This is a genomic window from Microbacterium wangyouchuni (assembly GCF_051546305.1).
Classification (GTDB): Bacteria; Actinomycetota; Actinomycetes; order Actinomycetales; family Microbacteriaceae; genus Microbacterium.
Genome location: NZ_JBPTMA010000003.1, coordinates 168,070 through 395,595 on the forward strand (window position 1 = coordinate 168,070; position 227,526 = coordinate 395,595).

The 227,526-nt window shown below is 66.0% G+C and carries 208 protein-coding genes, 1 tRNA gene and 3 pseudogenes (2 of these 212 cut by a window edge); 138 read left to right on the plus strand and 74 right to left on the minus strand.

What is annotated here, in order from left to right; genetic code table 11:
• From ACSS7Z_RS07440 to ACSS7Z_RS07500, 13 genes are all read left to right on the plus strand, one after another.
• Positions 1–198 carry the 3' end of an ABC transporter permease gene (locus ACSS7Z_RS07440; RefSeq protein ID WP_438253871.1) on the plus strand. The gene continues 828 nt to the left of window position 1, outside the view, so only the last 198 of its 1,026 coding nucleotides appear in the window; its start codon lies off the left edge, out of view; its stop codon occupies positions 196–198.
• Entirely contained in the window at positions 195–1,070 is an 876-nt protein-coding gene (locus ACSS7Z_RS07445; RefSeq protein WP_438253872.1) for an ABC transporter permease, read from the plus strand. Before ACSS7Z_RS07440 ends, ACSS7Z_RS07445 begins: the two co-directional genes overlap by 4 nt.
• Positions 1,067–2,068 (plus strand): ABC transporter ATP-binding protein, encoded by a 1,002-nt coding sequence (locus tag ACSS7Z_RS07450; RefSeq protein WP_438253873.1) that lies wholly within the window; start codon positions 1,067–1,069, stop codon positions 2,066–2,068. Before ACSS7Z_RS07445 ends, ACSS7Z_RS07450 begins: the two co-directional genes overlap by 4 nt.
• Positions 2,065–3,117, plus strand: coding sequence for an ABC transporter ATP-binding protein (locus tag ACSS7Z_RS07455; RefSeq protein WP_438253874.1), 1,053 nt, complete (start codon positions 2,065–2,067; stop codon positions 3,115–3,117). Before ACSS7Z_RS07450 ends, ACSS7Z_RS07455 begins: the two co-directional genes overlap by 4 nt.
• Positions 3,114–4,382 carry a 2-hydroxyacyl-CoA dehydratase gene (locus ACSS7Z_RS07460; RefSeq protein ID WP_438253875.1) on the plus strand — a complete coding sequence of 423 codons (1,269 nt, stop codon included), beginning with the start codon at positions 3,114–3,116 and terminating at the stop codon, positions 4,380–4,382. The genes ACSS7Z_RS07455 and ACSS7Z_RS07460 overlap by 4 nt, the downstream gene beginning before the upstream one ends.
• 120 nt (positions 4,383–4,502) lie before the next feature.
• Entirely contained in the window at positions 4,503–5,717 is a 1,215-nt protein-coding gene (locus ACSS7Z_RS07465; protein ID WP_438253876.1) for a 2-hydroxyacyl-CoA dehydratase subunit D, read from the plus strand.
• Complete coding sequence (locus tag ACSS7Z_RS07470) at positions 5,714–8,158, plus strand: CaiB/BaiF CoA transferase family protein (protein WP_438253877.1); 2,445 nt, start codon at positions 5,714–5,716, stop codon at positions 8,156–8,158. The genes ACSS7Z_RS07465 and ACSS7Z_RS07470 overlap by 4 nt, the downstream gene beginning before the upstream one ends.
• 2 nt (positions 8,159–8,160) lie before the next feature.
• Entirely contained in the window at positions 8,161–8,973 is an 813-nt protein-coding gene (locus tag ACSS7Z_RS07475) for an SDR family NAD(P)-dependent oxidoreductase (protein WP_438254274.1), read from the plus strand.
• Positions 8,974–9,002: 29 nt separating this feature from the next.
• Positions 9,003–9,791: an SDR family NAD(P)-dependent oxidoreductase gene (locus ACSS7Z_RS07480; protein ID WP_438253878.1), complete on the plus strand. Its 789-nt coding sequence runs from the start codon at positions 9,003–9,005 to the stop codon at positions 9,789–9,791.
• A gap of 22 nt (positions 9,792–9,813) precedes the next feature.
• The gene (locus ACSS7Z_RS07485) at positions 9,814–10,107 is read left to right on the plus strand and encodes a hypothetical protein (protein WP_438253879.1); all 294 of its coding nucleotides are present in this window, start codon (positions 9,814–9,816) and stop codon (positions 10,105–10,107) included.
• Between the two features lies 1 nt (position 10,108).
• Positions 10,109–11,593 (plus strand): class I adenylate-forming enzyme family protein, encoded by a 1,485-nt coding sequence (locus ACSS7Z_RS07490; RefSeq protein ID WP_438253880.1) that lies wholly within the window; start codon positions 10,109–10,111, stop codon positions 11,591–11,593.
• Positions 11,590–12,807: a D-arabinono-1,4-lactone oxidase gene (locus tag ACSS7Z_RS07495; RefSeq protein ID WP_438253881.1), complete on the plus strand. Its 1,218-nt coding sequence runs from the start codon at positions 11,590–11,592 to the stop codon at positions 12,805–12,807. The genes ACSS7Z_RS07490 and ACSS7Z_RS07495 overlap by 4 nt, the downstream gene beginning before the upstream one ends.
• Positions 12,804–13,784 carry a PaaX family transcriptional regulator gene (locus ACSS7Z_RS07500; RefSeq protein ID WP_438253882.1) on the plus strand — a complete coding sequence of 327 codons (981 nt, stop codon included), beginning with the start codon at positions 12,804–12,806 and terminating at the stop codon, positions 13,782–13,784. Before ACSS7Z_RS07495 ends, ACSS7Z_RS07500 begins: the two co-directional genes overlap by 4 nt.
• 17 nt (positions 13,785–13,801) lie before the next feature.
• On the opposite strand, the gene ACSS7Z_RS07505 is transcribed toward ACSS7Z_RS07500, so the two are convergent.
• Positions 13,802–14,731 carry an MBL fold metallo-hydrolase gene (locus tag ACSS7Z_RS07505; protein ID WP_438253883.1) on the minus strand — a complete coding sequence of 310 codons (930 nt, stop codon included), beginning with the start codon at positions 14,729–14,731 and terminating at the stop codon, positions 13,802–13,804.
• A 174-nt stretch (positions 14,732–14,905) separates the two neighbouring features.
• Here ACSS7Z_RS07505 and ACSS7Z_RS07510 point away from each other — a divergent pair, with 174 nt between their 5' ends.
• Entirely contained in the window at positions 14,906–16,438 is a 1,533-nt protein-coding gene (locus ACSS7Z_RS07510; protein WP_438253884.1) for an ABC transporter substrate-binding protein, read from the plus strand.
• A gap of 61 nt (positions 16,439–16,499) precedes the next feature.
• Here the strand turns inward: ACSS7Z_RS07510 and ACSS7Z_RS07515 are convergent, their stop codons facing one another.
• Positions 16,500–17,258, minus strand: coding sequence for an SDR family NAD(P)-dependent oxidoreductase (locus tag ACSS7Z_RS07515; RefSeq protein WP_438253885.1), 759 nt, complete (start codon positions 17,256–17,258; stop codon positions 16,500–16,502).
• Positions 17,259–17,388: 130 nt separating this feature from the next.
• Here ACSS7Z_RS07515 and ACSS7Z_RS07520 point away from each other — a divergent pair, with 130 nt between their 5' ends.
• Positions 17,389–18,054, plus strand: coding sequence for an SDR family NAD(P)-dependent oxidoreductase (locus ACSS7Z_RS07520; RefSeq protein ID WP_438253886.1), 666 nt, complete (start codon positions 17,389–17,391; stop codon positions 18,052–18,054).
• Between the two features lie 39 nt (positions 18,055–18,093).
• On the opposite strand, the gene ACSS7Z_RS07525 is transcribed toward ACSS7Z_RS07520, so the two are convergent.
• The 4 genes from ACSS7Z_RS07525 to ACSS7Z_RS07540 all read right to left on the minus strand — a co-directional run bounded on the left by ACSS7Z_RS07525 (position 18,094) and on the right by ACSS7Z_RS07540 (position 22,627).
• Positions 18,094–19,050, minus strand: a complete 957-nt coding sequence (locus tag ACSS7Z_RS07525; protein ID WP_438253887.1) for an aldo/keto reductase — start codon at positions 19,048–19,050, stop codon at positions 18,094–18,096.
• Between the two features lie 126 nt (positions 19,051–19,176).
• Entirely contained in the window at positions 19,177–20,544 is a 1,368-nt protein-coding gene (locus ACSS7Z_RS07530; RefSeq protein ID WP_438253888.1) for an amidohydrolase family protein, read from the minus strand.
• The gene (locus ACSS7Z_RS07535; protein ID WP_438253889.1) at positions 20,514–21,671 is read right to left on the minus strand and encodes a CoA transferase; all 1,158 of its coding nucleotides are present in this window, start codon (positions 21,669–21,671) and stop codon (positions 20,514–20,516) included. Before ACSS7Z_RS07535 ends, ACSS7Z_RS07530 begins: the two co-directional genes overlap by 31 nt.
• Positions 21,668–22,627 carry an enoyl-CoA hydratase/isomerase family protein gene (locus ACSS7Z_RS07540; RefSeq protein ID WP_438253890.1) on the minus strand — a complete coding sequence of 320 codons (960 nt, stop codon included), beginning with the start codon at positions 22,625–22,627 and terminating at the stop codon, positions 21,668–21,670. The genes ACSS7Z_RS07535 and ACSS7Z_RS07540 overlap by 4 nt, the downstream gene beginning before the upstream one ends.
• Positions 22,628–22,777: 150 nt before the next feature.
• On the opposite strand from ACSS7Z_RS07540, the gene ACSS7Z_RS07545 reads away from it, so the two are divergent.
• Entirely contained in the window at positions 22,778–22,921 is a 144-nt protein-coding gene (locus ACSS7Z_RS07545; protein WP_438253891.1) for a hypothetical protein, read from the plus strand.
• Here the strand turns inward: ACSS7Z_RS07545 and ACSS7Z_RS07550 are convergent.
• Together ACSS7Z_RS07550 and ACSS7Z_RS07555 are read right to left on the minus strand one after the other, a co-directional pair.
• Positions 22,896–24,062, minus strand: a complete 1,167-nt coding sequence (locus tag ACSS7Z_RS07550; RefSeq protein WP_438253892.1) for an acyl-CoA dehydrogenase family protein — start codon at positions 24,060–24,062, stop codon at positions 22,896–22,898. The two genes, ACSS7Z_RS07545 and ACSS7Z_RS07550, sit on opposite strands and share 26 nt — an antisense overlap.
• Before the next feature lie 58 nt (positions 24,063–24,120).
• Positions 24,121–24,588, minus strand: a complete 468-nt coding sequence (locus ACSS7Z_RS07555; protein ID WP_438253893.1) for a MarR family winged helix-turn-helix transcriptional regulator — start codon at positions 24,586–24,588, stop codon at positions 24,121–24,123.
• Between the two features lie 88 nt (positions 24,589–24,676).
• On the opposite strand from ACSS7Z_RS07555, the gene ACSS7Z_RS07560 reads away from it, so the two are divergent.
• The 4 genes from ACSS7Z_RS07560 (at position 24,677) to ACSS7Z_RS07575 (ending at position 28,614) form a co-directional block, all read left to right on the plus strand.
• Positions 24,677–25,600, plus strand: a complete 924-nt coding sequence (locus ACSS7Z_RS07560) for an SDR family oxidoreductase (RefSeq protein WP_438253894.1) — start codon at positions 24,677–24,679, stop codon at positions 25,598–25,600.
• A gap of 13 nt (positions 25,601–25,613) precedes the next feature.
• Positions 25,614–26,498, plus strand: a complete 885-nt coding sequence (locus ACSS7Z_RS07565) for an amidohydrolase family protein (RefSeq protein ID WP_438254275.1) — start codon at positions 25,614–25,616, stop codon at positions 26,496–26,498.
• A gap of 37 nt (positions 26,499–26,535) precedes the next feature.
• Entirely contained in the window at positions 26,536–26,988 is a 453-nt protein-coding gene (locus ACSS7Z_RS07570) for a MaoC family dehydratase (protein WP_438253895.1), read from the plus strand.
• Positions 26,989–27,084: 96 nt separating this feature from the next.
• Entirely contained in the window at positions 27,085–28,614 is a 1,530-nt protein-coding gene (locus tag ACSS7Z_RS07575) for an acyl-CoA synthetase (RefSeq protein WP_438253896.1), read from the plus strand.
• Between the two features lie 239 nt (positions 28,615–28,853).
• Here the strand turns inward: ACSS7Z_RS07575 and ACSS7Z_RS07580 are convergent.
• Positions 28,854–29,327 (minus strand): annotated as a pseudogene (locus tag ACSS7Z_RS07580) (ATP-binding protein); the annotation flags it as partial.
• Between ACSS7Z_RS07580 and ACSS7Z_RS07585 the strand changes: the two are divergent.
• Positions 29,325–30,197, plus strand: a pseudogene (locus tag ACSS7Z_RS07585) (IS481 family transposase); the annotation flags it as partial. The pseudogenes ACSS7Z_RS07580 and ACSS7Z_RS07585 sit on opposite strands and share 3 nt — an antisense overlap.
• Here the strand turns inward: ACSS7Z_RS07585 and ACSS7Z_RS07590 are convergent.
• The 3 genes from ACSS7Z_RS07590 to mftG form a co-directional block, all read right to left on the minus strand.
• Positions 30,194–30,604 (minus strand): GlcG/HbpS family heme-binding protein, encoded by a 411-nt coding sequence (locus tag ACSS7Z_RS07590; protein WP_438253897.1) that lies wholly within the window; start codon positions 30,602–30,604, stop codon positions 30,194–30,196. The pseudogene ACSS7Z_RS07585 and the gene ACSS7Z_RS07590 overlap by 4 nt on opposite strands.
• Positions 30,605–30,690: 86 nt before the next feature.
• Positions 30,691–31,908, minus strand: coding sequence for an alpha-hydroxy acid oxidase (locus ACSS7Z_RS07595; protein ID WP_438253898.1), 1,218 nt, complete (start codon positions 31,906–31,908; stop codon positions 30,691–30,693).
• On the minus strand, positions 31,905–33,473 hold the full coding sequence (mftG, locus tag ACSS7Z_RS07600) for a mycofactocin dehydrogenase MftG (protein ID WP_438253899.1): 1,569 nt from the start codon (positions 33,471–33,473) through the stop codon (positions 31,905–31,907). The genes ACSS7Z_RS07595 and mftG overlap by 4 nt, the downstream gene beginning before the upstream one ends.
• A 648-nt stretch (positions 33,474–34,121) precedes the next feature.
• On the opposite strand from mftG, the gene ACSS7Z_RS07605 reads away from it, so the two are divergent.
• On the plus strand, positions 34,122–35,630 hold the full coding sequence (locus tag ACSS7Z_RS07605; protein ID WP_438253900.1) for an ABC transporter substrate-binding protein: 1,509 nt from the start codon (positions 34,122–34,124) through the stop codon (positions 35,628–35,630).
• Positions 35,631–36,599: 969 nt separating this feature from the next.
• Positions 36,600–36,758, plus strand: coding sequence for a hypothetical protein (locus ACSS7Z_RS07610; protein ID WP_438254289.1), 159 nt, complete (start codon positions 36,600–36,602; stop codon positions 36,756–36,758).
• Positions 36,759–36,778: 20 nt separating this feature from the next.
• Here ACSS7Z_RS07610 and ACSS7Z_RS07615 read toward each other — a convergent pair.
• From ACSS7Z_RS07615 to ACSS7Z_RS07625, 3 genes and pseudogenes are all read right to left on the minus strand, one after another.
• Positions 36,779–36,859: pseudogene (locus tag ACSS7Z_RS07615) on the minus strand (hypothetical protein); the annotation flags it as partial.
• 202 nt (positions 36,860–37,061) lie between these two features.
• Positions 37,062–37,135 (minus strand) — tRNA-Gly (locus ACSS7Z_RS07620).
• A gap of 51 nt (positions 37,136–37,186) precedes the next feature.
• On the minus strand, positions 37,187–38,413 hold the full coding sequence (locus ACSS7Z_RS07625) for an NAD(P)/FAD-dependent oxidoreductase (RefSeq protein WP_438253901.1): 1,227 nt from the start codon (positions 38,411–38,413) through the stop codon (positions 37,187–37,189).
• 86 nt (positions 38,414–38,499) lie between these two features.
• On the opposite strand from ACSS7Z_RS07625, the gene dcd reads away from it, so the two are divergent.
• Together dcd and ACSS7Z_RS07635 are read left to right on the plus strand one after the other, a co-directional pair.
• The gene (dcd, locus tag ACSS7Z_RS07630) at positions 38,500–39,105 is read left to right on the plus strand and encodes a dCTP deaminase (RefSeq protein WP_438253902.1); all 606 of its coding nucleotides are present in this window, start codon (positions 38,500–38,502) and stop codon (positions 39,103–39,105) included.
• A gap of 40 nt (positions 39,106–39,145) precedes the next feature.
• Positions 39,146–39,721 (plus strand): hypothetical protein, encoded by a 576-nt coding sequence (locus ACSS7Z_RS07635; RefSeq protein WP_438253903.1) that lies wholly within the window; start codon positions 39,146–39,148, stop codon positions 39,719–39,721.
• A gap of 96 nt (positions 39,722–39,817) precedes the next feature.
• Here ACSS7Z_RS07635 and ACSS7Z_RS07640 read toward each other — a convergent pair whose 3' ends face one another.
• Positions 39,818–40,456: a winged helix DNA-binding protein gene (locus tag ACSS7Z_RS07640; protein ID WP_438253904.1), complete on the minus strand. Its 639-nt coding sequence runs from the start codon at positions 40,454–40,456 to the stop codon at positions 39,818–39,820.
• 88 nt (positions 40,457–40,544) lie between these two features.
• Between ACSS7Z_RS07640 and ACSS7Z_RS07645 the strand changes: the two genes are divergently transcribed.
• Both ACSS7Z_RS07645 and ACSS7Z_RS07650 read left to right on the plus strand, forming a co-directional pair.
• Positions 40,545–41,129: a MarR family winged helix-turn-helix transcriptional regulator gene (locus tag ACSS7Z_RS07645; RefSeq protein WP_438253905.1), complete on the plus strand. Its 585-nt coding sequence runs from the start codon at positions 40,545–40,547 to the stop codon at positions 41,127–41,129.
• 13 nt (positions 41,130–41,142) lie between these two features.
• On the plus strand, positions 41,143–41,976 hold the full coding sequence (locus ACSS7Z_RS07650) for a siderophore-interacting protein (protein ID WP_438253906.1): 834 nt from the start codon (positions 41,143–41,145) through the stop codon (positions 41,974–41,976).
• A 12-nt stretch (positions 41,977–41,988) separates the two neighbouring features.
• Here the strand turns inward: ACSS7Z_RS07650 and ACSS7Z_RS07655 are convergent, their stop codons facing one another.
• From ACSS7Z_RS07655 to ACSS7Z_RS07665, 3 genes are all read right to left on the minus strand, one after another.
• A complete protein-coding gene (locus ACSS7Z_RS07655; protein WP_438253907.1) occupies positions 41,989–43,398 on the minus strand; it encodes an MFS transporter in 1,410 nt (469 codons plus the stop codon).
• Positions 43,399–43,458: 60 nt separating this feature from the next.
• Positions 43,459–44,931: a nucleobase:cation symporter-2 family protein gene (locus ACSS7Z_RS07660; RefSeq protein WP_438253908.1), complete on the minus strand. Its 1,473-nt coding sequence runs from the start codon at positions 44,929–44,931 to the stop codon at positions 43,459–43,461.
• A 77-nt stretch (positions 44,932–45,008) separates the two neighbouring features.
• Positions 45,009–45,857 (minus strand): serine protein kinase RIO, encoded by an 849-nt coding sequence (locus ACSS7Z_RS07665; protein ID WP_438253909.1) that lies wholly within the window; start codon positions 45,855–45,857, stop codon positions 45,009–45,011.
• A 298-nt stretch (positions 45,858–46,155) separates the two neighbouring features.
• Here ACSS7Z_RS07665 and ACSS7Z_RS07670 point away from each other — a divergent pair, with 298 nt between their 5' ends.
• Positions 46,156–47,337 carry an MFS transporter gene (locus ACSS7Z_RS07670; RefSeq protein WP_438253910.1) on the plus strand — a complete coding sequence of 394 codons (1,182 nt, stop codon included), beginning with the start codon at positions 46,156–46,158 and terminating at the stop codon, positions 47,335–47,337.
• Positions 47,338–47,510: 173 nt separating this feature from the next.
• Here ACSS7Z_RS07670 and ACSS7Z_RS07675 read toward each other — a convergent pair whose 3' ends face one another.
• Positions 47,511–48,425: a helix-turn-helix transcriptional regulator gene (locus tag ACSS7Z_RS07675; RefSeq protein ID WP_438253911.1), complete on the minus strand. Its 915-nt coding sequence runs from the start codon at positions 48,423–48,425 to the stop codon at positions 47,511–47,513.
• Between the two features lie 138 nt (positions 48,426–48,563).
• On the opposite strand from ACSS7Z_RS07675, the gene ACSS7Z_RS07680 reads away from it, so the two are divergent.
• The 12 genes from ACSS7Z_RS07680 (at position 48,564) to ACSS7Z_RS07735 (ending at position 62,286) form a co-directional block, all read left to right on the plus strand.
• Complete coding sequence (locus ACSS7Z_RS07680; protein ID WP_438253912.1) at positions 48,564–49,025, plus strand: DUF3817 domain-containing protein; 462 nt, start codon at positions 48,564–48,566, stop codon at positions 49,023–49,025.
• 148 nt (positions 49,026–49,173) lie between these two features.
• Positions 49,174–51,039 (plus strand): molecular chaperone DnaK, encoded by a 1,866-nt coding sequence (dnaK, locus tag ACSS7Z_RS07685; RefSeq protein WP_438253913.1) that lies wholly within the window; start codon positions 49,174–49,176, stop codon positions 51,037–51,039.
• Between the two features lie 2 nt (positions 51,040–51,041).
• Positions 51,042–51,689 (plus strand): nucleotide exchange factor GrpE, encoded by a 648-nt coding sequence (locus ACSS7Z_RS07690; RefSeq protein ID WP_438253914.1) that lies wholly within the window; start codon positions 51,042–51,044, stop codon positions 51,687–51,689.
• 7 nt (positions 51,690–51,696) lie between these two features.
• The gene (locus tag ACSS7Z_RS07695; RefSeq protein WP_438253915.1) at positions 51,697–52,692 is read left to right on the plus strand and encodes a DnaJ C-terminal domain-containing protein; all 996 of its coding nucleotides are present in this window, start codon (positions 51,697–51,699) and stop codon (positions 52,690–52,692) included.
• Positions 52,693–52,722: 30 nt separating this feature from the next.
• On the plus strand, positions 52,723–53,151 hold the full coding sequence (locus tag ACSS7Z_RS07700) for a heat shock protein transcriptional repressor HspR (RefSeq protein WP_438253916.1): 429 nt from the start codon (positions 52,723–52,725) through the stop codon (positions 53,149–53,151).
• Between the two features lie 177 nt (positions 53,152–53,328).
• Positions 53,329–54,015 (plus strand): GntR family transcriptional regulator, encoded by a 687-nt coding sequence (locus ACSS7Z_RS07705; protein WP_438253917.1) that lies wholly within the window; start codon positions 53,329–53,331, stop codon positions 54,013–54,015.
• Positions 54,012–54,962 (plus strand): carbohydrate ABC transporter permease, encoded by a 951-nt coding sequence (locus tag ACSS7Z_RS07710; RefSeq protein WP_438253918.1) that lies wholly within the window; start codon positions 54,012–54,014, stop codon positions 54,960–54,962. The genes ACSS7Z_RS07705 and ACSS7Z_RS07710 overlap by 4 nt, the downstream gene beginning before the upstream one ends.
• On the plus strand, positions 54,962–55,783 hold the full coding sequence (locus tag ACSS7Z_RS07715; protein WP_438253919.1) for a carbohydrate ABC transporter permease: 822 nt from the start codon (positions 54,962–54,964) through the stop codon (positions 55,781–55,783). Before ACSS7Z_RS07710 ends, ACSS7Z_RS07715 begins: the two co-directional genes overlap by 1 nt.
• Positions 55,780–58,470: a family 78 glycoside hydrolase catalytic domain gene (locus ACSS7Z_RS07720; RefSeq protein WP_438253920.1), complete on the plus strand. Its 2,691-nt coding sequence runs from the start codon at positions 55,780–55,782 to the stop codon at positions 58,468–58,470. Before ACSS7Z_RS07715 ends, ACSS7Z_RS07720 begins: the two co-directional genes overlap by 4 nt.
• 61 nt (positions 58,471–58,531) lie before the next feature.
• Positions 58,532–59,791, plus strand: coding sequence for an ABC transporter substrate-binding protein (locus ACSS7Z_RS07725; protein WP_438253921.1), 1,260 nt, complete (start codon positions 58,532–58,534; stop codon positions 59,789–59,791).
• A gap of 79 nt (positions 59,792–59,870) precedes the next feature.
• Entirely contained in the window at positions 59,871–60,737 is an 867-nt protein-coding gene (locus ACSS7Z_RS07730; RefSeq protein ID WP_438253922.1) for a dihydrodipicolinate synthase family protein, read from the plus strand.
• Between the two features lie 46 nt (positions 60,738–60,783).
• Positions 60,784–62,286: an exo-alpha-sialidase gene (locus ACSS7Z_RS07735; RefSeq protein ID WP_438253923.1), complete on the plus strand. Its 1,503-nt coding sequence runs from the start codon at positions 60,784–60,786 to the stop codon at positions 62,284–62,286.
• Between the two features lie 147 nt (positions 62,287–62,433).
• Here ACSS7Z_RS07735 and ACSS7Z_RS07740 read toward each other — a convergent pair whose 3' ends face one another.
• Positions 62,434–63,459, minus strand: a complete 1,026-nt coding sequence (locus ACSS7Z_RS07740) for a lactonase family protein (protein WP_438253924.1) — start codon at positions 63,457–63,459, stop codon at positions 62,434–62,436.
• A gap of 139 nt (positions 63,460–63,598) precedes the next feature.
• Between ACSS7Z_RS07740 and ACSS7Z_RS07745 the strand changes: the two genes are divergently transcribed.
• The 4 genes from ACSS7Z_RS07745 (at position 63,599) to ACSS7Z_RS07760 (ending at position 69,537) form a co-directional block, all read left to right on the plus strand.
• Positions 63,599–64,579, plus strand: a complete 981-nt coding sequence (locus tag ACSS7Z_RS07745; RefSeq protein WP_438253925.1) for a LacI family DNA-binding transcriptional regulator — start codon at positions 63,599–63,601, stop codon at positions 64,577–64,579.
• Positions 64,580–64,794: 215 nt separating this feature from the next.
• On the plus strand, positions 64,795–66,306 hold the full coding sequence (locus ACSS7Z_RS07750) for an FGGY-family carbohydrate kinase (RefSeq protein ID WP_438253926.1): 1,512 nt from the start codon (positions 64,795–64,797) through the stop codon (positions 66,304–66,306).
• A 25-nt stretch (positions 66,307–66,331) separates the two neighbouring features.
• The gene (locus ACSS7Z_RS07755; protein WP_438253927.1) at positions 66,332–67,963 is read left to right on the plus strand and encodes a fucose isomerase; all 1,632 of its coding nucleotides are present in this window, start codon (positions 66,332–66,334) and stop codon (positions 67,961–67,963) included.
• Positions 67,964–68,103: 140 nt separating this feature from the next.
• Positions 68,104–69,537 (plus strand): flavin monoamine oxidase family protein, encoded by a 1,434-nt coding sequence (locus ACSS7Z_RS07760; RefSeq protein ID WP_438253928.1) that lies wholly within the window; start codon positions 68,104–68,106, stop codon positions 69,535–69,537.
• On the opposite strand, the gene ACSS7Z_RS07765 is transcribed toward ACSS7Z_RS07760, so the two are convergent.
• From ACSS7Z_RS07765 to ACSS7Z_RS07775, 3 genes are all read right to left on the minus strand, one after another.
• On the minus strand, positions 69,494–70,147 hold the full coding sequence (locus tag ACSS7Z_RS07765; protein WP_438253929.1) for a Pr6Pr family membrane protein: 654 nt from the start codon (positions 70,145–70,147) through the stop codon (positions 69,494–69,496). The two genes, ACSS7Z_RS07760 and ACSS7Z_RS07765, sit on opposite strands and share 44 nt — an antisense overlap.
• A gap of 50 nt (positions 70,148–70,197) precedes the next feature.
• Positions 70,198–71,568: a magnesium transporter gene (gene mgtE, locus ACSS7Z_RS07770; RefSeq protein ID WP_438253930.1), complete on the minus strand. Its 1,371-nt coding sequence runs from the start codon at positions 71,566–71,568 to the stop codon at positions 70,198–70,200.
• A gap of 287 nt (positions 71,569–71,855) precedes the next feature.
• Positions 71,856–72,443 carry a hypothetical protein gene (locus ACSS7Z_RS07775; protein WP_438253931.1) on the minus strand — a complete coding sequence of 196 codons (588 nt, stop codon included), beginning with the start codon at positions 72,441–72,443 and terminating at the stop codon, positions 71,856–71,858.
• Positions 72,444–72,625: 182 nt separating this feature from the next.
• Here ACSS7Z_RS07775 and ACSS7Z_RS07780 point away from each other — a divergent pair, with 182 nt between their 5' ends.
• Positions 72,626–73,807, plus strand: coding sequence for a glycosyltransferase (locus ACSS7Z_RS07780; protein ID WP_438253932.1), 1,182 nt, complete (start codon positions 72,626–72,628; stop codon positions 73,805–73,807).
• Positions 73,808–73,810: 3 nt separating this feature from the next.
• The gene (locus tag ACSS7Z_RS07785; protein WP_438253933.1) at positions 73,811–75,112 is read left to right on the plus strand and encodes a glycosyltransferase family 4 protein; all 1,302 of its coding nucleotides are present in this window, start codon (positions 73,811–73,813) and stop codon (positions 75,110–75,112) included.
• A 45-nt stretch (positions 75,113–75,157) separates the two neighbouring features.
• On the opposite strand, the gene ACSS7Z_RS07790 is transcribed toward ACSS7Z_RS07785, so the two are convergent.
• Positions 75,158–75,604: a hypothetical protein gene (locus ACSS7Z_RS07790; RefSeq protein WP_438253934.1), complete on the minus strand. Its 447-nt coding sequence runs from the start codon at positions 75,602–75,604 to the stop codon at positions 75,158–75,160.
• Positions 75,601–76,308: an NRDE family protein gene (locus ACSS7Z_RS07795; protein WP_438253935.1), complete on the minus strand. Its 708-nt coding sequence runs from the start codon at positions 76,306–76,308 to the stop codon at positions 75,601–75,603. Before ACSS7Z_RS07795 ends, ACSS7Z_RS07790 begins: the two co-directional genes overlap by 4 nt.
• 386 nt (positions 76,309–76,694) lie before the next feature.
• Here ACSS7Z_RS07795 and coaBC point away from each other — a divergent pair, with 386 nt between their 5' ends.
• The 5 genes from coaBC to ACSS7Z_RS07820 all read left to right on the plus strand — a co-directional run bounded on the left by coaBC (position 76,695) and on the right by ACSS7Z_RS07820 (position 83,928).
• Positions 76,695–77,897, plus strand: coding sequence for a bifunctional phosphopantothenoylcysteine decarboxylase/phosphopantothenate--cysteine ligase CoaBC (gene coaBC, locus ACSS7Z_RS07800; RefSeq protein ID WP_438253936.1), 1,203 nt, complete (start codon positions 76,695–76,697; stop codon positions 77,895–77,897).
• Between the two features lie 54 nt (positions 77,898–77,951).
• Positions 77,952–80,093, plus strand: coding sequence for an ATP-dependent Clp protease ATP-binding subunit (locus ACSS7Z_RS07805; protein ID WP_438253937.1), 2,142 nt, complete (start codon positions 77,952–77,954; stop codon positions 80,091–80,093).
• Between the two features lie 224 nt (positions 80,094–80,317).
• Positions 80,318–81,892, plus strand: coding sequence for a Re/Si-specific NAD(P)(+) transhydrogenase subunit alpha (locus ACSS7Z_RS07810; RefSeq protein WP_438253938.1), 1,575 nt, complete (start codon positions 80,318–80,320; stop codon positions 81,890–81,892).
• Positions 81,889–83,301 carry a Re/Si-specific NAD(P)(+) transhydrogenase subunit beta gene (pntB, locus tag ACSS7Z_RS07815; protein ID WP_438253939.1) on the plus strand — a complete coding sequence of 471 codons (1,413 nt, stop codon included), beginning with the start codon at positions 81,889–81,891 and terminating at the stop codon, positions 83,299–83,301. Before ACSS7Z_RS07810 ends, pntB begins: the two co-directional genes overlap by 4 nt.
• 159 nt (positions 83,302–83,460) lie before the next feature.
• Positions 83,461–83,928 carry a hypothetical protein gene (locus ACSS7Z_RS07820; protein ID WP_438253940.1) on the plus strand — a complete coding sequence of 156 codons (468 nt, stop codon included), beginning with the start codon at positions 83,461–83,463 and terminating at the stop codon, positions 83,926–83,928.
• Here ACSS7Z_RS07820 and ACSS7Z_RS07825 read toward each other — a convergent pair.
• The 6 genes from ACSS7Z_RS07825 to paaA all read right to left on the minus strand — a co-directional run bounded on the left by ACSS7Z_RS07825 (position 83,915) and on the right by paaA (position 88,704).
• Positions 83,915–84,685, minus strand: a complete 771-nt coding sequence (locus ACSS7Z_RS07825; protein WP_438253941.1) for an enoyl-CoA hydratase/isomerase family protein — start codon at positions 84,683–84,685, stop codon at positions 83,915–83,917. The two genes, ACSS7Z_RS07820 and ACSS7Z_RS07825, sit on opposite strands and share 14 nt — an antisense overlap.
• A gap of 21 nt (positions 84,686–84,706) precedes the next feature.
• A complete protein-coding gene (gene paaE, locus ACSS7Z_RS07830) occupies positions 84,707–85,825 on the minus strand; it encodes a 1,2-phenylacetyl-CoA epoxidase subunit PaaE (protein WP_438253942.1) in 1,119 nt (372 codons plus the stop codon).
• Entirely contained in the window at positions 85,822–86,334 is a 513-nt protein-coding gene (gene paaD, locus ACSS7Z_RS07835; protein WP_438253943.1) for a 1,2-phenylacetyl-CoA epoxidase subunit PaaD, read from the minus strand. The genes paaE and paaD overlap by 4 nt, the downstream gene beginning before the upstream one ends.
• The gene (paaC, locus tag ACSS7Z_RS07840) at positions 86,328–87,119 is read right to left on the minus strand and encodes a 1,2-phenylacetyl-CoA epoxidase subunit PaaC (RefSeq protein WP_438253944.1); all 792 of its coding nucleotides are present in this window, start codon (positions 87,117–87,119) and stop codon (positions 86,328–86,330) included. Before paaC ends, paaD begins: the two co-directional genes overlap by 7 nt.
• Before the next feature lie 296 nt (positions 87,120–87,415).
• Entirely contained in the window at positions 87,416–87,721 is a 306-nt protein-coding gene (paaB, locus tag ACSS7Z_RS07845) for a 1,2-phenylacetyl-CoA epoxidase subunit PaaB (RefSeq protein WP_438254277.1), read from the minus strand.
• Complete coding sequence (paaA, locus tag ACSS7Z_RS07850) at positions 87,721–88,704, minus strand: 1,2-phenylacetyl-CoA epoxidase subunit PaaA (RefSeq protein WP_438253945.1); 984 nt, start codon at positions 88,702–88,704, stop codon at positions 87,721–87,723. Before paaA ends, paaB begins: the two co-directional genes overlap by 1 nt.
• A gap of 107 nt (positions 88,705–88,811) precedes the next feature.
• On the opposite strand from paaA, the gene ACSS7Z_RS07855 reads away from it, so the two are divergent.
• Positions 88,812–90,926 (plus strand): RecQ family ATP-dependent DNA helicase, encoded by a 2,115-nt coding sequence (locus ACSS7Z_RS07855; RefSeq protein WP_438253946.1) that lies wholly within the window; start codon positions 88,812–88,814, stop codon positions 90,924–90,926.
• Between the two features lie 15 nt (positions 90,927–90,941).
• Here ACSS7Z_RS07855 and paaZ read toward each other — a convergent pair whose 3' ends face one another.
• Genes paaZ through ACSS7Z_RS07870 form a run of 3 tightly spaced genes read right to left on the minus strand, consistent with a single transcriptional unit; the run spans position 90,942 to position 94,638 of the window.
• A complete protein-coding gene (gene paaZ / locus ACSS7Z_RS07860; RefSeq protein ID WP_438254278.1) occupies positions 90,942–93,062 on the minus strand; it encodes a phenylacetic acid degradation bifunctional protein PaaZ in 2,121 nt (706 codons plus the stop codon).
• Positions 93,062–93,898 (minus strand): 3-hydroxyacyl-CoA dehydrogenase family protein, encoded by an 837-nt coding sequence (locus tag ACSS7Z_RS07865; RefSeq protein WP_438253947.1) that lies wholly within the window; start codon positions 93,896–93,898, stop codon positions 93,062–93,064. Before ACSS7Z_RS07865 ends, paaZ begins: the two co-directional genes overlap by 1 nt.
• Positions 93,895–94,638 carry an enoyl-CoA hydratase/isomerase family protein gene (locus ACSS7Z_RS07870; protein WP_438253948.1) on the minus strand — a complete coding sequence of 248 codons (744 nt, stop codon included), beginning with the start codon at positions 94,636–94,638 and terminating at the stop codon, positions 93,895–93,897. The genes ACSS7Z_RS07865 and ACSS7Z_RS07870 overlap by 4 nt, the downstream gene beginning before the upstream one ends.
• A 115-nt stretch (positions 94,639–94,753) precedes the next feature.
• Here ACSS7Z_RS07870 and ACSS7Z_RS07875 point away from each other — a divergent pair, with 115 nt between their 5' ends.
• Complete coding sequence (locus tag ACSS7Z_RS07875) at positions 94,754–95,371, plus strand: TetR/AcrR family transcriptional regulator (RefSeq protein WP_438253949.1); 618 nt, start codon at positions 94,754–94,756, stop codon at positions 95,369–95,371.
• A 20-nt stretch (positions 95,372–95,391) separates the two neighbouring features.
• Here ACSS7Z_RS07875 and ACSS7Z_RS07880 read toward each other — a convergent pair whose 3' ends face one another.
• From ACSS7Z_RS07880 to xylB, 7 genes are all read right to left on the minus strand, one after another.
• Positions 95,392–95,979, minus strand: coding sequence for a nitroreductase family protein (locus ACSS7Z_RS07880; protein ID WP_438253950.1), 588 nt, complete (start codon positions 95,977–95,979; stop codon positions 95,392–95,394).
• Between the two features lie 123 nt (positions 95,980–96,102).
• Positions 96,103–97,209: an ABC transporter permease gene (locus ACSS7Z_RS07885; protein WP_438253951.1), complete on the minus strand. Its 1,107-nt coding sequence runs from the start codon at positions 97,207–97,209 to the stop codon at positions 96,103–96,105.
• Positions 97,206–98,102 carry an ABC transporter ATP-binding protein gene (locus ACSS7Z_RS07890; protein ID WP_438253952.1) on the minus strand — a complete coding sequence of 299 codons (897 nt, stop codon included), beginning with the start codon at positions 98,100–98,102 and terminating at the stop codon, positions 97,206–97,208. The genes ACSS7Z_RS07885 and ACSS7Z_RS07890 overlap by 4 nt, the downstream gene beginning before the upstream one ends.
• 257 nt (positions 98,103–98,359) lie before the next feature.
• Complete coding sequence (locus tag ACSS7Z_RS07895; RefSeq protein ID WP_438253953.1) at positions 98,360–99,319, minus strand: phosphotriesterase family protein; 960 nt, start codon at positions 99,317–99,319, stop codon at positions 98,360–98,362.
• Complete coding sequence (locus tag ACSS7Z_RS07900) at positions 99,319–100,248, minus strand: shikimate dehydrogenase family protein (protein WP_438253954.1); 930 nt, start codon at positions 100,246–100,248, stop codon at positions 99,319–99,321. The genes ACSS7Z_RS07895 and ACSS7Z_RS07900 overlap by 1 nt, the downstream gene beginning before the upstream one ends.
• Positions 100,249–100,289: 41 nt before the next feature.
• Positions 100,290–101,297 (minus strand): phosphoglycerate dehydrogenase, encoded by a 1,008-nt coding sequence (locus ACSS7Z_RS07905; protein WP_438253955.1) that lies wholly within the window; start codon positions 101,295–101,297, stop codon positions 100,290–100,292.
• Entirely contained in the window at positions 101,297–102,898 is a 1,602-nt protein-coding gene (gene xylB / locus ACSS7Z_RS07910; RefSeq protein WP_438253956.1) for a xylulokinase, read from the minus strand. Before xylB ends, ACSS7Z_RS07905 begins: the two co-directional genes overlap by 1 nt.
• A gap of 138 nt (positions 102,899–103,036) precedes the next feature.
• On the opposite strand from xylB, the gene ACSS7Z_RS07915 reads away from it, so the two are divergent.
• From ACSS7Z_RS07915 to ppsA, 11 genes are all read left to right on the plus strand, one after another.
• Entirely contained in the window at positions 103,037–103,651 is a 615-nt protein-coding gene (locus ACSS7Z_RS07915; protein WP_438253957.1) for a glucose-6-phosphate isomerase family protein, read from the plus strand.
• Positions 103,652–103,733: 82 nt separating this feature from the next.
• The gene (locus ACSS7Z_RS07920; protein WP_438253958.1) at positions 103,734–104,714 is read left to right on the plus strand and encodes an EamA family transporter; all 981 of its coding nucleotides are present in this window, start codon (positions 103,734–103,736) and stop codon (positions 104,712–104,714) included.
• A gap of 77 nt (positions 104,715–104,791) precedes the next feature.
• Positions 104,792–105,157, plus strand: a complete 366-nt coding sequence (locus tag ACSS7Z_RS07925; protein ID WP_438253959.1) for a VOC family protein — start codon at positions 104,792–104,794, stop codon at positions 105,155–105,157.
• Between the two features lie 102 nt (positions 105,158–105,259).
• Positions 105,260–105,760, plus strand: a complete 501-nt coding sequence (locus ACSS7Z_RS07930) for a PaaI family thioesterase (protein ID WP_438253960.1) — start codon at positions 105,260–105,262, stop codon at positions 105,758–105,760.
• 81 nt (positions 105,761–105,841) lie between these two features.
• Positions 105,842–106,516, plus strand: coding sequence for a GntR family transcriptional regulator (locus ACSS7Z_RS07935; RefSeq protein WP_438253961.1), 675 nt, complete (start codon positions 105,842–105,844; stop codon positions 106,514–106,516).
• A complete protein-coding gene (locus ACSS7Z_RS07940) occupies positions 106,513–108,030 on the plus strand; it encodes an MmgE/PrpD family protein (protein ID WP_438253962.1) in 1,518 nt (505 codons plus the stop codon). The genes ACSS7Z_RS07935 and ACSS7Z_RS07940 overlap by 4 nt, the downstream gene beginning before the upstream one ends.
• A 142-nt stretch (positions 108,031–108,172) precedes the next feature.
• On the plus strand, positions 108,173–109,075 hold the full coding sequence (gene prpB, locus ACSS7Z_RS07945; protein ID WP_438253963.1) for a methylisocitrate lyase: 903 nt from the start codon (positions 108,173–108,175) through the stop codon (positions 109,073–109,075).
• A gap of 3 nt (positions 109,076–109,078) precedes the next feature.
• The gene (locus tag ACSS7Z_RS07950) at positions 109,079–110,269 is read left to right on the plus strand and encodes a bifunctional 2-methylcitrate synthase/citrate synthase (protein ID WP_438253964.1); all 1,191 of its coding nucleotides are present in this window, start codon (positions 109,079–109,081) and stop codon (positions 110,267–110,269) included.
• Positions 110,269–111,453 (plus strand): thiolase family protein, encoded by a 1,185-nt coding sequence (locus tag ACSS7Z_RS07955; protein WP_438253965.1) that lies wholly within the window; start codon positions 110,269–110,271, stop codon positions 111,451–111,453. Before ACSS7Z_RS07950 ends, ACSS7Z_RS07955 begins: the two co-directional genes overlap by 1 nt.
• A gap of 113 nt (positions 111,454–111,566) precedes the next feature.
• On the plus strand, positions 111,567–112,403 hold the full coding sequence (locus tag ACSS7Z_RS07960; RefSeq protein WP_438253966.1) for a pyruvate, water dikinase regulatory protein: 837 nt from the start codon (positions 111,567–111,569) through the stop codon (positions 112,401–112,403).
• Positions 112,404–112,425: 22 nt separating this feature from the next.
• On the plus strand, positions 112,426–114,822 hold the full coding sequence (gene ppsA / locus ACSS7Z_RS07965) for a phosphoenolpyruvate synthase (protein ID WP_438253967.1): 2,397 nt from the start codon (positions 112,426–112,428) through the stop codon (positions 114,820–114,822).
• Positions 114,823–114,849: 27 nt separating this feature from the next.
• Here the strand turns inward: ppsA and ACSS7Z_RS07970 are convergent, their stop codons facing one another.
• Entirely contained in the window at positions 114,850–115,494 is a 645-nt protein-coding gene (locus ACSS7Z_RS07970) for a GntR family transcriptional regulator (RefSeq protein ID WP_438253968.1), read from the minus strand.
• Between the two features lie 144 nt (positions 115,495–115,638).
• On the opposite strand from ACSS7Z_RS07970, the gene ACSS7Z_RS07975 reads away from it, so the two are divergent.
• Genes ACSS7Z_RS07975 through ACSS7Z_RS07990 form a run of 4 tightly spaced genes read left to right on the plus strand, consistent with a single transcriptional unit; the run spans position 115,639 to position 120,192 of the window.
• The gene (locus ACSS7Z_RS07975; RefSeq protein ID WP_438253969.1) at positions 115,639–117,039 is read left to right on the plus strand and encodes an FAD-binding oxidoreductase; all 1,401 of its coding nucleotides are present in this window, start codon (positions 115,639–115,641) and stop codon (positions 117,037–117,039) included.
• On the plus strand, positions 117,036–117,464 hold the full coding sequence (locus ACSS7Z_RS07980) for a GlcG/HbpS family heme-binding protein (RefSeq protein WP_438253970.1): 429 nt from the start codon (positions 117,036–117,038) through the stop codon (positions 117,462–117,464). Before ACSS7Z_RS07975 ends, ACSS7Z_RS07980 begins: the two co-directional genes overlap by 4 nt.
• Positions 117,461–119,668 carry a malate synthase G gene (locus ACSS7Z_RS07985; protein ID WP_438253971.1) on the plus strand — a complete coding sequence of 736 codons (2,208 nt, stop codon included), beginning with the start codon at positions 117,461–117,463 and terminating at the stop codon, positions 119,666–119,668. The genes ACSS7Z_RS07980 and ACSS7Z_RS07985 overlap by 4 nt, the downstream gene beginning before the upstream one ends.
• Positions 119,665–120,192, plus strand: coding sequence for a hypothetical protein (locus ACSS7Z_RS07990; protein ID WP_438253972.1), 528 nt, complete (start codon positions 119,665–119,667; stop codon positions 120,190–120,192). The genes ACSS7Z_RS07985 and ACSS7Z_RS07990 overlap by 4 nt, the downstream gene beginning before the upstream one ends.
• 24 nt (positions 120,193–120,216) lie before the next feature.
• On the opposite strand, the gene ACSS7Z_RS07995 is transcribed toward ACSS7Z_RS07990, so the two are convergent.
• Positions 120,217–121,257 (minus strand): LacI family DNA-binding transcriptional regulator, encoded by a 1,041-nt coding sequence (locus ACSS7Z_RS07995; RefSeq protein ID WP_438253973.1) that lies wholly within the window; start codon positions 121,255–121,257, stop codon positions 120,217–120,219.
• Between the two features lie 109 nt (positions 121,258–121,366).
• Between ACSS7Z_RS07995 and ACSS7Z_RS08000 the strand changes: the two genes are divergently transcribed.
• The 5 genes from ACSS7Z_RS08000 to ACSS7Z_RS08020 all read left to right on the plus strand — a co-directional run bounded on the left by ACSS7Z_RS08000 (position 121,367) and on the right by ACSS7Z_RS08020 (position 126,362).
• A complete protein-coding gene (locus ACSS7Z_RS08000; protein ID WP_438253974.1) occupies positions 121,367–122,065 on the plus strand; it encodes a GntR family transcriptional regulator in 699 nt (232 codons plus the stop codon).
• A gap of 121 nt (positions 122,066–122,186) precedes the next feature.
• Entirely contained in the window at positions 122,187–123,167 is a 981-nt protein-coding gene (locus ACSS7Z_RS08005) for a sugar phosphate isomerase/epimerase family protein (protein WP_438253975.1), read from the plus strand.
• Positions 123,164–124,948 (plus strand): dihydroxyacetone kinase family protein, encoded by a 1,785-nt coding sequence (locus ACSS7Z_RS08010; RefSeq protein WP_438253976.1) that lies wholly within the window; start codon positions 123,164–123,166, stop codon positions 124,946–124,948. Before ACSS7Z_RS08005 ends, ACSS7Z_RS08010 begins: the two co-directional genes overlap by 4 nt.
• Complete coding sequence (locus ACSS7Z_RS08015; RefSeq protein ID WP_438253977.1) at positions 124,945–125,412, plus strand: ribose-5-phosphate isomerase; 468 nt, start codon at positions 124,945–124,947, stop codon at positions 125,410–125,412. Before ACSS7Z_RS08010 ends, ACSS7Z_RS08015 begins: the two co-directional genes overlap by 4 nt.
• Positions 125,409–126,362 carry a 3-hydroxyacyl-CoA dehydrogenase family protein gene (locus ACSS7Z_RS08020; protein ID WP_438253978.1) on the plus strand — a complete coding sequence of 318 codons (954 nt, stop codon included), beginning with the start codon at positions 125,409–125,411 and terminating at the stop codon, positions 126,360–126,362. The genes ACSS7Z_RS08015 and ACSS7Z_RS08020 overlap by 4 nt, the downstream gene beginning before the upstream one ends.
• A 93-nt stretch (positions 126,363–126,455) precedes the next feature.
• Here ACSS7Z_RS08020 and ACSS7Z_RS08025 read toward each other — a convergent pair whose 3' ends face one another.
• The 3 genes from ACSS7Z_RS08025 to ACSS7Z_RS08035 all read right to left on the minus strand — a co-directional run bounded on the left by ACSS7Z_RS08025 (position 126,456) and on the right by ACSS7Z_RS08035 (position 129,664).
• Entirely contained in the window at positions 126,456–127,790 is a 1,335-nt protein-coding gene (locus ACSS7Z_RS08025) for an ABC transporter substrate-binding protein (RefSeq protein WP_438253979.1), read from the minus strand.
• A gap of 66 nt (positions 127,791–127,856) precedes the next feature.
• Positions 127,857–128,750 (minus strand): carbohydrate ABC transporter permease, encoded by an 894-nt coding sequence (locus ACSS7Z_RS08030; RefSeq protein ID WP_438253980.1) that lies wholly within the window; start codon positions 128,748–128,750, stop codon positions 127,857–127,859.
• Positions 128,747–129,664: a carbohydrate ABC transporter permease gene (locus ACSS7Z_RS08035; protein WP_438253981.1), complete on the minus strand. Its 918-nt coding sequence runs from the start codon at positions 129,662–129,664 to the stop codon at positions 128,747–128,749. The genes ACSS7Z_RS08030 and ACSS7Z_RS08035 overlap by 4 nt, the downstream gene beginning before the upstream one ends.
• Before the next feature lie 145 nt (positions 129,665–129,809).
• Here ACSS7Z_RS08035 and arfA point away from each other — a divergent pair, with 145 nt between their 5' ends.
• From arfA to ACSS7Z_RS08090, 11 genes are all read left to right on the plus strand, one after another.
• Positions 129,810–131,321 carry an arabinosylfuranosidase ArfA gene (gene arfA / locus ACSS7Z_RS08040; RefSeq protein ID WP_438253982.1) on the plus strand — a complete coding sequence of 504 codons (1,512 nt, stop codon included), beginning with the start codon at positions 129,810–129,812 and terminating at the stop codon, positions 131,319–131,321.
• 252 nt (positions 131,322–131,573) lie between these two features.
• Positions 131,574–132,563, plus strand: coding sequence for an ABC transporter substrate-binding protein (locus ACSS7Z_RS08045; RefSeq protein WP_438253983.1), 990 nt, complete (start codon positions 131,574–131,576; stop codon positions 132,561–132,563).
• 64 nt (positions 132,564–132,627) lie between these two features.
• Positions 132,628–134,202: a sugar ABC transporter ATP-binding protein gene (locus ACSS7Z_RS08050; RefSeq protein WP_438253984.1), complete on the plus strand. Its 1,575-nt coding sequence runs from the start codon at positions 132,628–132,630 to the stop codon at positions 134,200–134,202.
• Complete coding sequence (locus ACSS7Z_RS08055; protein ID WP_438253985.1) at positions 134,199–135,245, plus strand: ABC transporter permease; 1,047 nt, start codon at positions 134,199–134,201, stop codon at positions 135,243–135,245. Before ACSS7Z_RS08050 ends, ACSS7Z_RS08055 begins: the two co-directional genes overlap by 4 nt.
• A complete protein-coding gene (gene yjfF / locus ACSS7Z_RS08060) occupies positions 135,242–136,258 on the plus strand; it encodes a galactofuranose ABC transporter, permease protein YjfF (protein WP_438253986.1) in 1,017 nt (338 codons plus the stop codon). Before ACSS7Z_RS08055 ends, yjfF begins: the two co-directional genes overlap by 4 nt.
• Before the next feature lie 82 nt (positions 136,259–136,340).
• Entirely contained in the window at positions 136,341–137,360 is a 1,020-nt protein-coding gene (locus ACSS7Z_RS08065) for a LacI family DNA-binding transcriptional regulator (RefSeq protein ID WP_438253987.1), read from the plus strand.
• Positions 137,361–137,489: 129 nt separating this feature from the next.
• Positions 137,490–138,596, plus strand: a complete 1,107-nt coding sequence (locus ACSS7Z_RS08070) for a LacI family DNA-binding transcriptional regulator (RefSeq protein ID WP_438253989.1) — start codon at positions 137,490–137,492, stop codon at positions 138,594–138,596.
• A 468-nt stretch (positions 138,597–139,064) separates the two neighbouring features.
• Entirely contained in the window at positions 139,065–139,784 is a 720-nt protein-coding gene (locus ACSS7Z_RS08075; RefSeq protein ID WP_438253990.1) for an L-ribulose-5-phosphate 4-epimerase, read from the plus strand.
• On the plus strand, positions 139,781–141,364 hold the full coding sequence (locus tag ACSS7Z_RS08080) for a xylulokinase (protein ID WP_438253992.1): 1,584 nt from the start codon (positions 139,781–139,783) through the stop codon (positions 141,362–141,364). The genes ACSS7Z_RS08075 and ACSS7Z_RS08080 overlap by 4 nt, the downstream gene beginning before the upstream one ends.
• 87 nt (positions 141,365–141,451) lie before the next feature.
• Positions 141,452–142,975, plus strand: a complete 1,524-nt coding sequence (gene araA / locus ACSS7Z_RS08085; RefSeq protein WP_438253993.1) for an L-arabinose isomerase — start codon at positions 141,452–141,454, stop codon at positions 142,973–142,975.
• A 23-nt stretch (positions 142,976–142,998) separates the two neighbouring features.
• Positions 142,999–143,922 (plus strand): aldose 1-epimerase family protein, encoded by a 924-nt coding sequence (locus ACSS7Z_RS08090; RefSeq protein WP_438253995.1) that lies wholly within the window; start codon positions 142,999–143,001, stop codon positions 143,920–143,922.
• Positions 143,923–144,012: 90 nt separating this feature from the next.
• On the opposite strand, the gene ACSS7Z_RS08095 is transcribed toward ACSS7Z_RS08090, so the two are convergent.
• The 9 genes from ACSS7Z_RS08095 to ACSS7Z_RS08135 form a co-directional block, all read right to left on the minus strand.
• Positions 144,013–144,591 carry an antibiotic biosynthesis monooxygenase gene (locus ACSS7Z_RS08095; RefSeq protein ID WP_438253996.1) on the minus strand — a complete coding sequence of 193 codons (579 nt, stop codon included), beginning with the start codon at positions 144,589–144,591 and terminating at the stop codon, positions 144,013–144,015.
• A 150-nt stretch (positions 144,592–144,741) separates the two neighbouring features.
• Positions 144,742–145,704, minus strand: a complete 963-nt coding sequence (locus tag ACSS7Z_RS08100) for a putative endonuclease domain-containing protein (protein ID WP_438253997.1) — start codon at positions 145,702–145,704, stop codon at positions 144,742–144,744.
• Positions 145,705–145,837: 133 nt separating this feature from the next.
• Entirely contained in the window at positions 145,838–146,890 is a 1,053-nt protein-coding gene (locus ACSS7Z_RS08105) for a branched-chain amino acid ABC transporter permease (protein WP_438253998.1), read from the minus strand.
• The gene (locus ACSS7Z_RS08110) at positions 146,887–147,765 is read right to left on the minus strand and encodes a branched-chain amino acid ABC transporter permease (protein WP_438253999.1); all 879 of its coding nucleotides are present in this window, start codon (positions 147,763–147,765) and stop codon (positions 146,887–146,889) included. Before ACSS7Z_RS08110 ends, ACSS7Z_RS08105 begins: the two co-directional genes overlap by 4 nt.
• A gap of 1 nt (position 147,766) precedes the next feature.
• On the minus strand, positions 147,767–148,474 hold the full coding sequence (locus ACSS7Z_RS08115; RefSeq protein ID WP_438254000.1) for an ABC transporter ATP-binding protein: 708 nt from the start codon (positions 148,472–148,474) through the stop codon (positions 147,767–147,769).
• The gene (locus ACSS7Z_RS08120) at positions 148,471–149,238 is read right to left on the minus strand and encodes an ABC transporter ATP-binding protein (protein ID WP_438254001.1); all 768 of its coding nucleotides are present in this window, start codon (positions 149,236–149,238) and stop codon (positions 148,471–148,473) included. The genes ACSS7Z_RS08115 and ACSS7Z_RS08120 overlap by 4 nt, the downstream gene beginning before the upstream one ends.
• Before the next feature lie 59 nt (positions 149,239–149,297).
• Entirely contained in the window at positions 149,298–150,590 is a 1,293-nt protein-coding gene (locus ACSS7Z_RS08125; protein WP_438254002.1) for an ABC transporter substrate-binding protein, read from the minus strand.
• Between the two features lie 32 nt (positions 150,591–150,622).
• On the minus strand, positions 150,623–152,212 hold the full coding sequence (locus ACSS7Z_RS08130) for an alcohol dehydrogenase catalytic domain-containing protein (protein ID WP_438254003.1): 1,590 nt from the start codon (positions 152,210–152,212) through the stop codon (positions 150,623–150,625).
• 3 nt (positions 152,213–152,215) lie between these two features.
• Positions 152,216–153,808: a long-chain-fatty-acid--CoA ligase gene (locus ACSS7Z_RS08135; RefSeq protein WP_438254005.1), complete on the minus strand. Its 1,593-nt coding sequence runs from the start codon at positions 153,806–153,808 to the stop codon at positions 152,216–152,218.
• A gap of 186 nt (positions 153,809–153,994) precedes the next feature.
• Between ACSS7Z_RS08135 and ACSS7Z_RS08140 the strand changes: the two genes are divergently transcribed.
• Positions 153,995–155,206 (plus strand): TetR/AcrR family transcriptional regulator, encoded by a 1,212-nt coding sequence (locus ACSS7Z_RS08140; RefSeq protein WP_438254006.1) that lies wholly within the window; start codon positions 153,995–153,997, stop codon positions 155,204–155,206.
• Positions 155,207–155,321: 115 nt separating this feature from the next.
• Here the strand turns inward: ACSS7Z_RS08140 and ACSS7Z_RS08145 are convergent, their stop codons facing one another.
• Complete coding sequence (locus ACSS7Z_RS08145) at positions 155,322–156,812, minus strand: aldehyde dehydrogenase family protein (RefSeq protein ID WP_438254007.1); 1,491 nt, start codon at positions 156,810–156,812, stop codon at positions 155,322–155,324.
• Positions 156,813–156,927: 115 nt separating this feature from the next.
• On the opposite strand from ACSS7Z_RS08145, the gene ACSS7Z_RS08150 reads away from it, so the two are divergent.
• Positions 156,928–157,533, plus strand: a complete 606-nt coding sequence (locus ACSS7Z_RS08150; protein WP_438254008.1) for a TetR/AcrR family transcriptional regulator — start codon at positions 156,928–156,930, stop codon at positions 157,531–157,533.
• Between the two features lie 49 nt (positions 157,534–157,582).
• Here ACSS7Z_RS08150 and ACSS7Z_RS08155 read toward each other — a convergent pair whose 3' ends face one another.
• Genes ACSS7Z_RS08155 through ACSS7Z_RS08170 form a run of 4 tightly spaced genes read right to left on the minus strand, consistent with a single transcriptional unit; the run spans position 157,583 to position 163,216 of the window.
• On the minus strand, positions 157,583–158,575 hold the full coding sequence (locus ACSS7Z_RS08155; protein WP_438254009.1) for an NAD(P)H-dependent flavin oxidoreductase: 993 nt from the start codon (positions 158,573–158,575) through the stop codon (positions 157,583–157,585).
• Positions 158,572–160,803, minus strand: a complete 2,232-nt coding sequence (locus ACSS7Z_RS08160; RefSeq protein ID WP_438254011.1) for a 3-hydroxyacyl-CoA dehydrogenase NAD-binding domain-containing protein — start codon at positions 160,801–160,803, stop codon at positions 158,572–158,574. The genes ACSS7Z_RS08155 and ACSS7Z_RS08160 overlap by 4 nt, the downstream gene beginning before the upstream one ends.
• 22 nt (positions 160,804–160,825) lie before the next feature.
• Positions 160,826–162,034, minus strand: a complete 1,209-nt coding sequence (locus tag ACSS7Z_RS08165) for an acetyl-CoA C-acetyltransferase (protein ID WP_438254013.1) — start codon at positions 162,032–162,034, stop codon at positions 160,826–160,828.
• A gap of 30 nt (positions 162,035–162,064) precedes the next feature.
• Entirely contained in the window at positions 162,065–163,216 is a 1,152-nt protein-coding gene (locus ACSS7Z_RS08170; RefSeq protein ID WP_438254014.1) for an acyl-CoA dehydrogenase family protein, read from the minus strand.
• 156 nt (positions 163,217–163,372) lie between these two features.
• On the opposite strand from ACSS7Z_RS08170, the gene ACSS7Z_RS08175 reads away from it, so the two are divergent.
• From ACSS7Z_RS08175 to ACSS7Z_RS08220, 10 genes are all read left to right on the plus strand, one after another.
• Positions 163,373–164,140: an SDR family oxidoreductase gene (locus ACSS7Z_RS08175; RefSeq protein WP_438254016.1), complete on the plus strand. Its 768-nt coding sequence runs from the start codon at positions 163,373–163,375 to the stop codon at positions 164,138–164,140.
• A complete protein-coding gene (locus ACSS7Z_RS08180) occupies positions 164,137–165,336 on the plus strand; it encodes an acyl-CoA dehydrogenase family protein (protein ID WP_438254017.1) in 1,200 nt (399 codons plus the stop codon). The genes ACSS7Z_RS08175 and ACSS7Z_RS08180 overlap by 4 nt, the downstream gene beginning before the upstream one ends.
• Positions 165,333–166,427, plus strand: coding sequence for a phosphotransferase family protein (locus ACSS7Z_RS08185; protein ID WP_438254018.1), 1,095 nt, complete (start codon positions 165,333–165,335; stop codon positions 166,425–166,427). The genes ACSS7Z_RS08180 and ACSS7Z_RS08185 overlap by 4 nt, the downstream gene beginning before the upstream one ends.
• 357 nt (positions 166,428–166,784) lie before the next feature.
• Positions 166,785–167,231, plus strand: coding sequence for a hypothetical protein (locus ACSS7Z_RS08190; RefSeq protein WP_438254019.1), 447 nt, complete (start codon positions 166,785–166,787; stop codon positions 167,229–167,231).
• A 94-nt stretch (positions 167,232–167,325) separates the two neighbouring features.
• The gene (locus ACSS7Z_RS08195) at positions 167,326–168,828 is read left to right on the plus strand and encodes a CoA-acylating methylmalonate-semialdehyde dehydrogenase (RefSeq protein WP_438254020.1); all 1,503 of its coding nucleotides are present in this window, start codon (positions 167,326–167,328) and stop codon (positions 168,826–168,828) included.
• 14 nt (positions 168,829–168,842) lie between these two features.
• Positions 168,843–170,030, plus strand: a complete 1,188-nt coding sequence (locus tag ACSS7Z_RS08200) for an acyl-CoA dehydrogenase family protein (RefSeq protein WP_438254022.1) — start codon at positions 168,843–168,845, stop codon at positions 170,028–170,030.
• A complete protein-coding gene (gene mmsB / locus ACSS7Z_RS08205) occupies positions 170,027–170,914 on the plus strand; it encodes a 3-hydroxyisobutyrate dehydrogenase (RefSeq protein ID WP_438254023.1) in 888 nt (295 codons plus the stop codon). Before ACSS7Z_RS08200 ends, mmsB begins: the two co-directional genes overlap by 4 nt.
• Before the next feature lie 78 nt (positions 170,915–170,992).
• Positions 170,993–172,159: a thiolase family protein gene (locus ACSS7Z_RS08210; RefSeq protein ID WP_438254025.1), complete on the plus strand. Its 1,167-nt coding sequence runs from the start codon at positions 170,993–170,995 to the stop codon at positions 172,157–172,159.
• Positions 172,160–172,225: 66 nt separating this feature from the next.
• Complete coding sequence (locus tag ACSS7Z_RS08215; protein WP_438254027.1) at positions 172,226–173,002, plus strand: enoyl-CoA hydratase-related protein; 777 nt, start codon at positions 172,226–172,228, stop codon at positions 173,000–173,002.
• Positions 173,003–173,046: 44 nt separating this feature from the next.
• Complete coding sequence (locus ACSS7Z_RS08220; RefSeq protein WP_438254029.1) at positions 173,047–173,565, plus strand: HtaA domain-containing protein; 519 nt, start codon at positions 173,047–173,049, stop codon at positions 173,563–173,565.
• A gap of 16 nt (positions 173,566–173,581) precedes the next feature.
• Here ACSS7Z_RS08220 and ACSS7Z_RS08225 read toward each other — a convergent pair whose 3' ends face one another.
• The gene (locus ACSS7Z_RS08225; protein ID WP_438254030.1) at positions 173,582–174,706 is read right to left on the minus strand and encodes an oxidoreductase; all 1,125 of its coding nucleotides are present in this window, start codon (positions 174,704–174,706) and stop codon (positions 173,582–173,584) included.
• An 83-nt stretch (positions 174,707–174,789) separates the two neighbouring features.
• On the opposite strand from ACSS7Z_RS08225, the gene ACSS7Z_RS08230 reads away from it, so the two are divergent.
• Entirely contained in the window at positions 174,790–175,554 is a 765-nt protein-coding gene (locus ACSS7Z_RS08230) for an enoyl-CoA hydratase/isomerase family protein (protein WP_438254032.1), read from the plus strand.
• 6 nt (positions 175,555–175,560) lie between these two features.
• Here ACSS7Z_RS08230 and ACSS7Z_RS08235 read toward each other — a convergent pair whose 3' ends face one another.
• Entirely contained in the window at positions 175,561–175,860 is a 300-nt protein-coding gene (locus ACSS7Z_RS08235) for a hypothetical protein (RefSeq protein WP_438254033.1), read from the minus strand.
• A 90-nt stretch (positions 175,861–175,950) separates the two neighbouring features.
• Between ACSS7Z_RS08235 and ACSS7Z_RS08240 the strand changes: the two genes are divergently transcribed.
• The 11 genes from ACSS7Z_RS08240 (at position 175,951) to ACSS7Z_RS08290 (ending at position 187,715) form a co-directional block, all read left to right on the plus strand.
• Positions 175,951–177,033, plus strand: a complete 1,083-nt coding sequence (locus ACSS7Z_RS08240) for a flavin reductase (RefSeq protein WP_438254035.1) — start codon at positions 175,951–175,953, stop codon at positions 177,031–177,033.
• A gap of 133 nt (positions 177,034–177,166) precedes the next feature.
• Positions 177,167–177,820 carry a GntR family transcriptional regulator gene (locus ACSS7Z_RS08245; protein ID WP_438254037.1) on the plus strand — a complete coding sequence of 218 codons (654 nt, stop codon included), beginning with the start codon at positions 177,167–177,169 and terminating at the stop codon, positions 177,818–177,820.
• Positions 177,821–177,947: 127 nt separating this feature from the next.
• On the plus strand, positions 177,948–178,730 hold the full coding sequence (locus ACSS7Z_RS08250) for an enoyl-CoA hydratase/isomerase family protein (protein WP_438254038.1): 783 nt from the start codon (positions 177,948–177,950) through the stop codon (positions 178,728–178,730).
• A 46-nt stretch (positions 178,731–178,776) separates the two neighbouring features.
• The gene (locus ACSS7Z_RS08255) at positions 178,777–179,700 is read left to right on the plus strand and encodes an amidohydrolase family protein (protein ID WP_438254040.1); all 924 of its coding nucleotides are present in this window, start codon (positions 178,777–178,779) and stop codon (positions 179,698–179,700) included.
• Positions 179,697–180,626 carry a cyclase family protein gene (locus ACSS7Z_RS08260; protein WP_438254042.1) on the plus strand — a complete coding sequence of 310 codons (930 nt, stop codon included), beginning with the start codon at positions 179,697–179,699 and terminating at the stop codon, positions 180,624–180,626. Before ACSS7Z_RS08255 ends, ACSS7Z_RS08260 begins: the two co-directional genes overlap by 4 nt.
• A 12-nt stretch (positions 180,627–180,638) precedes the next feature.
• Positions 180,639–181,790 (plus strand): acyl-CoA dehydrogenase family protein, encoded by a 1,152-nt coding sequence (locus ACSS7Z_RS08265; RefSeq protein WP_438254044.1) that lies wholly within the window; start codon positions 180,639–180,641, stop codon positions 181,788–181,790.
• Between the two features lie 40 nt (positions 181,791–181,830).
• Complete coding sequence (locus ACSS7Z_RS08270) at positions 181,831–182,907, plus strand: LLM class flavin-dependent oxidoreductase (protein ID WP_438254046.1); 1,077 nt, start codon at positions 181,831–181,833, stop codon at positions 182,905–182,907.
• 10 nt (positions 182,908–182,917) lie between these two features.
• Positions 182,918–183,718 carry an acetoacetate decarboxylase family protein gene (locus ACSS7Z_RS08275; protein ID WP_438254047.1) on the plus strand — a complete coding sequence of 267 codons (801 nt, stop codon included), beginning with the start codon at positions 182,918–182,920 and terminating at the stop codon, positions 183,716–183,718.
• A 1-nt stretch (position 183,719) separates the two neighbouring features.
• The gene (locus ACSS7Z_RS08280) at positions 183,720–184,592 is read left to right on the plus strand and encodes an enoyl-CoA hydratase/isomerase family protein (RefSeq protein ID WP_438254048.1); all 873 of its coding nucleotides are present in this window, start codon (positions 183,720–183,722) and stop codon (positions 184,590–184,592) included.
• Positions 184,593–186,644, plus strand: a complete 2,052-nt coding sequence (locus ACSS7Z_RS08285; RefSeq protein WP_438254050.1) for an acetate--CoA ligase family protein — start codon at positions 184,593–184,595, stop codon at positions 186,642–186,644.
• Between the two features lie 42 nt (positions 186,645–186,686).
• Positions 186,687–187,715: an MBL fold metallo-hydrolase gene (locus ACSS7Z_RS08290; protein WP_438254051.1), complete on the plus strand. Its 1,029-nt coding sequence runs from the start codon at positions 186,687–186,689 to the stop codon at positions 187,713–187,715.
• 24 nt (positions 187,716–187,739) lie between these two features.
• On the opposite strand, the gene ACSS7Z_RS08295 is transcribed toward ACSS7Z_RS08290, so the two are convergent.
• Positions 187,740–189,095, minus strand: coding sequence for an aldehyde dehydrogenase family protein (locus tag ACSS7Z_RS08295; RefSeq protein WP_438254052.1), 1,356 nt, complete (start codon positions 189,093–189,095; stop codon positions 187,740–187,742).
• Between the two features lie 72 nt (positions 189,096–189,167).
• Between ACSS7Z_RS08295 and ACSS7Z_RS08300 the strand changes: the two genes are divergently transcribed.
• The 6 genes from ACSS7Z_RS08300 to ACSS7Z_RS08325 all read left to right on the plus strand — a co-directional run bounded on the left by ACSS7Z_RS08300 (position 189,168) and on the right by ACSS7Z_RS08325 (position 195,368).
• Positions 189,168–190,553 carry an MFS transporter gene (locus ACSS7Z_RS08300; RefSeq protein ID WP_438254054.1) on the plus strand — a complete coding sequence of 462 codons (1,386 nt, stop codon included), beginning with the start codon at positions 189,168–189,170 and terminating at the stop codon, positions 190,551–190,553.
• 167 nt (positions 190,554–190,720) lie between these two features.
• On the plus strand, positions 190,721–191,707 hold the full coding sequence (locus tag ACSS7Z_RS08305) for an ABC transporter permease (RefSeq protein ID WP_438254056.1): 987 nt from the start codon (positions 190,721–190,723) through the stop codon (positions 191,705–191,707).
• Positions 191,700–192,572 (plus strand): ABC transporter permease, encoded by an 873-nt coding sequence (locus tag ACSS7Z_RS08310; protein WP_438254057.1) that lies wholly within the window; start codon positions 191,700–191,702, stop codon positions 192,570–192,572. Before ACSS7Z_RS08305 ends, ACSS7Z_RS08310 begins: the two co-directional genes overlap by 8 nt.
• The gene (locus tag ACSS7Z_RS08315; RefSeq protein ID WP_438254058.1) at positions 192,569–193,690 is read left to right on the plus strand and encodes an ABC transporter ATP-binding protein; all 1,122 of its coding nucleotides are present in this window, start codon (positions 192,569–192,571) and stop codon (positions 193,688–193,690) included. Before ACSS7Z_RS08310 ends, ACSS7Z_RS08315 begins: the two co-directional genes overlap by 4 nt.
• Complete coding sequence (locus tag ACSS7Z_RS08320; RefSeq protein ID WP_438254059.1) at positions 193,687–194,700, plus strand: ABC transporter ATP-binding protein; 1,014 nt, start codon at positions 193,687–193,689, stop codon at positions 194,698–194,700. Before ACSS7Z_RS08315 ends, ACSS7Z_RS08320 begins: the two co-directional genes overlap by 4 nt.
• On the plus strand, positions 194,697–195,368 hold the full coding sequence (locus ACSS7Z_RS08325) for a PaaI family thioesterase (protein WP_438254061.1): 672 nt from the start codon (positions 194,697–194,699) through the stop codon (positions 195,366–195,368). The genes ACSS7Z_RS08320 and ACSS7Z_RS08325 overlap by 4 nt, the downstream gene beginning before the upstream one ends.
• A 3-nt stretch (positions 195,369–195,371) precedes the next feature.
• On the opposite strand, the gene ACSS7Z_RS08330 is transcribed toward ACSS7Z_RS08325, so the two are convergent.
• From ACSS7Z_RS08330 to ACSS7Z_RS08345, 4 genes are all read right to left on the minus strand, one after another.
• A complete protein-coding gene (locus ACSS7Z_RS08330) occupies positions 195,372–195,539 on the minus strand; it encodes a hypothetical protein (RefSeq protein ID WP_438254291.1) in 168 nt (55 codons plus the stop codon).
• Entirely contained in the window at positions 195,493–195,933 is a 441-nt protein-coding gene (locus ACSS7Z_RS08335) for an SDR family NAD(P)-dependent oxidoreductase (protein WP_438254062.1), read from the minus strand. The genes ACSS7Z_RS08330 and ACSS7Z_RS08335 overlap by 47 nt, the downstream gene beginning before the upstream one ends.
• Positions 195,934–196,124: 191 nt before the next feature.
• Positions 196,125–197,261 (minus strand): acyl-CoA dehydrogenase family protein, encoded by a 1,137-nt coding sequence (locus tag ACSS7Z_RS08340; RefSeq protein WP_438254063.1) that lies wholly within the window; start codon positions 197,259–197,261, stop codon positions 196,125–196,127.
• A 1-nt stretch (position 197,262) separates the two neighbouring features.
• A complete protein-coding gene (locus tag ACSS7Z_RS08345) occupies positions 197,263–198,288 on the minus strand; it encodes an acyl-CoA dehydrogenase family protein (protein WP_438254065.1) in 1,026 nt (341 codons plus the stop codon).
• 191 nt (positions 198,289–198,479) lie between these two features.
• Here ACSS7Z_RS08345 and ACSS7Z_RS08350 point away from each other — a divergent pair, with 191 nt between their 5' ends.
• The 17 genes from ACSS7Z_RS08350 to ACSS7Z_RS08430 all read left to right on the plus strand — a co-directional run bounded on the left by ACSS7Z_RS08350 (position 198,480) and on the right by ACSS7Z_RS08430 (position 215,370).
• The gene (locus tag ACSS7Z_RS08350; protein ID WP_438254066.1) at positions 198,480–199,244 is read left to right on the plus strand and encodes an SDR family NAD(P)-dependent oxidoreductase; all 765 of its coding nucleotides are present in this window, start codon (positions 198,480–198,482) and stop codon (positions 199,242–199,244) included.
• A complete protein-coding gene (locus tag ACSS7Z_RS08355) occupies positions 199,241–201,334 on the plus strand; it encodes an acetate--CoA ligase family protein (protein ID WP_438254067.1) in 2,094 nt (697 codons plus the stop codon). Before ACSS7Z_RS08350 ends, ACSS7Z_RS08355 begins: the two co-directional genes overlap by 4 nt.
• On the plus strand, positions 201,331–201,795 hold the full coding sequence (locus ACSS7Z_RS08360; protein ID WP_438254069.1) for an FAS1-like dehydratase domain-containing protein: 465 nt from the start codon (positions 201,331–201,333) through the stop codon (positions 201,793–201,795). Before ACSS7Z_RS08355 ends, ACSS7Z_RS08360 begins: the two co-directional genes overlap by 4 nt.
• Complete coding sequence (locus ACSS7Z_RS08365; protein ID WP_438254070.1) at positions 201,788–202,180, plus strand: MaoC/PaaZ C-terminal domain-containing protein; 393 nt, start codon at positions 201,788–201,790, stop codon at positions 202,178–202,180. Before ACSS7Z_RS08360 ends, ACSS7Z_RS08365 begins: the two co-directional genes overlap by 8 nt.
• Positions 202,177–202,569: a Zn-ribbon domain-containing OB-fold protein gene (locus ACSS7Z_RS08370; protein WP_438254071.1), complete on the plus strand. Its 393-nt coding sequence runs from the start codon at positions 202,177–202,179 to the stop codon at positions 202,567–202,569. The genes ACSS7Z_RS08365 and ACSS7Z_RS08370 overlap by 4 nt, the downstream gene beginning before the upstream one ends.
• Positions 202,569–203,723 (plus strand): acetyl-CoA acetyltransferase, encoded by a 1,155-nt coding sequence (locus ACSS7Z_RS08375; protein WP_438254072.1) that lies wholly within the window; start codon positions 202,569–202,571, stop codon positions 203,721–203,723. Before ACSS7Z_RS08370 ends, ACSS7Z_RS08375 begins: the two co-directional genes overlap by 1 nt.
• Positions 203,720–204,508: an enoyl-CoA hydratase/isomerase family protein gene (locus ACSS7Z_RS08380; protein WP_438254074.1), complete on the plus strand. Its 789-nt coding sequence runs from the start codon at positions 203,720–203,722 to the stop codon at positions 204,506–204,508. Before ACSS7Z_RS08375 ends, ACSS7Z_RS08380 begins: the two co-directional genes overlap by 4 nt.
• The gene (locus tag ACSS7Z_RS08385) at positions 204,505–205,317 is read left to right on the plus strand and encodes an enoyl-CoA hydratase/isomerase family protein (protein ID WP_438254075.1); all 813 of its coding nucleotides are present in this window, start codon (positions 204,505–204,507) and stop codon (positions 205,315–205,317) included. Before ACSS7Z_RS08380 ends, ACSS7Z_RS08385 begins: the two co-directional genes overlap by 4 nt.
• A 90-nt stretch (positions 205,318–205,407) precedes the next feature.
• Complete coding sequence (locus ACSS7Z_RS08390; protein ID WP_438254076.1) at positions 205,408–206,988, plus strand: ABC transporter substrate-binding protein; 1,581 nt, start codon at positions 205,408–205,410, stop codon at positions 206,986–206,988.
• A 122-nt stretch (positions 206,989–207,110) separates the two neighbouring features.
• Positions 207,111–208,697 carry an ABC transporter substrate-binding protein gene (locus ACSS7Z_RS08395; protein ID WP_438254078.1) on the plus strand — a complete coding sequence of 529 codons (1,587 nt, stop codon included), beginning with the start codon at positions 207,111–207,113 and terminating at the stop codon, positions 208,695–208,697.
• Positions 208,698–208,773: 76 nt separating this feature from the next.
• The gene (locus tag ACSS7Z_RS08400; protein WP_438254079.1) at positions 208,774–209,961 is read left to right on the plus strand and encodes an acyl-CoA dehydrogenase family protein; all 1,188 of its coding nucleotides are present in this window, start codon (positions 208,774–208,776) and stop codon (positions 209,959–209,961) included.
• 6 nt (positions 209,962–209,967) lie between these two features.
• Entirely contained in the window at positions 209,968–211,059 is a 1,092-nt protein-coding gene (locus ACSS7Z_RS08405) for an acyl-CoA dehydrogenase family protein (RefSeq protein WP_438254080.1), read from the plus strand.
• Complete coding sequence (locus ACSS7Z_RS08410; RefSeq protein ID WP_438254081.1) at positions 211,056–211,799, plus strand: SDR family NAD(P)-dependent oxidoreductase; 744 nt, start codon at positions 211,056–211,058, stop codon at positions 211,797–211,799. Before ACSS7Z_RS08405 ends, ACSS7Z_RS08410 begins: the two co-directional genes overlap by 4 nt.
• 23 nt (positions 211,800–211,822) lie before the next feature.
• Positions 211,823–213,052 carry a cytochrome P450 gene (locus tag ACSS7Z_RS08415; RefSeq protein WP_438254083.1) on the plus strand — a complete coding sequence of 410 codons (1,230 nt, stop codon included), beginning with the start codon at positions 211,823–211,825 and terminating at the stop codon, positions 213,050–213,052.
• A 20-nt stretch (positions 213,053–213,072) separates the two neighbouring features.
• Positions 213,073–213,324 (plus strand): ferredoxin, encoded by a 252-nt coding sequence (locus ACSS7Z_RS08420; RefSeq protein ID WP_438254084.1) that lies wholly within the window; start codon positions 213,073–213,075, stop codon positions 213,322–213,324.
• The gene (locus tag ACSS7Z_RS08425) at positions 213,321–214,535 is read left to right on the plus strand and encodes an NAD(P)/FAD-dependent oxidoreductase (protein ID WP_438254085.1); all 1,215 of its coding nucleotides are present in this window, start codon (positions 213,321–213,323) and stop codon (positions 214,533–214,535) included. The genes ACSS7Z_RS08420 and ACSS7Z_RS08425 overlap by 4 nt, the downstream gene beginning before the upstream one ends.
• A gap of 37 nt (positions 214,536–214,572) precedes the next feature.
• Positions 214,573–215,370 carry an enoyl-CoA hydratase/isomerase family protein gene (locus tag ACSS7Z_RS08430; RefSeq protein WP_438254086.1) on the plus strand — a complete coding sequence of 266 codons (798 nt, stop codon included), beginning with the start codon at positions 214,573–214,575 and terminating at the stop codon, positions 215,368–215,370.
• 134 nt (positions 215,371–215,504) lie between these two features.
• Here the strand turns inward: ACSS7Z_RS08430 and ACSS7Z_RS08435 are convergent, their stop codons facing one another.
• Both ACSS7Z_RS08435 and ACSS7Z_RS08440 read right to left on the minus strand, forming a co-directional pair.
• The gene (locus ACSS7Z_RS08435; RefSeq protein ID WP_438254087.1) at positions 215,505–215,963 is read right to left on the minus strand and encodes an SRPBCC family protein; all 459 of its coding nucleotides are present in this window, start codon (positions 215,961–215,963) and stop codon (positions 215,505–215,507) included.
• A complete protein-coding gene (locus ACSS7Z_RS08440; RefSeq protein ID WP_438254088.1) occupies positions 215,963–216,499 on the minus strand; it encodes a MarR family winged helix-turn-helix transcriptional regulator in 537 nt (178 codons plus the stop codon). Before ACSS7Z_RS08440 ends, ACSS7Z_RS08435 begins: the two co-directional genes overlap by 1 nt.
• 154 nt (positions 216,500–216,653) lie before the next feature.
• Between ACSS7Z_RS08440 and ACSS7Z_RS08445 the strand changes: the two genes are divergently transcribed.
• The 4 genes from ACSS7Z_RS08445 to ACSS7Z_RS08460 are packed head-to-tail and all read left to right on the plus strand — an operon-like array spanning position 216,654 to position 220,955.
• Positions 216,654–217,430, plus strand: a complete 777-nt coding sequence (locus ACSS7Z_RS08445; protein ID WP_438254089.1) for an electron transfer flavoprotein subunit beta/FixA family protein — start codon at positions 216,654–216,656, stop codon at positions 217,428–217,430.
• Between the two features lie 2 nt (positions 217,431–217,432).
• Positions 217,433–218,404 (plus strand): electron transfer flavoprotein subunit alpha/FixB family protein, encoded by a 972-nt coding sequence (locus ACSS7Z_RS08450; RefSeq protein WP_438254090.1) that lies wholly within the window; start codon positions 217,433–217,435, stop codon positions 218,402–218,404.
• Positions 218,405–218,406: 2 nt separating this feature from the next.
• Positions 218,407–220,095, plus strand: a complete 1,689-nt coding sequence (locus ACSS7Z_RS08455; RefSeq protein ID WP_438254091.1) for a cytochrome b/b6 domain-containing protein — start codon at positions 218,407–218,409, stop codon at positions 220,093–220,095.
• A complete protein-coding gene (locus ACSS7Z_RS08460; RefSeq protein WP_438254092.1) occupies positions 220,095–220,955 on the plus strand; it encodes an alpha/beta fold hydrolase in 861 nt (286 codons plus the stop codon). Before ACSS7Z_RS08455 ends, ACSS7Z_RS08460 begins: the two co-directional genes overlap by 1 nt.
• A gap of 6 nt (positions 220,956–220,961) precedes the next feature.
• Here ACSS7Z_RS08460 and ACSS7Z_RS08465 read toward each other — a convergent pair whose 3' ends face one another.
• Entirely contained in the window at positions 220,962–221,471 is a 510-nt protein-coding gene (locus ACSS7Z_RS08465) for a GNAT family N-acetyltransferase (protein ID WP_438254093.1), read from the minus strand.
• A 108-nt stretch (positions 221,472–221,579) separates the two neighbouring features.
• Between ACSS7Z_RS08465 and ACSS7Z_RS08470 the strand changes: the two genes are divergently transcribed.
• Positions 221,580–222,140, plus strand: a complete 561-nt coding sequence (locus ACSS7Z_RS08470) for an acyl-CoA thioesterase (RefSeq protein ID WP_438254094.1) — start codon at positions 221,580–221,582, stop codon at positions 222,138–222,140.
• Positions 222,141–222,186: 46 nt separating this feature from the next.
• Complete coding sequence (locus ACSS7Z_RS08475; protein WP_438254095.1) at positions 222,187–223,515, plus strand: hypothetical protein; 1,329 nt, start codon at positions 222,187–222,189, stop codon at positions 223,513–223,515.
• On the opposite strand, the gene ACSS7Z_RS08480 is transcribed toward ACSS7Z_RS08475, so the two are convergent.
• Genes ACSS7Z_RS08480 through ACSS7Z_RS08490 form a run of 3 tightly spaced genes read right to left on the minus strand, consistent with a single transcriptional unit; the run spans position 223,401 to position 225,354 of the window.
• On the minus strand, positions 223,401–223,940 hold the full coding sequence (locus ACSS7Z_RS08480) for a hypothetical protein (RefSeq protein ID WP_438254097.1): 540 nt from the start codon (positions 223,938–223,940) through the stop codon (positions 223,401–223,403). The two genes, ACSS7Z_RS08475 and ACSS7Z_RS08480, sit on opposite strands and share 115 nt — an antisense overlap.
• A complete protein-coding gene (locus ACSS7Z_RS08485) occupies positions 223,928–224,503 on the minus strand; it encodes a DUF4352 domain-containing protein (protein WP_438254098.1) in 576 nt (191 codons plus the stop codon). The genes ACSS7Z_RS08480 and ACSS7Z_RS08485 overlap by 13 nt, the downstream gene beginning before the upstream one ends.
• On the minus strand, positions 224,500–225,354 hold the full coding sequence (locus ACSS7Z_RS08490) for a hypothetical protein (RefSeq protein WP_438254099.1): 855 nt from the start codon (positions 225,352–225,354) through the stop codon (positions 224,500–224,502). The genes ACSS7Z_RS08485 and ACSS7Z_RS08490 overlap by 4 nt, the downstream gene beginning before the upstream one ends.
• A gap of 111 nt (positions 225,355–225,465) precedes the next feature.
• Between ACSS7Z_RS08490 and ACSS7Z_RS08495 the strand changes: the two genes are divergently transcribed.
• Positions 225,466–227,526, plus strand: the 5' portion of a protein-coding gene (locus ACSS7Z_RS08495) for a proline dehydrogenase family protein (protein ID WP_438254101.1). Its footprint extends 1,587 nt past the window's final position; only the first 2,061 of its 3,648 coding nucleotides appear in the window; the start codon lies at positions 225,466–225,468; the stop codon falls past the right edge of the window.

Genomic DNA, 227,526 nt, shown 5'->3' on the forward strand with positions numbered 1-227,526 from the left:
CTGCTCGGCGGCTCGGTGGTGGTGGAAAAGGTCTTCAACATCCCAGGTCTGGGTACGCTCGCGATCAATTCGGTCGTCGCCAAGGACATCCCCGTCCTTCAGGGCATCGTGCTCGTAACCACAGTGATCGTGATTGTTGTCAACTTCCTCACCGATGTGCTTTACACCGTTCTGAACCCGAAGGTGCGCGTGTCATGACCTTCACGATCCAAATACCCACTGGTCGTCGCCCTAAGCGTGTCGGCTTCGCACAACGCTTCGCACACCAGAAGCTCGCCATCGCGGGTCTGGTAGCCCTTGTGCTCACGGTGCTTGTGGCTGTCTTCGCCGATCTGTTGAGCCCCTATGACCCAGACGCGACAGCGCTCACATCCGTCCTGCTCGCCCCCGGTGTCGACGGTCATGTACTTGGCACCGATGAACTTGGCCGAGACCTGATGAGCCGACTCATCTCAGGCGCGCAGGTCTCGCTCAGCGCCGCGCTGCAGGGCACCGTGCTTACCGTATCGATTGGGGTGACGCTCGGGCTCGCGGCAGGGTTCTTCCGCGGATGGGTGGAGCGAGTCATCATGTTCGTCACCGACGTATTGATGAGCTTCCCCGGCATCCTGCTCGCAATCGCGATCGCCGGAATCCTCGGACCCAGCCTCAGCAACGCGATGATCGCACTGGGCGTGGTGCTCGCCCCCGGAGCGATCCGTCTCATCCGTGGGTCGGTCCTCTCCGTTCGGGAGGAGACCTACGTAGAAGCGGCGCGCAGCATTGGCACGCCGTCCGTGCAGATCCTCGGCCGACATATCCTGCCGAACGTCATTCCGCCGCTCATCGTCTATATCGCCGTTTTGGCCGGGCAGGTCATGCTCATCGAAGCGGGCCTGAGTTTCATCGGCGTCGGCGTCCAACCGCCACAGGCTTCCTGGGGTGCAATGCTCTCTTCCTCATTCGCTTACATTGATCGCGCGCCGTGGCTTGCGGTCTTCCCCGGCCTGATGATCGCTCTCTGTGTCTTCTCCCTCAATCTCTTGGGCGATGGCATCCGCGACTCCATTGGAAAGAAGGTCGTTCGATGACTCTTGACCGCACGGAACCAATTCTCGAAGTCGCCGACCTCCGGACGGAGATCGAGATCGACGGGCGCTGGATTCCCGTAGTCGACGGCGTGACCTACTCGGTGCGCCCCGGTGAGACGCTGGGACTCGTCGGCGAATCAGGCTCCGGCAAGAGTGTCTCCGCCATGACGATGATGGGGTTCGTCGGACGCCGACGAGGCCAGCGTGCGTCAGGGCGCGCGGCGTTCCGAGGGTCCGACCTCCTGACGATGCCAGAGAAACAGCTCGCCCGGCTTCGTGGCAACGGCATGGCGATGATCTTCCAGGAGCCGATGACGAGTCTGGACCCTTCGTTCAAGGTGGGAAACCAGATTGCCGAAGGGATTCGTCTGCACCAGGGTGTGACGCGTGCCGAGGCCAAGCGGCTCGCGATCGAAGCCATGGACAAGGTCCGGATCCCGAACGCGAAAGCGCGCGCCGAGAGCTACCCGCATGAGTTCTCGGGTGGCATGCGCCAGCGTGTGCTGATCGCGATGGCGATCGCCAACGACCCTGCCCTGCTGATCGCCGACGAACCGACCACGGCGCTCGATGTCAGCGTCCAAGCGCAGATCCTCTCGCTCCTGGCAGATATGCGCGACGAGCTCGGTCTGGCGATGATCTTCATCACGCACAACATGGGTGTCGTCGCCGACATCTGTGACCGGGTGGCCGTGATGTACGCAGGGCAGATCGTGGAGACGGGAGACGTGCGCGACACATTCGCCTCGCCGCAGCACCCGTACACTAGTCGGCTACTCGCATCGATGCCGCGACTCAGAGGCGCCCGCAAGCAGCTCGAGTGGATCCCCGGTACGCCGCCGCGGCCGGTTGAGTTCACCGCCGGCTGCCGATTCGCGCCACGATGCATGCATGCGCTCGAGGAGTGCCTGCAGCCGACGACGCTCATCGAGGTCGGAGACGACCGCGCCAACCGATGCACACGGGGCGTTCAATGGAAGGAAGATGTGACGTCATGAGCGATGCTGCGAACGCTGCGAACGTCCTCGAGGCCGAGAATCTCGTGGTCTCCTTTCCCGTGGTCCGCGGCGGCCACCGCACCACGGTGCGCGCGGTACGCGGAGTCGACCTCACGCTCGGCGCTGGCGAGACGCTGGGAATCGTGGGGGAGTCCGGGTCCGGCAAGTCGACTCTCGCGCGTGCCGTGATGCGACTGATCCGCTCTGAAGGGCGGATTGTCCTGCTCGGGTCAGATGTCACGGACCTGAGCGAGAGGCATTTCCGCTCGCATCGCCGCAAGGTGCAGATGGTGTTCCAGGATCCGTACTCGTCTCTGAATCCCTCGCTCACCGTCGGCCAGAGCGTCGCGGAACCGCTCAAGGTGCACGCGCGGCTATCCGCCAGGGAGCGTCGCGAGCGCGTCGCGGAGGTGCTGGATCTCGTCGGTCTGCGTCCCGAATTCGCGGACCGCTACCCTGACGAGTTCTCCGGAGGTCAGCGGCAGCGCATCGCGATCGCGAGGGCCATCGTGCTCGAGCCGGAGATCCTCATTTGCGATGAGGCGGTCAGCGCGCTCGATGTTTCGACGCAGAATCAGGTGCTCAGCCTACTCGAGAGCCTGCGTGAGCGACTCGGGCTGTCGTATCTCTTCATCTCCCACGACCTCGCCGTCGTCCGTCACATCTCCGATCGCGTCGCAGTGATGTACCTGGGCGAGGTCATGGAGGAGGGCCCGGTCGATCGGCTGTTCGACGGTCCTGCGCACCCCTACACCCAGGTGCTTCTCGAGGCGGTGCCTGAGCCGGATCCGGAGCTGCAGCGGTCGACGGCTAAGCGCGTGCTCGACGGCGACGTCCCCGACCCGACGAATCCCCCACCCGGATGCTCGTTCAGCAGCCGATGCCCGTACGCGATGGAGATCTGCCACGTGGAGCCGGCGCCGGTCATCGAGGTCATCGGAGGCGGGATCTCACGGTGCCACCTCCACACCACCGGCCCGGCCCTCGCGGGCGCGCCGCTGAGAGCACTCCCGATCATCGGCGTTACCCAGGGCGGGGCATCGGTATGACGCAGAAGTGGCAGGGCGTGCGCAGCGTCAAGCGGCTCGATTCGGTGCGGGAGGCCACCGCGTTGAACAAGGCCCACAGCGAGCTCATGTGGTCCGACATCGCGAACGGCAGCCCCTTCGTCTTCGGTTACGGCCCCATGGAGCTGTTCAATGCGATGGGGATCCACCTCGTGTTGCCCGTCCAATACGGCTCGGTCCTCGCGGCTAAACAGATGTACGGTCAATTCCAGCGTGCGATCGAACGGCGGGGGTACTTCCCCTCTCTCTCCAACTACGAGAGCCTGCCGCTGGGTTACTGCTTCGATCCCGACCCCCGCGCGCCGTACGGCGGGCTGCCCACACCGGCGGCCATCTTCGGTGGATACATGCAGGAGCCGGGCATCTATGAGCTGTACGGCCGCGAATTCGGCGTGCCCGTGCTCCTGACCGACGACCCCTATCGGCAGCTCGGCATCCCCGACGGCTGGTGGGACGGTCCCGAATGGCGCGATCCGCGAATCCTCGACTTCGCGACGAACGAGGTGCGCGCGGCGGTGCGGCTGCTCGAGCAGGTCACCGGCATACCGTACCGGGAGACCGATCTGCGCGAGCTGATGCATCGCGCAAACGAGATGGCCGAGTACTACGAGCGCATCGTGCAGCTGGGGTGGGGGAGCGGCGGCCCCGCGCTCTTCACAGCGACGGATGCCTACTCCGAGGTGGCCATCTTCGAGACCCACTTCGGCCACGAGTGGGCGCTCGAGCACGTCAAGCGCGTCCACGCAGAGGTCGAGCAGCGCGCCGCCGACGGAGCCTTCGCGGTGCCGGAGGAGAAGACCCGTCTGCTCTGGGGTGGGACGCCGCTGTGGTTCAACCTCGGCTTCCTCAACGCCTGGGAGGAGAGTCACGACACCGTGTTCATCGAGACGATGTACTTGCCCCGGGCGAAGCGCCTCATCCAGGACCCGAGCGAGGATGCGCTACGCTCGGCGTTCCTGCGCCGCCACATGAAGTACACCGGCAGCAGCCCGAAGGCCGCCGCGTCGCTGATCGTGGCGCAGTGCCGGGAGTTCGGGATCGACGGCGTCGTCCTTCCTGCCAGAGCGGCGACGCGCGACACCATCGCGTCGTCCCGATACATGGCGCTCGAGCTGCAGGTCGCGGGCATCGAGGTTCTACTGCTCGACTACGCGCCATTCGACAGCGAGGCCTGGGACGAGGAGTCGATGCGGGCGCAGGTCACCACCTTCATCGAGGGAATCCAGAGCAGCACGGGCAGTTCCTAGATCTGAACGGATCGACGGGTGGTGCACGTCGTCACGCCCGCCAGTCGTCACGCGGAAGACGCAGACGGCCCTGCAATATGTGTAACATAATTCGTTCGATCGAGTGGTAAGATATTAAACATGATGGTGAATGAGGAGGTTCGCATGGATCGCGATACGGCGTTCAGCGTGTTCCATCACGTCGTGGAGGCGCGTTGGGATGCGGCCGCGATCACCGAGCTGACCGGCGGGGTCGATGAGCCCATCGCCGGATTCCTCGACACCGGCTTCCCGGAGGAGATCGCGATCGCGGCGGGCTACCGCCCGATGCTCCTGACCGGCGACCTCGCCGTCGCACCCGCCACCGTCGACGCCCATCTCGACGTGTCGGCGCCCACCCGCATCCGCTACCTGTACGAAGCGCTCGCCACCGGTCGCCACGATGCCGTCGAGGTGCTCTGCGTCACCGGCGGTGACCGCTGGATCGGCGAGACCGCAGGCTTCTTCGAGGCCTATCGCTCGGTCTTCGGCGCGCCTGACATCGCGCACACCCTGTATCTCGAACGCGCACGCGGGAGCTTCGCCGAGCACCGCGAATACAATCGCGCCGGAATGGTGCTCCTCGCCGAGCAGCTTTCTGCGATCGGCCCGCGTGCCGTCACCGCCGACAGTCTGCAGAATGCCATCCGACTCGTCAATCGGACGCGCGAACTGCTCCGTCGGGTCGAGGCGATCCGCGCATCCGACAACTCCACCATCACCGGCGTCGACGCTGCGGCCATCGCACTCGCCGCCATGCTCATGCCGAAGCAGCGCTTCAACGGGCTCCTCGAGGAGACGCTCGACGCGCTGGACGAGCGGGAGCCGGTGGGTGGCTTGGCCGGCGCGCCGCGTGTCTTCCTCAGCGGCAGCTCCGTCGACCAACTCGGCTTTGTCCGCCTGATCGAGGATCTCGGAGCCGTCGTCGTCGGCGAGGACACCGAGTTCGGCATGCGCTACGCCCACACACCCGTGCGCGAGAACTCCGATCCCTTCGACGCACTGGCCGATCGCTGGACGTACAAATTCCCCGAGAGCTGGGCATTCGGTCGCGAGCGCCGCATCGCGCAGCGTGTCGAGATGGCGGCGGCGACACAGCCGGACGCCGTCATCGCGCTCCACCTCCGCGGCGACAGCGCCTACGGTTGGGACTTCCCGGACCAGGCCGAAGCACTGCGCGCTCGCGGCATCGCGGTGCTGGCACTGCCCGACACCGACTACGCGCTCGAAGAGACGGCGCACCTGCATGCTGTGATCGGAGACCTGCTCAGCGGTCTCGACCCGCGGCGCGACGACACGACAGAGGAGAAGCGATGACCGCGATGCTCGAAGGGGTCCGCGTACTGGACCTGACAGACGAGATGGGATTTGTCTGCGGAAAGATCCTTGCGGAGCTCGGTGCCGAAGTGATCAAGGTTGAACGCCCCGGCGGCGACCCTGCCCGGAAGCTGCCACCGTTCCGCGGCGACGAGCCCGGCATCGAGAACAGTCTCTACTGGCGGTCGTTCAACGCCGGCAAGCGCAGCATCGTGCTGGATCTGGACACCCCCGAAGGTGCAGACGCGTTCCGCGCACTCGCGCGGACGTCGCAGATCATCGTCGAGGGGTCCGACCCGCGTGCCCTCGAACGTCGCGGTCTTGCGGTGGCAGACCTCCGCGCCGAGAATCCCGCACTCATCGGCGCCTCCGTGACACCGTTCGGCCGCACCGGCCCGTACTCCGAGTACATCGCCTCCGAGCTGACAGTGATCGCGATGAGCGGAGTGCTCAACAACACGGGAGACCCCGATCTGCCGCCGGTCAAGGAAGCTCTCGACTCGGGCTACTTCCACGCCGGTGTGGCAGCGGCGCTTGGCGTGATGCTCGCGTACTTCGAGGCCGACACCTCGCACACGGGTCAGGACGTCGACGTCTCCGTGCAGGAGGTTGCCGCGAGCCGGATGACCTCGGCCATCGTGGCCTGGAGCGAGGGCGTCGCCCTCTCCCGTGAGGGGCACAAGTCCCAGCTTGGCCCCACGGCGACGGACTGGTTCTGGCCCTGCAAGGACGGGCACCTGTTCTGGCACATGCTCGGCGGCGCCTTCGGGGCGACCGCCAACAAGGCGCTCAGCGACTGGATCGGCGAATACCACCCGGTTCACGCGCTGCAGGAGATCGACGACTGGATGTCGTTCGACAAGGCGGGCATCACCCAGGAGGAATGGGGCCGCTTCGCCGACGTGATCGGTCCGTTTTTCCTCCGCTTCACCCGCGAGGAGGTCCGCCGGGAGTCGCTCGCACGGGGCCTGAATGCGACCGTGGCCAACGAGCCGGGCGACGTCCACGCCTGTGAGCACCTCCGTTCGCGGGAGTACTGGTCGCGTGTCGAGGACCCTGCGCTTGGTCGCATCGACATCCCGCGCTACTTCTTCAAAGCCAGTGTTTCCACGACCGGCATCACGACGCCGGCCCCCACGCTCGGCGCCGACACCGAAGAGATCCTCGCCGGCCTCGGCGGCGCACCGAGGGACACCGTCGCCGCAGCTCCGTGTGACGCTCCGACCACGCCAGCGCTCGCCGGGATCCGTGTCCTCGACTTCGGCTGGGCACTCGTCGGGTCGATCACGGGCAAGCTCCTCGGCGACCACGGGGCAGAGGTCATCCGAGTCGAATCCTCCAAGCGTCCCGACATGACGCGCGTCGACCGCCGCTTCTCCCGATCGACGCGCACCAGCTTCGACGACAAGCCCTGGTTCGCGCACTTCAACACCTCGAAGAAGAGCCTGTCGATCGACCTAAAGAACCCCAAGTCTCGTCGCGTCATCGAAGGACTGATCCGACAGGCCGACGTCATCAACGAGAACTTCACCCCCGGCACCCTCGCCGCCCTCGGTTACGGGTACGAAGACGTCAAGAAGATCAACCCCGATGTCATCTACATCAGCGGCAGCCTGTTCGGTCAGACCGGGCCGCTGGCGAACGAATGGGGCATCGACGGCACCGGCGCGGCGATCTCGGGGCGACTGCACCTGACGGGATGGCCCGATCGCACGCCGATCACCCCCAGCGCGGGCATCTACGGCGACTACATCGTGCCGCTGGTCAACGCGATCGGCGTGGTGGGGGCGCTCCTTCACCGACGTCGTACCGGCCAGGGCCAGTACCTCGAAGCGAGCATGTACGAGGTGACCGCACAACAGATCATGCCCGCGACCCTCGATTTCGAGGTGAACGGACGCGAGCAGAGTCGCACCGGCAACCGCGTGACGGATGCCGCGCCCCACGGTGTTTACCCCTGTGCGGGTGAGGATCGCTGGAGCGCGATCGCGGTGTTCGGCGACGAGGAATGGTCGCGCTTCGCCGCGGCCATCGGCGCACCCGCATGGACGACCGATCCTGCCTTCGCCACGCACGAGGACCGCAAGCACAACGAGGATCGCCTCGACGACCTCGTCGCGGAGTGGACGCGCGAGCGCGAGCCGCACGAGGTCATGACCTTGCTCCAGGCCGCCCGCGTCCGTGCGGGCGCCGTGCAAACTCCGCACGACTTCATCGATGCCGATCCTCAGCTCACCCACCGCGGGGTCCTCGCGGAGGTACCGCACTCCGTGCTCGGCGCTTTCCCGCACCAGGTGCCCCCGTTCCGTCTCTCACGCACGGTCGCCGAGGTCACCGCCGCGCCCATGATGGGCGAGCACAACGAGCAGATCGTCACCGGTGATCTCGGTTTCAGCGAGGTCGAGTTCATCGACCTGCTCTTGGAAGGAGCACTGCAGTGAGTATGGATTCAGGATCGGGTCGACTGTCCGGGCGAACGGCCATCGTCACAGGCGCCGGCACAGGCATCGGACGCGCGATCGCGGAGATGTACGCGCGAGAGGGGGCTCGAGTCGTCGTGACATGCCGCACCGTGGTCTCCGGTCAAGAGACCGTGGAGCTAATCCGCATCGCCGGCGGCCAGGCGCACTTCGTGCGCGCCGACGTCTCGAAGGAGGACGAGGTGCGCGATCTGGTCGCGGAGACGATCCGTGTCTTCGGTAGGGTCGACGTGCTCTGCAACAACCACGCCGTCTACGGGATCGAACCGCCCGAACTGACCGACCTCACCGAGGAGGTGTGGGACCGGACTATGGACGTGAACGCCAAGGGCGTCTTCTTCACCATGAAGCACGTTCTGCCCGTGATGCGCGAGCACGGCGGCGGATCGATCGTCAACATCTCGTCGATCGCCTCGCTGGTCAAATCCGCGCTACCCGTCTACGCCGCATCGAAGGCGGCGGTCAACGCGCTCACGAAGGCGGTCGCCGCGCAGGCCGCAGAGTACGGCGTGCGGGCGAACATCATCACCCCCAGCACGATCGAGACCGACCGGCGCACCGAGTTGGCGCACATCTCGGAGTACAAGAACGACTTCATCGCGACGACGGCCGCCGAGCACGACGCACGGCCGATCGTCAGCAAGGTCCTGCCGGGATTCGGCGAGCCGGACGACATCGCCTATGCGGCGACGTTCCTGGCATCTGATGAGGCGTCCTACATTACTGGCACGGTGCTGCCGGTCGATGGCGGCACGACACGCACGCGGACGGACTGACCATGGCGCGGGAAGAAGGAGCACAGACAATGAGCAGCGGCAGGATCGCAGGCAAGAGCGCCATCGTCACCGGAGCCGGCAGCGGGATCGGACGGGGCATCGCCCGGCGGTTCGCGGCGGAAGGCGCATCGGTCACGGTCGCCGACCTGGCGTTCGAGGCGGCCCAGGAGACGGTCTCGCAGATCATCGAGCGCGGCGGCAGAGCCATCGCCCTGCGGGTGAACGTCACCGACGCGGATGATGTCGCGGCGATGACGCAGGCCACCGTCGACTCCTTCGGCGGGATCGACATCCTCGTCAACAACGCCGGCATCTCGTTCGGGGACACGCTCAGGCTGCACGAACTCGAGCAGGACGCCTGGCAGCGCCTCCTCGACGTCAACCTCACCGGTGTGTTCCTGTGCTGCAAGCACACGCTGCCGGCGCTCATGGAGCGCGGCGGCGGCGGATCGATCGTGAACATTGCCTCGGCCGCCGCGATCGGCATGGCGCCCCGCGCCGGGTACGCCGCGTCGAAGGGTGGGGTGGTCGCTCTCACGCGCAGCCTGGCCTTCCAGTACGGCGAGTACGGTATCCGCGTCAACGCGATCTGCCCCGGTCCCGTCGAGACCCCCATGAGCAACGCCGTGCGCGCCTCCGGGATGTACGACGACGACGGCATCGTCGATCTGTCGATCAAGCGCCGCGGCACGCCCGATGACATCGCGAGCGCGGCGCTGTACTTCGCGTCGGATGAAGCGCGGTACGTGACATCCGACATCCTCCCCGTCGATGGCGGTTCCCTTCGCCTGCGAGCAGAAAAATTCCGCGGCCGCTGAGCCTCGGAGAAAGGAAGAGAATATGACTACTTGGACTGCAGGAACCCGTGTGTTCAGCGCCGCGTCCAGCGTGGAGGCGATCATCGTCACCGGTGCGGATGTCGAGCTCGCGTGCGCAGGTGCGCCTATGCTGACCGAACGCCCCGAGGGTGTGGAAGGGAACGGCGATGGTGCAGAACTCGCCGTCGGAAAGCGGTTCGAGGATGCGCAGACCAGCCTCGTCGTGATGGTCACACGCCCCGGCGCCGGTCCGCTCACCGCCGATGGCCGTGAGCTGGGCCAGCGCGCCGCGACACCACTGCCCTCCTCGGATTGACATGAGCATCTCCGTTCTGCTCAGCACCATCGCCGAGATCGCGCCGGACCGAACCGCGATCGTCGATGGACAGGGAGCGCTGTCGTATGCAGAGGTGCAGCGGGGTGCGCAGTCCCTGGCGGCCCGTGCAGCCCACGACGGCGTAGAGGCGATCGCGTTCATCGGGACAAACTCGGCGGCGGTGCCGCTGCTCCTGTTCGCCTCCGCCTCCGCCGGTATCCCGTTCGCGCCGCTGAACTATCGGCTCGCCGACGAGCAGCTGCGCCGCCAGGTCGAGCGCCTCGGGCGGGTACTCATCGTCACAGACGACGCAGGCGCACGTCGCGTCGGGGGTGTGGGCGACGCGATTCTTCTCGATATCGCTCAGGCGCGGACGCCTGCTGTCGTCGAATCCGCCTCCTCTGATGGCGGGAACATCGCGGTGTGGCTGTTCACCAGCGGCACCACCGGTGAGCCGAAGATCGTGGAGCTGAGCCACGAGAATTTGACGTCTTACATCCTCGGCACCGTGGAGATGCTCTCCGCACCCGAGGAAGACGCCGCGCTGGTCAGTGTGCCCCCGTACCATGTCGCGGGGATCGCCGCCGTGCTCTCGTCGGTGTTCGCCGCGCGGAAGATGGTCTACCTCGACTCGTTCGACGCGGAGGGATGGATCGCCGCCGTGAGCGACCAGAAGGTGACCTCGGCGATGGTCGTGCCGACCATGCTACAGCGGATCCTGGACGAGCTCGTCTCGACCGGTGAGACGCTGCCGTCGCTGCGCGCACTGTCCTATGGCGGCGGACGGATGCCCGTGGAGCTGATCAGCGCCACTCTCGCGCACCTGCCGCACGTGGGGTTCACCAACGCCTACGGTCTGACCGAGACGAGTTCGACGATTGCGCTACTCGGACCGGACGACCACCGTGAGGCACTGGCGTCTTCGGACTTGTCGGTGCGTGCGCGCCTCGGCTCCGTCGGTCGGCCGATCCCGTCGATCGAGCTGCAGATCCGCGGAGATGACGGTGCGATCGTGCCACCGGGCGACGAAGGTGACATCTGGGTGCGAGGTCCGCAGATCGCGGGTGCGTACCGCGGGATGGATTCACACCTGGTCAACGGTTGGTTCGCGACGAAGGACCGAGGCAGGCTGGACGTGGGTGGCTACCTCTTCCTCAGCGGACGTGCGGACGATGTGATCATACGTGGAGGCGAGAACATCTCGCCCGGTGAGATCGAGGATGTTCTCCGGGAGCATCCGACGGTAGTGGATGCCGCCGTTGTGGCGATGCCGGATGACCAGTGGGGCGAGGTGCCTGTGGCGGTGCTGGTGATATTGCCCGGGGCGACGGTGGACCCGGATGAACTCCGAACGCTGGTTCGATCGCGTCTGCGGTCTTCACGGGTGCCGGCGAACATCGTTGTGTGGGGCGAGCTGCCCCATAACGAGATGGGCAAGCTCCTGCGCAAGGACATCCGCGCGCAGCTGGTCGAGCGCGCGTCGTGACACCGGAGGCGTCGTCCGAAACCTGGTCCAACTGGAGCGGGTCTCGGACTGTCTCCGTCTCGCGGCAGGAGCGCCCGGCCAATGAGACCGGCATCGCGCAAACGGTCAGGCAGGCCGTGGCCGAAGGGCGACAGGTGCGCGCGGTCGGGCCGGGCTTCTCCTGGGCAGACACCGTCGGCGAGGAGGCGGTGGTCATCCACACCGATCGCCTGCAGGGTGTGCGCAGCATCGACCTCGACGCCGGCATCGTCTCGGCGGCCGGGGGAACGAGACTGCTCGACCTGTGCGCGGATCTATGGGATCGAGGTCTCGAACTTCCGACTCTCGGTGGGTTCTCTGGGCAGAGCATCGCCGGTGCCCTGGCAACCGCGACGCACGGCTCGGGCGCGACGCAAGCGGCACTGTCTGCATACGCGCGCGCCTTTCGAATCGTGGATGCCCACGGTGAGATCATCTCCGTCACCGGCGACGACAACGCCGTGCTTCGCGCTGCGCAGGTGAATCTGGGCATGCTTGGCGTCGTGACCGAGGTTGACATGAGCGTGCATGCGGCGACTTGGATGACGGTGCGTGACTCCTGGTATGCCGAGTTCTCGTCTGGCTGGCTCACCCAGCAGGACGGAGTCCGACGCGCGGTGCGGTGGCACCCACGAGGTGACGGTGCTCCTGAAGGACGCCGATTCCACTTGAAGGAGTGGGCGCCGGCGCGGCCGGGCGCCGAGGGTGCACTACCGAGCTACGTGGCGCTCGCTTCCGCAGGTGCGACGGCGCCTGCGGCCTTCACCGTTACGGAGCATGCAGCGGCGGTGGATCGGGCAGGCGACCTCGTGCGCGAGATTGACGATGCACTCCGGCGGGCACCAGAGGTCGAGATCGCGATGCCTGTCGCGCTGCGGGTCGTGTCGTCGGATGCGGCGTACCTGTCGCCGTACGCCGGGCGAACGTCGGTCACGGTGTCCGCTGCGGCTCCGAGCGGCGAGCGATTCCCCACGTTGTTCGCGATGCTCGAAGAGATCTTGGTAGTCTATGGCGCGCGACCGCACTGGGCGAAGGAGCATTGTCGCTCGGTCGAGTACCTGAGCGCTCAGTACCCGGATTTCACGAAATTCGAAGGCGTACGCTGCGGTTTCGATCCGATGGGGAGGTTCCTCACACCGAGTCAGAGAGTGTTGACGGCGCACGTCGGCGGGTCACGAAGAGGAGAGAGCATATGACGACGGTTCTGGACGATTCGGAGAGCGATGCCGCCACCGTGGGTGGCCGTGCGGAGGGAAGGCTAGCTCGACGCATTACCGCACGCGACATCATGGCGACCTTCTTCGCATATTACTGGCGCAATGACGCTGCCATCGAGGTCCCGGGCACCTTTCTGGTCTCGGTACTCGCGGATTTCGACGTCGCGGCACCGAACGCGCGTGCCACGCTCCGCCGTCTTGAGCGCGACGATCTCCTCGAGACACGAAAGGCCGGCAGGAATCTCTTCTTCCGCGCCGCTCCTCCTACGCGAAGCCGCGCAGAGCCGGGTGTGCGACGAATACTGAACTTCGGCCTCACCGACGATTGGTCTGGGGTGTGGACAGTCGTAGCATTCTCCGTGCCGGAGCAGCAGAGTCGGATTCGCATGGCACTGCGCGACTCGCTGAGATTGGAGGGCTTCGCACCGTTCTACGACGGCGTGTGGATCGCGCCTGGAGACCTGCGGGAGGTCGCCGTCACGAAGGCCGACGTTCGCGGGGTCGAACAGCTCAGTGCGCATCTCGTCGAGGATTCGTCTTTCATGGTGCGCGGCCGTCAGCCGATCGAATCGTGGGACCTCGAAGGCATCAATGCGGCGTATGCGATCGTCCTAGACGAGGCTGAAGAGCTCGCGGCGCAGTTCGCCGCTGGCGATCTCTCTCCCGCGGCAGCACTGGTGAAACGAACGCTGCTGCTCACTCGATACCGTCGTTTGGTGCCGCTAGATCCAGGCCTGCCGCTCTCGCTCATGCCGGAAGGCTGGCTGCGGCGGGAAGCACGAGACTCCGTCGCCCGCGTGTTCGACGCGCTCGGTCCGCTGGCAGTGTTCCGCTTCGAGCAACTGCTGGACGGAATCGACGAGGTCTGGGCCGAACGCGTGCGGGAAGCCGCGCTGCGCACTCTCGACGAGCTTGCGGCAATGTCACCGGGCGACCAGGACCTGCTGACGCGTTGATCGCCCGCTGAGCGGCCTCAGTGAGGCGCGACCACGGGCATGCCCTGGAAGCGCTGGGCCTGCGACGACTGGACGCGCATCCCGGTCGGCGCCACCCAGTGCGAGCCGAGGACGAGTACATCGCGATCGGCGACCTGCGCGAGCAAGCTACGCCGCGAACGCTCTGCCTGCGCCGGATCGGTGTCGATCGAGCAGCCCCACTCTGGGAAGCTGATGTGGCTGGGGTGGATGAGGAGATCACCCGTGATCCACGCCTCTGCGCCGTTGGATCGGACGCGGACACACAGGTGCCCTGGAGTGTGTCCGGGGAACGGCACGACCTCCACGCCATCGTTGATCTCCTGCGCGCCGCGAGTAGTGGTCATCACGCCATGCGCGCGTAGCGGCAGCAGTGAATCCTCGATGGCCCGCATCTGCGCATCCTCGTCGTTGGCGGGGCTCCGTTTGCCCTCGGTCCAATACGCGAGCTCGACATGATCCATCACATACCGGGCCTGCGGGAACGCCGGAACCCAAGCGTCGCCTTCGAGCACGGTGTTCCACCCGATGTGATCGAGGTGCCCGTGGGAGTTGATGACGGTGGTGACGTCGCGCCTGCTGTAACCTGCCAGCGCGAATGAGTCCAGGTACGTCGTGCGAAGCATATGTGCGTTGACGCGACCGGGGCGCATCTTCCGATCGCCATAGCCGGTATCGACGACGATCACCTCGTCGCCGATCTCGATCACGAAGGAGTGAAAGCTCTGCACCGCGTCCCCGTCTGCGGTGACGGCGGCGCGGGGCATCCAGCCGAGCTCGGGGGCATCCGGGTCACCGTCCGGCAGGAAGGTGGCGAACGCAAGCTCGACGTACTTCTCGGGGATACGCGTGATCCGTGCCTCTCCGACCTGCCAGCGCAACGGGAACTCCGCAGGGCCTGGAAGCGGTGTACGCGCAGAATCTATCATCTTTTTTCCTTCCGATCAGAAAATTAAACAAGCGTCACGTTCAAACTGCCCGTGCTGTCGGAGAGTATCCGCTCTCTTTTTAGCAGAGATATAGAAATAAACACATCAATCGCACTCCGATCGGATGCAATGCTAGTGTCTGTTATCACGGTAATGCAGACACAAAGGAGTGGAATGAAGAACCGGAAACTAGCGCGATCGATATCCGCGATCGCCGGGGTGACGCTTGCGCTCGCGGGGTGCGCAGGAACATCTTCCGCGGAGAGTGCGGACGACGTCACGATCGACACGGGGGCGACGATCTCGATCGGAGTGCGCTTCTTGCACAATTCCTGGGATCCGTCCAAGATGCCCGGGGCCACGATCGTCCCAATCTACGACATGGTCTATGACACCCTCGTGCGTGTGAGAGCTGACCTGACGCTGGAGCCGGGGCTCGCCGTGGGTTGGGCAACGCCTGATGCGGGTTCGACATGGGAGTTCGAGCTCCGCGACGACGTCGTCTTCAGTGACGGGTCGACCTTCGATGCGCAGGACGTCAGCGACACTCTCGAGTACTACGCGGGTGACGCTTCGAATTCGAAGGCCGACCTCGCGGCGCTGGCCGGCATCGAGGTGATCGACGACACGCACCTTCGCGTGACGCTCTCGGCGCCGCAGGTCGGATTCCCCGAGACGCTCTCGTCTCGCGCTGGGCTGATGCTGAGCTCCGACGTGGTCGCGTCCGGTGACTACGAGCTTCCGATCGGAACCGGCAAGTTCACCGTCGATCGAGACGCGCCGGGAGTGCAGCTCGACCTCATTCGGAATCCCGATCATTGGAACGCGGAGAGCGTTCAGCTCGCCGGCGTCTCGCTGCGCTGGATCGAGGATCCGACCGCGATGGCGAACGCCGTCCGATCCGGAGAGATCGACATGGCGCTGATCGAGCCGGCGTTCGCCGACTCGATCAGCGCCGCAGGCATCCCTTCCTATGAGATTGACGGCTCGGAGTTTGTCGGCATCGGACTCAACCCCGATCTCGCCCCCGAACTCGCTGATCCGCGCGTGCGCGCCGCGATGTCCATGGCAATCGATCGCGCGGGCCTCGTCGATGGCATCTTCTTCGGCCATGCTGCAGCTGCCAATCAATTCATCGCGCCCGGACGCTTCGGGTTCGATGAGTCCCTTGCGGAGATCCCGTATGACCTCACCCGGGCGCGCGCACTCATGGCGGAGGCGGGGTACGCCGATGGATTCAGGTACACATTCGCGGGGCAGGCGAACAACAAGCAACTCACGGAGGCGCTCCAGGCGTCCTGGGCGGAGATAGGCATCGATGTCGATCTCGCGTTCCCTCAGGGTGCTAGCATCGCGGAGGTTACGTGGGTGAAGCCCACCATCCCCATCGCCACCCAGAACCTCGTCCCCACCCTGGATCCGACGCCGTTTCTCTGGCGGCACCTGAGCGCCGAGTCGGTGCGGAACCCCGGATCCATCACGGTCGATGGCCTGGATGAGCTCATCCGCGCGAGCGAGGGGATTGTGGACCCCAACGAGCGCGCGCGGGCTTTCGCGGACATTGCGCGCCTGACGCAGGAGACGGTGCCCGCCTACATCCCCGTGCTGTGGCGAAACTACACCGTCGCATACAGCGACGATCTGGTGGGCATGCAGGAGTGGAAGGCCGGGTTCCCGATTATCGACGGGGTGGCCGTGAAAAAGTAGGCGAAAGGCGAGGAAGCGGCGTGGGTCATGACCCACGCCGCTTCCTCGTGTCCTGCACGACTCAGACTGCGGAGCGGCCGCCATCCACCAGGATGACCTGACCGCGAAGGTGGCGGGCGCGATCGGACAGCAGGAATGCCATCCAGTCACCGATCTCCTCCGGCTGCGCGCGGCGTCCGGCGGGGGCGCGCATCGGGGCCGTGACCATCGTGCCGGACCCGACGGCGGCCGAGCCGAATCCTGTCTGCACCGATCCCGGGCAGATGCAGTTCGCGCGAACACCGTGCGCCGAGAAGCGCGCGGTGAGGTGGCGGACGAACTGCGTGACGGCGGCCTTCGATGCGCCGTAGGCGGGGGTGGAGGTGGGGTGACCCGAACGAAAAGCGCCGAACGAGCCTGTCGTCGCGATGGCGCCGCCACCGGCCTCGATCATTGGGTTGAGGAAGCGTTGAGCGGCGAGGAATTGCGACTCGAGATTAATCGCAAACACTAGGCGCCAATCATCGACGCTCATGGAGCGGACATCGCCTTCACCGCCGATGCCTGCGTTCAAGCACAGGCGCGTCGCCGGACCCCGCCACTGCTCGGCGAGCGACGCGATGCGATCGACGCCGTCGACAGTGGATGCGTCGCCGGGTGCGGCGAGTGCGACACCACCGTTGGCGATGATCTCCCGCGTCACCGTGTCTGCGCGCTCCTCCGAGAGGTCTGCGACGACGACAGCCGCGCCTTCCCGGCCGAGGCGCAGTGCTGTCGCGCGTCCGATTCCGCTGCCACCACCGGTGACGACGGCCACCGTTCCGTCAAGTCCGAGATCCATGATCTTCTCCTCTTCGAGTTTCAATATGCATTATATCAACATATGATCGGGGCTATATTGATTTATTTTGCTCCGGGGTGCGTCGAAGTCGTCGCACGTTCGTGCGCATATTCAGAGGCAAGGGGCAGATATGGATCTCAAACTGGCTGGCAAGACGGCGCTCGTCACGGACGCGACTTCGGCTATCGGAACCGCGGTGGCAGAGCGACTCATCGTGGAAGGTGCCGCGGTGCTGCTCGTGGACGACGTAGCGGAGGCGGTAGCGGCTTTGGCGGCGAAGCATTCCGGTGCCGGAGGCAAGGTCGCTTCCGCGGTTTCGGAAGGGGCTGTCCTTCCCGCTGTTGTCTTCGACTGGTGCGAAGGATTCGACGTCGCATGGCTTGGCGGGCTCGCCGGTATGTCGTCGGTCTCGGATGTCGTGCGCCTGGTAGATCTGATCGCCGATCACATGGCCGACCGCCGGGGTGGCAGCATCGTGCTGCAGTCGACGACCGCGGCCGCGGTGGATGTTCCCGGCGCGAGTGCCCCGTACTCAGCGATGGCGGCAGCTGTCACCCAGATCGCTCGACAGGTTGGGGTGCGACGAGCCGAGCAAGGCATACGTGCGAATTCGGTCTGTGCTGGAGGGATCCTCAATCCCATGACCGGATCGGTCATCGACGCACCCGCCGTGCCGCTGGCCCCCGCAGCTCCCGCATCCGACGTTGCGGACGCAGTGGTGTTCCTGATGTCGCCTCTCGCGTCGTACACGACAGGGCAGGCGATCGTGATCGACGGCGGCGCTTCGATCATCTGAGCGGGCCTCTGCCGCCGCGCGGTGTCCACCGCCGGGTGCTCACGCGAACGACATGGACGCCTCCGTAAGTGCAGCGGCGGTTTCGCTTGGAAGCGGCGCCAGCTCGTCAAGGATTTGCGACAGCTGCTGAGGTGTTCGCGCGCCGACCACAGGCGCCGTCACGCCCTCGCGTCCGGTCATCCACGCGGTAGCCACGGCTGCCGGTGAGCGGCCCACCTGGCGTGCGATGTCACGGAGGATTTCGACAAACGTAAACGCCTCATCCTTGGTGAACACCGCGGTCATCTTGGCTCTCGCGCTGGCGGTGACCTCGTCCTGTGAGGAGAACTTCCCGGTGAGCAGACCGGATGCGAGGACGAAGTACGCAAACCCGGCGAGGGAGAATTCGGCGATTATCGGCAGATAGTCGCGTTCGAAGCTTCGCCGTGAGATGAGGTTGTATCGCTGCATAACTGCGACGGGGCGGCGTGCCCCGATGCGGTCGGCGAGTTCGATCCATTCACGCATCCGCTCAGGCGTGTAGGTTGACAGGCCGACGCCTCGGATGAGGCCCTCGCTGACGAGTGCATCGAACGCCGTCACTGTCTCCTCGAGAGGCACGGTCGGGTCGTCCTTGTGGGCGTAAAAGACGTCGAGATGGTCGGTGTTCAGCCGTCCCAGTGACCCTTCCGCGCCGCGCCGAATCGCATCCGCGGAGAGGAGGCCGCGCCCGCTTCCGCCGCCGACTTTTGAGGCGATGAGCGTCCGCTCCCGGACGCCTGGACGGGAGGACAGCCAGGCGCCAATCACTCCTTCCGAGGTGCGGAGCACCTCGTCGCTGGATCCGGGCGCCGTGTAGACGTCGGCGGTGTCGAGCAGGATCGGTGAGGTGCTGCGGTTGAGCAGCTCATCGAGCACTGCGGCGGACTCGTCTGTCGATGCCGTCCAGCCGAAGGCGTTCGTACCCAGGGCGATGCGGGGCTCGAGGGAGCGGAGCTGTCGGGAGATGTCGGCCACGGGATCCTCCAGAATCGGTCGGTTCGTCTCCACTCTAGATGTAACGTTGAAGTATTCGCACGTGTGCCAGAATACTGAATATAAAGCTTCTGTACGGCGCGGCCGTCGATCCGAAAGCCTCGTGCCTTATGCGGAACCGAAGACGTCCCGACCGTCTCGAAACGTGGCGAGCACGTCGACCCTGGACAGATCGCGGCGGGCATCAGTCCAGGTGCCGTCGATGATGCAGAGGTCCGCCGGGTCTCCGGGGCCCAGGTCCAGGCGCGGTGCTGTCCCGTTCCACCCTCCGCGACGGAACAGCGTGAAGGCATCCTCCGGGCTGATTGCCTCGTCCTCGCCGAGGATGACCCCCGACGCGGTACGACGGTCCACTGCAGCCTGCATCGCCGTCCAGGGGTCATCCGTGGAGAAAGGCAGATCCGTTCCGCCGAGCAGTGTTAGCCCGGCGTCTGCCCAGGATCGCACCCGCAGGTAGTTCGCGACATCAGACGCCACGCCATGGCGGCGGAGACGGTCGCCGTGGGTGCGCAGGAATCCCGGATGCACACCGATTGCGGGCGCGTCGGCGTGGCGCGCCGCCCACAGCAGCGTGACCTCGGCGGCGGCGACGAAGGCATGCTCGATGCGGTCGCGGGCCTGCAGCACGTCAGCCGCGGCGAGCAGCATCGCCATGGTGTCGGCTGTGACGCAGTGCAGCGCGACGGCGGCCGGCCGGGCGGCAGCCACCGCCGCGGTGATCGTCTCGGGCAGCGGCACCTCGTGGTCTGCGAGCACGATCTTGACGCCGTCGGCTGCGGCGTGTGCGCGTGCGGGATCAGAGTTTGCACCGAAGACCGTCAGCGCCAGGTCCGAGCCCACCAGGCTGCGAAGGGTCTCTGCATCGATATGCGACAGCGTCGGAGTCATGTCGTCGGTGCTCACGACGCCGCGGGAGTGCAGCCGCGCGATCACCGATGATAGTGCCTCGGCTGAGGTCGTCGTAGATGTGGCCAAGGTGGCATCCTGGTCCCAGAATCGCCCGTCGGCGGGAACTTCCACCGTAGATTCGAGGGCCCGGCACGCGGCGCTGCTGAGCACCCAGAGGTGCCCTCCGCGGTGCTGCACGCGCACCGGGATGCGGGCGCCGAGCAGCTCGTCCAGAAAGCTTCGGTCGAGGGGACCGACGACTGTGTCGTCGTACCCCACCACCCGCAGCGGCTCGCCCCGCGTCGCGGCGGCACGCAGCATCGCGGTGAAATCCTCGCGACTGCGGCAGCCGCTCGCGTCGATCGACCTCCGTCGCGCGGCCGCCGCGTACAGGTGCACGTGATGATCGTGCAGCGCCGGAAGAAGAGTGCGGCGGGGTGGCGGCGCAGAGGAGGGCGACACGGCGACGATGACGCCGTCGGCGATGTGCACGTCGATCGCGGATCCGCGCCAGTCGAGGCCGCTGATCATGCGCGGATGGGTCACCATCGTGCCGCTCATGAGATCGCCGAGACGGATGCCGTCCATGCCGCGACCTGTGACAGCGCCATGTCCACGCGGCCCGCGCGGCCGTTCGCCGCCATGCCGAACGCGGCGACCGCCGCGATGATCCCTGTCAATGGGTCGGCAATGGCATCTCCGAGGAACTCGGGGCGGCTGCCACCCGTGTCGGAGGGGTACCAGGCGACGAGCCCGCCCTCCACCGCGCAGTCATCGCCGAAGCCCACGCGGTCGATGCCCGATCCGGTGCCGTGCGCGGTGATGGCCAGATGCAGCGCGTCGGGTCGCGCCGCAGGGAAACGGGCGAGCGCATGCGGTCGCATCGAGGTGATTACGATATCCGCCTCGCCGATTATCTGCGCGAGGTGCGTGCGATCGGCAAAATCGAGCTCCCGTGTCTCCTTTGCGGAGTGCAGGCGGCTCTCGAAGGCGGCGTCTGTCGGTTCCACTGTCGCCGGTGCGGTCACATCGACGAGCCGAATTACGTGTGCACCGCTCTCCGCCAGCAGTGCACCGGCCAGCGGTCCCGCCCACAGCCGAGACAGGTCGACGACGACGCGGTCGCGCCACTGGCGCCCGCTCCGCGCGGCCGAGGCGTCCACCGCGAACGGCGACGCCGTGGCCGTGGCCGTGGCCGTGGCCGTGGCCGACGGCAGGATGCCGACCGCCAGCCCCAGCAGCCGGGCCCGCGCGAGGACGTCGCCTGTACGCTTCTGCGCGCACCACTCCAGCAGGCCGTCACCGGCGGGCTCTACGGCTCCGCCGGTGAGGGCGGGGAGGCTCTCGCGGTCGTCATCGCGCGCGAGGTTGAGGGCGAGCCATCCGTCGGAGCAGCGGTGCAGCCGCGTCGCACCCCGCAGCGATCGCCCCGATGCCGGGATGTGGGTGTCCTGCGACAGCCGCTCGCGTTCGGCGAGCAGGCCACCATCAATTCCCGGCCGATCCGCACCGGCGCGCTCAGCGAGCATGTCGGCCAGTGAGCCCAAGCGCTCGATCACGGCGCTGACATCGGCCGACGGCCGTGCGCCGGAGATTGTCAAGGTGCGTGTGAAGTCCGGAGCCGAGGTATGAGTCCGGGGTGAGAGGACACCCGGAAACGGATCGTCGAGCGCTCCGCGCAAGCTGTCCGCGACGAGGTCAGCGGACTCGATCATCGTGCGATCTCGTCGATCAGGCCCCAGGCCAGCGCTCGTTCGGCATCGAGGACCCGGCCGGTGAGCATGAGCACCAGCGCGCGGTTCGCCCCGATGCGGCGCGGTACGCTCACCGTGCCACCCGAACCCGGAAGAAGGCCCATCCGCACCTCGGGCAAACGAAAGCGGGCATCCGGTCGGGCGATGATTCGGTCGGCGAAGGCGCTCAGTTCCAAACCCGCGCCGATGACGGCACCGTGCACGTGCGCATCGAGGCGAGCGCCCAGGTGCGCCACGGTGGCTGCGAGTCCCTGGCGCAGGCGCACGCGATGGGTCTCGGTGACGTCGGTGGGGGCGGAGAACTCCTCGAGGTCGCCGCCGGCGCAGAAGTGCGGACCGACGCCGCGCAGTATGATTCGGCTTTCGTCGTACCGCAGCCCAGTCAGCGCTTCGACGAGCTCATGCCGTGCACGGGTGTCGAGCGCGTTGGCGTGTAGGGGGCGGTCGAGCCAGATGGTGACGGCCTCGACATCGGCCTCGATCCGAATGCGAGGGCTCGGATCGCCCGCGGGTTCGGGCGCCCGACGCCGTGACAGCCACGTCTGGTATTCCTGTCCTGCCTGCAGGGCGGAGTAGGAGATCGACTCCATCGCCAGCGCGTCATCGATCGGAAGGGCCGCGGTGGCCCGGACGAGCTGGGTGAGGACGACGGATGCCACCGGGTTGCGGTTCACGGCGGTGACGAGTGCATCCGCGGAGGACGCGGGAACCGCGAGATCTGCGGTCTCGCTCTGGCGCGGGGGGATCTCCTCGGCGACGCGTTCGTACGTGATCGCTGGCAGCGTGCGGATCGCGAGGACTGCGGCAGGGTCGGCGTTCGTGACATCGAGGATCGCAGGCACGACCTGGGCGGCGTCAAAGTGCCCCGCCGCCAGGAGCGCGAGTCGTTCATCGACCGTGAGGGCCGGCTCGTTCATGCTCGCCAGCTTACAAGGTGCACGGTAGGCGAGCGTTGGTTCCGAGTGTGCTCACGCCCCGGAAGTCAATACAATTCTGGAGCGTACGACATGTTCTGGTAGCGTGCATGTGCTCGCGGGTTCGGCATCGCCGTTCGCCACCCAGGTCGCGTGAACGAGAGCGCCGGTGGGGCACCGGCCAGCGTGGAGCTCGTCGATGGGCCACGTGCCGGGCACGACATCATGTTGGAGCGCCCGCCCCTGATTGCGAACCTGATCGCCGCAGATCTCAGCGCGTCAGGCGCCGCCCGATGATCTCTTTCATAATCTCCGTGGTGCCGCCGAAGATCGTAGCGACGCGGGAGTCCATGTAGTCGTGCGCCACGGCGTATTCGCGCATGTAGCCGTAGCCGCCGTGCAGCTGCAGGGCGCGCTGGATGACCCGCTGGTGCAGTTCTGTTGCCCACCACTTCGCCATCGCCGCAGTCACCTCGTCCAACTCGTGGCCGGATGCGTCGAGGATACACCGATCGATGAACGTCTGCGTCACCTCGATCTCGGTGGCAAGCTCAGCCAGGTAGAAGCGGTTGGCCTGAAAGTCCGCGATGCGCTCGCCGAAGGCCTTGCGCTCGGTCGCGTAGATCAGCGCCTGGTCGAACGTCGCCCGCATCCGCGCCATGGATGTCACGGCGATGCTGAGACGTTCGACCGCGAGGTTCCGCCGCATGTGGGTGAAGCCCTCGCCCGCCGTGCCGAGGATGTTCGTGCGCGGAACGCGCACGTCGGCGAAAGACAGCTCGGCGGTGTCCTGCGCGGACAGGCCGATCTTCTTCAGCGGTCCGTTGCGAGTGAATCCCGGAGTATCAGCATCCATGATGAGCAACGTGATGCCCTTGCGGCCGGCTGCGGGATCGGTGCTGACGGCGACGATGAAGAAGTCCGCGAGCAACCCGTTCGATATGAAGGTCTTGGATCCATTGACGATGAGGTCGTCACCATCCGCGATCGCTGTCGTCGTGATGGCTGCCAGGTCGGAGCCCGTGCCTGGCTCAGTCAAAGCGATGGCGCCGACCAGGTCTCCGGAGATCATCGGAGCCAGCCAGCGGGCGTTCTGCTCGGGTAAGCCGAAGGTGATGAAGTACGGCGCCACGAGGTCGTTTTCGCCGTCGATCGACATGGAGACGTCTGTCGCGCCGGCGCGGGCGAACTCCTCGATGATGATCGCGTTGTATCGGAAGTCTTCGACGCCGCCGCCACCGAACTCCTCGGGTGCGGTGATGCCGATCAGGCCGGTCTCGGCTGCCTTGCGGAAGAAGCTGCGGTCGACGCGACCTGCTTCACCCCACGCTTCGAGATTCGGGCTGACCTCGCGTTCGACGAAACGACGAACGACGTTTCGGAACTCGTCGTGCGACTCGTCGAAGATCGTGCGGGGAAGGGCGACGGATGTCATCATCTGCTCGATTCTGGAGGCGGGTTTGCTAAGGCTGCGAGACGAGTGTTCGGGCGTCGGCTCAATCGGATGGGAAGGCGAGCTGCCGGAGCACACGGCTGAGCGTCTCGCGTTCGGATGCGGTGAGGGGAGCCAGTAGCTCTTCCTCGGCCTGTCGTACTTCGACGCGGGCGCGGGCGTGTGTTGCTTTACCCTCGGGTGTCGCAACGAGGACATTCGATCGACGGTCGCGGGGGTCCGGCACGCGTTCGACGTATCCGCGCTCCTGGAGATCGTCGATGAGGCTGACCACCTGGCTGGGATCCAGCCGCAGCAGCTCGGCGATCTCCTTCTGACTGGGCCGGCCACCGTCGCAGGCGAGCGCCAGCACGCTGTACGAACGCACGCGGAGGCCGTGGCCGGCGAGCCGGGTGTTGGCGGTCGAAAGCGAGACGGCGTTCGCGCGGGCCATCAGGAAGCTGACGTCGCTCCCGATGCTGCCAGCGGCCAGCTGCTGCTGACGTGATGGGGTGTCGATGTCGGTGGTCACACGACCAGCATAGCGAATGAAGAAGTAGATAGTTGACTTTTCCTACTATTGTGTGGTCTTATCAATTTACGACCTTAAGGAGCACACCATGTCGCTGAACGGCAAAGTCGCCATTGTCACAGGTTCGGGCCGCGGCCTCGGCCTCGCCTACGCCCAGGAACTCGCGCGGCAGGGCGCATCCGTCGTGATCAACGACGTCGACGCGCAGACCGCCGCAGATGCGGTTGCCACCATCGAGGCCGACGGTGGCAAGGCAGTCGCCGTGGTCGCGCCGGTCGGTTCGACTGAGACGGCGAAGCAACTCGTACAGACTGCGGTCGACTCCTTCGGGGGACTCGACATCCTCGTCACCAACGCGGGAGTGCTCCGCGACACCGTGCTCTGGAAGATGAGCGACGAGGACTTCGACCTGGTGATCAACGTGCACCTCCGCGGCACCTTCACCTGCGTCCGCGAGGCAGCGACCTACATGCGCGAGAACGGTGTCGCTGGCCGCATCATCACGATCGGGTCCCCGACTGGTCAGCGTGGCAACTTCGGCCAGACCAACTATGGCGCTGCCAAGGCCGGCATTGTCGGGATGGTCCGAACCTGGGCGCTTGAGCTCAAGAAGGCAGGCATTACCGCCAACGCAGTCATTCCGGTTGCTGCGACCGCGATGACCGCCACCGTGCCGTACTTCGCCGCTGCGGTCGAGGCCGATGCGAAGGGCGAGCCAATGCCGGAGTTCTTCCGCAGGGAGATCGGCTTCGGCAACGCATCCGACGTGTCCGGCCTCATTGCATTCCTCGCGTCCGACGAAGCAGCCGCGATCACCGGTCAGGCGATCGGCGTCGGCGGCGACCGTCTGCAGGTCTGGAGCCACCCGGAGCCCGCCGTCACCGAGTACCGCGACGGCGGATGGACCTTCGACGCGCTCGTCGAGCAGTCTGCTCTCCTCACGGGCAACGTGCAGTCGGTCGGCGAGAAGTTCCCGGCGCTTCCTGCCGAGCTTCAGCCCGCTCAGGCGTGATCCGATGCCTGCGATGACCCGCTACGAATCTGCGATCGACCTCGAGGCGATCACTGCGATCGACATGCACGTGCATGTCGAAGTCGACGGACACGGACACACCTCCTTGCCCGATGACCTCAACGAGGCCGCGACGAAGTACTTCTCCACCGATGCGGGTCGCCCCGACCTCGACTCCATCGCGGAGTACTACCGTGAGCGCAAGATGGCGGCGGTCGTGTTCTCGGTCGACGCCGAGACTCACCTGGAGCACCCGCCGATCTCCAGCGCGGAGATCGCGGAAGGCGCGGCGCGTAACAACGACGTCCTCATCCCGTTCGGCTCGGTCGACCCGAATCGGGATGACGCGGTCGAGCGGGTCGCTCGCCTGATCGGCGATCATGGCGTGCGCGGCTTCAAGTTCCACCCGACGGTGCAGAATTTTGATCCGAGCGACGTGCGCTATCAGCCGATCTATGCAGCTCTGCAGGATGCCGGTGTCGTCGCGTTGTTCCACACCGGGCAGACCGGTATCGGCGCTGGCCTTCCTGGAGGCCGTGGCCTTCGGCTCGGGCTGTCGAACCCGATGCTGCTGGACGGTGTGGCCGCAGAGAATCCCGACCTGCAGATCATCATGGCGCACCCGTCTGTGCCGTGGCAGGACGAGGCGCTCTCGGTCGCCACGCACAAGCACAACACCTGGATCGACCTGTCCGGGTGGAGCCCGAAATATTTCCCTGCCGAACTCGTCCGGTACGCGAACTCGCTCCTGAAGAAGCGCGTCCTGTTCGGGTCGGACTTCCCGCTCATCACCCCGGACCGCTGGCTCAAGGATGTCGAGCAGACGGCCCTCAAGTCCGAGGTGATGCCGGGAATCCTCAAAGGCAACGCGGCCCGTCTCCTCGGCCTCGACGCTTGAACGCTGACGTCATTCCCCTCTGAAAGGACTCACCACTATGACCACTACAGTCACTTACGCGGACCTCGCCACACTCATCGGATCGGAGCTCGGCCCGTCCGAGTGGATCGATATCACTCAGGAGCGGGTCAATACGTTCGCCGATGCGACCGATGACCACCAGTGGATCCACACCGACCCCGAGCGCGCGAAGGATGGCCCCTTCGGCGGTCCGATCGCGCACGGGTTCCTCAGTCTGTCGCTGCTCATCCCGCTGTGGGAGTCGCTGCTGGACGTCGAAGGTGTCACGACCAAGGTCAATTACGGTCTCGACAAGGTCCGCTTCGTGTCGCCTGTCAAGGTTGGATCGCGTGTCCGCGCGACGGCCACGGTCGCCGAGGTCACCGAGGTGGCCGGCGGTGCCCAGCTCACGATCGATGTCACGATCGAGGCGGAAGGCAACGGCAAGCCCGCCGTCGTCGCCCGGAGCCTGCAGCGCTTCTACGCCTGACGCACTCTCCGGGTCGGCCTCCCCAGCGCGCCGGCCCGGAGATTCCACCATCGCGACGGTCGTAGACGACTGCCAGCCTCGACGGAGAGACATACGATGCATGATCATGGACTCGGTTCCTGGATGGCGACGCGTCGTCTGAAGACCCCGGATAAGACCGCACTCGTCTTCGAGGACGGGCGCAAGCTCACGTACCGCGAACTGGCAGAGATGGCCGATATCGTCGCGGCCGATCTCGTCCGTCGCGGCACCGGGCCGGGAGATCGCGTCGCCTATCTGGGCGAGAACAGTCCCGACTTCCTCGCGGCTTTGTTCGGAACAGTACAGATCGGGGCGGTCTTCGTTCCCGTCAACACCCGACTCGCTCCTCCTGAAATCCAGCACGTACTCACGGACTCGGGAGCGCGAGTGCTGATCCACGATGCCGAGTTCAGCGCTCGAGTATCGGACGTCGCATCTTCGGTCGCGCATGTGATCGCGGCGGGTTCCGCGCATGAGCGGGAGGCATCTGCGCCGCGCGAAGCCGTGGGCGTTCCGCGGCAGAGCAATTCTGAGGATGCGCCTGCCGCGCTGGACCGGCCCGCGGCCATCCTCTACACCTCGGGAACGACGGGCAAGCCGAAGGGCGCGGTCCTCACGCACGGGAACCTGACCTGGGCGGCGCTGAACGCGATCATCGATTACGACATTGTCTCGACCGATGTGGCCCTGATGATCTCGCCGCTTTTCCACGTCGCATCCCTCGGGATGGGCGCGCTTCCGATCATCATCAAGGGCGGCACGCTGGTGCTCGAGAAGCGGTTCGATCCAGGTCGTGCGCTCGCGCTCATCGAGCACCACGGCGTATCGATGCTCTCCGGCGTGCCGACGACATACCAATTGCTCTGTGATCACCCCGATTGGGCAACCACGGATGTCTCGAGCATGCGGAAGCTGACCTGCGGAGGATCCGCCGTACCCTCACGCGTCCTGAACGCCTACGAGGAGCGAGGGTTGTCGTTCTCGCAGGGCTACGGAATGACCGAGACGGCTCCGGGCGCGACCTTGCTTGCTCCTGAGCGCACGCGCGAGAAGCAGGGGAGTGTCGGGGTTCCGCATTTCTTCACTGGTGTGCGGATCGCCGGCGAGGATGGCCGTGCCGTGCCGAGCGGCACCGTCGGAGAGATCGAGATCTCCGGACCCAACGTGTTCGCCGGCTACCACGGTCGACCCCAGGCAACGACGGAAGCGTTCACCGCAGACGGATGGTTCCGCTCCGGTGACCTCGGATACCTCGACGGTGACGGCGTGCTCTACATCTCGGACAGACTCAAGGACATGATCATCTCCGGCGGTGAGAACATCTACCCCGCCGAGATCGAGAACCTCATCAACGACATGGATGGTGTCACCGGTGTGGCCGTCATCGGAGTTCCCGACGAGCGTTGGGGCGAGGTGCCCTGGGCTGTGCTCACTGTTCGGGACGGCATCACGATCGACACCGATCAGGTGCGTGCTCATCTGGATGGGCGACTGGCGCGCTACAAGGTGCCCGCGAAGACCGTGATCGTCGATGAGCTGCCCCGAACGGCGAGCGGCAAAATCAGGAAAGCTGACCTACGGGTTCGATTCGCGCCCTCGATATAACCGCCGGGCGGCGCTCCTGATGCGTCTGAGCTCGTCAAGTTTGGCGGTCCTCGAGCGCTGAGGTCGCCGTGCCCACATGGTGCCCACGACGAAAATGGATCTAGCCCTAATGAACCTGGATCTACCCAGAATCCTGTGATGTCTCCAGATATCGTGCACGCCTGAACCCCCGTTCTTGTCGGCGGCGCGCGAACTTTGAACGTTTGCGGCCGTTCGAAAAGTGAACGGTTTCGAGCAGTTTAGTCAGGCGTTTGGTTGGTTGTGGTTTTGATGCTGGGGAGGCTGTCGATGCCTCGTCCTCGGAGCCTGAAGCTGGCGCCTTTGAGGGTGACGACGTCGGCGTGATGGACGATGCGGTCGATCATCGCGGCGGCGACGGCTTTGTCTCCGAAAATGCCGCCCCAGCCGGAGAATGCCAGGTTGCTGGTGAGGATGAGTGAGGCGTGTTCGTAGCGAGATGACACGAGCTAGAGGAACAGATTCGCGGCGTCTTGCTCGAACGGGTGGTAGCCAACTTCGTCGACGATAATCAGCCCGTAGCGTCGCAATCGTGCGAGCTCTTGTGGGAGCCGGCCTTGACGGTGCGCGTCGGTGAGGCGGGTAACCCATTCCGTCGCGGTCGCGAATAGCACCCGGTGCCCATGGCGGGCAGCGATCATTCCTAGCCCGCTCGCGAGATGGGTTTTGCCGGTGCCGGGAGGGCCGAGCAGCAATCCCTCCAGGTCGCGCGCGGTACCGTCTCGAACTGGGTGGCCCGCTACCGGGCCGAGGGCGAGAGCGGCCTCCTGGACCGTTCCTCGCGGCCACTGCGATCGCCGGGCCAGACACCCCAGAAAACTGAGCGACGAATCGTCGCATTGCGAGTCACCAGACGGTGGGGCCCCGCACCGAATCGCCTATCACCTGCGTCTGCCGCAATCGACGGTGTCGAAGGTCCTCGCCCGCTGCCGTGTGCCACTGCTGGGACACATCGATCTGAACACCGGGGTGCGGGTGCGCAAGCAGAAACCGGTGCGTTACGAACATGAACGCCCCGGCGATCTGGTCCATGTCGATGTGAAGAAGCTCGGCCGGATCCCTGACGGAGGAGGACATCGCACCCTCGGCCAAGCGAAAGGCAAGAAGAACAAAACGAGTGTCGGGTACTCGTTCCTGCACCCCGCGATCGATGACCACTCGAGAGTGGTCTACTCCGAGATCCTCGATGACGAGAAGAAGGAGACGGCGGCAGGGTTCTGGGAGCGCGCGAACGCGTTCTACGCCAGCTTGGGTATCACCGTGCTCCGCGTCCTCACCGACAACGGCTCCCGCTACCGTTCACGGCTGTTCAACGACGCGCTCAGCGAGCAGGTGAAAACACAAATTCACCCGCCCCTATCGACCGCAGACGAACGGGAAGATCGAGCGATTCCACCGCACCCTTGCGTTCGAATGGGCCTACGCCCGCCACTACGGATCAGATACCGCCCGAGCAGGCGCCTACCAGGCCTGGATCCACGACTACAATCACCACAGACCCCATACCGCTCTCAGAGGCCTCACCCATCGACCGCGTCCATAACGTCAGTGGGAAGAACACCTAGGAGGAGAGAACGGCAAGAGCGGCTTCGACGCACTCGTCGTCCTGTGCGGAGGTTGCCGCGCCGCTGACTGCGATCGCCCCGACGACTATCCCCTCCTCGCGGATGAGCGCCGTGCCCCCGCCTGCCAGAATCGGAGTCTGGACGACCTGGGCCAACTGGGCGAAAAAACTGGGTGCGGATTCCTGCATACGACGAAGGGTTGCGCCGTCGTAGCCGAAAATGGCGACGCTGTTCGCTTTGGCCTGGGCCACCTGGACGGTGAGCGGTGGGACACCGTCCATGCGTCCGAAAGCCTTCAGATGTCCGCCTTCGTCGACCACCGCCACGGTGATCTGTGTTTCAAGCTCAGTGGCACGCTCGATGGCGCCGCTGATGAGGTCCTGAACTTTTTGAAGCGTGAGTGGCATGGGATTCCTTGGCGTTGATTCGAGTGGACAGTGTGACCAGCTTGCGCGTTGGGCGTGCACACCTGCGTTTCGCGATCAGCGAGGTATCACCAGCGCTGTTCGCCGCTCCACAGTGCGTCAGCGCGCGCGACGTCGTTTACGGTCTGGCAACCGGTCAAAGCTAGGGTCGAGGACAATTCGTCGGACAGGATGTCGACGACTCGTCTCACACCCGCCCGACCTCCGACGGCCAGTGCCCACAGGGCGGCTCGGCCGACGAGCACCGCATCAGCCCCAAGGCTGAGGGCCTTGAACACGTCCACGCCGCTGCGGACGCCACTGTCAAGGTAGATCTCCATCCCGTTGCCGACCGCCTCTTTGATCTGGGGCAGGGCTTCCAAGCACGGCGCCATTGCACCCATGGACGGCGGCACACCACCGTGGTTGGATACGATCACCGCGTCGGCGCCGTGATCAACCGCGCTGATCGCGTCAGCCGGTGTCTGTATGCCCTTGATGACGATCGGTAACGACGTGCGAGCGCGGAGCTTAGTAACGTCATCCCAAGTCAATGACGGCTGGATAGCCTGACCGAAGACCTCTGGGATCTCGTGCTTTGTGCCTCTGTACTTCTCGACATTGGCCCACCTGGGCGGTCCATTCAGGTGTGGCCACACGATTGGGGAGACATCAGAGACTCCGTGCAGCGCCGCGCGCTCGGGGAATCGGCGTGCGCCGACGATGTGATCAACTGTGAGGATGATGGCCTCGTATCCCTGCTCCTCGGCACGGCTGACGAGGTCATTGGTCACATACTCGTCTCGAAGCATGTAGAGCTGGAACAGGAGGCGCGCGGACGGAGCGCGATCTCGAACCTCTTCGAGTGAGAGCGTCGAGAGGGTACTCAGCCCCATGGGGATGCCCGTCTTGGCGGCGGCTTCGACCATAGCGCCCTCGCCTTCGGGGTGGAATCGCTGCTGGCCGCCGGCTGGAGAGATCATGACGGGAAGCGGGCTTGGCTTTCCGAGGATCGACGTACTGATGTCGGGTTCGACGACTCCGGCGAGAACCCGTCCGCGGATGAGCCGTCGCTGGAATGCCCAACGGTTCGCGGTCAGTGTTTCCCACGTCGGGGCGCCCTCGCGGCCGAAGTGATTATCAAAGCCCCCCGCAGGGAGCACTTCGCGCGCTTGAGTCTCCAACTGCGCGACACTCAAGAATGTCTGTTCGCGTGACTCTGCAGGGCCGGATCCGCGCTCGCCGACGGGTGACGGAATCGCGGCGTCGACGCCCGCCTCAAGCCGTGCTGAGGACTCGTTCATCATTGCTGTGTTCCTTCGCTCAGGTGTGAATCTTCATCCATCAGTGCGGCGATGCGCTCCCCGATCATGACCGCAGTTGCATTCGTGGCGGCGCGTACCCCTTGGGGGATGATCGAGGTGTCTGCGACCCGAAGGTTGGCGACGCCATACACGCGGCCTGCTTGATCTACCACGGCGGCAGGGTCGGTGGTCGGCCCCATCTTGCAGGTTCCGGTTATGTGCAGCGAGGACATAGAGGTTCGCCGCAGCCATCCGATCAGCGCCTCATCGGTCGCCAGATCTTCGTCCCGCGGCTCGATCCGGTCATCGAGAATGCCGGCGAAGCTTTGATGTTCACCGAGTCTCACTGCAAGCCGGACGGCCTCGACCATTCGGGCGAGGTCTTCTTCTTTCTCTAGCAGCCGGAAATCGATGGTGGGCTGAACTTCCGGGTCGTTCGATACTAGCGAGAGTTCGCCGCTTCCGAGCGGACGCTGCAGTCCGACAACCATGCGGACACCGAGTGGTTTGCGAGGCTGGCCGGGCTGCGCCCGTTCAGTGGCGTAAGACTGCATCGAGATCTTCAAATCGTTGCGGAACTCTGACGATTCGCTGGAGTAGTGCAGAGAAATCTGTGCGCGCGGCGCACGGGGGTCGGTTGCATGCCCTGGCTGTGTGTGCCAGGTCACCCAAGCGGCAGGATGATCGTCCAAGTTCTTACCGACACCAGGAAGATCCACCAGCACCGGAACTTCACACTCCATCAACTGGCGCGCGGGTCCAACACCGGAGAGCATCATGATGTGCGGAGAGCAGATAGCTCCCGCGCTGAGAACAACCTCTCTTCCCCGCACCCGCAGCACCTCCCCCCCGCGGGAGACTTCGATGCTGGCGACACGATCGCCTTCGATCACAAGGCGGCGCACGAAGGTGTCTGCCCAGATGGTCAGGTTCGAACGGTGACGGGCCTGCGTCAGATGACCCAGGGCCGTGCTATACCGAATTCCTCCGGGATTGTTGAGAGGTGTTGGCCCGACACCGGTTGAGCCGGGCGCGTTGTGGTCTCCGCAATTCTGGAACCCGGCCGCGCGGCACGCCTCATAGAACGCGACTTGGTCAGCATTCCATTCCGATCGGGGATAGCGGTGCACTGGGATCGGGCCGGAAGCGCCGTGGAACTCGTCATCGTAGTCACGGTCCTGCTCCAGCCTGCGGAAGTACGGGAGCACCTCGTTGTATGACCATCGGTCGTTGCCTCCGGCTGCCCACTCATCGAAGTCCTCAGGGATGCCTCTGACGAAGATCTGGCCGTTGATGGCGCTCGTGCCGCCTGTCGCTTTCCCCCTGAGTACAACGACCTCTGGTGCCTCATCGGTTGCCTTGCCCGTGAACTGCCAGTTGTGTGCTGTCGTAGTCATGTCGAGTTCAGTCGCATGCCCGTACTTGAGCTCGTCCGGCAAATCGTCCAGCGTGGGGTAGTCCGGACCTGCCTCGATGAGCAGGACGGATCGCTTTGGGTTCTCCGAGAGCCGCGAGGCGAGGGCCGCTCCCGCTGAGCCGGCCCCAACTACAATGACGTCGTATTCCAAGTTCGCTCCTACCACTCTGTAATCTGCGTTATCAGGGTGAGTCGCATTGGTGTCTGAGCATGAAGGTCTGTGTCACGCTCCGACAATTGCAATTATGCTCGACAATTAGCGCTGTAATAAGGGCGTCTTTTGAACGCGAAACAGCGATAGGTCAGGACTCCAATTTGATGGTGCTCAGCCGCGACGGGTTTCTCCATGCATCGAGCGCGTTCCATAGCTCCACGGTTTAGCTCTCTCCAATGAGGCACGGTCGATTGTGGTGCTCGGGCTCTCTGATCATGACACCTTGCTCGAGTCGGCGTCAAATCAGAAAATGCCACAGCAATACAATCGTTCGGTGGCAGTATGTGTACACGTCCGTGCTCTTGTGTCGATCACAGATCAGATTCGGAGCCCAGGCTAATCGGAGACACGGGGGGCAGTTCGCTAGATGTACGCTACTGTCAAGCCCGGCGACAGTGATGTTGCTGATGTTTCATTACCGAGCGGGGTGGTCGTGAAACGTCGCCCGCGGAGGCATGCTCGTACGTTGACACCGGTGTGCATATATGTAAACTTTGGAACCACGATCGATGTTTTTGTGGTTCGGTCGCAACACAAAGGAGTGAAATGCGCAACGCTACACGGAAGCGCCGGCACAGAACATGGGTGGCGGTCGCTGCCCTGACCGCAGTAATGCTCACCGGCTGCTCTATCGGCGATAAAACGCCCGCCCCCGCGGACGCGGCCACCGACCCCGAGGCGACGATTTCGGTCGGCGTCCGTTTCCTGCTGAATTCGTGGGATCCGTCGAAAATGCCGGGTGCCACTATTGTCCCTATTTACCAGCTCATTTATGACAACTTGATTGCGCTGGAAGCAGACCTCGAATTGGTTCCCGCTCTCGCTGAAACGTGGGTGACCGTAGATGATGGACTTACGTGGGAGTTCGGGCTCCGGGACGGCGTAACCTTCAGTGATGGTTCATCTTTCGACGCCGAGGACGTGAAAGCCACGCTCGAGTACTATGCCGGCGAGGGATCGAACATCGGCGCTGACCTCGCATCGATGAGCAACGTAGAGATCGTTGACGAGCAGACGGTCCGCGTTGTGCTGTCGACCCCCAACGTCGGGTTGCCTGGTCTCCTGGCAGGGCGCGTCGGTATCATGCTCAGTTCCGAAAGTGTCGCGTCTGGCGACTTCGAGTCCCCAGTCGGAACCGGCAAGTTCCTCGTAGAGAAGGACACTCCCGGAGTCCAATTGGACGTCGTGCGCAAACCTGATTACTGGGACCCGGACGCGGTGCAGGTCGCCGGAGTGACCTTGCGTGCGATCGAAGACCCAGTAGCCATGTCCAACGCAATCCGCTCGCGCGAGCTTGACATGGCGATTATCGAGGCACCGCAGGCGGACGCCGTTGAGGCGGCGGGATCTTCCACCTACGCGCTCAATGGTTCACAGCTGATGTCGATAAGCCTCAACCCTGACTTGGCGCCGGAGCTTGCGGATCCACGGGTTCGGATGGCTTTGGCTATGGCAATCGACCGTGAGGGCATCGTGAATGGGCTCGCGTTCGGTCGAGGGGAAGCGGCCAATCAGTTCGTCGTGCCTGGGCGCTTCGGCTTCGATGCCGATTTGGAACCGTTCGATTTCGACGTAGAGGGCGCTCGCAAGCTGTTGGCCGAGGCCGGCTACGCGGACGGTTTCACGTACACGATGGCTGCGGACGCGAATAATAGGGCGATCGCCGAGTCCATTCAGGCCAGCTGGGCGGAGATTGGTGTCGACGTGGAGCTCACGTTCCCGACCGGAAGCGCGATCACAGAGGCAACCTGGATCAAGCCGACGATCGCCATCGCGACACAGAACTTGGTACCCGACCTTGAGCCGACTCCTTTCCTGTGGCGGCACCTGAGTACTGACACGATCCGCAATCCCGGTAAGGTCGACGTTCCCGGCGTGACTGACCTGATGCTCAAGGCTCAGTCGACCGTAGACGACGACGAGCGGGAAGCGATCTTCTTCGAGATCGCGGAGCTGACGCGCGAGACGATCTCGGCGTACATTCCAGTGATGTGGCGCAATTACACCATCGCCTACAGCGACGACCTCGTCGGGGTCCAAGAGTGGCAGGCCGGCTACCCCGTTCTCGACGGAGTGGGAATGAAACAGAAGTAACCACTCGATCCCGGCGGGCTCTGCCTGCCGGGATCGATCTTCCGCGTCATACCTGATCGTGGCCGTTCTCGTCTGGCTGAACGCGCCGTACTCGCGCGGACGCGTGACATGTGGTGTCACTTCCAAAGCTATTGCGTACTCTAAACGGCATTGGAGTGGGAAACCCGGACTGATGTCTCAGTCGATAGGAAGTGCTGTGACGGTTGCTGAGGGCTTCGGCGTGAGAGCCGTTCGCCACAGCGGTTCGCGCGATCGCGGAGGGACGCCAGCACACCGCCTGTGGAGAGTTTGCCGACGGACGCGCGGCGCCCGTCCCCGGCCCGCCTCAAGACTTTGATCCGTACTCGCACCGAGCTCTGGAACACGTTCGTCGTGCTCCGCGAAACCTTAAACGGGGGGCGGGGTACTCGAGAGTCTGCGCGAACGTCGAGTCCTCGCCCCGCGACCAATCGGAACGGGGAAGCTACCAGCTATGCGAGGTATCAGTTCCGCAGCGAGGGGCATCTGCTTGGCGTCATCGAGCCGCCTGATCGCTGTGTCGTGGTCGATCGCCGCGCTGAGCCGTTCGATCATTTCGCCGCACGACGCCGTACCGCGCCACTCGGCTGTCGACGGATCCGGAGAATCGATTTTCCAGTAAAATCTGTCGGCATTGGCGGACGACGGCCGGATGGTCCATACGTCCTGGCTCAGCTCGATGTCGCCGGCCCGGCCGACTTCGGCTGGATCCAGGCGACGCCACGCGCCTCGGGGCCGGTGGTTCTGCTCGAGATCATTGAACAAGCGTGTGACGCTCGGTCGCTCCTGCGCGTCCGTGATCTGGTTTTATTCGCTCATGGTGCTTTCCTCTCGACCTCTTCTGGCCCGATCGGTTGGTCGTGTGCGACATCGCCGGCACAGTGAAGGGGCGTACGGATCCGGGGTCTGGATCCGTACGCCCCTTCTGAGACGTTCAGCGGTCAAGGTGCGATGGTCGCGACCTGCCAGGGCGTCTCATTCATCGCCACCGGCCCAGTCGCCGAAGCTTCCGGGCTCGGCGCTTTTGGGTTGCGGGGCACGTCCACCCTCGCGAACTTCAACGAAGGAGCGACCGCATCCGCCACGATCTGCGTGCCCTGCCGACGCTGACCGTCCTTTACATACGCCTGAAAATGCAGGTCGCCGGAGACAATGACTCGATTCCCCTCTTTGAGAGATGCAGCGACGTTCTTAGCCAGCTTCCCGAACACGGCCTCGTTGTGGGAGATCGGCTCGCCGACGTCCTCCTACTCTTTGGTCTCCTCGTTGAGCCGACTAAGGTGCTCAAGAAATGGGTAGGTAGGCCCTGGCGTCTTCACTGTGTCGAAGTCCGCGACACTGTTTGGTGAGTGCCAACTTCCCTGCGAAAGTGCCAACTACAGTGAGAACTCACAGCTTGGCAGAAGATTACTGTGGAGGGACTGACGGGAATCGAACCCGCGCTATCTGCTTGGGAAGCAGAAGTTCTACCATTGAACTACAGTCCCACGGCCTTTCGGCGTTCGGCCAGCATAACAAATGTGGCGACTGTCACGCGCTCACCGCAGCGGATCGAATGCCGCGATAGCCGGATCCACCCGACCGGTCGTGATCTGCTCGGCGAGCAGTTTGCCTGTGGCGGGCCCCAGCACGATGCCCCACATCCCGTGGCCGCCGGCGACGTACACACCGGCCGCTCGCGTTGCCCCGACCAGCGGCAGCCCGTCCGGGGTTACCGGCCTCGAGCCGACCCACTCGTCCTGGCGGTCATCCAGGTCGACGCCCCGCAGCAGCACCCGCGACTGGTTGACGATCGCCTGCACTCGGCGCGCCTGGAACGGCTCGTCCGGCCCGCGGAACTCCATCGTTCCGGCCACGCGCAGCCGGCCCTGATACGGAGTGCAGGCGATCCGCTGGAACGGCAGGTAGATCGGATGCTCCGCCGGCTGCTCGGTCGCCACGGTGAAGGAGTATCCGCGACCGGCCTGTACCCGCGTCTTCACTCCGAGCTCGCGCGCGAGCCGCGGCATCCACGCGCCCGTCGCCACGACCACCGAGTCGGCATCCAATCGCTCGCCGGATGCCAGCACCACCGCAGGTCGCGCGCCACCGGTGACAACCGCGGTCACCTCTGCGTCGGTACGCACAGCGCCGCCTCGAGCGACGACCGCGCCTGCCAGCGCCTCGACGAACGGTGCCGGCTCGAGAAACCGCTGCCCCTCCAGCCTGTATGCGACCTTCACCGCATCCGAGAGCATCGGAGCAAGTGATCGCGGGTCGTCCAGCGGCTCGAACGGCACATCCTGCCCGTGCCGGATCACTCCGGCGATCTCCTTGAGGAAGCCCTTCGAATGCGACCGATCAGCGAAGCCGATGACGAACGGGCCCTCGCGCGTCCACGAGCCGACCCCGCCGTCGGTCAACTCGTCGAAGCATTCCAATGCGATGCGGTCTATCGGCGTGAGTGCCGCCATCGTGCGATCCCACGCTCTGCTGGTGCCGTGCGAGGCGAAGCGTGCGAGAAAGCTCCATAGTGCGGCATCGACGCGGAACGGGACGTGCAGCGCAGCATCCCGATCGAGCAGCGCCCGGGGACCGTACGTCCACAGACTCGGGTCCGCCAACGGAATCGCCTTGCCCGGCGTCAGCCAGCCCGCATTGCCCCACGAAGCGCCGGCCGCGATGCCGGTGCGATCGAGCACCGTGACTTCGACGCCGCGTTCCTGCAGATGCCACGCGGTCGCCAACCCAACCATTCCCGCCCCGATGATGATCGAGCGCGCCATTGCAACCTCCCGAGTACGACAGCCCTGCCCAGGATGTCAGAGTCCCGCGGCTACGGCACCTGGTGCAAGCCCATTAGGCTGATCCCGTGCTTCTCAGTGACCGCGATATCAGAGCAGAACTCGCCGCCGGCCGCATCGGGCTGTCGCCGCACAAGCCGGAGATGATTCAGCCTTCCAGCATCGACGTGCGGCTGGATCGGTATTTTCGGCTCTTCGATAACCACAAGTACCCGTATATCGATCCCGCCGAGGACCAGCCGGAGCTCACCCGGCTCATCGAAGTCAAACCCGACGAGCCGTTCATTCTGCACCCCGGCGAGTTCGCCCTCGGCGCCACATTCGAGCAGGTCACGCTGTCGGATGACATCGCTGCGCGACTGGAGGGCAAGAGCTCGCTCGGACGCCTCGGTCTCATCACCCATTCCACGGCCGGTTTTATCGACCCGGGCTTCACGGGCCACGTCACCCTCGAGCTCGCGAACGTTGCGACCCTGCCGATCAAGCTCTGGCCAGGCATGAAGATCGGCCAGCTCTGCTTCTTCCGCCTGACCTCGCCTGCCGAGAACCCGTACGGCTCCGGCCCGTACGGCAACCGTTATCAGGGGCAGCGCGGACCCACGGCATCCCGTTCGTTCCAGAACTTCCACCGCACGGATGTCAGTAATACCGATCTGGGGTCACTCGGCGGCTGACCGGGCGCGTATCGCCGCACCCACACGTAGTATCGAGAGCGTGAGCGGCGAAAACACGGAAAACCCGCAAGATCCCGGCGCGGATGCCACGACTGATGTGCCCGTGGCCGGTGGTGAGCCGCCGGCATCCCCCGTTGCTCCGGGCGTGGAAGCCTTCGACGTCCCGCCGCCGGAGACGGTCGCCACTCCCGATGCTGAAGCGGCCATCGAAGGTTTCGAGGTGCCGCCGCCGCCCACATTCGGTGCAGCGCCGCCACCTCCCAGCGCGGAGCCGGTCATCCCGCCGGCGCCATCGGAGAATGGCGGAGCTGCCGCAGCGGATGCTCCGGCGCTCCGCAAGCGCAGCACGTGGGCGCCCAACGACACGTGGACGTCGGCATCCGCTCACAAGCAGGAGGCGGTGCCGCCGACCGCTGCGCAGAAGGCCGAATCTCGCGCGGCCGCGTCACGTGCTGCGACGGCGCGCGACGAAGCGACGCGGAACTACGTCAGCCCGGCCGCAGGCGGAACGGACGGCCAGAGCTACCGCGGCTGGACGATCGTGATCTACACAGGTCTCACCGTGCTGCTCTTCGGCGCCGTCGGGCTCATGCTGTTCCTGGGGGCACAGGGCTGACATCCGCGGCGTCGGCCTCCGTGTCGATAGAAAAAGGAAAGCGCCGGGCATGAGTGTTCATGACCGACGCGTGCCATCCATCCTGCGTGACGCAGGTCAGCGGTCGTTGCGACCGCGGCTGAAGCCGGAGTCGAAGCCCCGCTCGTAGGCGCCCTGCGCGAAGTGGGCGAAGTGTGCGCGGCTGTGGCGGTGGCCGCGCTGTCCGTGTCCGTGCCCTTCCGCGAAGTCATGGCCGTGGCCGTGGTCGCACCCGTGTCCGAAGCCATGCCCATGCCCGTGGCGGTGACCGAAGCGGCGGCGCCGTCCGTGTCCGCGGGGGAGCGGTTTCTCTTCGTCCCAGCCGAATGCGCGAGCAAGCTGTTCGAGCGTGGCCAGGGTGGTCGCAAGATCTTCGGCGGGCACCGCGTCAGTGACCTTCGCGCGGATGCCGGCGACGATGCTGCCGAGGCGATCCTTGGCTGTACGCCCTTCTTCGGTCAGGGCCCAGCTGCCGTCGGCATCCGTCACCCAACCGCGGTCGATGAGTAGGCCGAGTTTGTGTTCGGGCAACGGGCGCTCGCTCTTGCGGCGACCGGCCGGAACCGTGCCGTCGACGATGTTCAGCAGTCGCCATTCACGACGCGTGATGCCCTCTGACTCGAAGGCTCTGGCGAACTCGGCTGCCATGAGGCGATCGACGGCCTTGAGCCAGAACCCGAATGGGCGGGAGTTTTCATCAGTGTTCATGGTGTCCATGAGTAAATCCTTTTGTTTGTAATATGACATGTGTATGTAGTGTGTCATGTAGTGGGGTTGCATGTCAAGTTGCATGTAAGGTCTAGGTGTGAGCAACCAGGATCCCGACCCCGCCGAAGCTATCGCCCAGGCACTGTCTCGCTTGCGAGGGCGGCGCCCACACGGCAAAGCACCGCACGGCATGCGCGATCACGGCGGCCCCCACGACCAGCACGAGCACGGCCAGCATCCCCACGACCAGCGCACGCACGACGAGCATGCCGGGCACGGACACGGACACCGCGGTGGCCGTGGATTCGGCCCGCCGCCGTGGGCGGGTGGTCACGGACCGCGCTTCGGCGGCCCCGCACTCGTGCGAATGCTGGATGCGCTCTCCGCAGCATCCGCGCCGCTCAGCGTCAGCGCGCTGGGCGAGGCGATCGGCGTCGACCAGCCGCGCGCATCCCGGCTCGTCCAACAGGGTGTGCAACGCGGACTCGTGCTGCGCGAGGCCGATCCCGATGACGCGAGACGCACACGGATCGCGCTCACCGATGAAGGGCGACGCATCGCGCGTGGCGTGCGGGGCGAGAGGCGTGAGGCGCTGGGTCGTGCCCTGGAGACCTTTTCCGACGAGGAGAGCCGAGAGCTCGCGCGTCTACTCAACAAGCTCGCCGACAACTGGTCGGTATGAAGGAGACGGCCCGATGACTACACCCCAGACGCGCCCGCGTCGTCCCCAGCGTCCGCAGATCGTGCTCGAGGTGATCGAGCGAATTCAGCTCACCGCGCATATGGTCCGTATCGTCGCGGGCGGGCCCGGGATCGCTGTGGTGGAGGATGCTGGATACACCGACGCCTACTCGAAGATGCTCTTCGCCCACCCGGAGACCGACCTCACGCCGCCCTACGACCTTGCGGCGCTGCGCGCCGAGCTGCCGACCGAGCGGATGCCTTCGCAGCGCACGTACACGATCCGCCGGTTCGACCTGACTGGCGGCCGGCTCTGGATCGACTTCGTCGTGCACGGCGCTGACGGTGTGGCTGGGCCATGGGCTGATGCGGCACAACCGGGCGATGTGGTTGTTCTCGGCGGGATCGGTGGCGGATATGCCCCCGACCCCGATGCTGACTGGCACCTGCTGGCCGGTGATGACGCTGCGCTGCCGGCGATCGCTGCCGCGCTGGAAGCCATGCCTGCGCAAGCCGAGGGCGTCGTGCTACTGGAGGTAGACAGCGCTGCCGATCAACTCGAACTCACCGCACCCGCCGGCTTTGAAATCGTGTGGTTGCACCGCGAAGGGCAGCAGGCCGGAACGACCACGCTGCTCGCCGACGCGGTGCGCGAAGTGGAGTGGCGCAGCGGACGCGTGCAGGTGTTCGCACACGGAGAACGCGGCGCCATGAAATCGCTGCGGCCCTATCTGACCGACGAGCGCGGACTCGACCGCACCCAGCTGTCACTCTCGGCCTACTGGGCCTATGGGCGCCAGGAGGAAGCCTTCCAAGCGGAGAAGCGCGAGGCCGTCGGGCAGATCTGAACCGTTTGGACCTCAGCTGACCCGGCTCGCCTTGACCGGAAGCAACAGCAGGAACCCGGCCAGCAGCACGAGCATGATGCCGAGGATTCCGAACGCGGTCGACCCGGTCAGCACGATCAGCAGTGCCCACGCTCCCGACGCCATCCAGCTCGCTGCGCGCCCGGTCGTGGCGTAGAGGCCGAAGATCTCTCCTTCGCGTCCGGCCGGAGTCACACGTGCCAGGAACGACCGCGACGCAGCCTGGGCGGGGCCAACGAACGCGCAGAGGATGAGTCCGCCGATCCAGAAAACGATGGTGCCGGCATCCACCAGGAAGAACACTGCCAGACCAGCGACGATCATCGACGCGAGCGCGAACAGGATGATGCGCTTTGGGCCGTACCGGTCATCGAGGCGGCCGGCGAGGATCGTCGAAATCCCGGCGATGAGATTCGCGGCGATGCCGAAGATCACGAGTTCAAGGAACTCGAAGCCGAACACCAGGTTGGCGATCACCGCGCCGAAGGCGAAGACGCCGCCCAATCCGTCGCGGAACACGGCGCTGGAGAGCAGGAACCAGAACGTGGTCCGCGTCTCTGTGTTGCGGTACAGGCCGATGACGTCTTTCACCAGCAGTACGTATGACTGGAAGAATCCGACCTTGCGCTCCGGGCGTCCGAGTGACGGCTCCGGCACATTCAGGAAGATCGGGATGCTGAAGATGACCGCCCAGATGGCGCAGCCGACGGCGATCAGACGGAACGGCAGACCGTTCTCGGTAGCGAGGCCGAACCAGTCCGCCATGAAGAACACCACGACGAGCACGAGCGCGATGATTCCGCCGATGTACCCGAATCCCCAGCCGAGACCCGAGACCTTGCCGACCGTCTTCGGGTTAGCGATCCCGATCAGCATTGCGTTGGAGTTCACCGCGGCGATCTCGCCGAACACCGACCCGGCCGAGATCAGTGCGACGCCCAGCCAGAACAGTGTCGGGGTCGGTTCGACGAACCACAGTCCGAACATGCAGAGGATGAGGGCGCCCGTGCCGATTCCGAGCCACAGCTTCTGGCGGCCCGCAGCATCCGCTCGCTGTCCGAGAACGGGTGCGACCAGGAGGATGGCGAGGCCGGCGATGGTCGAACCGAGCCCGAGGCCGGAGGCGAGGCCTGCTTCGGCGGCGGTGCGGATCGGGTCGCCCGTGTCGAGGGCTGCGATGTCCGCCGGCAGGAAGGCGTCGGTGGTCAGATAGAGCGCCGTGAAGATGAACGTCAGGATTACGGTGTTGAACGGCTGCGTCGCCCAATCCCACAGCGCCCACGAGTAGACCTGTTTTTTCGGGGCGGGCGTGTCGCCGCGCAGGTTCAGACCGATCACGGCGACAGCGCCCGTATTGGCGGTCGCCTCGGGGGTCGCGACGTCGTCATTGTCAGAAGCACTCATGATCGCAGTCTGGCCAATGCCGGTGAACGGAGGGTAGCGGCGCGCCGTAGCGGCTCCGCGTCAGCGCTCGTCATCATCGCGTACGGGGATGTCGTTGTCCTCCGCATCCTTCAGCCGACCCGCCGTGTAGTGATCTCCCTCGCGGAGCGCCGTCAGCAGTGACTGCGGGATCTCGCGGAACGCCGGAACGGAGACCGCGTCGCCGGATGCCTTCCGCTTCAGAACATGGTGAAAGAGGATGTTCAGCGCCAGAGCGGCGATCGTCGTCGAACTGATCGCCGAGTTGAAGATCACCGTGAACCAATCCGGGAAGCCGGAGTAGATATCGGGCTTCACCAGCGGCAGCAGTCCGAAGCCCAGCGCGACAGCCACGATGATGAGGTTCAGGCTGTCGCGGTAGTCGACCTTCGCGAGCGTCGCGATACCGCTGGCCGCCACCGAACCGAACAGGACGATGCCGACGCCGCCCAGCACGGGTGTCGGGATGGCGGCGACGACGCGGCCGAGTACGGGCAACAGTCCGAGGATGACGAGGATCACACCGCCCGCGGCAACCACGAACCGGCTCTTGACCTTCGTGATCGCGACCAGACCGATGTTCTGCGCGAATGCGGTCTGCGTGAATGAGTTGAAAATCGGTGAGACGGCGCTTGCGAGCATGTCGGCCCGCAGCCCCGCCGCGATGCGCTTCGAGTTGACCTTCGTGCCGACGACCTCACTGACCGCCAGCAGGTCCGCGGTCGTCTCCGTGAACGTCACCAGGACGACGATGAGCATCGAGATGATGGCGGCGATATCGAACGTCGGCATCCCGAATGCGAATGGCGTCGGCAGGGCAACGATCGGTCCCTCCGCGACGGTCGAGAAATCGGCGACGCCGATAACAGTGGCAAAGATGGTGCCGAGTACGAGGGCGATGAGGATGCTCAGACGCGAGATCGTCGCCGAACCGAACTTCGACAGCACAATGACCAGCAGCAGGGTGAGAGCGGCGAGCCCGATGTTTCCCACCGAGCCGTAGTCCGCCGCGGTGTCATCGCCGCCCATCGCCCACCCTGCTGCGACCGGCAGCAGCGACAGTCCCACAGCGGCGATGACGGACCCGGTGACCACGGGCGGGAAGAACCGCACGATCATCGCGAACGCCGGAGCCAGCACCAGTCCGATCACGGAGGAGACGAGCACAGCGCCCATAACCGCCGGCATCCCGCCCTCGCCCATGATCGCGATCATCGTCGCGACGCCGGAGAATGACACGCCCTGCACGAGCGGCAGCTTCGAACCGAAGAACGGCACGCCCAGCGTCTGCAGCAGCGTTGCGAGTCCGCCGATGAACAGGGCGCAGGCAACCAGCATCCCGATCTCAGCCTGATTCATGCCGCCGGCCTGCCCCATCACGAGCGGCGGTGCGATGATTCCGCCGTACATGGTCAGCACATGCTGCAACCCGTAGGCGAAGCTCGGGCCGATGCCCAGCTTCTCGTCTTCGGGGCGGGTGGCGGTGGTCTTCGAGCTGGTCTTCGAACTGGTCATCGGGGGGAGAGCGCCTTCGGAAGGGGACGGATCGACATCTGAGAGTATCGCGAGCGCGGGAGCGGCCACGTGCCGGGTCATCCGAATGATGCCGCCATTAGTTCGGCGAACAGGTATTCGGCGTCGCACTCCACCCGATGCCGGGCGAACCAGTCGCAGATGTTCACGCAGTCCCGGTGCAGCAGATCGAGTCCCTGTGGGTTTGCGATGATGTCGACGATCTGCGGCACATCGATCGCCCAGACCCTGCCGTCGTGAACGAGCAGGTTGTAGGCGGACAGGTCGCCGTGCGCGAACCCGGCCCTGGCGAACAGGTGCATGATCTCGACGATCTGGTTGAAGTAGTCCGTCAGAGCGCGCCGGTCGCCGCGCACCTGGGCCAGTCTGGGCGCTGCGGTGGCGCCGGATCCGATGAACTCCATCAGCACCTCGGTGCCGTTCACCTGCACGGGATACGGAACCGGAGCACCGAGCTGCCACATGCGGCTCAGTGCGCTGAACTCGGCGAACGACCATTGCGCCGCGGCGATTTCCCGGCCGAAGGTCGATTTCTTCGCCATCGCACGCGAATCGCGCGAGCTCTGCACGCGTCGCCCCTCGGTGTAGACAGTCGATCGGTGGAAGGAGCGATGCTCCTCGCCGCGGTAGCGCTTCGCGACCAACAGGGTGCGCTGCGACAGGTCACCGGGGACGGCGCGCTCCAACAGATACGCGTCGGCCTCCTTGCCGGTCTTGAGGATGCCGAGTTCCGTGTCGAGCGCGCCCGCGCTCGTCACGACCCATGCGGGCCTCGGGTCGGGTCCGCGTTCGGATGGGGTGACAGCCGGCCAGGTCGACCAGCGCTGGTTCTCACCGGGTTCGACATCGGCGAAGGCGAGATTCTGGGAAAAGGGGGATGCGTCGAATGACGCGGAGAAATCAGTCACGGTGGTTGCTCCGGGAAAGGAGGCCACGCGCGGATCAGGAGCGGGTGGCCTCGAAGGGAAGAGTGTCGGCGAGAAGTGCGACAGAGACAGTGGACATCTCGTGCTCCTTCCGCTCGGCTCTTCCGGGGCGTTCCCGGTGTGATGAAAAAACACTAGCAGTGTCATGCGCTCCTGTTGAACGCCTCTGTCGCGGCCGCGACCGTGGCCGTGGCCGCGGTCACGGCTACGCCGGACGATCGGTCGGATGCTGCGGACGCGTGGTCGGGTGCGGCATCCGCGTTGCTGACAACGTTGAATCATGACCGTCACCGCTCCTGTCCCCATCCCCGCCGCCGAGCGCATCAGATACGGTGCGCTCATCGTGGTGATGCTGCTGAGCTTCCTGCTGGTCACGGCCGAGTTCCTGCCCAACGGCATGCTCATAGAGATTGCGGACGGGCTCGGCATCACGCCAGGGCAAGCCGGACAGATGGTCACCATCACGGCACTCGTCGGTCTCTTCGTGGCACCCACCGTCGGGATGGTGTTTCCCCGGGTGGATCGACGCACACTTCTGGTCTGGATGGCGCTCGCCGCGGCCGCATCCAATCTCATCGTCGCCGTATCGCCGAACCTGCTCATCATCCTTCTCGCACGCTTCCTGCTCGGCGCAGCCTTGAGTACGTTCTGGTCGATGTCGATCACGGTCGCCGTGCGCATCGCCGGGCCGGAACGGCTGGGACGCGCGGTGATGTTCACCTCTGCGGGCACGTCGCTGGCGACTGTTGCAGGTGTGCCCGTCGGCGTCATGCTGGGCGAGATGATGGACTGGCGCGCAGTGTTCGCGCTCACCGGAATCGTCACGGGTCTGCTCGCGATCGTGCTCGGCACAATGCTTCCGCCGGTTCCTCCCGCGCAGGTGTCAAGCTTCGGGCTGCTTCTGGACACGATCCGTCGCCCGGGTGTGGCTCTGGGGCTGACCGGACACGTCTTCGTCGTGCTGGGGCATTTCCTCGCCTACACCTACATCCGTCTTGCTCTGGAGCGGGTACCGGAGGTCGACGGCGGAACGATCGTGATGTTGCTCGCCGTCTTCGGTATCGGCGGCCTGATCGGCAACGTCGCCATCGGCGTGATCATCGACCGGACATTCCGAACGCTCGCGGTGGTGGCGCCAGCTGTGATCGCGGTGGCGGTCGGCGCGACCATCGTGCTGTCGGACTCCGTGCTCGGCGTCGGGATCGCTGTGTTCGTCTGGGGCTTCTTCCTCGCCTCCTGGCTACTCGTCGTCAACACCTGGGTCGGGCATCGGATGCCGGATCGCCTGGAAGCGGGCGGAAGTCTCGTCGTCGTCGGATTCCAGGCGGCGATCATGGTCGCGGCCGGGGTCGGCGGGATCCTCGTCGACAGTGTTGGTGTGGAGCCGTCGTATGCGCTGGGCGTTATAGCCCTGGTGATCGGTGCGGTGCTGTTCGGGCTCTCGAACCGCGCGCGTGGGTGATGTGTGGGAGCGCTACGGGTCAGTTGCGGTTCAGCCGCGGCTCACAACTCCTGAAGAACTGCGCGCTGCGCGTCGGATTCGGCCCGTTTCGGGAGACCCGGGCCGATTCTTCAGGAGTTGTGCGCGCCGGACCCGGCCCGGTGGGCTCCGAACATTCCCCGGGCTGGGGAAGGCTACGCCGAAACCAGATCGCGGCTGACGCGCCAGGCGGACGGGGTCATCCCCGTCGCACGCCGGAACGCGCGGCTGAATCCTTCGTCCGAACCGTAACCGAGGTTCCGTGATGTCTCCGAAACGGAGTGGCCAGCCTCCAGCATCCGCTTCGCCGACTGCATGCGCACCTCGGTGACATAGCTCACCGGCGAGCGGCCGAGCGCTGTGTGAAAGCGTTCGGCGAAGACCGACCGTGACATCGCGCCGATGCCGGCTAGGGCCTCGACCGTCCACTCGCGTCCTGGCTGGTCATGGATGGCGTCGATCACGCGGTCGAGGAACGGATCGTTCGAGCGGGACGGCCAGCCCGTGGGGGCGCAGCCGTTTTCGGCCCAGGCGCGGATGACCGACAGGAGCACCGTCGTTGTCATCAGGCGGCAGATGACGGGGTCGCCCGAGCGCAGCGGGCAATCGTCCGACTCGGCGGGACCGAGATTTCGCGCGAGCGCTGCCGCAGCCGGTTCGAGGCCGGCGAAGTCGGTGACGGTGACGAACTCGGGCAGTACGGTGCTCAGTGTGCTTGCTGTTTCGGACAACTGCAGCTCCGCAATCATCAGGGACGCGCCGTGCTCGGACTGCAGGGCAACCGATCGGCGTCCCAGGGTGAGGAAGGCGTCGCCTTCTCCGAGTACCTCGCGCTCGCGACCGGGTGAGAGCGCGACGGCTGATGATGCGCGGTCGACATCGAATGAGCATGCCTGCGCCAGCGGCGGCTGCCCGGAGACACTGCCTGCGGACACGAACACGAGCCAGATCGCTCCGGATGTCAGCGGCGCGATGCCTCCTGCATCCAACTGCACCCGTCGTGCCGCGCCCAGGCGCACGTCAATCGACGAGAGCACCCTCTCAAGAGCATCCGCGTCGATTGTCGTCATACTCAGAGGCAACCGTGCGGTGTTGGCGGCTATTCCTCGCTGTTCGGAGGAACGAGGTTCACAGCCGGCACCATCCGCTGTGCTTGGCGGCAGCTGCAGGAATGTAGCGTGGAGGGACACCCCAACATAAGGAGCGCGATGTTCCGCACGCCTGCCAGTCTTTACCGCGTCCTCGCGATCGCCGAGGCGATCACCTGGACCATTCTCATCTCGGCGTTGATCGCCCGTGCCGTCGGGGCTCCGGGCATCGTGGTCACGATCGGTGGGGGCATCCACGGTTTCGTATTCCTCGCCTACGGTGCGACGGCGATTCTCGTGGCCTTCAACCAGCGGTGGTCGATCGGCCTCGGTGCGCTCGCCGTCGTCAGCGCCGTCGTGCCCTATGCGACGATCCCGATGGAGATCTGGCTGCACCGCAAGGGTCGGTTGCAGGGGGATTGGCGTCTGGAAGCGAGCGACCACCCGCAGGACCGCACCTGGTACGACCGGACGATGCGCTGGTTCCTGCGCCACGCGTGGGTGCTCGTGGCGCTCATCGCCGTCGCTGTAGTTGCGCTGTACGTGATCCTGCTGACGATCGGTCCTCCCGGCGGGAAGTGAGCGCCTGAAGTGGGACTTGAGTCGCCTCGTGTCAACTTCGCATTGACAGCATCCGCCGTCGGGAGTACAGTTGAGCCATCGCGACTCAGGTTTACTGATTCGCTCACAGAACTTCACTAACGAACTTCAACTCAGAAGGAGAAAACACATGGCACGTGCTGTTGGAATCGACCTCGGAACGACGAACTCCGTCGTCAGCGTCCTCGAGGGTGGCGAGCCGAAGGTCATCGCCAACGCTGAGGGTTTCCGCACCACCCCGTCGGTGGTCGCGTACACGAAGGACGGCGAGATTCTCGTCGGCGAGACCGCGAAGCGTCAGGCTGTCACGAACGTTGACCGCACCGTTGCATCCGTCAAGCGTCACATGGGCACCGACTGGGGCTTCGACGTCGACGGCAAGAAGTGGACGCCGCAGGAGATCTCCGCGCGCATCCTCATGAAGCTCAAGCGCGACGCCGAGTCCTACCTCGGTGACACAGTGACGGATGCTGTGGTCACTGTTCCCGCGTACTTCAACGACGCCGAGCGTCAGGCTACGAAGGAAGCCGGCGAGATCGCCGGACTCAACGTCCTGCGCATCATCAACGAGCCCACCGCTGCGGCCCTCGCCTACGGCCTCGACCGTGGCAAGGAAGACGAGCTCATCCTCGTCTTCGACCTCGGTGGCGGAACCTTCGACGTCTCGCTGCTCGAAGTGGGCAAGGACGACGACTTCTCCACCATTCAGGTGCGCTCCACCTCTGGTGACAACCGCCTCGGCGGTGACGACTGGGACCAGCGCCTGGTCGACCACCTCATCAAGCAGTTCAAGGACACCAGCGGTGTCGACGTATCGGGTGACAAGATCGCGCTGCAGCGTCTGAAGGAAGCAGCCGAGCAGGCCAAGAAGGAGCTGTCGAGCTCGACCAGCACTTCCATCAACTTGCCGTACCTGTCGCTGACCGACTCCGGCCCCGTGTCGCTGTCCGAGACGATCACGCGCGCCAAGTTCGAGGACCTCACCAAGGACCTCCTCGACCGCACGAAGAAGCCGTTCGAAGACGTCATCCGCGAGGCGAACATCAAGGTCAGCGAGATCGACCACATCGTGCTCGTCGGTGGATCGACCCGTATGCCTGCTGTTGCTGAGCTCGTCAAGCGCGAAACCGGCAAGGAAGCAAACAAGGGCGTGAACCCGGATGAGGTCGTCGCCGTCGGCGCCGCGCTCCAGGCCGGCGTCCTCAAGGGCGAGCGCAAGGACGTTCTCCTCATCGACGTCACCCCGCTGAGCCTCGGCATCGAGACCAAGGGCGGACGCATGACCAAGCTCATCGACCGCAACACCGCGATCCCGACCAAGCGCAGCGAGACCTTCACCACGGCAGATGACAACCAGCCGTCTGTGGCGATCCAGGTCTTCCAGGGCGAGCGCGAGTTCACCCGCGACAACAAGCCGCTCGGCACGTTCGAGCTCACCGGAATCGCTCCGGCGCCGCGGGGCATCCCGCAGGTCGAGGTCACGTTCGACATCGACGCCAACGGCATCGTGCACGTGTCCGCGAAGGACAAGGGCACCGGCAAGGAGCAGTCGATGACGATCACCGGCGGCTCGTCGCTGTCGAAGGAAGACATCGAGCGCATGGTCCGCGAGGCCGAGGAGAACGCCGCCGAGGACAAGAAGCGCGCGGAAGCTCTCGAGCAGCGCAACCAGGCCGAGACGCTCTCGTACTCGATCGAGAAGCTCATCAAGGAGAACGAGGACAAGCTTCCCGCCGATGTTAAGGACGAAGTCCAGGCCGACGTCGACGCTCTGAAGACGGCTTTGGCCGGCGAAGACGATGACGCCGTCAAGGTGGCCTTCGACAAGCTGAACGAGTCGCAGGGCAAGCTCGGCGAAGCGATCTACGCACAGTCGCAGGCGGATGCCGCGGCCGGCGAGTCCGCTGACGGCGAGGCCGGTGAGTCTGACGCCTCCGGCGAGGAGGATGTCGTCGACGCCGAGGTCATCGACGACGAGGACGAGGAAAAGAAGTAACCATGAAGGATAAGAACTTCGACGAGAACGGCGAGGTTCGTCCTGAGGACGAGGGGTCGGATGCTGCGGCATCCGGCCCCGCGTCGCAGGAGAACCCGGACTCCGCTGACGCGGCTGCCGCTGAGGGTTCGGATGATTCGATCATCGACTCGGACGACGAACTGACGGTCGACGACATCCTCGGTGCCGATCAGACCGGTGAGGCTGCTGCGGAAGACGCGGTCCTGGCAGATCTGGAAACTACTCTGCTGAACGACCTCAAGCGGCTGCAGGCCGAGTACGCCAACTACCGTCGGCGTACGGAAGAGCAGCGTCAGGTCGAGATCGAGCGCGCGAAGGGAGAGGCCGCCAAGGGTCTGCTCCCGGTGCTCGACGATTTCGATCGCGCAGCGCAGCACGGTGATCTGGTGGAGGGCACCCCCTTTGCTGTGATCGGCGAGAAGATTCGCGCGGTCGTCGAGCGGCTGGGCGTGGTTGCCTACGGTGCGAAGGGCGAGGAGTTCGACCCCCAGCACCACGAGGCGATCTTCCAGCAGCCGACTCCGGGTGCCGAGTCATCCACGATTCTCGAGGTCGTCGAGGTGGGCTACCGCCTCGGTGATGTCGAGTTGCGCCCGGCGAAGGTCGTCGTCGCCGTCCCCGCGGAGTAGGAGCCCTATGGCCAGCCAGGATTGGTTCGATAAGGACTTCTATAAGACGCTCGGCGTCGCCAAAGACGTCAGCGATGCGGATCTGAAGAAGACGTATCGTAAGCTCGCGCGCAAGCATCACCCGGATTCCAATCAGGGTGATGCCAAAGCGGAGGCGAAGTTCAAGGAGGTCAGCGAGGCGTACTCGGTGCTCTCCGACGCGGAGCAGCGCAAGGAGTACGACGAGATCCGGGCGATGGGCTCGGGTGCCCGTTTCACCTCAGGCGGTGCGGGCGCCGCTGGCGGCTTCGAGGACGTGTTCAGCCGATTCGGCCAGGGCGGCCGCGGTCAGAGCAACGCTGACTTTGAGGACATCTTCGCGATGTTCAATCAGGGTCAAGGTCAGGGCGGATCGTTCGGAAACGGACGCTTCGGCCAGACCAGCGGCGGGTTCCGCGGCTTCGGGGGACCTCAGAAGGGTTCCGATGTCACGGCGCGCACGACGCTCGACTTCGCCACCGCTGTGCAGGGTGAGACCATCTCGCTGCAGGGCGAGGACGGCAAGCCGTTCAAGGTGAAGATCCCTGCCGGTGTCGCTGACGGACAGAAGATTCGTCTGCGCGGTCGGGGTCGACCCTCGCCGGACGGCGGGGAAACGGGTGACATCGTCGTGACGATCAAGGTGCGCTCGCATCCGGTCTTCACGCGTGACGGCCTAAACCTGCGAGTGACGGTCCCGGTGACCTTCACCGAGGCGACGCTGGGGGCGACGATCGAGGTGCCCACTCTGGGCGGCGACATCGTCAAGCTCCGGGTGGCACCGGGCACGCCGTCCGGTCGTGTGTTGCGTGTCAAGGGACGCGGAGTCAAGACCTCGAAAGGCACCGGTGACCTGCTCGCCGAGCTGCAGGTCGCCGTCCCGACCCACCTCGACGACGCAGCCAAGGAAGCGCTGCTCGCCTTCCAAGCGGCGGAGCCGAAAGAGAACCCGCGCGCGGAGATGATGGCAAAGGCCCAGGCCTGATGATGACGAGTTCGAACTGCGGAGGTGATCATGATGGTCGAGGATGAAGACGCCCCGATCTTCGCGATCGCCGTCGCAGCCGAACTCGCCGCGATGCATCCGCAGACGTTGCGCCAGTACGACCGCATCGGACTGGTCATTCCCGGGCGCACCCGTGGCGGCTCGCGTCGTTATTCTGCACGCAACATCCAGCAGCTGCGTGAGGTTGCGCGCCTCAGCGCCGAGGGTATGAGCCTTCCGGCGATCGCACGCCTGCTGGATCTCGAGGATGAGGTGCGGATGCTGCGCAGCCGAGTCGTCGAGCTCGAGACGTCGCTGCGGGCGGAACGCGAGAACCGTCCGGGTGTGCGAGTCTTCGCTGCGGGAGCCGGCGGTGTCATTCCGGTTCTCAGCGGTCGCCGCATCCGCCGGTCCACCGATGTGGTGCTGTGGCGCCCCGGCGGGCGCACCGAAGGCTGAGGCTGCTGGCGCGTCGGCGCGCCACCGTTTCCTGTTCAACAAGCGCAAATGGCTGCATTCTCCTCCGAGATGCAGCCATTTGCGCTTGTTGAACGCGCGCTGCGTGGCCCGTACTTGACTTCTGAAATCGATTCCAGTTAACTGTCAATCGTTAACGGTACACAAAGAGGTGATGTCATGGTGTCAATCCGACCTACCCGCGCTCCCGCTCTCGGCGAGCAGCTCGCTGGCGTTCTGCGCGACCAGATCGTGCGTCGGCAGCTTGAGCCCGGGACTCATTTGGTTGAGGACTCGCTTGCCTCGCAATACGACGTCAGCCGAGGCCCCGTCCGCGATGCGCTCCGTCAACTCGAGTCGCAGGGGCTGGTCGAATCCCGTCGCCGCGGTTACTTCGTCGTCGGACTCAGCCAGAGTGACATCAACGACCTCTACGAGCTGCGCGAGTCGATCGAAGTGAGCGCAGTGACCCGCGCGGTGTCGCGCTCGTCCGAAGCGCATCTGCGGACCGGGCGCGCGATCGTGGATGAGATGGTCGCCTGTGCCGGACGCTCTGCCGCGGCCGACTTCGCCGACGCGGACATGCGCTTCCACGCCCTGCTCTATGAAATGAGCGGCAACCGCCGGCTCGTCGACGTCTGGGAGGCATACGAGCCCGTCTTCGCCAGCCTGATGCAGCTCACCGTCGAAGAGGATGTTGACCTGCATCCTTCCGCACATGATCATGGCCGACTCATCGACCTCATCGAAGAGGGCGATGTCGTGAAGATCCAAACCGAGCTGCGTGAGCACCTTGACGGCGCACGTGCACGCATGGCGAGCGCCGTCGAAGCGCTGATCCCACTGGACGAGATGAAGGTGTCATGACGACTGTCGATATCGAGCGATCTGCAGACGTGATCGAGCAGAAGCCGGCCGCTGAGGTGCCGGCAGCGCGTCGGCGCTTCGTCGGGGTGGCGCAGTCGCGCACACTGCTCGTACTGGCCATCCCTGCACTGATCTTCTACGCCTTTGCCGTCCTCGTGCCCTCGGTGCGCGGTGCGGTTCTCGCATTCACAGACTGGGATGGGCTGTCCCAGAACTACGACTTCATCGGGTTTGACAACTTCGTCCGCATCTTCACGACGCAGAGCTCACTCGAAGCGCTGAAGATGACGCTGATCTTCGCGATCGCCGTGACGGTTCTTCAAAACGGCATCGGGCTTCTCCTCGCACTGGGCGTGAACAGCGGCCTGAAGTCGCAGAACTTCCTGCGTGTGCTTTTCTTTGCTCCGGTCGTGATCACGCCCGTCGTCGTCGCCTACCTGTGGAAGTTCCTGCTCACACCGAACGGTGCGGTCAACACGGTGCTGGGTGCCGTCGGCCTCGGGGACCTGGCGCCCAGCTGGCTGGGTGACCCTTTCTGGGCGGCAGCATCCGTCGTGATGATGATCGTTTGGCAGCACGCCGGATACTCGATGGTCATCTACATTGCGGGGCTGCAGTCGATCCCTCAGGAGATCAACGAAGCCGCAGCGGTCGACGGCGCCGGATCCTGGCGTCGGTTCTGGTCGGTCACGTGGCCCCTGCTCGCACCCGCTACGGCGATCAACATCATGCTCACGATCATCGGGGGGCTGAAGATGTTCACCGAGGTCTTCGTGCTCACCGCCGGAGGCCCTGGTGGCTCGACGGAGACGATGTCGACCTTGCTGTACAAATCCGCCTTCCAGTTCAACGAATTCGGCTACGGCATCGCACTGGCGCTCGTGCTCGCGGTCATCGTGGTGTTCTTCTCTGTCGGGCAGCAGCGCATGGCGCGGAAGGTAAACTGATGTTCCGTTACACGAAGGGCACGTTCGCCCGCGAGATCGTGATGCTCATCGCTGCGGTCGTCTTCATCTTCCCGGTGTACATTCTCGTCAACATGGCGTTGCGGCCGGCGAATGAGGCGACATCGCCGCTCGTGCCGTCCGCGCAACCGACATTCGCGAACTTCATCGAAGCGTGGAACCAGGCGGGTCTCGCGCAGGCGCTGCTGAACAGTGCGATAGTCACCATCACCAGCGTCGTGCTGATCGTCGCCATCTCTTCGATGGCCGCCTATCCTCTCGCGCGGGTGATGTCGAAGCTTTCGACCACACTGTTCTGGGTCGTACTCGTCGGCATGATGATCCCCTTTCAGGTCGCGCTCATCCCGCTTTACCAGACGATGCGAGACCTCGGCCTGCTCGGCTCGCTCGGCTCATTGATCCTGTTCTACACCGGCAGTCAGGTGCCGTTCTCGGTATTCCTGTACACGGGTTTCCTGCGCACACTCGAGCGCGACTACGAAGAGGCGGCAGCGCTGGACGGCGCGGGCACGTTCCGCACCTTCCTGAGTATCGTGTTCCCCCTGCTGCGGCCGATCACCGGCACCGTCATCATCCTCAATGCGATCACCGTCTGGAACGACTTCCTGGTGCCGCTGCTCTACCTCAGTGGCACGCCGCAGCAGACCGTCACCGTCGCGCTGTACGCGTTCGTTGGTCAATTCGTCTCCAACTGGCCAGTGGTCTTCGCCGGTCTGGTCATCAGCGTGGCGCCGGTGCTCCTGGTGTACTTCCTGATGCAGAAGCAGATCATCAAGGGCTTCGCTGGAGGGCTGAAGGGATGAGTCTCGAAGCTTACGCGCTGCGCGCCGACGGTCAACACGAGCCGCAGGGCCTCATCTCAGCGCCCGCGTTCTCCTGGCGACTGCGCGCTGATCGCCGAGGCGCCCGACAGTCGGCATTCCGCATCGTCGTCGCGCTTCGCCTTCCGACAGGCGTGGCGGCCACCGTCTGGGATTCAGGCCGGGTCGAGACCGATGTGACGGTGGGCGCACGCTACGCCGGTGCACCGCTGGCAACCTCGGCCGACTACGTATGGACGCTCGAAGTTGAGGATGAACACGGCGTCAGCATGCGCAGCAGCGCGACGTTCGCGACCGGCATCGTGCACCGCGACGAGTGGACTGCGGCATGGATCGGCCGCAACCCGGTCTTCCGGCACACCGCTCTGCCGCCGCAGGACACCGACATCAGCTTCACCGTCAACAAGTTGCAACCGGTACGCCGTTTCGTGCGCCACTTCGACCTGGATGAGGTGCCGACAGCGGCCAAAGTCCATGTCTCAGCGCAGGGTGCATACCGTTTGTACATCAACGGCAGCAAAGTCGGAACGGATGAACTCGCACCCGGGTGGACCGAGTACCGCGATCGCATCACCTACCAGTCGTGGGACGTCACCAAACACCTGCGCGCCGGTCGTAACAGCATTGCCGCGTTGCTCGGCGACGGATGGTACGTGGGCTTCATCGGTACCGATCGTCGCCATCAGGCGCAGCACTACGGCAAGCAGCCCGCGTTGCTGGCGCAGCTCATGCTGGACACCGGCGACGGCGGACGAGAGATTCTCGCCACAGGCGAGGGGTGGAAGGAAGACGCGTCAGACATCCTCTACGCCGACATGCTCATGGGGCAGTACGAGGACTCGCGTCGCGCCGAGCCCGACTGGCACCTTCCCGAGCACGACATCACCGATTGGTCGGATGCCGTGATCACCGATCGGTCTGTCGAACTGCTCACCCCTGAGGTGGACCCCGGCGTGCGGACGACTGTGCGCTTACCTGCCCTCGCGGTGGATCAGCGCGAACCCGGCCGCTTCATCGTGGACTTCGGCCAGAATCTCGTCGGACGGGTACGGCTCACCCTCCGCGACCAGCCGGCGGATCGTCGCATCCAGCTGAACCATGCCGAGGTCCTCGATCACGGTGAGCTGTACACCGCCAACCTGCGCACAGCAGAACCCGTCGATGTCTTCTGGACCAACGGTGACGCCGAGCAGGTTTTCGAACCGCGGTTCACACTGCACGGTTTTCGCTTTGCTGAGATTCAGGGGATAGCGGGAGAACTGCTCGCATCCGATATCGAAGCGATTGTTCTGCACAACGACGTCGACATGCTCGGCGAGTTTGCCTCGTCAGATTCATCGCTGGATCGGCTCTTCCAGAACATCGAATGGGGGCTTCGGGGCAACTTCGTCTCCATCCCGACCGACTGCCCGCAACGCGACGAGCGGCTAGGGTGGCTCGCGGACGCCCAGGTCTTCGCTCCGACCGCCCTCGCGCTCGCAGATCTCGGCCCGCTGCTGCGTCGTTGGATGCGCGATGTGCGCAGCGCGCAGAGTGCCGACGGTGCCTTCCCCGATATCGCCCCGCATCTCATCCACCTCCGTGAAGGCGCCCCCGCGTGGGGTGACGGCGGCGTGACGATCCCCTGGAGCGTCTATCGTGCAACCGGCGAGGACGCCGTGCTGGCCGAGGCGGCGGATTCGATGATCGCTTGGGTTCGCCACATCGAACGACACAACCCCGACTTGATCTGGCGCGCCCAGGTCGGCAATGACTACGGGGACTGGCTGCAGATCGGCGAAGAGACACGCAAGGATGTCCTCTCAACGGCCTACTTCGCGCACAGTGCGAATCTCGCAGCGCGGTCGCTACGCGTGCTGGGCCGTGACGTGGAAGCGGCCGAGATCGAGGAATTGCACGCGCGCATTGTCGACGTTTACCGATCGAACTTCATCGCAGCCGACGGCACGGTCGCCGGTGACACGCAGGGCGGACAACTGCTGACGCTTGCCTTCGGCCTGTTCGCCGGAGACGTCGAACGCGATCGTATCGCTGTGAAACTCGTCGAAACCGTCGAACGGCGCGAGGTCTCGCTGACGACAGGGTTTGTCACCGTCGGCCTGCTGTGCCCAGTTCTCGCTCAGATCGGTCGCGAAGATCTCGCCTTCCGGCTGCTGCACAATGATCAGTACCCGTCGTGGCTGTACTCCGTGAAGAACGGTGCCACTACGATCTGGGAACGCTGGGACGGCTGGACGCCCGAGCACGGATTCCAATCCGCGCGAATGAACAGCTTCAACCACTATTCGTTGGGATCGGTCGGAGAGTGGTTCCTCTCCGGCATTCTCGGCATCGGGCAGGAATCTGCATCCGCCGGGTACCGGGAGATCGAGCTCGCACCTCGATTCGATCCCTTCCTCGACCACGCGGAAGGCTCGCTTGAGACTCCGCGCGGTCGGGTAGTGAGCACCTGGCGGCGTGAGGATGACCAGATCCGTTGGTCGGTCGTTGTCCCGCCGGGCCCTGGTGCCACGGCGGTCGTGCCAACAGCATCCGAAATCACGGAAGGAGGCGAGAACGCGACGCACTCGCACGGCGTCACCCTGATGGATCGAGATCAGCGGGGCACCCATCTTCGGCTGGAATCCGGAGCCTATGAATTCCGTTTCCCGGCCGGGCGCACCCTCTGACAACCCTTTACCACCTGTATCGGGGGCTCCCGCCCCCTTCCTGCATTGGAGTTTACTCACCATGAAATTGCGTTACATAGCCGTCGCAACCGGTGTCGCTGTCGCGGGCTTGAGCCTGTCAGCATGCTCGGCGTCGGAGCCGACATCGCCCACCGAGCCGACCGACGCACTCACCATCGCTACGACCTCGAACAACCAGGGTCCGATGGAAGCGGTTGTTGAGGCATACAAGGAGAAGACCGGCCTCGACATCAACCTGACTGTCGCCGACACCTCTCAGTTCCAGACCACCATCCGCACTCAGCTCAGCAGCGGGACAGCACCCGATGTCTTCACCGTTTGGGCCGGCGGCGGCAATCCGGGTGCGATCGACGTGCTCCAGGGGGCCGGCTACCTCGCGGATCTCTCGGACCGGGACTGGGTGAGTGACGTTGACCCTGGCACGGCTGAAACGTTGCAAATCGACGGCAAGACGTACGGGCTGCCCTCCAAGCTCGACGCGGTCGGCACGATCTACAACAAGGCCACTCTCGACGAGCTGGGGCTGGAGATTCCGACGACCTACAGCGAGCTGCTCAGCTACTGCGGCGACGTGGCATCCGCCGGCAAGGTCGCTTTCGCACTCGGCATCCAGACCGACTGGGTTACTCAGCTGGTGCCCTACGCGCTCGTCGCGGCCACCGTGTACGCGGATGATCCCGACTTTGACGAGCAGCTCACCGACGGCTCGGCGACGTTCGCGGGATCGGGCTGGGGCGATGCGTTCGACAAGTATCTCGAGATGGACGAAGCCGGATGCTTCAACGCGGACCCGCTGGGCACCGACGTCACAGCGTCGTACGAGCTGGTCAACTCGGGCGAAGCCGTCGGCGTCGTCCAGGTGCTGGCTTCGTACCCGCAGATCGCCTCGACAGCTGCGGAGGGCACCGAGTTCGGCTTCTTCCCGCTGCCCGGTGACGACTCCGGTGAGCCTTCGATCGCCCGCGGAATCGGTGTGAGCTTCGCCGTGAACGAGGGTGCGAAGAACAAGGTGAATGGACTCGACTTCGTCGACTGGCTCGCAACGCCCGAGGCAACGAGCATCTGGTTCGACGCTGCTCCTGGAATCCCCGCGCTGGTCACCACAGAGGTCGAGCTCGACGACGTCATGCAGACCGCAGCTGACGTCATCGCCGCCGGTCGCACGGCGCCGATGCCCGATCAGGGCTGGCCGAATGCCAAGGCGCAGTCTGCTCTGTTCATCGGCTCGCAGCAGCTGTTCTCCGGCCAGGCCGGTTCGGACGATGTTCTGCGTTCGATGGATGAGGCCTTCGCCGGCTAATCCATCTGGCTTCGGGGCGGATGCGATCGCCTCCGCCCCGAAGTGCCCACCGTCATCACTTCTGAAAGACAGCACACGCATGCCTACGCACGACATCATCACCGCCATTCCGCTCGCCTTCGACGAGCACGGTGCCCTCGACCTGGCAGGCAGCCGGACGATCCTCGAGTACGTTGCCGATTCCACAGTTCAGGGGGCTCTCGTCCTCGGAACCACCGGCGAGTTCCCGGCACTTTCGATCGAGGAGCGCAACCTCATCGCTCGGCTCTCCGTCGAGGTGCTCCAGGGCATGCGAGTCATCGTGCACGTCGGGGCGGCCAGCCGTTTCGAGGTCTCGCAGCTCATCCTGGGAGCGCGCGAGGCCGGTGCGACCGAGATCGCGGTCCTCACGCCGTACTATCTTCCGGCGCCGCCCGAGGATGTCTTCGACTTCTTCAGCGAGGTCGTCGCCGAAGCCGCGGGACTCGATGTTTACATCTACATGTTCGAAGCGCGCACTGGTATCCCGGTCGATGAGGAGCTCATCGTCCGACTTGCGGGGCTGTCGGGTGTGGTCGGGGTGAAGGTGAGCGGAGAATCTCTCGAGCTCATCTCGTCGTTCCGGAAGCGGCTCCCCGAAGGATTCCGGATCTACACCGGATCGGACGGTGACTTCGCCCGTGCAGGTTTGGCAGGGGCTGATGGAGTGATCTCCGGCGTTGCATCTGCGTTCGCACGTCCCTTCGTGGCGATGCGGGAAGCGCTCATCGCCGGGGATGAAGAACGTGTGGCGCAGTTGCAGGTCGATATCGATGAAGTCGTCGAATCGGTACAGGGATCGCCCGCGCGTATGCGGGCGGTCCACCGGTTCGCGGGGCATCCGGTCGGCGGTCGGCGGATGCCGATTCCTGAGCCCGATGCCGCGACGCTGGCGCGTCTTGAGCGCGCGGTCCAGTCGCACCACTGAAAATCGTGGCGCCCAAACACTGGGAGCCCAGGAAATGGAGATTGCAATGTTGCCCTCACCCACCCCGTCGAGGAAGCGGCGGCTGACTGCAGCTGCGGTGCTCGGCGTCGTCGGACTGATCGCCGGACTGACATCTGCTCCGGCCTACGCCAACGTCGATGACGCACCCATTCGGGTAGCGGACGGTCTCATCGACCTCGCCGACACGAACACGCTGGGCCTACCGCAGTCTGAAGGTGCGGAAACCATCACGATCTTCGCGCCCGGTGATGATGACCTGAAGTTCAACCACGGCGTCGTGCTGATGCCATTCAAGGGCAAGCTCTACGCTCAGTGGCAGACGTCTGAGTGGGACGAGGACACTCCGGACACGGTCGTTACGTACAGCGTCAGCTCTGACGGCGACGACTGGAGCGCGCCGGTGCATATGACTCAGCCCCGTGAAGACGGATACACCTCGAACGGCGGGTGGTGGACGGATGGTGAGACGCTGATCGCCTATCTCAACGTCTGGCCGGCATCGACGAGCCCGCGCGGCGGCTATGCCGAGTACATCTCCAGCACTGACGGAGTGAACTGGACAGAGCCCCAGCGGGTGACCGGAGCTGACGGACAGCCAATCAACGGAATCATCGAGCAGGACGTCAAGGCGCTGCCAGGCGGACGAATTCTCACCGCGTTCCACGTGCAGCCCGGGCTGCACGTCAAGCCGTTCTACACGGATGACCCGCTGGGGGTCACCGGCTGGACCCAGGGTGAGTTCGAGAATCAGCCGAACACCGATGACATGTCTCGCGAGCTCGAGCCGAGCTGGTTCCAGCAGCCGGATGGCTCAGTTGTCATGGTCTTCCGGGACCAGGGCAACACCTTCTACAAGCTCGCTGCAATTAGTGAGGACGAGGGTGAGACCTGGAGCGAGTCCGTGCTGACGAACATCCCAGACAGCCGCACCAAGCAGAGTGCAGGAAACCTGCCGGACGGGACCTCCTACCTCGTCGGAAACCCCACTGGAAACAATCAGCGCATTCCGCTTTCGATCCTGCTGAGCGCGGATGGCGAGACGTTCGACACTGGGTATACGCTTCGGGATGCTGATGACCTGCAGCCGCGTCGATATCAGGGAGTCGTCAATCGGAAGCCGAGCTACAGCTATCCGAAGAGCATCGTCTGGGATGACCACCTGTACATGTCGTACGGCACGAACAAGGAGGACGCGCAGCTCACACGCGTTCCGGTTTCCGAGATTTCGCTGCGCGACGTCCCCGGCGAGATCACGACCCTGCGTGCCATCGGTCAGAATCGCTCGCTCTCGGCGATCTGGACGCCTCCGGCCCAGCAGGGGGATGCTGCTATCACGGGCTATGTCATTACCGCTGAGGCCACGTCGGGACGAACCGCGACGGTCGAAGCTGACGCCGACGACACCCGCGCCACACTCACTGAACTGCACCCGGGGCGTTACCGCATCACGGTGACAGCAGTCAACCAGTACGGCGCAGGGGAGGAGTCCGACTACTCCGCTTGGGTCAATGTGAATGGGCGGCGTTGATCGAGCGTAAGTAGCGCTCTACGAATGGGCCGTCTTCCTTGGGAAGGCGGCCCATTTATGTTCGAGTTTTCGGAATGACGCATCACGTCGAGAACACGCAAACCGTCCTTCCCGAGCCACGGGATGGACGGTTTGTGCGTTCTGGAATCAGACGAACCGGACCCAGTTCGCACCGCGGCCGGTCTCAGCCTGCTGGAGAAGTTCGAGGTCGTCGCCGTGGACGGCGTAGAGCGAGACGGTGGTGGATTGCTCGCCGGTGGCCACGAGATACCTGCCATCGGGGCTGACGGCGAATCCGCGCGGCTGGGGCTCGGTCACAGTGAAGCGCTCCGGAGCTGAAACGGATCCGTCGTCGGACACCGTCACCGCGCCCAGCGTGCTTTCCGTGCGCTCCGTCGCCCACAGGTGGCTGTCTCCGGCAAAGTGGATGTCGGCACCCCAGATGTAGTGGTTCGCCACCGGGTCGGCGCCGAACACGCTGTGCCCGAGGTTCTTCGTCGTGTCGTAGGCGGTGCTCGCGCCGTGAAGCTCGAGCTGGCCACTCTGCACGTCACGCGTGAAGTGGAGTACCTCGCCGGAGAACTCGGTGAGCACGTACACGGCATCTTGCGCGTCGTTCAGCACGAGATGCCGCGGTCCGCTGCCGTCCGGAGCCGCCACCGTCTCCGGCGTGAGAGGCACAAGCCGGGCATCGTCGGCCACCGCGTACTGCGCGACGACGTCGGCGCCCAGCGACACGAAGTACGCGAAGCGGCCGTCTGCGCTCGGCAGCACCGAATGCAGATTCGGGAACTCCACCTTCGATACCGGATCGCCCACGGCGCCGTCCGCGATCGAGCAGCTGATGCCGTAGCCACCGCCGTAAGACGCGCCGAGCAGGCCGGTGCCGTTGCGCGTGAGCGCAAGGTAGTTCATGCCTCCGTTGGGGAGGTCGAGCCGCGACTGCGGTGTGAGCTGTCCGCTCGCACGGTCGAGGGACAGCGTCAGGATGCCAGCGGGTTCACCTTTTACCCCGGCATAGACGAGGTCGCGGGCAGCGTCGACCGCGAAGGTCGAGCATCCGATGATCCCCTCGGTGACGGCCAGGCGTTCGAGTCGTTCGTCAGCGAGCTGGAAGGTGCTGATGGAGTTGTCGCCCGCATTGGCGACCAGGACGAGCGCGGAGTCGGTCATACCTTGATCGTAGGGCGCGTCGGCCTCAGAGGGTGCAGAATGACGGGGCAGCAATCGGTTTCAAGAATGACGCTCAGCGCGCGTTGCCAGGCGATACTGTTCACACACGAAGAGTGATGGAACACCTTGGGAGGTGCTCGTGTCCACGATCTACGACGTCGCGAAGCTCGCGCAGGTCTCGCCGGCGACGGTGTCGCGCGTGTTCAACGGCACGAGCGTCTCGGCCCAGAAGGTCGAGGCGGTGCGTGCCGCCGCGAAGCAGCTGAAGTTCACGCCGAATCGCACAGCGCGTTCCCTGCGCCGACAGAGCTCCGAAGTGATCGGCTTGGTCATTCCGGACATCGAGAACCCGTACTTCACCGAGATGGCGCGCGGAGTCGAAGATGTCGCCTCCGAGGCGGGCTACTCCGTCGTGCTCTGCAACTCCGACTCGGTGCTCGAGAAGGAAGCGACCTACCTCGGCATCGCGATCGCAGAACACATGTCGGGAGTGATCATCGCGACAGCATCCGATGAATCAAGCCTCGACACGATTTTGGCCACCGGGCGACCTGTTGTCGCCGTCGACCGCGACACCGGGTACGAGATCGACAGCGTCGTGATGGCCAACCGGGCAGCAGGAGCAAGCGCCACGCAGGACCTCATCGATGCGGGTTACGAACGCATCGCCTACATCGGCGGCCCGCAAGAGATCGATACCGCCGCAGAGCGCGCCGACGGATGGCGCGATGCCCGGACCAAGGCGGGGCGCCGGGCTGACGATGACCTCATGCGGTTCGCAACCTTCCGCGTCGATGGTGGACGGGCTGCGATGGAAGAACTGCTCGCGCTTCCCGAACCGCCCGATGCCGTCGTCGCGGGCAACAACCTCATCGGAGTCGGCGCGATTCAGGTGCTCACCGAGCACGGGCTCACACCGCCGAAAGTCGGCGTCGCTGTCATCGGATCGCTGCCGTTCACCACGCTCTCGCCAACCGCGGTCACGGTGGTGCGCCTCCCCGCACGGCACATGGGCGTGACCGCCGCTCGGATGCTGCTGGAGCGGATCTCCGGTGACACGCAGCCCGCGCGCACCGTTGTGCTGCGCAATGAACTCCAGGCCGCCAGCGCGACGCGCTAGCCCCTCGCGCCGGCACCGCGCACCACACACCGCATCGCACACCGCACCCGGCACCCGCATCCCAAATGCGACCGGAGCGAGGGGCAGCGATACCATTGCGAGCTGAAATCGATTTCAGGTAGACTCGCCACACGCGCGATCAAGCACACGCGATCAAACGCGCGATCAAGCACGCGATCGCACACGCGATCAAGCACCGCGATCAAGGAGGACACATGCGCTGCACGCTCGGCGTCGACGTCGGCACGTCCAGCACCAAGGGCGTGCTCGCAGCCGAAGACGGCGCGATCCTTGCAACGGTCACCCGCGCACACGATGTGAGTCGTCCACACACCGGTTGGGTGGAGATGGACGCGCGCATCTGGTGGGACGAGTTCGTCGACATCGCCGGTGAACTGATCACGACCCTTCAGCAGGCCCAGGGCCCGGAAGCCGTCGAGATCACCGCGGTCGGAGTCAGCGGCATGGGACCCTGCGTGCTGCTCACCGATGAGGCCGATGAGCCGGTGCGCCCCGCGATCCTGTACGGCGTCGACACGCGCTCCGGCGCCCAGATCACGCGCATGACCGAGGAACTTGGCATCGACGAGATCACCCGCATCGGCGGCTCGACGCTCACCTCCCAGGCGGGCGGAGCGAAGATCGCCTGGGTCGCCGACGAGGAACCGGATGCCTTCGCCAGGGCGGCTCGCCTGTTCATGCCGGCATCGTTCCTCGCTCGAAAACTCACCGGCGCCTATGTGCTCGATCACCAGTCCGCGAGCCAGACCTCACCGCTCTACGACATCGAGAACGAGACCTGGTACGAGCCGTGGTGGCAGCAGTATGCCAGCACGATCGAGCCGCCTCGGCTCACCTGGGCGGGTGAGATCGCCGGCACTGTCACCAGCGAAGCGGCTGAAGCAACCGGCATCCCGGCCGGCACTCCCGTCATCACCGGCACCATCGACGCGTGGACAGAAGCGGTCAGCGTCGGCGCACACGGGGTCGGCGACCTCATGCTGATGTACGGCACCACGATGTTCCTCGTGGCGACCGGCGAGCAGACGCTGCGTACCCCCTCGATGTGGACGACCGCCGGAGCCTTCCCCGGCACGCGCAACCTCGCCGGCGGAATGTCGACGTCGGGCGCCCTGACCGCCTGGCTGAAGGACCTCACGGGTTCCGACTACCCGGAGCTGCTCGCCGAGGCGGAGGCATCCGGTCCCGGCGCCAACGGCCTGCTCATGCTGCCGTACTTTGCCGGTGAGCGCACGCCGATTCAAGATCCGGATGCCCGCGGCATCATCGCGGGCCTCACCCTGCAGCACAACCGTGGCGACCTGTACCGCGCAGCTCTCGAGGCGACAGCCCTGGGAGTTCGCCACAACGTCGAGACCATGCGCGCGGCCGGTGCGGATATCCGCCGAATCGTCGCCGTCGGCGGTGGAACGCAGGGCCAACTCTGGCTGCAGGTCGTCTCCGATGTCACCGGCCTGGTGCAAGAGGTCCCCGCCACCACGATCGGCGCAAGCTACGGGGCGGCGTTCCTGGCAGCATCCGCCATCGCCGGCGAAAACCACGCGGACAAACCGGTCATCACCGACTGGAACCCGGTCACGCAGAAAATCACACCGAATCCCGACCTTCGCGACTTCTACGACACCCTGTTCGACCGCTACGTGCGGCTGTACGAGGGCTCGAAGGACGTCATCCACGAACTGGCCGTCGACCAACGCGACGCCTGAACCGCCACCACCAATGGAGAGCAGCATGAGCTACACCCTTCCCGCACCGGCTACGCGTCCGGCATCCGCCCCGAAGACCGCGTACCTGATCACCTCTGGCGATCTGCGCGAGGCCGCCAACGTCGGCGGATGGCCGACCCAGGTTGCGCTCGAAGCCGGCGTCACCGGCGTCTTCAACGAGCTCGGCTGGAACGTCATCCGCGCCTTCGACGTCGACCCCGCCACCGGCCACGGTTTTATCTCCAGCCAGCGCATGGGCCTTGAGGTCTTTAAGAACATCCCGGCGGATGCCCCGCTGATCGTCGCCATCGCCAACTGGCAGTACTCGCACCACGTGCTCGCAGGCCTCCGCACTCACGAGGGCCCGATCCTCACCGTCGCGAACTTTGCCGGCGACTGGCCCGGACTCGTCGGCCTGCTCGGCCTGAACGCGGGCCTGACGAAGATGGACAAGCCGTACTCGTCGACCTGGTCAGTCGACTTCACCGACGACTGGTTCACGGCCACCCTCAAGGAGTGGACCGAGACCGGAACGATCACGCACGACTACTCGCACGTCCGCGCTCTTCCCGCGCTGCCGGACAGCCCGGAGAAGGAGCTCGGCCAGGCGCTTGCCGCGCAGTTGCGCGACGAGAAGGCCATCATCGGCGTCTTCGACGAGGGCTGCATGGGCATGTACAACGCCATCTTCGATGACGAGATGCTCAACCACACCGGCATCTACAAGGAGCGCCTGTCGCAGTCGGCCCTGTACGCCGAGATGCTCAACGTCGCTGAGGAAGAGGCGGATGCCGCCTTCGACTGGCTCGTCGAACGGGGGATGACGTTCCACTTCGGTGAGGATGGCGCCACCGAGCTCACCCGCGAGCAGGTGCAGTGGCAGATGAAGATGTACATCGCTGCTCTGCGTATCTCCGATGACTTCGGATTGGATGCTGTCGGCATCCAGTACCAGCAGGGGTTGAAGGACCTCGTTCCGGCATCCGACCTTGCCGAGGGCATCCTGAACTCGACCGAGCGCCCGCCGGTCACCTCGCGTGATGGCAAGCGTGTGCTGCACGAGGGTCGCGCCTTCCCGCACTTCAACGAGGCGGACGAGGGCGTCGCCGTCGACGCTCTGGTCACCGACCGTGTCTGGCGCGCGATGGGCCTCGTGCCCGACAACACGCTGCACGACGTGCGCTGGGGCGAGGACTACAACGGCCAGTTCGTCTGGGCCTACGAGATCTCCGGTTCCGTGCCGGCATCGCACCTCGGCGGCTGGGAGAAGGCCGAGGGCTGGCGCCAGGGCCACGTCTTTTTCCCCGCCGGCGGCGCCACGCTCAACGGCGTCTCCAAGCCCGGCGAGATCGTGCTGTCGCGCGTGTTCATCGCTGACGGCATTCTGCAGGCGGACATCTTCCGTGCATCCGTCGTCGAATTGCCGGAAGAGGAGACTCAGCGCCGCAAGGCCGCGACGAACGAGGAATGGCCGCTCGCACACGTCGTGCTGCACGGCGTCTCGCGCGACCAGTTCATGGCCCGCCACAAGGCAAACCACGCGCAGCTCGTCTACGCACCGGATGCTGAGACCGCTGACCGCGCCCTGATCGCGAAGGCAGCGATGTTCGACGGCATGGGCATCAAGGTCAACCTGATCGGCGACGTCAAGATCTGACCGGCTGCTGGGAGGACTCCCGCGCGAGAATTGCTTTCCCGCATGAGACAGGGCGTAGTACGGCCTGTCTCATGCGGGAAACTGTTTTTCGTGGATGCTGCGCCCGGGCTGCGCCGCGTGAGCAGGTAGTCTTGCGACCGATGAGAGTCACGCGTCGCGAGCTGCTGATTGGCGCCGGAGCCGGCGCCCTCAGTGTGCTGCTTGCATCCTGCACCCCGACACCGTCGCCCACCCCGACGCCGACGCGTTCGCCGATTCCGCTGCCGACCACGAGCGTTCCCGCTCCCGCGGCGCTGATCCGCAGCCGCTGGGGAACCGATCCGTTCTCGCGCGGCGCCGCCAGCTTCACCCGCATCGGCGTGCAGCAGGCGACGCGTGACACATTGGCGGCGCCCGTGGACGGGCGGCTGTTCTTTGCCGGCGAGGCGACGGACACCCAGAACCCCGGCACGCTCCTGGGGGCGATCCACTCCGGTGAAAGTGCCGCCATGCGCGTCCGCGCGACAGCGGCACCGGGCGAGCGGATCGCGGTAATCGGTGCGGGACTTGCCGGTGCCGCCGTCGCCGCGAAACTCGCCGATGCTGACATTGAGGTCACCGTTTTCGAAGCACGCGACCGTGTCGGGGGACGCGCGCACTCAGACCTCCACGATGACTGGCCGCTGCCGGTCCAGCTCGGCGGCTGGCTCCTGCCCGCCCCGCCCGCCACCGCAGACGGCACAGGCACAGGCACAGACAACGGTGATGGCGAAGACCGCGCCGATGCCATCGGCAACGCCGCAGCCACGACCTTCGCGGATCTGGAAACAGTGGATCTGACATCCTCGCTCTGGCGCTCGCCCGATCAGGACACCGAGCACATCGGAAACACCGCACTGGAGACGGCGATCGCTGCCGCGCAGTCGCTGCCAGCAGATGTCTCGCTCACCGAGGCGCTCGCAGAAACCGGCGCCGACCCTGATCAGCCGGAACTCGCGGCGCTGTTGGCATACCTCACCACGACCTCGGGTGCGGATGCCGATACGGTGTCCAGCTGGTTCCCTCCGGCTCTTCCGGCCTGGGCACGAACCGGCATTCTCGGAGACCTCGGAGAGTACGTCAAACAGCAGTTGGAGGGGACGCAGCTGACACTCGCCTCCCCGGTGACCCGTATCGCCTACGACGATGCGGGCGTCAGCCTGCGACTCGGCACCGGCGAATCCACCTCGTTCGATCGCGTCGTGATCACCGTGCCGCTGGGCGTGCTGCAGCGCGAGGGTATCGAGTTCGCACCGGCACTGCCGTTCCCGCATCGCGGCGCAATCAATGCCCTCGGCATGGGGCACATTGAAACCGTGTGGCTGCGTTACGACGAGCCGTTCTGGGACACCGAGGCGACGCTCTGGCACGCGGTCGACTCAGACCAGCTCGTGCGCACCTGGATCAACCTGCTCCCGGCTACCGGGGAGAACGTGCTGGTCGGAATCCTTGGCGGCACGGCAGCCGAGAAATTCGCTGAGCTGGAAGATGAAGCCGCAGCCCTTGCGGTGCTCACATCGCTCGAGCTCTTTGCACCTTCCGCCGCGCCGGAGTGATTCTGCTGATCACGGCCAGGATCATCGCGATGAGCGCGAAGATCGCCAATGCGATGCCACTGGTGATCAGGAACTCGTCGATGCCGCTGACTTGGCGCAGGTCCAGGAAGTAGTACGGGTACCAGCCGATCCTGGGGCCGCGCCACATCGTCACGCCACCCCAGACGAGGGGAAATGCCAGGCTGCCCGGAATGATCCACCACGGCACGGAACGGTGGCCGGGAGTCAGCGTCCACGCGATCGCGGTAAACGCGGGCAACCAGAAATGAAGTACCTGATCTGACCAGGGAACGTCCACCCGGATGCCACGGAGGCCTGCCTGCCAGACGATCAGGGCGAAGGCAAGACCCGCAGTGATCGTCCAGGTCAGTACCAGCGAGAGCGCGATGCTGAACCAGCGCGGATCCTCATCGCGTCGGAACGCCAGGACGCCGCCGACCACGAGCAGCACAACCAGTGCGCAGTTCGACTCAACGGTGAGGTAGGCGAAGAAGTTGCGACCGGCGATGGTCTGCGAGCTCAGCCCCCAGAACAGTCGGTGCACGAGCGCGATCAGGCACACGGCTGCTGTGACAAAACGAAGCACGCCGAACGTGAATCGTGCCCTCACTGTCGCCAGCCTCCACATCGACGCGATCGTACGCCGTCCGGCGATTCTACTTAAATGCCCAGGATGGCACGGGCGATGACGAAGTAGATCACCAGTCCCGTGGCATCCACGAAGGTCGTGATGAACGGGTTCGAGAACACCGCGGGGTCGACGCGGATCATCCGCGCGACCAGGGGCATAACCCCGCCGATCGTCGCCGCCACGGTGCATACGGCGAGCAATGTGCAGCCGATCACGAGGCCGATATGCCAGTCGTAGACCAGCGCCGTGATCGCGAATCCCAGCAAGCCCAGCAGAATTCCGAGCGATACTCCGACGCGCAGCTCACGGGTCAGCACGCGCAGTAGATCGCGCGGTCGCACCTCGCCCAGAGCGAGAGCGCGAGTCACGGTGGTCGCTGCTTGGTTCCCGGTGTTGCCGCCGGTGCCGATCAGCAGTGGCACGAACAGCGCCAGCACCGTCATCTGCTCCAGTGTCGCCTCGAACACCGACAGCACCTGCACGGTGAGCGTGGCCCCGATGGCGAGCACGAACAGCCACACGATGCGCGAGCGCACGATCTTGCGGATCGGCGTCGACAGGTACGGACGGCCGAGCGGCTCGACGCCACCCTGACGCGCAGCATCCTCATTCTCTTCACGCTTGAGAATGCGAACGGCATCATCGATCGTGAGGATGCCGACCAACCGGTTCTCGCTGTCCACGACGGGAACCGCCAGCAGCCCGAGGTCCGTGCACTCGCGGGCGGCGATCTCGGCGTCCGTTTCGGCCAGCGTGGTGCGAGCGTCGCGCATTAGAGCGTCGATCGTCGCGTCATCATTCGCCGCGAGCAGATCGCGCAGGCTCACCACGCCGATGACCCGTCGGGCGTGGTCGGTGACGGGGAGCGTATAAATGGTCTCGGCATCATCGAGTCGCGCGCGCAGCCGTGTCATCGTCTCGCCGACGGTCAGATCTGGGTGCGTCGTGACGTACTCGGGGCTCATCCGACGGCCGATCGAGTTCTGAGGATAGCCAAGGACAGCAGCCGTGAGCTCGCGCTCGCGGACGGGCAGCCCACGCAGCAGGCGGGGCGCGACGGATGCCGGAAGCTCCTCCAGCAGCCAGACGCGGTCGTCCGGGTCCATCTCGGCGAACAGTGTCGCGACCTCGGCATCCTGCAGGCCGTGCACGAGTTCGCCCTGCAGCTCGGGCTCCAGGGCCTCGAAGACCTCGAGCGCCCGCTGCTTCGACAGCAGCCGGTAGACAATGGCGCACTGGCGCGGATTCAGCCGATCGAGGATCTGCACCAGCTGATAGATGGAAGCCGGCGTGAGGGCAGCGGATGCTGCGGCGAGATCGCGTTGGGAAAGCGCCTGTTCGATTGTGTCGATCAGGTCGGTGATCTCGACGGTGGGGACGGGGATGCGCTCCGTGTTCATATGCGTGCTTCCTGGGCAGGCCGACGAGCGCGAACGAATACGCGAACGATCGATCATCGGCTCGGATGGACAGGTCGAAGCCGGGCGCCGCAAGAGGAGTCTGAGTTGTATGGGGCGACGCGACTAGGCGGGGTCCGGATGGTGAGGGCGACTATCACCGCTCATGGCGTCACCACCCCGCTTTCCGTCTCTCAGCGATCCTGCGCGAACTGTCGCGCAACGCACCCGTCAATCTAGCTCATGTCACGTGGACGGGGTCTGAATGCAAAGCGCCCTGCCGGGGTAGCTCAGGCCGGATCGATCCGCAGCACGTCGGGTGTCTCGCCGCCGGCCAGATCGTCAGCGATGCGGATGCTTCGGGCCAGATCGTCGAGCGCGGGAATCAGGGCGCCGAAGCGTTCGCGATCACTGCAGATCGCGTTCAGAGTCACGAGATGTGTGCCGGTGTCCCAGCTGTAGCTCGCGAAAGGAGAACTGGCCGGGTCTGACGGAGTGGCGATGACCAGTTTCTCGCCGACACCCAGCGGTGTGGCAAACGACTCGGTGTCGTCGTACTCGATCGGCCGGGTCGCACGGGCGATGCGCACCTGTGGGGTGAGCTCCTGCACCGTGGCCAGTGCGACGACGAGATCGGGCTCCGCCTTCCACGTCCACGCGAGGACGCGGCCGTCGAAGCGGCGCATCATCATTGGGGCCGCCTGGCTCATCATCCACGCGCCGACGCGCGAGCCCTGCTTCTCGCCGCGACCGAGCGCCTGGTTAGCCTGGCCCAGCAGCATCCGCAACGCCGCCTTGCGGTGACGACGGCCACGAAAGCCGAGCGGATCGGTCACGGGGATCCAACGACTCAGGTCTGCGGAAGCTGTCAGGCGCATCCTGTCACGGTACCGGGGTCAACTGCAGGAGTGCCGGGAGCGGCTGGGTGCCTGCCGGGAGGGCAGCCTGCCGGGAGGGCAGCCAGCCAGGAGTACGGCTGGCCTGATCAGTGCGCGCGGGCCCCTCCGGTAGAGTTGCCTGCGCCCCGATCCGGGCCTCCCACACTGTAAGGCTCCCATCCGTGACCTCCTCCGACACTCCGCTGAAGATCCTTATCGGTGGCGATACCTTCTCGCCCGACATCAACGGTGCTGCCCGCTTTGCCGAACGCCTGGCCGCCGGGCTCGTGCAGCGCGGTCATGACGTGCACGTTGTCGCGCCGAACCGGAAGTACCGTCGCGCTGCCCCCGCTACCGAGGTCATCGAGGGTGAGCCGATGACCCTGCACCGGCTGCCGTCGGTGCGCTGGGCCCCGCACGACTGGCTGCGGTTTGTGTGGCCGTGGCGCTCCAAGCACTATGCCCGCAAGGTGCTCGACGCAGTTCAGCCGGATATCGTGCACATCCAGTCGCACATCATCATCGGACGCGGTCTGGCACGCGTCGCCGCCGAGCGTGGCATCCCCGTCATCGCCACCAATCACGTGATGGCCGAAAATATCCTCGATCACAGCACGTTCCCGAAGTTCATCGACGAGATCGTGTTGAAGTTCGCCTGGGCTGATGCCAAGCGCACTTTCGACCTCACTCGCGCCATCACCACGCCGACCCGTCGTGCGGCCGACTTCCTGGAGCGAACCGTCGGGGTCGAGGGCGTCATCCCGGTCAGCTGCGGAATCGATCGCACTCAGTACACCCCGGTCATCGCCCCGCGCGAGAAGAATCGCATCATCTTCGTCGGGCGACTGACGGCTGAGAAGCAGGTCGAGGTCATCCTCGAGGCGATGACAAAGCTCGACCCGGCACTGGGAACAACATTCGACATCGTCGGCGGCGGTGACCAGCGCAAGAACCTTGAGCGGCTTACGGCTGAGCTCGGGCTCTCTGACCGCGTCATCTTCCATGGGCGCACGACCGATGAGCAGCTGCGCGCGCTCCTGTCGCGGGCGAGCCTGTTCGTGATCGCATCCATCGCCGAATTGCAGTCGATCGCAACCATGGAGGCGATGGCGTCGGCGTTGCCGATCGTCGCGGCGGATGCTGTGGCGCTGCCGCACCTGGTCGACAACGGCGGCAACGGCTACCTGTTCGAGCCGGGCAACGCCGACGAGCTTGCCGCGCGTCTGACCGATGTGCTCACCGCCGAACCGGAGGAGTACGCGCGGATGCAGCAGGCATCACTCGACGGTGTGCTCGTGCACGACATCAACCGCACCCTCGACACCTTCGAGGCGCTCTACCGCGACGAACCGCTTCCGGAGTAAGCGATGCACATCGCGCTGTTCGCGGATCAGCACCTGGCATCTCTCGGCGGAGCGCAGGTGTCGATGAGGTTGCAGAAGCAGTACCTCGAGCGCGCAGGGCACACCGTCACGGCGGTCGCGCCGAAGATGCACGCGGCCAGCTACTTCGGCGGCGATGACGCGCTGATCGATCTGCCCTCTCTGCCGATCACGCTGGACCGCGAATACTCCATGTCGTGGCCGGGCCGGCGCACCGACCGCTTTATCGACCGTGCTTTCACCCGGCGCCCTCCGGTCGACGTTGTACACGTGCAAGCAGACTTCTGGGGGGCGTTCATCGGCCACCGCTTCGCACATCGCCACGGCATCCCGGTCGTGCACACGATGCATAATCGCGTCGATGTCGGCATGGCCGCGGTCACCCCGCTGCACCGCCAGGTGCTCGCGGTGCTGAACCTCTGGCGTCGCTGGTCGATGCGTGGAATCGGTTCTGCCGTCGGCGGCAGCGATGGCTGGGCGTTTTTGCGAGGGATCGCACAGGGATCGGCCGCAGTGACCGCGCCATCCGGGCATTTTGCGCGCCGGCTCGAGCAGCACGGGGTGTTCCCGAGCGTCGACGTCGTCTGGAATGGCATCGATGATGCTCTGCTCGCTGAGGTGCTTGGTGCTGAGGTGCTTGGTGCTGAGGTGCTCGGTGATGGGTCGCTCGGTGATGGGCCGCTCGGCGATGGGTCGTCATTTGCTGCGCGAGACACCACGTCCGAAGTGCTGATTCGTGGCGGAAGTGCCGATTCAGCCGCGCACCGCCCGCGGTTCGTCTGGCTCGGACGGATGAGCCCTGAAAAGCGCCTGCTTCCGTTCCTGGAAGCGGTCGTCGAGTCACAGGTGGATGCTGACATCGAGGTGATCGGCGGCGGTGGGCAGTTGCGTGCCGCCGAAAAGATCGCTCGCGGGCACGACAGCGTCCGTTTTGCGGGGCGGCTGTCCTATGCCGAGACTCTCGCGCGAATCGCCGCGGCGGATGCTGTCGTGCAGACGTCCATCGGGTTCGAGACGCAGGGGATGACCCCGTTCGAAGCCGCAGCCCTCGGAACGCCCACGGTCATCAGCGACCCCGATATCGCGGGCGAGCTGCGGGGCGGTCTGTGGCAGGTGTCGGGCCCCAGCGTCACCGAGCTTGCAGCGACGCTGCAGCGCGCAGCATCCGATATCGCAGCCGGAACCGCCCCGAAGCCCGACCCCGAGGTCGCTGCGGCGTTCCGCCAGTCATCGCGCACCGCCGCGATGATCGAGGTCTACGAGCGCGTGCTGCGTTCCGCTCCGTAGTTCGGTCGGTCTGCTGGTCAATAGCGCTGGTTCTGTAGAGCCGAATCAGTAGAACAGCGGGATGATCGCCGAGGCGAGTGTCCCGATCGCAACGCCGGCGACGCCCGCGATGCCGAGGCCGACGGCGATCCCCGACTGACCATGCGGTACTCCGACGCGCTTCATCCCGACGATGCCCAGTACGAGTGCGAGTGCTGCGGTGATGAAGGCCAGCAGTGAGCCAAACGCCGAGACGAGCGAGGCTACCCCGTAACCGAGGCTGCCGAAGGTCGCCTGGATGAAGATCGTCGAGAGCAGGCCGATCGCGAGACCGATAAGGCCGAAGATGAGTCCGATCCGGCCCGGAGCGTTGACCGTGCTGGGCGCTTGCTGCTGCTGTGGATGTGTCACGGCATAGTGCGCGTAGCCCGCAGCCGGTTTCTGTAGCGGGGCTCCGGGTCGCGGATGCTGGCCGGCGTACGGCGGGAGCTGAGGCTGTTGCTGATCGCTCATGGCGTTGAGCTTACGTGCCAGTGCCCCGGCTCAGGGAGCGATGTCTCGTGCGCTTCGACGCCTTCATGACTGACGTCGGCGACGCAGTACAGCAGTGACTGCGTTGGATATCCGTGCGGGCGATTGTCGCGGATGATCGCCGCGTCGTCCGTGGGGTCGAGTGCAGCGGATGCGGCGAGCAGGTCGATCCACTCATCGACCCAGTCGTCCGTGCGGGCAGCGTGGGCGCGGAACTCGGGCAGCCACCGGGCGATGCGCGGGGTCTCCGGATCGTCGAGGTCGTCGTGGGCGATCATGTGGACCCCGGACGGCAGTGGAGTCTCCCGCAGAGTCTTGCCGTCCCAGGACAGCACGCGGGCGGCATCCGGGGTGACTTCCAGCAGGTTGAAGCCGTGCATCGGCAAGGGTGCTGTTGGAGCCCGGCCGGCCACGGATTCCAATGCAAGGCTGCCGCGGGTGAGTACCTGATCCTCCGGCAGATCCAGCGTGTCGGCGCGGTTGAGCAGCACCGCGAGGCGGCGATGCTCTGTGTCGTAGGCGAGCCAGGCGCCGCCGGCGCGGCGATCCCGAATGCCGATGACGCCGGGGTACCGCTGCGGCCACCAGGCGCCGAGCGAATCCCACTCGCGCGCGGGGTCCTCGTCGCGGATCGCCAGCAGCCGCGACCCTCCGGGCTCTGCGACATCGATCACGACAGTGCACACGCGGCCAGTCTAAGTGCGTCCGTGTTGCCGCGGGCCGTCGCGCGCTGGGGCGGAGAACGCGCTGTTGGGAGGAGCTGCGGCCCGAGATCCTCCGCCTATCGCTGCGTTCTCCTCCCATCAGTGCGGGGCGGTCCTATGGGCGCAGGCCGTCTCATCGGCGGGGGCCGTCGCACGCTTGGGCGGAGAACGCACTGTTGGGAGGAACTACAGCCGGAGAATCTCCTCCCATCGCTGCGTTCTCCTCACATCAGTGCGGGGGCAGCCCCATCAGTGCGGGGCAGTCCCATCGGCGCAGGCAGCCCCATCAGCGCGGGCCACTCCCCTCCGTGCGAGCCAGATTCGGGCAAACCGACGACAGGCGAGTACTGCTCCGGCAGAATCAAGGCATGAACATCGTCGTCGGAGTCACGGGCGGCATCGCCGCGTACAAGAGCGTTCACCTCGTACGGCTGCTGATCAAGGCCGGCCATGACGTCACGGTGATTCCGACTGAGGATGCGCTGCGCTTCGTCGGGCAGCCGACGTGGGAGGCGATCAGCCGCAACACCGTCACCACCAGCGTGCATGACGATGTGGCACAGGTACGCCACGTCGCACTCGGACAGGCAGCAGAGCTGGTGATCGTGGCGCCTGCCACCGCGAACACCATCGCGAAGATGACCGCCGGTCTCGCTGACGACCTGCTCGGCACCACGCTGCTCGCGACCACCGCTCCGGTCGCGATTGCTCCGGCGATGCACACCGAGATGTGGCAGCATCCGGCGACGCAGGCGAACATCGCCACCCTGCGTGAGCGCGGGGTGCACGTGCTCGGCCCCGGTGACGGTGAGTTGACCGGCGGTGATTCCGGGCCGGGGCGGATGCTCGAACCTGAGCAGATCGTCGACGCGGCCCTCGCGCTGCTCATGCCCCAGGATCTCGAAGGCGTCCGTGTGGTCGTATCGGCCGGGGGAACCCGCGAGCCGATCGATCCGGTGCGCTTTCTCGGCAATCGATCAAGCGGCAGGCAGGGTGTCGCGCTCGCCGCGGAGGCCGCCGACCGAGGTGCCGACGTCGAGTTGGTCGCCGCGAACATCGCAGCCGATGTGCTGGCCGCCGCCGGGCATCCGCGCATCCGGGTGCGCTCAGTGCAGACCGCCGCGGAACTGGGTGGCGCGATGCGGGATGCCGCGGCATCCGCCGACGTCGTGATCATGGCCGCTGCGGTCGCGGATTATCGACCGACCGAGGCGGCCGAGCACAAGCTCACCAAGGAGAGCGGGACTCTGGAGCGGATCGAGCTGGTGCAGAACGAAGACATCGTCGCCGGGCTCGCGCAGTCCGCTTCCGAGAAGCAGTTGATCGTGGCGTTCGCCGCCGAGACCCTGACCGATCCGGATGCGCGGCGGGAGCGCGCTCGGCGCAAACGGGAACGCAAGGGCGTCGATCTGCTCGCCGTGAACCTCGCCGATGCCGAGCACGGCTTCGAGCGGGCGGACAACGCTGTCGAGATCATCGGCACCGGCGGTGCGGTCGTGGCATCCGTCGCCGGTTCCAAGCGTGAGGTCGCCCGCGAAATCTGGAATGCCGTGCAGAACGTCCGCGCGTGAGGTAAAGTTGAGTCAACACCACTCAACTTTGCAAGGAGACCTCCAGGAGGAAAGATGACCAACCCCGTACAAGATGACCAGCAGTCCGCGCTCGAACAGTTCGGCATCAACCTGACCGACCGTGCCCGCCAGGGCAAGCTCGATCCGGTGATCGGCCGTGACAGCGAGATCCGACGCGTGAGTCAGGTGCTCACCCGACGCACGAAGAACAACCCGGTTCTCATCGGTGAGCCGGGCGTCGGCAAGACCGCCGTCGTCGAAGGGCTCGCGCAGCGCATCGTGGCGGGAGACGTCGCCGAATCGCTCAAGGACAAGGAGCTGATCACTCTCGATATCTCCGCTCTCGTCGCCGGTGCCATGTACCGCGGCCAGTTCGAAGAGCGGCTGAAGCAGGTCCTCAAGGAGATCACCGAATCCGACGGACAGGTCATCACGTTCATCGACGAACTGCACACGCTGATGGGCGCGGGCGGCGGTGAGGGTTCGGTCGCAGCATCCAACATGCTCAAGCCCATGCTCGCCCGCGGCGAGCTGCGTCTGATCGGTGCGACCACGCTCAACGAGTACCGCGAGTTCATCGAGAAGGATGCTGCACTCGAGCGTCGTTTCCAGCAGGTCTACGTCGGCGAGCCGACGGTTGAAGACACCATCGCTATCCTCCGCGGACTCAAGGAGCGCTACGAGGCACACCACAAGGTCGCCATCTCGGACAGCGCACTGGTTGCCGCAGCATCCCTTTCCAATCGCTATATTCCGAGTCGGCAGTTGCCGGACAAGGCCATCGACCTGATCGACGAGGCGGCATCCCGGCTGCGCATGGAGATCGATTCGGCTCCTGTCGAGATCGACGAGCTGCGTCGCTATGTGGATCGGCTGAAGCTCGAAGACCTCGCGCTGAAGAAAGAGAAGGATGACGCTTCCAAAGAGCGGCTCGCGGCCCTCCGCGAAGATCTCGCCGGTCAGCAGACGCGACTCAGCGAGCTGCAGGAGCGCTGGGAACGTGAGCGCGCATCTCTGAATCGCGTCGGCGATCTCAAGACGAAATTGGATGCTGCGCGCGGCGACGCCGAGCGCGCCAAGCGCGAGGGCAATCTCGAGAAGGCCTCACGCCTGCTGTACGCCGAGATCCCGGCACTGGAACGCGAGGTCGTCGAGGCCGAGCGCTCCGAGGTCGAGAGCGACGGTGAAGGCCGGATGGTGAACGACCAGGTCACCGAAGAAGACATCGCCGGAGTCATCGCCGCGTGGACCGGCATTCCGGTCGGCCGTCTGCTGCAGGGCGAGACGGAGAAGCTGCTGCACCTCGAGGGCGAACTGGGCAAGCGTCTCATCGGGCAGAAGGAGGCGGTGGCCGCGGTATCGGATGCCGTCCGCCGCTCGCGTGCGGGGATCAGCGACCCCGGGCGCCCGACCGGATCGTTCCTGTTCCTCGGACCGACCGGTGTGGGAAAGACTGAACTCGCCAAGTCGCTGGCCGACTTCCTCTTCGACGACGAGCACGCCATGGTTCGCATCGACATGTCGGAGTACGGGGAGAAGCATTCGGTGTCGCGGCTGGTCGGTGCTCCTCCCGGATACGTCGGCTACGAACAGGGCGGTCAGCTGACCGAGGCCGTGCGGCGCCGTCCCTACAGCGTCGTACTGCTCGATGAGGTGGAAAAGGCGCATCCCGAGGTCTTCGACGTGCTGTTGCAGGTGATGGATGATGGGCGCCTGACCGATGGGCAGGGACGGACGGTCGACTTCTCGAACGTCATCCTGATTCTCACCTCCAACCTCGGCTCGCCTCTTCTCATCGACCCGATGCTCTCGCTCGAGGAGAAGCGCGAGGGTGTGCAGGCGCTGGTGCGTCAGTCGTTCAAGCCGGAGTTCGTCAACCGTCTCGACGACATCGTCATCTTCCAGGCGCTCACCGAGGATGATCTCGCGCAGATTGTCGAGCTGACGATCGATCACCTGCAGGCGCGGTTGCGCGAGCGTCGGCTCACGCTCGCGGTCACTCCGGATGCCCGGTCATGGCTCGCCGAGCGCGGCTACGACCCGGTATACGGCGCTCGCCCACTGCGCCGCCTCATCACCAATCAGGTGCAGAACAAGCTCGCGACGGCGCTGCTGTCCGGGCGGGTCCGGGATGGCGACACCGTGAAGGTAGATGTTTCGGCCGACGGGTCCGGGCTGGCGCTGACCTCGGCCTGAGAGCGGATGGCCTGATCGAGAACGCACAAACCGTCCTTCCTGAAGTTCGGGACGGACGGTTTGTGCGTTGTGGATCTTCGCGATGCGGCAAGAACTATGGTTCTTTCGAGGCGAAGGAGTGAAATTTTCCCCTGTGCTTAGTCGGCCGGTCGATAGAGTCTCGTCTCATGTGCCTACGACGGGCTGTTCTGGTCACGTCGTAGACGAGAGACCAGGAGCAGTGGATGACGCGTATCGGTATCGTGCAGGAACAGGGCGGCGAGACGAGGGTTGCCGCAACCCCACAGACGGTGAAGTCGCTACGCGCGCTCGGATATGACATCGCGATCGAGCGGGGTGCGGGCGCGGCATCCGCTTATCCGGACACCGCCTATGCGGAAGCCGGCGCCCAGGTCGTGGGCACCGATGAAGCGTGGTCGTCACCGATCCTGCTCAAGGTGAACGCCCCGACGGATGCTGAGATCACGCGGATCGCGGACCGGGCCACGCTGATAGCGCAGCTCAGCCCGAACCTGCGGCCCGAACTGCGCGAGGCACTCGCCACCCGCGGCATCACGGCGCTCGCGCTGGATGCCGTCCCGCGCATCTCGCGCGCGCAGTCGATGGACGTGCTCAGCTCCATGTCGAACATCTCCGGCTATCGCGCGGTCATCGAGGCGGCGAACGAGTTCGGACGATTCTTCACCGGGCAGGTGACCGCGGCGGGCAAGGTTCCCCCGGCGAAGGTGCTCGTCGCCGGCGCCGGCGTTGCAGGGCTCGCGGCGATCGGCGCAGCATCCAGTCTCGGCGCGATTGTGCGCGCTACCGATCCGCGCCCGGAAGTCGCTGATCAGGTGCGCTCGATCGGTGGTGAGTACCTCGAGGTCATCGTTCCTGATGAGCAGAAGGAGGTTTCCTCCGACGGGTATGCCAAGGCGACCAGCGAGGCCTACGACCGCCGCGCCGCCGAGCTGTACTCGGAGCAGGCGGCCGATGTCGACATCATCATCACGACGGCGCTGATCCCGGGGCGCGCGGCTCCGGTCTTGATCACCGCGGCAGATGTGGCATCCATGAAGCCTGGCAGCGTGATCGTCGACATGGCGGCCGCGCTGGGCGGCAACGTTGAGGGAACCCGTGCCGGTGAGCGGTTCGTCACGGACAACGGCGTGATCATCCTCGGATACACCGACCTCGCCGGACGCCTTCCCACGCAGGCCTCACAGCTGTACGGAACGAACCTGGTCAATCTGCTGAAGCTGCTGACCCCCGGCAAAGACGGGCAGCTCGTGCTCGATTTCGACGACATCGTGCAGCGTTCCGTCACCGTCGTCAGAGACGGCACGGAGACCTGGCCACCGCCGCCAGTGCAGGTGTCGGCAGCGCCGAAGGCTGCGGCTGTCGCCGAAGCGGCGGTGGTTGCGCCGAAGCGCACCCTCGGTGTTCGCGGCAAGGCCGCGCTCATCGCGGTCGGCATCGCGGCCGTGTTCCTCGTGAACGCGGTTGCCCCGGCGCCACTGCCGCAGCACTTCACCGTACTGATGCTGTCGATCGTCGTCGGCTTCTACGTCATCGGCAAGGTTTCACACGCCCTGCACACACCCTTGATGAGCGTCACGAACGCCATCTCGGGCATCATCGTCGTGGGCGCGGTCGTGCAGATCACGAGCCCGAACCTGCTGGTGCAGATTCTGTCGGCGGTCGCTGTGCTCGTGGCATCCATCAATATATTCGGCGGGTTCGCCGTGACCAGAAGAATGCTGAAGATGTTCTCCAAGGGGCCAGACGCTGCAGCCGCTGACAAGGGGGCCCGCCGATGAGCGCCATCGAACTCGCCGCATCCGCCGCTGGCGCGGCGTATATCGTCGCCGCTCTGCTGTTCATCATGAGTCTCGCGGGACTCAGCCGCCACGAGTCGTCGCGTGCCGGCGTCACGTATGGAATGGTCGGCATGGCCATCGCACTTGTCGCCACGATCTGGGTCACCTTCCAGGGTGCGTGGGGTCAGCCGCAGGCGGTGGTCGGGCTCGTGCTACTTCTGATCGCGATGCTCGTCGGCGCCGTCGTCGGACTGTGGCGCGCTCGCCGCGTCGAGATGACCGGAATGCCCGAGCTCATCGCGCTGCTGCACAGCTTCGTCGGCCTGGCAGCGGTTCTTGTCGGCTGGAATGGGCACCTGCACAACCCTGGGCTCACCGGCGCGCTCGCCGACATCCACCACGCCGAAGTGTTCATCGGCATCTTCATCGGTGGTGTGACGTTCACCGGTTCGATCGTTGCATTCTTGAAACTGTCCGGACGGACGTCGTCGAAACCGCTGATGCTGCCGGGCAAGAATGTGCTCAACCTCGGCGCGATCGTTGTGTTCATCGCGCTCACCGTCTGGTACGTGATCACGCCCGTCCTCTGGCTGCTGGTGCTCGTCACTGTGCTCGCGCTCGCGCTCGGCTGGCACCTGGTCGCTTCGATCGGCGGCGGGGACATGCCCGTGGTCGTCTCGATGCTCAACAGCTACTCCGGTTGGGCCGCTGCCGCTGCCGGCTTCCTGCTGAACAACGACCTGCTCATCGTTACCGGCGCACTGGTCGGCTCTTCCGGTGCCTACCTGTCGTACATCATGTGCAAGGCGATGAACCGCTCCTTCATCTCGGTGATCGCCGGAGGATTCGGCATCGCCGCGCCCCAAAGCGACGACGTCGACCACGGAGAACACCGCGAGATCGACGCCGAATCCGTCGCCGACATGCTGGCCGGCGCATCAACCGTGGTGATCACGCCCGGCTACGGCATGGCCGTGGCGCAGGCTCAGTATCCGGTTGCGGAGCTCACCCAGAAGCTGCGCGATCGTGGGGTGGATGTGCGCTTCGGCATCCATCCGGTCGCCGGTCGCCTCCCGGGGCACATGAATGTTCTACTGGCCGAAGCCAAGGTGCCGTATGACATCGTGCTCGAGATGGACGAGGTCAACGACGATTTGGCAGCGACCGCGGTCGTCCTCGTGATCGGCGCGAACGACACGGTCAACCCCGCCGCGACCGAAGACCCGTCGAGCCCCATCGCCGGCATGCCGGTGCTGCGGGTGTGGGAAGCGGAGAACGTCATCGTGTTCAAACGGTCGATGGCCGCAGGCTACGCCGGTGTGCAGAATCCGCTGTTCTTCCGCGAGAACACGCAGATGCTCTTCGGTGATGCGAAGGATCGGGTCGACGACATCCTCCGCGCGCTCTGACCATGGGGGAGCTGCGCTCCAGGTCCGCAACCTAGCGTGCACAACTCCTGAAGAACCGCCGCTTCCGCTCCTATCCGGGCCGGATGCGGCGGTTCTGCCATGATTCTTCAGGAGTTGTGAGCGCCGGAGGGTGGAGCGTATACCGCTATTCTCGGCCGTATGAGACTCACCACTCGCTTTGTGCGCATCTTCCAGTGGATCGCTCCGGTACTGCTTCCTGGGTTTGTACTCTTCGGGCGAGGCCTGCTCGGTGCGCCACTGGGGTGGATGGCAGCCATCGGGCTGTTCGTCGCGCCCGTGGTCATCATCGCGATGTACGCGTCAGCAATCGTCTTCGTCTTCGACCGAGACGCTGCGGCAGCGAAGACGAGCCGGTTAGCTTATGACATCCCCAGTTATGTTCTCTGGATCGCCTTGATCGCGATGGGCTTCACCCTCCAGGATGGCGGGGACACCGGGGACTACGGTTCAGTGCTGTCGGAGTGGGGAGTGCTGAGCGACGACGCCACGGTGGCGGCATTCACCGTCGCTGCCGCGATCGCCGCCGTGTCGTGGGTCGGCACACTCGTCGCGGCGATCGTATGCGTAGTGCATTCGCGCGTCGGGATAAAGGTCAGCGCCCGGTGAACTCCGGCTTGCGCTTCTGCTGGAATGCGGCGAACCCCTCGCGGTAGTCCGCGGTGGCGCGCAGCGACACCTGGTTCGCGTTCTCCTCGGCGACGGCATCCCACAGGGCCATGCGCTCGTCACGCAACCGGCCGATAAGTCGTTTGCTGGCCAGGAACGCGCGAGTCGCACCAGTGGCGCCACGGGATGCTGCCAGCACGGTGGCGGAGATGACATCGGCAGCGGGCAGCACCTGTGAGAACAGCCCCGCCTCGACGGCTTCCGTGCCGCTCATGAGCCGCCCGGTGTAGATGAGATCGAGGGTTCGGTGCGCGCCGAGGCGTTCATAGAACAGGGCATGCCCGCCGGAATCCAACGTCGCACCGAGGGCGGCGAACGGAGAGCCGATCTTCGCTGAGTCGGCGACGTACACGACATCCGTGGCGATCAGCAACCCGAGCCCGACGCCGAGGCACGCACCGTGCGCCGCGGCGAACGTCGGGGCCGGGAACTGAGACATCCGCTTGAGTAACGGGGTCACCAGGCCATCGAGGTATCCGGACACATCGTCTGTCGCGGGGTCGACGCCGGCGATGTCCCGACCCGCGCAGAACCCTGCGCCCTCGCCGCGCAGCACGAGCGCGCGCACACCTGCGGCCTCGGCCTCTGCATACGCTTCAGAAAGCTCGACGAGGGCGCCCTCATCGAGCGCATTGCGCTTCTCCGGCGCATTGAGCATGACGTGAGCGACGTCGTCGGTGATGGTCAGATCGATCATGATGCACTCCTTCGGCTTCATTCACGCGTCGTAGTCCACGACGACGTGCTCGGTGATCGGATGCGACTGGCAGGTCAGCACGTATCCGCGCTCGATCTCGTCGGGCTCGAGCGCGAAGTTCTGCGTCATCCGCACTTCGCCTTCGATCAGGCGCGCGCGACAAGTGCCGCAGACCCCACCAGCGCAGGCGAACGGAACGTCTCCCCGCACGCGCAGTGCGGCATCCAGAATCGCCTCGTTCGCCGGTGCCGGGCTCTCGACGGTTGATGAAAGCCCGTCGAGCGTGAACTCGATACGCCGTATCTCATCACCGGCGCCGATGGCGACCGGGCGTCCGCGATCGACGCGCGGACCGTCAGCATCGCTGGTGAAGAGTTCGAAACGGATGCTCTCAGCCGGCACGCCGCGACGCTCGAGCGTCTCCCGGCAGAGCGTGACGAGGTCGAACGGCCCGCACAGGAACCACTCGGTCACCGTGTCCGGTGGCAGCAGTGAGTCGAGGATCGTGTTCAGCCGCTCAGCGTCGATCCGGCCGGACAGTACGGGCGCGGTGCGCTGCTCGCGTGAGAGCACATGGTGCAGCGCGAGCCGGCCCGGGTAGCGGTCCTTCAGATCCGCGAGCTCATCGAGGAACATCACATCCTGGGTGGCGCGATTCGTGTAGAGGAGACTGAACCGCGCTGTCGGAGAGGATGCCAGAACGTGAGCGGCGAGCGCCATCATCGGGGTGACGCCTGATCCGGCAGCGATCCCGGCCAGATGCGCGTGGTCGAGATCGGGGAGCTGTGAGGTGAATGTCCCTTCCGGGCTCATCACGTCGATGCGATCGCCTGGCCTGAGGTTCTCGTACGCCCAGACGGAGAACAGTCCGCCCAGGTCGCGCTTTATGCCGACGCTGATGGTTGCGGGTTCTGACGGCGTCGACGGGATGGGCGCTCGGCAGATCGAGTAGCTGCGGCGCACCTCGCGGCCGTCAACGTGCGCCCGCAGCGCCACGTACTGGCCTGGGAGGTAGTCGTAGTCGCCCTGGAGTTCCGGTGGCACGGTGAAGGTGACTTCGATGCTCTCGTCCGTCAGTGGGCGCACACCGCTGATCTCGAGTTGATGGAAGCGCCCGCGGCGGCGCACGGCGGTATTCACAGCACCTTGAAGTGGTCGAAGGGCTCGAGGCACGCGCGGCACTCGTAGAGGGCCTTGCACGAGGTCGATCCGAAATGAGAGACCTCCCGGGTATCGAGTGATCTGCAGCGCGGACACTTCACCGCGAGGCGGAGCCGGATGGTGCTCGGCGGTCCTGACCGCGCGGTCTCCGCCCGCCCGGACGGCGGAGCGATGCCGTAGTCGCGCAGCTTCTGCTTGCCGGCATCCGTCATCCAATCCGTCGTCCATGCCGGTGAAAGCGTGGTGCGCACCTCGACGTAGGCGAAGCCGGCAGCGGTGAGCGCGAGGATGACATCGTCGCGCATGGCGTCGATGGCGGGGCATCCGCTGTATGTCGGGGTGAGCGTGACGGTGACGCGCTCGCCGCCGGATTCGGGATCGAGCTCGACGGCGCGCAGCACGCCGAGGTCTTCGATCGTGAGCACGGGGATCTCCGGGTCGGTCACGGATGCCGTGACCCGCCAGGCCTCATCGTGGCGCGTCACCATGATGCCCCCGGATGTTGCCTTGCCAGCACCTGCATCTCGGCGAGCAGATGCCCCATCTCAGAGAAATGGCGTCCGTGGCGCCCGCCACCCGCGGAAGCCTTCGCCTCGGGGATGTCGAGCTCCGCCTCGTCGAAAACGCTTCTGATGGTCTCGTCGAAGCCCGCGCGCAGCAGCGAGGGCCGCGCGGCGATGCCCTCGAGATCGTCGATCAGCGGTTCGTCGCGGAACAGCTCGTCAATGTAGGGCCAGACATCGTGCAGTGCGCGCACCATCCGGCGACGCGACTCATCGGTGCCGCCGGCGAGGCGCAGCGTCCACTGCACGGCATGGTCGCGGTGATAGTCGACCTCCTTCAGCGACTTCTCGGCGATGGCAGCGAGCGTCGGATCTGCGGAGGAGCGCAGTTGCGAATACAGCTCGAACAGATAGACGGATGCGGCGAGCTGCCGCGCGATCGTCTGAGCGAAGTCGCCGTTCGGCTGCTCGAACAACCAGGCGCTGCGAAACTCCGGCTCATCTCGGAAGTAGGCCAGATCGTCTTCGCTCCGACCGTCGGCGGTGCCGGCATAGTGCAGGAGTGAGCGGGCGTGGCCGAGCAGATCGAGGCCGATGTTCCCGAGGGCGACGTCTTCTTCGAGCTCGGGCGTATGAGCGATCCATGCGCCGAGCTGCTGGGCGAGGATCAGAGCGTCATCGCCCAGCCACATCGCGTACTCGGCGACGGCCGTTGAGGCGATGGCGTTCTCAGCTCCGGTGAGCTCAGCGGCGAGGTCGAGCTCGTCCACGGTGACCGAGCCGTGCGAGGAGTGCGGTGCCGGGACGGAGGCGGGTGCCGGTGAGGAGGCGCTTGCCGGTGCGGAGGTGTCGCGTTGTGTCGTTTCGCCCGCGCCTGTGCGGCCACTTGCGCCACCTGCCGCCGAATGGCTAGACGCCGCGGGCGGGGAGGTGTCGCGTTGTGCCGGTTTGCCCTCGCTCGCGCGGCCGTTTGCGGCACCTGGCGATGGGTGGGTACCTGGTGCTGGGCGGGCACCTAGCGCTGGGCGGGCACCTTCCGGGGCGTCCGGCACCGGATTGACGCTGCTCACAGGTGCGGCACCCCCTCGGATGCGGTGTAATACACCGCATGGCGGTAGTTCTTGCCGGCGGGGCTCTCGAAGAACGACCCCTTGGCGTCGGGGTCGCTCGTGGTGATGGCATCCGATGGCACGACCCAGATCGATGTGCCCTCACCGCGGCGCGTGTACAGGTCGCGGGCGTTGCGGATGGCGAGTTCAGCATCCGGCGCGTGCAACGACCCGGCATGTACGTGGCTCATGCCGCGGTTCGCGCGGACGAACACCTCCCACAGAGGCCAGGGCTCTGCGGTTTCGGTTCCTGGTGTCGTCATCATGCGGCTGCCTCCGCGTGACGCTCGGCCTGCTTGCGGGCATACGCCGAAGCGGCCTCTCGCACCCACGCGCCCTCCTCATGCGCTTCGCGTCGAGCGCGCAGTCGCTCGGCGTTCATCGGACCGTTCCCACCGAGCACCTCGAAGAACTCGGTCCAGTCGATCTCGCCGCCGACGTACTGCTGCGTCTCCTCGTCGAAGCGCAGTTCCGGATCTGGAAGCGTGATTCCGAGGATCTCGGCCTGGGGGACCAGCATCCCGATGAAGCGCTGGCGCAGTTCGTCATTCGAAAAGCGCTTGATGTTCCACGCCATCGACTGCGCAGAGTTGGGAGAGTCTCCATCGGGAGGTCCGAACATCATCAGGCTCGGCCAGTACCAGCGGTCGACAGCATCCTGCGCCATCCTCTGTTGCGCCGGGGTGCCCTTCATCAGGGTCAGCAGAATCTCGAAACCCTGTCGCTGGTGGAACGATTCCTCCTTGCAGATGCGGATCATCGCTCGACCGTATGGTCCGTAGGATGCCCGGCACAGCGGCACCTGGTTGCAGATCGCCGCGCCGTCGACGAGCCAGCCGATCGCCCCCATGTCTGCCCAGGTGGGGGTCGGGTAGTTGAATATCGAGGAGTACTTGGCGCGGCCGGTGATGAGCTGGTCGGTCATCTCCTCGCGCGTGATTCCGAGGGTCTGCGCCGCCGAGTAGAGGTACAGGCCGTGCCCGGCCTCGTCCTGCACCTTCGCCATCAGGATCGCCTTGCGCTTCAGGCTCGGAGCACGGGTGATCCAGTTTCCCTCGGGCTGCATGCCGATGATCTCGGAGTGCGCGTGCTGCGAGATCTGGCGGATGAGCGAGCGCCGGTAGGCCTCCGGCATCCAATCACGCGGCTCGATGCGAGAGTCGGCGGCGATGATCTCATCGAAGCGGCGCTGCTCTGCGGTGATCTCAGCGGCGACCTCCCCTGCGACCTCGGACGTGGTCATCATGACTCCTTCGTCTTCTTTACTGACCGATCGTTTAGTTATTATCGCATGATGGATGCTGGAGCGCAAAGGGTGCCGGCGATGTCCGATGCCTCGGGCAGAGTGGGAGTATGACACCCGACGCCGCATCCACCGCTACGCATGAGGCTGCGCTCGCCGCGCTGCGTGAACTGGTCGGGCGCGATGACGCCGTGTTCCATGACGGGCAGTTCGAGGCGATCGGGGCGCTGGTGAGTGGCCGCCGCCGAGCGCTGGTCGTGCAGCGCACCGGATGGGGAAAATCCGCCGTGTACTTCGTCGCGACGCTGCTGCTGCGCCAGCAGGGGGCCGGGCCCACCGTGCTCGTCTCGCCGCTTCTGGCGCTGATGCGTGATCAAATCAACGCGGCAGAGCGCGCCGGCGTGCGCGCTGTGGCAATCAACTCCACCAATGCGCACGAGTGGACGGATGTGCTCGCGCAACTCGACCGCGATGAGGTCGACGTTCTGTTGGTGTCGCCGGAACGGCTCAACAACCCCGCGTTCCGCGAACAGCAGCTGCCGGCGCTGGTGCGCCGCATCGGAATGCTCGTCGTAGATGAGGCGCACTGCATCAGCGACTGGGGGCATGATTTCCGTCCTGATTACCGGCGGCTGCGTGATCTCATCGCCCAGATGCCCGCGCAGGTGCCGGTGCTGGCCACGACCGCGACGGCGAACAGTCGAGTCGTCGCCGATGTCGAGGAGCAGCTGGGCATCGGTCCGACCGGCGGGGGCGAAGTGCTCACCATCCGCGGGCCGCTCGCGCGGGCGTCGCTGCGGCTGGGAGTGCTGCGATTGCCGGATGCCGCGAGCCGGCTGGCGTGGCTGCTCAGCCATCTTGATGACCTGCCCGGGTCCGGCATCATCTACACGCTGACCGTTGCCGCCGCCGTCGATACGGCCCGGCTTCTGCGTGAGCGCGGTCACGAGGTGCGCGCCTATACCGGGCAGACGGACTCGGATGAACGCGCCGAGTCCGAGGGCATGCTGAAGCGCAACGAGGTGAAGGCGCTGGTCGCGACCAGCGCGCTCGGGATGGGATTCGACAAGCCCGACCTGGGATTCGTGCTGCACCTCGGCGCCCCCTCGTCGCCGGTGGCCTATTACCAGCAGGTCGGCCGTGCTGGGCGTGCGAGTGACAGCGCCGATGTGCTGCTGCTGCCCGGGGTTGAAGACCGCGACATCTGGCACTATTTCGCCACCGCATCCATGCCGGATCAGGAGCGCGCCGAACGCGTGATCGCCGCGCTCGGCGATGCGCCGGTGTCGACCCCGGCGCTGGAGGCGATGGTCGACATCCGCCGCACCCCGCTCGAGCTGCTTTTGAAGGTTCTTGATGTCGACGGCGCTGTGCGCCGCGTGCAGGGCGGGTGGGTATCCACCGGCCAGAGCTGGGTCTACGACCGCGAGCGTTATGAGCGGATCGCCGGCGAGCGCTTGGCCGAGCAGCGCAGCATGATCGAGTACGAGCAGACGGACGGATGCCGGATGGAGTTCCTCCAGCGCTCGCTCGATGACGAAACCGCTGTGCCGTGCGGGCGCTGCGACAACTGCGCGGGTGCCTGGTTCCCGACCGAGATCGGCACGACCGCCACAGCCGCCGCGTCCGAGTCCCTGGACCGCGTCGGCGTCGTCATCGAGCCGCGGCGCATGTGGCCGACCGGGGCTGATCGGCTGGGTGTCCCGGCAAAGGGGCGCATCGCCGCAGGGGACCAGGCTGGCGAAGGGCGCGCGCTCGCCCGCCTCACCGACCTCGGTTGGGGTGGGACCCTGCGTACGCTGTTCGCGGCCGGGGTGCCCGATGCGCCGATCTCATCGGAACTGCTCGGCGCCTGCGTGCGGGTTCTCGCGGGTTGGGGCTGGTCCGAACGTCCGGTCGCAGTGGTCGCGATGCCGTCGCGTTCGCATCCGCTGCTTGTCGATTCCCTGGCACGCGGGATCGCCGAGATCGGCAAGCTGCCATACATCGGTGCGCTGACACTCGTCGATGGTGGGCCCACAGGGCAGCCCGGAGGCAACAGTGCCTTCCGGCTCGCGGGCCTCTGGGACCGCTTCAGCGCTGAGGGGATCGAGATCCCGGCGGGGCCCGTGTTGCTCGTCGATGATCAGGTCGACAGCAGGTGGACGCTCACGGTCGCGGCTCGCGCGCTGCGGCAGGCAGGGGCGACCAGCGTGCTGCCGTTCGCTCTCGCGCTGCGTGGCTGAAGAAGAAGTACGTGCTCAGGCCGACGCCTTCTCCACCAGCGTCAGCACGTCGTACGTCGCGACGATTTCATCGTTCTGATTCAGGATGACAGCATCCCAGCGCACCTCGCCGTACTCATCCGTCTCGCGCGGGGTGATCTGCTTCGCGGTGAGCGTGACCCGGATGCTGTCGCCCGGCGAGACCGGGGTCACGAAGCGCAGGTTCTCCAAGCCGTAGTTCGCGAGCACCGGACCCGGCTCCGGGTCGACAAACAGGCCGGCGGCCCAAGACACCAGCAGGTACCCGTGTGCGACGCGTCCCGGAAAGAAGGGGTTGGCGGCCGCTGATTCCTCATCCATGTGCGCGTAGAACGTGTCACCGGTGAAGTGCGCGAACGTCTCGATGTCGTCGAGGGTCACCTCACGAGAGACCGAGGCGATCTGATCCCCGATGCGCAGGTGCGTGAGCGGCTTGCGGAAGGGGTGGATGCCGTCATCGTTCGCGGCAGCACCCGTATGCCACACGCCGGTGATCGCGGTGAGCATATCGGGGGAGCCCTGGATGGCTGTCCGCTGCATGTGGTGCAGTACTGCGCGGATGCCGCCGAGCTCTTCGCCGCCGCCGGCACGGCCGGGACCGCCGTGCACGAGACCGGGCAACGGGGATCCGTGTCCGGTGGAGGAGCGCGCATCGTCGCGGTCGAGGAACAGCACCCGGCCGTTCGAAGCCGCGATCGCGCTCATGATCCCGGCGGCGAAGTCGGCGTCGTGCGTTGCGACGCTGGTCACGAGCGATCCGCCGCCGCGGACGACGATGTCGGATGCCTCGGCGAGAGTGTCATACGTGATCAGTGAGGACACCGGACCGAATGCTTCGATGCTGTGCACGGCCTCCGCGTGCGCATCGTCGAAGCGCAGCAGTGTGGGCGCGACGAATGCCCCGTGCGCACGCTCCGAACCGTCGGCCGCACTATCGGGCGCACTATCAGCCGAACCGTCGGCCGCACTATCGGGCGCTCCCGGATCCTCCGGACCGATCACGATTCGCCCGCCGCCGGCGACCAGCGCCTGCACCTGCCGCACGACCTCATCACGCTGCGCTAGCGAGACGAGCGGACCCATCGTCACGCCCTCGGTGCGCGGGTCGCCGATGACGGTCTTGTCTTCGATGCGCGCGCGGACGGCATCGATCACGGCATCCGCGTGAGCGGTGGGCACAACCGCTCGCCGGATCGCCGTGCACTTCTGGCCGGCTTTCGACGTCATCTCGGTGACGAGCTGACGAATGTACGCGTCGAACTCCGGTGTACCGGGGGCCGCATCGGGGCCGAGCACGGAGGCATTGATCGAGTCCGTCTCGGCGGTGAACCGCACGCCGCCGGTCTGCACAGCCGGATGCCGGCGCAGCAACGCCGCCGTCGACGCGCTGCCGGTGAATCCGACGATGTCGCCCAGTCGCAGGTTGTCGAAAAGTGTCGGTACGCTGCCGCTGACCAGCTGCAGCGATCCCTCCGGCAGGAGGCCGGACTCGACGAGGATCCGCACGAAAGCCTCGGTCAGATATCCGGTGGGGGTTGCCGGCTTCACGAGCGTCGGCATTCCGGCGAGAAAGGCGGGGGCGAACTTCTCCAGCGGTCCCCAGACCGGAAAGTTGAACGCGTTGATCTGCACGGCGACTCCCGGCAGACGCGTATAGATGTGACGCCCGAGAAAGGAGCCGTCCTTCGACAGGGGTTCGACGGGACCGTCGACGTACACCTGCGCGTTCGGCAACTCGCGGCGCCCCTTGCCCGAGTATGCGAACAGCACGCCGATGCCGCCGTCAATATCGACCCACGAGTCGGCCTTCGTCGCGCCCGTGCGGGCAGACAGGGCGTAGAGCTCCTCTTTGCGTTCGGTCAGGACCAGGGCGAACTTCTTCAGCAGCACCGCTCGCTGGTGGAAGGTCAGCGCGCCCAGGCTCGCCTGTCCGGTGGTGCGCGCGTAGTCCAGGGCGCCCGCCAGATCCAGACCCGTGGTGCTGACGCACGCGATCTCCTCTCCGGTCGAGGCGTCCCGCACCGTCGTCATCTCGCTCATCGCAACAGAGGTGGTATCCGCCGGCGCAGCGGGGGTCCACCACGAACCCTGCACGTAGCTGGGCAGCACATCAATCATCAGTCGTCCCATCTGTAGAAGCCTTCGCCGCTTTTGCGGCCGAGTTTGCCGTCCGCAACCAACTGGCGCAGCAGGTCCGGTGGAGCGAAGCGCTCGCCGAGGGCGGCATGCAGCTCTTCTGCAATGGCGAGGCGCACGTCGAGTCCGACGACGTCGGTCGTGCGCAGCGGCCCGAGCGGATGCCGGTATCCGCGCTCCATCGCTGTGTCGATGTCTTCGGCGGTGGCGACGCCGTCCTCCAGCATCCGAATCGCCTCGAGCGCGAGCACAAGGCCGAGCCGACTGGACGCGAAGCCGGGAGAATCGCGCACCGTGATCGGCGTCTTGCCGAGAGCTTCGACCCACCCGCGCGCCGCTGCGATGACGGCGGGGTCGGTGGCCGTGCCGGTCACGATCTCGACGAGCGCGGATGCCGGCACCGGGTTGAAGAAGTGCAGCCCGAGGAACCTGTTCGGACGCGCCAAGCTGGCAGCCAGGGCATCGATCGAGATGGACGACGTGTTCGATGCGAGCGCGGCATCCGTGCTGAGCACCCGCTCGATTCGATGAAGCGCCTCAGCCTTGAGTGCGCGGTCTTCTGGAACCGCCTCGATCACGAGATCGCAGTCACTGAATGCTGAGATATCGATGCCCACCTCCAGTGCAGCGGCGAAGTCGTCGATGCTTCCTGTGGCTCCGCGCTGGATGGAGCGGGATAGGTTCTCGCGGATGCGGCCGGCCGCAGCATCCGCTGTTTCCTCGTCGCGCTCGACGACCGTCACCGAGCTTCCGGTGATCACGAACGCGTGCGCGATCCCGCTGCCCATGCGCCCGCCGCCCAGCACGCCCACCCTCATCGGTGGCCGCGTTTCTCGAGAAATTCAGTCATGCGACGCATCTTCTCCGAGCTCTCGAACAGCTCGGCCTGCAGTTCGCCGTCGATCTGCGGGTGGGAATCGCGCGGTGCGCGCAGTGCTGTCTTCGTGTGCCGAATGGCAAGCGGGTCGCTCTGCGTGATGCGGTCAGCGATCGCATGCGCGGCCGCGAGGAGTTCCTCGGGCGGATGGATGCTGGACACCAGGCCCGCCGAGAGCGCCTCATCCGCCCCGACTAGTCGGCCGGTGAGCAGCATCTCGCTGGCCAGGCCATCGCCCACGATCTCGCGCAGGCGCCAGGTTGCGCCGGCAGCGGCGATGATGCCGAGGCCCGGTTCCGGGTTGCCGATCTTCAGCGTCGGCGTTGCAATGCGAATGTCTGCGGCATAGGCGAGTTCGGCCCCGCCGCCGAGCGCGAAGCCTTCCAGTGCGGCGATCACCGGCATCGGCAGCTCGCGAATGCGGATGAACGCGGTCGCATTGATGCTGCGGTGGGCATCTGCCGCGCGGCGGGCGCGCAACTGACTGATGTCGGCACCGGCGGCGAAGACACCCGCAGTGCCGGTGAGGATGAGCACGCGCGGCGTGTGCTCAAGGTCTGTGCAGAGCGCGTGCAGAGCGTCGATCATCTCGCGGTCGATTGCGTTGCGCTTGTCCGGGCGGTTCAATCGGGCGATGACGCGGTCGGATTGGGAATCGATGATGAGGGGTGTATCGCTCATCATCATGCTCCTGACTGCCTCGTCGCCTCGGTTAGGCGTAGATTCCTGACCATTCGTTCAGTATTTGATTATTGCAGGGGAGCAGTGGCTCGGCAATGGTGCGAGACTGGAGCGCGTGTCAGAATCTGAAAAGTCGAATGCGGCCGAGAGCGCGCGGCGAGGGCGCCCCGGCTACGACCAACGCCAGGTGCTCGACATCGCCGTGCAGGTCTTCATCGAGCAGGGGTACGACGCCACATCGGTGGCGACGCTGGCCACGAGGCTTGGGTTGACGAAGTCCGCGCTGTACCACCACTTCGACTCCAAAGAGGCGCTGCTGGAGGTCGCACTCGAAGAGGCGATCGGCTCGTTGGAGGGCGTCCTTCGCGAGCCCGGAGCGCAGGCCGGTTCCGCGCGCGAGCGGCTGGAGTATGTGCTGCGCGGTGCGGTGCGGGTGCTCGTCGACAAGATCGCATTCGTCACGCTTCTGCTGCGCGTGCGGGGCAACAGTAATGTCGAGCGGGCAGCGCTGGAGCGCCGGCGAGCATTCGACCGTCAGGTGACGGTGCTTGTGCGCATGGCGCAGGCCGAGGGCGCGGTCCGAGAAGACGTCGACGCTTCGGTGGCCACACGCCTACTGTTCGGCATGGTCAACTCGATCGTCGAGTGGTACCAGCCGGCTGGCGCCGAAGGGGCAGATGGGCTCGCTCGCGACGTACTGGCCGTGGCTTTGGATGGGCTGCGCAGGGGCTGACCTGCGTTCCCGAAGCCGTTTCAGGCGCTCGCGATCACCGTTTCAGCGAGCGAACGGCGCACGCGCGGGGTGGACTCGCGCTGCTGCAGCTTCTCCGACAGCGTCGACGGGTCGCCCAGCGCGCCGAGCGCGATGACCGAGGTGGGGGTGAAGCGATCCTCGACCCCCGGCAGTGCCCGCAGGCTTTCGCGGTCGACGCCACCCATCTGGTGCACGTAGAGGCCATCGGCATGAGCTTGCACCGACAGATGAGCCACCGCCTGGCCGAGGTCGTACTGTGCCCACGGACGCGGATTTCCCTCGGCATCCGCGTCTTCCGAGAGCGCGACGATCAGCACCTGGGCGGTACCGGCCCACTCCCGGTTGAAGCCCATCAGGGCCTCATCGATCTTCACGTGCAGATCGGTGCCCCGACGCGCGACGATGAAGCGCCACGGCTGCGTGTTGCTCGCGGACGGCGACCAGCGAGCGGCCTCCAGCGCAGCGACGAGCTTGTTCTCATCGATCGGCGTCGCCATCTCGAATGCGCGGGGACTCCAGCGCTGGGCGAGAACATCGAGAACGGGAACAGAGGTCGCGGCGGTGCGATCGAGAAGCGGAGTGCTCATGGTGCCTTTCAGAGGAGGACGGGCCGACACCATTGTCCGCATTCTTCAGCGACAACCGGCGTATGCGTGCGCATATTCCCGCGTCGAAGAAAATGACGCGGGAATATGCGGATGGGATGTCGCTCAGCCGCGCAGGGCCTCGCGGAACTTCACGCGGGCGCCCATCTTCAGCAGGGCGTTCTCGTAGATCTTCGCGCCGAGCATGATCACCAGGGCGCACGCGCCGAGCATGATCACCATCGACAGCAGCGGCTCCCACCAGGCGGCCTCATTGAAGAACAGCCGGATCGGCATCGCCACCGGAGCGGAGAATGGCACGTAGGAGAGCACCGTCATCACCGTTGGGTTGTCGCCGAAGAAGATCACCAGGAAATACGGGATCATCGTCAGGTACATCACCGGTGTCATCGTCGCGCCGACATCCTCCTGGCGGGAGACCATCGAACCCGCGGCGGCGAACATGGCGGCGAGCAGGATGAAGCCGAAGAAGAAGAACACCGCGAACCAGGCGATCGGCCCTCCGATTCCCTGCAGGACGGCTGTCTGCCCCGACACGATCAACCCGATCGTGCCGACCACGACCAGCATGAGGATCTGCGAGATCGCGAGCAGTGTGTTGCCGATCACCTTGCCGGCCAGCAGTACCCGTGCCGGAATCGCCGAGAGCAGGATCTCGATCACGCGCGTCTGCTTCTCCTCGACCACACTCGTCGCGATGGGGGAGCCAAACGTGATCGCGGCCATCATGAACACCAGCCCGAACGCGATGCCGAGGATGTAGCGTATCGCGCCACCGGCCTCATCCGGATTGAGCAGCTCAACCGACGGCGGCGATGACAGCAGCATCATCAGGCTCTGCGGTGCCTGCTTGTCCGCGATGACCAGCAGCCCGGTCGCGGACGAAGCGTCTTCGACGATGGCCGCTTCAGCGTCGCCGGAGCGCACCAGCTCTTCTGCGGCATCCCGGTCGGCGACCTCGGTCACCTCGTAGCCGTCGATGTTCTCCAACGCGGATGCTGCGTTGCTTGTTGCCGCGATCTGCGTCGCGCTCGGGTTCGCGCTGGAGACGCCGGCCCAGATGACGCCAGCCAGCGCGATCAGCAGCAGGATGGCGGTCGAGATGAGATAGGCCTTGCTGCGCAGCTTCGTGCTCAGCTCGCGCTCGGCGACGAGCCAGACGCCCTGACCGGCGCTGAGAGTTCTGGTCGCGGTTCGGGTCGAGGCGTTCACTGGATGACCTCCTTGAAGATCTGAGAGAGCGAGGGATGCTGCGGGGCGAAGCGGGAGACATCGCCGCCGTCGAGAGCACGGCGCAGAACCCGCTGAGCGATGGCGGGGTCCTCAGCGTCGAATACGGCGTTGCCGCCCTCGAAGTCGACGACGGTGATCCCCGTCTCCTCGCGCAGCCAGCCGACGTCACCGGTGCTCTCCAACTCCCAGCGCGGAGCGGAGTGCTCTGCGCGCAACTGCTCGCGAGGACCAGCGGCGCGGATCGTGCCACCGGCGATGATGACGAGGTCATCGCACAGACGCTCGACGACATCGAGCTGATGGGAGGAGAACAGGACCGAGACGCCGCGTGCCGCACGCTCCTGAAGCACGCCAGCGACAGTCTCGACCGCGAGCGGGTCCAGACCCGAGAACGGCTCATCGAGGATGAGGACACCGGGGTCGTGCACGAGGGATGCCGCGATCTGCGCCCGCTGCTGGTTTCCGAGCGAGAGCGCCTCGAGGTTGTCGTTCAGTCGTTCACCGAGTCCGAGTTCTGTGAGGAGGGCGGTCGCCTTCTCGGTGGCATCCGATTTGTTGAAGCCATGCAGTCGCGCGAGGTACACCACCTGCTCGAGCACCTTCATCTTCGGGTACAGCCCGCGTTCTTCGGGCATGTACCCGAACTGGCGGCGTGCCTCGGAGGTGAGGTCCGTTCCGCCGAGGGTGACCGTGCCGCCGTCCGAGGCGAGCAGGCCCAGCACGATTCGCATGGTCGTTGTCTTGCCCGCGCCGTTGCCGCCGACGAAGCCGGTGAGGTGGCCGGGAGCTACCGAGAAGGTGATGTCATCGAGTACCCGGCGGGTGCCGTAGCTCTTTGTGATTCCTGCCAGTTGCAGGGTTCCTGAAGTCATACCTCCAGGCTAGGAGCGCGTGCACGCACCCGGCATCCCCCGCAGGGCGGATATTAAGAGTCCGTCGTCCAGGGGAGGTGTCGCGTTTGGTCGCTTCGCTCGCGTTGAAGCGGCCATCTGCGACACCTGTGACGGGGTGGGACGCGGATGCTTCTGCGGGGGAGCGCGGCAGGTGTCGCGTTTGGCCGCATCGCGTGCGTTGAAGCGGCAACTTGCGACACCTGCGGTGCGGGTGGCGCGGAACCCGCATCACGGACTCAGCCGAGGTCGAGCAGACGAGCAGGGTTCGCGACCAGGAGGCGGTCGACGACCTCACTACCGATGCGCTCGCGCAGTCGCGGCAGGTACCGCTCGCCGAGGTAGCCCAGCCCGGGCATGCCGCCATAGGAGATGTACCGGGTGCTTCGGGCGACGTCGCCGCCGAGGACGATGCGATCGCCGGCGCCGCGTTCGATGGCTGCGGCGGTCAGTTCGAGCAGTTCAGCGTCGCTGCGGGTACGCGGTCGGGCGAACCCGTCATAGCCGAGGTACGCGCCGCGTTCGGCGAGCGACGCGTGCAGCCCCGGATCCGGGTCACGGTCGGCGTGGGCGAGCACAACGCGATCGGATGCCACGCCCGAAGCCGCAAGAAGGTCGAGAACCTCATGCGCTGCCGTGCAGAATTCCAGGTGCACCATCACCGGTGCGTTGCTCGCGCGATGCGCCACGGCCAGGGCTTCGAGCGTGGTGCGCTCGAAGTCGCTGATCCGCCAATAGTCGATACCACCCTTGAGCATTCCCGCCCGCACGCGGGTGCCGGTTTCGGTGCGCGCCGCCGGGACGATCGCCATTTCGAACACGGCGTCGTCTTCTCGGGCCATGCCCACGGTGAGGTCGGCGATGAACAGCTCTGCCAGCTGTTCGACGCTCCACACCTGCATCGGATGATCTTCCCCGTAGTGCGCTTCGCGGTGGCGGCCGGTGGTGGCAACGATGTGCATTCCGGTCGCCGTGCTGATGCGGGCGAGCGCCTCGGGGTTTCGTCCGAGACCGAAGGGCGTGGCATCCACCATCGCGGCGAAGCCGCTGGCCTTCAGCAGCGCTGCCTCGGCGGCCGAGGCATCCTCGTCATCGAGCTCGTCTCCGGGCAGCAGCGGGCTGACCTGGAAAAGGTGCTCGTGATAGTTCGTCGGCCCGAGCAGTGCCGGATCGATGTCACCGAGGACGGTGCGAATCATCAGCGCACCCCCTCGGCGGCCTCCGCAAGCTGCTCGACGATGTCGGCGGTCAGCTCCAGCTCGAACACATCGGCGACCACCTGCGACCAGCCGTGGATGAAGTAGCGCCAGCCGTCGACGACATGGAGGTTCTGGGACTGCTCCTGACCGCGTGCCTGGTGCAGGAACTCCAGCGTGCCGCGGTAGTTGAACTCCCAGACATACGCGCCCTCGGGGAAGACGACGTCGTCGGGCAAGGGGGATCCGGGGCGATCCTTGCCGAGGCCGGTGGCGTTGACGATCAGCGACCCGCGGGGTGCTGCGGCAACGAGCGCGGCGGCATCCTCGACAGAATCGGTGCGCACGTACTCGATGAGCCCGTCACGGGTGCCGTGCTGGCGGTGCACCTCGCGCAGGTGGTCGAGCTTGTCGTCGCTGCGTGCGGTGACGGTGACCTTCTGCGGGGCATCCTCGCGCTCGGCCAGGGCCCAGCTGAGTGCGGTGCCAGACCCGCCCGCGCCGAGGATGATGACCTCCGCACCCGTGGTGGTGAAGTAATTCGCCGGCAGGAAGTCGTTCAGAGCGAGGTCGACCGTGATCGGGTCCTTCGCGCGGCCGGAGAGCTTGTCACCGCGCTTGGCGATGCTGGAGATCTCCGAGCATGAGATCGCAAACGGGTCGAGCTCGTCGAAGAGTTCGGATGCCGCGGCGAACACGTTCATCTTGTGCGTGGTGACGAGGGCGCCGCGGTGATGCGGGTCGTCGCGGATCTGCTCGACGAGCGCGCGGTACTGCTCAGGGGCGGCATCCATCGGCAGGTCGTGGCCGATCAGCGTGCGCGTGGGCAGGCCCAGGATGTCGGCCCACAGCGGGAACACCTTCATGATCGACGATGACCCGGTGGTCACGCCGACGAAGCCCATGTAGTCGCTCGCGGGTGGTGTGCTCATGTTGCGGAGCCTTTCATCTGTTCCGGTCGCACTTCGTGCGGTTAAAAAGTGGGTTTAGCAGCGTCAAGTGCGACCGGAGCCGCGGTGGGGGCGGGGTGAGATCCGGAGACCGGATGCTGCGGGGCATCGCCCGAGAGGACGGCGAGGACGTCAGCCAGTGACATCGAGCCCATATTGTCGACGGCCTGGGTCGTCTGCGCTCCGAGGTGCGGGGTCACGATCACGCGGTTGGCGAGATCGTCGACCAGCAGGGGACTGGCGGATGCTGCCGTGTCGCCGTCGAGCGTGTCAGCGGCGTAGCCGGCGAGGCGGCCGTCATGCAGCGCCGCAGCAACCGCCTGCTCGTCGACGAGGTCGGGCCGGGCGGTGTTCACGATGATGCCGCCGATGCGCATGCTCCGCAGCCGTGCGGCGTCGACGAGGCGCTGCCCGCCGGGAGCATGCAGGGTGATGACGTCGGCGGTCTGGAAGAGCTCGTCCAATTCCATCGGCTCGGCGCCGAGATCGCGGATGCGGTCAGCGGGGAAATACGGATCGGCGGCGATCACGCGACTGCCGAAGCCCCCGAGGCGCCGGGCGACGCCCTGGCCGATGCGGCCGAATCCGACGATGCCGACGGTGGCGGCACCCAGCTCTCGGCCTCGGCGGACGCTCCAGTCGCCCTGGCGCACGCGCCGGTCGCCGTCCGGGATGGTTCGCAGGGCCGCGAGCATGAGGCCCACGGCATGGTCGGCGACGGCCTCGGCGTTTGCGCCGGGAGTGTTGGTGACCGGGATGCCCCTGGCCTCGGCCGCGGCAATGTCGACCGCCTCCGTGCCGACGCCGTAGCGCGCGATGATCTTCAGGTCCGGCGCTGCATCCAGGTGCGCCGCGGTGACCGGGCCGGTGCCTGCGATCCAGGCGTCGGCCCCGGCGAGCAGCGGAGCGAGCTCGTGGAGATCGTGGTGCGCTGGTCCGCGAACGATGTCGTGTCCGGCATCCGCTGCGCGCGCGACGAGGTCGATATCACCGTCGGAGAACGAACGGCTGGTGGCGAGAATGATGCCCATCAGTGAGCTCCTTCGGTTTCGTCCGCTGGGACAGATGCCGGCGCAGAACCACGGCTGTCGGCCGATTCGGCCGATTTCGGCATACGTTCGTTCCCGTCGGCAGACATCTGTACCGCGGGTCCTGATGCGAACCACGGTGCCAGTGCCGCATAGGCCGAGGTGAAGCGGTCATGGCGGGTGGCGTAGATGCTGTGGCGCGAAGCATCCGGGGTGAACTCCGCCGTCACTTCACTCAGTGCGCGGGCCGCCGAGAAGTCGGCGAGGCCAAGTCCAACCGCGCCGGTGACAGCAGCGCCGAGGCTGTTCGCCTCTTCGACGATCGTGCGTCGGCGCACCGGCATCCCCCAGACGTCCGCGAGGATCTGCAGGAGGGCATCGCTCTGCGCGCCCCCGCCGACGGCGTCGATGCTCTCGAGCACGGTGCCCGATTCGCGGAACGCGTGGATGCTGGTGAGCAGATTGAATCCGATGCCCTCGAGCACGGCGCGAACCAGGTGCTCGCGGCCGTGGTGGCGGCCGATGCCGACGAAGGCCCCGCGGGCGTTCGGGTCCCAGATGGGGGAGCGCTCACCAAGGAGGTAGGGGAGGAAGTAGAGGTCCTCGGTATCGAGGTCGCCGCCGGCTTCGGAGGTGAGGCGGGCCGTCTCGGGCTTTGCGGGGTTGGGTGAGAGCGCCTCAGAGATCCACTGGATCGAGCCGCCGCCGGCCTGCATCGTCGCTGTCGGCACGAAGGATCCGGGCACGACGTTGTCGAAGGTGAACGTGCCCATTCCCGGATCATGCAGCGGAGCGTGCGAAGCGAAGGAGATCCAGGATGAGGTGCCCAAGCACACGTACGCGCCATCTTCCGGAGCGACGATGCCGGAGCCGACGGCGGCCATCGGTCCGTCTCCGCCGCCCATCACGACGCGGACGCCGGTGTGCAATCCCAGAGCAGCGGCGGCATCGGCGGTCAGCGAACCGGCGATCGCGGTCGACTCGAGGATCTCGGGGAACAGTGCGCGGTCCAGGCGTGCCGCCTGCAGCACCTCATCCGACCAGTCGCCGGTGCGCTGGTCGTAGGCGTTCGTGCCTGACGCGTCGGAGCGATCGGTCGCCAGGTGACCGGTGAGACCGAGGACGATGTAGTCCTTGGCAACGCAGAAGCGCCGCACGCGTGCCCAGACTTCTGGCTCGTTGTCACGCACCCACATGACCTTCTCGACCGAGTAGGTAGGGTTCAAGCGGTGTCCGAGCACGGTGTAGGCGTGTTCGGCGCCGAGTGTCTGCTCGAGTTCGCGCTGCTGCTTGCTCGCGCGGGTGTCGGCCCAGATGATGGCCGGGCGGACGGGCGTGCCCTCGCCGTCGAGGAGGACGGCACCCATCATCTGGCCACTGACAACGAGTCCCTGCACGTCTGTGGCTGCAGTTTCGGTGCGGGCGAGGAGTTCGCGGGTGGCCGAGACGACGGCATCCCACCAATCCTGTGGATTCTGCTCTGCGATGCCGCCGGCGGCGAAGTGGGCGGGGTAACTGACGGTGGTCGCTGCCACGAGGCGGCCATCGTCGTGGTGCAGCGAGGCCTTGTTTCCCGTCGTGCCGAGGTCGTGGGCGATGATCACGGTTCGTGCCTGCTTCGTTGGTTGCGGTTCCGGATTGTGCTGTTTTGGAGTATACCTGTAATTACATGTCTTGTAGTTACAAGTTGTGGCAACATCGACTGCGCTGTTTAGAGCGCCCATCATCATCAGGAGAGCACCGTGAGCAACCACCCCGTCGTGGACCTTCCCACCCTGCTGGACATCTCGCCCCAGGGCGGCATCGAGGGCCGGTCCCGTCGTTACGAAAAATACCTCGGTGACATGGACGGCGTCTACCGTGATGACGCGGCCTGGCAGGACGCCGTCGGCGAGCGCGGTGTCGAAGAGCTCGTCTACTGGGTCGATGACCATCGCTACCAGGAGGGACCCGGCGCGCTGATCGTCGGTACGAGCACACTGCTGCCCGGACGCTACGGGGAGGAGTTCGCTGTCACCCGCGGGCACCTGCACGCGATCGCCGACCGAGCCGAGCTGTACTACTGCCTGAGCGGCCGCGGCGTCATGCTCCTGGAGACGCTCGATGGCCAGACCTCGGCTGTCGAGCTCACGCCCGGCAAGGCGGTTGACGTGCCCGGTCACTGGATCCACCGCAGCGTCAATGTCGGCGACGAGCCCTTCGTCACCCTGTTCTGCTACGCCGCAGATGCCGGGCAGGACTACGCCGTGATCGCCGACGCTGGCGGGATGAAGAATCTTGTTGTCGCTGATGGTGATGGCTGGGCGCTCAAGCCGAACCCCGATCACACCGGGTACCGGGCGTACGCGGAGGACTGAGGCGCAGTTCTGCGTCAGCCGTGAGCCCCGCGGGCGTCGGGTCGCCCGCGGGGCCGCGCCAGCACCGCTACTGTCGGTGATCATGACGACTTCGCCGGATGACGCGCCCGCGCGGTCGGGGCTGCGGCTCGGGCTCCCGCTGGCGATCGGCGCGGCGTTGGCGTTCGGGATGTCTGGCGCCTGGGCGCGCGGCCTCATCGATGCGGGATGGACGCCGGGCGCGGCAGTCACGGTGCGCATCTGGGTGGCGGCGCTCGTCCTGCTCGTGCCCGCCATCATCGCGCTGCGTGGCCGCTGGCGACTACTGCGCCGGAACGTCGGGATCATCGTCGCCTATGGCCTGCTGGCCGTCGCGGCGACGCAGCTGTTCTACTTCCAAGCCGTTGCGGTGATGGATGTCGGCCTCGCCCTGCTCATCGAGTACACGGCCCCGATCGCTGTTGTGCTCTGGCTCTGGGCGCGTCGAGGAGAGCGGCCAACGCTGCGCAGTATCCTCGGCGCTGCCGTCGCGTTCGTCGGCCTCGTGCTCATGCTCGATGTCCTCTCCGGCCGCAGTGTCGAGATCGGCGGCGTCCTGTGGGCGTTCGGTGCGATGGTCGGGGCTGCGGCATACTTCTTGCTCTCCGGGAAGAGCGACACCGGGCTTCCGCCGATCGTGCTCGCGGGATCGGGCCTCGTCGTGGGTGCCGTCGGGCTGAGCGCGGCTGGGCTCATCGGCATCCTTCCGATGGTGTGGAACACCGGCGACGTCGCCTACCGCTTCGGGACGGTACCGTGGTTCGTTCCCGTGCTCGCCATCGGCCTCATCGCGACGGCGCTCGCGTACGTGCTTGGCATCACATCCACGCGGATGCTCGGCTCACGCCTGGCGTCGTTCCTCGCACTGGCCGAGGTGATCGCGGCCCTGCTGTTCGGCTGGCTGCTGCTCGGGCAGTTGCCGAACGTACTTCAGTCGGTCGGCGCGGGACTCGTGCTGGTGGGAGTGGTGCTTGTCAAACTCGGGGAGCCCGTGGCGGCAACATCTTCGGACCCTCTCGTGCCGCCCCTCCCAAACACCCCTTGAACTCGTGGGCCAGCGGGATGAGACTGGCCGCACTGGTGTCCGATCGGCGCCGGTGACACGTCAGAGAGGACAGGGTCATGGCCCACGGAGACATCACGCACATCGACATCCCGGTGACCGATATGGCCCGGGCGCAGGCGTTCTACTCGGGTCTGTTCGGGTGGAAGATCGCCGAAATACCCGGGTTCGAGGGTTACCCGATGTGGCAGGCGCCTAACCAGATCAGCGGGGGAGGGCTGGCGCCGCGCAGTGCGGACTTCAGCCAGCCGCGCTCCTATGTCGAAGTCGATTCGATCGATGAAACCGTCGCCGGGGCCGTCGAAGCCGGCGCGACCATCGCGATGGAGAAGCAGCCGATCAGCGAGACGAGCTGGTGGGCCGTCATCGTCGATCCTGACGGCAACTCGATTGGTCTGTATGAAGGGGTGACTGACGCCGGCTGAGCTCGCGGATGCTCGGACGCACTCGGTCCACGCAGCAGGGGCTGCGTTTCTCGGCTAGCGTCGAGAAACGCAGTCAACGGTGCGCGAATCGAGGAGCAATACATGGCCGAGCACGAGACCGTGGTCCGCTGGCAGGACACGGATGCCGGGATGGCGGCGCTGCCGCAACTCGATGGAATCGAGTACCTGCGCCGGATGCAGCGAGGCGAGCTCCCCGGTGCTCCGATTGCTGCGCACATCGCCATGGAACTGCAAGAAGTGGATGTCGGCACCGTGACGTTCATTGCGCGCCCGGACGAGTCGCACTACAACCCGATCGGCGCCGTGCACGGCGGGTTCGTCTGCACACTGCTTGACTCAGCGCTCGGATGCGCCGCGCACACCCTGCTGCCCGCGGGGACCGGTTACACCTCGATCGAGATCAAGGTGAACTATCTGCGCCCGGTCATGAAGGGGAGCGGTCCGCTGACCTGTGTTGGCCGCGTCGCGAAGCCCGGCAGGCGGGTGAGCTTCGCGGAGGGCGAGGTCGTCGACGCGCAGGGGCGTGTGGTGGCGACGGCGTCCGGATCGTTGCTCGTGTTTCCGCTGGAGGCGACGGGGTAGCCTGCGGGCATCTGTATACGTTCCGCAGGGAGTGAATGCCCAAACGGGCCTTTCTGTGCCATTTGTGTATACACTAGCCATGTGAGCACCACAGTCGAGCGAACCCGGGCAAGCGATCGCGCCTATGCGACGCTGCTGGAGGAGATCCAATCTGGCGAGCTTGCGCCCGGCGCTGTTTTGGCAGAAGTCGAGCAGGCTGCTCGCCTCGGCGTCAGCCGCACTCCGCTGCGCGAAGCCCTGCAACAACTGAGCGCCGCCGGCCTCGTCGAGCAGCAATCTCCGCGTGTGACCGTCGTCACCGGGATCGATGCCGACGACATCCGCGCGCTGTTCGAGATTCGTCGTGCACTGGAGGAGTCCGCTGCTCGCCTGGCCGCCGTGCGCGGGGAGGCGGCGCTCTTCGCCGCGCTAGCATCCGAGTTCGCCGAAGCCGGGGCATCCCTCGACATCGAGGCCGGCCGCGACAACTACTACGCGCTCATCGCGCGCTTCGACCGGGCAGTTGATTCGGCCGTCGACAACGGATACATTGCTGCGGCCCTGCGCACCGTCCGCACGCACCTCGTGCGCGTGCGCCGGCTGTCGCGCGACAATCCGACCAGACTCATCGCCTCGGTGTCCGAGCACCGCCTCATCGCCGAGGCCCTCGCCGAGCGCGATGGCGATCTCGCCGCGCACGCGACGCACGTGCATCTGCGAAACGCCCTCACCAGCATCTTGGAATCCCTCCCCTCCGACAGTGAAGGACAGTCATGACCGTCAACCACCACGTCCGCGTTTACAAGAGTGAAGAAGACCTGCCGCGCGAAGGGCAGCTCGCCTGGAAGATCGCCGAGGTCGCGACCGACACCGTTGAGGTCGACGCGGATGTCGTCGACATGATCATCAACCGGATCATCGACAACGCCTCGGTTGCTGCGGCATCCCTCACGCGCGCTCCGATCAAGTCTGCTCGCGACCAGGCTTTCAGCCACCCGGCATCCACCGGCGGAAACGGCGCGACCGTATTCGGTGCCCCGCTCGAGCGTCGTACGAGCCCCGAGTGGGCTGCCTGGGCCAACGGCGTCGCTGTGCGTGAGCTCGACTACCACGACACGTTCCTTGCCGCGGACTATTCACACCCCGGCGACAACATCCCGCCGATCCTTGCCGTCGCGCAGCACGTCGGCAGTGACGGTCGCGCTCTCGTGCGCGGATTGGCCACGGGCTACGAGATCCAGGTCGACCTGGTGAAGGCGATCTGCCTGCACAAGCACAAGATCGACCACGTTGCCCACCTCGGCCCCTCGGCCGCGGCCGGTATCGGCACGCTGCTCGGCCTCGACGCGGCCACGATCTATCAGGCCGTTTCGCAGGCGCTGCACACCACCACCGCCACGCGCCAGAGCCGCAAGGGCGAGATCTCGACGTGGAAGGCACACGCTCCGGCGTTCGCCGGCAAGATGGCCGTCGAGGCGGTCGACCGCGCGATGCGCGGGCAGACGAGCCCGTCACCGATCTACGAGGGTGAAGACGGCGTCATCGCCTGGATGCTGGACGGCCCGGATGCCGCATACGAGGTGCCGCTGCCCGCCGCTGGCGAGGCCAAACGCGCGATCCTCGACACGTACACGAAGGAGCACTCGGCCGAGTACCAGGCGCAGGCCTGGATCGACCTGGCGCGCAAGCTGCACAATGACGGCATCGACACCGCTGCGGTTGAATCTGTGGTTCTGCACACCAGCCACCACACCCACTATGTGATCGGCTCCGGGGCGAACGACCCGCAGAAGTACGACCCGACCGCATCGCGCGAAACACTAGACCACTCGATTCCGTACATCTTCACGGTCGCGCTGCAGGATGGCTCGTGGCATCACGTCGACTCCTATGCTCCTGAGCGTGCTGGCCGGGCCGACACCGTGGAGCTGTGGAACAAGGTCACCACGCTCGAAGATGCCGAGTGGACCCGTCGCTACCACTCGAACGACATCAGCGAAAAGGCCTTCGGCGGGCGTGTGGAGATCACTCTCAAGGATGGCTCGAAGGTGATCGAGGAGATCGCTGTGGCTGATGCTCACCCGCTGGGTGCGCGGCCGTTCGTGCGCGAGAACTACATCGCGAAGTTCCGTCTGCTGGCTTCTCCTGTTCTGGAAGAGGCCGAGATCGAGCGGTTCCTCGAGCTCGTTCAGCGCCTGCCCGAGCTGACCGCGGCAGAGGTCGCAGAGCTCTCGATCATCGCGAAGCCGGGTGTCGTGGAGGACGAGCCGACGACCACGGGGCTGTTCTGATGCGTAGTCTCTCGCCTCTCGCGCGCACAACTCCTGACAAATTTGGTGCCGGCGCGCGTGCGCCGCGTGTTTCCGGGGGCGCCCCCGGGGGTGCCGGCAACTTCTCAGGAGTTATGCGCGCTGAAACGGAAGGAGTTAGCTGATGCTGTACTCCCACACCACTCCGGCGGAGAAGCGGCGGCTGTTCCGCGAGCGGCTCGCTTCCGGTGAGCTGCTGCGCTTCCCCGGTGCATTCAACCCGCTTTCGGCGCGGCTCATCGAGCAGAAGGGCTTCGAGGGTGTCTATATCTCGGGCGCTGTGCTCTCCGCCGACCTCGGACTGCCCGACATCGGGCTGACGACACTCACCGAGGTTGCCGGGCGCGGCAAGCAGATCGCACGGATGACCGATCTTCCGGCGATCATCGATGCCGACACTGGTTTCGGCGAGCCGATGAACGTGGCTCGTACGATCCAGGAACTTGAGGATGCTGGGCTCGCCGGCGCCCACATCGAGGACCAGATCAATCCCAAGCGGTGTGGCCACCTCGATGGCAAGGCCGTGGTCGACTCCGATACGGCGGTCAAGCGCATCCGGGCCGCTGTCGATGCGCGACGGGACGAGAACTTCCTGATCATGGCGCGCACCGATATCGCCGCGGTCGATGGTCTGGAGGCGGCGAAAGACCGCGCCAAGGCGCTGGTGGATGCCGGTGCCGACGCGATTTTCCCCGAGGCGATGCGGTCGCTGGAGGAGTTCGCGGCGATCCGCGCTGCGGTTGATGTGCCGATCCTGGCGAACATGACAGAGTTCGGGAAGTCCGACTTGTTCAGCGTCGACGAGCTGCGTGATGTCGGTGTGAACATCGTCATTTGGCCGGTGTCGATGCTGCGCATCGCGATGGGCGCGACCGGCCGTGCACTCGATACGCTTCTGGACGAGGGGCACCTGACCTCGAAGCTCGGCGAGATGCAGCACCGCGCCGATCTCTACGACCTGATCGACTACGAGTCGTACAATCACTTCGACTCGGGCGTCTTCAACTTCACCATCACGAAGGAGTGAACAATGGCTGACAACGACATCAAGAAGGGCCTCGCCGGGGTCGTCGCGGATGAGACGGCGATCAGTAAGGTCAATCCCGAGACGAACAGTCTGCTGTATCGGGGATACCCGGTGCAGGAGTTGGCGGCTACGCAGTCGTTTGAGGCGGTCGCGTACCTCCTCTGGCATGGTGAGCTGCCCACGGCATCCGAGTTGGCAGATTTCCGCGCCACCGAGCGCGCGAATCGTGCGCTTACTCCCGCGGTGAAAGAAGCGATCGACCGTCTGCCGATCGACTCGCACCCGATGGACGAGGTGCGCACCGCGGTCAGCGTGATCGGCGCGATCGAGACGGCCGGCATCAGCAATGTGCTGGATGCCGTCGGCACCCCGGAGGAGAACCTCGAGCGCAGCCTCAAGCTGTTCGCCGCGCTGCCGGCGATCGTGTCGTACGGCCAGCGTCGTCGTCGTGGGCTGGATGCTGTCGAATCACGTGACGACCTCGACTACGCCGCGAACTTCCTGTGGCTGACCTTCGGTGAAGAAGCTGCACCCGTCGTCGTCGACGCGTTCAACCGCTCGATGATCCTGTACGCGGAGCACTCCTTCAACGCCTCCACGTTCACCGCACGGGTCATCACCTCGACGCTGAGCGATCTGTACTCGGCTGTCGTCGGCGCGATCGGCGCATTGAAGGGGCCGCTGCACGGCGGCGCCAACGAAGCCGTGATGCACATCTTCGACGAGATCGGATCTGCTTCGGAGGTCTCGGGTTGGCTGGACACCGCACTCGCTGAGAAGCGCAAGATCATGGGCTTCGGCCACCGCGTGTACAAGCGTGGCGACTCGCGCGTGCCGACGATGAAGGCGGCGCTCGACACGTTGGTGGAGCACTACGACCGCCCGGATGTCGCCGCGCTGTACTCGACGCTGGAGGACGAGTTCGTCTCCCGTAAGGGCATCTACCCGAACCTTGACTATCCTTCGGGCCCCGCGTACAACCTCATCGGCTACGACACTCTGACCTTCACGCCGCTGTTCATCGCGGCGCGCATCACCGGCTGGACCGCACACATCCTCGAGCAGCAGGCGTCTAACGCACTGATTCGTCCGTTGTCGGCGTACAACGGACCGGGTGAGCGGCACATCGAGGAGTACGAGCCGGACACCGCGGCCATTGAAGTGCTGGAGCGGGCTGAAGAGGCGGCGGGCTGATGGCTGCTGCGCGGGAGAAGATTGCGATCGTCGCCGGAGCACGCACTCCGGTCGGACGGTTCGGCGGGGCGTTCAAGGACACTCCGGCGCACGAGCTGGGTGCTGCCGCGACCGTTGAGGCGCTGAAGCGGTCCGGTATTTCACCTGATCGCGTCGGGGAAGTCGTGATTGGCACGATCGGTCAGGTCGCTGGAGATGCGTATATCTCGCGCCGGATCGCGCTCGCCGCCGGGCTCGACGTCAACACGCCGGCGTTCACCGTGAACCGGTTGTGCGGTTCTGGGCTGCAGGCCATCTGGTCGGCAGCGCAGGAACTGTTGTGGGGTGGGATCGATGTCGCCGTCGCCGGTGGCGCCGAGAACATGACGCGGATGCCGTTCTACGATTTCAACGCGCGGTTCAACGACCGGCTCGGACATCGTCAGCTGCTCGACGGCACGATCGCGATGCTCACGGATCCGTTCACGAACAAGCACATGGGCACGACGGCCGAGAACGTCGCGTCTCGTTTCGGCGTGACGAGGGAAGAGCAGGACGCTTTCGCGCTCGAGTCGCAGCGGCGGGCAGCGACAGACGCCGCGCAAGCAGCGTTCGCGGAGGAAATCGTCTCGGTGACCACGTCGGGTCGTAAGCCCGTTGAGGTGTCGCGAGATGAACACCCGCGACCGGAGACGACTCTGGACACGTTGGCCGGATTGGCTGCGGCGTTCGCCAAGGACGGCACGGTGACGGCGGGCAACGCGTCGGGCATCAATGACGGCGGTGCAGCGACGGTGCTGATGCGCGAGTCGGATGCTCGCGCTGAGGGCGCGCCGGTGCTGGCCACTCTAGAAGCTGTGGCCACCGCCGCGCTGGAGCCTGAGATCATGGGTTACGCGCCGACGCTCGCGGTGAAGAAGCTCTTCAAGCAGACTGGGCTGACGCCGGCCGACATCGACACGGTGGAGCTGAACGAGGCGTTCGCATCTCAGGCGATCGCGGTGATTCGCGATGCGGAGCTCGACCCGGCTCGCGTGAATCCGTATGGAGGAGCGATCGCGCTCGGGCACCCGGTCGGGGCGACCGGTGCGATTCTCACGGTTCGAGCGGCTTTGACGTTGCAGCGGACTGGCGGAGAATATGCGATCGTCACGATGTGCATCGGTGGCGGACAGGCGCTGGCGGCGTTGCTGAAGCGGGGTTGAAGCGGGGCGATCCTCGCAGACTTGGGCCGCACTCTTATCCAAGGTGAAAGAACCGCGAATCCTTCGTCGTAATCGGCTTAGGAGAAGCCTTGAACCTTCCGTATCGTCGAATCATGACCACCCCCGCAGTCCCAGACACCGCAGCCCCGCGCGCCGCGTACTTCGTCTCGGACAGCACGGGTGTCACCGCGGAAACTCTCGGGAATGCACTGCTGGCGAACTTCCCCGGTATCCGCTTCCTCAAACACACGATCCCATTCGTGGTCACCGATGCCGAGGCGCGCGGAGTCGTCACCAGCATCGACGCTGACGCTGAGCAAGGCCGCGCACCCCTCGTCTTCATAACGGTGAAGCACGCTGCGCTCCGCGGCATCCTGGCCACTTCCCAAGCCACCCTCATCGACCTCCTCGCCGGTCACCTGACGGAGCTGGAGACAGCACTCGGCACGACGGCATCAGAACAACTCGGCCAGTTCCACGGCCTGGGCGATACTGACCGCTACTTCGCGCGCATGCGCGCCGTCGAATACGCGATCGAGCATGACGACGGGCAGAGCTCAAGGGCCCTCGACCAGGCTGACGTCGTCATCATCGCGCCATCCCGTTGCGGCAAGACGCCCACGACCATGTACCTCGCTCTGCAACACGGGCTGCGAGTGGCGAACTACCCGCTCACGGACGACGACTACCCGTCCGAAGCACTCCCTCGTGCAGTGGCGAAGTATGGTGACCGCTGCTTCGGGCTCACCACCACGCCCCTGCGGCTGAGTCAGGTGCGCCACGAACGGCGGCCGAGCTCGCAGTACTCCAGCCTCGAGCAATGCACCGTCGAGCTGCGCCGTGCCGAAGACCTCTACCGACGCAACCGTGTTCCCTTCCTGAACTCCGCGACCAAAAGTGTCGAGGAGATGTCCGCGGTCATCATGCAGACCATGAAGCTGCGTTCATGACCCGAGTGAAAGAAGCATCCTTATGAGCAACATCCTGTGGTTCGACGAGGTCGGCATGGCAGACCTTCCTCAGGTCGGCGGCAAGAACGCCTCCCTCGGCGAGATGGTCTCCCACCTCTCCGATCTCGGCGTGCGCGTGCCCGGCGGCTTCGCGACGACAGCGGATGCTTATCGCTCCTTCCTCCGAGAGAGTGGCCTCGACCTGCGCATTCGCGAAGCCGTCGACGCGATCGACGTCGATGACGTCACCCAGCTCTCTCGAGTCGGCGCAGCGGTGCGCGAATGGATCGAGCAACAGCCCCTGCCCGCCGACATCGAACGCGACATCCGCTCGGCCTACACGCGCCTGGTCGAGAACGACCCCGCCCCGGATGCCGTTTCCTGGGCCGTACGTTCATCGGCGACCGCGGAAGACCTTCCAGATGCATCCTTCGCCGGCCAGCAGGAGACATTCCTCAACATCGCCGGCATCGAGCACATCCTGCAGGCAGTGAAGCAGGTGTTCTCGTCGCTCTACAACGACCGCGCAATCTCATACCGGGTGCACAACGGCTTCGACCACCACGACGTGGCGCTCTCCGTCGGCGTGCAGCGGATGGTGCGCTCCGACATCGGAGCATCCGGAGTCATGTTCACCGTCGACACCGAATCCGGTTTCGAGGATGCCGTCTTCATCACCAGCTCGTACGGGCTGGGGGAGGCCGTCGTGCAGGGTGCCGTGAACCCGGATGAGTTCTACGTCTACAAGCCGGCGCTCGCCGCTTTCCGCCCCGCGATCCTCAAGCGCTCCGTCGGCGAGAAAGCGATCGCGATGCGATACACCGAGAGTGAGCAGGTCGGCGGAACGACCGTCTTTGAAGACGTCCCGCTCGGCCAGCGCCGCCTGCTCAGCATCACGGATGCTGAGGTCGAAGAACTGGCCCGTCACGCCGTCACGATCGAGCAGCACTACGGACGCCCGATGGACATCGAGTGGGCGCGCGACGGCGTCGACGGCAGGATCTACATCCTGCAGGCTCGACCAGAGACCGTCGTTTCCCGCGCCGACGCGAACGTCATGCGCCGCTTCGTACTCGCCGAGCGAAGTGATGTGCTCTCGACCGGACGCGCGATCGGTCAGAAGATCGGCTCCGGCGCGGTGAGCGTGCTACGCAGCATCGACCAGATGGCGGACTTCACAGCGGGCGACGTGCTCGTGGCCGACATGACCGACCCCGACTGGGAGCCGATCATGAAGAAAGCATCCGCGATCGTCACGAACCGCGGCGGCCGCACCTGCCACGCGGCGATCATCGCGCGCGAGCTCGGCATCCCCGCGGTCGTCGGCACGGGAGATGCGACCAGCGTGCTCCCTGACGGCCTTGACGTCACCGTCTCGTGTGCGGAGGGTGACGACGGCCTCGTCTACCAAGGTCTCCTCGACTTCACCGAGGAGGAGACCCACCTGGATCGGATGCCGGAGGTTCCGGTCAAGATCATGATGAATGTCGGCACACCCGATCAGGCCTTCTCCTTTTCGCGCCTGCCCAATCGTGGTGTCGGACTCGCGCGCCTGGAGTTCGTCATCAACCGCCAGATCGGCATCCATCCGCGGGCGCTCCTCGATTACGAAACGCTCCCGGACGATCTGAGAACCCAGATCTCCGACCGCATCGCGGCGTACTCGTCACCGCGGGAGTTCTTCGTGCAGCGCGTCGTAGAGGGTGTGGCGATGCTGGCCGCAGCGTTCGCTCCGGAGCCGGTGATCGTGCGCATGAGCGACTTCAAGTCGAATGAGTACGCGAACCTGCTCGGTGGTGACCGCTACGAGCCGCACGAGGAGAACCCGATGATCGGGTACCGTGGGGCGTCGCGCTACATCTCCGCGGACTTCCGCGAGTGCTTCGACATGGAGTGCGAGGCTATCCGCCGGGTGCGCGATGACATGGGCCTGAAGAACGTCAAGATCATGATCCCGTTCGTCCGCACCGTGGCCGAGGGCGCAGCCGTCATCGAGCTGCTCGCCGCAAACGGCCTGCGTCGCGGCGAGAACGGCCTCGAGGTCGTCATGATGTGCGAAGTGCCATCCAACGCGCTGCTGGCGGACGAGTTCCTCGATCACTTCGACGGTTTCTCGATCGGCTCGAACGACATGACCCAGCTGACGCTCGGCCTTGACCGCGACTCCGCGCTCGTCGCGCAGACGTTCGACGAGCGCGACCCCGCGGTGAAGAAGATGCTCGCGATGGCGATCGAAGCGTGCCTGCGTCGCGGCAAGTACGTCGGCATCTGCGGGCAGGGCCCCTCTGATCATCCGGACCTCGCCGACTGGCTGCTCGATCAGGGCATCGAGTCGATGTCACTCAATCCCGACACGGTGGTGGAGACGTGGATGCGGTTGGCGCAGCGCGCGGAGAAGGCGGTGCCGGCACTCGGGTGACACCTGCGCGGCAGCACGCAGCACCTCTTACCGCCGATGCGCCCGATCGTGGATCGATCGCATGTGCTCCATGAGTCGCGTCGAGAACGCGGCGACGTCCCGTTGTGAGACGATCTCGGCGAGATCCGTGTGGTCGGTCACGATCGCCTGCATCCGCGTCTTGTCGTGCCAGACCGACCGCGTCGTCATGCGCCGAAGCCTGTCACGCAGACCGCGATAGATATCGGCGAGGATGTCGTTGCCGCTGGAATTCACGATCACGAGGTGGAACTCGGCATCCAGTGTCGTGAACGTCTCGATGTCGCCGGCATCCATCGCCACACGCATCTGCTCGGTGATGTCGAGCAGCCGGCGGCGCAGGGCCTGGGCGGCATCGGCGCTCGCCGCGATCGTGGTCATCGCGTGCGTCTCGATGAGTTGCCGCGCCTCGAGAACCTGTTCCTTCTCCTCCGGCTGAACGGGCACGACCAGCGCGCCGCGCTTCGGATAGAGCTTCAGCCACCCCTCGGCCTCGAGCCGCAAAAAAGCTTCGCGCACGGGTGTGCGGCTCAGGCCAGTGGCTTCAACGAACTGCCCCTCGGTGATCAGCTCACCGGAGCCGATCTGTCCGTCGAGGATGAGCTCACGAACATGTCGGTAGACCTGATCCGACGCAGACATCGGCTGGGACATCCGGACCTCCTTCGCCTCGCCCTCCAGATTATCGCGCAAAGCGGGCGTTGGGATTCATGTTGTATCTATCTTGCATCTATGACGTATCTAACGCTAGCCTCGGTTCGAACGGGCGCGAAGGCCCAGGGAGCAGATGGAGACAATATGACAGCCGCAGCTCACCCGGTGATCCCAGAACTAGCGCAGGCGCTTCCTGTCGACGCGCTCATCACGGACCCGGCATCCATCGACGCCTACCGGTGGGATCGGGCCCTTGATCCGAACGCCGGCGTCCCGCTCGCCGTCGTGCGCCCGACCACGACCGAGCAGGTGCAGGAGGTCGTGCAGATCGCGGCCCGCAATCGCATCGCCATTGTGCCGCGCGGCGCCGGGTCAGGGCTCTCCGGCGGCAGCTCCGCCGTCGAAGGCGCGCTGATCGTCTCTCTCGATCGGATGCGACGGATCGAGGTCGATGCCGCAACCCGGATGGCCACAGTCCAGCCCGGGGCCTTCAACGCCGAGGTGAAGCAGGCCGCCGCAGCCCACGGCCTCTGGTACCCGCCGGACCCGTCCTCGTTCGAGTTCTGCTCGATCGGCGGCAACGTCGCAACCAACGCGGGTGGTCTCTGCTGCGTCAAATACGGCGTGACGACCGACTATGTGCTCGGCATGACGGTCGTCCTCGCCGATGGCCGCGCCGTGACCCTCGGCGGCCCCCGGCTGAAGGACGTCGCTGGGCTCTCCCTCGCCAAGCTGTTCGTCGGAAGCGAAGGGACGCTCGGCATCATCACCGAGATCATCCTCCGTCTGGTCCCCGCCCAGCGGCCCCCATCCACGGTCGTGGCCACCTTCCCGACACTGACGGGCGCGACCGACGCGGTGCTGGAGATCACGCGAACTATGCGCCCATCGATGCTGGAGCTCATGGATCGCACTTCGATCAATGCCGTCGAAGACGAGACGCGCATGGGGCTCGACCGGGAAGCCGCGGCGATGCTCATCATCCAATCCGACGAGTCACCGGCCGCGGCGAGTGAAGAGGTCGCACGGGTGGAGGCGATCTGCCAACAGTTCGGCGCGAGCGAGTGCTATATGACAGCGGATCCCGACGAGAGCGAGGCATTCGTCGTGGCCCGCCGAATGGCGATTCCGGCGATAGAGAAGAAGGGCAAGCTGCTGCTCGAAGACGTCGGCGTTCCGCTCCCGCGCCTCGGCGATCTGGTCGCCGGGCTCGAGCAGATCTCTGCCGCGCGTGAGGTTCTGATCGCCGTCATCGCGCACGCGGGCGATGGCAACACGCATCCGCTCATCGTGTTCGACCCGAACGATCTCGACCAGCAGGCCCGCGCCGAAGCCGCCTACGGAGAGGTCATCGACCTTGCGATCTCACTCGGCGGCACCATCACCGGCGAGCACGGGGTCGGTCGACTCAAGCAGCCGTGGCTGCCGGCGTACCTCGGCCCGGACGTGCTCGAACTCAACATTCGCATCAAGAACGCCCTTGACCCGCAGAACATCTTCAACCCCGGCGCCGTATTCGGACCCTTGGGAGAGGCAGCCTCATGACCACGCACACATCCATCCAGGCCGTCACCTATGCCACCGCAGCCCGCGCGATCGAGCTCGGAATGCAGATCGCGACCGCCGCGGGCGTGCGTGCGGTGATCACCGTCGCCGACCCCGCCATGGCCATGGTCGCCTTCGGCCGCACCGATGGTGCCACACCGCACAGCGTTGAGACGAGTCGCCGAAAGGCGGCAACCGCCGCGTCGACCCGCAAGCCCACCGTTGCGATCGCACCCGAGTTCGCCGTCGCGCTCGAGCACGGCACCGGCGGACTGCTCACCAGCGTTGCCGGTGGCGTTCCCCTCTCGTTCGCCGGTGTGCACATCGGTGGAATCGGCATCGCGGGTGGGCGTCCGGACCAGGACGCTGAGATCGCGCTCGCTCTGCTCGCCGAACTCGGCGCCGATGTGGAGGTCGCCCGATGAACGCGCAGCGGGTGGACCGGTCTGGACTTCAGGTGATGCTGCCGCTGGTGGAATTCGTCGAGAGGGAGGCGCTTCCGGCATCCGGAATCGACGCGGGCGCGTTCTGGTCGGGCATGGCCGACATCATCCGCGATCTTGCTCCCGTCAATCGCGAGCTTCTCGACGTTCGTGACCGGATGCAGCAGAGCCTCGATGCGTATCACTTGGCGAACCCCGGACAACCGGATGCTGCCGACTATCGCCGCCACCTGGAAGAGATCGGGTATCTGCTGACGGCTCCGGCATCCGTCACGGTCGTCACCGAGGGCGTCGATGCGGAGATCGCGCAGATCGCCGGCCCCCAGCTCGTGGTGCCGCTGCTCAACGCACGATTCGCGATCAACGCCGCCAACGCGCGGTGGGGTTCGCTCTACGACGCGCTCTACGGCACAGATGTGATCTCTGCCGATGGCGATCTCGCACCAGGAAGCGGCTACAACCCCGCCCGCGGCGCAGCGGCGATTCAGCGTGGGCGCGAGCTGCTCGATCAGGTCGCACCGCTCGAGCGCGGATCGCACCGCGATGCCACGGGTTACCGGGTCGAAGACGGAGCGCTGCGGGTGCAGCTCGCGTCCGCAGGCGCCATCGCTCTTGCCTACCCGGACGGATTCGTCGGCTTCACCGGCGACCCGGCAGATCCAGCATCGGTCGTTCTCGTCCATCACGGATTGCACGTCGAGATCGTGCGCGACCGCGAGAGCGCGATCGGCAGCTCTGACCCGGCCGCGATCGCTGACATCGTGATCGAATCGGCCACGACGACGATCATGGACCTCGAAGACTCGGTCGCGGCAGTGGATGCCGAAGACAAGGTGCGGGGCTACCGCAACTGGCATGCGCTGATGCGCGGCGACCTCACCGCAGAGGTAGCGAAGGACGGATCGACGTTCCTGCGGACGATGAATCCCGATCGCACGTTCACCGCTCCCGATGGCGGCAGTGTGTCGCTGTCTGGGCGTTCCTTGCTGCTTGTTCGCAACGTCGGTCACCTGATGACCACCGATGCGGTTCTTGATGCGTCGGACGCTGAGATACCCGAGGGCATCCTCGACGCGGTCATGACGGTCCTCGGCTCGGTCGCCGACCTGCGGGGGGATGCCGTGGGCGGAAACTCTCGCACCGGATCGGTCTACGTCGTCAAGCCGAAGATGCATGGACCGGAAGAGGTGGCGTTCGCCGTCTCGCTCTTCGAACGGGTCGAGAAGCTGCTGGATCTGCCGCACGCGAGCGTGAAACTCGGCATCATGGACGAGGAACGCCGAACGACCGTCAACCTCGCCGCCTGCATTGAGGCTGCGCGCGAGCGCGTCGCCTTCATCAACACCGGCTTCCTCGATCGCACCGGCGATGAGCTGCACACCTCCATGCATGCGGGCGTCATGGTCCCGAAGGCCGCCATGCGCGATGAAGCATGGCTGGCGGCGTACGAGCGCTCCAACGTCGCTGTCGGCACGGCCTCTGGCCTGCGCGGACGCGGTCAGATCGGCAAGGGGATGTGGGCGATGCCCGACCTCATGCGCGACATGCTCGAACAGAAGGCGTCGCAGCTGCGGGCCGGAGCGACGACGGCGTGGGTGCCGTCGCCGACCGCGGCAACCCTGCATGCGCTGCACTATCACGAGGTCGACACAGACGCGGTGGCCGCCGAGCTAGCGGAACGTCCGGCACAGTCCATCGACGAGATCCTCCACATTCCGCTGGTGGACGGTTCGCTTTCGCCGGAGACGATCGAGGTTGAGCTCGACAACAACGTGCAGTCAATCCTCGGCTACGTCGTGCGCTGGATCGATCGGGGCATCGGGTGCTCGAAGGTTCCCGACATTCATGGCGTCGCACTGATGGAGGATCGCGCCACACTGCGCATCTCCAGCCAACTGCTGGCGAACTGGCTGGTGCACGGCGTGATCGACGTCGACGACATCGACCAGAGCCTGCACCGGATGGCACCTGTCGTTGACCAGCAGAACGCGGATGACCTGCTGTACGAGCCGTTGGTCGGAGCGTACGGGCCGGGGCTCGCCTTCGATGCGGCCCGACGACTGATCATCGAGGGCGCCCGCCAGCCCAATGGTTATACCGAGCCGCTCCTGCACCGACTGCGGCGTGAGAAGAAGGCAGGCGTGGAGTCATCGCAGCACGCGGACTCTGCCAAAATAGGCGGATGACGAGGACGAAGACCCTGGTGCCGCTGATCGGAATGTTCGTCCTGGGAGCAGCGCTGATCAGCGGATGCGCGCCGGTGCCAGCGATTGAGGATTCGGCGACGCCGCCTGCGGAGGCGGTTTCGGAATCGCCGACACCAACCGCCGCGCCGTCGCATCCGACGACACCTTCGCCGGAAACAGATGCGGCAACGAGCTTCCTCGCGTGGCTCGATGCTTCGCGCGTTCCCGACCTCGATGCTGCCTGCGCGCCGCTGTCGCCCGAGCTCGTCGCCCGGATGCTCGCGGAAATGCAGCGCGACGGTTTCCCTGAGGTCTCCACGTGCGAGGAGATGATCACTGTCGCTGCAGAGCTGTATCGCGCGTTCGATCAGAGTGCTGAGGTGACCATCGACGTGCAATCCGAGACGGCGAGCGACGCCGTTCTGTTCGTCACCTACCTCGCCAGCGGGGACTGCGGGACAGTCGTGATGGAGCGTCCGGCATCCGAGTGGATCATCACCGAGCAGACCGAAGAGTGCGCCTGATCTGCTGCGCGCGCCGCTGAGCTCCTATCCAGTTCCCGGGAAGCCGGTGGATTCGCGACGGACGATGCGGAAGTCGGGCTTGACGGTGCGAGGAGGGCGTCGAGATCCCTTCTCGGCGATGCGTTCGATGAGCAGATCCACCGCGGTAGCCGCGATCTGCTCACTGCCCACGTCCACGCTTGACATGGACGGGAGGGAGAACCTGGCCTCATCGATATTGTCGAAGCCGATGACCGCGACATCCTCGGGGATACGGAGCCGCGACTCGCCGAGCGCTCGGAGCGCGCCCAGCCCCAACGTGTCGTTGAGGGCGAAGACCGCGTCGAACGCTGTGCCCTCTTCGATCAGTTCACGGATCATGGAAGCTCCGGCGGAGTGGTTCCAGTGGGGGCTGCTGCGGATCAGAGACTGATCGACCTCAATGCCGGCGCCCTCGAGCGCAAGGACGTAACCGTCCAGGCGCAGACTCGCCGAGCTGACCTCGTCGCCGCGCTCCGCTTCAGCACCGATAACGGCGATTCTGCGGCGTCCGATGTCGAGGAGATGCTCCACCGCGGCGCGCGCCGACGACGTGTTGTGCATGGCGACATGGTCTGTCGGGCCGTTGAAGATCCGCTCTCCCAACAGAACCAGCGGAAAATCGGTGCTCAGCGATTTCACGTCATTCTGGCCCAGGGTGAACGGGCTGAACAGCAGGCCGTCCGTCAGGCGCAGACGCCCGCCGGCGACGACTTGCAGCTCGCGCTCGCGATCGCCGCTGGTCTGTTCGACAACAACGCCGAGGCCCCGGGCATCCGCGGCCCGAATGATTGCGTCCGCGAGCTCGGCGAAATAATTCTCCCGAAGTGCGGGCACCGCGAGGCCGATGACGCCGGTTCGTCCCGAGCGGAGCCCGCGGGCTGAGAGGTTCGGGCGATAGTCCAGCTCGGCGATGGCCGCGAGTACTCGATCGCGCGTATCGGGACGGACATGCGGATGATCGTTGATGACGTTCGATACGGTCTTGATCGAAACGCTCGCCAGGCGCGCGACGTCATGCATCGTCGAGCCCATTAAGTCACCCATCGTCCTGCCCCGCGCTCGGTGCGTCGCGTTCCCCATACTTTAGCTGGCACCTGCTCCCGCGCCCCGCCATGTCACCCGGCCCCTGTCGCGCGCCGCGTATGATGGCGCAATGCCGACCGAGCTTTCTCGACCTGATCGGCCAGCGCGGATCAGTCCTCGGCTGGTGGTGGATGACGTCCACGATCAACTGCTGCGTCTCATCATCGACGGGCATATGGAGCCAGAATCGCCGTTGAGCATTGACGCGCTGGCTCGTGATTTCGGTGTCTCCAGCAGCCCGGTTCGCGAGGCGCTGGCCCGTCTGGAATCGACCGGCCTCATTCAACGACTTGCATTGCGCGGATACCGTGTTGCGCCGGCCCTTGAGGCGCATGAGCTCGCCGAGCTCATGGATGCGCGCCTGTTTCTGGAACCGGCCGCCGCCGCCGCAACTGCTGAACGGGAAGGGCGCGCACCGCTGCTCGAGCAGCTGGACGCGACGCTGAGCACGCTAGCCGCAGATCAAGCGGGCGAGCAGTTCGAATCCTTCCGTGCGTACTACGAAGCGGACCGTGAGTTCCACCGGGCCATCGTTGCGGGAACCGACAATCGTTTCCTGCTGCATGCCTACGACGCCCTGGGGGGACACGTCCAGCGTTTCCGCCTCTTCTCCGGCAGGGGCGTCACCGACGCCGATGCGACAGTGGCTGAGCATCGTGCGATCAGGGACGCGATCGCCGCGGGTGACTCCGCCGCAGCCGAGGCGGCCATGCGCGCGCATCTCACCGGTGTTCGCGAGCGCTCGCTCGCCGAAATCGCTGTGGACTGACCGCGCGAGAGCCACCTGACTGACTCTCGTTCGCTTCGCTCGGGCTGAGACTCGTGAGCCCCATTGGTGAACCTTTTTCGTGTATCGTGCACGATACCGGATTCGATGGAGTTGATGGACGATGGCACTCACTGCCGACACCTGGCCGATTGCGGCGGCAATGCTGCCGTTTCCCACGAGCATGCCTCCGGGAGGAAATGACGACGCGCTTCGTGCCGAGTGGTCGCGCGCACTCGGCGAAGTGGCGGATGCCGGATTCGACAGTGTCGATCTGACTGACTCCTGGGTGCGCTGTGGCGATCTTGGGCCCGCGCATCTCGCCCTGCTTCAGGAAGTTCTCGACGAGCACGACCTGCGTGCGATCTCGCTGTCGGCCATCCGTCGTTCCGTGATCGATGCGGCGCACGGCGACGATAACCTCGCCTACAGCCACCGCACGCTGGAGGCCGCGGCGCAGCTCGGCATCGGGGTGGTTTCCTTCGGCCTGCATCAAGCCTTGACCGACGAGCAGCGCCGGGCGCTGTGGTTCTGGACGGCGCGCGGTCATGAGGATCGGATCGACGACGTAGAGGCCCGGGCGCTCGCCGTGCGACGATTCCGGGAGCTCGGCGCGCATGCCGAGGAACTGGGGCTGCTTGTCTCGCTGGAGATGTACGAGCACACCTATCTCGGTACGGCTGCTTCGGCGGTGCGTCTCGTGGAGGAGATCGACAACCGTGCGGTCGGGCTCAATCCCGACATCGGCAATCTGATCCGCCTGCACGAACCCATCGAGGACTGGCGGGAGATGCTCACCGCGACGCTGCCCTATACGAACTTCTGGCACGTCAAGAACTACCTGCGCGATGAGGACCCCGCCTCGGGCGTCGTGACGACATTTCCGGCCTCGCTGGAATCGGGGCTGATCGACTACCGCTGGGCGATGCGCGAAGCGGTCGCCGCCGGATTTCAGGGCATCATCTGCGTCGAGCACTACGGCGGTGACGGATTGAGCGTCAGTGCGACGAATCGCGAATATCTGCGCAGCAGGGCTCTGCCCAGACGTGAGTATGCGCTGGGGAGCAGCCGCGTGGAACAGCAGACGGACCAGGTGCGCCGATGACGAAGATCATCACAGACCCGGATGTCTTCGTCGCTGAGTCCCTCGACGGGCTCGTGTTAGCGCATTCCGATATCCTCCGGCGCGTGGACGGCGGCGTCGCGCGTGCCCAGGCTCTTCCTGCTGGACAGGTCGCGGTCGTTGTTGGCGGCGGCTCCGGTCACTATCCCGGCTTCGCCGGGGCGGTGGGTGAGGGGTTCGCCGCTGCAGCGGTGTGCGGCAACATCTTCTCCTCGCCGTCCACAGCGCAGGCCATCCGCGTGGCGGACGAGGTGGAGGCAGGCGGAGGCATCCTCTTCTCTTATGGGAACTACGCCGGTGACGTGATCCACTTCGGTGAGACCGAACGCCGGCTCCGCACCCGGGGCGTGGACGTGCGCACCGTGCTGGTGACGGACGACATCGCAAGCGCACCGGCGGAGCACGTCGATCAGCGGCGGGGCATCGCCGGAGATCTCTGCGTCTTCCGCATCGCGGGGGCATCCGCATCCCGAGGTGATGCGATCGACGAGGTCGAGCGCCTCGCACTGGCGGCGAACGCGAGAACGCGGACGCTGGGCGTCGCGTTCTCCGGGTGCACCCTGCCCGGAGCCACCGAGCCGCTGTTCCGGGTACCGGAGGGGATGATGTCCATCGGTCTCGGCATCCATGGTGAACCGGGCATCCGTGACGTCCCCCTCGAGACAGCCGATCGCCTCGCTCTGACGTTGCTGCACCCCCTTCTCGAAGAGCGACCGCACGGCGCCTCGGATCGCGTGGCGCTCCTGGTGAACGGCCTCGGGGCGGTGACGCAGGAGGAATTGTTCGTCCTCTTCCGGCACGTATATGAGGAACTCGTCCGTCACGGTCTCACGGTGGTGGCGCCGCTGTGCGGCGACCTGGTGACGAGTCTGGACATGGGCGGCGTCTCGGTCACGCTGATGTGGCTGAACGATGAGCTCGAAGAACTCTGGTGCAGTCCAGCACGAACTACCGCGCTCGTTCGCGGCAATCCGGTGCGGCAGGCTTCCGCGCTCCCCGCTCCGGGGGAAAGCGGGCGCGAGGCGCCCACGGGGAGCCGGGCGCCCACGGAGAGCCCGGCACTCGCGGGGAGAGATGCCGAACCGTCCGCCCCGAGGCGCTCGGCGAGCGCGGAGTCGGTGCACGCGGCGACGGTCGCGCGGGATCTGCTCGGCGCTGCGAGGGACGCGATCGCCGTCGAGGCCGATGCGCTGGGCGCACTCGATGCCATCGCCGGCGACGGCGATCACGGAGTCGGGATGCTGAGAGGGCTGGAAGCGACGTGCACCGCAGCCGAGCGGGTCGTGCCGGAGGTGGGCATCGGCGAACTGCTGGAGGCCGCCGGCGACGCCTGGGCCGATCGGGCCGGCGGTACTTCCGGTGCTCTCTGGGGAGCGGCGCTCGCCGAGTTCGGTGCTGTGCTCGAGCGCTCCCCGACCATCGATGGCGCAGCTGTCGCAGAAGCCGTGATGCGGGCACGCGAACGCCTGGTCCAACTCGGCGGCGCGGAACCGGGCGACAAGACGATGCTCGATGCCCTGCTGCCCTTCGAACAGGCGCTGAAAAGCGCGATCGAGTCGGGCGCCGATCTCATCGACGCGCTGGCTGCCGGAGCGTTTGAGGCCGAACGTGCGGCCGACGCTACCGCGGCCCTTTCCCCGAAGCGCGGCCGCGCGCGTCCCCTCGCCGAGCGCAGCATCGGGCACCCCGATCCGGGGGCGGTCTCGTTCGCAGTAATCGTGCGCACGACGCATTCCGTGATGGTTGAAAGGAACCGGACATGAACAGATGGCGCATCATCATCGGCGCGGATGACGCCGGCTACGTGCTCAAGCAGATGCTGCGGGAGATGCTCGAGGCTGACGAGCGTGTCGAGTCGATCATCGACATCGGCGTGGATGCTTCGGGCACCACCCCCTATCCGCGCATCGCCGCAGAAGCCGCTCGCCGCGTCGTTGACGCCGAGGCAGATCGGGCGCTGCTGGTCTGCGGCACGGGGCTGGGCATGGCGATCACTGCCAACAAGGTCGCCGGAATCCGGGCCGTCACCGCTCACGATGCGTATTCGGTGGAGCGCTCCGTACTCAGCAACAACGCTCAGGTTCTGACGTTGGGGGCACGTGTCATCGGCGCGGAACTGGCCAAGAAGCTCATCGACGAGTGGCTGGATCTCCGGTTTGATCCGGAATCCGGCTCAGCGGCGAAAGTGGCACTCATCAGTGATATCGAGAAAGAGGAAGCAGAATGAGTGAACGTGTTGCCGTCGTCGGCTCGGGATATATGGGTGGTGGTATCGCCCAAGTGATCGCGCTCTCCGGTCGGGATGTGGTGCTCGCGGATGTGTCCGCGGAGCAGGCAGCCCGCAGCCACGAGCGGATCGTGCGCGAGGCGGAGAAGTTCGAACACGACGGACTGTTCCCTGTCGGAGCGGCAGAGATCATCGCGCAGCGCGTGCGGCCGGCAGCATCCATCGAGGATGCCGTCGCCAATGCCGACCTGATCGAGGAGGCTGTGCCGGAGGTTCTCGAGATCAAGCATGAGACTCTGCGTCGCATCAGTACGGCCGCGTCGCCCGACGCCCTGATCGGGAGCAACACCTCGACGATCTCGATCGCCGCCCTCGCGGAAGCCGTCGTGCTGCCAGAGCGTTTTCTCGGCATCCATTTCAGCAATCCCGCCACCTTCATTCCGGGGGTGGAGGTCATCCCGCATGCGGGGACCGATCGTTCGCGAGTGGATCAGGCCATCACGTTGCTCGAGGAGTGTGGCAAACAGGGTGTCGAGGTCCCCGACGTCACCGGTTTCGTGCTCAACCGGCTGCAGTACGCGCTGTTCACCGAAGCGGCGCGCCTTGTGGAGGAGCAGGTCGCATCGCCCGAGGCGATCGATACCATCGCCCGGACGACGTTCGGTTACCGGCTGCCGTTCTTCGGCCCATTCGCGATCGCAGACATCGCCGGGCTCGACGTCTACGAGTTCTGCTACGGCTCGCTCGGTAGTGCATACCCGGATCGGTTCGCCGAGCCGGAGGTGCTGCGCACGAGGGTCGCCCAGGGCGATCTCGGTGTGAAGAGTGGGCGCGGGTTCCTCGCAACTCCGCCCGAGCGCTCTGCCGAGCTGGTCGCCTATCGGGACCGGGCTTATGCCGCCATGGCGGAGCTATTGGAGCGGCTCGGACCGGCCCCGGTCGACTACTGAAGCGGAGTCGACTACTGAAGCGGAGTCGACTACTGAAGCGGAGAACGTTGAGGGCCTGAGCCCGGTGCAATACCGGACTCAGGCCCTTTGGGGTTACTGGCCCAGCTCGTTCAGCACGGTTTCCTGCGCCTGCTCGAGGGCTTCTTCAGCTGGGGTGCCGCTCTCATAGATCTCGTTGAGAGTGACCGTCCGGAACTGATTGTCCACGGTGGGCAGGTTCTCGTTGGAGAACGACTGGAAGTGGCCGATGCCGTCCTTCACCGAGTTCAGCACGTCGAACAGGTTCGTCTGGAAGTACTGGTTGAACTTGTTGTCGGGGTTGTGCGTGACCGCTTCGTCCTCCCAGACCGACATGTTGACCGGATCGAAGCCGAGAACCTCCCACACGGCCACGTTGGCGTCGAGGGACAGCTTCGTGAAGGCGAGGAACTCGCTGGCGAGTTCCTTGTTCTCGCTGGCCGCCATCACCGAGGTGCCGGTGCCGCCGCCACCGATCGTGAGAACTTCGGCGCCCTCGATCTGCGGTGCGGGAGCGATCGCGATCTTGCCGGCCAGCTCGGGCATGTAGTCGACATAGCGCGAGGTGTACCACGCCGGGTAGACGATGGCCGCGTAGTCGCCGTTGTTGATAGCGCCGAAGGCCTCCTCGCTGTCCGGGCTGCCGCCGGGGATCGTCGAGATCGCGCCCGATTCCTTCATGTCCTGGAACATCTGCATCGTCTCGACGACCTCGGGACTGGTCAGCGCAGGTGCGCCGAGCCCGTCATCGTCGAAGAGCTGTCCGCCGTTCTGCGCGATCGCCAGTGGCTCGGTGAAGTAGACGCCCGTGCTTGCAACGCTGAAGGCCTTGTCCGTCGCCTGGTTGTACTCGGTTCCAGCTGCGGCGAAGTCATCCCAGGTCTTGATCGTCGTGTAGTCGATGCCGGCGCTGTCGAGCAGTTCGGTGTTGTAGAACGCGACGAAGGCGCCGACGTGCGTCGGGTAGCCATAGATCTTGCCGTCTCGGCTGTACAGATCAAGGCGAGCCTGCACCACGTCATCGGCGTAGGGTGCGGCGGCCTCGGTCAGATCGGCGAGCGGCGGGTTGCTGCCCTTGACGAAGTTCGCGAACTTGCCGACTTCGATGTCGGCGAGATCGGGCAGTCCCTGGTTCGAGTTCACCGCGAGCAGGAGCTTGTCGTGCATGTCCTGGTACGGGTAGACCGTGAGGTTGAGATCGATCGCCTTATCGGGGTTCTCCTCGTTCCACTTCTCGGCCATCTCCTCGTAGACCTGGCCGTGGAGTTCGGCGAACACCCACATGTCTAGTGTGGTGGTGCCGTCGGCGCCTTCGCCGCCGCCCGATTGGTCGTCGCTCGTGCAGCTGGATAGAGCTCCGACTGCCAGCCCCGCCGCGATCGTTGCGGTCAGAATCCTTCGGATTCGCATGATATTGCTCCTGACTGTGTGTGTTGGGGTACTGCGGATAAAGGGGGAGGAAGGATGCTGCTGAGATCAGCCCTTCACCGAGCCGGCAGTCATGCCTGCGACGAAGAAGCGCTGGAAGGCGAGGAAGAGGATCAGGATCGGGATGAGGGAGAAGAACGAGCCGATGATCAGCAGCTCGTAGTTGTTTCCGTGCGGGGTCAGCAGGGTGTTGAGGCCAATGGGAAGCAGGAACTTCTCGGGCGAGCGCAGCACGAGAAGTGGCCAGAGGAAGTTGTTCCAGATGGTCATGCCGTTCAGGATCGCCATGGCGGCGAAGGCGGGCTTGGCGATGGGGACGATGAGGCGGAAGAAGATGCCGAACTCCGAGACGCCGTCCACGCGACCGGCCTCGAGGATCTCCTTGGGCACACCCAGGAAGTACTGGCGGAAGAAGAAGATCGTCACCGCCTGCGCGAGGAACGGCAGCACGACGATCCAATACTGGTCCGCTGCGCCGATGTCATTGACCTGCACGTAGAGCGGCAGCATGAGCATCTCGAAGGGGATGGTCATCAGGATGATCACGAGGATGAAACCCAGGCTCTTTCCGCGGAACTCGTACATCGCGAATCCATAGGCGACGAACGAACTCACCAGCAGCGTGCCGGCCACCTGGATGACGGTCAGCACCAGGCTGTTCCAGAACCACTGGAAGTACATCCCGGAGTCCGTGAAGAGCATCGTGTAGTTATCGAGGCTCAGTTCGGAGAAGTCGATCGAGAACGAGATGCCGTTGCGGATGACATCGTTGCCGTCCTGGAAGGTGCCGACGAAAATCCCGAGCACGGGCACCAGTGAGATCAGTGCGATCACGATCAGGAAGGCGCTCTGGATGAGCGTGGCCGTCCTGCGGGTCATGCGTGGCCGCGAGGCGTTGGCGCTGGAGGTGCGATCGGATCTCGTCGCTGTCTGCTGAGTCATCGCGTCGATTCCTTCTTGAACGTTCCCGTGGCGGTGAGCTGAGTGAGGTTGATCGCCAGGACCAGCACCAGGAGTACGACACCGACAGCGGAAGCGAAGCCGAGGTCGTTCTCCTGGATGCCCTTTCGGTAGAGGTAGCCGACGATTGTGAGGCCCTGATTGTTCGGGGAGTTGTTCCCGGCGTAGAGCATGAAACTCTCCAGGAACATCGCCAGTCCTCCGTACACGCTGATGGTGGTGACGTAGACGATCGTGGGCTTGAGGCCCGGAAGCGTCACGTGGAAGAACTGCTGGATCTTGCTGGCACCGTCGATCGATGCTGCTTCGTAGTAGTCAGTGGGGATGGCCTGCATTCCAGCGAGGAAGTACATCGTGTTGACGCCCGCCCAGCGCCACAGGGCAAGAAGCAGCAGCGCAGCTAAGCCGGTGAGGTCCTCCCGGAGCCAGCGCACCGGGCCGAACCCGAGGAACTCGACGATCTGGTTCATCAGTCCCGAGTCGGTCTCAGCGAACATCAGCCGGAACACGATGCCGGCCACGACCACCGATGTCAGAGCCGGCACGAACAGTGACGACTTGAAGAAGTTCTTGATCCGGCCGTTACCCACCCGGGAGTTGATGACGGCTGCGAGCATCATCGGGATCGGAACGAGGATCACGAGTGTCAGCACCATGTAGCGGATGCTGTTAAACATGGCCTTCCAGAAGACCTGGTCGCGCCAGAGCCGGTCGTAGTTCGCGGTGCCGATGAATGTCGCCTGTCCGTACAGAACTTCCTGGAAGCTCATGATCACCGATCGTCCGACCGGAACCAGCCAGAAAATGAGCAGCGTCAACAGGAACGGCAGGATGAAGAGGTACGGCGCGAGCCGCTGGCTGTAGAGCAGCTTCTTCATGCGATTTGTCTCGGTCATGGCAGTTTCTTCCTCGAACTATGCCTCTGGGACTGCAGTTGTCCGCCCCTCGGTTGAGAAGGTTATACTCCGGAGAGAGAATTTACAACGTTGTATTCCAACGTTGTATTTCAACGTTGTACTTCAGGAGCCAGAGGAGCAGAGCATGCCGGCAGCGCATCTGACCATCGACCCGCACTTCGTCACGGGACGCATTCACCGCAGGTTGTTCGGCGGCTTCGTCGAGCACCTCGGTCGGCACGTCTACGACGGCATCTACGAACCGGGTCACGAGACGGCGGATGCCGAGGGCTTCCGGCAGGACGTGATCGAGCTCGTCCGCGAACTCGGAGTCTCCACGATCCGCTACCCGGGTGGAAACTTCGTCTCCGGGTTCCGCTGGGAAGACTCAGTCGGGCCGCGGGAGCAGCGTCCGCGACGACTGGATCTGGCCTGGCACTCCACTGAGACGAACGAGGTCGGACTGCATGAGTTCTCCTCGTGGCTGGAGAAGGTGGGCAGCGACCTCATGCTCGCGGTCAACCTGGGTACGAGGGGCACGCTGGAGGCGCTCGACCTGCTCGAATACACCAACATTCCCGGGGGCACCGAGCTCAGTGAGCGTCGCCGGACCAATGGACGTGACAAGCCCTTCGCCGTGGAAATGTGGTGCCTCGGCAATGAGATGGACGGGCCCTGGCAGTTGGGGCACCGTTCGGCCGACGACTACGGCAAGCTCGCCGCGCAGACGGCGAAGGGGATGCGTCAGATCGACCCCGACGTCACTCTCGTGGTGTGTGGTTCCTCCGGAGCTCACATGCCGACCTTCGGTGAGTGGGAGCGCGTGGTGCTCAGCCACACCTACGACGATGTCGACTACATCTCCTGCCACGCGTACTACGAAGAGAAGGACGGCGATATCGACTCCTTCCTCGCCTCGGGCGTCGATATGGATCGCTTCATCGAATCGGTCGTCGCGACAGCCGATCACGTCGGTGCTGTGCGCGGCAGCTCGAAGCGGATCGACATCTCCTTCGACGAGTGGAACGTCTGGTACATCGACCGCTACCACGGTGTCGACAAGATCACGGGAATCGAGAACTGGCCGGTGGCGCCGCGGATCCTCGAGGACAGCTACTCGGTGCTGGATGCCGTCGTCTTCGGTGGTCTGATGATCTCGCTGCTCAAGCACGCCGATCGTGTCACCAGCGCCTCGCTTGCTCAGCTCGTGAATGTGATCGCGCCGATCATGACCGAACCGGGTGGTCCCGCTTGGCGGCAGGCCACGTTCTTCCCGTTCTCGATCACCTCGCGCCTGGCGCAGGGCGAATCGCTCGAGCTCAAGCTCGACTCGCCGACGTACGAGACAGCGCGTTTCGGCGAGGTTCCGCTGGTAGATGCCGTGGCAACCCACGATGCCGAGGCCGGTCGCTCCGCGGTGTTCCTCGTGAACCGCAGCACGACGGATCCGATCACGGTCACAGTCGATGTCGCCCGGCTCGGCGACGTCTCGGTGCTCGAGGCTCACACTCTGAGCGACTCCGACATCTACGCCAAGAACACCCTCGAGGGGCGCGATCGCGTCGCTCCGCACGCGAACGACACAGCATCGCTCGCAGCCGGTGTGCTCACGGTCGTTCTTCCTCCCGTCTCGTGGAGCGCGATCGCGCTGGGGTGAGCTAGGCCCCTGTTCGGGTTCGTCCGGCAAGCGCAAATGGCTGCATCCCGCGAGTGGATGCAGCCATTTGCGCTTGTCGAGCGGCGATAGCGACGCCGCACGGCCGTTACCGATTCGTTGCAGAGGCACCGCAGCCCGCTCTTGTGAGCGCTAACAGTGAGCGCTAACATTTCGGGAGCGGCCAGGGCGGCCGCCCCGTACGCACGGCGGTTTATCGCCGCACTGGTACCGGACGAACAAGGAGGTTCACCCATGAAGAAGCTCATTTCGATCGCTGCGGCCAGCTTGCTGCTGATCGGCCTCGCCGGTTGCGCTGCAGGCGGGGAGGCTCCAGCCGGCGGCGGATCTGAGGAACCGAAGGCCCTCGACGAGCTCGTTGTCGGCTTCGCCCAGGTGGGCGCGGAGTCGGGCTGGCGCACGGCGAATACCAAGGACGTGCAGTCAGCGTTCGAGGAGGCCGGCATCGAGCTGAAGTTCTCCGATGCGCAGCAGAAGCAGGAGAACCAGATCAAGGCGATCCGCTCTTACATCCAGCAGGGGGTCGACTACATCGCGTTCTCGCCGGTCGTTGAGACCGGGTGGGATGCTGTGCTCAACGAGGCCAAGGCCGCCGGCATCCCCGTCATCCTCACCGACCGTGCCGTCGACTCGGAAGATGAATCACTGTACGTGTCGTTCCTGGGCTCCGATTTCGTCGAAGAAGGAGAGAAGGCCGGGGACTGGGCAGTCGCGGAATTCGCCGACGCGGACTCCGTCAAGATCGTGCAGCTGGAGGGCACGACGGGCGCGGCTCCCGCGATCGACCGCGCCGAAGGCTTTGCCAACGTGATCGGCGACGATGACAAGTTCGAGATCGTCGCAAGCCAGACCGGTGACTTCACCCGCGCCGGCGGACTGCAGGTGATGGAGGCGCTGTTGAAGTCCAACCCGGACATCGACCTCGTGTACTCGCACAACGACGACATGGGGCTCGGCGCGATCGAAGCGATCGAGGCGGCCGGTCTCGTCCCGGGCGAGGACATCAAGATCATCACCGTTGACGCCGTGAAGGACGGTATGCAGGCGCTCGCCGACGGCAAGATCAACTTCATCGTCGAGTGCTCGCCGTTGCTCGGACAGCAGCTGGTTGACATCGTCAAGACGTTGAATGACGGCGGCACGGTCGAACCCCGTATCGTCACGGAGGAGACCACCTTCACCCAGGAGCAGGCCATCGAGGCGCTGCCTGACCGTCAGTACTGAGCACGATCCGACCGGGAGCGGACGCGCGTCCGCTCCCGGTCTTACCCTTCGATGGAGAAGCAGGATGACTGAGCTGAGCAGACCCGCAGCCCCGGCTGCGCACCCCGACCCGATCATCGAGGTTCGCGATGTGTCGATTTCGTTCCCCGGGATCAAGGCACTCGACTCGGTGTCTTTTCGCATGTTCCCGGGCGAAGTGCATTCACTCATGGGCGAGAACGGTGCCGGGAAGTCCACGCTGATCAAAGCACTGACCGGCGTGTATCAGATCGACTCCGGCAGCATCGTCTTCGACGGGAGCCCAGTGTCCTTCCACGGCACCGCACAGGCGCAGGATGCCGGAATCAGCACGGTGTACCAGGAAGTCAACCTGCTGCCCAACCTCTCCGTCGCGGAGAACATCATGCTCGGACGTGAGCCGCGCCGCTGGTGCTCTATCGATGTGCGGGCCATGCGCGCGCAGAGCCGCACGGTACTCGACACCCTGGGCCTGGACGTCGACCCGGACTCGATGCTCGGCACCCACTCGCTCGCGATCCAGCAGTTGATCTCCATCGCCCGCGCGATTCACATCAACGCGAAGGTGCTGATCCTGGACGAGCCGACATCCAGCTTGGACGCCGACGAGGTCGCGGAACTCTTCCGCATCATCCGCAACCTGCGCGACGACGGCGTCGCCATCCTCTTCGTCTCGCACTTCCTCGACCAGGTCTACGAAATCGCCGATCGGCTCACGGTGCTGCGCAACGGACGCCTCGTCGGTGAGCATCTGACCCCCGAGCTGCTGCGCATCGAGCTCGTGCAGAAAATGATCGGTAAAGAGGTCGGCGCCCTCGAAGATCTCGAACAGCGAGTGCGTGAGAACGATCAGTCCTCGTCCGAGTCGGTGCCGTTCCTCCTCGCGAGCGGAATCGGACGCCGGGGCGCGGTATCGCCTGTCGACATCACTATCCGCGAGGGCGAGGTGGTCGGCTTCGCGGGTCTTCTCGGATCCGGTCGAACCGAGGTAGCCCGGCTTCTGGGTGGCATCGACAAGACCGACACAGGAACGATCGAGCTCCACGGTGACGGCATCCGTCTGCGCACGCCCCGGCAGGCGCTGTCTCGACGGATCGCCTTCTCGAGTGAGAACAGGCGCGCAGAAGGAATCGTTGACGAGCTCACGGTCCGGGACAACATCATCCTGGCCCTCCAGGCCGACCGCGGCTGGTTCCGCCCGATCCCGCGCAAGCGACAAGACGAGCTGGCGCAGAGCTATATAGATGCGCTGCATATCCGTCCGGCGAATCCGGATGCGATCGTCAGAAACCTCTCCGGTGGAAACCAGCAGAAGGTGCTGCTGGGGCGCTGGCTCGCCGTAGCGCCGCGACTGCTGATTCTCGATGAACCCACCCGCGGCATCGACATTGGTGCGAAGGCCGAGATCCAGAAGCTCGTCATCAGTCTTGCCGAGAATGGGATGAGCGTCGTCTTCATCAGTGCAGAGCTCGAGGAAGTGCTGCGTCTGAGTCACAGAATCGTCGTCATGCGCGATCGGCACAAGGTCGCTGACCTGGTCAATGACGATCTGACCCTCGACAACCTGCTCGCGCTCATCGCTGAAGGCGACGCAGAAGACGACCTCGGAGAGATCGCATGAGCGCCCTGATCGCCCGCATTGCGTCCAGTCGGCTGTTCTGGCCGGTTGTGATGCTCGCCATCCTTTTCCTCATCAACGTCATCGCCTTTCCCGGGTTTTTCTCGATCGCCGTCCGCGATGGCAACCTGTACGGCAGCCTGATCGACATCCTGAGAAATGGTGCACCGATGATGATCGTCGCGATCGGGATGACACTGGTCATCGCCACGCGCGGTATCGATCTATCCGTGGGCGCGGTCGCCGCGATCGCCGGTGCGGTGGCCTGCAGCATCCTGCTCGGGGCTCCCGATCCTGCAAACCCCGGCGTCGTCGCGATCGCCATCTTCGTCGCGGTGCTGATTTCCCTCGTACTCGGGGCATGGAACGGTTTCCTCGTCGCCGTCGTCGGGATTCAACCGATCATCGCGACGCTGATCCTGATGACCGCGGGGCGCGGGGCAGCCATGCTCCTCACGGAAGGCCAGATTCTCACCGTGAACAGCGCGCCGTTCAAGGTGCTCGGTGCCGGGTTCATCTGGGGTATTCCTGTTGCGGTATATATCGCGGCCGGAGCATTCGTCCTCGCCGTCGTGTTCACTCGTCGCACCGCGCTCGGCATGCTCATTGAGGCTGTCGGCATCAACCCTGAAGCATCCAGACAGGCTGGCGTGAGAGCGCGCGGACTGCTCTTCCTGGTCTACATCTTCGCGGCGCTGTGTGCAGCAGCGGCGGGACTCATCCTCACCGCGAACACGATGGCCGCCGACGCGAACAACGTCGCCCTGTTCATCGAGCTGGATGCCATCCTCGCCGTCGTCATCGGCGGCACCTCTCTCGCGGGTGGGCGGTACTCCCTGGTCGGAACGGTGGTTGGGGCGCTCGTCATTCAGACCCTTGTCACGACGGTGTACACGGTGGGTATTCCGCCGATCATCACGATGGTGTTCAAAGCGGTGGTCGTGACGCTCGTCTGCCTGCTGCAGTCGCCGACGACCAGCGAGGCGCTCGCGGCGTTCCGACGAAAGCTCGCGCTGCGGGCAGGCAAGGAGACGGTGTCGGTATGAGCACGTCGATCAAAGCGCCGGCGACGGCGAAGGAACAGGTGTTGCACAGGGTGCGGACGACCTTCACCAGCCCGAAGTACGGTCCGGTGCTGGTCACCGCCATCCTCTTCGTCGCGGTGTTCATCGCCGGCGGCATCCGGTACCAGGGGTTCTTCGCCGGACAGGTGCTTCTCAATCTCTTCGTCGACAACGCCTATCTCATCGTGCTCGCGGTCGGGATGACATTCGTGATCCTCACCGGAGGTATCGACCTCTCTGTCGGTGCGGTTGTGGCGCTGTCCACGATGATGGTGGCGAGCCTGCTGCAGTCTGGGGTCCCCGCCGTCATCGTGATTCCCCTCATCGTCGTGGCGACCACCGTGCTCGGGCTGCTGGTGGGATTGATGGTGCATCACTTCAAAGTGCAGCCCTTCATCGCCACACTTGCGGCGATGTTCCTCGCACGAGGGCTTTGCTACGTCATCAGCCAGAGTTCGATCTCGATCGCCGACCCGGGGTTCATCGCACTTGCGGTCACCCGCATCTCGCTCGGCGGCGGGCTGTCGATCACCTGGAGCGTCGTTATCGCGCTGGTGATCGTCGCAGCCGCGGTATGGACGCTGCACCGGACGCGTTTCGGCCGCACTGTCTATGCGATCGGCGGCGGCGAGCACAGTGCCGAGCTGATGGGTCTTCCCGTTGCACGCACCAAGGTGCTCGTGTACGCGGTGAGTGGTCTGTGCTCGGGGCTCGCCGGCATCCTGTTCTCCTTCTACACGCTCTCCGGTTATCCGCTGACCGCGATCGGCACTGAACTCGACGCGATCGCCGCGGTCGTCATCGGTGGCACGCTCCTCACCGGTGGCTTCGGCTTCGTTCTCGGCTCCGTCCTGGGGGTGCTGGTGCTGGGCATCATCCAGACGATCATCACCTTCGAAGGCACGCTGTCATCGTGGTGGACGAAGATCTTCATCGGCGCGCTGCTGCTCGCATTCATCGGCTTGCAGCGGGTGCTCACCGCGCGAAAGACCTGACCTGCCGGGGCTGGCTCAGTCCTGCCGCGATAATAAGGATGAGAACGCGTCGTAGGGCGCCCGAGGGGAGCAGGCGGAGCCGGTGAGTCCGAACGACGATCAGCCGCGGGTTACGACGACGATCTTCGATGTCGCGCGCCTGGCGGGAGTTTCTCACCAGACAGTATCGCGGGTGCTCAACGACCTTCCGAACGTCAGGGCGAGTACCCGCGAGCGGGTCGAACAGGCGATCCGTCAGCTCAACTACGTGCCATCGCAAGCGGCGCGGGCGCTTGTCACTCGGCGATCCAGGACGATCGGTCTCGTCGCCACCGGACTGCCGGACTACGGGCCATCGAGCATCGTGCTGAGCTTCAACAGGTCGGCGCGTGCGGCAGGCTACGCGGTGATCGCCTCTCACCCTGCAGACATCGAGGGGGCGACGCTGCGCTCGGCCGCAGAGATGCTCATCCGCCAGAGCGTCGAAGCGATCGTGCTGCTTGCGTCTGAGCGGGGAGTGCTCGATGCCTTCGACGGCTGGGAGCTTGGTGTGCCCCTGGTCGCGATCGCCTCCGAGACGCGGGGGCGGAGCGTTCGGGTGAGTCTTGATCAGTACGGCGGCGCGCGCCGTGCGGTCGGTCATCTGCAGCAGCTCGGACACCACGACATAGCCCACATCGCCGGCCCTGCGGGCTCGATGGATGCTGAGGAGCGGCTGCGCGGATGGCGCGATGCGCTCCTCGACGCGGGGATGCCGGTGATCGAGCCGCTGCGTGGGGATTGGACCTCGGACTCCGGCTATCGCCTCGGCTGTCAGCTGCTCGCAAAACGAACACCCGAGGCTGTCTTCGTCGGCAACGACCAGATGGCGCTGGGGTTTTTGCACGCGGTTCAGGCTCAGGGTCTGCAGGTGCCCGCTGACATCAGCATCGTTGGCTTCGACGATGTACCCGACTCCGAGCATTTCATGCCGCCGTTGACGACCGTGCGGCAGGATTTCGTCGCGCTCGGTCAGGAGGCTGTAACAGCCGTGCTCGCCCAGTTGCGCGATGAAGAGGCCGCTGTGCTGGGCCCGATGCAGATTCCGGATCTCGTCGTTCGCGCGAGTACGCGGTCGCGGTGACCCGCCCACACCCGTTCGACCTCGCCCCCCGTTCGACCAGCGCAAGTTGCTGCATCTGAGCGTCGAATCGAGCCATTTGCGCTTGTCGAACGTCAGATTGTGGGACTGGAGCGCCGTACAGTGGTCGGCGTGAGCGAGTTGAGCGCGGGCGCAGCCCGAACCGTCGGCGTCCGGGACGTGGCGGCGCTCGCCGGAGTTTCGCGGCAGACCGTCTCGCGCGTGCTGAATGACCACCCAGAGGTTGCCGCAGACACGAAAGCTCGCGTGCGCCAGGCGATGGTCGACCTCGGCTACCGCATGAACAACGCTGCCAGGGCGCTGGGCACTCGGCGCTCGCACACGCTCGGCGTCCTCGCCTCGGATGCTCTGCAGTACGGCCCCTCCCGCAGCATCGCCGCTATCGAGGCATCCGCCCGCGACGCCGGATACTGGGTGAGCGCGGCCTTCGCCGACTCGGGGGATGCCGCCGCGGTCGTCGCGGCCGTCGACCATCTCGTCACGCAGGGGGTCGAGGGAATCGTCGTCGTCGCACCGCATGCGCGGACGCTGCGCACCCTGGACGAGTTAAGCATCGGCATTCCCGTGCTCACCCTGCACTCGGCGGGGCGAGGCTCGGCCGGATTGTCCGTTGACCAGGCGGCTGGCGCGCGGCTCGCCGTCGCAGCGCTGGCGGATGCCGGCCACACCCGCATTGCGCATCTCGCCGGGCCCGCCGACTGGCTCGAAGCGGAATCTAGGGCGAACGGATTCGCTGCCGAGCTCGCGGCGAGAGGACTGCCGGCCGGGCCTGTGATCGCGGGGGACTGGACCGCACGATCCGGCTATGAGGCGGCTGCTGTGGTGCGGGAGGCCGACGTCACCGCGGTGTTCACGGCGAACGACCAGATGGCGCTCGGCCTGATCACCGGGCTGCGCGAAGCGGGCGTGGCAGTTCCGGGCGACATCAGCATCGTCGGCTTCGATGATGTCCCGGATGCGGCGTTCTACTGGCCACAGCTGACCACGGTTCGTCAGGACTTCGAAGAACTCGCGCGACGCGTGGTTGCCGCACTCACCGGTGGGGTGGCCTGTGCGACGGGTGCCCAGGATGCCGCGGGTGCGACGAATGCCGCCGGTGCGACGGACGCCGCTCCAGCAGCGGCATCATCCCCGGCATCCGCGTCCATGCTCGCGCCGGTCGAGCCGGTGCTCGTCGAGCGCCATTCTGTCGCGGCCCCACCGGTTCCACGCGCATAACTCCTGAAAAATCCCGCCGAATCCCGACCGGGCCCCGCGGGACCCGCATATTTCCGGCGAGCCCAGGCGACAGTGCCACCAAAGTTCAGGAGTTGTGCGCGAGCGCGTCCATGCTCGCGCCGGTCGAGCCGGTGCTCGTCGAGCGCCATTCCGTCGCGGCCCCACCTGTTTCCCGCGCATAACTCCTGAAAAATCCCGCCGAATCCCGACCGGGCCCCGCAGGACCCGCATGTTTCCGGCGAGCCCAGGCGGCAGTGCCACCGAAGTTCAGGAGTTGTGCGCGAGGACGAGCCGAGTTGTGCGCGAGGACGCGCCGAGTTGTACGCGAGGACGCGCCGAGTTGTACGCGATCACGCAGGAGTTGTGCGCGAGCACGCGCGGAGACGGGAGGCTTGACCCGCACCTGGCGCCGTGATTTCATAGACCGTGACCGGTCACAGTGGCCGTCTGCAATCCAACGAGGTTCCCGTGAGCAACGAAGCCCCCGCGTTCGGCCCCGAGGTCGAAGCATCCATTGCCGCCGTCCGCGCAGACGTCGCCCGCCTGCATAGTGAGCTGGTCCGAAACGGTCTGGTGGTCTGGACCGGTGGCAACATCTCGGGCCGCGTTCCCGGCGCCGATCTGTTCGTCATCAAGCCCTCGGGCGTCAGCTACGACGACCTCACTCCTGAGAACATGATCCTCTGCGACCTCGATGGCAACGTCGTCCCCGGCAGCACGGGCAGCGACCGCTCGCCGTCCAGCGACACGGCAGCCCACGCCTACGTCTACCGCAACATGCTCGAGGTCGGCGGCGTCGTGCACACCCACTCCACCTTCGCCGTCGCCTGGGCCGCTCGCGGCGAGGAGATCCCCTGCGTGATCACAGCGATGGCGGATGAGTTCGGCGGCCCGATCCCGGTCGGTCCGTTCGCGATCATCGGCGACGACTCGATCGGACGCGGCATCGTCGAGACGCTCGCCGGCCACCGCTCCCGCGCGGTGCTCATGCAGAACCACGGTCCCTTCACGATCGGAACCGACGCGAAGGATGCCGTGAAGGCAGCCGTCATGGTCGAAGACGTCGCCCGTACCGTGCACTACGCCCGTGATGCAGGTGCTCTCATCCCGATTCCGCAGGATGCCATCGACAGTCTCTACAACCGCTACCAGAACGTGTACGGTCAGTCGACGGACAGCCGCCGATGAGCGCCCGCGACGACATCGCCGCAGGTCGCACGAGCCTCGGCATCGAACTCGGATCCACCCGCATCAAGGCCTGTCTGATCGGGCCGGACGCCACCGAAGTGCTCGCCACCGGATCATTCTCGTGGGAGAACAGCCTCGAAGACGGCCTGTGGACTTACGCCCTGGAAAACGTCTGGCGGGGGTTGCAGGCCACCTACGCCGATCTCGTCGATGATGCCGAGCAGCGTCACGGTGTGCGCCCCGATACCTTCGGTGCCATCGGGATTTCGGCGATGATGCACGGGTACCTCGGCTTCGATCAAACCGGCGAGCTGCTCGTGCCGTTCCGCACCTGGCGCAACACCAACACCACTGTCGCGGCTGCGGAGCTCACCGAGCTGCTGGGCGTCAACATCCCGCTGCGCTGGTCGATCGCGCATCTGCATCAGGCCGTCGTCGACGCCGAACCTCACGTGCCGAACCTCGACTTCGTTACGACGCTTGCCGGGTATGTGCACTGGCGACTCACCGGCGAGAGAGTGCTCGGTGTGGGAGACGCGTCCGGGATGTTCCCGATCGACTCCGCCACCTGCGATTACGACGCGCGGATGCTGGATGCCTACGACGCGCTCGCCGCAGACCGCCTCCCGGCGCCGGTGACGAGCCTGTTCCCGCGGGTGCTGGCAGCCGGTGAGGATGCCGGATCGCTTACCGCTGAAGGGGCGGGGCTGCTGGATCCGACCGGAGCGCTCGGCGCCGGCATCCCGCTGTGTCCGCCGGAGGGCGATGCCGGCACCGGCATGGTCGCGACGAACTCCGTCGCACCGCGCACCGGCAACGTCTCAGCCGGCACGAGCATCTTCGCGATGGTCGTGCTCGAGCATCCGCTGGAAAAGGTGCACCATGAACTGGACCTCGTCACCACCCCCGCCGGAGACGGCGTCGCCATGGTGCACTGCAATAACGGCGCCAGCGAACTGGCCGCGTGGGTGGGGCTGTTCTCGCAGTTCTCGGCTGCCGCCGGCCAGCCGGTCGACAGCGACGCCGCCTTCGAGGCCCTCTTCCGTGAAGCGCTGGAGGGCGAAGCGGATGCTGGTGGGCTGATCGCCTACAACCACCTGGCCGGCGAGCCGATCGCTGGTCTGATCGAGGGGCGGCCGTTGTTTGTGCGCACCCCCGACAGCGATTTCACCCTGGCCAACTTCATGCGCGCCCAGCTCTACGGCGTGTTCGGGACGCTCGCGCTCGGGATGAAGGTGCTCGAGTCCGAGGGTGCGCGGCTCGATCGGATGTTCGCGCACGGTGGCATGTTCCGCACCGCCGGTGTCGCGCAGCGATTCCTCGCCGGAGCCCTGGATGCTCCGGTCGCGGTCGGCGAACTCGCATCCGAAGGCGGGGCCTGGGGGATCGCCGTGCTGGCGTCATACCTGTCTCATGCCGATTCCTCGGACCTCGGCACCTATCTCGATGAGCAGGTGTTCGCCGCGGCGTCCATCTCCACCGTCGATCCGGATCCTGCCGACGTCGCCGGGTTCGCCACCTACCTTGACCGCTACCGCGCTGGCCTCGCCGTCGAGGCCGCTGCGGTCGAATCGCTATAACCCCCGTTCCGGTCGCACTTCATGCGGTTATTTCGCTCTCAGAGCGACACGAACTGCGACCGGAGCTGAGAAGAGAAGGACACGCTCATGACCCGCACGCCGCTCAATACCTCTCTCGACGGCTATGAGGTCTGGTTCCTCACCGGCAGCCAGCACCTGTACGGACCCGAGACGCTCGCCCAGGTCGCCGATCAGTCGCAGGAGATCGCACGTCTGCTTGACGAGGCCGGCGATGTCCCGGTGAAGATCGTCTGGAAGCCGGTCCTCACCGACAGTGATGCCATCCGCCGCACCGCGCTCGAGGCCAACGCCGATGACCGCGTCGTCGGCCTCGTCGCCTGGATGCACACCTTCAGCCCCGCGAAGATGTGGATCGCCGGCCTCGATGCGCTGCGGAAGCCGCTCGCCCACCTGCACACCCAGGCCAACGTAGAACTGCCCTGGGCGGACATCGACTTCGACTTCATGAACCTCAACCAGGCCGCCCACGGCGACCGTGAGTTCGGTTACATCCAGACGCGGCTCGGTGTGCCGCGCAAGACCATCGTCGGTCACGCCAGCGACCCGCGCGTACAGCAGGAACTCGGCACCTGGCAGCGCGCAGCGGCCGGACTCGCGGCATCCCGCTCGCTGAAACTTGCCCGTTTCGGTGACAATATGCGCTTCGTCGCCGTCACCGAGGGCGACAAGACCGAGGCAGAGCTGCGCTTCGGCGTGCAGGTCAACACCTGGGGCGTGAACGAACTGGCGGATGCTGTGGATGCGGCATCCGAGTCCGAAATCGACGCGCTCGTTGCCGAGTATGAGGAGCTGTACGAAGTCGCGCCTGAGCTGCGGCGCGGGGGAGCCCGGAACCAGTCGCTGCGTGACGGCGCCGCGATCGAGATCGGTCTGCGCTCCTTCCTTGAGGAGGGCGGATTCGGCGCATTCACAACGTCGTTCGAAGACCTGGGATCCCTGAAGCAGCTTCCGGGTCTCGCCGTGCAACGTCTGATGGCCGAGGGCTACGGCTTCGGCGCCGAGGGCGACTGGAAGACCGCGGTGCTCGTGCGCATCGCGAACGTGATGGGTGCCGGGCTCCCCGGTGGTGCGAGCCTCATGGAGGACTACACCTACGACATGACACCCGGCGACGAGCTCATCCTCGGCGCGCACATGCTCGAGGTTTCGCCGTCGCTGACCTCGGCGAAGCCGACACTGGAGATCCACCCGCTTGGCATCGGCGGCAAGGATGACCCGGTGCGTCTGGTCTTCACTGCCGACGCGGGGCCGGCGATTGTTGTCGCGATGAGCGATATGCGCGACCGCTTCCGTCTGACCGCGAACGTCGTCGAGAACGTCGCGCCGCGCGCGTCGCTGCCCAACCTGCCCGTGGGGCGAGCAGTCTGGAAGCCGCAGCCGGACTTCAATACCAGTGCTGCTGCCTGGTTGACGGCCGGCGCCGCCCACCACACGGTGATGTCGACGGCGGTGGGCCTGGAAGCCTTCCGCGATTTCGCCGAGATGGCCGAGGTCGAACTGCTCGTGATCGACGATGACACCACGCTGCCGGAGTTCCAGAAGCAGGTGCGCTGGAACCAGGCGTACTACCGTCTCGCACAGGGCCTGTGAGCCGGGCGGCTATCGTCGAATACATGAACGATTCTTCCCCGGCATCCGGTCGTCAGCTACGCATCTCAGCGCACGGATATGAGGCGGTCATCGCCAGCGTCGGTGCTTCGCTGCGGATGCTCACCCACGAGGGCCGCGACCTCGTCGTGCCCTTCGATGCGGATGAGGTGCGCCCCGCGTACCGAGGTGCGACGCTCGCGCCGTGGCCGAATCGAATCGTCGATGGTCGGTACACGTTCGGCGGTAGCGCGCATCAGTTGCCGCTCACGGAGCCTGCCCGCGGGCACGCTCTTCATGGTCTCGTGGCCTGGGCGGAGTTCACCGACCGCGATGTCTCGGATGAGCGGGTCGTGCTCGCCGCTGTGATCGAGCCGCAGGGCGGGTACCCGTTCCGTGTCGAAGTCACTGTCGAGTTCCGCCTGGGCGCGGACGGTCTGACCCAGACGGTCACGGGACGCAATCTCGGAACGGATGCTGCGCCCTGGGGAACCGGCCCGCACCCGTACCTGGTGGGTGGCGCCGGCCGCGTCGATGACTGGACGCTCACCCTTCCGGCATCCGAGGTTCTCACGGTCACGTCCGACCGGTTGAGCCCGGTGGCGGTGGAACAGGTCGAGCGGCATCCGGAGTGGGATTTCCGCGAGGCACGCGCGATCGATGATGTGTTCATCGACCACGCGTTCACCGAGCTCTCACGCGTCGACGGTGCCGCCGAGGTGCGCGTAGTGGCAGCGGACGGGCGCGGGGTGGCGCTGAGCTGGGATGAGAGCTGCCCCTGGGTGCAGGTGCACACGGCCGATCTTCCCGCGGATGCGGAGAACCATCGGATCGGCCTCGCCGTGGAGCCGATGACCTGCCCGCCGGATGCCTTCAATTCCGGGGTCGACCTGGTTGTTCTGGAGCCCGGCGCGGAGGCTGCGGCATCCTGGCGGTTTGCCGCGATCTGACCGCCGCCTCGCCGCTCGCGTTCGACAAGCGCAAATGGCTCTATTCCGGCGTCGGATGCAACCATTTGCGCCTGTTGAACGCCGCCGCGCTCAGCGGGCGAGCCAGCTGCGCAGAGCGCGGGTGACCCAGGGGAGGACCCAGTAGGTCATGATCGGCGTCAGCACGAGCGTCGTCACGAGCACGCGCAGCCAGAGGGGGAGTTCGCCCCATCCGGGTATCGGCGTCATCGCGAGGCTGAACAGCAGATTGACCGGGAAGAAGCCCAGCCAGATCGTCACAGCCTGCTTCCACCGGGCTGGCGCTGGCGAGACGCTCTCGACGGTGGCGGTATCCGGCAGATTGATCGCCCCGGTCGGCGGCTCGTCGAACCAGCCCTCGATTCCGGTGCGGCGTCTGGAGCGCTCACTGCGGATGAAGCCCTGACCCATCGACAGCCACCAGGTCCGCTCGGGCGACTGCTCCCAGGCCTCGAGCGTCTCGGTGCTGGCGAAGCGGTAGAGCATGTGCCAGACCTGGGAATCGTCGCCGGCGCGCACCCACCCTGAGCCGAGGAAACCGGGGTATTTGTGGGCGAGGTTCACTCCGGTCTGCACCCAGGTCGTCGCCTCGGAGATGTGTGCAGGATCGACCTCGCGGCGGATTGAAACGGTGATGGGTGCGCTGGACATGGGTGGCCCCTCGGGAAGAAGTTGCTTGTGGCGACCCCGAGTGTACGTGGGCTATGTTTCGCGTCCGTTTCCGACCGCCCGAGTTTCTACAAGCGCAAATGGCTCGATCTGGATGCCGGGTGCAGCCATTTGCGCTTGTTGAACGCCGCATCAACGGCCGAGCGCCGCCGAAACACGACGGACCAGGTCGGCAGGGCGCCTCAGTAGCGGTGCGGTCACCTCGATGACGGTCCAGCCCGCGGCGCGGAGGGCAGCCAAGCGCTCGACGTCTTCTGCCCAGCGCTGGCCATGCAGCATCCCGAGATATTCGACCGCTACCTTCTCGCCGGGGTAGGCCATGTCAACGCAGCCGAGGAACACTCCTGACTCGTCGAACACGTCGATGTTGAGCTCGGGCTCCGGCAATCCTGCAGCGACCAGGATGCAGCGCACGCGCGTCTCGCGCGGGGACCAGGAATCTTCCCGTATCGACTCGAGCGCTTCGCGAAGACGCGCGGCGCCACGTCGCCGGCCGGCATCCAAGGCTGCTCTGAGCGCATCGCGCGTGGCCAGGGGTGGCCGGCCGGTGTCGGGCCTGCCGTACCCCGAGCGCCACTCGCGGCAGAAGTAGTCGCCCAGCGCGATCAGATCGATAAGCGGCAGCGTTCCGAGCATCGCCCAGGAAATCCGGAGCCCGTCGTGCTCGGTCACAGAGGTGAGGCTGAGTAGCGTGCGATGGCCGGTGGCGCCTTTCGCCCGAGGGAACGGCACATGGCCGCGGGCGGTGATGTGCAGCGCGAGGTCCTCGTCGGCCATCACCATGTCATCGTCAGCGAACTCCAGCGGCAGTGGCCCGCCCCAAATCGATACGGCGGTTTGATGGCTGTAGAAGTGTCCGAAGTGCAGCCGCGGTGCATAAAGGCGAGCGCGGGCGACGCGTGCTCGCCGTTGCCGTTCGTACGGGTCGGCCAGTGCCAGGCCGGGGTCTCCGGCATTCGGTGTCGCCCGCACGCCGTGGAAGGGACTCTCCAGATCGGTGCCGCGCAACCGCCCGCGGCCCACGCCGCTGGCCTTCGCGATGCGCACCGAGAACGCGCCGTCGAACTCGTCTGGAAGTGGCTGTCGTCGTCCCATAGTGCACACGGTGCCACAGCTCCCGTCGATGCCGTCGGAGTTGTCCACAGCCCCGGTTCGAATCGCTCAAAGTGCTCTATCTCGGCGGAGATGGAGCACTTTGCGCGATTCGAACGGGGGAGGGGAGGAGGGGCTACCGGCGACCGGGCAGCCGATCCACCAGCGACGCAAGCGCGCCGCGCAGCAGACCGACGAGTCCGAACGGGATGAAGAACGCGAACAGGATCAGCACGATGCCGTAGGCGGCGCCGGTCGCGGCAGGACTGATGCTCGAGGTGAACGTCGGCACGTACTGGATGAAGATCGCCCCCAGCACCGCGCCCGGCACGGTCGCGAGCCCGCCGACGACGATCAGCGTGATGAAGGAGATCGACATCGTGAGCCCGAAGTTCTCAGGACCTACGAACTCCAGCAGCATCGCATACAGGCCGCCGGCGACACCGGCGAAGGCTGCGGATGCCGCGAACAACCGTGTCTTGGTCTGCCACACGTCCACGCCCAGGGTCTCCGCGACGAGTTCGGCATCGCGCACGGCGATGAACGAGCGGCCGAGTCGGCCGCGGCCGAGGCGACGGGTGACGAGATAGGCGACGGCGACGATCACGAGCGCGAGGTAGTAGACCCACTGATCGTGCGCGAGAGGGATCCAGGCTGGCGCATCCCCATCGATCGCGATGCCGCGACTGCCGTGCGTGAACGGCTCGAAGGCGCGGATCGCCGCAGGCGTCGCCATCGCCATCGCCAGCGTCACAAGTCCCAACTGCAGCCCTTTCAGCCGCAGCGCCGGCAGGCCGATGACGTAGCCGACGGCGAAGGGCAGGGCGCCGGCGATCACGAGCGTGAGCGGGTGCGCCCACCCCGCCTCGCCGGCGACGGCCACCGAATACGCACCGATCGCGAAGAACGCCGAGTGCCCGAGGGAGATCTGTCCGCCGAAGCCGACCAGCAGGTTGAGCCCCAGCCCGACGATTGTCCAGATCATCACGAGCGTGACGGTGAGGTTGATGTAGCTCGGGTTCACCAGCGGCACGATCGCGAGCGCGATGAGCAGCAGGGCCGTCAGCACGATCAGTAGCGGACGGGGCAGGTTCAGCGGCGGGCGCGGGCGGCGCAGCCACTCGCCGACCGAGGTGCGCTGCGTCTTCGCGGCCAGCAGATTGCGGATGGGGGAGGTCACCACGCTCATGCGCGCACCAGCTCTCGTCGTCCGAACATTCCTTGTGGCCGCACCAGCAGCACGACCACGATGATCAGCAGCGCCACGACCTGCTTCAGCTCTGCGCCGATGACGGGGATGTATGTTCCGGCCAGATTCTCGATCACGCCCACCGTGACCCCGCCGAGGAGGGCGCCGAGCGGCGAGTCCAGACCGCCGAGGGTCGCTGCGGCGAAGGCGTAGATGAGCACCGGCGCCATCATCCCGGGATGCAGGAACAGTTCGGGCGCGATGAGCGTGCCTGCCAGTGCGCCGACCGCGCCGGCGATGGCCCAGCCGATCGACATGGTGCGCCCGGTGGAGATGCCGCTGAGCTCTGCGGATTCCGGCGCCGACACTGCCGCCCGCATCCGCAGTCCGACCCGGGTGCGGCCGAGCAGCAGCGCCAGCGCGATCGCCGCGATGCTCACGCAGACGACGATCCCGACATCCTGACGAGACAGCGAAACGGCACCGATCGAGAAGGAGCCGGACCCGAACAGGGCTGGCACCTCTTTGGTCTGATAGGTCCAGACCCAGCCGATCAGCGCGTTCAGCGCGATCATGAGTCCGAGGCTGACGATGATCAGAGCCAGGTGCTGGTGTCGTCTGACGAGCGGACGGAACATCACCCGCTCGATCCCTGCCGAGAACGCGGCGAGAGCGAGCATCGAGATGATGAGCGCGACCCAGATCGGCATCCCCCAGGCGGTGAGCTGCCAGGAGACGTAGGCACCGAGGAGGGCCATCTCGCCCTGCGCGAAGTTCAGCGTGCGCGATGCCCGGTAGACGAGCACGATCGCCAGGGCGAGCGTGCCGTAGATCGCACCGGTGGCGATGCCGTCGACGAGTTGCTGCAGGAACATCTCACACTCCCAGATACGCGCGGCGCACGTTGTCGTCGTTCTGCAGATCGGATGCCGCGCCGCGCAGCGTCACCTCACCGCTCTCGATCACCAGGGCTTCCTCGGCGATCTCGAGGGCGAGCTTGGCGTTCTGCTCGACCACCAGCAGTGCCGTGCCGCGCTCGTGCGAGAGCTCGTCGAGCGTGGCGAACAGCTCGGTCGTGATCTTCGGCGCGAGCCCCAACGAGGGTTCGTCGAGCAGTACCAGTCGCGGATCGGCCATGAAGGCGCGGGCGATCGCGAGCAGTTGCTGCTCGCCGCCGCTGAGTCCGGATGCTGGCCTCGCGCTGCGCTCGCCGAGACGCGGGAACCTGTCCAGCCAGCGGTCGGCGTCGGCCGCGGCATCCCGGGCCCTGCGCATCGTGGCGCCGGCCAGCAGGTTCTCGCGCACGGTGAGGTCGCCGAAGGTCCCTCGCCCCTGCGGGACATGGGCGATGCCGGCGGCGGCGACGCGGTACGGAGGGAGACCGGCGAGCTCGCGTCCGTCGAATCGGATCGAGCCCTCCATCCGGCACATCCCTGAGAGTGTGCGCAGGGTGGTCGTCTTGCCGGCTCCGTTCGCGCCCAGGATGACGAGGCGCCCGCCATCGGGGACCTCGAAGCGGATATCGCGGAGGATCGTCACCGGACCGTACCCGGCCGCATCGATCTCGACGCTCAGCAGGCTCATGCGACGCTCCCCAGATAGGCGGCGACGACCTCCGGGTCACGCGCAACGGTCTGCGGGTCGCCTTCGGCGATGAGGCGGCCGAAGTTCAGCACCACGACCCGGTCGCAGACGCTGGTCACCAGGCCCATGTGGTGCTCGACGAGCAGGATCGCCGTGCCGCGCTCGGTCGCCAGACGCCGGAGCGTCTCGCCCAGTTCGTGTACCTCGCTGTGGATCAGACCGTTCGCCGGTTCGTCGATGAGCAGCAGTCGCGGGGTGCTCAGCAGGGCCCTCGCGAGCTCGACGCGTTTGAGCGTGCCGAACGGCAATGCTGCGACGACCCGGTCCGCGACGGCGGAGAGCCCGAGCTCATCAAGCAGCGCATCGGCCCCGGCACGCAGCGCTCGCTCGGTTTCGGCGATGCGCGGGAGCGCGAGGGCAGTTGCCCAGAAGCCCCCGCGAGTGGTGTGGTATCCGCCGGCGAGCACGTTCTCGCGTACCGTCTGCGACGGCAGGAGCCCGAGATTCTGGAAAGTGCGACTCACCCCCAAACCGCTGATACGGTGCCGGGGCATGCGCGTCACCTCCGTGCCCGCGACTCTGATGCTGCCGCTCTGCGGGCGGTAGAGCCCGCCGATGCAGTTGAACAGGCTGGTCTTCCCAGCACCGTTGGGACCGATCAGTCCCACGACTTCGCCGTCGGAAACCTGGAAGCTCGGACCATCCAGAGCCTGCAGTCCGCCGAACGAGAGTCGGACGTCGCGCACATCGAGCAGCGCGTCCATGTCACCTCCCAGGTGGAGTCGGTGGGTCCCCGTTCCCGTTCGGGGGCCCACCGGCATCGTCAGTCGACCGTGTAAGTGTCCTCGGTGAGATCCCAGTTGTCGCCGTTGAAGATCTGGATGCCCAGCTCGCGGAACGCGAACGGGTAGTCCGCGGTGGTCGTGATGCTTACCGGCGAGAGGTCGAGTTCGACGGCGTCGAATGAGGATGCCGATTCGAGCAGCGCTTCTCGCGTGCAGTCCTCCAGGCCCAGGAGTGCCGCCTCGAGCAGCTGCGCTGTCTGGTAACCGGCAGCAGCCGGGGCGGACAGTGCGTTGACCTCATCGGGGTGAGCGGCGGCGAACTCTGTCCAGGCATCGAAGCCGGCGTCTCCGGCGAGCGACGCATCGGTGATGTCCTTCGTGTACGCGATCGACACGACGCCATCGGCAGCTCCGGGGCCAGCGGGTTTGAGGAAGAAGGTCGCGTCGGCGGCGGGTGCGTTGATCACAGTCGTCGCATCCCAGCCGAGTTCGAGCTTCTTCTTCAGTGACTGGGTGGCGAAGGCGCCGACGGCCCAGTTCAAGAACACGTCCGCACCGGATGCTGCAAGGTTCGTGACCTGGCTGTCGACGGTCGCCGAGGTGAGCTCGTAGGGCTCTGCGGCCACGATCTCGATGTCGGTGCCTTCGAAAGCGGTCTCGAAGCCAGCCCGGATGCTCTCGCCGAAGTCGTCGTTCTGATAGAGGATCGCTGCCTTCGCTCCCGGGTGGTTCTCGATGAGGTACTCCGAGAGCGCCTTCACCTCGAAGCCGTACTGGGGCATGAAGCCGGTGGTCAGCGAGGGCTGCTCCTCGTGGAGAGTGAGGATCGCGTCGGACCCCGTTCCGGTGAACAGGTTCGGCACGCCCTGTTCCTCGACGTACGGGGCGACGCTGATGGCCGCGCCCGTGCCGAGGACGCCGGCGAGCGCGAAGACCTCGCTCTGCTCAACGAGAGTGCGCACGTTCGTCGCAGTCTTCGCCGGGTCGTAGCCGTCGTCGATGATCTCGATCGTCACCTCACGCTTGTTGCCGTCGGCGAACTCGAGACCGCCTGCGGCGTTGATGTCGTCGAAGTAGGCCTTCATCGTCTGCGCGATGGCGCCGTAGGTGGCGGCGGGACCGGAAAGCGGGATGCTGGTGCCGATCGTCACCGTGGTGTCGGTGAAGCCGGGGCTGCAAGCGGCCCAGGCTGCTGCGCCGTCGGCCGGGGCCGTGTCGGCGGTGGCGTCGTCGCCTCGTCCGGCGCATCCGGACAGGATGAGGCCCGCGGCCAGGGTGCCGACGAGAGCGATCGGTAGCGCGCGGTTTCGGGTGCTGCGCAGTGTGGACATCATTCCTCCTCGAATGATCAGGTGCTGGTGATTCAGGTGCTGCGTGGGATGTGGTCGGGGATGAGGACTTCGCGGTCGCCGACCTTCTCGAGCGCGAAGAAGTACAGGGCGCCGTCGTCATCGGCGGCGCCTCGGCCAGTCATGACGCCGAGGACGGCGTCGGGGGAGATGCGGGTGAACAGGTCGATGACCGGCATCCCGTCGTACGACATGGCGGCGGTGCGAATGCCGTCGTGCTCGACTGTTCGCAGCATCGCACCGCCGTGGGCGAGCGCGACGTTCGCAGACAAGACGCCGTCGAACCCTTCGCAGACCAGCGGGACGACATCGTCATCGGAGCGGAACAGTTTGCCGAACCAGCCGGTGTGCTGCAGCATCCGGTGCGTGCGATGGGCGGGGCTGAGGCCGACGCCCCGCCAAAGTCCGCGTAGCTCGTCCGGCGCCACCGGGGGCAGCGAGCGCCACAGCAGCGAGAGATCTTCGGCGCCCATGCGCCCCGCGCGTAGGAGCTCGATGAGCTCCACCGCCGCCACCGGCACCTCGGCGGCTGCATCCGCGTCGTCCATGATGAGCACGGGCTTGATCGCGCGCCCGGCGCAGGCGTCGTCGATGGCGGTGCCGATCTCGTCGAAGCGATAGCGGCGGATGAGCTTCTCGACAGGCAGACGACCCGCACGCCACAGGACGATGAGTAGCGCGATGTCGCGGTGAATCTGCGCGTCGCCCTCGATCACGCCGGTGAGGGTCCGGCCCCACAGCAGCTGTGACTGCGAGAGGGTCACCCGGTTGGATCCGGCGTGCAGCGCCACGGTGGCGCAGACGCCCAGCGGAGCGAGGGCCGCGAGACCCGCATCGATCGTCTCCTGGCGCCCGACGGTGTCGAGCGTGTGCGTGACGCCGAGCCGACGGGGGTTGAGCCCGTCGGGGGCGAACGCCTCGGTGGCGCCGAGTTCGAGCGCGAGCGCCCGCCGCTCGGAATCAGGGTCGCTGACGATGATCCGCCCGACACCGCGGTGGGCGGCGGCCATGATGCCGGCGAGTCCGGTCGTGCCGGCGCCGATGATGAGAAGAGAGTCAGTGGGGCCGGGGCGCAGCGCGTTGAGTACGGTGCCGGCACCGGTGAGGATGCCGCAGCCCAGGGGAGCGGCGACCTCCCACGGAACGTCGTCCGGGATTCGCACGGCGTTCGATGCCCGGGCCAGGGCGAGGGTCGTCCAGGACGACTGCGCCATCCAGCCCGTCGTGACGGGCTCGTCGCTGCTCGTAGCATCCGATCGCGGGTCGTAGTTGCGCTCCGCGAAGCGCTCGCAGTACGCAGGGTGCCCCTCATCGCACCGGGGGCACCCGCCGCAGGCGTCGAAGCTGAGCACGACCCGATCCCCGACCCGCAGGTTCTCTACGGTCGGACCCACGCGCTCGACGGTTCCTGCACCCTCATGGCCGAAGACGGCCGGGAAGCGATCGCCGGCACCGCCGGACATACCGAACAGGTCGGTCGGGCACACCCCGGAGGCATGGATACGGACGAGGATCTCGCCCGCGCCGGGCTCGCGCACCGAGACGTCCGAGAGCGCGACGGGTCCGCCGCGCTCCCGGACGAGCGCGGCCACAGCTGCATTCATTGTCTAGATCACAGCCTCTTCGCGGTCGGCACTGCGCAGCGCGACCTTGTTGACCTTGCCGCCGGCGTTGCGGGGCAGAGCGCCGATGGTGACGAGCGCCTTGGGCTGCTTGAAGCGCGCGAGCTTGTCGCTGAGCCATCCCTGCAGTTCGTCGAGGGTGAGCTCCGCACCGGGACGCACCGCCACGGCCGCAACCGGGATCTCACCCCAACGCTCGTCAGCGCGGCCGTACACGGCGGCCTCGAGGATCTTCGGATGCGCGGCCAGGATGTTCTCGACCTCAGCGCAGTAGATGTTCTCGCCACCCGAGATGATCATGTCCTTCTTGCGGTCGACGACCCAGACGAAGCCCTCCTCGTCTTGGCGGACCAAGTCTCCGGAGTGGAACCAGCCGCGCTCGAATGCCTCAGCCGTCTCGGCGGGCTTTCGCCAGTAGCCCTTCATGAGGTTCGGGCCCCGGTAGAGGATCTCGCCGACCTCGCCGCGAGCGACGTCGTTGAAGTCTTCGTCGACGACGCGGTACTGGATGGTCGGGATGGGCTTGCCGACGCTGCCGAGCTTGCGCAGCGAGTCCTCGCCGCTGAGCGCACAGGTGATCGGCGTCATCTCGGTCTGGCCGAACACCGCGACATTCGTCGCCTTCGGGAAGCAGTCGGACATCTGCTTCAGCAGGGTGTCGGACGCCGGGGCCGCGCCCCAGCTGATGATGCGCAGGTGGAGATCACGGTCAGGGATGGACGGGTCGGCGCAGATTACCTGCCACTGCTGCGGGACGTTGAAGACGATCGTCGCCTTCTCTTTCTCCCAGGCGTCCAGCAGCTCCGTCGGGTTGAACGCGCCGAGCGGGTGGATGACGGTCGGGATGCCGATGACGAAGTTCGGTGCGATCGACCCGAGGCCCGCGATGTGGAACAGCGGAGCGGTCATGAACGCGATGTCGTCTTCGCCGAAGACCTGGTTCACGCGCAACAGGGTGAGCGACTGCGCGAAAAGGTTGACGTGGTCGAGCATCGCGCCCTTCGGGCGACCGGTCGTACCCGAGGTGTACATGATCAGGGCCGTGGTGTCTTCGGGGACGTCGGGGTACTCGAATCCCTCCGGGTCCTCGACGACGAGGTCAGCCCAGGACTCGGCATCCCCGGTCTCTGAGCCTGTTGAAGGACCGCCGATCACGATGACCTTCTTGATGCGGTCCGTGACCTGGGCGACAGCGCCGACGAGCGGCGCCAGTGGCGCCTCGACGATCAGCACGTCGGCATCGGCATCGTCCGCGATGTAGGCGATCTCGGGTGGGGTCAGACGGATGTTGATCGGCACGGCGATCGCGCCGAGGCGGTTGATTGCGAAGACGGAGAGCACGACCTCCGGACGGTTCAGAGTCAGCAGCAGCACGCGGTCACCAAAGCCGACTCCGCGGCGGGCGAGGGCTGCGGCGAAGGAATCCACGCGGTCGGCGGCCTGGCGCCAGGTGGTCACCTCGCCCAGGAACTTGAAGGCGGTCTCGTCTGGCTTCATCTCGGCGTGCGTTGCGACCTGGTTCATCCAGTGGTTGCGGCGCACCGCCGCGGGAATCGCGGTGGCGTTCTGCTCGGACATCGGGCTGGTCCCTTTCATACGTCTGTGTATCTTCACCGCATCGTCGCGGCGGGGCTTGCCATGAGTATGCCATCGTCCGCGCCGGTTGTCACGCGTTTTGTTAATCGACATTCACATCCGCGCGTCGCTAGAAGTTAATGAGTAATCACATCAGGAGGTCGGCGGCGCCCCGGTAGGCTGTGGGACATGCCCTCATCCGCCGGCCTCCCCGCGAATCGCACGCGTCCGCGCGATCGCAAGCGCCACATTCAGGAGGCGGCGGCGTCCGCGTTCGCGCGCAACGGCTATCACGCGGTCGGGATGCAGGACATCGCGGATGCCGTCGGAATCTCGGCCCCGGCGCTGTACCGGCACTTCCCGAACAAGTACGCCCTGTTCATGCGCACCGCCTTCGCGCTCGTGCAGCAGCTGATCGAGGCGACGGACGATGCCGCCGCGCAGCCGGTGGAGACCGCGACCGACGCGCGCGCTGCACTGGATGAGCTGCTCGACGACATCATCGCTACGACTGTCGAGCTGCGCGCGATCGGCGGCATCTATCGCTGGGAGGGGCGCTACCTCGAACGAGGGGACCGGGAACAGCTCACCGGCCGGTTCCGCCTGCTGCGTGAGCGCTTCGAGGCGCCGCACCGTATCTACCGTCCCGACGTCGACGACGCCGAGCGCCGGCTGATCGTGCTCGCAGCTCTCAGCGTGGTGGCCAGCATCACCGCGCACCGCACGGTCGTCGCGGCGCGGAGCCTGCGGGCTCTGCTCAGGGAAGCGGCCTGGCGGATGCTCGACATCGACCCGGCGATCACCTCATCCATTCCCGCCGGGGGCGACTTCGTCGAGGAGTCGGATGCCCCCACTGGGCGCCGCGAGCAGCTCGTGGACACTGCGATCCGGCTGTTCGCCGCACGCGGCTATAACGAGGTCACGATCGAGGATCTGGCCGCCGAGGTCTCCCTCACCCCCTCCGGCGTCTACCGGCACTTCGATGGCAAGCCCGCCGTCCTCCTGGCTGCCTGCGACCGTGCGGCCGTGGCGCTCGAGCGCGCGGTGCTGCGCGTGCGCGAGTCATCGGTGACACCGGATGAGGCGCTGCGCCGGCTGTGCCGGGCATATGTCGACCACTCGTTCCGCAACCTCGCGCTGATGCGCATCTACTTCTCCGAGCTCGGCAACCTCGCACCCGAGGATCAGCGCCGCCTACGCGCCATGCAGCGCGCGCACGTCGCGGATTGGACCGCGCTGCTGCAGGCCGTCCGCCCGGAGCTCGGCGGCCGCGAGGCCGCGGTGCTCGTGCATGCGGGCTTCAGTGTCATCACGGATGAGATGCCGCTGCTGTCCGCGCGCGATGAGGCCGCCGCCGCACGGCTCGCCGGGTTCATGGAGACCGTGCTCGGGATCGGCTGAGCCCCCGTACGTTCACAACTCCTGAGATTCCGTTGCGCCTGCGCGATGGAGCCGCACCATCTCGCACCGCGACGTGCCGAGAACGACCATTCCTCAGGAGTTGTGAACGCGAAGCTCAGCGGCTGCGTCCGTGCAGCATGGGGATCATCTTCGCCACGAGGTGCATGTCGCGGTCGCTGCGCTCCATCGTCAGCAGGTTGAGAGCCGCTTTGCCGGTCTGGCGGGCGACCGACTTCGGCACGCTGAACTCGCGGAGGCCATCGGCGCCGTGGATGCGACCGAAGCCCGAACCCTTCACGCCGCCGAAAGGGAGCGCGGGGATCGAGGCGAAGCCGAGGACGGAGTTGATCGTGACGACGCCGGACTTCAGTCGCGCGGCAACGGCCTCGCCGGTCTTCGCACTCTTCGTGAAGATCGCGGCTCCGAGGCCGAAATCCGTCGCGTTCGCGAGGGTGATGGCCTCGTCGAGGTCGGCGACGGCGTTGATCACAACCGTCGGCCCGAAGGTCTCGCAGCGCACGGCATCCGACTCCTCCGGTACGTCGACGAGGACGATGGGGGCGACGCGGCGGCCGCCGACAGACTCCGGACCTCCGAGCACCGCGCGGCCGCCCTTGGCGACGGCATCCGCCACGTGATCGGCGATGATCTCGGACTGTGAGGCGAGGGTGAGTGGGCCGTAAGACGGGTCCTCTCCGTCCAGGCGCAGGCGCTTGGCGCGCTCGACGACCTTCTCGACCAGCGCGTCACGGACCGAACGCACCGCGTAGACGCGCTCGACGCCGACGCAGGTCTGGCCGGCGTTGCCCAGGCCGCCGAAGACGATGAAGTCCGCGGCGGAGTCGAGGTCGGCATCTGCCGCGACGATCAGGGCATCCTTGCCGCCGCACTCCGCGACCAGTGGGGTGAGTGTCTCGGCGCATGCGGCCATGACGCGCTTCGCGCTCGCCGTGGATCCTGTGAAGGCGACCTTGTCGACGCCGGCGCGCACGAGTGCGGCGCCCGTGGTGCGATCGCCGGTGGTCACCTGCAGTACGGGGCGGTCGGCGACCTCGTTCCAGCGGGCTTCGATCCAGCGAGCGGTGCCCGGGGTGAGCTCGCTGGGTTTGAACACGATGGCGTTCCCGGCGGCGAGTGCGTACGAGATCGATCCCATCGGCGTGTAGAGCGGGTAGTTCCACGGGCCGATGACGCCGACGACGCCGTGCGGTTCGTAGCGCAGCGTGGCCTTCTGGTTGTAGTTGATGATTCCGGCCTTGACTCGACGCGGCTTGAGTACGCGGTGGGCGTTCTTGGCGGCCCAGTCGAGGTGGCTGAGCGTGAGCATTACCTCGAGTAGGGCGTCGCCGGACGGTTTGCCGGTCTCGCGAGAGATGATCGCGGCGAGATCCTGGGCGCCGCGGGCGATCGCGCCCTTCCAGGCGAGCAATGTGCGCTTGCGACCGTCGAAGCCCTGGTGCGACCACCAGGCGGCGGCCTCGCGGGCGATGCGGACGCGCTCGACGACGCGGGTGTCGTCTTCGAGGGCGTACTCGGCGATCACACGCTCATCGCGCGGATCGCGGGTGACGAGTCCGGTGGACGTTTCTTCACGGGTGGTGGTCATGTTGGGCACCTCTTGCTCTTCATTGAGAAAAAGTTAATCAAGATTCACGTTAGCGGCGTTGTGTTCGCAGGGCAAGAGGCGGCGACACTTTTCGAATGACGGTTAGAATGATCGAATGACGATGGAGCAGACATCGAAGTCGGCGCGTACCCGCCAGCGGATTCTGGATGCCGCAGCTCAGGTGCTCAGCCGCAAAGGCTATGCCGGCACGCGGCTCACCGACGTCGCCGAGGCGGCCGGCGTCCAGGCGCCTGCGATCTACTACTATTTCTCCTCACGCGACGAGCTCGTCGAGGAGGTCATGTGGGCGGGGGCTCACCGTGTGCGCGTGCACGTCGAGGAGACGCTCGAGGCGCTCCCTGATGACGCTACTGCGTGCGACCGCATCCTTGCTGGCGTCGACGCCCACCTGCGCTACGAGCTGCAGATCTCCGACTACACGACCGCTTCCGTGCGCAACGCCGGACAGGTTCCGGAGCATCTGCGCGTGCGCCCGGCTGCGGAGGAGGGGGCGTACAGCCGCTACTGGCGCGAGCTCTTCCTCGCCGCGCAGGATGCTGGTGAGCTGCGCGACGGACTCGACATCAATGTCTTCCGGCTGCTGCTGCTCGGTTCCATGAACTGGGCGGTGGAGTGGTGGAACCCCCGGACGCGATCGCTGGACGACCTCGTCCGGAGTGCGCAGGATATGGTCCGCTTCGGGACCTTCGCCCAGCCGTGAGAATACCCGTCCGCATGGCGCCGAGCACCATACGGACGGGGTGGAAGTGTCAACCGAACATCGCCAGACGTTCGGTGAGGACCAGGTGCGCCTGTGCGACGGTGCGACGCACCACATCTCCCGCGCTCGGAATGTCCCGGATGATGCCCTGGACCTGACCGACAGTCCAAATTCCGGCATCCAGGTCTCCATCCTCGAAGACCTTGCGTCCGCGGGCGCCGGCGACGAGTGGCTGCACGTCGGGGAACTGCCCGCCATCGGCGAGGATCTGCACGACCTCGTCGGAGATGGCGTTCTTCGCGACCCGCGCGGTGTTGCGCAGGCTCCGGAAGATGAGGTTCGTGTCGAGCTCTGACGCCTCGACGATCCGCTCCTTCACGGCCTGCGCGATCGGGGACTCGATCGTGCTCATGAAGCGCGAGCCCATGTTCACACCGTGTGCGCCGAGGCTGAGAGCGGCGGCGAGACCGCGCCCGTCCGCGAAACCGCCGGAGGCGATGAACGGGATCTCCAGCGCATCGGCCGCAGCCGGGATCAGTACGAGTCCGGGGACGTCGTCCTCTCCCGGATGGCCGGCGCACTCGAAGCCGTCGATCGAGACCGCGGCCACGCCGACCGCCTGTGCCTTGAGAGCGTGGCGCACCGAGGTGCACTTGTGGATGACCTTGACGCCTGCGGCGTTGAAGATGTCCATGTGTGGTTCGGGGCTGGAGCCCGCGGTCTCCACGATCGTGATGCCCGCATCGATGATCGCTCGCCGGTACTCGTCGTAGGGTGGAGGGTTGATCGAGGGCAGGATCGTCAGATTCACCCCGAACGGCTTGTCAGTCAGCGTGCGTGCCCGCTCGATCTCCTTCACGAGATCGGCCGGCGTCGGCTGCGTGAGCGCGGTGATCATCCCGAGACCGCCGGCCTCCGAGACGGCCGCGGCGAGCTCGGCACGGCCGACCCACATCATGCCGCCCTGGACGACCGGATGCTCGATGCCGAGCGCCTCGGTGAACGGGGTGCGCAGGCTGGGCACGGTCCGCGTCTCGCTCATCGGTACTCCTCTCCGGACTCCGCGCGGGTGATGAGTGACGCGGGCGGTGCGAAGCGCTCGCCATAGGCGGCTGCCAGTTCGCGGGCGCGGGCGACGAAGCCCGCCAGCCCGCCTTCGTACTGGTTCACGTACTGCAGTACACCACCGGTCCAAGCGGGGAAGCCGATGCCGTAGATCGAGCCGATGTTGGCGTCGGCGACCGAGGTGAGCACGTTGTTGTCAAGGCAGTCGATGGTGTCAAGAGCCTCGGCGAACAGCATCCGCTCCTGCAGATCCACAAGCGGCAGCACCGTGCGTCCCGAGTCGTACTTTTCGCGCAGACCGGGCCAGATGCCGCCCCGCTTGCCCTCGGAGGAGTAGTCGTAGAATCCGCCTCCGGCCCTGCGGCCCGGGCGCTTCTGTTCGTCGACAATCCAGTCCATGATCGCCTCGGAGGGATGCTCGACCCATACACCGCCTTCGGCCTCGACGGCCGCGCGGGTCTCCTGCCGGATCTTCTGCGACAGCGAGATCGTCAGTTCGTCCAACAGCTGCAGGGCGCCCGCCGGGTATCCGGCCTGGAGAGCCGCCTGCTCGACGGAAGCCGGCTCCACGCCCTCGCCGACCGCGGCGACCGCTTCGGCGATGAACTTGCCGATGACCCGCGAGGTGAAGAATCCGCGGGAGTCGTTGACGACGATCGGCGTCTTGCGGATCTGCTGCACGTAGTCGAACGTCTTCGCGAGCACCTCGTCGCCGGTGTTCTCGCCGCGCACGATCTCCACGAGCGGCATCTTGTCGACGGGGGAGAAGAAGTGGATGCCGATGAAGTCTTCGCGCCGCTTCACACCCTCGCTGAGCTCGGTGATCGGCAGCGTCGACGTGTTGGATCCGAGCACAGCATCCGGCTTCACCACATCCTCGATCTCCTGGAAGACGCCCTGCTTCACCGGCACCGACTCGAACACCGCCTCGATGACGAAGTCGACGCCGTCGAAGTCGGCGGCATCGTCGGTCGGGTGGATCCGCGCCAGCAGTGCCTCGGACTTCTCCGGCGTGGTCTTGCCACGCGCGAGCGCCTTCTCCTCGAGCTGGCGCGAGTAGTCCTTGCCCGTCTCAGCGGCCTCGGTGGAAACATCCTTGAGTACGACCTCGATCCCGGCCTTCGCCGAGACGTAGGCGATGCCGGCGCCCATCATGCCCGCGCCGACGACGCCCACCTTCGTGGCGGTGAACTTCGGGAACGGCTCGCCGTTCGCTTCTCCGTTCCCTGAGCCTGTCGAAGGGCGGCTGCCGCCGGAGTTGATCTCCTGCAGGTCGAAGAAGAACGCCTTGATCATGTTCTTCGCGACCTGACCGTGGGTGAGGCTCACCAGGTACCGCGTCTCGACGCGGGATGCCGTGTCGAAGTCGACGTAGGCGCCCTCGACGGCCGCAGCCATCGCCGCGCGAGGTGCGGGCATCGGAGCGCCCTTGAGCTGCTTGCGCAGCAGGGCCGGCATCCCCGGGAGGAGCGCGGCGACGCCTGGGGAGGTCGGGGCGCCGCCCGGGAGGCGGAAGCCCTTCTCGTCCCAGGGCTTGACCGGTGCGGGGTTCGCGGCGATCCAGGCGCGGGCGCGGGCGTCCAGCTCCGCGAGCGGAGCGACCTCGTCGATGATCCCCACGGCGAGAGCGTCATCGGCGCGGAAGCGGGTTGCGGGGAGGATGACCTCCTGCAGGGCCTTCTGAAGTCCCAGCATCCGCACGGTGCGGGTCACACCGCCGCCGCCGGGAAGCAGGCCCAGCGAGACCTCGGGGAGGCCGAACTGGGCGCCGCGGGCGTCGGAAGCCGCGATGCGGTGGTGCGCGGCGAGGGCGACCTCGAGGCCGCCGCCGAGCGCGGTCCCGTTGAGGGCGGCGACGACCGGCTTGCCCAGTTGCTCGATCCGGCGCAGCAGCGCCTTCACGTGATCGATGTGCGCGGTCTCCTCCGTTGCCTTCGCGGGATCCGCCGCGCGCAGCAGGTTCAGGTCTCCGCCGGCGAACCAACTCTTCTTAGCCGAGGCGAGGATGACGCCGGCGATGTTCTCGCGTTCGGCCTCCAGTCGGCCAACGGTCGCCTCGAGGGATGCGACGAAATGCGGGTTCATGGTGTTGACCGCGGCGTTCGGGTCATCCATCGTGACGGTGACGATGCCGTCGGTATCCAGATCCCAGGCGTAGCCGGTGTACACGTCAGTGGTTGCTGCGACGTTCTCTGCAATGCTCATGATTCTTCTCAGACCTTTCGTCTCAGACCCGCTCGATGATGGTGGCGATTCCCATGCCGGCGCCGACGCAGAGCGTGGCGAGGCCGCGCTTGAGGTCCCGTCGCTCGAGCTCGTCGAGCAGGGTGCCAAGGATCATCGCGCCGGTCGCGCCCAGCGGGTGGCCGAGCGCGATGGCGCCGCCGTTGACGTTGACCTTGTCGTCCGGGATGCCGAGATCCTTCTGCCATTTCATGACGACGGCCGCGAATGCCTCGTTCAGCTCGAACAGGTCGATGTCGTCCACCGTCATTCCGGCGCGGTCCAGGGCCTTCTGTGTCGCCGGAGTGGGGCCGGTGAGCATGATGGTCGGCTCGGAGCCGATGACGGCCGTGGCGACGATGCGGGCGCGGGGCTTCAGCCCTGCGGCTTTTCCGGCCTCACCCGATCCGATGAGCATGAGAGCCGCGCCATCCACGATCCCCGACGAGTTGCCGGGGCCGTGCACGTGCTCGATGCGCTCGACGGCGTGGTACTTCTGCAGGGCCACGGCGTCGAAGCCGGCCTGTGCACCGGCAGTGGCGAAGCTCGCGGGCAGCTTTCCGAGCGATTCGACGGTCGACTCCGGACGGCGGTGCTCGTCGGTGTCGAGCAGCACGACGCCGTTGAAGTCCTTCACCGGCACGATCGACTTGTCGAAGCGCCCCTCCTGCCACGCGGTCTCGGCGCGCTGCTGCGAGCGGGCGGCGAAGGCATCGACGTCCTCGCGGCTGAAGCCCTCGATCGTGGCGATGAGGTCGGCGCCGATGCCCTGCGGCACGAAGTAGTTGTCGTAGGCGGTGGTCGGATCCTGCGCGTAGGCGCCGCCGTCCGATCCGATCGGCACCCGCGACATCGACTCGACGCCGCCGGCGAGCACGAGGTCCTCGTATCCTGAGGCGACCTTCTGGGCTGCGAGGTTCACGGCCTCCAGGCCTGAGGCGCAGAACCGGTTGATCTGCACGCCGGCGACGGTCTCGGGCAGCTCCGCCACGAGTGCGGCGGTGCGGGCGATGTCGCCGCCCTGCTCGCCGACCGGAGAGACGACGCCGAGCACGATGTCGTCGACCCTGCTCGTGTCGAACTCCGGGTTGCGGTCGCGGATCGCGTCGATCAGCGTGACGACGAGGTCGACAGGCTTGGTGCCGTGCAGGGCGCCACCGCGGTTCTTGCCACGGGGCGTGCGCACGGCGTCGTAGATGTACGCGTCTGTCATGTTCCTTCTCCTGCTCCTATGCGGGGATGACTAAAGGCCGAGGTCCCGACCGACGATCTCCTTCATGATCTCTGTCGTTCCTCCGTAGATGGTGGTGATTCGCGCATCGAGGTAGTCCTGGGCGATGCGGTACTCCTGCATGTAGCCGTATCCGCCGTGCAGCTGCAGGCAGCGGTTCACGATGTCGACGTACTGCTCGGTGGTCCAGAACTTCGCCGCCGAGGCATCCGCCGCCGACAGTGCACCCTCATTGTGCTGCTTGATCGCCTGGTCGACGTACGAGCGGCTGGCCTGCGTCGCGGTGACCATCTCGGCCAGTTCGAATCGGGTGTTCTGGAACGAGCCGATCGGCTTTCCGAAGGCGGTGCGGTCGCGCACGTATTCGAGGGTGCGGGCGAGCACGCCCTCGCTGGATGCCACAGCTCCCGCAGCGATCGACAGGCGCTCCTGAGGCAGGTTCTTCATGAGGCCGAGAAAGCCCGCGCCCTCTTCGCCGAGCAGATTGGATGCCGGTACCCGCACGTCCTCGAAGATGAGCTCGCTGGTGTCCTGTGCGTGCAGGCCGACCTTGTCGAGGTTCTTGCCGCGTGAGAACCCGGCCATGCCGCGCTCGATGACGATCAGGCTGAGGCCCTTGTGCGGGTCGGGCGAGGTGCGCACGGCCGTGGCGATCAGATCGGCGTTCTGGCCGTTGGAGATGAAGATCTTCGAGCCATTGACGATGTAGTCGTCGCCATCGCGCACGGCGGTGGTGCGGATGCCGGCGAGGTCGCTGCCGGTGCCGGGTTCAGTCATCGCGATCGCGGTGATGAGCTCGCCCGCGGCGATGCCGGGCAGCCAGCGCTGCTTCTGCTCGTCATTCGTGAGGTCGGTGAAGTAGGGGATGGTGATGTCGTTCGACAGGGCGATGCCGGCCATGCCGCTTGAGACCGGGTTGCTCGCCAGCTCCTCGGCCATGATCGCGTTGAATCGGAAGTCGTCGGTGCCGCCGCCGCCGTACACCTCATCGATCGAGAACCCGAGAATGCCGGCTTCGGCTGCCGCGGTGAACAGTTCGCGGTCGACGACGCCCTCGGCATCCCAGCGCTCGGCATTGGGCTTGGCGTTGCGCTCGACGAACTCGCGCACGATGTTGCGGAACTCTTCGTGGTCGTCGTCGTATAGGTCTCGTGTCAGCGCCATCGCCGTCTCTCCTTCTCCGCGTCGTCGCGGTCACAGTTTTTATTATGCATTCAAAATTTTAGGAGTCAAGCCCGAGTAATCCAATCAGGAACAGCTTGCACAAGGAGGGAAGTTTAATGAAGATTAGAGAAATCGAGTTGATCAAGGGAGATCTTCATGACGCACGTCGATGGACCGCTGACCGGGCGCACGGCGCTGATCACCGGCGCCAGTAGGGGGATCGGGCTGGCTATTGCGCAGCGCCTGATCGCGGACGGCGCCTCGGTGTGCCTGACTGCCCGCCGCGAGGAGCAGTTGGCCGAAGCCGTCGACGGTCTCGGAGACCGCGCGATCGGCGTCGCCGGGGCTGCCGACGATCCGGTGCACCGCGCCGAGGTGTTCGAACGGATCGCGACTGAGTTCGGCCGCCTCGACATCCTCATCAACAACGCCGGTATCAATCCGGTCTACGGTACGCTCGCCGGCCTCGACCTCGATGCCGCGCGCAAGGTGCTCGAGGTCAACGTCATCGGCACTCTCGCCTGGACGCAGGAGGCGGTGGGTGCCGGCCTCGGCGCGCAGCCGAACGCCGGCGTTGTCGTCAACGTCTCCTCCGTCACCGGTGAGGTGCCCTCTCCCGGCATCGGCTGGTACGGCGTGACCAAGGCGGCCGTCAGTCACCTCACCCGCACGCTGTCGGTCGAGCTCGCACCGCGCATCCGGGTGAACGCGGTGGCACCTGCGGTCGTGAAGACGCGGTTCGCCCGCGCGCTGTACGAGGGACGCGAGGGCGAGATCGCCGCCGACTATCCGATGGGCAGACTCGGCACGCCGGAAGACGTGGCGGATGCCGTCGCCTATCTCTGCGTCGACGGCTCGGGGTGGGTCACCGGGCAGGTTCTCAACCTCGACGGCGGACTGCTGAACGCCGGAGGCACGGCATGAACGACCTGGTTGCGCGCACGCGCGCCTTCGTCCGGGGTGTCGTCATCCCCGCCGAACCCGGCTGGGGCGAGACACTGTCGGGTGCCGCGCTGCAGGGCCTGCGCGCCCAGGCGAAGGCCGCCGGGGTGTACGCGCCGCACGCGCCGCGCGAGTATGGCGGTCTCGGGTTGTCGCTGCCCGAATGGTCGCCGGTGTTCCAGGAGGCTGGATACTCGCTGATCGGACCAGCTGTTCTCAACTGCATGGCGCCCGATGAGGGCAACATGCGACTGCTCGAAGTCGTCGCCACCGACGACCAGAAAGAGCGGTACCTGCGCCCGCTGGTGGACGGCAGTGTCCGTTCGTCGTTCGCGATGACGGAGCCGCACCCCGGCGCCGGGTCCGACCCGGATGCCCTGGCCACCGTCGCCGAGCGCGTCGACGGCGGCTGGAGGATCAGCGGTAAGAAACGGTTCATCTCCGGGGCCGAGGGCGCGAGCTTCGCGATCGTGATGGCGCGCACGGCCGCGGACGGCGAGCATCCGGCCGGGGCGACGATGCTGCTGACGCCGCTCTCGGCTGACGGCGTGCGCATCGGTCCCGGCATCCGCACGATCGAGGCGGCGATCGCCGGCGGGCATCCGCATGTCGTCTTCCGTGATGTGTTCGTGCCCGACGCCGACGTGCTCGGCACACCCGGCGCGGGCTTCCGCTACGCGCAGGTGCGGCTCGGGCCCGCACGTCTCACGCACTGCATGCGCTGGCTGGGGCTGGCGCGGCGGGCGTTCGACATCAGCCTCGACCGCGCCAACGGTCGCTCACTCTTCGGAGCGCAGCTCGCTGACCTCGGCGTTGCGCAGGCGATGATCGCGGACAGCACGATTGACATCGAGACGTCCGCCGCGATCATCGACCGTGCCGCGCGGGTGCTCGACGACGATCCGCGTGCCGGTGCCGCGCTGTCATCGATCGCGAAGGTGCACTGCTCGGAGGCGGTGTTCCGGGTGATCGATCGTGCAGTCCAGCTGTGCGGCGGCGACGGAGTGAGCTCCGGCCTGCCGCTGATCCAGTACCTCAACGAGGTGCGGCCGTTCCGGATCTACGACGGGTCGAGCGAGACGCATCGCTGGGCGATTGCACGACGGGCCGCGAAGGCTCGGCAGCGGGCTGTGGATGCCGGGGAACCCCGCCGTGACATCGTCGGAGGTGCACCATGAACGCCACCGACCTCGAGGTGGTACGCACGTGGGATGAAGCGGCCCTGCTGGATCGGCCCCCGCTGCTCGTGCTCGAACCGCTCGGCGAGCGTCTCGCCTCGGTCGGGCTGGGGCTGGCCGGAATCGGTGGGGGCGAGATCCGCTGGGCCCGGATCGGCGAGGGGCACTCGAACGTGACCTTCTTGCTCGAGCTTGCCGGCCGCAGGCTCGTGCTGCGCCGGGGTCCGCGGCCCCCGCTCCCGCCGTCAACGCACGACATGCTGCGCGAGGCGCGGGTCCAGAGGTTACTCGCCGCAGACGGGGTGCCCGTGCCGACGATCGTCGACGTGTGCGATGACGAGAGCGTGCTGGGTGTGCCGTTCTACGTCATGGAGCATCTCGACGGAGAGGTCGTCACCGATCTGATGCCGACGCACCTCGACACTGATGAGGGTCGTACGGCGCTTCCCTTCGCGGCCGTCGACGCGCTCGCCGGGCTCCACGCGCTCGATGTCAGCGCGGGCGATCTGGCCGGGCTTGGCCGCCCGGACGGGTATCTTGGCCGGCAGGTGGAGCGCTTCGCATCTCTGTGGCCGAAGGCGTCGCGGCGGACACTTCCCGAGGTGGACCGCATCGCCGAGTGGCTGCGGGGCAACCTGCCGGTCTCGGCGCGGGCATCCGTCGTGCATGGCGACTACCGCATCGGGAACCTGATGTTCCGGGGGTCGGGGCCGGCGGAGGTGCAGGCGATCCTGGACTGGGAGATGGCGACGCTCGGCGACCCGCTCGCCGACCTCGGCTATCTCGTTGCGACGTATGCCAGCCCGGATGCCGCGCCCACACCGCTCGAGCTGACGACCGTGACCCGCGGGGAGGGGTATCCGCGACGAGCGGAGCTGGTCGGGCGGTACGTCGCCCGCACCGGCGCGGACGTCTCGGCGCTGTCTTGGTACGAGGTGCTCGCGCTGTGGAAGGCCGCCGTGTTCTGCGAGGCCATCTACACGCGCTGGCTGGACGGCGAGCGTCCCGGTGACACCTTCGGACCGACGCTGGAGGTCGGGGTGCCGACGCTGTTGGCTGCTGCTGCGGCAGCGGCGGCAGCAGCCCGGTAGCCGGGGCTGAACCCGCCGTTCGAATCGCTCAAAGTGCTCCATTCGGCGTCGAACGGAGCACTTTGAGCGATTCGAAAGAGGAAGACCCCCGCCGACCCGATTCGGCGGGGGTCCTTTCGCGGTCTGATGACCGCGGCGGGAGCTGTGCTCACCATTGTGCGGGACGTTTACGACTACCCGATCCGGTCTGAACCTTCCGCACATCTGCAGTTGTAATCGGCGCACATGTCCGGATGGTGAACAGCACTCAACGAAAGGGCGGCGACTTGTTATGCACAGTCGTCGGATCGTGGCGATCTGTGCACAGGCCGCGGAATTCCGGGCTCGTCCTCCGCGCAGAACAGTCATCATCGGGGCATGACAAATACAACCCCGCACCTCAAAGACCGAGTCCTCGACAGTGATGACGACCTGCGCGATGTTCTGGAGCTCCTGCTGCAGCGCGCGAATCAACGGCAGATGTGGTTGATGTTCATGGATGATCGCGGATGCCTCGGAGATCCGTTCATGCCGATGAGCGACTACCCCGTAGACCCGAACGCCGTCGTCGAACTCGACGACCTCGGCGCTGTCACCAACGCCTATCTGCTCATGAATCGCGCCGGGCTGATGCTGGAGGCGACCGGAAACGCCAGCGTGATCCTCGCCTGGGAGCGTCGCGGACCCAGCGCGGTGGTCGACGTTGATCGCTCCTGGGCGCGAGCGATGGCGGAAGCAGCGGCCGAGATGGAGATCCCCCTGCGCGCCCAGTTCGTCGTGCACTCGCGTGGTGTGCGCCAACTGCACCCCGATGACTACCTGTGACGCCGGCGGCATATACAAGGGCCCCCTAGTAAATCTCAGGAGATCCGCGTAATGTGAACATCGTGCCAATGAAGGCACGAAGGGACATTACACAATGATTCGTACCATTCCTCATTTTGTTGGCGGATCGCTCCTCACCCCGGATGCTGGCCGCTTCAACGACGTCTACGACCCAAGCTCGGGCGAGGTGCAGGCACAGGTGCCGCTGGCCTCGGCCGACGAGGTGCGCGAGGTGATCGCGAACGCCGAAGCTGCGCAGCCGGCGTGGGCAGCGACCAATCCGCAGAAGCGCGCGCGGGTGCTGTTGCGCTTCCTCGAACTCGTCCACCGCGATATGGATGAGCTGGCGCGGCTGTTATCCAGCGAACACGGCAAGACCCTCGACGATGCGAAGGGAGACATCCAGCGCGGCCTTGAAGTGATCGAGTTCTCCGCCGGTGCGCCGCATCTGCTCAAGGGGGAGTACTCCACGGCCGCCGGTACCGGGATCGACGTATATTCCATGCGTCAGCCACTCGGAGTGGTCGCCGGCATCACGCCGTTCAACTTCCCGGCAATGATCCCGCTGTGGAAGGCAGGGCCCGCGCTCGCGGCGGGGAACGCCTTCATCCTCAAACCCAGTGAGCGTGATCCCTCGGTTCCGGTGCGTCTTGCCGAGCTGTTCCTCGAGGCTGGTCTTCCCGCTGGCATCTTCAACGTCGTGCACGGCGATAAAGAGGCCGTTGACACCCTGTTGACGGATCCGCGCGTGCAGGCCATCGGCTTCGTCGGCTCGACCCCGATCGCCGAGTACATCTACACGACGGCAACGGCGCACGGCAAGCGCGCGCAGTGCTTCGGCGGTGCCAAGAACCACATGATCGTCATGCCGGATGCTGATCTCGACCAGGTCGCGGATGCCCTGATCGGAGCCGGCTACGGCTCGGCAGGGGAGCGCTGCATGGCGATCTCGGTCGCTGTGCCGGTCGGCGAGGAGGCCGCGGATGCACTTGCCGCGAAGCTCGCTGAACGGGTAAGTGAACTGCGCGTGGGCCCGTCGCTTGCGGAAGATGTCGACTACGGGCCCCTGATCGCGCGTTCTGCGGTGGAGCGTATCGAGGGGTACATCCAGCAGGGAATCGATGAGGGCGCAACGCTGCTCGCAGACGGACGCGGCCTCACCGTCCCCGGGCATGAACAAGGTTTCTACCTCGGTCCGACCCTGTTCGACCACGTCACAACCGACATGGCGATCTACCGTGAAGAGGTTTTCGGACCGGTTCTCGTGATCGCGCGCGCTACGGACTACGAAGAGGCGCTGGCGATGGCATCCGATCACGAATTCGGAAACGGCGTGGCGATCTTCACCCGCGACGGCGACGCCGCCCGCGACTTCACCGCACGCGTGAACGTCGGGATGGTCGGAGTCAACGTGCCGATTCCGGTGCCGATCGCCTACTTCACCTTCGGCGGATGGAAGAGGTCCGGTTTCGGTGACCTGAATCAGCACGGCACCGATGCGTTCCGCTTTTACACGAAGACCAAGACGGTGACGAGCCGCTGGCCCTCCGCGGGGATCCGCGAGGGCGCCAGCTTCGTCATCCCGACCATGCACTGACCCAGGATGCCGACATGACGACAACCACATCACCCGCCACAGTCGAAGAGCGCGAAGCGATCCTGAGCGCCGTCCGTGAGTACGCCGATACCGAACTCGCGCCGTTTGCGACCGAACGCGACGAGAAGCACATCTTCCCGCGCGAGGCGCTGCACCGCGGCGGAGAGCTCGGGCTCGGCGGCATCTATGTGCGCGAGGAATCTGGCGGCACCGGCCTCGGGCGGGTCGATACCGTGGCGATCTTCGAAGAACTCGCCCAGGGTGACCCGACGCTCGCGGCATACATTTCGATCCACAACATGGTCGCCTGGATGATCGACACCTACGGCGACGACGCTCAGCGCGCGCGATGGCTTCCGGACCTGGTGGAGATGGCCGAATTCGGCAGCTACTGCCTCACGGAGCCGGGCGCGGGATCCGACGCCGCCGCGATCACCACGAGCGCTCGGCGCGACGGCGATGAGTACGAGATCACCGGGGTGAAGCAGTTCATCTCCGGCGCCGGCGAAGCAGGTGTGTACGTGGTCATGGCGCGCACCGGGGAAGCGTCCTCCGGAGCCCGCGGCATCAGCGCTTTTCTCGTCCCAGCCGATTCCCCGGGGCTGAGTTTCGGCGCGCTCGAGAAGAAGATGGGGTGGCACGCGCAGCCCACCAGGCAGGTCATCCTCGATGGTGTGCGGGTGCCGGCATCCGCGATGCTCGGCGACGAGGGCCAGGGGTTCGCCATCGCGATGTCAGCGCTCAACGGCGGCCGACTGAACATCGCAGCCTGTTCGCTGGGCGGGGCGCAGTGGGCGCTCGATCGCGCGGTGCAGTACGTGCAGGAGCGTGTCGCCTTCGGTGATCCGTTGGCCGAGAAACAGTCGATCCTCTTCACGGTCGCCGACATGCGCACAGAGTTGCAGGCAGCACGGCTGATGGTTCGCGACGGCGCTCAGGCGGTCGACGACCACGCGCCGGATGCCACGATGCGCTGTGCGATGGCGAAGAGATTCGCAACCGATGCCGCATTCGACATCGCAAATCGTGCCCTTCAGCTGCACGGCGGGTACGGGTACCTTCAGGACTACGGGATCGAGAGAGTCGTGCGCGACCTGCGAGTGCACCAGATTCTGGAGGGAACCAACGAAATCATGCGGCTCATTGTCGGGCGCGAGATGCTCCGACCGGCGGGATCCGCGTCGATGAGGAGCGGATCATGAGTCGCATCGCGTTCTTGGGTCTCGGGCATATGGGGTTGCCGATGGCCGTCAATCTGGTGGGGGCCGGTCACGACGTGCACGGCTTCGACCTCGTTCCTTCGGCAATTGAGGCGGCGAAGGCGGCCGGTATCCCGATCGCAGAAAGTGCTGTGGATGCCGTGGCCGACGTGGGTGTCGTGATCACGATGTTCCCGGCGGGCAAGCACGTGATCGACGCGTATCAGGGCGGGTTGCTGGCTGCAGCAAAGCCGGGCACGCTGTTCATCGAGTCGTCTACCATCGCGGTGGACGAGGCGCAGACCGCTCACGCGTTGGCGGTGGATGCCGGGCATCGCAGCGTGGATGCCCCGGTATCCGGCGGCGTCGTCGGAGCGGAGAACGGCACCCTCGCGTTCATGGTCGGAGGCTCGTCGGAGGACTTCGATGCGGCTCTGCCACTGCTCGAGGCGATGGGCAAGCGCATTGTGCACTGCGGTGGGCCAGGGCTCGGGCAGGCGGCGAAGGTATGCAACAACATGATCCTCGCGGTGTCGCAGATCGCGGTGGCTGAGGCATTCGTGCTGGGCGAGCGGCTCGGCCTCGAGCACCAGGTGCTGTTCGATGTGGCAGCCAACGCCTCAGGGCAGTGCTGGGCGCTGACGACGAACTGTCCGGTGCCAGGGTCGGTGCCGACGAGCCCCGCGAACCGCGACTACCAGCCCGGATTCGCTGGTGCGCTGATGGCGAAGGACCTCGGATTGGCGTTGCAGGCGATCGAGGGAACGGGAACGGATGCCCGGATGGGCATGCTCGCCCAACAGATCTACGCGGCGTTCGCGGCCGGCGATGGCGCGGGGCGTGACTTCTCCGGCATCATCACCGACATCCGCGACGGGAACGTGTGAGGGCGTTTTGGACCATCCTGTTCGGAAAACCCAGGGATCTATGGAGCGCATAGAGATGCGCGCGCGATTGGAATATTCATGACGACATACATCTACGATGCTGTGCGCACGCCGTTCGGGCGTGCGGGTGGCGGGCTCGCCGGAGTTCGTCCAGACGATCTTGCGGCGACCGTGATGCGAGCGACTGTGCAACGCGTCGGGTTGGACGCCGCGCGCATCGACGATGTCATCTTTGGCGATGCGATCCAAGTTGGCGAAGACTCCAGGAACGTGGCGCGACTCGGAGCGCTGTTGGCGGGATTGCCGACAACGGTGACCGGTGTGACGGTGAACCGGCTCTGTGCGTCGAGCATGGAGGCGGTAATCCAGGGGGCTCGGGCCATTGAGTCTGGCGATGCCGAGATCATCCTGGCTGGCGGCGTTGAGTCTATGACTCGTGCTCCGTACGTAGTGGAGAAGTCTGCAAAGCCGTTCCCAACGATCGGGAGTCAGACGATGTGGAACTCCACTCTCGGCTGGCGCATGACCAATAAAGCGTTGCCGACGCAGTGGACGCTCTCGAACGGTGAAGCAGCCGAGACGACTGCGATCACGTGGGGCATCACGCGCGAGGAGCAAGACGCTTTCGCTGTACGTTCGCACGAACTCGCGGCCAGGGCGTGGGCTGCGAGTGTATACGACGGTGAGATCGTGCAGGTCCCGGGTGCGGAGCTCCTCCGGGATGAAGGTGTTCGAGATGGTCTGACAGTCGAGAAGCTGGCGCGTCTCCCAGCCGCGTTCGTCGCGGACGGGACAGTGACTGCGGGGAACTCATCGTCAATCAACGACGGGGCATCGGCCGTGCTACTGGGCGGCGAGGGGGCGCTCGATGTCGAACCACTCGCGTACATCACCGGCCGCGGGGTGCACGGTGTTGACCCGGACCAATTCCCGATCGCTCCGATCGAAGCGGCGAATAAGGCGCTGGTGCGTGCCGGTCGCACATGGGCGGATGTCGACTTCGTCGAGCTGAATGAGGCGTTCGCGTCGCAGTCGCTCGCATGCCTGCGCGGCTGGCCCGAGCTGGATCCGGCGAAGCTGAACATCCACGGCGGTGCACTCGCAATCGGGCACCCGCTCGGTGCTTCCGGTGGCCGGATCATCGGCCATGCCGCGCACGAACTGCGCCGGCGAGGCCGCGGCATTGCAGTCGTCGCGATCTGTATCGGCGTCGGTCAGGGGCTTGCCGTTGTGCTGGAACGGTGACGTCCATGCGCAAAGGGCGCGATCTGAAGTTCATGCAGATTAGACTCTCGTCGAGAGGAGTCGATGATGGCCGAGTACGAGACAATCCTGGTCAAGCAGCACGGACGTGTGGGCTGGATCATTCTCAACCGTCCCGAGGCACTGAACGCACTCAACGCCCAGTTGTCCCGGGAAGTGGCCGATGCGGCAGAAGCCTTCGACGCCGACGACGGCGTCGGCGCGATCGTGGTCACCGGCTCCGAGAAGGCCTTTGCCGCCGGTGCAGACATCAAGGAGATGGAGTCGATGACGGCGGCGCAGATGCGCAAGACCGATCACTTCGGCGCGTGGAACCGCTTTGTGGCGGTCCGCAAGCCGGTGATCGCAGCCGTTTCCGGCTACGCGCTCGGCGGCGGATGCGAACTCGCGATGATGTGCGACGTGATCATCGCCGCTGACACCGCCTTTTTTGGCCAGCCCGAGATCAACCTCGGCGTGATCCCCGGCATGGGCGGCACGCAGCGGCTGGCCCGGGCGATCGGCGCCTACAGGGCGGCGGATCTCATCTTCACCGGTCGCATGATGCGCGCGGAGGAGGCCGAGCATGCAGGGTTGGTGTCACGCGTGGTCGCGGCACCCGACCTCCTCCCCGAGGTGGAGAAGACCGCCGAGCTGATCGCGTCGAAGTCCCTGCCCTCACTGCGGGCTGCGAAGGCATCGATCGCCACGGCGCTCGAGGCAGGTTTGGAGGACGGGCTCGCCTACGAGCAGGATGCGTTCGCCGCGCTCTTCGATACCGAGGATCAGAAGGAGGGCATGGCGGCCTTCCGTGAGAAGCGCACCCCGGGGTTCCGGCAGCGCTGAGCGATCGTTTGACAGCGCTGCGACATTCGGCCAGTGTCGGACCCATGGTAAACGAGCGCGATGACGCCTCCGAGACTCCGGACATCGATCCGGGGTTGCACTGGCGCATCAAGGATTCCTTCGTCAAGTACGTGCTCCGCGGGGCGGGCGGGGCCTACTCCGTGACGGACGGCGCTGACGACGATGGCGCCGGCACCTTCTTCTTCCCGTTCGCATCGGCCTCGCGCGGCGACGGTGGGTGGGTGCTGAGCTTCGGCGGCGACGTGCGGTTCTCCGGGCATCACGGTGCGCTCTTCGTGCCCTTCACCGAGCCGGTCATTCGGCTCGGTGAGACGGGTGGGACGCTCGCGATCCGCCGTACGGTGCCGGAGGGGTCCCCGGCTGACACGGAACGGATCGTGATCGCAGAGCTCACCGGCGAGGTGCCCCAGCGGCTCGGCGACGCGCTGGCATGGCCAGCGGTGACCGCGCAGCTTACGCCGGCGGGGGTCTCACTCCTCGGCGACGCCTATCCGGTCGGCACCCTGATGGATCCGCTGCGGATGCTTATCCCCGCGCAGTGACCGCGACGCCCGACGCTCAGCGCAGGGTGAACTCGTGACGCTCGCGGTCGAACTCCGGCAGCGGCGCGTCATTACGCAGGGTGCTGGCGAGGCCGGGATCGGCCAAGTGCATGCGGCCCACGGCGATGAGGTCGAACTCATCCGCGTCCAGTCGGCGCTCGAGCTCGGCGCGACTGCCCATGCTGTCGACTGCAGTCGACGCGGAACCGTCGCGGCGGAATGCGCGCAACCCGAAGCTTCCGACCGCCATCGCCATGGCCCCGGTGAGCTGCTTCGCCCAGCCGGCCAGGGGCAGATCACTGCCGTCGAAGGCGGGGGCGTCGAAACGACGCGTGCTGGCGTCGAGCACATCGGCGCCGGCGTCGACCAGCGGGCGCAACAGTTGCGCCAGCTCGTCGGGGGTTTCAGCGAGCTTGGCCTTGAAGTCCTGCTGCTTGTGTTGCGAGAAGCGGAAGAGGATGGGCAGGTCCTCGCCGATCTCGGCGCGCACGGCGCGCACGACAGCGGCGGGGAACGCGGCTCGCCTGGCAGCGTCTCCTCCCCACTCGTCCTGCCTGCGGTTGGTGTCGGCCCAGAGGAACGCGTCGAGCAGGTACCCGTGCGCGCCGTGGATGGCGACGCCGTCGAACCCGGTCTCGGCCGCCGCAGCGGCCGCACGCCGGTACGCGTCGAGCACGGCTCGCAGGTCGTGCTCGCTCATCTCGGTGGTCGGATGCCGCAGAGCCGCGACGACCTCGGCCGGATAGGCGGTCACGCCGGGGGTGCCCCACAGTCCGGACGGGCGCATGGCGGGAGACGAGCCTCCTTGCATGGTGCCCCACAACGGACCGACGTGCCACAGCTGCGGCATGATCCGGCCGCCGGCGTCGTGTACGCCCTCGACGACCCGTCGCCACCCTTGCAGCGATTCCTCGCCGAACAGTCGGGGCACATCGGAGTGGTCGACGGAGGACGGATGATCGATCGCTACGCCCTCGGTGATGAGTAGCCCTGTTCCGCCGACGGCCCTACGCCAGTAGTATGTCGCCACATCCTCGCCAGGCACACCATTCGGCGAGTGGGTGCGGGTCATCGGCGACATCACAATGCGGTTTGCGATCGCTGTACCGCGGAGCTGAAGCGGATCGAACAGGGTGCTCATCGATCTCCTCCCTGGGGCCGTCGACCATGACGGCGTGATTCGAATAGGGCTATGATATCAAATATCAAAGCGAGGAGGCTTCGGTGGTTGACGATGGTGCGCGCATCCGCACGGCACGGCCGGGCGACGACGGCGTCGGCGTGATCGCGATGCTCGGCGGTGCCGAGAATTACCTGACGGTCTTCCTGCTGCGCGAACTCGCCAATGCGCTGCACGAGTTGGCTGCCGATCCCGACTGTGGTGCGATCGTGGTGCGCGCGGAGGGCAAGCACTTCTGCGCGGGTCGCGATTGGCGCACGATTCGAGATCCGGAGGACACAGCCGAGGCCATTTATGCCTGTGCGCCGCAGCTCATCGACGTCGCCAAGCCCTGGGTGGCCGAACTTACCGGTGGCAGCATCGGTGTGGGGTTGGGTGTGGCCATGTGCGCCGATCATCGCGTCGCGGCCGAGACTGCGTACCTCTGGCCGAAGTTCGTCGGAATCGGCATCCATCATGGCTTCGGCCTGACGGCAACCCTCACCGAGACAGTTGGTCGGCAGCGTGCGACCGAGCTGCTCTCGACGGGACGGAAGGTCTCGATGCTCGAGGCGGAGCGGATCGGGCTCGTCGACCGGGTCGCACGGCTGGAGGATGTGAGCACCGCCTCGGTGGAGTTCGCCGCGCTACTTGCCGCGCAGCCTCGCGAAGCGCTTGCCGCTATCCGTGGAACAATGCGGGCGCCGCTGTTGGCGTCGTTCGAGGACGCCAGCCGTCACGAGCGCGCCGCGCAGGAGCGGCTGTACCGCTCCGCCGACTTTCAGTCAGCCACCGACGGCGGGTACCGCTACACCGCCACGGGCGACTGACGCCGATCAGCGCAGTGGCGTGACGTGCGCGCGGATCGCGCCAGTGTCGTCGACCCAGCCCTTGGAGCGCGCATAGTCGAGCATGCGGGCGAACCCGTCGTTCCAGTCGGCCGCGGTCGACAGAGCGGATGCTGCGGACTGCAGCGGCTCCGCCTCGATCCAGACATGCTCGTCCGTGGCTCGGCCCAGGCCCGCGGCGCGCAGGTGTGCATCCACGTCGCCCAGAGGCAGGTCGGTCGCCACCGAGAGGGCGGTGAGGTCGTCGACCTGCTCGACGTCGACGTGGGTGGTTACGGTGATGCGCATGGTCCGCCTTCGGTTCGTGTGGGGGAGCCCCTCGTCACGGGGTCCTATTCTTGATACGATATCGAAAATCTCAGCGATACGGAGGCGAAGATGACAGTGCACATCGATGCGGCCCGGTTCCGGCAGGTGCTCGGTCAGTACCCCACCGGCGTCAGCGTCGTCACCTCGACGGACGAGGATCGTCCGATCGGAATGACGGTGGGTACCTTCACCTCTGTCTCCCTCGATCCGCCGCTGGTGGCCTTCCTGCCGCAGAAGACCTCGACCACCTGGCCGCTCATCGAGCGCTCCGGTCGGTTCTGCGTGAATGTGCTCACCTGGGAACAGGAGCACCTGTGCAGGCAGATGGCCCGGCCGTCGGATCAGAAGTTCACCGATGTCGCCTGGCGTCGCAGCGGGCTGGGCTCGCCCATCATCGACGAAGCCGTGGCATGGATCGACTGCGAGATCGAGAACGTCGTCGACGCGGGTGACCACTTCATCGTGATCGGCGCCGTGCGCGAGCTCGACCTGGAGAAGGATGCGCTGCCGCTGGTGTTCTTCCGTGGGGGCTATGGGCGGTTCACCCCCGGCCCGCTGTTCGCGCAGCAGTTCGACGACCCGAAGCGGGCATCGTTGCTGGACACCGCCCGCGTGGAGATGCTCCAGTTGGAGCGCGAGTTGGGCGTGGACGTGGCCATCACCGGTCGCGACGAAGGCGAGATCATGCTCATGGCGAGCACCTGGACCCCGCTGAGCACGCGCGTCAAGCAGCGGGTCGGCGACACCAGCGCGGCCGGTCCGCCCTATGCGATCGCCTTCGCGGCGGAGGGCTCGGCCTCCGAGCGCGAGGAGTGGGTCACAGCAGGTGTCGCCCTGAGTGAGGGCAACGGTGATCGCGCCGCGATGCTCGACACGCTCGACGCGATCGCCCAGCGCGGCTGGTCGGCTGCGGTGCAGCGTCGTCCCGCCGGCACGTGGGCGGACCGCTTCGTCAGCGTCAACGACCGACTCGCGCTCGGCGACGCGGTCGACGAGGAGTTCAATCTCACCGCGCCGCTGCATGACTCGGCGGGCTCGGTCTCGCTGGCGCTGACGATTTACGGCATGCAGGAGGGGTTGGCTGGAGTTGCGCTCATGGCCACCGTCGACCGGCTCAAGGAAGCGGCATCGCGCATCGAGCGCGTGCGCTGAGATCAAGGGTTCCGGGCGAGGGCGCGAAGTCTAGCGAAAAGTCTCGTAACCTGGCATCTATGATCTAATATCGTTCACGAACCGCTCGACAGGGGGCGGTGAGCACCATCCACGGGGGTAGGCAATGATTCGAGTGCGGCAGAAGCTCGGCGACGAGATCGCCGAATCGCTTCGTCAGGACATCCTGGCCGGGCGATACGAAGCCGGTCAGCGTATTCCGCTCGACGCGCTGGCGCGGGAGCTCGACGTCAGCAGCATGCCGGTGCGTGAGGCGCTGATCACACTGTCCAATGAGGGCCTGGTCGACGTCGAGCCGCGCCGTGGTTTCCGAGCGAGGCCGCTGTCGCAGGGCGACCTCGACGACCTCTTCGAGGTGCAGGCGGTGCTGACCGGCATCCTCGCCGCGCGCGCCGCGGAGGCGGCGACCGAGGAGGATATCGAGAACCTCCGCACCATCCACAGCAAGCTCGAGGCGCTCAGCGAGCGCAGCCTCACCAAGGCGACATTGCGCGACGCCGCGCGCTTGAACGCGGAATTCCACCGTTACATCGCGAAGATCCCGAACGGTGACCGCATCCGCTGGTTCCTCCGGCTCTCGCACCGCTACGTCCGCGAGGACCTGTATGAGGCGGTGCCGGGCATTCTGGACGCTTCCCTCGCGGACCACCCCAAGATCATCGCCGCGCTCGAGCGGCGCGATGCGGTCGAATCCCGCAGGCTTGCCGAGGAGCATTTCGCCCAGGGTGGCAAGCTCATCGGCTGCCTCATCGAGGCGCCTGCCGGCTGATGTGCCAACGAAAGCGGCACGACGGTTCCGACCGTCGTGCCGCTTCGTCGCTCCCGCCGTGAGTGCGCCGACGAAAGTGACGGAGAAATCGTTGACCTCTGATCTTTGATCAGATATAGTCAAAGACGTGAAGCCCAATGTCGCCTTCTCGGTCAGCGGTGATGTCGCCGTTCTGACCCTCACGGGGCCCAAGAAGAACGCCCTCTCGCGTCAGATGCATCACGCGCTCGCGGGGCGACTGGCCGAGCTTCGTGAGCTCCCGGACATCAGGTTCGTGGTTCTGCGCGGTGCCGAGGGCATCTTCTCCAGTGGCGGCGATGTCAGCCAGCTAGCCGAAGGGCTCCCCGACGACTACGTTGAGGACTACCGCATCAGGATGGAAGGTACCATAGGTGCCATTCGCTCGCTGGACCAGGTCGTCATCGCCGCGGTTGAGGGCGCTGCGATCGGTGCCGCTGCAGCCCTCGCGCTGAGCGCAGACCTGGTGATCGCCGATCTCGACACCAAGATCAGGCTCAGCTTTGTGCACCTCGGATTCGTGCCTGACGCTGGCGCGACGTACCTGCTGCCGCAGGCACTCGGCGCGGCTCGTGCCAGGGACCTGCTGATGACCGGCCGCTGGATCACCGTCGAGGAGGCGTGCGCAGCAGGCCTGATCTCCCGATCTTGTCCGCCCGGCGTGCTCGATGAGGCCGTCGAAGACGTCCTCACGGAACTGCGGCAGGCGCCGGCCCACGCGCTGGTGATGACCAAGCACCTGATCAACGACCGCGATCAGACCGCATTTATGGACGCAGTCGCCGAGGAAGGGCGACTGCAGCCAGCCGCCGCGGAACTGACCTCGCCCGAACTCATAGTGACCGTCCTGGAACGGGCACGATCCAGGCGCAGAACTGCCGCCAGCGTCTGATCGACAGACCGACGGCTTGACCACCGACGACAAACAGGGAGAGAACATGTATGACGGCCCAGTGATCGATGCCTTCTACCACCCGGGGTGGGCGGCGACGACCGCCGACACCTTCGGTGACCAGGAATCGTGGCGACAGGATCCCCAGCGCGCACGTGCCATGCGCTTCTTCGACCAGAAGGGCAAGCCGGCGACGAAGCCGGCCACGGCTGAGGAGAGCACACAGGAGCTCATCGACAACGGTGTCGAGCTGGCGATCTTCCAGGCCTCGCTGTACTACGAGGCTGAGCGCCCCGAGCTGGAAAGCCGCATCCGGGAGCACTACGACATTATGCAGAAGTTCCCGGGCCGCTACGAGCACGCCGGGACCATCCTGCCTCCGAAGCAGGGACCTGCCACCTTCTGGGACATCCTTGAGAATCCCCGCATCCTCGAGGAGCACAAGGAGAAGTACGGCATCCGTGGCGTGCACATCCTGCCCGCTCCCTACGGCATGCCGCCCAACGACCGGTGGTTCTATCCGCTGTACGCCAAGTGCGTGGAGCTGGACCTGTTCGTCTTCACCTACATCGGCATGCCCGGGCCGCTGTGGCCGACGTACCCGAACTACCCGCTGCACCTCGACGACGTGGCGTTAGCCTTCCCCGACCTCACCATCGTCGGCCACCACATCGGTGACCCGTGGGTCGGTATGATGACCCACCTCGCGGCGAAGCACCAGAACCTCTACATCTGCACCTCCGCGTGGTCACCCAAGCGCTACCCGAAGGAGCTACTGGAGTTCATGGCGGGCAGCTGGCACGCGCAGCCCGGCGCGGACAAGGTGATCTTCGGTACCGACTACCCGCTCATCAACGTCTCCAAGGCTGTGCCGGACGCTCGCAACCTCGACCTCCCCGACGAGGTGCTGGAGAAGTTCCTGTACAGCAACATGAAGCGGATCCTCGACAGGCAGGACGCCAGGCGATGAGCACAGGATGGACGCCGCGAGCAGCGGCCGACGGTGAGACTCCGGCGCGCCCGGAGTTCACCAACTGGGGGCGCTGGGGTGATGCGGACGAGTCCGGAGCGGGCAACCACATCACTCCGACGTCCATCCTCGCCGCTCTCCGTCTGCCCCAGACCGGCGAGGTGGTGGCGTTGTCGCAGGTGATCGGCGACCGCCACGCGCCACGCAACGGCGCGCCCCCGCAGCACTTCATGCTCAACGACGCCGGCGATTACCTCGCAGGCGCGAAGGCGCCGCAGGGGTTCCAAGCGGCGGCTGACCACATCTCGATGGCCACCCACGGCGCGGTGACCCACCTCGATGCGATCGGTCACGTCTGGTACGGCGACACCCTCTACAACGGCTACAGTCACGTAGCGGTGCGCAGCAGCGGGCTGCGCAAGCTGGGAATCGATAAGGCACCGGCCTTCCTCACCCGCGGCGTGCTGATCGATGTCGCCGGGCACCGGGGTGTGGACCACCTCGACCCCGGGTACGAGATCACCGCGGCCGACCTCCAGGAGGTGCTCGACGTCTCGGGTACCACGCTGGAGCGGGGTGATGCGGTACTCATCCGCACCGGCTGGATCAACGTGTGGGAGTCGGAGGAGATCGCCTATCACGGCGACCGCCCTGGCATCGGCTTGGACGCCTCCGAGTTCCTCGCCCGCGCAGACGTCTCGCTCGTCGGTGCGGACAACTCCGGTGTCGAGGTGCTGCCGTGGGCGCCCGGAACAGTGTGCCCCGTGCACCAGTTCCTCATCCGCGACTGCGCCATCTACCTGCTGGAGTTCCTCGACCTCGAAGAGCTCTCGGCGACCGGACGCGCGGAGTTCCTCTTCATCGCCAGTCCGCTGCGCATCCGCGGCGCGACAGGCAGCCCCATCGCCCCCGTTGCTGTCCTCTGATCGGAGATCCGCGTGACCACCACCTCCACCCACCTCGACCCCGACGTCTTCGCGGCGCTGCGGGACGCCGGCCAAGAGCGGATCCGCGAACTGGCCGCAGAGGTGGACCGCTCGCAGGTGTTCTCCCGTGAGCTGTGGGACCTGTTGTGCGAGCTGGGCCTGCCGACCATGCCTTTCCCCGACGAGGACTCCGGCCACGCCGGATCATTCTTGGCATACGTCGAGGCGATCGAGGAGGTCGCCAGTCACGGAGCCGTGGCCGCCCTGTACTCCGGCCCGACCGTGCAGGTCGCCAGCGCCATCCGCAACTTCGGCACCGAGGTCCAGCGCGCTCGCTGGGGCGAAAAACTGATCAGCGGCGGGATGCTGGGCGCCTGGTCGTTCACGGAGCCCCAGACTGGCTCCGACCCGCAGCAGATCCTCACCCGCGCCACGCGCGAGGGCTCCGGCTGGCGCATCACAGGATCGAAGATGTTCACCTCCTTCGCGCCCCACGCCGATGTGGCGCTGGTCTATGCCAAGACCACCGAGCGCCGGCTCGGCGCGTTCCTGGTCGACACCACAAAGGCCGGGTGGGACCCGGGTCCGTCGATCAAGATGCTCGCCTTTGGCGGGCAGGGCACCGCACCCGTCTCGATAGATGTCCACGTCGATGACGACGCGCTGCTCGGCGGCGAGGAGGACGGCTTCGACATCATGGTCTCCACCGAGGCCGAGGCGAAGATCCGCGCGAGCTCCATCTGCGTCGGCATCGGCCGTCGCGCCGTCGAGGAAGCGGTCGCCTATGCCTCTGGGCGCGAGCACCGCGGCGAGGCCATCGGCGACAAGTTCCCCACGATCCAGGTGGCACTGGGCGAGATGGCCGCACATGTCGACGGCGCCCGGACCATGGTGCAGTGGGCAGCCAGGGCCGTCGACGCCAGGGATCCCGACCTCAAGCGCATCGCCGCATCGACGCGGATCGTCTGCGCCCGGATGGCTCGCGAGGTCTCCAGCCTCGCCATACAGGTGTGCGGGGCGTACGGCTTCACGCACGAGATGGTGCTGGAGCGGCTGTACCGAGAGGGCAAATTCTACGACGTCGGGCAGGGCGTGCTCGAGCTCCAGAAACTCATTGTCGGCAAGCATCTGCTGCGCGAGTACGCGGCCAAGGGTGCACGATGACGGGCATCGTCCCGTCGCGAATAAGGAAAGGTGATACCCGGTGAAATTCGGACTGCTGTACGAGATCGGCTCCATCGACTCGAGCCGGGAGGGCATCCTCCAGGCCTATGAGAATGTGATCGAACAGGTCAAGCTCGCAGATGAGCTCGGCTTCGACTATGTGTGGCTGGTGGAGCACCACTTCTCCAACCCGTTCTCCTTCTCCATCGCGCCTGAGGTCTTCTTCGGCGCTCTGGCGCGTGAGACCAAGAACATCCGCCTCGGCTTCGGCATCTCGGTGCTGGTGCCCGGAATGAATCACCCGATCAAGATCGCCGAGCGCACCGCGGTGCTCGACTACCTCTCGGGCGGTCGCGTCGACCTCGGTACCGGACGCTCCGGCGGCTGGGGCGAGCTCGGCGGATTCATGGCCGACCCGCACACCACCAAGGAGTCGTGGGACGAATGGGTCCGCGCCATCCCGAAGATGTGGACGCAGCGGACCTTCTCGCACGAGGGGCGCTTCTTCAGCATGCCGGAGCGTGAGGTCATCCCCAAGCCCTACCAGGACCCGCACCCGCCGATGTGGGTGGCGGTCACCAGTGAAGGCACCGAGGTCGACGCCGCCGAGCGCGGTCTCGGCTCCTTCGGCCTGAGCATGGGCGGCTACGACCAGCAGGCGAAGAAGATCGAGAACTACCGTCGCATCATCCGCAACTGTGAGCCGGTCGGATCGTTCATCAACGAGCAGGTGCAGACGACGAACTTCATGTTCTGCGATGAGGACTCGCAGCGCGCCGCGAGGATCGGGCGCGGGTTGCTGGACAACTTCAACTACGGCACCTCTCACGGTTCGCCGGTCAAGGAGGTCTACTCCTCACCGACGTACCAGGTAGGCGGCTTCCTTCCCACCCTCCGACAGGAGGCCCTCGGATCCACCGACGACACCGGCATCCCGCCGGGACTCGCGGTCGGCGACCCCGACCGCATCATCGGCGTCATCAAGAAGTGGGAGTCCATCGGTGTGGACGGACTGAACTTCGTGGTGCAGGCCATGGAGGCGGTCCCGCAGGAGGACGTACTCAACAGCATGCGCGTGTTCGCACGTGAAGTCATGCCCAAGTTCAAGAAGGCCTGAGGAGCGGATCATGGCACAAGTGACCGGGTCGAAGACGACCCTGCAGTTCATTCCCGACTGGGCGGAGTTCGGCGAGGCCTCCATCGAGGAGCTCGCCAAGCACGCCCCGGTCATCGAGGAGTTCGCCGCCGAGGAGGTCACCTTCGCGGATGCGCGGTTCCTCCAGGTGATCTACGAGATGGACATGTTCTCGGCGGCGAGCTTCCTTCCGCCGTCGTTGGCGCCGCTGCGCGGACCGTCGTTCGCCATGGTGCGGGCGTACCATCTGCCCGACACCCCGTGGGGGCCGACGACGATCGCCCAGATCGGCGTGCTGTGCCGCTTCGGCTACCGTCCCCGCATCTTCCAGCTGGTGGCGCTGACGGACAACCCTGACGCCGTCGAACCTCTGCGGTCCGGCTGGGGCATCCCGGTGCGCGCGGCAGAGAAGGTGCACATGCGCCGCTACCACGACGGCAGCCACCTCACAGTCGAGGATGGTGGGGGCGAGATCCTTCGGATCGTCACGTCGAGCCCGATCCTCACCGCAGGCAGCTCGATGGGCATCAATTCCAGCGTTGACCTCGCGCACACCCCGAAGGGGCTGCGGGTGGTGCAGGTCGCCGAGAACTTCACGTTCAAGGTCGCCGAGGTCAGCACTCCGGACATCCGTCACTTCGACGCGGCGGGCTGGGGGCTGGAGGGCATGCGGATGCGCCATCGCGTCTCCGCGGTGTCGACCATCGCAGACATCACCCTGCGCCCGATCCAGTTCGTCTCGGACTCGGTGGAGCCGTCGTTGCTGACGATCCGTCCCGCCTCGGAGAACTGACATGTCCACGAGCTCGCAGATCGGCGCGGACGGTCACCGCAAGGCGCCGACTGAACCGCCGGGGTATCCCGAGTTCCGGGCCATCGAGGTCGACTTCCAGGGCACCATCTGCGTGGTGACCCTGGGGTCTGACCCTGCTAAGGCCAACCCCAGCGATAAGATGACGCCGGAGCTGACACAGTTCTTCCGGCTGGTGCGCTACGACCCGCGGGTGCGCGCGATCATGCTGCAGGGGCGGGGCAACCGCTTCTCCGCGGGCGGCGATGTGAACGGCATGCGCGAGCAGGCCACTCGCATGGGCCACATCCGCGATAACCCGGACTGGGTCGCACGCATCCCGGTGGACCGCTCGGACGAGCTGTCAGGAGCCATCTTCGGCGTCGACGTGCCGATCGTTTCGGCGATCACCGGACACGCCATCGGCGCGGGGCTCGGCCTTGCGCTGTACTCCGACGTCACGGTGATGGACGAGAACGCCAAGATCGGCGATCCGCACGTGCGCCGCGGGCTCATGTCGCCGGGCGCGTACATGTTCCCGGCGCTGGTCGGGTTGCCGCGGGCCAAGGAGATGATCCTCACCGGTCGGCTGGTGAAGGGAGCCGAGGCTGAGCGCATCGGTCTGATCAACTACGCCGTGCCGCACGAGGAGGTCATCGCGAAGGCCCGAGAGATCGCAGAGGATCTCGCGACCCTCCCGCCGCTGGCCATCCGCTGGACCAAGCGTGTCTTCAACAGCATGGCCAGGGAGACCAACGCCCGCGGCGCCCTCACGGGAGCTGCGCTGGAATCGCTGACCATGATCTCGACCGACCACGAGGCATCGGTCATCGCCTGGCTGGACAAGCAGCCTGAGCCCGAGTACGGAGGTCACTGAATGCTCGCCGAACAGGTCCAGTCGGCCGGGATCGACTGGAGCGCCGCACTGGCGCAGACGTGGAAGGCCCCGGCCGTCACGCTCGTCGGAGCGAATGAGACCGGCGGGACGACCGGCTGGATAATGACCTCCTTGCGGGAGAGCACGATCCCGTTCACCGGGACGATCAACGTCGTCAGCCGCCGAGGCGGCACCGTCTACGGCATCGACGCGGCCACCTCGTTGGCCGAGGTCGAGGGCGAGCTCGGCATCGTCTGGCTGCTCGTCGGTGCCGAAGCGGTGCTCGGGCTGCTCGATGAGCTCGCCGAGCGCCGCCCGCACGCCGTGATCGTATTCAGCGGGGGCTTCGCCGAGGCCGGCGACCACGAAGCGCAGGCGACGCTGCGGGAGTGGTCGCTGCGCACCGGCATCCCCCTGTTCGGCCCGCAGTCACTCGGGTTCATCTCGCCGCGTCACAACGTCAATGTGCTGGACGGTCGGCTGCGGGGCACTCCCAAGCCAGGACGCACGGTGCTGATGGCGCAGAGCGGTTCGATCGCGATCTCCTCCGGTTCGGCAGCGAGCGAGGCCGGCATCGGCCTGCACACGGTCTTCGCACTCGGTGGCTCGGCGGTGATGGACTATCTCACGCTCGGCCGCGCGCTGCTGGCCGACGACGTAGGTGCCATCGGCCTGTATCTCGAGGACGTCGGCGATCTCGACGAGTTCGCCCGCTTCGTGCAGGATGCGACGAGGGCCGGCGTGCCGATCGTGCTGCTGCTGGCCGGCCTGTCCGAGCGTGGACAGGCGATCGCTGCCTCGCACACCGGGGCCATCGGTTCGCCGACCAGGCTCATCCTTGGCATCGCCGAGCAGTTCGGCGTCGTGGTCGTCTCCACCGTCGACGACATGGTGTCATCGCTTTCGGCGCTGGAGTCGGCCGGCTACCGCCGGTTCGGCCGCGGCCGGGTCGGAGTATTCGCAGGCAGCGGCGGCGCGCTCATCTCGCTGAGTGACCAACTGGCCAAGACCGACATCGAGCTGCCGCCATTCGAGCGCGACACCGCCGTCACCCTGCTTGGTGAGGAGGAGGTCGACATGGTCTACAACCCCTTCGACATGGGCGCGGGTCTGCTGGGCAAGCCGGACGAGTTCCAGCGCAGGGTGGAGGCGATCGTCTCCGACCCGAACATCGACATCGCCGTGCATCTGTTCGACATCCCGGATGCGCGCATCCCCGCGCATATCCGCTGGACGCAGGACGCCATTGACGCCACGATCGCGCATGGGAAGCAGCCGATGCTGGCCACCGGCGTTGACCGCCGCGAGTTCCGCGTGCCTGACCAGTACGGCCCGGATGTGACGATCGCCTTCGGTGCGGCGCAGACTGTCGCCAAGATCGTGGCACTGTCGACGTGGTCGCGCGGCGACGCGGGCTGCGACGACGTTGGCTCGTACCCGGCGCCAGCCGGCGGCTTCACGCACGTGGTTACCGACGAAGCCGTGCGCGCACTCCTCTACGGCGTGCCCGTGCGCTGGCCGGGGGAACGGCGGGTCGGGCGCACCGCAGATGTCGCAGAGACGCTGGCGGGTGCGCGCTTCCCACTGGTGGCGAAGGCAGATGCCGGACTCGCACACCGCGCGAACGCGGGCGGCGTGCTCACACACATCCCCGACCTCTCCGCAGCCGTGGCGGCGACGGACTACCTCCGTGCGCTGTTCGACAGCGATGTGACCTTCTCCGAGCGGATCTCCTTCGAGGAGGAGCTGTTCGTCGGGCTGTCCCGCTCGGCAGACGGAACACCCTTCCTCGCAGTTGGTCCCGGCGGATCGGGTGTGGAGGACAAGCGTGTCGGCGTGCGGCTGCTGCCGCTGTCGGACCGGCAGCGCGATGACCTGCTCCGGCGCTACGCACCCTCGGTCGCCGAGCACGAGGGCTTCATCGCCGTCGTGCGCGCGCTGGAGGAACTCATGCGCGATCCGACCATCGAGTCGCTGGACCTGAACCCGCTGGTGATTGATTCGGACGGCGCTATCGCCGCACTCGACGTCAAGGCGCACCTGTACGACTGATCATGCGCCCGGCACGGATGCCGGGGAGAGGAGCGTGCACCCATGGTTGCCGAGCTGCACGAGCCCGAAGAGGTGCTGCCAGGCATCTGGCGCACCGGTGCGGAGATGATCAGCACTCCGTACCGGATCAGCACCAACGCCTACGCGGTGGTCGGGCACGGCGAATCGCTGTTCATCGACACCGCGTGGTGGATGGGCGTCGCGACGACGCATCTGGATGCCCTGCTGGATGTCGCTCGGCGCAAGCGGGCCCCGATGAGCGAGGTGTTCATCACCCACGCCCACCGTGACCACTCCGGGTTCACCGACTATCTGGGCGCACGGCTACCGGCGGACGGTGGGGTGCGACTGCACCGGGCCGAGCAACCGACGGTCGCGGCCATGTCCGACTATCAGGGGCTGCCGGATCGGGCATCCGCCGTCGACTGGTACCGCGGCCTCGGCTTCCCGGAGGAGACAGCCGACGCGATCGTCGACACGAAGATGCCCGACCTGCCGATGCCGACCGAGTCGATCCGGTGGTGTGATGACGGCGAGATCGTCACCGTCGGCGGCCGGAGTCTGCGCGTGGTGGGCACGCCAGGGCACACCCCCGGTCATGCCTCGCTGTTCGAGGAAGCCACCGGCGTTCTGTTCTGCGGCGATGCGCTGTTGCCGCGCGGGCACGGCAATCCGCATGTCACGGTGCGACCGTTCACCGCACCCGATCCGCTGACCGACTACGTGCGGGGCTTGACTGCGCTCGGCGAACTGGACGTGCGCGTCTGCCTGCCCGGCCACGGTCCGGCGGTCGACGACCCGACTTCACTCATCCGCGCCCACCTTGACTACGTCGATGCGAAGGTCTCGTCGCTGCGCGATGTGCTGGACGATCGGCCGAGCAGCGCATTCGAACTCGCCTCCCGCCTGCGGTGGCGCGGCGGCAGGAAGAGCTTCACCGAGCTCGTCAACGACGAGTGGTTCCTCGCCTTCGCCGACACCCTGGCGCGCATCGGTCGCGCGGTCACCCTCGGGTGGGCCAGGCGAGAGCTGCGCGACGATGGCGTGCCGGTGTACGCCGTCGCACGCTAATACGGGCGACGGCGCACGCCGCGGTCACGGCCGGTTGACGAGTTTGCTGTTGAGGAACGCGTACAGCCCCTCGCGGCCGAGCTCCGTGCCGTAGCCGGACTGCTTGGTGCCGCCGAACGGTAGCCGAGCATCGGTGCCTGCGATGCGGTTGATCCAGACCATGCCGGTGTCGATGCTGAGTGCGATCCGCTCGGTGCGTTCGGTATCGGCGCCAAAGACCGAGCCGCCCAGGCCGTACCTGGTGTCGTTGGCCAGGCGCACGGCGTCGTCGTCATCGACGGCGGAGAACGCCATCGGCACCGGGCCGAAGATCTCCTCGCCGTAGAGCGGGTTGTCCTCGTCGACGCCGGTGAGGATCGTCGGCTGCACGAAGGCGCCGGTCTCGGGGACGGTATCGCCCACCTCTATCGCGGTCGCACCGGCTTCGACGGCCGTGCGGATCTGCGCCCGGACGGTGTCGGCCTGTTCCTGCGAGGAGAGCGGGCCGAGCGTGGTGGCCGGGTCGAACGGATCGCCTGGCACCAGCGACTCGCACGCGGCGCGGTAGCGGCGCAGGAACTCCTCGTACACGGATTCGATCACGATGATGCGCTTGGGGGAGACGCAGGTCTGTCCGCACAGACGGAAGCGGCCGAGCGCCTGCCCCACGGCGTGGTCGAGGTCGGCGTCGTCGAGCACGACCATGGCGTCGGATCCGCCGAGCTCCAGCACACTGGGGGTGACCGCTGCCGCGGCCTGGGCGGCCACCTTGCGGCCGGCGGTGTCGCTGCCGGTGAGGGTAACGCCGCGCACCCGGTCGTCGGCGATGATCCGGGAGGTCTGCTCGTGGCTCGCGTACACGTTCGTGAAGACACCTGCCGGCAGGCCTGCGTCGCGGAAGACCTGCTCGATCGCCGCGGCGCACTGCGGCACGATCCCCGCATGCTTGAGGATCACAACGTTGCCGCCGATGAGGTTGGGCGCCGCCGCGCGGATGGCCTGGTAGTACGGCACGTTCCAGGGCTCGATTGCGAAGACGATGCCGGTGGGCTGTCGGACGACCTTCGCGCCGCTGCCCAGATCGTGCGGTTGGAGGAACTCCTCGGCATTGGCCGTGTAGTACTCCAGGATGCTCGGAGCTACGACCGACGCCTGCATGCGGGAGGCCTCGATCGTCATGCCCATCTCGAGGGTCTGCAGCCGGGCCAGCTCATCGCCGCGTTCGCGCAACAGTTCGGCCGCCCGGTTCAATCGAGCGATCCGCTCGGGCAGTGGCGTGCGCGACCAGCCGGTGAATGCGGCGTGGGCAGCATCGACGGCGGCAACGACCTCCGCATCCGTCGCGTCTGGGAAACGGGCGATCACGTCGCCGGTGTACGGATTTGTCGATGCGTAGGCCATGGGATTCCTCTCGCGGGCTGGTAACGGTATGATACTTGATATTTAATCAAAAGGGCGGGAATTGGAGGTCGCGTGACCGAGCCGCTTCCTGCGCGCAGAGACGCGGTGGCGCTGGTGGCGACCCTTTCGACCGCAGCCTTCAGCCATGGGCTCATGCAGGCCTTCCTGAACCCGCTCCTACCCACACTCGGGACTGTCTTCGATGTCGATCAGAGCGCGGTCTCCTGGTTGGTGGCCGGATTCCTCCTGGCCTCCTCGATCGCCATGCCCATCGCCGGTCGACTCGGTGACATGTTCGGCAGGGCAAGGGTGCTGCGGATCGTGATCGTCACCTTCCTGTGCGGCACGATCCTGGCTGTGCTGGCCGACAGCTTCACCCTGCTGCTGGTCGCCAGAATCGTGCAGGGGGCTGCCGGGGCGATGTTCCCGCTCGCGTTCGGCCTGCTCCGGGAGCGCCTGCCGGAGCGGATCATGGTCGCCGGCATCGGTTTCGTCTCCTCCACGATCGCTATCGGCAGTGCCATCGCTGTCGTGGCCGTCGGACCGCTGGTGGATGCCGCGGGCCTGCGCGGTGTCTTCCTGATCGCGGCGGTTGTCGTGGCCGTCGCGACGGTGCTGGTGTGGGTGTTCGTGCCATGCGTGGATCGCCCGGTGCGCAGAGGCTCGGTAGACATCGGCGGCGCGGCGCTTATGGCGGTGTGGCTCGCAGGGCTTCTGCTCTGCGTCACCCAGGGTGGGGGCTGGGGGTGGGGGTCGCCGGTGACCGTGCTGCTCATGGTCGGGACTCTGGTCACCCTGCTGGTCTGGGTATACATCGAGCGGCGCGTGACGGTGCCGATCATCGACATCCGCATTCTGATGAGCACGCCTGTCGGCTGGGCCAATGCCCTCTCCTTTCTCTTCGGCTTCATGCTCTTCGCAGGCATGATCGCGATCCCCGCATATGTGCAGTCGCCGCGCGACGGCGGCTTCGGCTTCAGCGCGTCGATCACCGAGACTGCGTTCTACCTGCTGCCGCAGACGGTCATGTTCCTGCTGGTGAGCCTGCTGGCCGGTGCCATGCACCGGTGGCCCGGCTCCCGCCCGAGCATCGTGATCGGTGTGCTGCTCACTGTCGCGGGCGCCGCATCGTTCGCCGCCTGGCACCTGATGCCGGTGATGGTGATGGTCGCCTCAGGGCTCATGGGGCTCGGCATCGGCCTGATCTACTCGCATCTGATGTCGGTGATCGTCTCGGCAGTCCCAGAGGGTGAGGTCGGATCGGTCAGTGGCATGAACACGAACCTGCGCAACATCGGAGGGGCGTTCGGTGCCCAGGTGTGCGGCGCCGCGCTCGCCGTCGGCGGCGAGGCCGGCTTCACCCTGATGTTCCTGGTGATGACTGGCGTCGCGGCGCTCGCGGTGGTGCCCGCGGGCATCATCGCCCGAGATCGCACCCCGCCGGCCGGACGCGACTGACGTGTGCCCCGAATCGATGCTTGTGACTCGGCGATATCTATGATCAAATATCTATATCGACGCCCACGGCGCAGAGAGGTGTGAAGGCGATGAGCGGTCAAACAACCGCATCTGGATCCGGTCTCGGCCGGGCTCCATCAGGTCCCCCGGCTACGGCGAGGATCTCTGTGCGAGACACCCGTCGATCCTGGGCGCCGCCACGCTGGGCGTCCTTCGCGGGGCGCAAGCTCGCGCACTTGGTGGTGGTGCTGGTCTCGGTGACGTTCCTCGTGTCACTCATGCTCGACCTGCTCCCCGGTGACCCGGCCAGAGTGATCCTCGGCACCGACGCGACCGAGGAGCAGCTCGCCATAGTCAGGGCTGATCTGAACCTCGATGAGCCGGTCATCGTGCGGTACTGGCTGTGGCTGACCTCGGCGCTACAGGGTGACTTCGGCATCTCCTACCGCACTGGGCAGGATGTGGGCGAGGCGATCCTCCAGCGCGTGCCCGTCTCACTTCAGCTGATGATCCTCGTGCAGGTCATCGCGCTGGTCGCGGCCATCGCACTGGCCGTCTACGCGACCTACCGTCCCAACGGCTGGATCGACCGGCTGGGCAGCATGGCCTCGCTCGCGGCGATCTCCGCACCGCACTTCGTCATCGGTCTCTTCCTCGTGTTCATCTTCGCGGTCACCCTCGGGTGGATGCCTGCCTCCGGCTTCGTCCCTATCTCCGCGGGGATCGGCGCGAATCTGCTCACAATGTTGTTGCCTGCGCTCGCGCTGTCACTCGAACCGGCGGGCGTGTACTTCCGCCTGCTGCGCGGCGACATGCAGGCGACGATGAAGGAGGACTTCGTGCTGGCCGCCCAAGCCAAGGGCATGTCGGCGTCGAACATCCTGCTCCGCCAGGTCTTCCGCCCTTCGTCGTTCTCGCTGGTGACGCTGGCCGGCATCAACACCGCGCGCCTGATCGGCTCTGCGGTGGTGATCGAGACGCTGTTCGCCCTGCCGGGTCTCGGGCGGATGCTCGTCGACTCGGTGTACGCACGCGACTACGTCACCATCCAGGCCGTCGTCGCGGTGATCGCGGTGTTCTACGTCGTGGTGAACATCCTGATCGACCTGCTCTATCTGCTCCTCGATCCGAGAGTGAGGTCCGGACGTGGCTGATGTGAAGACCGCGCCTGCCAAGGCCGCACCGGTCAAGACCCGCCGGACGAACCGGCTGCCCGTGGTGGTGTGGGTCGCGATCATCTGGGCATCGATGGTGGTGTCCGCTGCGATCCTCGCTCCGATCCTGCCGCTGCCCGATCCGAACAGCGCCGACTACGAGCACATCGCCGCGGGCCCGATGGACGGGCATCTGCTCGGCACCGATCAGCTGGGCCGCGACATCCTCTCGCGGATCGTCTGGGGCGCGCAGGCGTCGCTGCAGATCGGCTTCGTCGCCGTCGCCCTCGGTATGACGGTCGGTATGGCGCTCGGTCTGCTCGCCGGCTACTTCCGCGGCTGGGTCGACGCGCTCATCAGCATCGTCGTGGACATCGTCCTGGCCTTCCCCGCCCTGGTCTTCATCATCGTGCTCGTGGCGGTCTACGGCCCCAGCGCGCAGATACTCATCCTCGGGCTCGGTGCGATCATGGTGCCCACTTTCACGCGCCTCGCGCGCGCCAACACACTGGTGTGGTCGCAACGGGAGTTCGTGATGGCGGCCACGGTGCTCGGTTCGCGACGTCTGCGCACCCTGTGGCGGGAGATCCTGCCCAATGTATTGCCAGGCGTGCTCTCTTACGCGTTCCTGGTGGTCGCAGTCGTGATGGTCGCCGAGGGCTCGCTGAGCTTCCTCGGCTTCGGCATTCAGCCGCCCGCATCCAGCTGGGGAAGCATGATCGCTGGGGGCAGGCAGTCCCTGTACAACGCGCCGCACATCGTGGCGTTCCCGTCCATCGCACTGCTGGTGACGGTCATGTCGTTCAACTTCATCGGCGACTATCTGCGCGGGCGCACGCCCGGACGCACGGAGGTGACACTGTGAGTACGCCCACACCCGATCCGCTTGAGGTGACGGACGATCTGCTGCTGGAGGTCGACGATCTCACCACGACGTTCATCGGCGCTCGCACCGAGGTCACGGCGGTGGACGGCGTCAGTCTCACCCTCCGCCGGGGTGAGACTGTCGGCATCGTCGGCGAGTCCGGCTCGGGCAAGTCGGTGCTGTCCCGATCGATCATGGGGCTGATCGCCCCAGGCGCCCGCGTGCGCCGCACCGGTCGCGTCATGTACGACGACAGAGACCTCGTCTCCCTGCCCCGCAAGGTCGTCCGTCGACTGTGGGGCAAGGAGATCGCGATGGTGCTCCAGGACCCGCTGACCTCGCTCAACCCCGTCAAGAAGATTGGCGACCAGCTCGTCGAGACCGTGCGCAGGCACTGGCCGGGGATGAAGATGACCGATGCGAGGGAAAAGTCGATCGAGCTGCTGCGCAGCGTCGGCATCCCCGAGCCATCTCGGCGCATGAACGTGTACCCGCACCAGATGTCTGGCGGCATGCGGCAGCGAGTGGGCATCGCCATCGCGCTGTCCGCAGACCCGCGGCTGCTGTTCGCCGACGAGCCGACGACCGCGCTGGATGTGACCGTGCAGCAGCAGATCCTGGAGCTGTTGGCCAAGCAACAGCGCGAGCGCAATATGGCCATGGTGCTGGTCACCCACGACCTGGGCGTCGTGGCCACGCGCACCGATCGCATCATCGTGATGTACGCCGGGCAGGTCGTCGAGAGCGCGCCGACGCGTGAGCTCTTCCACAACGTGAAGATGCCGTACACTCGTGCGCTGCTGGATGCGCTGCCCCGCCGCGATCAGCCCAGCCACACCCGGCTAAAGGCCATCGCGGGCAATCCGCCCAACCTCGCCGATCCGCCCCAGGGATGCCGGTTCGCATCGCGCTGCCCAGCGGCGCAGGATCGCTGCCGCGCGGAGCAACCACCCCTGGTGGCCTCCGAGACCGACGCCGGGCACCTGTACCGCTGCTGGTTCCCGGTGGGCACTCCGGAGTACGCCCGCGCCGTCGCCGAGACCGAGCAGCAGGAGGCGGAGGCCGTGCAGGTGCAGGTCGAAGCGGCAGAGGCGCTCGTCGAGGAGAGGGCATCATGACGTCGGTGCAGACGCAGAAGGATGAGGTCACCGTGCAGGAGCCGCGCCTCGTGGTCAACGACATGGTGGTGGAGTACCCGACCACCGCAGGCACGGTGCAGGCTGTCTCGGGCGTCTCGTTCGAGCTCGGCGCGGGTGAGACCGTCGGCGTCGTCGGCGAGTCCGGCTGCGGAAAGTCGACGATGGCCCGTGCGGTGTTGCAGCTGCCGAGGCCGAACCATGGTTCGGTGCGCTTCGAGGGCACTGAGCTGACGACGCTTCCCGGCGGACGCCTCCGTGCGCTCCGGCCCGAGCTGCAGATGGTCTTTCAGGACCCGGTCTCATCTCTGAACCCCCGGCGCTCGGTCAGGCAGATCGTTGCGGAGCCGCTGACGATCTGGGGGCGGGGCACCAAGGAGGAGCGGCTGGAGAAGGTCGATGAGATGCTCCGGGCCGTCGGGCTGGAGCCCGATGAATTCGGCGAGCGCAAGCCGATCGAGCTCTCTGGCGGTCAGTGCCAGCGCGTCGCGATCGCCCGTGCGCTCATGGCCGGCGCCAAACTCCTCGTCTGCGATGAGCCCGTCTCATCACTCGACGTCTCGTTGAGGGCGACGGTGCTGAACCTGCTCGAGGACCTGCAGGAGCGGTTCGACCTGTCAATCCTGTTCATCGCGCACGACCTTGCCGTGGTCAAGAACATCTCCGACCGTGTGATGGTGATGTACCTGGGCAAGATCGTGGAGATCGGTGACGCCGATTCGCTGTATGCGGATCCCGCGCATCCGTACACGCTGGCATTGCTGAACTCGATCCCCGACCCCGACCCGGATGCCCCGATGCTGGAGGCGGCGATCACCGGAGACCCGCCGTCGCCGATCGACCCGCCTTCGGGCTGCCGCTTCCGCACCAGGTGCCCGATGGCGCAGGAGATCTGCGCTCAGGTCGAGCCGGTGCTGCGAGACATCGGCACCACCCATGAGGTCGCCTGCCACTTCCCGCTCGTGCCCGAGTCGACCACGTCTGTGCCATGAGCGGTCCGCTGCCCGGTGCTGTCGGTTCAGCCACGGAGGCGGAGGCGCAGCCGGACGTCGGTGACGCGGAGCTGCTGGCGGCGAAGGAGTTGGCCACTGCCGTTCGCGCGCTCTGCGACCGCGTCATCCGACTGCCAGCCAGCGCGCGCACCGCGCGGATCGCGGCCCGCATCGAGGAACTCACCGCCGAGATGGAGCGCCACGTGCGTGCATCCGAGGTGCCCTGGTACTACGACGACCCACGAACCACCCGGCGTGTGGTCGATCGGATGCGGCGACTCGGCGACGGGCGCGACGAACTCAGCGACTTCAACCCGATGATGCCGCCGCTGCGGATCCGCGTGGAAAACGGGAGGCTCGCCGGGCGTGTGCTCATCGGGCCCGCGTTCACCGGCCCGCCCGGACTCGTCCACGGCGGCACGCAGGCGACCATGCTGGACCACATCATGGGGATGCTGGTTGCAGGTATCGGCACGCCCGCGGTGACTGGGCGCATCGAGGTCGACTACCGGCGCGGTGCGCCGATCGGTGCCGAGCTGGAACTGGCCGCCGAAATCGAGAGTATCGACGGCCGCAAGATCCGGGTGCGTGGCACCATCTCGCACGCCGGTGAGGTGTGCGCTGTGGGGCAGGCGCTGTTCATCGCGGTGCGGCCCACTGCGGACTGACCGTCAGTGCGCACCAACGGCCCGGGTCGGGTGCCGACTCAGGTCGTCGCCGGTGCCCGTGGCCGGTGCGCTGCCACCGACGATCGCGGCTGTGCCGGAGAGGACGCGCTCCAGCGAGCCGCGTTCAGGAACGATCCAGAACAGGTCGGTTCCGACTGCGTCGGCCACCATCTCGCCCAGCAGTCCGGGCGGACACGCCGTTTTCTGCGATCTTGGCGCGGGCCGCCTCACGCGCCCGCCGGTCCTGTTCGGTGTACTCCACACACGGGAACCGGTGAGTGCGATCTGCCATCGACAGTAGCTCGGCAACAGGCAGCTCGGTGGCGAGCGATTCCGCGACGGCAGCCGAGCCGGCCTTGCTCGCTGGGCGGGGGCCGACGCGTCCGGTAGTCACACCCTGTATGGACGAGGTGATCACGACGTGTCCATCCTCGCGCTCTAGCATTTCGGGTGGGAATGCCTGGATCGTGGCGACGACCCCGAGAGCGTTGATCTCCATGACCCAGCGCCACTCGGCGACAGGGCAGCTCCCGCATCGGACGCTCCCTGGAACCGACCCCGGCATTCGCGCAGCGGATGTCGACGGATTCGAACCGATACAGAGCGCTCCGGCGCAGCCGGATCATATCGTCCTCATCCGCGACATTCGCTGGCACCGCGAGTCAGGAACTCCTCGGCCATGCCGAGTCCGATTCCCGATGTGCCACCGGTGATCACCGCAGTGCGGCCGTTCTTGTTCTTTATTGGCTCACCCTCCTACGACCGCGGCATGCCCAGCATCCGCGAGGAGATGATGTTGCGCTGGATCTGCGAGGACCCGCCGTACACGCTCATCGGACGCGTCTGGAAATAGTCGGCCGTCACATCGGCCGCCTCGCCGGTGATCACCGCGGCGCCGTTGAGCCCCATGGCGAGGTGGGCAAGCTCCTGAGACGCCTCGGTCTGCAGCATCTTCGCGATCGAGCCCTCCTCGCCCACGGGCTTGCCCGTGGCGCGCGAGCTGAGCTGCTCGAGCGCCACCAGTCGCACCTGCTCCTCACGGACGTGCGCGAGGGCGAGCTTGCGGCGGACCGCCGGGTCGTCAGCGAGACCGGAGGCCTTGGCCTGCGCCTCCAGGTGCGCCAGCTGCTTGCGCAGCGCCGAAATCATGCCGATGTCCGACGGGCCGCGCTCGTATGCGACCGTGGTCATCGCGATCTTCCAGCCGTCGCCCTCCTGGCCGATGAGGTTGGCCGCGGGTACACGCACGTCGTCGTAGAAGACCTCGCTGGTCTCGGGGCTGCCGCTGGCGACGACGATTTCGCTCAGGGTGATCCCGGGGGCCTTCATATCGACGAGGAAGGCGGAGATGCCCTTGTGCGGCGGAGCCTCAGGATCGGTGCGGGCCAGCACCATGCACCAGTCGGCCCACTGGCCGAACGAGGTCCACATCTTGTGCCCGTTGATGACCCACTCGTCACCGTCACGCACGGCCTTGGTCGTCAGCGCGGCGAGGTCGGAACCCGCGCCCGGCTCGCTGAAACCCTGGCACCACTGGATCTCACCGCTGAGCGAACTGCGGATGAACCGCTCGCGCTGCTCGTCATTGCCGAACATCATCAGCGAACGCACAATGTAGCCCACCATCGGGGGGAGCCCAGGGGCCTCGGCGTTGCCGTTCTCCTCGTTGAGGATGGCGTCCATCGTGGGGCCGAGACCCTTGCCGCCCCACTCCACCGGCCACGACTGGCCGATGTAGCCGCCCTCGTAGAGCTTGCGATGCCAGGCGATACGCTCCTGGGCCGCCTCTTCGTCGTCGAGCGGCTCGGCGCGGCGCGCTGGCACGTTCGCGGCGAGCCAGCGGGTCAGCTCCTCGCGGTACTCGGTCTCTTCGGCTGTGTCGCGGTAGTCCATGTCAGTTTCCTCCCAGACGGGCGTCGGCGATGGCGTCGAGCTGGTTGTCCTCGCCGCCGAGGACGGCGGCGTTGAAGATCGCGCGCCTGGCGTGGAAGTGTGCAATGTGCTCCCAAGTCTGTCCGATGCCGCCATAGATCTGCATGACGTCCTCGCCCGTGCGCTGCCCCATCCGGGCGGCGGCCGCCTTCGCGGTGCGTGCGGCCAGGAGCGCTTCAGAGGCCTCGAGTTCGTCGATGGCCCACGCCGCGTAGAGCGTCGCCGCGCGAACACCTGCGATCGCGACGAGGGTGTCTGCGGCCAGGTGCTGGATGGTTTGGAACGATCCGATGTGCACGCCGTAGGCGATGCGCTGCTTCGAGTACTCCACGACGCCCCGCAGCGCAGCATTCGATGAGCCGACGGTGTCCGCGCTCAGGCCAGTCAGCGCGAGCGCGAGCGCGCGGTCGAGGTCGTCGCGCGAGAGCGAGCCAACCGTCTCCCAGGCGATCATGTCGGCGCGCCACAGAGTGTTCGTCAGAGAGATCGCATCCAGCGCGAGGGCACCGGAGGATGTGCCGAGCATGAGGTCGGCGCCCTGATCGGTTTGCCGAACGGCGAGAACGCGGCCGACCTCGCCTGCGCCGCCCCACACGACGGCGTCTGCGTCGTCGGGGGAGCCGAATCCGGTGAGGTCGGCGGTGAGTAGGATGCCGATCAGTATCTCGCCGGAGCCCAGGCCCGACTGCAGTTCGGCGGAGGCGTCGGCCCTGGCCAGCAGGTCTCCCGCGACGACCGCGGATGGGAGGAAGGGGTCGGGCACGAGCGCGGCCCCGAGTTCGAGCAGCAGCAGGGCGATCTCGACGCCGCCCGCTGTGGGCTCTCCATCAGTGCGCTCGCGCAACTCCAACAACCCGGCGGATGCGAGTGTGGGCCACCCGGATGATCGGCCGTCCAGATCGGCCGGGTTCTGGATGCCGAGGCTCTGCGCGATCTCTCGCGCGACGCCCTGGAACTCCTGCTGGGTCTCGTCTAACAGCGCACGCATGGGACTCCTTCGTCATGGTGTTGCTCTTGATTGAACAACGGAATTCCGTCGTTTGCAAGTGTCAAATATTTTTGATCAGCTTAGCATCTGATATTTTTGATCAAATCTCTTGACAGGGCGACGCTGGTTGGATTGACTGTGCAGGAAGCGTTCCGGGCTCGTGCCCGCATCATGCACCGAAGGAGTTGCCGATGGGTTCGTCATCGACCGAAGACGTCGCAGGAGAGGTAGTTGTCGTCACAGGCGCCGCGCAAGGCATCGGCCGTGCAGTCGCCCTCGAGTTCGCCGCACGCGGCGCGAAGGTCGCCGTCGTCGATCTACAGGCCGAAGCGGCCCGCGCCGTCGTCACGGAGATCGAGGCTGCGGGTGGCACTGCCATCGCCGTCGGCTGCGACGTCGCCGACCACGAGAGTGTGAACGCCGCGGCGGCAGACATCGCGGAGCGGCTGGGCACCATCGGCGTGCTGGTCAGCAATGCTGGCGTCACCCGCCCGGCCATGATCCGCAAGATGACCTACGAGCAGTGGCATCAGGTGGTCGACGTGCATCTGAACGCCTCCTTCTACTGGCTCAAGGCGGTCGTTGAGGGGATGATCGAGCGCGGCAGGGGCCGGATGATCTTCACCAGCAGCTCCACCGCGCAGAACGGCTCGATCGGGCAGGTGAACTACGCTGCGGCCAAGTCGGGCATCCTCGGCCTGGTGCGCACGGCCGCCCGCGAACTGGGCCGATACAACATCCTCGTCAATGCCGTCGCACCCGCGGCGGTCACTGATATGACCCGCAAGGTGCTGACCGACCCGAAGTTCGGCGCCGACCCCAGCAGGACCATCCTCGGCCGCTACGCCGAGCCCGAAGAGCTCGCACCGACGTACGTCTTCCTGGCAGGCGAAGCGTCGAGTCTGATCACAGGCCAGATCATCTCCGTCGACGGAGGAGGGATGTTCGTCCGATGAGCACCGCACACACGACCGATCTGACCAGGCTGCTGTCACCGCGTTCGATCGCCATCATCGGCGCATCGGACAAGCCGGGCCGCATCGGCACCCAGATGCTCACGAACATCGCATCGATGTTCACCGGCGACATCTACCCCGTCAACCCCCGCGCCGAAGAACTCCTCGGCCACCGCGCCTACGCCGACATCACCTCGCTGCCGGATGGCATCGACATGGCGATCATCGCCGTGCCAGCCGAGTTGGCGGTGCCTGCGGTGGAGCAGCTCGCGGCCAAGGGGGTGGGCGGAGTCACCCTGCTCACCTCCGGCTTCTCCGAGGCTGGCGAAGAGGGCATCGCCAGGCAGCAGGCGCTGAACGAGATCATCGAGCGCACGGGTGTCCACCTGCTCGGTCCCAACTGCATCGGGTACATGAACCTCCACGACGGGGTGATGGCGAACTTCGCCATCCCGCCTGGCACGAAGATCCCCGATCCCGGGCCGGTCGCGCTGGTCTCCCAGAGCGGCGGCTTCTCCTCCTTCATCACCGCCGCGTCGATGCGGGCGGGCATCCGCCTCGGCTACTTCGTCAGCACAGGCAACGAGGCGGGGGTTGTGCTCGCCGAGGCCGTCGAGCACCTCGTCGAACGTGACGAGGTGAACACTGTGCTCGTCTTCAGCGAGTCGCTGAAGAAGCCAGAAATCCTCATCCGCGCGGCCCGTCGCGCCCGCGAACTGGACAAGCCGATCGTGCTGCTGAAGACCGGCCGTACCGAGGAAGCGGCCAGGGCCGCGATGAGCCACACCGCCTCGATCGCGGGCTCGGCTGCGGTGCTGGACGCCGTGTGCGAACAGCACGGCATCCACGTCGTGCACTCCATGGAGGAGCTCGTCGACCTGGGGCTTGCGTTCCAGGACGGCCGGCGCATGCCCAAGGGCGATGTCAGCATCATCACCGCGTCGGGTGGCGCAGGCGTGCTGCTCACCGACGGCGCTGCATCCAACGGGCTGAAGGTCTCCCAGCCTCCCACGGATGCGGTCGAGAGCATCGCCGCACAGATGCCGCAGCCGTTCTATGGCAGCATCGAAAACCCCTTCGACCTCACCGCGCAGGTGACGGCATCGCCCGACACGCTCGGCAATGTGCTCGAGACCGTGCGCGACATCGATGCCTACGACGCGATGGCCGTGGTCACCTGGGCGCTCGACTACCCGGGCAACGATCGTCTGATCGAGATCTACCGCTCCACGGAGAAGCCCGTGTTCGTGCTCTGCACCGGGTACATGGACAAGTTCTACGCTGCGGGCGTGCCGATCTACCTCGACCCTGCGCGACTGATGCGCTCGATGGCGGCCGTGGCGAAGCACTCGCAGGGACCGCCGCTGGACACCGCCACCGCCGAGGACCGTGCGCCCAGACGCGTCGAGCGTTCGACGGGCGTGCGCTCGCTGCTTGAGCACGACGGCAAGACGCTGCTGTCCTCCTACGGCGTGTCGGTGACCAGGGAACGGATGGTCGCGGATGCCGACGCCGCGGTCGCCTTCGCGAAGGAGCTCGGCGTGCCCGTAGCCATCAAGGCCATGAGCTACGCCATCCAGCACAAGACCGAGTACGGCGCGGTGCGCCTCGGGCTGACCGCAGCCGACCTCCCGCAGGCGATGGAGGAGATGCTTGCCGAGGTCGCCGCGAAGGCGCCGGATGCTCGCATCGAAGGCGTGCTCGTGCAGGAGATGGTCCCGGCAAGACTGGAGATGACCGTCGGACTGCAGCGGGATCCGGTCTTCGGCCCGGTCGTCGCGGTCGGACTCGGAGGCGTCACGGTGGAGATCATGGCCGCAGCCGTGCTGCTGCACGCGCCATTCTCGTTCGAGACGGCCAAGCGCATCATCCGCGGCCTGCTGGGCGGACGGATCCAGACCGCCGCGCGCGGTCTGGACGAGGCCGAGCTCGACGAACTCGCCCGCATCGCGGTCGCCGTCGGTGAGCTCGCCGTGGACGACCCGTCCATCACCGAGCTCGATGTGAACCCGGTGCGCGTGAACGACGGCAAAGCCGTCGCGGCCGATGCGCTCATCGTCTTCGAAGACGACCGCGGCGGTGCGGCGTGATCGACCGCTCCCACCTCGTCGGCGCTGCCGGCGTCCCGTACCGCTTCGTGGTCGAGGAGGGCAAGGCGCGCGAGTTCGCCAGGGCGGTGTATGCGAGCGATCCGCTGTTCGTGGACCGCGCAGCCGCCGAGGCTGCCGGACTGCCCGCACCAGTCGTTCCGCCGACGTTCAGCGTCGCCAGCGCCCACTGGTCGGTGCCGGGGGCGATGCCCGATCTGCAGCTTGACCTGCGCGGCGTGCTCGCCGGAGGCAACGAGTGGGAGTACCTCGCACCGATCTCGGTCGGTGATGAACTGGAGGTCACCACCTCCGTGGAATCGGTCGAGCAGAAGCAGAGCGGTCGCGGGCCGATGGTGATCATTACCGTGCGCACCGACTTTCGTTGCGAAGGTGAGCTCGTCCAGATCTCCCGATCGACGATCCTGCAGTTCGATGTGAAGAAGGAGGACGGCGATGACTGAACGCACCCTCTTCTCGCGCAGCATTGGTCCGCTCAGTCGTGCCGACATCGTCCGCTATGCGGGTGCAGGGGGAGACTTCAACCCCCTGCACCACGATGAGACGTTCGCCACCCGCGCAGGCTTGGGGTCTGTCATCGCCCACGGGCTGTTGACCGCAGGGCTCACCGGCACCGCGCTGGCCGAGCACGTCGGTCCCCTCCGACTGCGCCGCTACGCGGTCAGGTACACCGGGCAGGTGCGTCCGGGGGATACCCTGACGATCACCGCATCCGAAGCGGACGGTGAGAGCGACGAGACCATGCGCATCGCGCTCGAGGTGACCGCCGCAGTCGAGGACAGCGCGGCCAGACCCGTGCTGACCGCCACCGCGGAGGTGGGCCGATGAGCGCCGCAGACCACCTGGTGAGCGAACCTACGCCGTGGCGCGGGCTGCGCGACCGCCAGGAGCGGGGGGAATTCCCGTTCCAGTCGTGCACCGCCTGTGCGAAGGCTGTCTTCTCCCCGCGGGTGCTGTGTCCTCACTGCGGGTCGACCGAGCTGGAGTGGTGCAGCGCCATCGGCGCGGGCGCCGTGTACTCGCAGACGGTGTTGCCCTCACACGGCGGCGACGACCGACAGATCGTGCTGGTCGACATGGCCGAGGGATTCCGGGTGATGGGCGTCGCAGACGGCGTCCACCTGGCGATCGGCGACGCTGTGGTGGGCAGGATCGAGATCGATCCGGATGCCGCCGGAGCCGATCCGGCGTACGTTTTCAAGAGGCAGGAGAGCTGATGGCGCACCCGCTGCGCGGCGCGACGGTGATCCGGGGCGTCGCAGAATCCGAGCTGGGTCAGGTCGGCCCTGACCGCTATCCGCTCGACCTTATCGGTGAGGCCGTGGTCGGCGCGCTCGCCGATGCGGGCATCGACAAGTCGGAGGTCGACGGCCTCTTCGCCGCAGTGACCGGCCGGGTCATGGCGAATCTGGATGTCGGCGAGTACCTCGGCATCGCGCCGCGCTACTCCGACGGCACCATGGTGGGCGGCAGCTCCTTCGTCAGTCACGTGCATCACGCGGCGCTTGCGTTGCAGGCGGGAGCGTGCGATGTCGCCGTGATCGCCTACGGCAGCACGCAGCGCACCGACATGCGCAGGCCCGATCGTGTGCCGTACCCGCCGGAGCGTCCGAATCATGAGTCGCAGGCCAGGCCCATCCACCCGGTGACCGGGTACGCACTCGCCACAGCCAGGCACATGCACGAGTTCGGCACGACCAGGGAGCAGCTCGCCGAGGTGGCGGTCGCAGCCAGAGCGTGGGCGGCGATGAATCCGAAGGCGTTCAAGCGGGATCCGCTCACGGTCGAGGACGTGCTCGCCGCGCGCACCGTCGCCGAGCCGCTCACCACGCTCGACTGCTGCCTGATTACCGACGGTGGTGGCGCAGTGGTCATGACCCGTGACGGCGAGCACGAGGGGCGCAAGCGCCCCATCCACGTGCTCGGCGCAGGCGAGGCGCACACGCACCGGGCGATCTCGCAAATGCCCGATCTCACCGTGACGGCGGCCCGCGAGTCCGGGCGTCGCGCCTTCGAGATGGCGGGCCTAACGCCGACCGACATCGACGTGCTTCAGCTCTACGACGCGTTCACGATCAACCCGATCCTCTTCCTGGAGGATCTGGGCTTCTGCGAGAAGGGCGAGGGTGGTGCCTTCGTGTCGGACGGTCGCATCGCGCCGGGCGGTACGCTACCGGTGAACACCAACGGCGGTGGCCTGTCGTTCTGCCATCCGGGAATGTACGGGATCTTCACCATCATTGAGGCCGTGCGGCAATTGCGCGGTGAGGCGGGGGAACGCCAGGTGCCGGGCGTGGAGACCGCGCTGGCGCATGGCAACGGCGGACAGCTCTCCAGCCAGGCGACCGCGATTCTGGGGGTGTCTCGATGACCGATGCAGGTTCGCAACTCGTGCTGACCGAGCTGGTCGACGAGGTGCTGCTGATCACGCTCAACCGACCGGAGGCGCTCAATGCCCTGTCGGTCTCCCTATCCCGTGAGCTGACAAGGGCGCTGCACCGTGCGGCGCACGATGACGTCCGCGCGGTGGTCATCACTGGGGCGGGCAAGGGGTTCTGCGCGGGCGCCGACCTGCGCGAGCAACGCACAGGCGACGTCGCGACCGAAGGGCTGCAGGTCACCTACCACCCTCTTGTGCTGGCGCTGGTGGCGCTGGAGAAGCCGGTGATCGCAGCAGTGAACGGCCCCGTGGTTGGCGCCGGCCTGGCGATCGCGCTGGGCGCGGATGCGCGCATCGGGGCGGGGCGGGCGCTGTTTGTGCCCGCGTTCGGAGCGATCGGACTCATCCCGGACAGCGGTGTCGGCTATCTCGCGCAGCGGGTCCTGGGAGATGCTGCGGCTCTGCGCTGGCTCGCATCCGGCCGGCGCATCGACGCGGATGAGGCGAAGAGCCTCGGGCTGCTGGACCATCTCGCGGACGATGTCGTCGCCGAGGCGATGGCGCAGGCGCGCGAGCTCGCGACGCTGCCCGGCCGTGCGTACGGCCTTACCAAGCGACTCATGTGGTCGGACGGACGTCGCCGCCTCGTGGAGCAGCTCGATCTCGAGGTCGAGCTGCAGCATTTGGCTGTCGCGGATCCTTCGCGAGCAGCGGCGCGCGAACGCGTGGCATCGCGCCTGGCCGCCACCGACACGGAAGGGGAGGGCCAGTCATGACCGAGCAGTCCGAGCAGCAGGAGGAGTCTCCGGTCCTCACCGCGATCGAAGGCGGCGTGCTGACCATCACGCTGAACCGCCCGCACCGGCATAATGCCGTGACGGGGCGCATGCACCGTGAGTTCCACGGGGCCCTGGCCATCGCGAACGACAACCCAGAGGTGCGCGTCGTGGTGCTCCGCGGAGCCGGGCAATCGTTCTGTTCCGGCGCCGACGTGCGCGACTTCGTGCCGCCGTCGCAGCCTCCCTCACCCGCGCAGCGCGCGATGGATGTGATGGGCGGACGCGATCTCGTCGAGGCCATGCTCGCGGTGAAGCAGCCTATCGTGGCCGCCGTGCGCGGCTACTCCATGGGACTGGGTGCGACGATCGCACTCTTCTCGGATGTCGTGATCGCCTCGGAGACCGCGGTCTTCGCAGACACGCATGTGAACATCGGCGTCGTGGCGGGCGACGGTGGCGCGGTCATGTGGCCGCTGCTGGCCGGCCTCGGCCGGGCCAGGTACCACCTGCTCACCGGAGAGCGCGTGACGGGTGCACTCGCGGCCGACTGGGGGCTGGTCTACAAAGTCGTCCCGGACGGCGAGCTGGAGACGGAGTCGGATGCCGTCATCGCCACGCTCGCGGGGCTCGCGCCCATGGCACTGCGCGGCACCAAGGCCACGCTCAACCGGATCGTTCGACAGCAGGTCGACCTCGTGCTGGAGTACGGCCTGTGGGCCGAAGCAGTCACGTTCCTCTCGGAGGACCACACCGAGGCGACGTCGGCATTCGCCCAGAAGCGCCGGCCGAACTTCGCCGACCGCTGAGCCGTTGCACGTGCTGCGGTGCAGCACACGAATGTAGTTGATCAAAAATATCAGGAACGGTCGCGACGGTGCGCCGAGGAGGAGATGACGATGGTGTTCTCTCGTGGTTTCGGACGATCACTCAGCGCAGCGCTGGCCGCAGGCGTCCTCGTCTGCGCGCTCGCCGCGTGCTCCGGCGGAGAGGCGGGCGGGAGCGTGTCGGGCGGCAGCGAGCAGGTGGGCGAACCCCGCAGCGGTGGGTCGCTCGTGGTCGCATCGCTGTCGGAGATGCCCGGTTTCGATCCGGTCAAGCTCATCGCCGTCGGCACCGGCATCGAGCGCGCCGCCCAGGTGATGGACACCCTCATGTATCGCGACGACGCGACCGGCGAGGTTAAGCCGAAGCTGGCGGAGTCGCTCGAGTCCGACGACGGTGCGACCTGGGTCCTCTCCCTGCGTGACGGCATCGAGTTCACCGACGGCAATCCGCTTGACGCGGAGGCGGTCGTGTTCAATATCGAGCGGCACATGGCGGAGGGCTCCACGAGTGCGGCCAAGTCGATGCTCTCCGATGTCACCGACATCGAAGTGACGGGGGAGTACGAGGTCACCATCACCCTGAATGCGCCGAGTGGCTCCTTCCCGCTCGCGCTGGCGAGCTCATCGCCGGCCAGCCTCATCGGCTCGCCCGCCGCACTGGCCGACCCTGACGCGTTCAACGAGGATCCGGTCGGTGCCGGCCCCTTCATCTTCAAGTCCTGGACACGCGACAGCGAGCTCACACTCGTGCGCAACGACCAGTACCACGGCGAACCCGCCCACCTGGATGAGGTCGTCTTCCGCGTGCTGCCTGATCCACAGAGCCGCGTCGACGCGGTGATGTCCGGCGACGTCGACGTCAGCCAGATCACGGGGACGAGCTGGGCCGCCGCAGAAGCGAACCCGTCGCTGACTGTGGTCAACAGTCCGGTCGGTGGGCAGGTGCTCGTGCCGAACGCCACGAAGGCGCCTGGCGACGACATCAGGGTGCGCGAGGCGATCGGGTTGGCGACCGATGCCGCGGTGGCCAACGCCATCGTCTTCCCCGGCAGTGACCTGTGGGATCTCAACCGCGACTGCCTGCCGTATCCGACCGGCGCTCCGGCGTGCGTCGAGGGTGCAGCGCCCACTCCCGACCTCGAGAAGGCGAAGGCGCTCATCGCCGAGTACGTGGCTGACGGCGGCTCGGTCGCGGTCGACTTCGTCGCACCGGCGATGACCGATGAGGTGTCGTACTACCAGCGCCAGCTCGACGAGATCGGGCTGGACGTGACGATGCAGGTCACCGATGTGGCCTCGTTCCAGGCGGCGAGCATCTCCGGCGACTATGACGTGCTCTGGGGCATCACCGCCTCGGCCGGTTACCCGACGGTGTGGCGGTACATGTCCTCGCAGGGCGTGCACTGGGGCAAGGTCGTGTACCCGGAGATGGATGAGGCGCTCGAGCGGGCACGCGATGAGCTCGAGCTCGACGCACGCAACGCGGCGTGGCGCGAGGTCTCGGAGATCGTCACGGAGAAGCAGGCGTTCTTCTGGACGACGCCGTACTCGTCCGCAACTGCGTACAAGAAGAGCGTGCACCTCGGATCTGAGGAGTTCCCGTTCCAAGGGACGCTGATGGTCTACTTCCAGGATGCCTGGATCGAGGGCTGACGAGTACGGAATCTCGGCCCAGCCCTCGCTATCTGATCAAATATCTTGTATTCTAGATCCGCCGGCCCGCCCTGGGGTGGTGGCAGGAAACCCACGCGATGTCGCGTGATTGGGAGGAGACGATGGTGTTTTTTCGCAAAGTCAGGAAGACCGCGTCAAGTGTGGTGGTGGTCGGCGCGCTCGTAATCGCACTTGCTGCGTGCTCGGGCGGCGGTGGAGGCGGCGAGACGTCCGCTGATCCCGGCACGCCGGCCGGCGAACCGCAGGCCGGTGGGACCGCCGTGGTCGGTTCGCTCTCGGAGATGCCCGGTTTTGACCCGGTCAGGCTCGTGGCGCTGGGGACGGGCATCGAGCGGGCCGCGCAGGTGATGGACACGCTCATGTATCGCGATGACGTCACCGGTGAGATCAAGCCGAAGCTGGCCGAAGCGCTGGAGACCGAGGACGGCAAGACCTGGGTGCTGACGCTACGCGATGGCGTGCAGTTCACCGACGGCACTCCGCTCGACGCCGAGGCGGTGCTCTTCAACCTGGAGCGACACGTCGCTCCGGACTCCACGAGCGGCGCCAAGTCGCTGTTCTCCGACCTGGCGAGCATGGAGGTCACCGGGGAGTACGAGGTCACGATCACGCTGAACGCACCGAGCGGTTCGTTCCCGCTCGCGCTGAGCGCCTCGTCGCCCGCCAGCCTGATCGGTTCGCCGACCGCGCTGGCCGATCCCGACGCGTTCAATGAGAACCCGGTCGGCGCAGGCCCATTCGTCTTCGACTCGTGGACGCGTGACAGCGAGCTCAAGCTCGTGCGTAACGACGACTATTGGGAGGACGGCAAACCTTACCTCGACGCGGTCACCTTCCGCGTGCTGCCTGACACGCAGGGCCGTACTGATGCGCTGATGTCGGGTGACATCCACACCACGCAGCTCGGCGGCACCGGCTGGGCTGCGGCCGAGTCCAACGGCTCGATCGAGATCGTGCTGTCACCAGGAGGTGGCCAAGCGCTGATCCCGAACGCGACCCGAGAGCCGGGCAGCGACGAACGCGTGCGCGAGGCCATCGGTCTTGCGACTGACGCGAGCGTGACCAACACGATCGTCTTCCCCGGCAGTACGTTGTGGGACCAGAACCGAGACTGCCTGCCGTTTGCGAGCGGTGCCCCGACGTGTCTTGAGGGCTCATCGCCGGAGCCCGACCTCGACAAGGCCAAGAGCCTCGTGGCCGACTACATCGCGGACGGCGGGACGAACAAGGTCGTCTTCTCCGCGCCGGGTGCGACCGACGAGACGAACTACTACGTGCAGCAGCTCACCGAGATCGGTCTGGATGTGGAGACCCGCATCACGGACGCCGCATCGTGGCTGCAGGCCACCCAGACCGGTGACTACGACGTGCTCTACGGAATCATCGGTTCCTCCGGCTACCCCACGCAGTGGCGCTACATGTACTCGGGCGCATTCAACTGGGGACAGCAGGTCGACGCTGAGCTCGATGAAGCACTGCTACGGGCGCGCGACGAGGTCGAACTCGAGGACCGCAACCAGGCATGGCAAGACGTCGCGCAGATCGTCAAGGACACCAAGAGACTGTTCTGGACCGCGCCCTTCGCCTCGGCGACCGCGTACTCGAACTCGCTGCACATCGGCACCGAGGAGTTCCCGTTCAAGGGCTCGCTGATGATGTACATGGGCGACGCCTGGCTCGAGCAGTAGGCGAGACGGTCCGGGGCGGGCCTCCCGCCCCGGACCGGCAGACGCACGACGATGTGCAACCCGAACAGGAGAAGGAATGGATTTCGCACTCGACAGGGCCGACCGGGAGTTCCTCGAGGAGTTCCGGGCGTACCTGGACAGCCTCGTCTCGGAGGGGTTCTACTCGAATCCCGGGCTGGTCGGCCCGGACCACGCGATGGGCGAGGAGGAGATGGCCGAGCGCAAGCGGTTCATCGAGCGCCTCGGGCAGGACGGCTGGCTAGGCATCTCATGGCCCGTCGAATACGGCGGGCGTGGTATGGCCGGCATCCGCCAGTGGTTGATGCTCGATGAGTTGAGTCGCCGTCAGATGCCGAGCATGCTGCTCGGCGTGCTAATGATCGGCCCCACGATTCTGCGCATCGGATCCGGGGAGCACAAGGCTGAGTACCTGCCCAAGCTCCTCTCCGGCGAGTACGAGTTTTGCCTCGGATACTCCGAGCCCGGCGCGGGCACCGACCTGGCGAACCTGCAGACACGTGCGGTGCGCGAGGGTGACGAATACGTCATCAACGGGCAGAAGATCTACACCACCGCCGCACAGTACGCCACGCACGTCTGGTTGTCCGTGCGCACCGGAGCACCCGACTCCAGGCATGCCGGCGTCACCGTCATCGTCGTGCCGATCGACACTCCCGGTATCACCGTCAGGCCGCTGATCACCGGCGCCGACTACCGCACCAACGAGGTCTTCTACGACGACGTCCGTGTGCCCGTCGCCAACCGCGTAGGCGAGGAGAACGGTGGCTGGAAGGTCATCTCGATGGCGCTCCAGTTCGAGCGCACGCCGACCGCCAACCGTCTCGTTCGTGAGTTCGGCGAGGTGCTTCACTGGGCCACGACCGACGGCCCCGACGGCACTAGGCCGGCCGACAACCCCCTGGTGCGGGCTCGCATTGGACGGCTCTCGGCTCACGCCGACGTCGCGAGGCTGTTCTCGCTGCGTATCGCAGGCATGGTCGCCAACGGCGAGGTGCCGTTGGCCGAGGGCTCGATGGCCAAAGTATGGAACACCGACTACGGGCAGGAACTGACCGGCGCAGCGCTGGCGATGATGGGGCCTGAGGGCGTCATCGGCCTCGGCGAGCCGGAGACGCCGCTGGACGGGGTGATGGAGCTCACCTACCGCGAGTCGACGGTCTTCCGCTTCGCAGCAGGCACCAACGAGGTGCAGCGCGACATCATCGCCCAACGCGGACTCGGTCTGCCAAGGAACAGGAGGTAGCACCCGATGGATCTCTCTCTTTCCGAGGAGCAGCGCGCGCTGCGCGACATGGTGCGCTCGATCATGTCGGCCCATGCGCCAGCCGAGGGCGTCAGCGATGTGCTGGTGACCGAAGAGCGGTACTCGACGGGGGCGGAGGAGGCCCTGCGTGAGGCAGGGCTCAGTGAACTTAGCGCCGACCCGCGTGAGAACCTCGTCGAACTCGGCGTGGTCCTCAGCGAGCTCGGCCATGCGGCCCACACCGGCCCCTTCGCGGCAGCATCGTCCGCGGCGCTGACTGCGCAACGACTGCTCGGGGACGCCGCAGGTGAGGTCTCCGGACTCTTCGACGAGGGCGGTGTCGCTGTCGTCTGCGACGGCGTGGGACTGGTCAGTAGCGACGCGGGTGCGCTCACCGGCGGGGTGGGCGGCGTCGAGTGGGCAGACGGTGCGTCGCTCATCGTGGTCGCTGCGGATGCCGGTGACGGCGTCGGCCTGTGGACGACCCGACCGGGTGTCACCGGTGTCAACGTCGTGGCGCAGCGCGGGATGGACGGGTCGCGCAGCGGCGCCGTGCATTTCGACGGCGCACAGTTCGGCGAACCGATGGCGTTCGTCTCCGCAGCCGACTGGCGTGCGAACCGGCATCTGCTGGCGCTGCTGCGCGCGGCCGATCTCGTCGGCGTGATGCGCCGAGTGCTCGAGATGACCGTCGCCCACGTCGGTCAGCGTGAACAGTTCGGCAAGTTCATCGGGCAGTTCCAGGCCGTGCAGCACCACCTGTCGAATCTGGCGATCGACACCGAGGCTGCGACGAACATGGTCAACCACGCACTATGGCGCGGGTCGCAAGGGCTGCCATTCGAACGCTTTGCCGCAGAGGCTGCATGGTTCGTCGGAGATGCGGGGGTGCGCGCCACACAGGTGGCCAACCAGCTGCATGGCGGCATCGGCTTCATGAAGGAGTATCACCTCCACCACTTCCACAACCGCTCGGCCGTCCAACGCGGCCGGATGGGCGCGGAGCAGCGTCGACTCGCCGACCTCGGCGATGTCGTGATCGAAGCGACGGAGCGTGAGTTCCGCGATGAGTTCGTGGATTGGCCGGTATCAGCGTGAGCGCAGGAACAGGACGTCTCGAGGGCAAGCGTGCTCTCGTGGTCGGCGGAGCAGGATCCATCGGAGCCGCCATCGTCACCAAGCTGGTCGCCGAGGGCGCGATGGTGGTCGCAGCTGATCGCAATGCATCGGCACTCGCCGGGGTGACCGCTGAAGGATCCGTGTCGTCTGCGGTCATCGACATCGCCGACGCGCAGAGCGTCGCCGACGGTGTCGCCGAGGCGGTCTCCGCTATGGGCGGTCTGGACATCGTGGTCAACGCCACGGGCATCAGTCACCAGGGACGCACGATCGACGAGGAGACGATCGAGGGATGGAACGAAGTCCTCGCAGTCAACCTCACCGGCTCCTTCGTCCTGGTCAAGGCGACGCTCGAGCACCTGGGCGAGGGTTCCTCGTACGTGTTCGTCTCGTCGACGGGCGCCGAACGCGGACTGCCCCTCAACCTCGCGTACGGCGCGACGAAGGCAGGCCTGGCGAACTTCACCAAGGGCCTGTCCAATGCGGTCGCCGCACGCGGCATCCGGGTCAACACCGTCGGCCCGGGGCTCATGGCCTACCCGGTGCGCAACGATCAGGACAGCACCGACCGTCGGGTCGGGCGCACCGAGGTGGTGCCGCTCGGACGCCTGGGAGAAGGATCGGACATCGCCAACGTCGTGGCCTTCCTGGCCAGCGACGAGGCGGGCTGGGTCACCGGCCAGAATGTGTATGTGGATGGCGGTTCCCTCGCGCGTTAGCGCGGGGGCTGAGGAGGAATGCAATGACGCACACAGATCAGACCATCGACGAGCAGGTCCCCGAGTGGACCACGGAGCGCGCCAAGAACGATCCGCTCGCGCCGCCTCCGATCTATGCCGAGATCCAGCGCAGTGACACGCCCATCCGGCGCGTCCGCATCTGGGACGGCAGCGAGCCGTGGCTCGTGACCAAGTACCAGGAGTACCGCCAGGTCGCATCCGACCAGCGCTTCAGCGCTGACAAGTCGCGCGCCGGCTTCCCGCTGAAGAACGCCGGCTATCAGTCCAAGCGGCGCTCCTTCCTGCAGATGGACGACCCCGAGCATCTGCCCTACCGCAGGCTCTGGGCCCGTCACCTGTCCGCTGCCCGGATGGAGGCACTGCGCCCGGCCATCCAAAAGATCGTCGACGACTGCATCGACGACATGATCGCAAGGGGCGGCGAGGCCGACCTCGTGGAGGACTTCGGCATCCCGGTGCCCGGACTCATCCTCGGCGTGCTGTTCGGCATCCCCGCGGCGGACCGTGAGATGTTCCTGAACCTCGCATCGACCATGTCGTCCAGTCACTCCACCAAGGAGGACACAGCCCGTGCGATGCAGGAGCTGACCGCATACGCGGACAAGCTCGTCGCAGACCGGGAGGCAGAGCCGCAGGACGACGTGATCTCGCATTTCCTTGAGGAGGGCGTCGGCGGTGGTGTGATGACCCGCGAGGAGCTGGTCGGCACCGTGGTCGGCCTGGTCTCGGCCGCGCACGACACCTCGACATCGATGATCCTGTTCGGCACGATCGCGCTGCTTAATAACCCCGACCAGCTGGCGATGATCATCGAGCGCAGCGACGATGCGAAGTTCATCGCCAACGCCACCGAGGAGATGTTCCGCTACATCGCTCCGACGCAGACCGGCCGGCGCCGTCTCGCGCTGGAGGACATGGAGGTTGGCGGGCAGCTCATCCGCGCAGGTGAGGGTGTGATCGCGCTCGACCACCAGTCCTCGCGTGACCCCGACATGTTCGAGGACCCTGACCGCCTCGACCTGGAGCGCAAGGAAGCACGGCGCCACAACGCCTTCGGTTTCGGCACGCACCAGTGCGCAGGGCAGTCCCTGGCCAGAGTGGAGATGCAGGTCGTGTACTCGACGCTGTACCGCCGCCTCCCGAGCATCGCACTCGCTATGCCACAGGAGGAACTGCCGTACCGCGAGGACACGATCGTGTACATCATCGACAAGATGCCGATCACGTTCTGAGGACCGGAAGGATAACAACCATGACAGAGTCGGAAGGGGCAACCGTGACAAACGAGAGCGGCACGCACGAGTACACGGTCGAAGTAAATCAGGTGACGTGCGTGGGTGCTGGTCAGTGTGTGTTCGTGGCGCCGGATATCTTTACCCAGCGAGACGAAGACGGCATCGTGGAGCTTCTTGTCGCGCATCCGGATGAAGACCGGATCGAAGACATCGAGGAAGCCATCGAAGTCTGCCCTGCGCGAGCCATCGCGTTGTTGAAGCGGGAATGAGCGCTGTGGCCGAGACCGGAGTCGGCGAGCTCGGGCGCGTCGTGATCGTCGGTGGTGGCGCAGCCGGTGGACGGTTCGCGGACGCGCTTCGGTTGGGAGGATACGACGGGCCGGTGACACTTCTCGGCGACGAGCTGCACCCGCCTTACCATCGTCCGCTGCTGTCGAAGGAAGTGCTCTCGTCCGTGCGCGAGATAGACGACATCCTCCTCAACTCGGAGGAGGACCTCGCCGCACGGGAGATCGTCTTCCGCGCCGGTCTTCGCGCCACGGGAATCGATCGCCCGCGGCAAGTCGTGCGCACGTCGTCGGGCGTCCAGGTGCCGTATGACACTCTGGTGATCGCCACTGGAGTGCGACCGCGAGTCTTGGGTTCCGCTCCGCTCGGTGCGCGGGTGCATACGCTGCACACCTCGGTTGAGTGTCTGGATCTCCGTGAGGCGCTTGACGGCGCCCGATCTCTCACGGTGATCGGTTCCGGGTTCATTGGCAGCGAGATCGCGGCATCGGCGCGCGAGCTGGGACGGGATGTCGAACTTATCTCGTCCACACGGTTCGCGTTGCAGAACGCGATGGGCCCGTGGGCCGGCGCACGTATTTCCCGGCTGCACGAGGAGCGCGGCGTGCGCGTGCGGCCGCTGAGCCGTGTCGTTGATCTTGAGGCCGATGACGAGGGCGTGCGCGTCGAGCTCGCGGACGGCCAGGTGATCGCATCGGATCTCGCAGTGATCGGCGTGGGATCGAACCCAACCACTGGATGGCTCGAGGATTCAGGCCTCGAGATCATCGACGGTGTGATCGTCGATGCGCATGGTCGGACTGCCGATTCTCGCATCTGGGCGATCGGTGACGTTGCCCGTCGACGTGAAGCCGACGGGTCCACGCACAGGGTGGAGCATTGGACCAGCGCCACGGAACAAGCGGATGGGCTCGCCCGCCATCTGCTCGGCAAGCGGCCGTCACCGATTCCGCGTGTCGACTATCTGTGGACCGACCTCTACGGCACGAAGATCCAGATGCTCGGACACCTCCGACCAGGAGCCACGGAGCACGTCCTGCTTGACGAGAAGAGTAGATTCATCGTCGCTTACACGGTCGATGATCGGGTTGTCGGTGTCGTGGCGCAGGGGATCGCCGGCAGGTTCATGCGCTTCCGGGTGCCGGTGGCGAGCGGCAGTCGCATCGCAGACCTGCGCGAACTGGCCGCGTGAAAGACGCACGGCGAAATCATCGTAAGGAGTGGTAGAGATGTCTGAATTGAGGGTCGATCGTGACGGCGCGACAACGGTGTTCACGATCGATCGGATAGAGCGGCGAAACGCTCTCGGTCGTGAGGTCGTCGCAGCTCTCACTGCGGGAGTAATGGAGTTCCAACGAGATGTTACCCAGCGCGTCGCCATCATCACGGCGGCCGGAGTCGATGCGTTCTGCTCCGGGTTCGATCTGAAGGAGATGGCTGACGCCGGTTCGAGTGTTGCGCCGACACTGCCAGTTTCGCCGTCGCCGGACATTTGCGGGGTGGCAGCGTGCGAGAAGCCGGTTATCGCCGCCATCAACGGACTCGCCGTTTCGGGTGGTCTCGAACTGGCGCTGTCGTGCGACATTCGTCTGTGCACGCCTGAAGCGTGGTTCGGTGCTTTCGAGGTCAAGCACGGATTCCTCGCGGGCGTCGCTGTGAACGTGCTGCCCCGACTCGTGCCGTACAGCGTGGCCGCTGACATGCTGCTGGCGGGAACACGTCTCGACGCGCAGCGTGCGCTGCAGCTCGGGCTAGTGCAGGAGATCGTGGAGCACCACCAACTTCTCGACGCCGCTCTGTCGCGCGCGCATGCGATCGCCGCGCACTCGCCTTCAGCGGTGTGGGGATCCAAACAGGTGCTGAGATATTGGCGCGACGCGCAGTTGGCCGAGCAGCAACGGTACTACGAAGCAGTGATTCATCGGGTTCTCCTGTCGGGCGACATGATGGAGGGGCCACGCGCGTTCACCGAGAAGCGGAAGCCGCAGTTCTCAGACGGCTGGCCGTCTCCGCTCTCTGAATCATGAATCAGGGCGTGGTTCACAAACAACGCGGTGAGCGCCTTAGGTGGCCGCCGTTGATGGCTGGGTCGGCTCAGCATCAGCCGCGAGATCTCCTCGCGCTGTCCATGTTGATGTCCAGATCGGACATCGCGGGTGGATTATGTGCCTCGCCCTTCCAGCGCCGTGGCCAGCGCATCATTGCGCTCGTCGATCAAACGGCGCATGTACTCACGCAAGAACAGGCGGTCGACAAGCGTGCCGATTGGGCCGAACGGGGAGCGGAACGTGACGGTGTCCCTCATCAGCGTACCGTCCGGATGCTCCTGAAAAACATGCTCGTGCTGAAAATCTGCGAACGGCCCCTTCGTCTGCCGATCGCAGAAGCGGTGTGGCTCATCGATATCGAACACAACAGTGCTGAGGTGAAACGGCACTCCGAAATGGCGTGCGCGCCAGGTCACCGTCGAGCCCTCGGTGAACACGCCGCCCGCAGGACCCGCGACCATCGTCTCGCCGTACCGTGCCATCGATTCGACATGCAGGGCCGGGTCGAGGGAGGCCGCGAACACATCGGCGGGCGCCGCGCGGATGACGCGCTCGAGCGCGAACTGCGCCATCAGAGCGGATCGGGCTGCGGACGCGGGTCGGTGAAGTCGCCCGCATCGCGGCGCAGCCGAGCGACGATGGCGACGAGGTCGGCGGCATCTGCAGGGGTCATCCCCGGAGCCGCGAAGACCTCTTCATTCAGGGCAACCGTTGCTCGTTCGGCCAGATCCCGGCCGGCTGCGGTGAGAGAGAGCATCGCCGCTCGCCCGTCATGCGGATGGGGTTCACGCGTGATCAAGCCGTCGCGCACGAGCCGCTCCGCCGTGCTGGTGACGCTGGTCGCGTGCACCTGCAGCCGGGCGACGACGCTCGAGAGCGGAAGGACGCCGGAACGGCTGAAAGCCAGCAGTCGCAGTACCTCGTATCGCGCGAACGAGAGTCCGAACGGTTTCAGCGATGTATCCACTCGCGCCAGCAGCAGCTGCTGCGCTCGCATAACTGAGATGACGGCAGTCATGCCGTCTGCGGCATCCGTCCACCCGTGCTCCAGCCACTGGCGCTTCGCCTCGGCGAGCGGATCGATCGGGAGCGGACGGGATCGGGACACAGCTCTACGCTACTGGTTGCCGCGCGGGCATCCGGAATCGTGCAGTGTGTATACATTCAGCGCGCTCAGGCAGGATCATTATGGAGAGAACGGCTCAGTTTGGCTACATTGACCCGGATGCAGTTAGACTCGGCCGTGTCGTGAGGAGCATTCGATGAAGATCTTCGTCCTGGTCAAAGAGGTGCCGGACACCTATGGCGATCGCAAGCTGAATCTCGAGACGGGACTGGCCGATCGTGCGGCTGGTGACGTGGTCTTGGATGAGATCACCGAGCGTGCGCTTGAGGTTGCCCTCTCCTATGCCGGTAAGGCGGACGGCACTGAAGTGGTCGCTCTCGCGATGGCTCCGGAGTCGTCCACAGCATCCATCCGTCGCGCGCTCGCGATCGGCGCAGCATCCGCTGTGCACATCGTCGACGAGCAGCTCGCCGGCGCAGACCTGGGGCTGACCGCTGAAGTGCTGGCCGCGGCTATCCGCCGTGCAGAGCCTGATCTGGTCATCACGGGAAACCTGTCCACGGACGGTTCCGGCGGGATGATCCCGGCGATGCTCGCCGAGCACCTCGGCTACGCACAGGCGACCGCGCTCAGCGCGGTTGAGATCACCGCCGATGGCGTGAACGGCTCCCGTGCCGCCGACGATGGGACGCAGCCGGTGTCGGTGTCATTCCCGGCCGTCATCTCGATCACCGAGGCTTTGCCGGATGCCCGGTTCCCGAACTTCAAGGGCATCATGGCGGCGAAGAAGAAGCCACTCGAGACGCTGTCGCTCGATGATCTCGGCGTCTCTGCGGACCCGGCCGCGGCGCCCCGCACGATCATGACGACTGTGTCCGAGAAGCCCCCGCGTGCAGCGGGCGTGAAGATCACCGATGAGGGCGACGCCGGCGCGAAGCTGGTCGAGTACCTCGTGCAGAACAGGCTGGTGTGACGATGAGCTACCCCGACAACTCGATCCTCGTGCTGGTGGATGTGACTCCCGCCGGAGACGCTGCGACCTCAACTGCTGCGCTGATCGGCGCCGCATCCCTGATCGGCTCGCCGGTCGCTGTGGTTGCCGGAGGCTCGCAGGCTGCGGTGGATGCCGCGGCCGCTGCTGGTGCATCCATCGTGTTGACCGCCGACGCTGACGCCGGATCGCTCACCGTGCCGGTGGTTGATGCGCTGCAGGCGGCATTCCAACGCGTTCAACCCGACGCCGTGCTGGTGTCGAACTCGATCGCCGGTCGTGATGTCGCGGGTCGTTTCGCGGTGCGCGAGAAGCTCGCCCTGTCGATCGACGCGATCGGCGTGACCCGCGATGACGAGGGCATTGTCGCCAACCATTCGGTTTATGGCGGTGCCTATCTGGTTGATTCGGCGCCGACGTATGGTGCGCCGGTCATCACCGTCCGCCAGGGCGCGGTGGATGCTCGCGCCGAGGCTGTCGCTTCGCCGACGGTTGAGGCTCTCGAGGTCACGGCGTCTGGTGCTGCTGCGGCAACTGCCGGTGCGGTCGAGGTCGTCGAGGTGGCGTCGTCTCGCCCGGATCTGCGGGGCGCGGCGAAGGTTGTCTCTGGCGGCCGCGGGCTCGGCTCGAAGGAGAAGTTCGTGCTCGTCGAACAGCTGGCCGACGCGCTCGGCGCTGCGGTGGGCGCTTCGCGCGCGGCGGTCGATGCCGGGTACATCCCGTACGCGCATCAGGTCGGTCAGACCGGTGTTTCGGTGGCGCCGCAGCTGTATATCGCACTCGGAATTTCTGGTGCGATCCAGCACCGTGCCGGTATGCAGACCGCGAAGAACATCGTGGCGATCAACAAGGACGGTGAGGCGCCGATCTTCGACGTCGCCGACTTCGGCATCGTCGGTGACGTGTTCACCATCGTGCCGCAGGTGATCGAGGCGCTCGAAGCGCGGAAGAAGTAGTCATGGCGACGCGGATGCTGCGGCGCGGGCTGCCGCGTGTAATCGGTGGCGAGCCCTGGCCTCCGGCCGGCGACATCGAAGTCGCGGATGCTGTGGCTGAGGCCGTCGCGCCCGCCAGTGTGCAGGAAGTATCGGCCGCTGAGTCGCAGGTCTCGGTCGCTGAGCCTGTCGAAGTGTCCGATACTTCTGGGCCGAACCCTTCGACGGGTTCAGGGGCCGGTCAGGGCGGTTCAGGGAACAGCTCGAGTGGCTCAGGCGTCGTGCAGAATCTTCGTCGCGGACTGCCGCGCACGCCCGGTGGCGAGCCGTGGCCTCGCGCAGATGCTGCTCCGGCGGCAAGTCCGGCTTCGGATGCCACTGCTCCTGTAGTTGCCGCCGCCCCGGTCGCAGCCGCTGCTGCTCCCACCGCTACCAACGCCCCTGTGGCTGCCGCAGCTCCTGCCGCTGCCACATCTACCGTCGGCGGAACCGCGCTGCGCCGCGGCCTTCCTCGCACGCCGGGCGGCGAGTCGTGGCCACCCGCTGGTACGAGTGTGGCTGCGCGGGTATCGGACCCTTCGACAGACTCAGGGCCCGAAGCAGGCACAGGGACCGAAGCAGGCTCAGCGGTCGAGGCTACCGAATCAACTGCGGCCGTAGCATCCGGCGAACCGGCTGCCGCAGGCGCGCTGGTATCGCTCGATGTGAGCGATCCGCTGCCGTTCCCGCAGACGGTCTTCCCCGGCAAGTATGCGTTCACGCATCTGGCGCCGGAACCGGAGCCCGAGCGCATCGGCCCGTTCACGAAGGCACAGTGGGCCGGCACCGTAATCATCGGTGGCCTCGGCCTGCTCGGAGCCGCGGCGATGGCCGTGGTGTTCGTTCGCTGGTTCCTCACCCTGACGTTCATGCAGGACTTCCTCACGACCTACCCCGGCGAATACCACCTGCCCGAGGGGGCGCCGGTCGGGTTCCCCGGGTGGCTCGGCTGGCAGCACTTCTTCAACGTGTTCCTGATGGTGCTGATCATCCGCTCGGGCCTCAGCGTGCGTCATGACGAGCGCCCGACGGCGTTTTGGACCGCGCGCGGAAACGCGAAGACCAAGATCAGCCTGACGCTCTGGTTCCATCAGGCGCTCGACATCCTGTGGCTCGTGAATGGCATTGTCTTCGTGATCCTGCTGTTCGTGACCGGACAGTGGATGCGCGTGATCCCCACCAGCTGGGAAGTCTTCCCGAACGCCCTGTCGGCTGCGCTGCAGTACGTGTCGTTGGACTGGCCGACCGAGAACGGTTGGGTGAACTACAACTCGCTGCAGCAGCTCGCCTACGGCACGACGATCTTCATCGCCGCTCCTCTCGCCGCTATTACCGGTGTGCGGATGAGTGGACTGTGGCCGAAGAATGCGACGAAGCTGAACAAGGCCTATCCGGTTGAGTGGGCGCGTGCGCTGCACTTCCCGGTGATGCTCTACTTCGTCGTGTTCATCTTCATCCACGTCGCTCTCGTGCTCACCACCGGTGCGCTGCGTAACCTGAACCACATGTATGCCGCGCAGGGCTCCGTCGATGGCGCCGCCTACGCAGACAACTGGACCGGGTTCTGGATGCTGGTGGCATCGCTCGTCGTGATCGCCGCAGCCTGGGTCGCCGCGCGTCCGATGGTGCTGGCGCCCATTGCGAAGCTGTTCGGCAACGTCTCCGCCCGCTGATGTCTGCACCTGACGCTCGGTCGCAACCGGTGCGGGTGCACAGTCACGGCATCACCTTGGCCGGCGACTACTGGCCCGCGGCGACCGACATGCAGGGCAGTGTGCTGTTACTGCACGGCGGAGGACAACGCCGACATTCGTGGCGCCGCACGGGGGAGTGGCTCGCGGAGGAGGGCTGGTCCTCGTACGCGTTCGATGCACGCGGGCACGGTGACAGCGACCGTTCACCGACGGGGGACTACTCCGCCTCGGCGCTGGTCGACGACGTTCTCGAGATCATCGAGCAGATCGGCGAGGCGCCGATCCTCGTCGGCGCCTCAATGGGCGGGATGACCTCTCTCATCGCTGAGGGTGAGCGCGGTCCGATCAGCCGCGCGCTCGTTCTGGTCGACATCGTGGCGAAGGTTGAAGCGGCGGGCGCGAGTCGTATCCAAGCGTTCATGTCGAGTGCTCCGAACGGATTCGGCTCACTCCAAGAGGCATCCGATGCCATCGCCGCATACAACCCGCACCGGCCGCGTCCGAAGTCGCTCGATGGACTGCGTAAGAACCTGGTTCTGCGCGCAGACGGGCGCTGGCATTGGCATTGGGACCCGAAGGTGATGTCCCGTGGCACTGAACCGGAGCGGGAGATCCGCTACGAGCGTGCGACTGCGGCGGCCCGGAATATCACGGTTCCCACGCTGCTTGTGCGTGGTGCGCAGTCCGACATCGTCAGCGATGAGGGCCTGCTCCACATGCAGGAACTCATCCCGCACGCCCGGGCTGTCGAGGTGCAGGCCGCGGGTCACATGATTGCGGGCGACGACAACGACGTGTTCACAACGGAGCTGCTGCGCTTCATCCAATCAACGCGCTGACACGCCTCAGGACCGCACGAACCGCACTTCGGTCAGCGTCTCGCCGAGGAACGGCTCGGTGTGAGTTGCGCCATCGAGCGCGAAACCGTTGCGGGTGTAGAAGCGGTGCGCGCGAGGGTTGTCCTCGGCGACCCAGAGGTACAGCGGCTCGTCCTTCTCGACGGCCGCGTCGAACAGCTTCTGGCCGAGGCCGGTGCCATGGAATGCGGAGATCAGGTAGATGAAGTACAGCTCGCGGAACGCGGGGGCATCCCGATCGCGGGAGGGGCCGGAACCGACGAAACCGACGATCTCGCCATCGACGAGGGCGGCGCTCATGTGGAAGTCGTCGCCCTGGGCAGCCCAGTGCGTCCACAGGTCGGCCAGCCGTCGGGGGGAAACCTTCTCGAGGGCGGCAGTGCTGATCAGGTGGTCATAGGTCTCGTGCCAGCACTTGGCGTGCACGCGTCCCAGTGCTTCCGCATCCACATCACGGACCGGACGGACAATGATTTCAGGCTGGGCTTCGGCGCTCATGCCGCGACTCTACGCGCGACCTGCGCGAACGGGAAATCGAGCAGCCCCACTGTGGAAATACCACAATCGAATTCCCAGAACATAGGTCAGTGGCTACGATCTACCCTCGTGAACGTGATCTGGCGAACCCTGCTTGTGATGTGGCGAGCGCGCCGTCGCCTCGGCCGTGAGGGACGGCTCCCGCCCACCGCTGTGGCACGGGTGCGCGTGACAACGCTGCCCACCGACCTCGACCTGCTCCGGCACATGAACAACGGCCGGTATCTGTCGCTGTTCGACCTCGGTCGGTGGGATCTGCTCGTGCGCACGGGCATGAGCGACGCGATGAGGAAGCATGGTTGGTATGCGGTCGTCTCATCGGAGACGGTGACTTTCCGTAAGTCCCTCCGGCTCTGGCAGCGCTTCGACGTCGAATCGCGCCTGATCGGTCACGATGACAAGGCGATCTACCTCGAGCACCGCGCGGTCGTTGACGGCGAGATCTATGCGCGCGCCATCGTGCGGGCACGGATGCTGAAACGCTCCGGCGGCACCCTCTCGCACCAGGAACTGTTCGACGCCATCGGACGCCCCGAAGGGATGCCGGAAGTCGCGGACTGGATGCACGAGTGGGCCGACGCGTCGGCACTGCCGTCGACGCGCATCGCTGCCCCCAGTATCTGGTCGTGACGTCCGGCAGTAGCCATCTGCGCGCTCTCGGCGCTAGCGTTATCTCGTGATCCCGCTCCTCGCCACGACCGGCCGCGTGCTTCTTGCCCGCTGGCCGGCGCTTCTCGCGTGGTACCTCGGCGGTACCCTGGTGCATTATTTCGGCATCATCGGCGCAGCCTACGCGGGAGCGACGAACGCCGCGATCGGCTTCCTGCTGCTTCCTCTCGCGATCCTCGCCAAGCTCATCGCGTTCGTTGCAATGTTCCTCGTCGTGCGCGATGCGCTGCGTGAACTGCAGGCGATCGCCCCTCTCCCGGAGAGCGGCGTCGAACGGCGCCGCACGTTCAGCCTCACCCTGCTCGCCAGCATCCTGCCGTTCTTCGCGATTTATACGGCGTGGGGTTTCCTGCAGGACGACGTTGATTCCTACGCGCAGCGCGCGCTGGCGATCAGATCGGGCCTCGCCTGGCAGGCGCTCGTCGACGGGACGGAACCGCTGGCAGCGGGAGCCGTCCTCCAGCTCAACGTCACGGTGCTGTCATTGTTCACGATCGTCTCCGCGTTCTCTGCGCGTTGGGCGTTCAAGCGGTTCGGCGCGAAGCTGCCGAAGTGGACCACGCTGCTCGCGGTCTACTTCGAAGCCGTCTGGGTGTTCTTCTCGCTGTTCCTCATCAGCGACGGTTTCGCGGCGCTCGGGGCCTGGGTCGATTCGCGGATCGCGATGGTGTGGCTCGGGGACATCCATGAATGGCTCGGCGCCTGGCTAGTCCCGGTCGCCTGGCTGTGGGATGCCATCGGCGTGATCGTCGGCAACGTCGCGGGCCTTCTCGTACAGCCGCTGGCCTGGCTGACGATTGCCGGGGTCATCTACGGACAGGCGATCGAGGCTGAACAGCCCGGCTTTCAGAAGAGGTTCAGCGAAGGCACAAAGAAGCGCCTCGAGAAGGTGCCGAACACGATCGTGCGCTGGCTGGGTGAGATCGCCGGTGAGTTCACATCCCGCTTCCGTCCCATCGTCAACGCACTTGTACTCATGTGGCGGGCGGGGCCGGTGCTCATCGCCTCATACGTGCTGCTGTACACGATCGTGCTGGCACTGGACCCCTCGCTGCAGTGGCTCCTCAGCCGCATCATCGGGCCGCAGGATCTGAGCGACTTCTGGCGGGTGTACGGCCCCGCGCTGTTCCTGCTCGTTCCGCTCCTGCTCGAGCCTTTGCGCATAGCCGTCGTCAGCGGCGCCTACGACAGCACACTCGGACAGTTGCGCAAGAAGCCTGATCAGGGATCGATCGAGAAGCGGATCACCGAGGGGACGGCATCCACCGATGCGATCTCCACCCAGAACGGGCCTTCGGTGTCGGATGGGACGACGAACGGCACGATCATCTCGTAGGGCAGAACCCGATTCTCGCCGTCCGTGACGCAGGTGGTCGGCTCCTCGGCGGAATAGCCCAGGCCGATCTCATCACGAGACTCGGGGAACCGGATGCCGGTGCTCTGCTGCACGAGCGTCGGCGCGGTGCACGACGGCCCAGCGCCGTGCGGGTCGACGGGGATCAGCGCGGCGATGATCCTCGCATCTGCTGGCATGTCGAAACCGGAGGTGTCGGCGATCTCGGATGCCCGGATCGGGCCCCAGCTCGTGTCGAGGAGCTCTACGGTGTCGCCGTCTTCGACATCGATCGGAATCGTGTTCTTGAACAGGTTCTGGTTCTGCCAGCCATCCCAGGTGAGAGCGCCGAAGGTGACGGGAGTGAGTAGGGCGAGCGCCCCGAGCGCCACGGCATTGCGCCGCCACCAGCCGGTCATCGGATCCACTCCGACTCGATGACTTGCACCTCGGAGACCGGGCTGATCTCGTCGAGATCGATCGGGATCTCGAGCACAGAGTCTGCCCTGGTGTCGCTGCTGAGCGACAGCTTCAGCATCCCGGCGCCGGTGAGCTCCGGCAGCTCGAAGGCGAGCGAGCCATGTCGGGGGACACCCGGGTTCAGTCGCACATTGAGCATCGACGGCGTGCGCTCGGTGGCGCGATACTCTCGCCCGTCGAACTCGAACACGGCGTTTCCCAGGTTCACGGCGCCGGTGATGTACACGATCCGTAGGCCGGTCACGCTCGCGGCATCCAGATCGACAACGAGCCAGTTCCCGTCGGCGGCCCAGGTGGTTTCGCCAGAGGAATTCTCATCGCCGGTGACAGTGGTTGCCGTGCGGGCATCGGTCACCGTGGCGACGAGATCACGTCCGGCGACCTGCTCGCCGATCTCGCCGCTGACGACGAATGGCGCAACCTCGGCGTCCTCGGCAGGGGCGATTGCGGACACGACTGCGGCCGCAACGAGCAGCACGATGGTCGCCAGCCAGATCTTCAGCTGGTTCATTCAGCTTCTCCCTTCCCGAGGTCTTCGATCGCGAGGTCGACATAGGCGCCGGTGTGCTGGTCAGACCAGTAGACGCCGTAGAGCACGGACTGACCCATGCGGCGGGTCGACGTCGGCAGTGCGAGGCGCATCGAGTCGCCGTCGCTGAATGCATCGACGGGCACCGCCCAGCTGAGCACGACGCGCACCGGAATCTCCGGTTGCAGCCACGGGTTGAGGGTGCCGTCGTCCAGGCGTGCGAGCGACGGGGAGAGCCCGCTCATCACTTGCAGCTCGGTCATCCCGGTGGATTCGAGGACATCCTGCAGCCCTTCAACTCTGGTCAGCCCGAACACGCTGTCCGTGCTGGACGCCCGTGCGAACTCGCTCAGATTGCGGACATCCATGACGAGGCTGAGGATGCGCTGCTCGCCGGGTGTGGGGATGATGCCCGTGCTGTTCAGCTTGTCGATGACCGTCAGGCGCATCGGCGTCATCTCCAGTTCGCCGCCGATGAAGGTGTCGCCGGCTGCGATCACCGGTGTCTGCGGCATCGGTGCCGATTCGAGCCCTCCGAACAGGGCCGTCACACCGAGGAACACCACGAGCGCCGCGGTGCTGAGCCACTTCACCGGCACCCGGTCGATGGCGCGCTGGGCGAGGGTGCGCTTGCCTCCCGATGCCGCGGGCGCAACCCCGGGCATCGTGGGTGCGGCGGCAACGGTCGCCGCCGCGCGGGCGCTGGGGCTGGCTCCAGCTGGCCCGCCGGGGGTGATCGGGGTGCCCGGCTTGGACGCAGAAGAGCTGCCGCCGAGAGCCGCGGCGAGACTCTGGTCTCCCGCGGCCGGTTTGTCCCCCTCAGCCGGTGTCACGGATCCAGCATAGAACCCCGGAAAACCAGGAGCGGAGAAAAGCGGGGAAGAAGCATCCTTGCCGCTGTGTGTCACCCTCCGCCGAGGGCTCGGCGCTCTTAGGCTGAAGATATGTCAGAGTCGTCAGCGCCAGGCGCCGTCTCGCTCGCCGATCAATCGGTCGAACTCGCACGCCGATGGGCCACCGAAGCCGCCGAGGCCGAGGTCGACCCGGCCGCGGCGCGTCTGGCGGACCTGCTGCAGGACAAGAACGGCCTGCCGTTCACGCTCGGATTCGTCGACGGTGTCATGCGACCGGAGAGCCTGAGCGCCGCCGCTTCGCAATTGCAGCGCATCGCTCCTATCGTCCCCGACTTCCTGCCCTGGTATCTGCGCAGCGCCGTACGCATCGGCGGCGGTATCGCCCCCGTGCTCCCCACGCCCACCGTGCCGATCGCGCGCCGGGTGCTGCGCGAGATGGTCGGGCATCTGGTCGTCGACGCGCGGCCGGCCAAACTCACCGCGGCCATCGAGAAGCTGCGCTCCGATGGTGCGCGACTGAACCTCAATCTGCTGGGCGAGGCCGTGCTCGGTGAAGCCGAAGCGCGGCGGCGGCTCGACGGCATCCATGATCTGATCCGGCGTGAGGATGTCGATTACGTCTCGGTGAAGGTGTCATCCGTCATCAGCCACATCTCGCTGTGGGCGTTCGATGAAATCGTCGATACGGTGTCCGAGCGGCTGCTGCCGCTGTACGTCACGGCGGCGAAGACCGGAACCTTCATCAACCTCGACATGGAGGAATACCGCGACCTCGACCTGACGATCGCCGTGTTCACGCGCATCCTCGAGGACCCCCGGTTGGTGCTGCTGGACGCCGGAATCGTGTTGCAGGCGTATCTACCCGACGCGATGTCGGCGCTTCGCGAGCTGACCGCATGGGCGAAGATCCGTGTCGAGCATGGTGGAGCGCCGATCAAGATCCGTCTGGTCAAGGGTGCGAACCTCGCGATGGAACGCGTGGATGCTGTGATGCACGGGTGGCCGCAGGCCACCTACGAGACCAAGCTCGACACAGATGCGAACTATCTGCGGATGCTGGATGAGGCGCTGCGCCCGGAGCACACCGAGGCGGTGCGCATCGGAGTAGCAGGCCACAACCTCTTCACCATCGCTTACGCCTGGTTGCTGGCCGGCGAGCGTGATGTCCAAAACGACGTCGAGTTCGAAATGCTGCTGGGGATGACACAGGGACAGATGCAGGCGGTGTCGCGTGACGTCGGACCGGTGCTGCTGTACGTTCCCGTCGTCAAACCTGACGAGTTCGATGTCGCGATCAGCTATCTCGTGCGGCGACTCGAGGAGAACGCGGCGTCGGAGAACTTCCTTTCCGCGGCATTCCACCTGCACAGCGATGCGAGTCTGTTCGATCGCGAGCGGGACCGGTTCCTGCAGGGGCTGAAGCGCAAAGCCGATCGAACACTCCGAAACGTCAGCCGGCGCACGCAGAATCGCACGTCTCCCGTGCACGAGTCGCTGCGCCCCGGCGTCCCCGCTCAGGCGCAGGACGAGGATCTCACACAGGCGGTGCTCAGCATCGGGCGCGGCTCGTCCGGCGACGCTTTTGTGGAGACGGCGGTGTACTCCCGGCGCGAGGTGGATGCCGCATCCGCCGGGGCGCCTGGCTTCGTGAACACCACCGACAGCGACCCTGCCCTGCTCGCGAATCGAGAGTGGGCACACAGCATCCGATCGCGCATCGAATCGTCGACGGCGGGAGATGCCACCCTGCGTGCAGCGCGGATCGACGATTCCGCGCTGCTGGAGCAGACCATCACCCGCACGCGCGCGGCTGCACAGGCGTGGGGATCGCGCCCGGCTGCCGAGCGCGCGGAAACCCTGATCCGTGCCGCCGCCGCACTCGAATCCCGTCGTGCGGAGCTGATCGAGGTCGCCGCATCCGAAACCGGAAAGGTGCTCCCCGAAGCCGACACCGAAGTCAGTGAGGCGGTCGATTTCGCCCGGTACTACGCGGCGAAGGCGCGCGAGCTCGACAGCGTTGCCGGTGCGGGATTCGTGCCGGCGCGGGTCACAGTTGTCACACCCCCGTGGAACTTCCCGCTCGCCATCCCCGCCGGCGGAGTTCTCGCCGCGCTCGCCGCGGGGTCGGGTGTCATCTTCAAACCGGCGCCC

Excerpts from the sequence above, each read along its gene's own strand:
- mmsB (WP_438254023.1), top strand. The coding sequence starts at position 170,027 with ATGAGTCGCATCGCGTTCTTGGGTCTCGGGCATATGGGGTTGCCGATG.
- ACSS7Z_RS08090 (WP_438253995.1), top strand. The coding sequence starts at position 142,999 with ATGAACGATTCTTCCCCGGCATCCGGTCGTCAGCTACGCATCTCAGCG.
- ACSS7Z_RS07715 (WP_438253919.1), top strand. The coding sequence starts at position 54,962 with ATGTTCCGTTACACGAAGGGCACGTTCGCCCGCGAGATCGTGATGCTC.
- ACSS7Z_RS07865 (WP_438253947.1), bottom strand. The coding sequence starts at position 93,898 with ATGAGGGTGGGCGTGCTGGGCGGCGGGCGCATGGGCAGCGGGATCGCG.
- ACSS7Z_RS07450 (WP_438253873.1), top strand. The coding sequence starts at position 1,067 with ATGACTCTTGACCGCACGGAACCAATTCTCGAAGTCGCCGACCTCCGG.
- ppsA (WP_438253967.1), top strand. The coding sequence starts at position 112,426 with ATGAGCAACATCCTGTGGTTCGACGAGGTCGGCATGGCAGACCTTCCT.
- ACSS7Z_RS07590 (WP_438253897.1), bottom strand. The coding sequence starts at position 30,604 with ATGCCACTCACGCTTCAAAAAGTTCAGGACCTCATCAGCGGCGCCATC.
- ACSS7Z_RS07560 (WP_438253894.1), top strand. The coding sequence starts at position 24,677 with ATGTCGCTGAACGGCAAAGTCGCCATTGTCACAGGTTCGGGCCGCGGC.
- ACSS7Z_RS07810 (WP_438253938.1), top strand. The coding sequence starts at position 80,318 with ATGACGCGTATCGGTATCGTGCAGGAACAGGGCGGCGAGACGAGGGTT.
- ACSS7Z_RS07825 (WP_438253941.1), bottom strand. The coding sequence starts at position 84,685 with ATGATCGATCTGACCATCACCGACGACGTCGCTCACGTCATGCTCAAT.
- ACSS7Z_RS07445 (WP_438253872.1), top strand. The coding sequence starts at position 195 with ATGACCTTCACGATCCAAATACCCACTGGTCGTCGCCCTAAGCGTGTC.
- ACSS7Z_RS07510 (WP_438253884.1), top strand. The coding sequence starts at position 14,906 with ATGAAGAACCGGAAACTAGCGCGATCGATATCCGCGATCGCCGGGGTG.
- ACSS7Z_RS07900 (WP_438253954.1), bottom strand. The coding sequence starts at position 100,248 with ATGAGCACACCACCCGCGAGCGACTACATGGGCTTCGTCGGCGTGACC.
- ACSS7Z_RS07690 (WP_438253914.1), top strand. The coding sequence starts at position 51,042 with ATGAAGGATAAGAACTTCGACGAGAACGGCGAGGTTCGTCCTGAGGAC.
- ACSS7Z_RS08215 (WP_438254027.1), top strand. The coding sequence starts at position 172,226 with ATGGCCGAGTACGAGACAATCCTGGTCAAGCAGCACGGACGTGTGGGC.
- ACSS7Z_RS07705 (WP_438253917.1), top strand. The coding sequence starts at position 53,329 with ATGGTGTCAATCCGACCTACCCGCGCTCCCGCTCTCGGCGAGCAGCTC.
- ACSS7Z_RS08195 (WP_438254020.1), top strand. The coding sequence starts at position 167,326 with ATGATTCGTACCATTCCTCATTTTGTTGGCGGATCGCTCCTCACCCCG.
- pntB (WP_438253939.1), top strand. The coding sequence starts at position 81,889 with ATGAGCGCCATCGAACTCGCCGCATCCGCCGCTGGCGCGGCGTATATC.
- ACSS7Z_RS07500 (WP_438253882.1), top strand. The coding sequence starts at position 12,804 with ATGACGACGGTTCTGGACGATTCGGAGAGCGATGCCGCCACCGTGGGT.
- ACSS7Z_RS08155 (WP_438254009.1), bottom strand. The coding sequence starts at position 158,575 with ATGAGCGAGACGCGGACCGTGCCCAGCCTGCGCACCCCGTTCACCGAG.
- ACSS7Z_RS07995 (WP_438253973.1), bottom strand. The coding sequence starts at position 121,257 with ATGGGTGACTTAATGGGCTCGACGATGCATGACGTCGCGCGCCTGGCG.
- ACSS7Z_RS08425 (WP_438254085.1), top strand. The coding sequence starts at position 213,321 with ATGAGCGCTGTGGCCGAGACCGGAGTCGGCGAGCTCGGGCGCGTCGTG.
- ACSS7Z_RS07655 (WP_438253907.1), bottom strand. The coding sequence starts at position 43,398 with ATGAGTGCTTCTGACAATGACGACGTCGCGACCCCCGAGGCGACCGCC.
- ACSS7Z_RS07680 (WP_438253912.1), top strand. The coding sequence starts at position 48,564 with ATGTTCCGCACGCCTGCCAGTCTTTACCGCGTCCTCGCGATCGCCGAG.
- ACSS7Z_RS07775 (WP_438253931.1), bottom strand. The coding sequence starts at position 72,443 with ATGCGCCTGACAGCTTCCGCAGACCTGAGTCGTTGGATCCCCGTGACC.
- ACSS7Z_RS08345 (WP_438254065.1), bottom strand. The coding sequence starts at position 198,288 with ATGCGTGCGCTGTTAGACGAGACCCAGCAGGAGTTCCAGGGCGTCGCG.
- ACSS7Z_RS08035 (WP_438253981.1), bottom strand. The coding sequence starts at position 129,664 with ATGACCGAGACAAATCGCATGAAGAAGCTGCTCTACAGCCAGCGGCTC.
- ACSS7Z_RS08460 (WP_438254092.1), top strand. The coding sequence starts at position 220,095 with ATGTCTGCACCTGACGCTCGGTCGCAACCGGTGCGGGTGCACAGTCAC.
- ACSS7Z_RS07930 (WP_438253960.1), top strand. The coding sequence starts at position 105,260 with ATGGCCGAGCACGAGACCGTGGTCCGCTGGCAGGACACGGATGCCGGG.
- ACSS7Z_RS07990 (WP_438253972.1), top strand. The coding sequence starts at position 119,665 with ATGACGAGGACGAAGACCCTGGTGCCGCTGATCGGAATGTTCGTCCTG.
- ACSS7Z_RS08130 (WP_438254003.1), bottom strand. The coding sequence starts at position 152,212 with ATGAATGCAGCTGTGGCCGCGCTCGTCCGGGAGCGCGGCGGACCCGTC.
- ACSS7Z_RS08180 (WP_438254017.1), top strand. The coding sequence starts at position 164,137 with ATGAACGACCTGGTTGCGCGCACGCGCGCCTTCGTCCGGGGTGTCGTC.
- ACSS7Z_RS08105 (WP_438253998.1), bottom strand. The coding sequence starts at position 146,890 with ATGAGCGTGGTGACCTCCCCCATCCGCAATCTGCTGGCCGCGAAGACG.
- ACSS7Z_RS08405 (WP_438254080.1), top strand. The coding sequence starts at position 209,968 with ATGGATCTCTCTCTTTCCGAGGAGCAGCGCGCGCTGCGCGACATGGTG.
- ACSS7Z_RS08255 (WP_438254040.1), top strand. The coding sequence starts at position 178,777 with ATGTATGACGGCCCAGTGATCGATGCCTTCTACCACCCGGGGTGGGCG.
- ACSS7Z_RS08225 (WP_438254030.1), bottom strand. The coding sequence starts at position 174,706 with ATGAGCACCCTGTTCGATCCGCTTCAGCTCCGCGGTACAGCGATCGCA.
- ACSS7Z_RS07880 (WP_438253950.1), bottom strand. The coding sequence starts at position 95,979 with ATGAGCACTCCGCTTCTCGATCGCACCGCCGCGACCTCTGTTCCCGTT.
- araA (WP_438253993.1), top strand. The coding sequence starts at position 141,452 with ATGACCCGCACGCCGCTCAATACCTCTCTCGACGGCTATGAGGTCTGG.
- ACSS7Z_RS07540 (WP_438253890.1), bottom strand. The coding sequence starts at position 22,627 with ATGAACGAGCCGGCCCTCACGGTCGATGAACGACTCGCGCTCCTGGCG.
- ACSS7Z_RS08450 (WP_438254090.1), top strand. The coding sequence starts at position 217,433 with ATGAGCTACCCCGACAACTCGATCCTCGTGCTGGTGGATGTGACTCCC.
- ACSS7Z_RS07870 (WP_438253948.1), bottom strand. The coding sequence starts at position 94,638 with ATGAGCGATACACCCCTCATCATCGATTCCCAATCCGACCGCGTCATC.
- prpB (WP_438253963.1), top strand. The coding sequence starts at position 108,173 with ATGCTGTACTCCCACACCACTCCGGCGGAGAAGCGGCGGCTGTTCCGC.
- ACSS7Z_RS08240 (WP_438254035.1), top strand. The coding sequence starts at position 175,951 with ATGACAGTGCACATCGATGCGGCCCGGTTCCGGCAGGTGCTCGGTCAG.
- ACSS7Z_RS07610 (WP_438254289.1), top strand. The coding sequence starts at position 36,600 with ATGGTCGCGACCTGCCAGGGCGTCTCATTCATCGCCACCGGCCCAGTC.
- dnaK (WP_438253913.1), top strand. The coding sequence starts at position 49,174 with ATGGCACGTGCTGTTGGAATCGACCTCGGAACGACGAACTCCGTCGTC.
- ACSS7Z_RS07720 (WP_438253920.1), top strand. The coding sequence starts at position 55,780 with ATGAGTCTCGAAGCTTACGCGCTGCGCGCCGACGGTCAACACGAGCCG.
- ACSS7Z_RS08235 (WP_438254033.1), bottom strand. The coding sequence starts at position 175,860 with ATGCGCATCACCGTAACCACCCACGTCGACGTCGAGCAGGTCGACGAC.
- ACSS7Z_RS08220 (WP_438254029.1), top strand. The coding sequence starts at position 173,047 with ATGGTAAACGAGCGCGATGACGCCTCCGAGACTCCGGACATCGATCCG.
- ACSS7Z_RS07670 (WP_438253910.1), top strand. The coding sequence starts at position 46,156 with ATGACCGTCACCGCTCCTGTCCCCATCCCCGCCGCCGAGCGCATCAGA.
- paaD (WP_438253943.1), bottom strand. The coding sequence starts at position 86,334 with ATGGTGACGCGCCACGATGAGGCCTGGCGGGTCACGGCATCCGTGACC.
- ACSS7Z_RS07710 (WP_438253918.1), top strand. The coding sequence starts at position 54,012 with ATGACGACTGTCGATATCGAGCGATCTGCAGACGTGATCGAGCAGAAG.
- ACSS7Z_RS07465 (WP_438253876.1), top strand. The coding sequence starts at position 4,503 with ATGATGGTGAATGAGGAGGTTCGCATGGATCGCGATACGGCGTTCAGC.
- ACSS7Z_RS08335 (WP_438254062.1), bottom strand. The coding sequence starts at position 195,933 with ATGCCGGGGTCGGTTCCAGGGAGCGTCCGATGCGGGAGCTGCCCTGTC.
- ACSS7Z_RS08045 (WP_438253983.1), top strand. The coding sequence starts at position 131,574 with ATGAAGAAGCTCATTTCGATCGCTGCGGCCAGCTTGCTGCTGATCGGC.
- paaB (WP_438254277.1), bottom strand. The coding sequence starts at position 87,721 with ATGACGACACCAGGAACCGAAACCGCAGAGCCCTGGCCTCTGTGGGAG.
- ACSS7Z_RS08435 (WP_438254087.1), bottom strand. The coding sequence starts at position 215,963 with ATGGCGCAGTTCGCGCTCGAGCGCGTCATCCGCGCGGCGCCCGCCGAT.
- ACSS7Z_RS08325 (WP_438254061.1), top strand. The coding sequence starts at position 194,697 with ATGAGCGGTCCGCTGCCCGGTGCTGTCGGTTCAGCCACGGAGGCGGAG.
- ACSS7Z_RS08445 (WP_438254089.1), top strand. The coding sequence starts at position 216,654 with ATGAAGATCTTCGTCCTGGTCAAAGAGGTGCCGGACACCTATGGCGAT.
- ACSS7Z_RS08285 (WP_438254050.1), top strand. The coding sequence starts at position 184,593 with ATGCTCGCCGAACAGGTCCAGTCGGCCGGGATCGACTGGAGCGCCGCA.
- ACSS7Z_RS08275 (WP_438254047.1), top strand. The coding sequence starts at position 182,918 with ATGGCACAAGTGACCGGGTCGAAGACGACCCTGCAGTTCATTCCCGAC.
- ACSS7Z_RS07625 (WP_438253901.1), bottom strand. The coding sequence starts at position 38,413 with ATGGCGCGCTCGATCATCATCGGGGCGGGAATGGTTGGGTTGGCGACC.
- ACSS7Z_RS07755 (WP_438253927.1), top strand. The coding sequence starts at position 66,332 with ATGAGCTACACCCTTCCCGCACCGGCTACGCGTCCGGCATCCGCCCCG.
- ACSS7Z_RS07955 (WP_438253965.1), top strand. The coding sequence starts at position 110,269 with ATGGCTGCTGCGCGGGAGAAGATTGCGATCGTCGCCGGAGCACGCACT.
- ACSS7Z_RS08025 (WP_438253979.1), bottom strand. The coding sequence starts at position 127,790 with ATGCGAATCCGAAGGATTCTGACCGCAACGATCGCGGCGGGGCTGGCA.
- ACSS7Z_RS08125 (WP_438254002.1), bottom strand. The coding sequence starts at position 150,590 with ATGTCCACACTGCGCAGCACCCGAAACCGCGCGCTACCGATCGCTCTC.
- ACSS7Z_RS07700 (WP_438253916.1), top strand. The coding sequence starts at position 52,723 with ATGATGGTCGAGGATGAAGACGCCCCGATCTTCGCGATCGCCGTCGCA.
- mgtE (WP_438253930.1), bottom strand. The coding sequence starts at position 71,568 with ATGAACACGGAGCGCATCCCCGTCCCCACCGTCGAGATCACCGACCTG.
- ACSS7Z_RS07455 (WP_438253874.1), top strand. The coding sequence starts at position 2,065 with ATGAGCGATGCTGCGAACGCTGCGAACGTCCTCGAGGCCGAGAATCTC.
- ACSS7Z_RS07650 (WP_438253906.1), top strand. The coding sequence starts at position 41,143 with ATGACTACACCCCAGACGCGCCCGCGTCGTCCCCAGCGTCCGCAGATC.
- ACSS7Z_RS08145 (WP_438254007.1), bottom strand. The coding sequence starts at position 156,812 with ATGACCACCACCCGTGAAGAAACGTCCACCGGACTCGTCACCCGCGAT.
- ACSS7Z_RS08140 (WP_438254006.1), top strand. The coding sequence starts at position 153,995 with ATGCCCTCATCCGCCGGCCTCCCCGCGAATCGCACGCGTCCGCGCGAT.
- ACSS7Z_RS08160 (WP_438254011.1), bottom strand. The coding sequence starts at position 160,803 with ATGAGCATTGCAGAGAACGTCGCAGCAACCACTGACGTGTACACCGGC.
- ACSS7Z_RS07675 (WP_438253911.1), bottom strand. The coding sequence starts at position 48,425 with ATGACGACAATCGACGCGGATGCTCTTGAGAGGGTGCTCTCGTCGATT.
- ACSS7Z_RS07660 (WP_438253908.1), bottom strand. The coding sequence starts at position 44,931 with ATGACCAGTTCGAAGACCAGCTCGAAGACCACCGCCACCCGCCCCGAA.
- ACSS7Z_RS08365 (WP_438254070.1), top strand. The coding sequence starts at position 201,788 with ATGACTGAACGCACCCTCTTCTCGCGCAGCATTGGTCCGCTCAGTCGT.
- ACSS7Z_RS07785 (WP_438253933.1), top strand. The coding sequence starts at position 73,811 with ATGCACATCGCGCTGTTCGCGGATCAGCACCTGGCATCTCTCGGCGGA.
- ACSS7Z_RS07505 (WP_438253883.1), bottom strand. The coding sequence starts at position 14,731 with ATGATAGATTCTGCGCGTACACCGCTTCCAGGCCCTGCGGAGTTCCCG.
- ACSS7Z_RS07730 (WP_438253922.1), top strand. The coding sequence starts at position 59,871 with ATGCCTACGCACGACATCATCACCGCCATTCCGCTCGCCTTCGACGAG.
- ACSS7Z_RS08200 (WP_438254022.1), top strand. The coding sequence starts at position 168,843 with ATGACGACAACCACATCACCCGCCACAGTCGAAGAGCGCGAAGCGATC.
- ACSS7Z_RS08150 (WP_438254008.1), top strand. The coding sequence starts at position 156,928 with ATGACGATGGAGCAGACATCGAAGTCGGCGCGTACCCGCCAGCGGATT.
- ACSS7Z_RS08135 (WP_438254005.1), bottom strand. The coding sequence starts at position 153,808 with ATGTCCGAGCAGAACGCCACCGCGATTCCCGCGGCGGTGCGCCGCAAC.
- ACSS7Z_RS08260 (WP_438254042.1), top strand. The coding sequence starts at position 179,697 with ATGAGCACAGGATGGACGCCGCGAGCAGCGGCCGACGGTGAGACTCCG.
- ACSS7Z_RS08295 (WP_438254052.1), bottom strand. The coding sequence starts at position 189,095 with ATGGCCTACGCATCGACAAATCCGTACACCGGCGACGTGATCGCCCGT.
- ACSS7Z_RS08170 (WP_438254014.1), bottom strand. The coding sequence starts at position 163,216 with ATGGCGCTGACACGAGACCTATACGACGACGACCACGAAGAGTTCCGC.
- ACSS7Z_RS07890 (WP_438253952.1), bottom strand. The coding sequence starts at position 98,102 with ATGACTTCAGGAACCCTGCAACTGGCAGGAATCACAAAGAGCTACGGC.
- ACSS7Z_RS07925 (WP_438253959.1), top strand. The coding sequence starts at position 104,792 with ATGGCCCACGGAGACATCACGCACATCGACATCCCGGTGACCGATATG.
- ACSS7Z_RS08340 (WP_438254063.1), bottom strand. The coding sequence starts at position 197,261 with ATGGACTACCGCGACACAGCCGAAGAGACCGAGTACCGCGAGGAGCTG.
- ACSS7Z_RS08110 (WP_438253999.1), bottom strand. The coding sequence starts at position 147,765 with ATGTTCCTGCAGCAACTCGTCGACGGCATCGCCACCGGTGCGATCTAC.
- ACSS7Z_RS08120 (WP_438254001.1), bottom strand. The coding sequence starts at position 149,238 with ATGGACGCGCTGCTCGATGTGCGCGACGTCCGACTCTCGTTCGGCGGA.
- yjfF (WP_438253986.1), top strand. The coding sequence starts at position 135,242 with ATGAGCACGTCGATCAAAGCGCCGGCGACGGCGAAGGAACAGGTGTTG.
- ACSS7Z_RS08415 (WP_438254083.1), top strand. The coding sequence starts at position 211,823 with ATGACGCACACAGATCAGACCATCGACGAGCAGGTCCCCGAGTGGACC.
- ACSS7Z_RS07905 (WP_438253955.1), bottom strand. The coding sequence starts at position 101,297 with ATGGGCATCATTCTCGCCACCAGCCGTTCGTTCTCCGACGGTGATATC.
- ACSS7Z_RS08390 (WP_438254076.1), top strand. The coding sequence starts at position 205,408 with ATGGTGTTCTCTCGTGGTTTCGGACGATCACTCAGCGCAGCGCTGGCC.
- ACSS7Z_RS07570 (WP_438253895.1), top strand. The coding sequence starts at position 26,536 with ATGACCACTACAGTCACTTACGCGGACCTCGCCACACTCATCGGATCG.
- ACSS7Z_RS07735 (WP_438253923.1), top strand. The coding sequence starts at position 60,784 with ATGTTGCCCTCACCCACCCCGTCGAGGAAGCGGCGGCTGACTGCAGCT.
- ACSS7Z_RS08185 (WP_438254018.1), top strand. The coding sequence starts at position 165,333 with ATGAACGCCACCGACCTCGAGGTGGTACGCACGTGGGATGAAGCGGCC.
- ACSS7Z_RS07485 (WP_438253879.1), top strand. The coding sequence starts at position 9,814 with ATGACTACTTGGACTGCAGGAACCCGTGTGTTCAGCGCCGCGTCCAGC.
- paaZ (WP_438254278.1), bottom strand. The coding sequence starts at position 93,062 with ATGATTGATGTGCTGCCCAGCTACGTGCAGGGTTCGTGGTGGACCCCC.
- ACSS7Z_RS08115 (WP_438254000.1), bottom strand. The coding sequence starts at position 148,474 with ATGAGCCTGCTGAGCGTCGAGATCGATGCGGCCGGGTACGGTCCGGTG.
- ACSS7Z_RS08190 (WP_438254019.1), top strand. The coding sequence starts at position 166,785 with ATGACAAATACAACCCCGCACCTCAAAGACCGAGTCCTCGACAGTGAT.
- ACSS7Z_RS07595 (WP_438253898.1), bottom strand. The coding sequence starts at position 31,908 with ATGATGAACGAGTCCTCAGCACGGCTTGAGGCGGGCGTCGACGCCGCG.
- ACSS7Z_RS07820 (WP_438253940.1), top strand. The coding sequence starts at position 83,461 with ATGAGACTCACCACTCGCTTTGTGCGCATCTTCCAGTGGATCGCTCCG.
- ACSS7Z_RS08380 (WP_438254074.1), top strand. The coding sequence starts at position 203,720 with ATGACCGATGCAGGTTCGCAACTCGTGCTGACCGAGCTGGTCGACGAG.
- ACSS7Z_RS08395 (WP_438254078.1), top strand. The coding sequence starts at position 207,111 with ATGGTGTTTTTTCGCAAAGTCAGGAAGACCGCGTCAAGTGTGGTGGTG.
- ACSS7Z_RS07895 (WP_438253953.1), bottom strand. The coding sequence starts at position 99,319 with ATGATTCGCACCGTCCTCGGTGACATCGATCCGGCACTGCTCGGGCCG.
- ACSS7Z_RS07695 (WP_438253915.1), top strand. The coding sequence starts at position 51,697 with ATGGCCAGCCAGGATTGGTTCGATAAGGACTTCTATAAGACGCTCGGC.
- ACSS7Z_RS07460 (WP_438253875.1), top strand. The coding sequence starts at position 3,114 with ATGACGCAGAAGTGGCAGGGCGTGCGCAGCGTCAAGCGGCTCGATTCG.
- ACSS7Z_RS07530 (WP_438253888.1), bottom strand. The coding sequence starts at position 20,544 with ATGGACGGCATCCGTCTCGGCGATCTCATGAGCGGCACGATGGTGACC.
- ACSS7Z_RS07480 (WP_438253878.1), top strand. The coding sequence starts at position 9,003 with ATGAGCAGCGGCAGGATCGCAGGCAAGAGCGCCATCGTCACCGGAGCC.
- ACSS7Z_RS07980 (WP_438253970.1), top strand. The coding sequence starts at position 117,036 with ATGACCACGCACACATCCATCCAGGCCGTCACCTATGCCACCGCAGCC.
- ACSS7Z_RS07740 (WP_438253924.1), bottom strand. The coding sequence starts at position 63,459 with ATGACCGACTCCGCGCTCGTCCTGGTCGCCAATGCGGGCGACAACTCC.
- ACSS7Z_RS07790 (WP_438253934.1), bottom strand. The coding sequence starts at position 75,604 with ATGAGCGATCAGCAACAGCCTCAGCTCCCGCCGTACGCCGGCCAGCAT.
- ACSS7Z_RS08010 (WP_438253976.1), top strand. The coding sequence starts at position 123,164 with ATGACGAAGATCATCACAGACCCGGATGTCTTCGTCGCTGAGTCCCTC.
- ACSS7Z_RS07575 (WP_438253896.1), top strand. The coding sequence starts at position 27,085 with ATGCATGATCATGGACTCGGTTCCTGGATGGCGACGCGTCGTCTGAAG.
- ACSS7Z_RS08015 (WP_438253977.1), top strand. The coding sequence starts at position 124,945 with ATGAACAGATGGCGCATCATCATCGGCGCGGATGACGCCGGCTACGTG.
- paaA (WP_438253945.1), bottom strand. The coding sequence starts at position 88,704 with ATGATGACCACGTCCGAGGTCGCAGGGGAGGTCGCCGCTGAGATCACC.
- ACSS7Z_RS08175 (WP_438254016.1), top strand. The coding sequence starts at position 163,373 with ATGACGCACGTCGATGGACCGCTGACCGGGCGCACGGCGCTGATCACC.
- ACSS7Z_RS07515 (WP_438253885.1), bottom strand. The coding sequence starts at position 17,258 with ATGGATCTCGGACTTGACGGAACGGTGGCCGTCGTCACCGGTGGTGGC.
- ACSS7Z_RS08350 (WP_438254066.1), top strand. The coding sequence starts at position 198,480 with ATGGGTTCGTCATCGACCGAAGACGTCGCAGGAGAGGTAGTTGTCGTC.
- ACSS7Z_RS07960 (WP_438253966.1), top strand. The coding sequence starts at position 111,567 with ATGACCACCCCCGCAGTCCCAGACACCGCAGCCCCGCGCGCCGCGTAC.
- ACSS7Z_RS08000 (WP_438253974.1), top strand. The coding sequence starts at position 121,367 with ATGCCGACCGAGCTTTCTCGACCTGATCGGCCAGCGCGGATCAGTCCT.
- ACSS7Z_RS08210 (WP_438254025.1), top strand. The coding sequence starts at position 170,993 with ATGACGACATACATCTACGATGCTGTGCGCACGCCGTTCGGGCGTGCG.
- ACSS7Z_RS07565 (WP_438254275.1), top strand. The coding sequence starts at position 25,614 with ATGACCCGCTACGAATCTGCGATCGACCTCGAGGCGATCACTGCGATC.
- ACSS7Z_RS08420 (WP_438254084.1), top strand. The coding sequence starts at position 213,073 with ATGACAGAGTCGGAAGGGGCAACCGTGACAAACGAGAGCGGCACGCAC.
- ACSS7Z_RS08370 (WP_438254071.1), top strand. The coding sequence starts at position 202,177 with ATGAGCGCCGCAGACCACCTGGTGAGCGAACCTACGCCGTGGCGCGGG.
- ACSS7Z_RS08385 (WP_438254075.1), top strand. The coding sequence starts at position 204,505 with ATGACCGAGCAGTCCGAGCAGCAGGAGGAGTCTCCGGTCCTCACCGCG.
- ACSS7Z_RS08400 (WP_438254079.1), top strand. The coding sequence starts at position 208,774 with ATGGATTTCGCACTCGACAGGGCCGACCGGGAGTTCCTCGAGGAGTTC.
- ACSS7Z_RS07520 (WP_438253886.1), top strand. The coding sequence starts at position 17,389 with ATGGATCTCAAACTGGCTGGCAAGACGGCGCTCGTCACGGACGCGACT.
- ACSS7Z_RS07970 (WP_438253968.1), bottom strand. The coding sequence starts at position 115,494 with ATGTCCCAGCCGATGTCTGCGTCGGATCAGGTCTACCGACATGTTCGT.
- ACSS7Z_RS07985 (WP_438253971.1), top strand. The coding sequence starts at position 117,461 with ATGAACGCGCAGCGGGTGGACCGGTCTGGACTTCAGGTGATGCTGCCG.
- arfA (WP_438253982.1), top strand. The coding sequence starts at position 129,810 with ATGCCGGCAGCGCATCTGACCATCGACCCGCACTTCGTCACGGGACGC.
- ACSS7Z_RS07535 (WP_438253889.1), bottom strand. The coding sequence starts at position 21,671 with ATGATCGAGTCCGCTGACCTCGTCGCGGACAGCTTGCGCGGAGCGCTC.
- ACSS7Z_RS07490 (WP_438253880.1), top strand. The coding sequence starts at position 10,109 with ATGAGCATCTCCGTTCTGCTCAGCACCATCGCCGAGATCGCGCCGGAC.
- ACSS7Z_RS08095 (WP_438253996.1), bottom strand. The coding sequence starts at position 144,591 with ATGTCCAGCGCACCCATCACCGTTTCAATCCGCCGCGAGGTCGATCCT.
- ACSS7Z_RS07805 (WP_438253937.1), top strand. The coding sequence starts at position 77,952 with ATGACCAACCCCGTACAAGATGACCAGCAGTCCGCGCTCGAACAGTTC.
- ACSS7Z_RS07750 (WP_438253926.1), top strand. The coding sequence starts at position 64,795 with ATGCGCTGCACGCTCGGCGTCGACGTCGGCACGTCCAGCACCAAGGGC.
- ACSS7Z_RS08165 (WP_438254013.1), bottom strand. The coding sequence starts at position 162,034 with ATGACAGACGCGTACATCTACGACGCCGTGCGCACGCCCCGTGGCAAG.
- ACSS7Z_RS07855 (WP_438253946.1), top strand. The coding sequence starts at position 88,812 with ATGACACCCGACGCCGCATCCACCGCTACGCATGAGGCTGCGCTCGCC.
- ACSS7Z_RS07640 (WP_438253904.1), bottom strand. The coding sequence starts at position 40,456 with ATGGACACCATGAACACTGATGAAAACTCCCGCCCATTCGGGTTCTGG.
- ACSS7Z_RS07940 (WP_438253962.1), top strand. The coding sequence starts at position 106,513 with ATGACCGTCAACCACCACGTCCGCGTTTACAAGAGTGAAGAAGACCTG.
- ACSS7Z_RS07725 (WP_438253921.1), top strand. The coding sequence starts at position 58,532 with ATGAAATTGCGTTACATAGCCGTCGCAACCGGTGTCGCTGTCGCGGGC.
- ACSS7Z_RS08375 (WP_438254072.1), top strand. The coding sequence starts at position 202,569 with ATGGCGCACCCGCTGCGCGGCGCGACGGTGATCCGGGGCGTCGCAGAA.
- ACSS7Z_RS07975 (WP_438253969.1), top strand. The coding sequence starts at position 115,639 with ATGACAGCCGCAGCTCACCCGGTGATCCCAGAACTAGCGCAGGCGCTT.
- ACSS7Z_RS08050 (WP_438253984.1), top strand. The coding sequence starts at position 132,628 with ATGACTGAGCTGAGCAGACCCGCAGCCCCGGCTGCGCACCCCGACCCG.
- ACSS7Z_RS08485 (WP_438254098.1), bottom strand. The coding sequence starts at position 224,503 with ATGAACCAGCTGAAGATCTGGCTGGCGACCATCGTGCTGCTCGTTGCG.
- ACSS7Z_RS08280 (WP_438254048.1), top strand. The coding sequence starts at position 183,720 with ATGTCCACGAGCTCGCAGATCGGCGCGGACGGTCACCGCAAGGCGCCG.
- ACSS7Z_RS07550 (WP_438253892.1), bottom strand. The coding sequence starts at position 24,062 with ATGATGACATCCGTCGCCCTTCCCCGCACGATCTTCGACGAGTCGCAC.
- ACSS7Z_RS08020 (WP_438253978.1), top strand. The coding sequence starts at position 125,409 with ATGAGTGAACGTGTTGCCGTCGTCGGCTCGGGATATATGGGTGGTGGT.
- coaBC (WP_438253936.1), top strand. The coding sequence starts at position 76,695 with ATGAACATCGTCGTCGGAGTCACGGGCGGCATCGCCGCGTACAAGAGC.
- ACSS7Z_RS07475 (WP_438254274.1), top strand. The coding sequence starts at position 8,161 with ATGGATTCAGGATCGGGTCGACTGTCCGGGCGAACGGCCATCGTCACA.
- ACSS7Z_RS08290 (WP_438254051.1), top strand. The coding sequence starts at position 186,687 with ATGGTTGCCGAGCTGCACGAGCCCGAAGAGGTGCTGCCAGGCATCTGG.
- ACSS7Z_RS08455 (WP_438254091.1), top strand. The coding sequence starts at position 218,407 with ATGGCGACGCGGATGCTGCGGCGCGGGCTGCCGCGTGTAATCGGTGGC.
- ACSS7Z_RS08465 (WP_438254093.1), bottom strand. The coding sequence starts at position 221,471 with ATGAGCGCCGAAGCCCAGCCTGAAATCATTGTCCGTCCGGTCCGTGAT.
- ACSS7Z_RS08005 (WP_438253975.1), top strand. The coding sequence starts at position 122,187 with ATGGCACTCACTGCCGACACCTGGCCGATTGCGGCGGCAATGCTGCCG.
- ACSS7Z_RS08080 (WP_438253992.1), top strand. The coding sequence starts at position 139,781 with ATGAGCGCCCGCGACGACATCGCCGCAGGTCGCACGAGCCTCGGCATC.
- ACSS7Z_RS08055 (WP_438253985.1), top strand. The coding sequence starts at position 134,199 with ATGAGCGCCCTGATCGCCCGCATTGCGTCCAGTCGGCTGTTCTGGCCG.
- ACSS7Z_RS08430 (WP_438254086.1), top strand. The coding sequence starts at position 214,573 with ATGTCTGAATTGAGGGTCGATCGTGACGGCGCGACAACGGTGTTCACG.
- ACSS7Z_RS08355 (WP_438254067.1), top strand. The coding sequence starts at position 199,241 with ATGAGCACCGCACACACGACCGATCTGACCAGGCTGCTGTCACCGCGT.
- ACSS7Z_RS08100 (WP_438253997.1), bottom strand. The coding sequence starts at position 145,704 with ATGGGACGACGACAGCCACTTCCAGACGAGTTCGACGGCGCGTTCTCG.
- ACSS7Z_RS08330 (WP_438254291.1), bottom strand. The coding sequence starts at position 195,539 with ATGGTGGCCGACGCAGTCGGAACCGACCTGTTCTGGATCGTTCCTGAA.
- ACSS7Z_RS07950 (WP_438253964.1), top strand. The coding sequence starts at position 109,079 with ATGGCTGACAACGACATCAAGAAGGGCCTCGCCGGGGTCGTCGCGGAT.
- ACSS7Z_RS07470 (WP_438253877.1), top strand. The coding sequence starts at position 5,714 with ATGACCGCGATGCTCGAAGGGGTCCGCGTACTGGACCTGACAGACGAG.
- ACSS7Z_RS07760 (WP_438253928.1), top strand. The coding sequence starts at position 68,104 with ATGAGAGTCACGCGTCGCGAGCTGCTGATTGGCGCCGGAGCCGGCGCC.
- ACSS7Z_RS07920 (WP_438253958.1), top strand. The coding sequence starts at position 103,734 with ATGACGACTTCGCCGGATGACGCGCCCGCGCGGTCGGGGCTGCGGCTC.
- ACSS7Z_RS08320 (WP_438254059.1), top strand. The coding sequence starts at position 193,687 with ATGACGTCGGTGCAGACGCAGAAGGATGAGGTCACCGTGCAGGAGCCG.
- ACSS7Z_RS08030 (WP_438253980.1), bottom strand. The coding sequence starts at position 128,750 with ATGACTCAGCAGACAGCGACGAGATCCGATCGCACCTCCAGCGCCAAC.